The organism is Salmonella sp. 2018103 (assembly GCF_026247685.1).
Lineage (GTDB): Bacteria > Pseudomonadota > Gammaproteobacteria > Enterobacterales > Enterobacteriaceae > Salmonella > Salmonella enterica.
On record NZ_CP111029.1, the window covers coordinates 1 to 230,686 of the forward strand.

A 230,686-nucleotide genomic window follows, 5' to 3' on the forward strand; every position below is an offset into this window, starting at 1 on the left:
GTGTCACTTTCGCTTTGGCAGCAGTGTCTTGCCCGATTGCAGGATGAGTTACCAGCCACAGAATTCAGTATGTGGATACGCCCGTTGCAGGCGGAACTGAGCGATAACACGCTGGCTTTGTATGCGCCAAACCGTTTTGTGCTCGATTGGGTAAGAGATAAGTACCTCAACAATATCAATGGATTACTCAACACATTCTGCGGCGCGGATGCCCCACAACTGCGTTTTGAAGTGGGAACAAAGCCCGTTACGCAAACGCTAAAAACGCCTGTGCATAACGTTGTCGCGCCTGCGCAGACAACGACGGCGCAGCCGCAGCGCGTAGCGCCTGCGGCCCGTTCGGGCTGGGATAACGTACCAGCGCCGGCGGAGCCGACCTACCGCTCCAACGTCAATGTTAAACATACATTTGATAACTTCGTCGAAGGTAAATCCAACCAACTGGCGCGCGCGGCGGCACGTCAGGTGGCGGATAATCCTGGCGGCGCCTATAACCCCTTATTCCTCTATGGCGGCACCGGTCTGGGTAAAACTCACCTGCTGCACGCGGTGGGTAACGGCATTATGGCGCGCAAACCCAACGCGAAAGTCGTGTATATGCACTCCGAGCGCTTTGTGCAGGACATGGTAAAAGCCCTGCAAAATAACGCCATCGAAGAGTTTAAACGCTACTACCGCTCCGTTGACGCATTGCTGATCGACGATATTCAATTCTTCGCCAATAAAGAACGATCCCAGGAAGAGTTTTTCCACACCTTTAACGCTCTGCTGGAAGGCAATCAGCAGATCATTTTGACGTCGGATCGCTATCCGAAAGAGATCAACGGCGTTGAGGATCGTCTCAAGTCCCGCTTTGGTTGGGGGCTAACAGTGGCGATCGAACCGCCAGAACTGGAAACCCGCGTGGCGATCCTGATGAAAAAAGCGGACGAAAATGATATTCGTCTGCCAGGCGAGGTAGCGTTCTTTATCGCCAAGCGTCTACGCTCTAACGTACGTGAACTGGAAGGCGCGCTGAACCGGGTAATCGCCAATGCCAACTTTACCGGCCGGGCGATTACTATCGACTTTGTGCGCGAAGCGCTGCGCGATTTACTGGCGTTGCAGGAAAAACTGGTCACCATCGACAATATTCAGAAGACGGTGGCGGAGTATTACAAAATCAAAATTGCGGATCTGCTTTCTAAGCGTCGATCTCGCTCGGTAGCACGTCCGCGCCAGATGGCTATGGCGCTGGCAAAAGAGCTCACCAACCACAGTCTGCCGGAAATCGGCGATGCGTTTGGCGGGCGCGACCACACTACCGTACTTCATGCCTGTCGTAAAATTGAGCAACTGCGTGAAGAAAGCCACGATATCAAAGAAGATTTTTCGAATTTAATCAGAACATTGTCGTCGTGATCCTATGAAATTTACCGTTGAACGTGAACATTTATTAAAACCGCTTCAGCAGGTCAGCGGCCCGCTGGGCGGTCGTCCTACGCTGCCGATTCTCGGTAACCTGCTCCTCCAGGTAGCGGACGGTACGCTTTCTCTGACCGGCACCGATCTTGAAATGGAGATGGTCGCGCGCGTTACGCTTTCTCAGCCGCATGAGCCGGGCGCCACTACCGTGCCGGCGCGGAAATTCTTTGATATCTGCCGCGGCCTGCCGGAGGGCGCGGAGATTGCCGTTCAGTTGGAAGGCGATCGGATGCTGGTGCGTTCTGGCCGTAGCCGCTTCTCGCTGTCTACACTGCCTGCCGCCGATTTCCCGAATCTTGACGACTGGCAAAGCGAAGTTGAATTTACGCTGCCGCAGGCCACGATGAAGCGCCTGATTGAAGCGACCCAGTTTTCGATGGCTCATCAGGATGTGCGCTACTACTTAAACGGTATGCTGTTTGAAACGGAAGGTAGCGAACTGCGCACTGTCGCGACCGACGGCCACCGTCTGGCGGTGTGTTCAATGCCGCTGGAAGCGTCTTTACCCAGCCACTCGGTGATTGTGCCGCGTAAAGGCGTGATTGAACTGATGCGTATGCTCGACGGCGGCGAAAACCCGCTGCGCGTGCAGATCGGCAGTAATAATATCCGCGCGCACGTCGGCGACTTTATCTTTACCTCGAAGCTGGTGGATGGTCGCTTCCCGGATTACCGTCGCGTTCTGCCGAAGAATCCGGATAAACATCTGGAAGCGGGCTGCGATATCCTCAAGCAGGCGTTTGCCCGCGCGGCAATCCTCTCGAATGAGAAATTCCGCGGCGTGCGTCTGTACGTCAGTGAGAATCAGCTCAAAATCACCGCCAATAACCCGGAGCAGGAAGAAGCGGAAGAGATTCTGGACGTGAGCTACGGCGGGACGGAGATGGAAATCGGCTTTAACGTCAGTTACGTGCTGGACGTGCTCAATGCGCTGAAGTGCGAAACCGTGCGCATTATGCTGACGGATTCCGTATCCAGCGTACAGATTGAGGATGCGGCGTCACAGTCGGCTGCCTATGTTGTTATGCCAATGCGCTTGTAAAGAATATCGGGCTATCTTACTTGTTATTCTGGCTCCGGGCAGTGCTCGCACAAAATACGAAGTATTTTGGACGTCTTATGGACGGCCCGAAGGGCGAGCGCAGCGAGCAATCCTCACGTACTCCAGTACGCTCCGGTTGCTGTGCGCTGGCCGTAACCAGACTAACTGCGCCGATAACGCCCTGGTTATGAGTTGATATGTCGCTATCCAGACTGCTAATCAAAGACTTCCGCAACATAGAAAATGCGGATCTCGCTTTATCCCCCGGCTTTAACTTCCTGGTTGGCGCCAACGGCAGCGGCAAAACCAGCGTGCTGGAAGCTATCTATACGCTTGGCCACGGTCGGGCGTTTCGCAGTTTGCAGCCTGGCCGCGTGATTCGTCATGAGCAGGAAGCGTTTGTTCTCCACGGGCGATTACAGGGCGAAGAGCGTGAGACGTCGATTGGCTTAACTAAAGATAAGCAGGGCGACAGCAAAGTCCGTATCGATGGTACCGACGGTCACAAGATCGCGGAGCTGGCGCATTTAATGCCGATGCAGTTGATTACGCCGGAGGGGTTTACTTTACTCAACGGCGGCCCCAAATACAGAAGAGCGTTCCTTGACTGGGGATGCTTTCACAACGAAGCCGGATTCTTCACCGCCTGGAGCAACCTGAAACGATTGCTGAAACAGCGTAATGCTGCGCTGCGCCAGGTGAGTCGTTATGAGCAATTGCGCCCGTGGGATAAGGAGCTGATTCCGCTGGCGGAACAAATTAGTACCTGGCGGGCGGAGTACAGTAGCGCTATCGCACAGGACATGGCGGATACCTGTCAGCAGTTTTTACCTGAATTTTCCCTGACGTTCTCTTTCCAGCGCGGCTGGGAGAAAGAGACAGACTATGCGGACGTGCTGGAGCGAAGCTTTGAGCGTGACCGTATGTTGACCTACACCGCGCACGGGCCGCATAAAGCGGACTTTCGCATTCGCGCTGACGGCGCGCCGGTGGAAGATACCCTGTCGCGCGGGCAGCTAAAGTTATTGATGTGCGCCTTACGTCTGGCGCAGGGCGAGTTCCTCACCCGCGAAAGCGGGCGGCGCTGCCTGTACCTGATAGATGATTTTGCCTCTGAACTTGACGATGCGCGTCGCGGACTGCTGGCCAGCCGCTTAAAAGCCACGCAATCGCAGGTCTTTGTCAGCGCAATTAGCGCTGAACACGTTATAGACATGTCGGATGAAAATTCGAAGATGTTTACCGTGGAAAAGGGTAAAATAACGGATTAACCCAAGATTAAATGAGCGAGAAACGTTGATGTCGAATTCTTATGACTCCTCCAGTATCAAAGTCCTGAAAGGGCTGGATGCGGTGCGTAAGCGCCCGGGTATGTATATCGGCGACACGGATGACGGCACCGGTCTGCACCACATGGTATTCGAGGTGGTAGATAACGCTATCGACGAAGCGCTCGCGGGTCACTGTAAAGATATCGTCGTGACTATTCACGCCGATAACTCCGTGTCCGTAACGGATGATGGCCGTGGCATTCCGACCGGGATTCACCCGGAAGAAGGCGTCTCGGCGGCGGAAGTGATCATGACCGTTCTGCACGCGGGCGGTAAATTTGACGATAACTCCTATAAAGTCTCCGGTGGTCTGCACGGCGTGGGCGTCTCGGTAGTCAACGCTCTGTCGCAAAAACTGGAACTGGTTATCCAGCGAGATGGCAAAATTCACCGTCAGATCTACGAGCACGGCGTGCCGCAGGCACCCCTGGCCGTCACTGGCGATACCGATAAAACCGGTACGATGGTACGTTTCTGGCCGAGCCACGAAACCTTCACCAACGTCACTGAATTTGAATATGAGATCCTGGCGAAACGCCTGCGTGAACTGTCATTCCTGAACTCAGGCGTCTCCATCCGCCTGCGCGACAAGCGCGATGGCAAAGAAGATCATTTCCACTACGAAGGCGGCATCAAGGCGTTTGTTGAATATCTCAACAAGAATAAAACGCCGATCCACCCGAATATCTTCTACTTCTCCACCGAAAAAGACGGTATCGGCGTCGAAGTAGCGCTGCAGTGGAACGATGGTTTCCAGGAAAACATCTACTGCTTTACCAACAACATTCCGCAGCGCGACGGCGGTACTCACCTGGCAGGCTTCCGTGCGGCGATGACCCGCACGCTGAACGCCTACATGGACAAAGAAGGCTACAGCAAAAAAGCTAAAGTCAGCGCCACCGGCGATGATGCCCGTGAAGGTCTGATTGCGGTGGTTTCCGTGAAGGTGCCGGACCCGAAATTCTCCTCGCAGACCAAAGATAAGCTGGTCTCTTCCGAGGTGAAATCGGCGGTAGAACAGCAGATGAACGAACTGCTGAGCGAATACCTGCTGGAAAACCCATCTGACGCGAAAATTGTCGTCGGCAAAATTATCGACGCCGCGCGTGCGCGTGAAGCGGCGCGTCGCGCCCGTGAAATGACCCGTCGTAAAGGCGCGCTGGACTTAGCGGGCCTGCCGGGCAAACTGGCTGACTGCCAGGAACGCGACCCGGCGCTGTCCGAACTGTACCTGGTGGAAGGGGACTCCGCGGGCGGCTCTGCGAAGCAGGGGCGTAACCGCAAGAACCAGGCGATTCTGCCGCTGAAAGGTAAAATCCTCAACGTCGAGAAAGCGCGCTTCGACAAGATGCTCTCCTCTCAGGAAGTGGCGACGCTAATTACCGCGCTGGGCTGCGGTATCGGTCGCGACGAGTACAACCCGGACAAGTTGCGCTATCACAGCATCATCATCATGACCGATGCGGACGTCGACGGCTCGCACATCCGTACGCTGCTGTTGACCTTCTTCTATCGTCAGATGCCGGAAATCGTTGAACGCGGCCACGTTTACATTGCCCAGCCGCCGCTGTACAAAGTGAAGAAAGGCAAGCAGGAACAGTACATTAAAGACGATGAAGCGATGGATCAGTACCAGATTTCCATCGCGCTTGACGGTGCGACTCTGCACGCGAACGCCCATGCGCCGGCGCTATCCGGCGAAGCGTTAGAAAAACTGGTCTCTGAATATAACGCCACGCAGAAAATGATTGGTCGTATGGAGCGTCGCTTCCCGAAAGCGCTGCTCAAAGAGCTGGTGTATCAGCCAACTCTGACCGAAGCCGATCTTTCTGATGAGCAGACTGTAACGCGCTGGGTGAATGCGCTGATTACCGAGCTGAACGAGAAAGAGCAGCACGGCAGCCAGTGGAAGTTCGATGTTCATACTAATACGGAACAGAATCTGTTCGAGCCGATCGTTCGCGTGCGTACGCATGGCGTGGATACCGACTATCCGTTGGATCACGAGTTTGTGACCGGCGCGGAATATCGTCGTATCTGCACGCTGGGCGAGAAGCTGCGCGGTCTGATTGAAGAGGACGCGTTCATCGAACGCGGCGAGCGTCGCCAGCCGGTAACCAGCTTCGAGCAGGCGCTGGAGTGGCTGGTGAAAGAATCACGTCGCGGTCTGGCTATCCAGCGTTATAAAGGTCTGGGTGAAATGAACCCGGATCAGCTGTGGGAAACCACCATGGACCCGGAAAGCCGCCGTATGCTGCGTGTGACCGTTAAAGATGCGATTGCTGCCGATCAGTTGTTCACCACGCTGATGGGCGACGCCGTTGAGCCGCGTCGTGCCTTTATCGAAGAGAACGCCCTGAAAGCAGCGAATATCGATATTTAACCTGCCTTAATCCCCGGCCTACCGCTGGTTGGCCGGGGCATCATGATGTTCATCGACATAGCTAAATAAAAAATCTCTAAAGCGCTGCGTGGCGGGCGTTTGTGCGCGCCACGCATGGTAATACACGTTCATATTGCGCCGCAGCGGCGGCGTGAGCGAACAGGTCGCTAATTGGTAGCTTTTGGCGTAATGGCGGGAAAAGGTTCCGGCGATCACCACGCCTTCACACTGCGCCGCCAGCGACATGGCGGTCGCCATATGCTCCACCGTCATTTTGGGCTTAATGCGCACGCCAGCGGTCGCGGAGATCATCGGAATGGATTCGTTGCCGACGGCAATCAGCTCTTCGCTTTGAATCTCTTCCCAGCGAACCGTTTTTTTATGCAGCCGATAGTCCGGATGGCAGTACAGGGCGATTTCCGTTGTGAACAGCGTTTGTTTATCGATTTCCGGTTCCAGCGGCCGCTCCGGGCCGATACCAAAATCGGCTTCTCCCAACATAATGCTTTTTTGTAATTGCGACATGGGCTTATCAATAAGCTGTACATGGGTATGCGGGTGCTGCCGCTTAAAGGCATGGATGATTTGCGGCAGAAAAGCACAGGCGATCAGCGGCGCGCCAACAACCCGCACCAGGGATTTTTTGATCTCTTTCAGGTCGCGGGCATAATTTTCGGCCCGTTGAAACTCTTCAACAACCCGCATGGCGGCGGGTAAAAACTTTTCGCCGTCGGGCGATAGCTTCACCACGCGCGAAGTGCGGTCGAAAAGGGAAACCTCCATCTGGCTTTCCATTTCGTTGATTAAACCGCTAACGGCGCCCTGCGTGATGCACAGATATTTGCTGGCGGCGGTAAAACTACGCAAATCCGCGACGGCCAGAAACGCGCGAAATTGCCGGATAGTTAAATTCATTTGCCACCTGTCTTACCCCTTTACAGAGAGGATTTTATCTCAGGCTGGATAAGGTCGTGTTGATACGACTCGCAAATACAGGGTGTCTGCCTGCGGCGCAGGCAGACAGTTGGCTTATTTTACGGTGATGGTTGGTGATTTTTTCATGGTTTCTTCGGTCAGCTCCTGGCCGATACCAGGAAGCTCCGGGACTTCGTACATGCCGTTCTTGGGTAGATAGTTGTATTTACAGGTCTGTGTATTCGGTTCCAGCAGCGCATACCGGTGCAGTTCGTGGATGACGAAGTTGGGGATTGCGATTTCCATATGCAGCGCCACCGCTGTGGAAATCGGCCCGCCGCAAACGTGGATTTGCACCGTTTTGTCGTAAACGTGCGCCATATCGCAGATTTTCTTCACTTCGGTAATGCCGCCGCAGGTGCAGATATCGGGCTGAATAACGCTCAGGCTGCCGTTTTCCAGGAAAGGACGGTATCCCCAGCGCCAGTAAATGCGTTCGCCAGCCGCCAGTGGAATATTAACTTTATCAGCTACTTGTTTCATTTGTCCGGGGTTTAACGGCATGACTGGTTCTTCGTAGTAGAAAATACCCAGTTCTTCTATCATGCGACCAAACTGAATTGCGGATGTAGTATCCGTAAAGGCGTGCATTTCGGCGATGATATCCACGTCCGGGCCGACCGCATCACGAATGGCGGCCATACGGTCGTAGCCCAGACGCAGGATTTTATCGGTGAGAGGCCCGTTGAGGTTTTGCTGGTTCCAGTTGCCGTGGCGATCCATTGCGACGGTATCCACTTTTATTGCGTCATAGCCTTCGCTGACGGCGGTCAGCGCCGCCTGTGCATACTGCTCCGGCTCGGTCAGCATATCTTTATCGCTGCCGTCCCCCCAACCAAACTGTAGCTGACTGGCGTAGGTTCTGATTTTCTCGCGGCTTTTGCCGCCAAGCATTTTATACAGCGGTACGCCCCACGTTTTGCCTTTGATATCCCACAGCGCGATATCGATGCCGCTCATCGCCGCGGAAAAGATGCCGCCGCCGCCCTGCCCCCAGAAGGTTTTTTTGAGCATCTTTTCCCAGATAGCTTCGTTATTCATCGGGTCCATGCCGATGATAATGGCGGCTAAATCTTTTGCCATGCCGATGCCCGCAGAGGCGCCGACGCCGTAAGCCAGCCCGACTTCGCCAAAACCGGAAATGCCTTCGTCGGTATTAATTTTTACCACCACCGGACGCCATTTGCTGGTGGCGGACGCAAAATCGTTCGCCACATCAATAATATCAACGCTGGTAATTTTCATCATTTACTCCTCGTAATTAATATTTTTTAATCGTTAAGATTAATGCCGATACCACGGCGATAGCGCTGATAAAAACCAGGCATAGTAAGCCGCCGGTATAAGTTCCAGTGATAGAAATAAATAAGCCGATAAATACGGGAGATAATGAAGAGAGTCCATTGGCGACGCCGTTCATTACGCCGCTGGCGGCGGAAATAGATTTTCCGGGTATCATTTCCTGTAATAACGTCCAGGCAACGGGCGTACCCATCGTACAGAAAGCAACAGCAAAGGAGAGGAGTACCGCTGACATATATTTATGTTCGGTTATGGTACCTAAATAGATACTGACGCCAGCGAAAAACATTAATACCATTAATATGGGGGCGCTGCGTCCTATTTTATCGACGAAGATCCCCGCAGCGGCTTTAGAAAATATTGACAGGACAAAGGGAAGCGACGCCAGCCAGCCCATTTCCGCCCAGCTAAATCCCCTGGCTGATTTAAGATAGGTCGGCAGCCAGGTAATCATCCCCCAGTACAGGCATTGCAGGCACAGGTACCACAGCACCAGCAACCAGTAGCAATAGTTGGTGATCACCGGTTTGACCCGCAACATAAAACTTTCGCTGTTGCCTGCGCTTTCCGTTTCCTGTCCGGCTTTGATATAAGCCAGTTCCTGTTCGCTGATACTTTTATGTTGTTCTGGTTTATCAGCAACATATCGCCAGAGTAGCCAGAGTGGGATTAACCCGAGAGCGGCGCATAAAAAGAAGTTGGAACGCCAGCCGTGGGTGCCTATCCACCAGGTGAAAAAAGGCATCGCAATGGCGGGTGCCACCGACTGGCCGACGATCCACGCCGCGTTTGCTCTGCCGCGCTCCTGCTTCGGGAACCAGTTTTTAATAAATACGCTTTGCAGTGGATAATAAAATCCCTCTCCGATGCCCAGTAATATACGGCAAATAATAATTAGAGCGAATGATGTTGCTACGCCGCCAACCATTAAAGCGATAGTCCAGATCAGAATACAAAGCATCATTGCTTTTCTGGGGCCGAGATAATCGCCAAGCGGTGATAATACAACGTTAGCGATACCATAAGCGGCCAGAAAGACGGTCATCATCATGCCGATTTGCAATGGCATACCTTCAATACCCATATAGGCTAAGAAGGGTTCATTCGCGGCTAATACCGAAACATTAACGCGATCGAGATAAGCAATAAATATTCCAATAAACAGACAGGCAACGATTAAAAATCTTTTCCTGGTTGGGGGGGCGGTAAGGGCCATCGACATTAGCGATCTCCTTCTCATCGGATAAGGTTATTTTAAAATATAAGTTTTTGTTGATTTTTACTGATTAAGAACCAACCCCATTAGGCTCTAAGTGATGATGTCCAAAGTAGCAATACACATTCTTTTAGAAAAACGGTATTTTCTGTTTGATTAATGAGGTTATCTAATACATCAGGAGGGAGAATACGGCCTGAAAAGGGGAATCCCGTTTGTGAATCTTATCCCCCTTTCTCTCGGATTCTTTACTGTTTTTTGAGCGGAATCGCGTTAGCATGAGTCAGGACTCATTTAATGCGGGGATTTCATGGCTATCAAACTTATTGCTATCGACATGGATGGCACCCTTCTGCTGCCCGATCACACCATTTCTCCGGCGGTTAAAAACGCGATTGCCGCTGCGCGTGAAAAAGGGGTAAATGTGGTGCTGACCACAGGCCGTCCGTATGCGGGTGTGCACAGTTACCTGAAAGAACTTCACATGGAACAGCCCGGTGATTATTGCATCACCTATAACGGGGCGCTGGTGCAGAAAGCAGGGGACGGCAGTACGGTTGCGCAAACGGCGCTCAGCTATGATGACTACCGTTACCTGGAAAAACTGTCCCGTGAGGTGGGTTCTCACTTCCACGCATTAGACCGAAATACGCTTTATACCGCTAACCGCGATATCAGCTACTACACGGTGCATGAGTCGTATGTGGCGACCATTCCGCTGGTATTTTGTGAAGCGGAGAAGATGGACCCGAACACCCAGTTCCTGAAAGTTATGATGATCGATGAGCCTGCCGTTCTCGACCGGGCGATTGCGCGTATACCGGCAGAGGTGAAGGAAAAGTACACCGTGCTGAAAAGTGCGCCGTATTTCCTTGAAATCCTCGATAAACGGGTTAATAAAGGCACTGGCGTAAAATCACTGGCCGAGGCGCTGGGTATTAAGCCAGAGGAGGTGATGGCGATTGGCGATCAGGAAAACGACATTGCGATGATCGAATACGCCGGTATGGGCGTGGCAATGGACAACGCCATTCCGTCGGTCAAAGAGGTGGCTAACTTTGTGACTAAATCGAACCTTGAAGATGGTGTTGCCTGGGCGATTGAAAAATTTGTGCTGAACCCCGATCACTCATCCGGCCATTTTCCCGCCCGATAAGGCATAGTCGCCATCGGGCAAATACGCGCTTAACGACCCGCACTTGCTGCGGGTTTTTTTATGTCTTTCGTTTACGTCTTATAACGTCCCCATAACCAATTGTCGTTTTTGTGATCTAAATTGTAGTACAACATAATTGTGTTGTACTACATTAATGACATGATAACGACGGTTGATATCACGCTAGTACTACAAAATTGCGGCGTAATTCAGCTATCGCGGTAAAGTAAGAGAGTTCACATCGAGCACAAGGACTCTCTATGACTCTCAATAAAACCGATCGCATCGTTATCACGCTGGGCAAACAGATTGTCAGCGGTAAATACGTACCCGGTTCGGCGCTGCCAGCGGAAGCGGATCTGTGCGAGGAGTTTGAAACGTCGCGCAACATCATTCGCGAAGTGTTTCGCTCGCTTATGGCGAAGCGGCTAATTGAAATGAAGCGCTATCGCGGCGCGTTTATCGCACCGCGTAACCAGTGGAATTATCTCGATACCGACGTGCTGCAATGGGTGCTGGAAAACGACTACGACCCGAGGCTTATCAGCGCGATGAGTGAAATACGAAACCTGGTGGAGCCAGCAATAGCACGCTGGGCGGCGGAACGGGCAACATCAAGCGATCTGGCTGAAATTGAGTCGGCGCTAAACGACATGATTGCCAACAACCAGGACCGGGAAGCGTTTAACGAGGCGGATATTCGCTATCACGAGGCAGTGTTGCAGTCGGTGCATAACCCGGTGCTGCAACAGTTAAATGTAGCGATCAGCTCGCTACAGCGAGCGGTATTTGAACGGACCTGGATGGGCGATGCGGCCAACATGCCGAAAACGCTCCAGGAACATAAGGCGCTATTCGATGCGATACGGCATCAGGATGGCGATGCGGCAGAGCAGGCGGCATTAACCATGATCGCCAGCTCGACACGAAGGTTAAAGGAAATCACATGACAGCTCGCTACATCGCAATTGACTGGGGATCGACCAATCTGCGCGCCTGGCTTTACCAGGGCGACAAATGCCTGGAGAGCAGGCAATCAGAAGCAGGCGTTACACGCCTGAACGGTAAATCTCCTGACGCGGTGTTAGCAGAAGTCACAACACACTGGCGCGACAGCACCACCCCCGTGGTAATGGCGGGCATGATCGGCAGTAACGTAGGCTGGCAAAATGCGCCTTATCTGCCGGTTCCCGCCCTGTTCTCCGCTATTGGCGAACAGTTAACCGCCGTTGGCGACAACATCTGGATCATCCCCGGATTGTGTGTCTCACGCGAGGATAACCACAACGTGATGCGCGGCGAAGAGACGCAACTGCTTGGCGCCCGCGAACTTTCTCCTTCTTCTGTCTATGTCATGCCCGGCACGCATTGCAAATGGGTACAGACTGATACGCAACAAATTCATGATTTTCGTACTGTGATGACAGGCGAACTCCATCACTTGTTGCTGCGTCACTCGCTGGTCGGGGCTGGTTTGCCGGAACAGGAAGCTTCTGGCGACGCCTATGCCGCGGGGCTGGAGCGCGGTCTTAATTCTCCTGCCGTCCTGCCTTCTCTTTTTGAGGTTCGCGCCTCGCACGTGTTGGGACATCTTGCGCGTGAGCAGGTCAGCGACTTCCTCTCCGGCCTGTTGATTGGTGCGGAAGTCGCCAGCATGAGCGAATCCTTCGCGGCGCAACAGGCTATCACTCTCGTCGCTGGACCCGCGCTGATCTCACGTTACCAACAGGCGTTTCGTGCTATTGGGCGTGATGTTTCAACCGTGGATGGCGACATGGCATTTCAGGCTGGAATAAGGAGCATCGCTCATGCAGTGGCAAACTAATCTCCCTCTCATCGCTATCTTACGCGGTATTACGCCCGATGATGCCCTGGCGCACGTTGGCGCGGTGGTGGATGCGGGATTTGACGCTATAGAAATTCCGCTTAACTCCCCACAGTGGGAAAAAAGCATTTCTTCCGTGGTGAAGGCGTATGGCGGCAGGGCGCTTATTGGCGCTGGTACCGTACTGAAACCGGAACAGGTAGACCAGCTTGCCGGGATGGGCTGCAAGCTGATCGTCACGCCAAATATCCAACCGGAGGTGATCCGCCGGGCAGTGAGCTATGGCATGACCGTGTGTCCGGGCTGCGCCACGGCAACAGAAGCCTTTGCTGCGCTGGATGCTGGCGCACAGGCGTTAAAAATTTTCCCATCATCGGCGTTTGGTCCGGGCTACATCAGCGCGCTGAAAGCGGTACTTCCGCCGGATGTTCCGCTATTTGCCGTCGGCGGCGTGACGCCGGAAAACCTGGCGCAATGGATTAAAGCCGGCTGTGTGGGCGCGGGATTGGGTAGCGATCTCTATCGCGCCGGGCAATCCGTTGAACGCACCGCGCAGCAGGCTGCGGCATTTGTTAATGCGTATCGAGAGGCAGTGAAATGAAAATAACTCACATCACCACGTACCGTTTACCTCCACGTTGGATGTTCCTGAAAATCGAAACGGATGAAGGCGTGGTTGGCTGGGGAGAGCCGGTCATTGAAGGTCGGGCACGTACTGTAGAGGCGGCAGTACATGAGTTTGCCGATTACCTGATAGGGAAAGATCCGGCGCGTATCAACGACCTGTGGCAGGTAATGTACCGGGCCGGTTTTTATCGCGGCGGCCCGATTATGATGAGCGCCATCGCCGGTATTGACCAGGCATTGTGGGATATCAAAGGCAAGGTGTTGAATGCGCCGGTCTGGCAGCTCATGGGCGGCCTGGTGCGCGACAAAATCAAGGCCTATAGCTGGGTGGGCGGCGATCGTCCGGCAGACGTCATTGACGGTATTGAAAAATTGCGCGGTATTGGTTTTGACACCTTCAAGCTGAACGGCTGTGAAGAGATGGGCGTGATTGATAATTCCCGTGCGGTGGATGCGGCGGTCAATACCGTGGCGCAAATCCGCGAAGCTTTCGGCAGTGAAATTGAGTTTGGGCTCGATTTCCACGGTCGCGTTAGCGCGCCGATGGCTAAGGTGCTGATTAAAGAACTGGAACCCTATCGTCCGCTGTTTATTGAAGAGCCGGTGCTGGCGGAACAGGCGGAATATTATCCGCGCCTGGCAGCGCAAACGCATATTCCGATTGCCGCAGGCGAGCGTATGTTCTCGCGTTTTGAATTTAAACGCGTGCTGGACGCGGGCGGGCTGGCGATTCTACAGCCGGATTTATCCCACGCGGGCGGCATTACCGAATGCTATAAAATCGCCGGAATGGCGGAAGCATATGATGTGGCGCTGGCGCCGCATTGCCCGCTGGGTCCAATCGCCCTGGCTGCCTGCCTGCATATCGATTTTGTTTCGCGCAACGCGGTATTCCAGGAGCAGAGCATGGGCATTCACTATAACAAGGGCGCGGAACTGCTCGACTTTGTGAAAAACAAAGAAGACTTCAGCATGAACGGCGGCTTCTTTAAACCCTTAACCAAACCGGGTCTTGGCGTAGACATTGACGAGGCCAGGGTGATTGAACTTAGCAAAAGCGCGCCGGACTGGCGTAATCCGTTGTGGCGGCACGCTGACGGATCGGTAGCCGAGTGGTGATCGCCACGCTGTAGGCTCAACAAACGTCGCCCTCCGGGCAACCCAATTTAAATATAAAAACACACCCTCTGTAATTTACAGGGCATGGTGAGCGGCCTCGCTATGCCCAGAATCTGGAGACAGATGACGATGGATATTTCAGTTACAGCAGCACAGCCGGGGCGTCGCCGCTATCTGACGCTGGTGATGATCTTTATTACCGTGGTGATTTGCTACGTCGATCGCGCCAACCTTGCCGTGGCTTCCATGCATATTCAAAAAGAATTCGGCATTACCAAAGCGGAAATGGGCTATGTCTTCTCCGCTTTTGCCTGGCTCTATACGTTATGCCAGATCCCTGGCGGCTGGTTTCTCGACCGTATTGGGTCCCGGCTGACCTATTTTATCGCTATCTTCGGCTGGTCAGTCGCGACGCTATTGCAGGGGTTTGCGACGGGACTATTGTCGCTTATCGGCCTGCGCGCTATTACCGGGATTTTCGAGGCACCAGCCTTTCCGGCAAATAACCGGATGGTCACTAGCTGGTTTCCGGAGCATGAGCGCGCATCCGCAGTCGGGTTCTACACCTCCGGACAGTTCGTCGGACTGGCATTCCTTACGCCGCTGCTGATCTGGATTCAGGAAATGCTGAGCTGGCACTGGGTCTTTATCGTCACCGGCGGTATCGGGATTATCTGGTCATTGGTCTGGTTTAAGGTTTATCAACCGCCGCGTTTGACGAAAAGCCTTAGCCAGGCGGAGCTGGAGTATATTCGCGATGGCGGCGGTCTGGTGGATGGCGATGCGCCAGCGAAAAAAGAGGCCCGCCAGCCGTTGACGAAAGCCGACTGGAAACTGGTGTTCCATCGTAAGCTGGTGGGCGTCTACCTCGGTCAGTTCGCCGTAAACTCTACGCTATGGTTCTTTCTGACCTGGTTCCCTAATTATCTGACCCAGGAAAAAGGCATTACCGCGCTAAAAGCGGGCTTTATGACGACCGTACCGTTCCTGGCTGCCTTTTTTGGCGTACTGCTCTCCGGCTGGCTGGCGGATAAACTGGTGAAAAAAGGCTTCTCGCTGGGCGTGGCGCGCAAAACGCCGATTATTTGCGGTTTGCTCATCTCCACGTGCATTATGGGCGCTAACTACACTAACGATCCGTTGTGGATTATGGCATTGATGGCGATAGCTTTCTTCGGCAATGGATTTGCGTCCATTACCTGGTCGTTAATCTCTTCCCTTGCGCCGATGCGGTTGATTGGCCTTACCGGCGGTATGTTTAACTTTATCGGTGGGTTGGGCGGGATTAGCGTACCGTTAGTGATTGGTTATCTGGCGCAAAGCTACGGTTTTGCTCCGGCGCTGGTCTATATCTCCGTTGTGGCTCTGCTGGGTGCGCTGTCTTACATCCTGTTAGTGGGCGATGTGAAACGCGTCGGATAAGTTGGCCGTGGCGAGCCGGAAGCCATCATGGCGAAGGATGACTGGCTATCCATGCGTCGAGCGCCGTCACTCCCTGCGTCACGATAGTTTTAATATCTATATCGCTAAGCGGTTGCAATTCCAGCTCCCGACAGGCTTCGGTTGCCTGCGTCATCCCCAGGCTGGCGCAGCCGCTTTTTAATTTATGCGCCAGCCGCTTAATGTTAACGTCGTCATTCATGGCGCGCGCCGCCTCGATCTCCTCGACTAAAGGCAGCGCGCTGTCTTTGAATAACGCGACCCATTGCCGGAGCTTTTCCGGGCCGACAGACGCCATATCGCCGGCAAGCTGATGTTCATTCAGCATCGCCCGCGCATTGTGAGATTTGCCCTGTAAATAGTGCGCTATCATGCGGTAAAGCTCCTCGCGGGGAACGGGCTTTTGAATAATCCCGCAAAAAAGACCGGCGGTACGCTGACGAAGATTATCGTCTATCACATGCGCGCTAAAACCAATGCGTTTCATGGCGGGATACAGGCTCATCAACTGCTGCGCCAGGGTTAAGCCGTCATAATCCGGTAAATCAAAATCCACCAGCGCCACATCAAAGGACTCGCCTTCAGCTAAACAGCGTAGCGCGTCATTCGCGCTTTCAGCTACTGAGACCTTCACCCCTTTACCCGTGAGCATTTCAGCGGTAATACGCTGCGTCAGCATATTATCTTCAATCAGCAACAGGCGTAGTCCGTTAAGATTTATCGGTTCCCTGAACGCATTTTTGCTTGCGGGTTTGGGGTGGCGAACCGGCAGTTGTAAGCGAAAACAACTGCCAACATGAAGCGTACTGGTGACGGTTAGCGTCCCGCCCATCGCTTCTGCCAGGCTGGCGCTGATAGCCAGCCCCAGGCCCGTCCCGCCCCGGCGTCCTGTCGCCTGCACAAACGGTTTGAAAATAGCCGTCAGCTTCGCTTCAGGGATACCGCACCCGGTATCTTCAACCTCAATAAACCAGCTCTGATCGTCGCAAAACGTGCGCAGCACTATGCTGCCGCGATCGGTAAATTTCGCCGCATTACTTAAAAGATTAATCACAATTTGACGTATCCGGCGCGGATCGCCTTGTAGCGTGGAGGGGAGTTGCTCGCTAAAGTCGGCGATGAGCGCCACCTGCACGCGGCTGTGCATTAAATGCAGCGCGCTATTCAACAATTGTCGCGGTTCAAACGGTTCCTCGCTAATAGAAACGTTGGTACCGCCTACTTCAATCGCCGAGTAATCCAGAATATCGTTAAGAATCGCCAGTAGCGATTCGCCTGAATCATTAATGGCCTGTAAGTCGTCGCGGTAGTTTGCCATGAGCGGTTTATCGGCCAGCAATTGTACCGTACCGAGAATGCCGTAAAGCGGCGTGCGAATTTCATGGCTCATGGCGGCAAGGAACGTCGATTTCGCCTCGTTGGCCTTTTCCGCTTCGGCGCGCGCCTGCCGGTGTTCCAGCACCAGCGCATGAAGCTCCGCCGTTTGCGATCGCACCTGTTCCGCCAAATCCTCACGATGGCGGTTTAATTTGCGCACGTTGGCGCGAAACGCTTCCATCAGACGGCTGATGGTATCCAGTTCGCTGACGCCAGCCGCCTCCGGAAACGGTGAGTCAATATCGCCCTCCAGTAGCCGCTGTAAGGCCTGCGTTTGTTGCGCCAGCGGGCGGGATACGGAACGGTAAACCACTCGCCAAAGAATAAAACTTAATGAGCACAGCGCCAGGATACCTAAGATCACTAACCCTATTTGCCCACGCTGACTGGCGTGTGTAAGACGCGCTAACCCAGCCTCGTTTCGTTTTTCGATGGCATTCACCAACTGCGACACTTCCGTACTGAAGCGGGTAAACTGAAAGAGGTTATTGGCCATGAGCGTTTGAAGCTGGTCGCGGATGGCGTTTTCCTTACGAAACAGGGTAACCAGTGTGGTGTACTGATTTATTTTCTCCAGCGCGTCGGCGATTTGGGCGCGAACGGTAGGATCTTCTATACGCTGCTGGCGGCGGGATAAAATTTTAACCAACTGATTAAGTTTTTCATCGGTGTCCTCGGCATCGCTCAGCCCTTGCGCGTCTTTTAAGGTCACAATGAGCTGCTTAAACCGCAGGGCATTGACCCGCAACTCATTCATCTGATTCACATACTCAAGGTCGATATCAATCAGTCGGTCAAGCGCGCGTTCAGCCTGATCCCCTTTACCGCTTTCGATAAGATCGTAAATACCGGCCTGGGTGGCGCCCGCAGATGTCGCGGCATTATTGGCCTGACCGTGAGCCTGGGCGGCAATGCTTTCCGCCGCCTCCGCAATCTGGTGGCTTAACTGCTGTTGCTGTGCGCGCAGCGTGAGAATTTCACCGACCAGTGTTCCCTGTTGCCCAAGCGTTTGCGCAATCTCTTTTTCTTGCCGGGCGATGGCCGAGGTATTAAATCCCTGCTCGCTTAATGCCTGCAAAAGATGGTTAATTTTAAGGCTTTGCGCTTTCAGCATCTTCCCCTGCGCCAGCCAAACGCCCTCACTGTCGGCATTGGTCAGATTTTGCGCGGAAAAGAGCTCGTAAGCGCTGGCTTCGCTTAACTGCCTGGCCATATTCATCGTGGGGAGCAACGCTTGCGTATTGGTTTGCTCCACCTGACTAATGACGCGCAGGCTTATCCAGCCGATCACGGTGCTGAGCAGGGTGAGTGCCGCCATCAGGGCGAAGGCCAGCCATAATCTGCGGGTCAGTGAAGGCGTTGACATTTATGCGCCGCGGGTGAAATGGGTTGAGTTGCCGCCGGAAAAACCATTAGGATAAAACCTTGTTGCTGGTGGGGCTATCATGCGCGCGCTTATTTCGTTCTTTTTTTTGATAATCATCGTCTCGAATGTAGAAACGGCGTCAGCCGAAACCGGACTGCTACACTGGACGCGCGCCGATCGGGCGATTCCCTGGCGGCAAACGTCAGTCAATGCGAGTAAACCCTGGAAACTGTGCGCATTATACCCCAGCCTGAAAGATTCTTACTGGTTGTCCGTCAACTACGGGATGCAAAAAGCGGCCAAATTGTATGGCGTTGATTTAAAAGTGCTGGAAGCGAATGGCTATCGGCAACTGGCGACGCAACAACAGCAAATGATGCAGTGCCGGGAGTGGGGTGCCGACGCTATTCTGCTTGGCAGCAGTACCGATCGTTTCCCGGAGCTGGAACGGTTTGCCGGTAATGTGCCGGTTATTGAACTGGTGAACATGATTCACGATGCCAGCGTCGCAACCCGCGTTGGTCTGCCGTGGTTTCAGATGGGGTATCTGCCGGGACGTTTCCTAGTGCAGTGGAGCAAAGGAAAAGCGCTTAACGTTTTACTCTTCCCGGGGCCGGAAGAAGCCGGCGGCAGTCAGGATATGGTGGCGGGTTTTCGCCAGGCAATTAAAGGCAGCGCGATCAACATTGTGGATATCGCCTGGGGCGATAACGACATTGAAGTGCAGCGAAACTTACTCCAGGAAATGCTGGAGCGCCATCCGGACGCCAATGTGGTCGCCGGGTCGGCGATAGCGGCGGAGGCGGCGATGGGCGAAGGGCGAAATTTGACGACTCCGCTCACGATCGTCTCATTTTATCTGACGCATCAGGTTTATCGCGGTTTAAAACGCGGCCATATCCTGATGGCGCTCAGCGATCAGATGGCCTGGCAGGGAGAATTAGCGATAACGCAGTCGATTAAGGTCTTACAGGGACAACCGGTGCCTGAAAATATCAGCCCGCCGGTGCTTATTTTGACGCATAACAACGCTGACAGCGCGCGCGTTCGCCGTTCGCTATCGCCTCCGGGATTTCGGCCCGTCTATCTGTATCAATACACCTCCGAGGCTAAAAAGTAGCCTTCGCCATGCTGTGTGACCAGCAGTTCCGGCGTAATTTTATGACGTAAGCGGCGAACCAGGACATCAATCGTGCGGAGATCCGGAGTCTCTACGCGGCGGGCGGAAAGCATTCGCAGCAGGCGTTCACGATGCAGCACTTTGCCTGGGTTGGTCACAAAGGCCAGCAGTAACTCGTACTCCGCGCGCGTAAGCTTAATGGCTTCACCGTTGTGCTCCAGCGTGTGATTCATCACGTTCAGGCAGTAACCGGAAAACATATAGCAGTTTTCACTGGCATTTTGCGGCGAGGGGCGGGCCAGATCGATGCGCCACAAAAGATTTTTCACCCGCACTACCAGCTCGCGCAGTTCCAGCGGCTTGGTGACGTAGTCGTCCGCGCCCATCTCCAGCCCGACGATGCGGTCGATTTGGTCGCAACGCCCCGTCACCAGAATAATGCCCACCGTGGAGCGTTCTCGTAGCGCCCTGGTCAGCATCAACCCGTTTTCATCGGGGAGGTTGATATCCAGCAGGATCAGCGAAACGTGCTCATGCTCCATGATGTCGCGCAGGCCCGCGCCGCTGTCGGTCACCGAAACGCGATACCCCTCCTGCTCAAAATAGGCCTGTAATCTGGCCTGAGTAACAGGTTCATCCTCAACAATAACAATGTGATGTGACATCCTGCGCGCGGTCTCTTTCTGTTCATATCTGTTCATATATTGCCGTATCCCGTTCATCCTGACCAGTGACGCTGTTCATATTTGCGGAATAAGATCTGCGCATTAAACCATATAATTACAGGGGCTATTATGCGAAAACTCTGGAGAGCGCTACTCAGGCCAAGCGCCCGTTGGTCGATACTGGCGCTGGTCATTGTCGGGATTGTGATCGGCGTTGCGCTGATCGTGTTACCTCACGTCGGTATCAAACTGACCAGTACGACAGAGTTTTGCGTCAGCTGCCATAGTATGCAGCCGGTGTATCAGGAATATAAACAGTCCGTACATTTCCAGAACGCTTCCGGCGTACGCGCGGAATGCCACGATTGCCATATCCCCCCTGATATTCCAGGCATGGTGAAACGTAAGCTGGAAGCCAGCAACGATCTTTACCAGACATTTATCGCCCACTCGATTGATACCCCGGAAAAATTTGAAGCCAAACGTGCCGAGCTTGCCGAGCGTGAATGGGCGCGCATGAAAGAGAATAACTCCGCGACCTGTCGTTCCTGCCATAACTACGATGCGATGGATCACGCGAAACAGAACCCGGAAGCGGCGCGGCAAATGGAAATCGCCGCGAAAGAAAATCAATCCTGCATCGACTGCCATAAAGGGATTGCCCACCAGCTACCGGATATGAGCAGCGGTTTCCGCAAACAGTTTGATGAACTGCGCGCCAGCGCCAGTACGCATAATGACGGCGATACGCTCTATTCGCTGGATATCAAGCCGATTTACGCCGCTAAAGGCGATAAAGAACCGGCAGGTTCGCTGTTACCTGCTTCTGAAGTGAAAGTCCTTAAACGGGACGGTGACTGGCTGCAAGTGCAAATCGAAGGCTGGACGGAGACGGACGGTCGTCAGCGCGTACTGACGCAGCTGCCCGGTAAACGTATTTTTGTCGCCTCGATTCGCGGCGATGTGCAACAGCATGTGAAAACGCTGGAAGAGACCACCGTCGCGGCGACCAATACTCAGTGGAGCAAATTACAGGCAACTGCGTGGATGCAAAAAGGCGACATGGTAAATGACATTAAACCGATTTGGGCCTATGCCGATTCCCTCTATAACGGCACCTGTAATCAGTGTCACGGCGCGCCGGACAAAGCGCACTTTGACGCTAACGGCTGGATCGGCACGCTCAACGGCATGATCGGTTTCACCAGTCTGGATAAGCGTGAAGAACGTACCTTGTTGAAATATCTCCAGATGAATGCGTCTGATACCACCAACACGCCGCACAGCGATAAGGGAGAACACAATGAAAAATAAGGACACGCTACACGTCTCTCGTCGACGTTTTCTGGCGCAGCTTGGCGGTTTGACGGTGGCAGGAATGCTGGGGCCGTCACTGCTGACGCCCCGTAGCGCCCGCGCAGCGGATGCCGTTGCGCCAGGCGCCGCGACGAAAGAGGGTATCCTTACCGGTTCTCACTGGGGGGCGATTCGCGCCACGGTGGTTGACGGTCGATTTGTGGCGGCAAAACCGTTTGAACAGGATAAATACCCGTCCAAAATGATCGCCGGTCTGCCCGATCACGTCCACAACGCGGCGCGTATTCGCTATCCGATGGTGCGCGTCGACTGGATGCGCAAAGGTCATCAAAGTGACACCTCGCAGCGCGGCGATAATCGTTTTGTGCGCGTCTCCTGGGATGAAGCGCTGGATCTGTTCTATCAGGAACTGGAGCGGGTGCAAAAAACCTACGGGCCGAGCGCGTTACTGACGGCGAGCGGCTGGCAATCTACCGGCATGTTCCATAACGCCTCCGGGATGCTGGCGCGCGCGATTGCGCTACATGGCAATAGCGTTAGCACGGGAGGGGACTATTCGACCGGCGCGGCGCAGGTGATTCTGCCGCGCGTGGTGGGTTCAATGGAAGTGTACGAGCAGCAAACGTCATGGCCTCTGGTTTTACAGAACAGTAAAACGATTGTGCTATGGGGTTCTGATATGGTGAAAAACCAGCAGGCAAACTGGTGGTGCCCGGATCACGATGTCTATCAGTACTATGAACAATTAAAAGAGAAGGTTGCCAGCGGTGCTATCTCGGTCATCAGCATCGACCCGGTTGTTACCTCCACGCACGATTATCTGGGGCGCGATAAGGTCAAACATATCGCCATTAACCCGCAGACGGATGTCCCGTTACAACTGGCGCTGGCGCATACCCTGTACAGTGAGAAACTGTACGATAAAAATTTCCTCGATAACTACTGCGTCGGTTTTGACCAGTTCCTCCCCTATTTGCTGGGCGAAAAAGATGGACAGCCCAAAGATGCCGCCTGGGCGGAAAAACTGTGCGGTATTGACGCCGACACCATCCGCGCGTTGGCGCGGCAGATGGCGGGCGACAGAACGCAAATCATCGCTGGCTGGTGCGTGCAACGTATGCAGCATGGCGAACAGTGGTCATGGATGGTCGTCGTGCTGGCGGCAATGCTGGGACAGATTGGTTTACCGGGCGGCGGCTTTGGTTTTGGCTGGCACTACAACGGCGCCGGGACGCCTGGTCGTAAAGGGATCATTTTAAGCGGCTTTTCCGGTTCGACGACCGTTCCGCCAGTACACGACAGCACGGATTACAAAGGCTACAGCAGCACCATTCCTATTGCGCGTTTTATGGATGCCATTCTTGAACCGGGCAAGGTCATTAACTGGAACGGCAAATCGGTTAAATTACCGCCGCTGAAGATGTGCGTGTTCGCCGGGACCAACCCGTTCCACCGACACCAACAAATTAACCGCATAATTGAAGGGTGGCGCAAGCTGGAAACGGTCATCGCTATTGATAACCAGTGGACGTCGACCTGCCGCTTTGCGGATATCGTTTTGCCGGCTACCACCCAATTTGAGCGTAACGACCTCGATCAGTTCGGCAACCACTCTAACCGCGGCATTATCGCCATGAAACAGGTGGTGTCGCCGCAGTTTGAAGCGCGTAACGACTTTGATATTTTCCGCGATCTCTGCCGACGCTTTAACCGTGAAGCGGCATTCACGGAAGGTCTTGATGAAATGGGCTGGCTGAAACGCATCTGGCAGGAAGGGAGCCAGCAGGGAAAAGGTCGCGGTATCCACTTACCGACTTTCGAGGTGTTCTGGAATCAACAGGAGTACATCGAGTTTGATCATCCGCAGATGTTTGTGCGCCATCAGGCTTTCCGTGAAGATCCGGACCTGGAGCCGTTGGGCACGCCAAGCGGTTTGATCGAGATTTACTCCAAAACGATCGCCGACATGCAATACGACGATTGTCAGGGCCATCCCATGTGGTTCGAAAAAATCGAACGCTCGCATGGCGGGCCGGGATCGCAGCGCTGGCCGCTGCACTTACAATCCGTCCACCCTGATTTCCGTCTGCATTCCCAACTGTGCGAGTCGGAAACGCTGCGTCAGCAATATGCCGTTGGCGGCAAGGAACCGGTCTTTATTAACCCACAGGATGCCAGCGCGCGCGGGATCCGCAACGGTGACATCGTGCGGGTATTCAATGCACGCGGGCAGGTACTGGCGGGGGCGGTGGTTTCCGATCGCTATGCGCCTGGCGTGGCGCGAATTCATGAAGGCGCCTGGTACGATCCTGATAAAGGCGGCGACATCAATGCGTTGTGTAAGTACGGCAACCCTAACGTATTAACGCTGGATATCGGTACATCACAGCTCGCGCAGGCGACCAGCGCGCATACGACGCTGGTGGAAATTGAAAAATATACCGGCCCTATTGATAACGTCACGGCGTTTAACGGTCCGGTCGAGATGGTCGCGCAGTGTGAATATGTACCCGCATCGCAGGGGAATCCGCATGATTAAGCAGCCAGCGCTTGCTCAGGAACAGTACGCCTGCGTATATGCATGGCTGGCGTTACTCTTTTTCCGGGAAGTGGATGATGAAGGGTTAATACAATTACAGTCCGCGGAGATCGCGGACTGGCTGGCGCTGTTAAAGCGTCAGCCTGCGCTGGCGGCGTCGGTGGCGTTACTCGAACAAAAAATTGCCGCGCTTAGCCTGCGCCAGGATGCGCAGCTGGAGCTGGCCGCAGATTTTTGCGGATTGTTCCTGATGACGGATAAAAAATCGGCCTTGCCCTACGCCTCGCAATACCCGCAGCAGGAACCCGGCATGATTAAACATTTATTGCTTGAAGCCGGGATGGAAGTCAACGACGATTTTAAAGAGCCGACCGACCACCTTGCGATTTATCTGGAGTTACTCAGCCATTTACATTTTTCATTGGGTGAATCGTTCCAACAACGGAGAATGAATAAATTACGCCAGAAAACATTGTCGTCATTACTGGAATGGCTTCCGGAATTTACGAATAATTGCCTTAAGCATGATCCATATGGCTTTTATGCTGCGTTAAGTCAATTATTGTTGGCTATCGTTCGTTTTGATGACGGAAAAGAGGATTTATCCATTGTTGCGGCTGAATAAACCCTGTGACGGGCATCGCAAAATAAATCTTACGATAGTCGGGGGTTATCATATCTATAGGTTTAGCCAATTGTAATTATTGATACCAATCAATATCCATGATGGGTTTGTATTTAGTATTGACGGGCCTCATGAGTAAAAAAATAAAATTTAATTAATCATGCCGCAATACCCCATAAGGATAGTGATATGAAAAAAATTACCCTCTATGCGACAACGGTTATCACCGTTGGGCTGTTATGTTATTTAGGTTTGTCCGGGTATGTATGGTATTACGACAAACAGCGCAGTAAAAAAAGCGATGTACAGGCCTCGGTTGTGGGTGAAAATAATAAAATACTGGGTTATTTCAGGGAGAAAGGATGTGATTATTGTCATACGCCTTCCGCTGAATTACCTTTTTATTCCTCTTTTCCGGTGGCAAAGCAGCTAATGGATTACGATATCCAGCTCGGCTACAAATCGTTTAACCTGGAGGCGGTACGGGCCGCCCTGATTGCGGATACGCCGGTGCCGCAAAACGAACTGAATAAAATTGAATGGGTTATGCAACATCAGACTATGCCGCCAACCCGCTATGTCGCGCTGCACTGGGCGGGGGGCGTCAGCGATAAAGAGCGTACTGACATCCTGAACTGGATAGCCGATCAACGTGAGCGCAACTATGCCAGCGCCGATACCGACGCCGCGCACCGGAATGAACCCGTTCAGCCTATTCCGCGCAATATTCCCGTCGATGCGAAAAAAGTCGACTTAGGTTTCCGCCTTTATCATGATGAACGTTTATCCGGCGACAGCACAATATCCTGTGCGCATTGTCACGCGTTAAATGCGGGCGGTGTCGATGGCAGAAAAACCTCAATTGGCGTTGGCGGTGCGGTAGGACCAATAAATGCGCCGACGGTATTCAACTCCGTATTTAATATCGAACAATTTTGGGATGGTCGTGCTGCAACCCTGCAGGAGCAAGCAGGCGGACCGCCGTTAAATCCTATCGAAATGGCCTCTAAATCCTGGGATGAAATTATTAGCAAGCTTGATAAAGATCCTGTCCTGAAAAAAGATTTCCAGGCGGTTTATCCGCAAGGATTTACCGGGGAAAATATTACTGATGCGATCGCCGAATTCGAAAAAACGTTGATAACGCCGGATTCCGCCTTTGATAAATGGCTACGTGGAGATGAAAATGCGCTGACCGCGCAACAGAAACACGGTTATCAATTATTTAAAGAGAATAAATGTGCAACCTGTCACGGCGGTATCATTTTAGGCGGGCGCTCTTTTGAACCATTGGGATTAAAGCGAGACTTTAATTTTGGCGAAATTACCGCAGCGGATATTGGTCGTATGAACGTCACCAAAGAGGTTCGCGATAAATTACGGCAAAAAGTCCCGGGCTTACGCAACGTCGCGTTAACGGCGCCTTATTTCCATCGGGGCGACGTACCGACGCTGGATGGCGCGGTAAAACTGATGCTGCGTTACCAGGTTGGCACCGATCTGCCGCAAAACGATATTGACGATATCGTCGCCTTCCTGGAAAGCCTGACCGGTGTTTATACGCCATATCAACCTGAATATGCGCAATGACAATGATGCTTGAAGCCAGAGATCTGTACTGCGAGCGGGACGAGAGGACGCTGTTTCGCGGGCTGTCGTTCACCGTGGACGCCGGGGAGTGGGTGCAGGTCACCGGCGGCAACGGCGCGGGAAAAACCACCCTGCTGCGCCTGCTGACCGGGCTGGCGCGCCCGGACGGCGGCGAGGTGTACTGGCAGGGCGAACCCCTGCGCCGCGTGCGCGACAGCTTCCATTCCGGCCTGCTGTGGATAGGGCACCAGCCGGGGATAAAAACCCGCCTGACGGCGCGGGAGAACCTGCACTTCTTCCACCCCGGCGACGGCGCGCGCCTCCCGGAGGCGCTGGCGCAGGCCGGGCTGGCGGGATTTGAGGACGTGCCGGTCGCCCGGCTCTCGGCCGGGCAGCAGCGCCGGGTGGCGCTGGCCCGCCTGTGGCTGACCCGCGCCGCGCTGTGGGTGCTCGACGAGCCGTTCACCGCCATTGACGTTAACGGCGTGGCGCGCCTCACCCGGCGGATGGCGGCGCACACGGCGCAGGGCGGGATGGTCATTCTCACCACCCACCAGCCGCTGCCGGGGGCCGCGGATACCGTCCGCCGCCTGGCGCTGACCGGCGGGGAGGCAGGGCTGTGATGTGGCGTGTCTTCTGTCTCGAGCTGCGCGTGGCGTTCCGCCACGGCGCGGACATCGCCGGCCCGCTGTGGTTCTTCCTGATGGTCATTACCCTGTTTCCGTTAAGCGTCGGGCCGCAGCCGCAGCTGCTGGCGCGTATCGCGCCGGGCATTATCCAGGTGGCGGCGCTGCTGGCCTCGCTGCTGGCGCTGGAGCGGCTGTTTCGCGACGACCTGCAGGACGGCAGCCTGGAGCAGCTGATGCTGCTGCCGGTGCCGCTGCCGGCGGTGGTGCTGGCGAAGGTGCTGGCCCACTGGGCGGTGACCGGCCTGCCGCTGATTATGCTCTCCCCGCTGGTGGCGCTGCTGCTGGGGATGGACGTGTACGGCTGGAAAATCATGGCGCTGACGCTGCTGCTCGGCACGCCGGCGCTGGGGTTTCTCGCCGCGCCGGGCGTCGGGCTGACGGCCGGCCTGCGGCGCGGCGGCGTCCTGCTGGGCATTCTGGTGCTGCCGCTGAGTGTCCCGGTGCTGATTTTCGCCGCTGCGGCGATGGACGCGGCATCGATGCATTTACCCGCTGACGGCTATCTGGCGGTGCTGGGGGCGCTGCTGGCGGGCAGCGCGACGTTAAGCCCGTTCGCCACCGCGGCGGCGCTGCGCCTCAGCGTGCAGTAGCGCCCCGGCGCGACGGACATTTTACTGGTTTCAGGAGGTCAGGTGACGACTATGTGGAAAACCCTTCATCAGCTGGCGGCGCCGCCCCGGCTGTATCAGATTTGCGGCAGGCTCGTGCCGTGGCTGGCGGCGGCCGGCATCATCGCGCTGGCCACCGGCTGGGTCCGGGGCTTTGGTTTCGCCCCGGCGGACTACCAGCAGGGGGAGGGCTACCGCATTATGTACCTGCATGTCCCGGCGGCCATCTGGTCAATGGGTATCTATGCGGCGATGGCGGTGGCGGCGTTTACCGGGCTGGTCTGGCAGATGAAAATGGCCAGCCTTGCCGTCGCGGCGATGGCGCCGGTGGGGGCGGTGTACACCTTCATCGCGCTGGTCACCGGCGCGGCGTGGGGCAAACCGATGTGGGGCACCTGGTGGGTGTGGGACGCGCGCCTGACCTCGGAGCTGGTGCTGCTGTTTCTCTACGCCGGGGTCATCGCCCTGTGGCACGCCTTTGACGACCGTAAAATGGCCGGGCGCGCGGCGGGCATTCTGGTGCTGGTCGGCGTGGTGAACCTGCCGGTTATCCACTATTCCGTCGAGTGGTGGAACACCCTGCACCAGGGCTCGACGCAGATGCAGCAGAGCATCGACCCGGCGATGCGCTCGCCGCTGCGCTGGGCCATCGCCGGCTACCTGCTGCTCTTTATGACGCTGGCGCTGATGCGGATGCGCAACCTGATTTTACTGATGGAAAAACGCCGCCCGTGGGTGAGCGAACTGATACTGAAAAGGGGGCACCGGTGAGTCCGGCATTTTCATCGTGGAGCGATTTTTTCGCCATGGGCGGGTACGCCTTTTTTGTCTGGCTGGCGGTGGCGATGACCGTGGCGCCGCTGGCGCTGCTGGCGCTGCACACGGTGCTGCAGCGCCGGGCCATTCTGCGCGGCGTGGCGCAGCAGCGGGCGCGCGAGGCGCGGATGCGTGCCGCACAGGCGCAACAGGAGGCCGCGTGAACCTGCGACGTAAAAACCGGCTATGGGTGGTCTGCGCGGTGCTGGCGGGCCTGGGGCTGACCACCGCCCTGGTCCTGTACGCGCTGCGCGCGAATATCGACCTGTTCTATACCCCCGGCGAAATTCTCTACGGCAAGCGCGAGACGCAGCAGCTGCCTGCGGCGGGCCAGCGCCTGCGCGTCGGCGGGATGGTGATGCCCGGCAGCGTCAGGCGCGACCCGGACTCGCTGAAGGTGAACTTCAGCCTCTACGACGCCGAAGGGTCGGTGACGGTGAGCTATGAGGGGATACTGCCGGACCTGTTCCGCGAGGGGCAGGGGGTGGTGGTGCAGGGCACCCTGGAGAAGGGCAACCACGTCCTGGCGCAGGAGGTGCTGGCCAAGCATGACGAGAACTACACCCCGCCGGAAGTGGAAAAGGCAATGCAGGAAAACCACCGCCGCCCGCAACGCGCTGATAAGGACACCTCATCATGATGCCTGAATACGGCCACGCGCTGCTGTGCCTGGCGCTCGGCGTGGCGCTGCTGCTGTCCGTTTACCCGCTGTGGGGCGTGGCGCGCGGCGACGCGCGGATGATGGCGTCGGCCGGGGTGTTCGCCTGGCTGCTGTTCATCTGCGTGGCGGGCGCGTTTTTCGTGCTGGTGCACGCCTTTGTGGTTAACGACTTCACCGTGGCCTATGTCGCCGGCAACTCGAACACGCAGCTGCCGGTGTGGTACCGGGTGGCCGCCACCTGGGGAGCGCACGAGGGCTCGCTGCTGCTGTGGGTGCTGCTGATGAGCGGCTGGACCCTGGCGGTGGCGGTGTTCAGCCGGCCGGTGCCGGCGGATATCGTCGCCCGGGTGCTGGCGGTGATGGGGATGGTCTGCGCCGGTTTTCTGGCGTTCATCCTGTTCACCTCCGGCCCGTTCGCCCGCACGCTGCCGGCCTTTCCGGTGGAGGGGCGCGACCTGAATCCGCTGCTGCAGGACCCGGGGCTGATTTTCCACCCGCCGCTGCTGTACATGGGCTATGTCGGCTTCTCGGTGGCCTTCGCCTTCGCCATCGCCGCGCTGCTGAGCGGGCGTCTGGACAGCGCGTTCACCCGTTTTGCCCGCCCGTGGACGCTGGCGGCGTGGGTGTTCCTGACGCTGGGCATCGTGCTCGGCTCGGCGTGGGCCTACTACGAGCTGGGCTGGGGCGGCTGGTGGTTCTGGGACCCGGTGGAGAACGCCTCCTTTATGCCGTGGCTGGCGGGCACCGCCCTGCTGCACTCGCTGGCGGTCACGGAACAGCGCGCCGGCTTCAGGGCGTGGACCCTGCTGCTGTCCATCTGCGCCTTCTCGCTGTGCCTGCTGGGCACCTTCCTGGTGCGCTCCGGGGTGCTGGTGTCGGTGCACGCCTTCGCCTCCGACCCGGCGCGCGGGATGTTTATCCTCGCCTTTATGGTGCTGGTCACCGGCGGCTCGCTGCTGCTGTTCGCCGTGCGCGGGCACAGGGTGCGTTCGCGGGTGAACAACACGCTGTGGTCGCGCGAGTCGCTGCTGCTCGGCAACAACGTCCTGCTGATGGCCGCCATGCTGGTGGTGCTGCTGGGCACCCTGCTGCCGCTGGTGCACAAACAGCTGGGGCTGGGCAGCATTTCGGTGGGGGAGCCGTTCTTTAACACCATGTTCACCTGGCTGATGGTCCCCTTTGCCCTGCTGCTGGGGGTGGGGCCGCTGGTGCGCTGGGGCCGGGACCGGCCGCGTAACATCAGGAAACTGCTGCTCACCGCCCTGGTCTCCACCCTGGCGCTGTCGGTACTGCTGCCGTGGCTGTTGCAGGACCGCATCGCCGCCATGGCGGTGGCCGGGATGGCGATGGCCTGCTGGATTGCGGTGCTGGCGGTGGCCGAAGCCGTACAGCGCGTGTCCCGCGGCGCCAGGATTTCCCTCAGCTACCTGGGAATGGTGGCGGCGCACCTCGGGCTGGCGGTGACGATTACCGGCATCGCCTTCAGCCAGAATTACAGCGTGGAGCGTGACGTGCGGATGCGGGCGGGCGACAGCGTGACCATTCACGACTACCGCTTCACCTTCCGGGAGGTGCGGGACATCACCGGCCCCAACTACCGTGGCGGGGTGGCCCTCATCGGGGTGACGCGCCACGGCGAGCCGGAGGCGGTGCTGCACGCGGAGAAACGGCTCTACAACACCAGCCGGATGGTGATGACCGAGGCGGCGATTGACGGCGGGCTGACCCGCGACCTGTACGCCGCGCTCGGGGAGGAGCTGGACAACGGCGCGTGGGCCGTGCGCCTGTACTACAAACCGTTTGTCCGCTGGATATGGGCCGGGGGGCTGCTGATGGCGCTGGGCGGGCTGCTGTGCCTGGCGGACCCGCGCTACCGCCGCCGTAAACCATTGCCGGAGGCCGGATGAAACGCAACGTACTGTTATTACCGCTGCTGATTTTTCTGCTGATTGCCGCGGCGCTGCTGTGGCAGCTGGCGCGCAACGCGCAGGGGGATGACCCGACGAATCTCGAATCGGCACTGACCGGAAAGCCGGTGCCGGCGTTCCGCCTGGAATCGCTGGAGACGCCGGGTCAGTACTACCAGGCGGAGGTGCTGACGCAGGGGAAACCGGTGCTGCTTAACGTCTGGGCCACCTGGTGCCCGACCTGCCGCGCCGAGCATCAGTACCTGAACCGGCTGGCCGCGCAGGGTATCCGGGTGGTCGGGCTGAACTATAAGGACGACCGGGCGAAGGCGGTGGCCTGGTTAAAGGAACTGGGCAACCCGTATGCGCTGAGTTTATCGGACAGCGACGGGATGCTGGGGCTGGACCTGGGCGTGTACGGCGCGCCGGAAACCTTCCTCATCGACGGCAGGGGAATTATCCGCTACCGCCATGCGGGCGATTTGAATGCCCGGGTATGGGAAAGTGAACTGAAACCGCTGTGGGACAGATACAGCCGGGAGGCGGCGCAATGAGACGACTGTTACCGGGCATGGTGATGCTGATGCTGGCGCTGGTTATCTCCGGGTCAGCGCGGGCGACCACCGACGTGATGCCGTTTAAAGATGAAGCGCAGGAGCAGCAGTTCCGCCAGCTCACGGAGCAGCTGCGCTGCCCGAAATGCCAGAACAACAGCATTGCGGACTCGAACGCGATGATAGCCACCGACATGCGCCGCAGGGTGTATGACCTGATGCAGGAGGGGAGGAGCCGCCAGGAAATCATCGATTACATGGTGGCGCGCTACGGCCACTTTGTCACCTACGACCCGCCGCTGACCCCGCTGACGGTGCTGCTGTGGGTGCTGCCGCTGGCCGCCATCGTGGCGGGCGGGTGGATAATCGTTGCCCGCACGCGCCGGCGGGTGCGCCTGCGCCGGGAGCCGCTGCCGGCGGACACCCCGGTTTGCGGCGCGCGCGCCGGGTGGGGCGTTTACGTGCCAGGGGCCGTCATTGCGCTGGCGGTCGGCGCCGGCAGCTACGCCCTGACCGGCAGCTATCCGGTCAGGGCCTGGCAGCAGGCGACGGCGCAGACGCCCGGGCTGCTGGCGCGGGCGCTGGACCCGCAGGCGCAGCCGCTGAATGAAGAGGAGATGGCGCGGCTGGCGCTGGGGCTGCGCACCCGCCTGCAGAATGATGCCGGCAATGTTGAGGGCTGGCTCATGCTGGGGCGCATCGGTATGGTACTGGGTAATGCCGGTACCGCCACCGGGGCGTATGCGAACGCGTACCGTCTGGACCCGAAAAACAGCGATGCGGCGCTGGGCTACGCGGAGGCGCTGACGCGCTCGTCCGACCCGGAGGATAACCGCCGCGGCGGGGAGCTGCTGCGCCGGCTGGTGAGCCGCGACCACACGGATATCCGGGTGTTAAGCCTGTATGCGTTCAGCGCCTTTGAGCAGCAGCGCTTTGATGAGGCGGTGGCGGCCTGGGAGATGATGCTGAAGCTGCTGCCGGCGGGTGACGCCCGGCGGGCGGTGATAGAGCGCAGTATCCGGCTGGCGCAGGAGAAATAAGACCCTGACGGCCCGGTGGCGTGGCGCCACCGGGCCTGGCTATCTCAACGATACGCTAAAGCCTGAAAGTAAAGCCCGTGTGAAGTATGATGGCGAGCATCGTCTCTTATCAGGACATCCCATGAAACAAATCACCTTTACGCCGCGCCATCACCAGCTTACCAACACCAATACCTGGACACCTGACAGCCAGTGGCTGGTCTTTGATGTGCGGCCTTCAGGCGCGTCATTTACGGGCAAGACTATTGAGCGTGTCAATGTGCATACCGGCGACGTGGAGGTGATTTATCGCGCCGTGCAGGGCGCGCATGTCGGTGTGGTGACGGTGCATCCTGCCGACAATCACTATGTGTTTATTCATGGCCCTGAAAACCCTGATGAGACGTGGCATTACGATTTTCACCACCGTCGGGGCGTTATTGCAACGCCGGGAGGCGTGACTAACCTCGATGCGATGGATATTACTGCGCCGTATACTCCCGGCGCGCTGCGCGGCGGCAGCCACGTCCATGTATTTAGCCCGAACGGCGAGCTGGTGAGTTTTACCTATAATGACCACGTTCTGCATGAGCGAGATCCGGCGCTGGATCTGCGTAATGTCGGCGTGGCCGTGCCGTATGGGCCGGTTACGGTGCCGGTTCAGCATCCGCGCGAATACAGCGGTAGCTACTGGTGCGTACTGGTTAGCCGCACGACGCCTGCGCCGAGACCTGGCAGCGATGACATTAACCGCGCCTATGAAGAGGGCTGGGTGGGCAACCGCCAGATCGCCTTTATTGGCGATACGCTGTCGCTGACGGGCAAAAAAGTCCCGGAGCTGTTTATTGTCGATTTACCGTGTCATGAAAACGGCTGGAAACAGGCAGGCGACACGCCGCTGACGGGAACCGAATCAACGATGCCATCGCCGCCGTTGGGCGTAGTTCAGCGGCGTCTTACCTTTACTCACCAGCGTGTTTACCCTGGGCTCACTAACGAACCACGCCACTGGGTCCGCAGTAATCCGCAGGCGACGGCGATCGCCTTTTTGATGCGGGACGATAACGGCGTAGCGCAACTGTGGCTGATATCGCCGCAGGGAGGCGAGCCCCGGCAGTTAACGCATCATGCGACCGGCGTACAGTCAGCGTTTAACTGGCATCCGTCGGGTAAATGGCTGGGATTGGTGCTGGAAAACCGGATTGCCTGCTGCGACGCACAAAGTGGGAGGATCGACTTCTTAACCGCCAGGCACGACAACCCGCCGTCTGCGGACGCCGTCGTTTTTTCACCGGATGGGCGACACGTCGCATGGATGGAAGAGGTGAAAGGGTTCCGTCAGCTATGGGTGACGGAAACCGGGCGATAAATCAGGGAGGAGGCATCTTCGCCGGGGGGATGACGGCATTGGTCATTTTCGTCTCCTCCTCGCTTTTCTCTACGCGCGATCTTACCGAACTGTCTTTGCGGAAGATGTCCCACGGCAGAAGGATCGTATCCATCACGGCGGTAAACGGCATATCCAGGATGGCCAACGATTTGGTGCCCCAGTTTGTCTCATCGTTACCGATCATCGTAGCGCTGGCGCGCGTGCCAGGATAAGTACCCTCTTTACCGCCGGTGTGCGACATGACGCTTGAACAACCGCCTAATAAAAGCATCCCATTCCATATTATCAGCGTTAACAACACGTTTTTTATCATCACTCATTCATCTGTTGGTTGTCGTTATTTGCATGATGAGTTATAGCGATCCGTTGCTAAAAATAACATCACCAGTACGCGGCACTGTGGCAGTAATCGCACTTTAACAATCAGTGCTGTCCCAACCAGTCTATGCAATAGCCAATAAACTGCAAAAAAAAGTCGGATTAAAATACTTGAAAAGTACGTATTCAGACCCATTTATAAGACGTAGTGAATAGAAGGGCACGCCTGATGGGTGTTCTGGCAATCCTGGCCTGTCCATGATGGAAGGTCTGACATTCTCGCTGATTTCAGGAGTTTATGATTATGCGTAACTTTGATTTATCCCCGCTGTACCGTTCTGCCATTGGTTTTGACCGTCTGTTTAACCTGCTTGAAAATAACCAAAGCCAAAGTAATGGCGGCTACCCTCCGTACAACGTTGAGCTGGTAGACGAAAACCACTACCGCATCGCCATTGCCGTTGCCGGTTTCGCGGAAAGCGAACTGGAGATTACTGCCCAGGATAATTTACTGGTGGTAAAAGGCGCTCATGCGGACGAGCAGAAAGAACGTACTTACCTGTATCAGGGCATTGCCGAGCGTAACTTTGAGCGTAAGTTCCAGTTAGCGGAAAACATTCACGTTCGCGGCGCAAACCTGGTCAACGGGCTGCTGTATATCGAACTGGAGCGCGTGATTCCGGAAGCGAACAAACCGCGCCGTATCGAAATTAACTGATTCCGTCGGGTCGCGTTGCGCGGCCTGTCATCCCATGCTCGCCGTCAGGGAGCATATTCGCACGTAAAGTGTGAAGGTAAAAACTCGCTTCTTAGAAGGAGAAATGATTATGCGTAACTACGATTTATCCCCACTGCTGCGTCAATGGATCGGTTTTGACAAGCTGGCCAATGCGCTGCAAAACAGCGGCGAAAGCCAGAGCTTCCCGCCCTATAACATCGAAAAAAGCGACGATAACCATTATCGCATTACCTTAGCGTTAGCCGGTTTCCGTCAGGAAGATCTGGATATTCAACTGGAAGGCACGCGCCTGACGGTGAAAGGCACGCCGGAACAGCCGGAAAACGAGCCCAAATGGTTACATCAGGGCCTGGTCATGCAGCCTTTTAGCCTGAGCTTTACGCTGGCTGAGAATATGGAAGTTTCCGGCGCGACGTTTACCAACGGCCTGCTGCATATTGATTTAACCCGCAACGAGCCGGAAACCATTGCGCCGCAGCGTATCGCCATTAACGAACGCTCCGCATTAAATAGCTAATGAGCTCCTTGCCTTGCCCCGCCAGAGATGGCGGGGCTTTTTTGTGCCACGAAAAAGGGTAAGACGCTGCCGAAGTCAGGACGTCTGGGCGGTTTTGTAACATGAGAATGTGCGCCATGCTGTATATATGCCTTAACGGTTCAGTCATAATCCCTATAAATTGAAATGTTACTCACAGGGAAGAAAAGATGAGTGATATCGCATTGACGGTCAGCGTTCTGGCGTTGGTGGCGGTTGTCGGTTTATGGATCGGCAACATTAAAGTGCGCGGTGTCGGCTTTGGTATTGGCGGCGTTCTGTTCGGCGGTATTATCGTCGGCCACTTCGTCGATCAGGCTGGGGTGACGCTGAGCGGCGATATGCTGCACTTTATCCAGGAGTTCGGCCTGATCCTTTTTGTTTATACCATCGGCATACAGGTGGGGCCGGGGTTTTTCGCCTCGCTACGCGTTTCCGGGCTGCGTCTCAATCTGTTTGCTGTTCTGATTGTGATTATGGGCGGGTTGGTCACCGCGATTCTGCATAAAATTTTCGCTATTCCGCTGCCGGTGGTGCTGGGGATTTTCTCCGGCGCAGTCACCAATACGCCTGCGTTAGGGGCGGGTCAGCAAATCCTGCGCGATCTGGGAACGCCAGTGGATCTGGTGGATCAGATGGGGATGAGCTATGCGATGGCGTATCCGTTTGGCATCTGCGGTATTTTGCTCACCATGTGGCTGATGCGGCTGATTTTTCGCGTTAACGTCGAGGCGGAAGCGCAGAAGCACGAATCCTCTCTCGCTAACGGTCATTCATTAATTCAAACAATGAATATCCGTGTCGAGAATCCGAACCTCAATAATATGGCTATCCAGGATGTGCCGATCCTGAACAGCGATAAAATCATTTGCTCACGCCTGAAACGCGACGATACGCTGATGGTGCCGTCGCCGGGGACGATTATCCAGGCAGGCGACCTGCTGCACCTCGTCGGCCAATCTACCGACCTGCATAACGCGCAACTGGTGATCGGCAAGGAAGTGGACACCTCGTTGTCGACGCGCGGCACGGATTTACGCGTCGAGCGTGTGGTCGTCACCAACGAAAAAGTGCTCGGCAAACGTATCCGCGATTTGCACTTTAAAGAGCGTTATGACGTGGTTATCTCCCGTCTTAACCGCGCGGGCGTTGAGCTGGTCGCCAGCAGCGACGCCAGCCTGCAGTTTGGCGACATTCTCAATCTGGTGGGGCGTCCTGCCTCGATTGATGCGGTAGCCAATGTGGTCGGCAACGCGCAGCAAAAACTCCAGCAGGTGCAGATGCTGCCGGTGTTTATCGGCATCGGATTAGGGGTTCTGCTTGGGTCAATCCCGTTGTTTGTGCCGGGATTCCCGGTCGCGTTAAAACTGGGGCTGGCCGGCGGGCCGCTGATCATGGCGCTAATTTTGGGGCGTATCGGCAGCATCGGTAAGCTGTACTGGTTTATGCCGCCGAGCGCCAACCTCGCGCTGCGTGAGTTAGGCATCGTTTTGTTTTTGGCGGTCGTTGGGCTGAAATCCGGCGGCGATTTTGTCGATACGCTGACGCAGGGCGAAGGATTAAGCTGGATTGGCTATGGTATTTTCATCACCGCTATTCCGCTGATTACCGTCGGTTTGCTGGCGCGGATTTTTGCCAAAATGAACTATCTGACGCTGTGCGGGATGCTGGCCGGTTCGATGACCGATCCGCCAGCGCTGGCATTTGCCAACAATCTTCATGCCACCAGCGGCGCGGCGGCGCTCTCTTACGCGACCGTCTATCCGTTAGTGATGTTCCTGCGTATTATCACGCCACAACTGCTGGCGGTGATTTTTTGGGGAATGGGTTAGCGCCTGATGGCGCGTTGCTTATCCGGCCTATGCACTGTGTTAAATCCAGGCTGGATAACGCGCGCCGCACCGGTCACACTTCTGCTCTTCTTCTTATCTCTTTCCTCAATGAACGCGCTAATCAGCGTAATGGCAACGAGCATAATTCCAATTTGTTTCAGTTAGTTATCAATCTTCTTCGCCTTTTTTTTCGTCGCGACGGGTGGTTTTTCAGCTTTTAATTCGGCAATAATGCCTTTCCTTGCGGTGGCGTTGAAAAAGGTCGCAACTGAAATGAAAAATAGCGGCAATGAGCGCGGTTGCGCCGAAACACATCACCAGTGAACTACAGTTATTTTGCAATAAGATTCCCTTGCTGCGGGATAATGTGAAGCATATCAGCAACAACGTGAGTGGTATTCTGAAAACGAACGGGAATACATAAGAACGTAAAAGGAGTCGTCATGAAGATTTCCCGCCTCGGAGAAGCGCCGGATTATCGCTTCTCACTGGCAAATGAGCGTACCTTTCTGGCGTGGATTCGCACCTCGCTGGGATTTCTGGCGGCAGGCGTCGGTCTTGATCAGCTCGCCCCGGATTTTGCCACGCCAGTGATCCGTGAACTGCTGGCGTTATTACTCTGTCTGTTTGCGGGCGGCCTGGCGATTTATGGCTATCTACGCTGGTTACGTAATGAAAAAGCGATGCGTCTGAAAGAGGATTTGCCTTATACCCATAGCCTGTTGATCATCAGCGTTATTTTGATGATTGTCGCGGTGATAGTGATGGGGCTGGTACTGTATGCCGGATAGTCGTAAAGCCCGTCGGCAGAACGATCCGGGGCTGCAACCGGAACGTACCTCGCTGGCCTGGTTTCGCACGCTGCTGGGATACGGGGCGTTAATGGCGTTAGCCGTCAGGCACCACTGGCATCAGGCGGGGTTCTTGTTCTGGGTGTCAATCAGCGTTCTGGCGATAGTGGCGGTGATTCTTTGGCGTTATACCCTGAGTCGTAATTTGATGGATGTCGCGCATAGCGATTTTTCCGAAACTCATGTCATGCGTGACAAATTTTTGATCTCCCTCGCGGTGTTGTCGCTCGCAATCCTGTTTGCTGTTACCCATATTCGCCAACTTATTGCATTTATCGGGGATTTTATATGACAGGACGTCAGGACATTGTCGTGAGTAATGACCAGATTCAGGTCGTCGTAAATCGCCAGAATAGCCAGCGCCCTCAGCAACTGTACCGTAACTTACAACGGCTCGGCATTCGCAATGTCCATTTTATCCCATTGTTGGAACATGACCGGAACGGAATGTTGACCGAGGATTCATTGTGTTCAGCAGACTGGGGGCGGTTTTTAAATAGCGTATTTGATATTTGGGTACGTGAAGATATTCAGCGTATCTCGGTCCGCCTTTTTGATGAGACGCTACAGCAGTGGTGCGGCGGCAGGAATGGCGTTGAAGCGCCGGACAAGGCGCCGCTAAGCGCTGAATGTCAGAAGTGCTCTTTATTACGATTTTGCGGCGGCGGATGCCCTGAGCATCGGGATAGCCAGGGGAAAAACCGGCTTTGCGAGGGCTACCAGACCTTTTTTAACTACTCCTCGCCGCATATGCGGGTGATGCGGGATTTACTGAAACAGCATCGCTCGCCGGAGGAGTTGATGGCGATGCTGCGTTAGCGCCATCAGGCGATGGCGTGCCGGATGGCGCAGCCGTCTTTCCGGCACTGAGCGAGTATTAGCGTCCTTTCGCCAGGTATTGTTCCATTTCATCCTCCGGCACCATGCCGCCCCCGGTTGCCCATACCAGATGCGTCGCGTTGCCGAGCTGCGTCTGACTGAATCCATGCCTTTGCTGATACTCGGTGGCGGCGCAAATGCGCTGTGGCCCGGCCATCCCCGCCAGAGCTGATGGCTCCAGTCGAATTCCTTCCTCCTGCGCCAGCCAGCCCAGCATGTCGTACATTGTTTGATCGTCTAAGGTATAGAGGCCGTCAAGCAGGCGCTCCATTGCCCGACCAACAAAGCCCGAAGCGCGACCTACCGCCAGGCCGTCAGCCGCCGTCAGGTTATCAATACCGATATCTTGTACTGAGATGGCATCGTGCAGACCGGTATAAACGCCGAGTAACATGCAGGGTGAATGGGTCGGTTCGGCAAAGAAACAGTGGACGTTGTCGCCAAATGCCAGTTTCAGGCCAAAGGCGACGCCGCCAGGGCCGCCGCCAACGCCGCACGGTAGATAAACAAACAGTGGGTGGCTGGCGTCAACGACGCGTCCCTGCTGCGCGAATTGCGCTTTCAGACGCTGACCCGCTACCGCATAGCCCAGAAATAGCGTGCGAGAGTTTTCATCATCGATAAAGAAACAGTTTGGATCGGATTGCGCTGCTTTACGACCCTGCTCAACCGCCACGCCGTAATCATCTTCGTATTCCACGACCGTCACGCCGTGGCTACGTAGCTTCGCCTTTTTCCAGGCGCGGGCGTCGGCAGACATATGTACCGTCACTTTAAAACCGATGCAGGCGCTCATGATACCGATCGATAGCCCCAGATTGCCGGTTGAACCGACGGCGATACTGTACTGGCTGAAGAATTGTTTAAATTCCGGCGAAAGCAACACGCTATAGTCATCGTCGGTGGTTAACAGACCCGCCTCCAGCGCCAGTTTTTCCGCGTGCGTTAGCACCTCGTAGATGCCGCCGCGCGCTTTAATGGAACCAGAGATTGCCAGGTGACTGTCTTTTTTTAACAGCATTTCACCGTCGATCGTTTGCCCATACTCTTTTTCCAGCCGCTTTTGCATGGCCGGAATAGCGACCACGTCAGATTCGATCATGCCGCCAGCGGCAGCGGTTTGCGGAAACGCTTTCGCCAGATACGACGCAAAGCGCGCCAGACGGTCATGGGCGGCGTTTACGTCCTGCTCCGTCAGGCCGACATACGGTAGACCTTGTGCAAGAGAGGTGGCGCCCGGGTTAAACCAGGTGGTTTCTTTGAGGGCGACCAGATCCTCGACCAAAGGATACCGGGCGATGAGCTTTTGTATGTTTTCCATAGTACGTCTCTTTACGATCAGATGATAAAGGAAAGCAGGAATGTGCCAGCCAGTGCAACGACAGATGCGATAAACGTGGCCGTCGTATAGTATTTAAACGTTTCATTCAGCGTAGCGCCGCAATACTGCTTGACCAGCCAGAACAGGGAATCGGTCACGATCGTGCAGCCAATGGCGCCGGAACCAATGGCAATCGCAATGATCTCCGGGCTGACGTCAGGATAGAGCGGCAGCATGGGCGCAACAATCGCGGTGGCGCCCATCATGGCCACCGTCGCAGAGCCGACCGCCGCGTGCAGAATCAGTGCTACCAGCCATGCCAGCAGAATCGGGTGCATATGCATATTTGAGAGGATCACCGCCAGCGTGTCCGCCAGCCCGCTACTTTTGAGAATGGCGTTGAACGCGCCGCCCGCGCCGATAATCAGCAGGATGTTCGCAATGGCGCCAAAGCCGTTTTCGGTGTGGGTAAGTAGCGCGCTCATCCCCATATGCTGGCGCAGACCGAGTATGTAATACGCCACAAAGACAGCGATAAACATCGCGGTGATCGGATTACCGATAAACTCCAGCAGCGTATACAACGTGCCGTCTTTCGCCATATTCAGTTCAGCGACGGTTTTCACCAGCATCAGGCCAATCGGCAGCAGAACGGTAAACAGCGTTGCGCCCAGCGACGGCAGGGTGTTTTCGGCGCGCACTTCAAGATCCGCAAACTCTGTCGGTACGGGCTTGAACGGCAGACGATTACCCAGAAACTTTAAGAACAGCGGGCCGCCGACCAATGAGGCCATCAGCCCGACCAGTAGACCGTAGACAATCACCGAGCCGATATCCGCCCCCAGTTTATTTGCGACAAACAGCGCAGCCGGATGCGGCGGTACCACGCAATGGACGGCCATCAGCGCGGTACACAGCGGAATGGCCAGCTTCAGCAGCGAAGTATGGGTCTTTTTAGCGATAGAAAACGCCAGTGGGATGAGCAACACGACGCCCACTTCCACGAACAACGTGATACCGCAAATCAGCCCCACCAGTACCATGATCACGTCAGCAGAGAGCCAGCGGCAGCGCTGGAGCGTAAGCCCGATGCGTTCCGCCGCGCCGGAAACCTCCATCATTTTGCCGAGGATGGTGCCAAGACCGATAACGGCGGCCAGAAAACCGAGCGTACCGCCTATTCCGTTTTCTATCGCCGTGACCATCTCCAGCGGCCCCATGCCCATCATCGCGCCGACAAAGAAACTGGCGAGCAGTAACGCCAGGAAGGGGTGGAATTTAAACTTCACGATGGTCAATACGATTAACACGATGCTGATCAGCAGCGTGCTCACTACCCAGATTTGAGCGTGCATATCTCACCTACCCTGTGATTAATCTGTTCTTATTGGACAGAAAAACAGCACCTCCTGACAAACGATATAATTTGCCATTCACATGATGTAAATTGAATCAACTATGTGATTTCCATCTAATATTGCCTTTATTTTGCGATATGGTTCATTTTGCTTCATCTATGTGCGGATTTTTTCAGCGTGTTTTTTTACACTTCGGGAAATTAAAAGATGACTGAGGTTGCCATGGAACCCCTTCGCGATACCCGAAACCGCTTACTCAACGGCTGGCAGTTATCCAAACTCTATACTTTTGAAGTCGCGGCCAGACACCAGTCCTTTGCTCTGGCGGCAGATGAGCTGTCGTTAAGCCCAAGTGCGGTAAGCCATCGTATCAATCAACTGGAAGCCGAGTTGGGAATCCAGCTATTTGTCCGCTCTCACCGTAAAGTGGAGCTTACCCATGAAGGCAAACGGGTATTCTGGGCGCTGAAATCGTCGCTGGATACGTTGAATCAGGAAATCCTCGATATCAAAAATCAGGAACTGTCTGGCACGCTAACCGTGTATTCACGTCCCTCTATCGCCCAGTGCTGGCTGGTGCCCGCGCTGGGGGACTTTACCCGTCGCTATCCGTCAATTTCTCTCACTATGCTGACCGGCAACGATAACGTTAACCTACAGCGTGCCGGCATTGACCTGGCTATCTATTTTGACGATGCGCCGTCGGCGCAGCTCACGCACCATTTTTTAATGGATGAGGCAATTTTGCCCGTTTGCAGCCCGGATTATGCCCGTCGTTTCGCCTTGCAGGACAACCTGAATAACCTGCGGTACTGTACGCTCTTACACGACAGACAGGCGTGGAGTAACGATTCTGGCACCGATGAGTGGCACAGTTGGGCGCAGCATTTTGCAGTAAATTTGCCGGATTCATCCGGCATTGGCTTCGATCGTTCTGATTTAGCGGTGATTGCCGCGATGAACCACATTGGCGTGGCGATGGGGCGTAAACGGCTGGTGCAAAAGCGTCTCGACAGCGGCGAACTGATTGCGCCTTTTGGTGACATGAGGCTGAAATGTCATCAGCATTATTATGTCACCACTCTGCCTGGCAGGCAGTGGCCGAAAATCGAGGCATTTATTCGCTGGTTGCAGGAACAGGTGTGAAGATTTATTACGCTTTGTCGCTACACCTGCCGGGAGTGAATATGCTAAATACCTGCTATCACCGTGGTAAAAATTTTAGGGGGCGTCGTGTTTAAACCGCTTATTGCCTCTCTCATGCTGACCAGCGCGGTCGTCTATGCGAAACCGATGCCTTTGACGGCGGCGCGCTATGCGCAGCAGCTTGGCGTTGGGATGGATGTTGACTGGGCGCGAACGGAACGGGGTATCCGCGAGTTTGATCCGCTGGTCGTGCGGGATTTTAAGGCAAAAGGGTTAACGCATGTCCGTATTCGTGTGGCAGGCGCGCCGACGGAAGCGCGCCTCATCCATTTGCGTAAGCTGGTAGAAGCCTGCGAATACTATGGTGTCATACCCATTATTGCCTATCAGGCGGATGCGTATAAAACCGATCCCAGCGCCAGCCATGAAAAGGAGCTGATCAACTGGTGGAGCGTGGTCGCGCGCTATTTTGGTCAGACATCCCCGCTTTTGGGGTTCGATCTCATTTATGAGCCTGCCGACAAACTCAATCATAATATGGCGTCGCTGAATCGCGTATATGACAAAACCATCCGCCTGATTCACGCCATTGACCCACAGCGGATGATTTTCGTTGCCCCCCGCATGCGCGCCGCGCCGGAGGATTTGTCGGCGCTTAAACTGCCGGCGCAAAGCCAGAACTATGTACTGGCGGAGTGGCACATCTTCCCGTGGGGCCCCCTGAAAAGCGGCGGTAAATATCCGTGGACATCAGGCACGGCGGCGGAAAAAGCGGCGATTCGGGCACGGATCAACGCTGCGGTTCGCTGGCAGCATAAGACCGGCCATGCAAGCTGGGTGGGCGGATGGGCGCCGGGAGAGTCGATAAAAATGACGCCGGTCGCTTCACAGTTCGCGTTTGCCCGTTTTATGGCCTGCGAGCTGAAAAAAGCGCATATTCCGTATGCGATAAACGCAGACACTCAGTTTTATGACGGCGAAGAAGGAGCGTGGCGCCCGGCGCAGGAGCCCCTGCTCAATGCGATGATCGCGCCGGAATGTGAAACGCCCGGCAAAAAGCCGGGCGAGGGGAACGTTAAACCGTCTGTCCCTGATGCGATATCCGTGACGCCAGCGGCAGCCAGCACGCCAGGATCAGTAATCCCATAAGGGTCATCAGCAATCCCAGACTGCCCTGACCGGTTTGCGGCAACATTGCCGAAAGCCACGCCAGTACGCCGGAACCAATATTTTGCAGCCCGCCGACCAGCGCGCCAGCGGTGCCTGCGAGGAACGGAAACGGCTCCATCGCGCCGCTGGTGGCCAGTGGAAATAACATCCCGGCGCCGAAGAAAAACAGTGCAGCGGGGATGAGTAGCGTCCAGACGTTCATCACGCCAAACCAGCCGGGAATCCACATCATAAGGCCTGCCAGCAGACAGCAAATAACTGACTGCCACATCAGGGTTGAGAAGCGTTTATTCGGGCGTCCGGCAAACCAGGCGCCGAAGAACGCCGCCGGAATCGGCAGAATAAACAGAATGCTTACCACCATACTGCTGAGACCTAATACTGCCCCCATCAGCACGCCGGAACAGGCTTCAAAGACCGCAATGCCAGCCAGCCCGCCGATTAGCATCAGCAGATAACAGTTAAATGCGCCGTTGCCAAACAGCGTTTTATAGCTGGCGATCAGCCGTGTACGCGGCGCGCCGGCGGGGCGGGTTTCCGGCATCCAGCGCGCCATGCTGAAGGTGACGCCAGCGCAAAGCACCAGCAGGAAAGCGTAACACGCGCGCCAGTTCCACAGGGTGTCCAGCAGACCGCCAATCAGCGGCGCTAACAGCGGGCTGACCAGAATCCCCATATTTAACAGGCTATTGGCGTGACGAAGTTGCGTTCCTTCATACAGATCGCGCGGGAGCGTTCTCGCCATTACTCCGCCAACGCCGGTTCCCATCCCTTGCATGGCGCTGGCGGCAATCAACACCGTCAAACTATGCGTGGTCATGGCGAACAGAGTCGCTACCATAAAAATAGACATGCCGACGAGGATTACCGGGCGGCGTCCAACCCGGTCGGAAAGCGGGCCGTAAAACAGTTGCGAGACGCCGTAGGTCAGGAGGTAAGCAGCCATTACGCTCTGGACGGCGCCTTCCCGGACGTTTAGCGCTTGTGCCATATCGGCGATGGCGGGAATATAAATGGTTTGCGCCATCTGCCCTACGGCCACCAGTAACACCAACATCAACAACAAATTGACGTTTCTCTGCCTTTTCATTTCGCTGATTACTTTTCAAAAAAAGAAAAAATAAGAATAACTTGCTGCGCATTCCCATAAATGCGAGAGGAATCTATCACACCAGAAAAAGAAGGCCAGACAGCGACCAGCAATGGCAGACGAAGGAACGGCAGGATATGTAAACAAAAGCGGCAACAAATGTTGCCGAGAATGTGTTACGTCTGCGGCTGTTATTGGGCAATTATGACAGACGGAGTAAAATCGCCCCGAGGGCAATCCCGCCAGCCGCCACCAGACGTAGCCCGGCCACTTTCTCTTTAAGCAGCAGCCAGGCTATCAGCGCGCCGAATAAAATCGACGTCTCACGCAGCGCGGCGACCACCGCCAGCGGCGCCTGGGTCATGGCCCATAGCGCCAGCCCATAAGATCCCATAGTGCCAATCCCGCCAAAAATGCCTTTTTTCCACTGTTGCGCCAGATAACGCGACGCTTCCCGCCGCCGCGCAATCATCGCCCAGGTTAACAGGCAGGCGCCGTTGAGAAAAAATGACCATAGCGTATAGCCCAGCGCCGTTTCGGAGAGTCTTACGCCGGTCCCGTCCACCAGCGTATATCCGGCAATAAAACAGGCGTTAGTTAATGCCAGCACGACACCACGTTGAGAGCTGGCGCGGCCATTACAGGCCATCCCAAGTATCGCCATACAGATCACTGCGATGCCGACCCAGGCTAGCGACGACAGGCTGTCGCCAAGAAACAGAACGCTAATGAGCGCCACCAGCAGCGGCGCGGTGCCGCGCATAAGAGGATAGGTCTGGCTCATGTCCGAGACCTGATAGGTTTTCGCCACCAGGACGGTATACACCACCTGGAGCGCGGTAGAGGCCGCTAAAAAAGGGATACTGGCGTGAGCTGGCTGCGGCGAGAAGGGCAAAAGGATCAATGCCATGACCGCCGCGGAACCGCTGACGCCGATCGCGGCGTAGAGCTTATCGTTTCCCGCTTTGACAATGGCGTTCCAGCTGGCATGTAGCAGCGCGGCGAACAGCAAAATGCAGAAAACGGAAAGGGTCATAGCGTCAGGCGTCGTTGAGGATGTCATAAAAACGTAACATACCCGGGAAGCGAAAGACCAGCGGATAAGGTGAAAGGGGAGCGGTTGCCCGCTCCCCTTCGGTGCGGCTTGAATCTGAATTACTTAAGGTATTTCAGAACAGCATCAAGCAGTTGCAGTGCTGCAACAATGAGTTTCAGGATAAGAATGGTGATATCCACTACGCTCATACGCGTCTCCTGTGGTTAAGGAGCACTGCCAGCCGACGTACCTTTCCGCTGCCTGTTGCCAGCTGTTGCGCACGCGATCCCTTTTGCGAGGAATAGTGTGCGTGTTGACATAACACAGTGTGCTCACGAGGGGGTTAAGGCGCTGACGGCACCACCCGTTTCAGCCAGGACTTCGTTGCGCCGGTTTACGATGCGGCCCCCGCATAACACATTGTGTCAAAGACATTATAGTTAAGTACTGTATAAATTAACAGTAATTTATAGACAGAACGGAGCTTCTGATCCATACTCAAATTCATCAAAATTCGCGCCGAAATTGCGCGTTCTGCACAGAACGCGTATACTTTTGCTGTTGACATAACACAGTGTGCTTCGCGGCTACCACCCGCATTACGCTGTAAGAACCTCGCTTCGGCGAGGTTTTTTGTTTTCCGGCATTGTGAAACGCGTGATCATCAATCCCGGCGATTACCGGAAGGCGCTACGCTTATCACGCCTATACTCAAAGCGTGTAAATTCGTAGAAAAATGTGATCGCTGACGCATTTTTGTGCAGATGAAAATTTTTCCGTTGTCATGCTGAAAGCGCTGTGCTTGTATAAAACGTGTTAATAACAAACAGACAAGGCCCCTAATGAACCCTTCCATGCTGAACGCGACCCTACTAACAACTGCGCCATCTCGCGCAGTGGTCGTCGTGCGTGTGGTGGTGGTCGTCGGCAATGCGCCGTAGGGTCCGGAACACACACGATTCCAAAACCCCGCCGGCGCAAACCGGGCGGGGTTTTTTGTTTAAGACACCTTCCCGGAACGTCGGCTCAGAATAAAAGGAATGGAGCATGGCAAGTTCGGGCACAACATCTACACCTCAGCGCTTTACGGGCGCGGAATTTATTGTTCATTTTCTGGAGCGCCAGGGGATTCGTATCGTCACCGGCATTCCCGGCGGTTCGATCCTCCCCGTTTACGACGCGTTAAGCCAAAGCACGCAAATCCGTCATATTCTGGCGCGCCACGAACAAGGCGCGGGGTTTATTGCGCAGGGGATGGCGCGGACGGAGGGTAAACCTGCTGTTTGTATGGCCTGTAGCGGGCCGGGCGCGACCAATCTGGTCACGGCCATTGCCGATGCGCGCCTGGATTCCATTCCGTTAATCTGCATTACCGGGCAGGTTCCGGCGTCCATGATCGGTACTGACGCGTTTCAGGAAGTGGATACCTACGGTATCTCTATCCCCATCACCAAGCACAACTATCTGGTCAGAAATATCAATGAGCTGCCTCAGGTGATGAGCGATGCTTTTCGTCTGGCGCAGTCGGGGCGTCCCGGCCCGGTGTGGATAGACGTTCCTAAAGATGTGCAGACGGCGACAATTGAGCTGGATGCGTTGCCGTCGCCGGCGGAAAAATCACCCCCGCCGGAGTTTAGCGCGGAGAGTATCCGCGAGGCCGCCGCAATGATTAACGCGGCGAAGCGTCCGGTGCTGTATCTGGGCGGCGGCGTGATCAATGCGCCGACACGCGTGCGCGAACTGGCGGAAAAAGCGCAACTGCCGACGACAATGACCTTAATGGCGCTGGGAATGCTGCCTAAGGCGCATCCGCTGTCGTTAGGAATGCTGGGGATGCACGGCGCGCGCAGTACCAATTTTATTCTGCAAGAGGCCGATTTACTGATTGTCCTGGGCGCGCGTTTTGATGACCGGGCGATTGGCAAAACGGAGCAGTTTTGTCCGAACGCCAAAATCATCCATGTGGATATCGATCGCGCCGAGTTAGGCAAAATTAAGCAGCCGCATGTGGCTATTCAGGCGGATGTCGATGATGTACTGGCACAGTTAATTCCCCATATCGAGGCACAGCCGCGGGAAGCATGGCATCAGTTGGTGGCGGACTTGCAGCAAGAATTCCCCTGCAGTATTCCCCAGGAAAATAACCCGCTTAGTCACTATGGGCTGATTAACGCAGTCGCCGCCTGTGTGGACGACAACGCGATTATTACCACTGACGTAGGTCAGCATCAGATGTGGACCGCGCAGGCTTATCCGCTCAACCGTCCGCGTCAGTGGCTGACTTCCGGCGGGCTGGGCACCATGGGGTTTGGTCTGCCCGCGGCGATTGGCGCGGCGCTGGCGAATCCGGGCAACAAGGTGCTGTGTTTTTCCGGTGACGGTAGTTTGATGATGAATATTCAGGAGATGGCTACCGCCAGCGAAAACCAGTTGGATGTGAAAATCATCCTGATGAATAACGACGCGCTGGGACTGGTACATCAGCAACAGAGTCTGTTCTATAAACAGGGCGTTTTTGCGGCAACCTATCCGGGAAGCATCAATTTTATGCAGATTGCCGCCGGGTTTGGTCTGGACACCTGTGATTTGAATAACGAAGCCGATCCGCAGGCGGCGTTGCAGGCTATCATTCGTCGTCCTGGACCGGCGTTGATCCACGTGCGCATTGATGCGGAAGAAAAAGTGTATCCGATGGTGCCGCCGGGCGCGGCAAATACAGAGATGGTGGGGGAATAAGCCATGCAGAAACAATCACATGATAACGTTATTCTGGAGCTGACCGTTCGCAACCATCCTGGCGTGATGACCCACGTCTGCGGGCTGTTCGCCCGACGCGCTTTCAACGTTGAGGGTATTCTCTGTTTACCGATTCAGGGTAGCGATCAGAGCCGCATCTGGCTTCTGGTCAATGACGATCAGCGGCTTGAACAGATGATCAGTCAGATCGATAAACTGGAAGACGTGGCGAAGGTGGTACGAAACCAGTCCGATCCCACCATGTTCAATAAAATTGCCGTCTTTTTTGAGTAAGTTATTCACTTTCCGAATCAGGCGTGATGACTTTGACGGAACCATTCCGACAGTGAACGGCATAATCTGTCGGTAATGGGCGATCGCTAATCAGGACATCAAAGGCAGAAAGCGGACCAATGCTGGCAGGCGCGACCTCATCAAACAGGGCGTGACGCGCCAGCAAAATTTTGCGCAGACCGCGCTCCATCGCTTTACGTTTGGCGGCAAGATCATCCGGGTTAAACCAGCTCACGCCAAAATGTTCATGTACGCCGCTGGCGGAAATAAACACTTTGCGCGGATTGAGCGAATCCAGCGCCGAAGGATTATTGGCATCATAAAAGGCATCGCTCTTGGCCCGATAGGTGCCGCCGCACAGAATCGCCGTGGCATTAGGCTTTTCATTCAGCGCGATAAATACCCGATGCGAGTAGCAAATCCCGGTAAAGGTAATATCATCCGGTATCATGCTGATAACTAATGGCATTTCCGGACCGTTATCAAAAAAAACCAGATCGTTTTCACGCACCAGGCCGGCGGCCAGGATCGCAACGGGAAGGTCGTCCCGATGATGCGTCTTTTTCGCCGGCAGCGGCATATTGGTTGAAGACGCAGGCTTATTTACCATGACGATATAGCCGCCGAGCAGCGTCAGCGGTAAAGGGTCATCATCCTGGCTGAGATCGCGGCGAATGGTCATCACCGAAACTTCCAGCATCCGCGCGGCGTCTTTCAGATGGATTCGATCGGTCTTTTTCAGTAACTCCATCAAGCGTCGGATACGTTCTTTTTGCTTGGTCTCCATTCACCCTCTCCGCAAATCATGTTGTTATGTTCCATCAGTAACATTTATGTGTTTCTGAGAACATTACAGTGTGGCACTACTATACGTCTGGCTGTCAGGAAATAAAAGTGGGTTTATTCGCGTTTTATAACAATAAATAGTTAATTTTCAGTAAATTGTAACCCTAAAAATGATTTGTTCCGCCAGGGATTGTTCACGCAGTAAATGGCAAAATGATCCTCTAATCGCGATCATAGTCACAAATGATACGAAAGTAACATGATAATGTTATTTTAATATCATTGTCGTGTGACGATTTCTGAGAGGGAGTAAAATGGATATCGCGGTTATTGGCTCTAACATGGTGGACCTTATCACCTACACCAACCAGATGCCTAAAGAAGGGGAAACTCTGGAAGCGCCGGCGTTTAAAATCGGCTGCGGCGGAAAAGGGGCGAACCAGGCCGTGGCGGCCGCTAAGCTCAATTCAAAAGTATTGATGTTGACCAAAGTGGGCGACGATATTTTTGCCGACAACACCATTCGTAATCTCGAATCCTGGGGGATCAATACGACGTATGTAGAAAAAGTACCGTGTACCAGCAGCGGCGTAGCGCCGATTTTCGTCAACGCCAACTCCAGCAACAGCATTCTGATCATCAAAGGCGCCAACAAGTTTCTCTCGCCGGAAGATATCGATCGCGCGGCGGAAGATTTAAAAAAATGCCAGCTTATTGTTCTGCAACTGGAAGTTCAGCTTGAAACGGTTTATCACGCAATAGAATTTGGCAAGAAACACGGGATTGAAGTGTTATTAAACCCTGCGCCAGCATTACGGGAATTAGATATGTCTTATGCCTGTAAATGCGATTTCTTTGTACCCAATGAAACCGAGCTGGAAATATTAACCGGTATGCCAGTGGATACCTATGACCATATTCGCGCAGCGGCACGTTCGCTGGTGGATAAAGGGCTGAACAATATTATCGTCACCATGGGTGAGAAAGGCGCGCTGTGGATGACGCGTGACCAGGAAGTCCATGTCCCGGCGTTTAGAGTGAACGCTGTCGATACCAGCGGCGCGGGCGATGCCTTTATCGGCTGTTTCGCGCATTACTACGTCCAGAGCGGGGATGTGGAAGCCGCCATGAAAAAAGCCGTCCTCTTTGCCGCTTTCAGCGTCACCGGGAAAGGCACCCAATCCTCTTATCCAAGCATTGAGCAATTTAATGAGTATCTTTCGTTGAACGAATAACAATCACCCTGCACTGTTAAAGGTAGCACTATGAACGATAAAAACATCGTTCAGATGCCCGACGGGTATCTGAATAAGACACCTCTGTTCCAGTTTATTTTGTTATCCTGTTTATTCCCATTATGGGGATGCGCAGCCGCGTTAAATGATATTCTGATTACGCAATTTAAAAGTGTATTTTCGCTGAGCAACTTTGCTTCGGCATTAGTACAAAGCGCCTTTTATGGCGGTTATTTTTTAATTGCTATTCCGGCCTCGCTGGTCATTAAAAAAACCAGTTATAAAGTGGCAATACTTATCGGCCTGACGCTATACATTGTCGGCTGTACGCTCTTTTTCCCGGCGTCGCACATGGCGACCTACACCATGTTCCTCGCGGCGATTTTCGCCATTGCGATTGGCCTGAGTTTCCTGGAAACGGCGGCGAATACCTACAGTTCGATGATCGGGCCGAAAGCCTACGCCACGCTGCGGCTGAATATCAGCCAGACCTTTTATCCGATCGGCGCGGCGGCAGGCATTTTATTGGGTAAATATCTGGTCTTTTCCGAAGGGGAAAGCCTGGAAAAACAGATGGCGGGCATGAATGCCGAGCAAGTCCACAACTTCAAGGTGCTGATGCTGGAAAACACTCTGGAACCCTATAAGTACATGATTATGGTTCTGGTAGTGGTGATGGTACTGTTCCTGCTGACGCGTTTCCCGACCTGTAAAGTCGCGCAAACCGCGAGTCATAAACGCCCCTCGGCGCTGGATACGTTACGCTATCTCGCCAGCAATGCCCGTTTCCGTCGCGGTATTGTGGCGCAGTTCCTGTATGTGGGAATGCAGGTGGCGGTCTGGTCGTTCACTATCCGTCTGGCGCTGGAATTAGGCGATATCAATGAGCGCGATGCCTCAACCTTTATGGTCTACAGCTTCGCCTGCTTTTTTATCGGCAAGTTTATCGCCAACATTCTGATGACACGCTTTAACCCGGAAAAAGTCCTGATCCTTTACTCTGTGATCGGCGCGCTGTTCCTGGCCTACGTGGCGCTGGCGCCCAGCTTTAGCGCGGTATACGTGGCGGTGCTGGTCAGTGTTCTGTTTGGCCCCTGCTGGGCGACCATTTATGCCGGAACGCTCGATACCGTCGATAACGAGCATACCGAAATGGCGGGGGCGGTGATCGTGATGGCGATTGTCGGCGCGGCGGTGGTTCCTGCGATTCAGGGCTACGTGGCGGACATGTTCCACTCGCTACAGCTCTCATTCCTGGTTTCCATGCTGTGCTTTGTTTACGTTGGCGTTTACTTCTGGCGCGAAAGCAAAGTGCGCGGCAACCTGGCTGAAGTCGCCGCGTCCTGAGGAGATCAACCATGACAACACGTATTACATTATGGCGGGAGCTTTTTAACGAGCAGCCGCGTATCTTGCTGGAAAATGACGATTTTACGGTTACGGCGTTTCGTTACGCCAGCGGCGTGGAAGGATTGAAAATACAAAACAGCCGCGGTCATCTGGTGATTCTGCCCTGGATGGGGCAGATGATTTGGGACGCGCAGTTTGACGGTCATGATCTGACTATGCGCAACATGTTCCGCCAGCCGAAGCCGGCTGCGGAAGTGGTGGCAACGTATGGTTGCTTTGCTTTCCATTCCGGACTATTGGCGAATGGCTGCCCGTCGCCGGAAGATACACATCCGCTGCACGGCGAGATGCCCTGCGCTGCTATGGACGACGCCTGGCTGGAGTTAGAGGGCGACAGTCTGCGCGTGACCGGGCGCTACGAGTATGTGATGGGGTTCGGTCATCATTATCAGGCGCAACCTGCGGTGGTGATGCGTAAATCAAGCGCGCTGTTTGATATTCTGATGACCGTGACTAACCTGGCTTCAGTCGCCATGCCGCTACAGTACATGTGCCACATGAACTATGCCTATGTGCCGAACGCCACGTTCCGCCAGAATATCCCGGATACCGCGCTGACGCTACGCGAGTCGGTGCCGGCGCATGTCAAACCCACGGCGCAGTGGCTGGCGTTTAATCAACGACTTTTGCAGGGTGAAGCCTCGCTGGCAACGCTCAACGAGCCTGGCTTTTACGACCCGGAAATCGTGTTCTTCGCCGATGAACTGGACAGGTACACGGATACCCCGGAATTCAGTATGATCGCCCCGGATGGCACCACGTTCGTGACACGTTTCGCCAGCGCGGAGCTAAATTACGTGACCCGCTGGATTCTTTATAACGGCGATCAGCAGGTAGCCGCCTTTGCCCTGCCCGCGACCTGTCGGCCTGAAGGTTTTCTCGCGGCGCAGCGAAATGGAACCTTGCTTCAACTGGAACCGCAGCAAACCCGGACGTTCACCGTCACGACAGGCATTGTCTGACCGCTCAAGGCTTGAACAGCCGCGCGCTTATCGTTAAGGTAAGTGCTTTTGCCGGATGGCGGCATTAATGCCTTATCCGGCCTACAACGGCACCTGCCCGTAGGCCTGATAAGCGCAGCGCCATCAGGCATGCCTTAGCGCCAGGATGAACCCATGATTACCGTTGCCCTTATCGACGACCACCTTATCGTCCGCTCCGGCTTTGCACAGCTACTGGGGCTGGAACCCGATTTGCAGGTGGTCGCCGAATTTGGTTCCGGGCGCGAAGCGTTGGCAGGCTTACCGGGGCGCGGCGTACAGGTATGTATCTGCGATATCTCAATGCCGGATATTTCCGGACTGGAGCTGCTAAGCCAACTGCCAAAAGGGATGGCGACGATCATGCTCTCGGTTCACGATAGCCCGGCGCTGGTGGAACAGGCGTTGAACGCCGGCGCGCGCGGTTTTCTCTCTAAACGCTGTAGTCCGGATGAACTGATCGCCGCGGTGCATACGGTGGCGACGGGCGGCTGCTATTTGACCCCCGATATTGCCGTGAAACTGGCGGCGGGTCGGCAAGATCCGCTGACCAAACGCGAGCGTCAGGTGGCGGAAAAACTCGCCCAGGGTATGGCGGTAAAAGAGATTGCCGCCGAGCTGGGGCTGTCGCCAAAAACGGTGCATGTCCATCGCGCGAATCTGCTGGAAAAATTAGGCGTCAGCAATGACGTTGAACTGGCGCATCGCATGTTTGATGGTTGGTAATGAACACCTTTTTTTCCCGTTTAATCACCGTTGTTGCCTGCTTTTTTATTTTCTCCGCCGCGTGGTTCTGCCTGTGGAGCATCAGCCTGCATCTGGTAGAGCGCCCGGAGCTGGCGGCGCTACTCTTTCCCTTCGGCCTGCGCCTGGGACTTATGCTGCAATGCCCGCGTGGATACTGGCCAGTATTGCTGGGCGCGGAGTGGCTACTGGTGTACTGGTTAGCGCAGGAAGTTGCGCTGGCCCATCTGCCGCTTTTGATGATCGGTGGTGTGTTGACGCTACTGCCCGTGGCGCTGACTTCGCGTTACCGCCATCAGCGCGACTGGCGCACGTTATTGCTTCAGGGCGCGGCCCTCACCGCCGCGGCGCTACTGCAATCCCTGCCCTGGCTGGGGCAGGGGGAAGCGGCATGGAACGCGCTACTGCTGACTCTCACGGGGGGGCTGACGCTGGCCCCCATCTGCCTGGTTTTCTGGCACTATCTCACCAGCACTACCTGGCTGCCGCTGGGACCATCGCTGGTATCGCAGCCGGTAAACTGGCGCGGGCGGCATCTGATCTGGTATCTGCTGCTGTTTATCGTCAGTCTGTGGCTGCAACTGGGGTTACCTGCTGAACTTTCGCGCTTTACGCCGTTCTGCCTGGCGTTGCCGATTATCGCGCTCGCCTGGCATTATGGCTGGCAGGGCGCGCTCATTGCCACACTGATGAACGCTATCGCGCTGATCGCCAGCCAGACCTGGCACGATCATCCCGTCGATTTATTACTTTCGCTGTTGGCGCAAAGCCTGACCGGGCTACTGCTTGGCGCGGGCATTCAGCGTCTGCGCGAGCTGAACCAGTCGTTGCAAAAGGAGCTGGCGCGCAACCATCGGCTGGCGGAGCGTCTTCTGGAGACCGAAGAGAGCGTGCGGCGCGATGTTGCGCGTGAGCTTCACGATGACATCGGGCAGACCATCACCGCGATTCGAACCCAGGCGGGCATTGTGCAACGACTGGCGGCGGATAACGGCGGCGTGAAGCAGAGCGGGCAACTTATCGAGCAGCTTTCGCTGGGCGTGTATGACGCCGTGCGTCGCCTGCTGGGGCGCTTGCGCCCGCGCCAGCTAGACGACTTAACGCTGGCGCAGGCCATCCGTTCGCTGCTGCGCGAAATGGAGCTGGAAAGCCGCGGTATTGTCAGTCACCTCGACTGGCGAATTGACGAAACGGCGCTGAGTGAAAGTCAGCGCGTGACGCTGTTTCGCGTCTGTCAGGAAGGGCTGAATAACATCGTAAAACATGCCAATGCCAGCGCGGTGACGCTCCAGGGCTGGCAGCAGGATGAGCGGCTGATGTTGGTGATTGAGGATGACGGCAGCGGCCTGCCGCCGGGCTCTCAGCAGCAGGGCTTCGGCCTGACCGGAATGCGCGAACGCGTGTCGGCGCTCGGCGGGACGCTAACCATCTCTTGTACCCACGGTACGCGGGTGAGCGTCTCGTTGCCCCAGCGTTACGTTTAAGGAAGGATAATGCTTTCGTTTTTAAAAGCCCCGGCCAACGCGCCGCTCATCACCGATAAGCACGAGGTTGACGCCCGCTATCGCTACTGGCGGCGGCACATCCTGATCACCATTTGGTTGGGTTATGCGCTGTTCTATTTCACCCGTAAAAGCTTTAACGCCGCCGCGCCGGAAATCCTTGCCAGCGGCATTCTGACCCGCAGCGATATCGGCCTGCTGGCGACGCTGTTTTACATCACCTACGGGGTGTCGAAATTTGTTTCCGGCATCGTTAGCGATCGCTCTAACGCTCGCTATTTTATGGGCATCGGGCTGATTGCGACCGGCGTAGTGAATATTCTGTTCGGCTTCTCGACCTCGCTGTGGGCCTTTGCTCTGCTATGGGCGTTGAATGCCTTTTTCCAGGGGTTTGGATCGCCGGTTTGCGCCCGTTTGCTGACCGCCTGGTACTCGCGTACCGAACGCGGCGGCTGGTGGGCGTTATGGAACACCGCGCACAATGTCGGCGGGGCGCTGATCCCTCTCGTTATGGCCGCTGTCGCCCTGCATTATGGCTGGCGTGTCGGGATGATGGTGGCCGGATTGCTTGCCATCGGGGTGGGCATGGTCCTCTGCTGGCGGCTGCGCGACCGTCCGCAGGCGATTGGTTTACCGCCGGTAGGCGACTGGCGGCACGATGCGCTGGAGGTCGCCCAACAGCAAGAGGGCGCGGGGCTAAGCCGCAAAGAAATCCTCGCTAAATATGTGCTGTTGAATCCCTATATCTGGCTGCTTTCGCTGTGTTACGTCTTAGTGTACGTGGTGCGTGCGGCGATCAATGACTGGGGCAACCTGTATATGTCCGAGACGCTGGGCGTGGATTTGGTCACGGCCAACACGGCAGTATCGATGTTTGAGCTGGGGGGATTTATCGGCGCGCTGGTGGCGGGCTGGGGCTCGGACAAACTCTTCAACGGCAACCGCGGACCGATGAATTTAATCTTCGCCGCCGGGATTCTGCTCTCTGTGGGTTCGCTGTGGCTGATGCCGTTCGCCAGTTACGTGATGCAGGCGGCCTGTTTCTTCACCACCGGTTTCTTTGTTTTCGGCCCGCAGATGCTCATTGGCATGGCGGCGGCGGAGTGCTCGCATAAAGAGGCGGCGGGCGCGGCCACCGGCTTTGTCGGCCTGTTCGCCTATCTCGGCGCGTCGCTTTCCGGCTGGCCGTTAGCGAAAGTGCTGGAGATCTGGCACTGGACCGGTTTTTTTGCGGTCATCGCCATCGCGGCGGGGATCTCCGCGCTATTGCTGCTGCCATTTCTGAACGCCCAGGCCCCACGCGAGACCAGCGAAGCGTGACGCACCTCACCTTTTTGCGCTGAATGGGGCAAAACTAAGAAATTTTCCCGGTTTTGCCTGGACGCTGTCGCAGGCCACTTTTCCTGTGGATTTTTACAATGCCTGCCATTCGCAGGTATAAAAATTAGCTCAGGAGTAATCCATGCTGGCCTTCTTAAACCAGGTGCGCAAGCCGACCCTGGATCTGCCGCTCGATGTGCGGCGTAAAATGTGGTTCAAGCCGTTCATGCAGTCCTATCTGGTGGTTTTTATCGGCTACCTGACCATGTACCTGATCCGCAAAAACTTTAACATCGCGCAGAACGACATGATCTCTACCTACGGGTTGAGCATGACCGAGCTGGGGATGATTGGCCTGGGCTTCTCGATCACCTACGGCGTGGGGAAAACGCTGGTTTCCTACTACGCTGACGGTAAAAATACCAAGCAGTTTCTACCGTTTATGTTGATCCTCTCCGCTATCTGTATGCTCGGCTTCAGCGCCAGTATGGGCGCGGGGTCAACCAGTCTGTTTCTGATGATCGCTTTCTATGCCCTGAGCGGTTTCTTCCAGAGTACCGGCGGATCGTGCAGCTACTCGACCATCACCAAATGGACTCCGCGTCGTAAACGCGGCACCTTTCTCGGCTTCTGGAATATCTCCCACAACCTCGGCGGCGCGGGCGCGGCAGGCGTGGCGCTGTTCGGCGCCAACTACCTGTTCGACGGTCACGTCATCGGCATGTTTATCTTCCCGTCGATTATCGCGCTGATTGTTGGCTTTATCGGTCTGCGTTTTGGCAGCGACTCCCCGGAGTCTTACGGTTTGGGTAAAGCTGAAGAACTGTTCGGCGAAGAGATCAGCGAAGAGGATAAAGAGACTGAAGAAAACGAAATGACCAAGTGGCAGATCTTTGTTGAATATGTGTTGAAAAACAAAGTGATCTGGCTGCTGTGCTTCTCCAATATCTTCCTGTATGTGGTACGTATTGGTATCGACCAGTGGTCAACCGTCTACGCCTTCCAGGAACTGAAGCTCTCCAAAGAAGTGGCGATTCAGGGCTTTACCCTGTTCGAAGTGGGCGCGCTGGTCGGCACGTTGCTGTGGGGCTGGCTCTCTGACCTGGCGAACGGTCGTCGTGCGCTGGTAGCCTGTGTGGCGCTGGCGTTAATCATCGCCACCCTCGGCGTCTACCAGCACGCCAGCAACCAGTATGTCTATCTGGCCTCGCTGTTCGCGCTCGGTTTCCTGGTGTTTGGGCCGCAGCTGTTAATTGGCGTGGCGGCAGTCGGTTTCGTACCGAAAAAAGCCATCGGCGCTGCGGACGGTATCAAGGGAACCTTCGCTTATCTTATCGGCGATAGCTTTGCCAAGCTGGGTCTGGGCATGATTGCCGACGGTACCCCCGTTTTTGGTCTGACCGGCTGGGCGGGCACCTTCGCCGCGCTGGACGCCGCCGCGATCGGCTGTATCTGCCTGATGGCGATGGTCGCCGTGATGGAAGAGCGCAAAATCCGCCGTGAGAAAAAAATTCAGCAAGTCAATATCGCTTAAATGTGTGCATTTGGTAACGTTTTGCCCGGCTTAACGCCGGGCTTTTTTATGCCTTGCGTTCGTCAGACAGGACATCCGGCGTCTGGCGTAAATGAAGACAGGCGTTAATAAATCACATCCTGACAGGCCAGAACGTCGACAGTTATAAATTTACCGTTATGATGGGCATCCTGTTTGGTGACGGATGTGCGCATGATTTGGTTGATTCTGGCCACGTTTGTGGTGGTGTTTATTGTGGGTTTTCGGGTGCTGACATCGGATACCCGCCGGGCGATTCGCCGCCTGAGCGAACGTCTGAATATTGATGTAGTGCCGATAGAATCGATGATTGATCAGATGGGTAAAACGGCGGGCGGTGAGTTTTTACAGTATCTGCATCGCCCTGATGAATCGCATTTGCAAAATGCCGCTCAGGTGTTACTGATCTGGCAAATGGTGATTGTCGATGGCGGCGATCAGAATTTGCAGCGGTGGCATCGGTTGCTGCAAAAAGCGCGTTTAGCTGCGCCGATCACCGATACGCAGGTACGGCTGGCGCTGGGCTTTTTGCGCGAAATGGAACCCGATATGCAGGAGATCAACGCGTTTCAACTGCGCTATAACGCCTTTTTTCAGCCGGAAGAGGGTGTCCACTGGCTGCATTGATACTCTTCACTATCTCGTTAACAAAAGACGAGATGAATGAGGCTGGCAAGGGCGGCGAGCCACGATTAACGGCCGGATGGCGCGATTCATCGTTAGCCAAATAAAGCGTAGCCGCCATCGTATTTGCTAAGGGTGAACCACAGAAGTAACGCACCGAATAACCGCTAACGACTCCAGAACATCAGAGACTTATAGCTCATCATTTCCGTGATATATATCACGGAAATGTGATCTTGTTTTGAACACTAAAACTGTGACTCCTTGCCATACCTCCTGTCTCAAAATTTCTTATCATAAACTCGAAGTTGTACATGATTGTCTATAGACAACTCTAAATGTTTAGGCGCGCCCCATGAAAACATTGAGTAAAAGTTCACACATCCCACTGTATCAACAGGTTGTGGAGTGGATAAGGGAAAGTATTTATAGCGGAGAATTAGTTGAGGATGACCGGATACCTTCAGAGTTTCAAATCATGGATATGCTGGAGGTGAGTCGCGGTACCGTTAAAAAAGCGGTTGACCAACTTGTCCGGGAAGGTGTTCTTGTGCAAGTGCAGGGTAAAGGAACTTTCGTAAAGAAGGAAAATGTTGCTTACCCACTGGGTGAAGGTTTGCTCTCCTTTGCTGAAGCCTTAGCCAGCCAGAAGATAAACTTCACAACCAGTGTTATAACCTCCCGACTGGAGCCCGCTAACCGCTTTGTAGCAGAAAAACTGAGTATCAAACCGGGACAAGATGTTTTATTTCTTAAACGCCTTCGTTGTATTGGCGATGAAAAAGTCATGTTGATTGAAAATCGTATCAACATTGATCTCTGCCCCGGTATTATTGATGTAGATTTTACCAGGGAGAATTTATTTTCAGCAATAGAAAGATTATCCGATAAGAAAATAAGTTTTTCTGAAAGCCGTTACGCAGCCAAATTAATTGGTAATGAGCGAGGCCATTATCTTGATATTGGTGAAGACGCACCTGTTTTGCATTTGGAACAGTTGGTATTTTTCTCTAGAGGATTGGCCATTGATTTTGGTAACGTCTGGTTAAAAGGTAATAAATATTATCTTGGCACTATTTTACAGCGCCTGGATGCCTAACTAGCAAAGAGGAATCTATGCAGGATATTCATTTTCGCCGTCATTATGTTCGCCACCTTCCTAAAGAGGTGAGTCAGAATGACATAATCAAGGCTCTTGCCAGTCCGTTAATTAACGATGGTATGGTTGTATCTGATTTTGCCGATCACGTCATTACGCGAGAACAGAATTTTCCAACGGGTCTACCGGTTGAGCCTGTAGGTGTTGCTATTCCACATACCGATCACAAGTATGTTCGCCAAAACGCCATTAGCGTTGGAATACTGGCAGAACCCGTCAATTTCGAAGATATGGGCGGGGAACCAGATCCCGTACCTGTCAGGGTGGTGTTTATGCTTGCTTTAGGTGAAAGCAATAAGCAGCTCAACGTACTGGGTTGGATTATGGATGTGATCCAGGATGAGGATTTTATGCAGCAGTTACTGGTCATGAATGATGATGAAATTTATCAGTCAATTTACACACGCATATCTGAAAGAGGTGAAGTATGAGTAAAATGATACTATTTGTTTGCGCAACGGGTGTTGCTACTTCCACGGCTGTGGCAGAAAAAGTAATGGAATATTGTAAAGACAATGGACTTGATGTTAATTATTCACAAACTAATGTAGCCTCATTGCCAAACAATACCGATGGTGCAGCTTTGGTTGTATCAACAACGAAAGTTCCTTATGAACTGGATATTCCGGTTGTTAGTGGCCTGCCAATCATTACCGGAGTAGGTGAAGATAAAGTTCTTGAAAAAATAGTTTCAATCCTTAAAGGCCAAGCCTGATTTCATAAATAAAAAAACAGATAAATTATCCAGGCGCTAACGCGAGGTCTGGTCACATCTGAATAAGAGGTCGGATATGAATGATATAGCACATACTCTCTATACCGTTGTGCAATATGTCCTGGGATTTGGCCCAACGGTTTTATTGCCGCTGGTCCTTTTTTTCCTGGCATTGTTCTTCAAAGTAAAACCCGCCAAAGCACTTCGCTCATCATTAATTGTCGGAATAGGGTTTGTCGGAATTTATGCCATCTTTGACATACTTACCAGCAATGTAGGCCCGGCTGCACAGGCAATGGTTGAGCGAACTGGTATTAGTCTGCCTGTGGTCGATTTAGGCTGGCCACCGTTGGCCGCAATTACCTGGGGCTCACCAATCGCACCCTTTGTCATTCCGCTGACGATGCTGATTAATGTCGCCATGCTGGCTCTGAATAAGACACGTACTGTTGATGTCGACATGTGGAACTACTGGCACTTTGCCCTGGCTGGAACGCTGGTTTACTACAGCACAGGGAGTTTTGTTTTGGGTCTGTCCGCAGCCGCTATTGCCGCGATCGTGGTTCTCAAACTGGCGGACTGGTCAGCGCCATTAGTGGCAAAGTACTTCGGTCTGGAAGGTATTTCACTTCCGACCCTGTCATCTGTCGTCTTCTTTCCGATTGGATTGCTGTTCGACAAAATTATCGACAAAATCCCTGGCGTTAACCGTATTCATATTGATCCGGAAAACGTTCAGAAAAAAATGGGAATCTTCGGTGAGCCTATGATGGTGGGTACTATTCTGGGGGTCTTGTTGGGCATCATTGCCGGGTATGACTTTAAACATATCCTATTGCTGGGGATCAGCATTGGCGGTGTCATGTTCATTCTTCCGCGTATGGTACGAATTTTGATGGAAGGTTTATTACCTCTGTCTGAAGCCATTAAGAAATATTTGAATGCCAAATATCCTGGCCGTGATGATCTCTTTATCGGACTGGATATCGCGGTAGCAGTAGGTAACCCAGCCATTATATCTACAGCACTGATTCTGACACCCATCTCTGTCTTTATTGCATTCCTTCTTCCTGGCAATAAAGTCCTGCCACTCGGAGACCTTGCGAACCTGGCAGTCATGGCTTCCATGATTGTACTGGCATGTCGTGGCAATATTTTCCGGGCTGTGATAACCGCAATTCCTGTTATTGTCGCCGACTTGTGGATTGCGACCAAAATTGCGCCATTTATTACCAGTATGGCTAAGGATGTCAATTTCAAAATGGCTGAGGGGTCAAGTGGTCAGGTATCAAGCTTCCTTGATGGCGGTAACCCCTTCCGTTTCTGGCTGCTTGAAATATTCAACGGAAATATTATTGCTATCGGGCTGATTCCTGTGCTTGCGCTGATTATTTATGGTGTTTTTCGCCTGACAAAAGGAACGGTCTATGCCTGATTACCACGCAGCGCTTGTCATTGACATTGGCACAACTAACTGCAAAGTCAGCTGTTATTCCTGTCATGACGTGTCAGTTCTGGAAGTCCGCAAGTTTCCGACGCCAATAATATCGTCGGACAAAGGCGAGGTAGATTTCGATATCGAAGCGCTGTGGCAGGCACTGCGACTGGTAATGGCTGAACTGGTGGCTTCAGTACCGTTTCCGGTAAAAAATATCAGTATTGCGAGTTTCGGTGAGTCTGGTGTCTTTGTGGATAAGGAGGGCGTCATTCTTACCCCGATGCTGGCCTGGTATGATCGACGTGGTGAATCTTATCTCTCGTCATTAAGCAAGGCAGAGGCTGAAGAACTGTATTCTATAACGGGATTGCCACCTCACAGTAATTACTCAGCATTTAAAATGAGATGGTTGCTTGATAACTACTCCTTGCATGAAAGAAAAGATATCTGCTGGTTACATGCACCAGAAGTGTTGTTGTGGCGAATGACAGGTGCGAAAAAGACGGAAATATCCCTGGCCAGTAGAACGTTGTGTCTGGACATTGCTCGCCGTACCTGGTCTCGTAATGCTGCCGGGATTCTCGGCATACCGTTCGGTGTACTGGCTCCGTTGATAAAGCCAGGTGAAGTGGCCGGATGGGTGACGGCAACGCTTAGAGAGGAATTGGGCTTCTCTCATGAGGTAAAAGTTACCCTGGCCGGGCACGATCATATGGTCGGTGCCCGCGCATTACAGCTGCAACCGGGCGATGTGCTGAATTCTACCGGCACGACAGAGGGTATTTTACTGCTGAATACACAACCAACGCTTGATGTGCAGGCTCGCAGGGATAAGCTGGCAAATGGTTGTTACTCCGATGGTGAATTTTTCACGCTTTTCGCTTCTCTGCCTGTCGGCGGTTATGCGCTTGAATGGGTGAAAAAAACCTTTCGTTTAACTGATAAGGAAATAAGCACAGGCCTGGAAAAAGCCATGGAGCAATACCTCAAACCTTCCTGGTCTGTCGAGCATGTGCCGGTATTTATTCCTCATTTGCGGGGCTCGGGTTCGCCAAATAAAAATCGGCACACCCGTGGCCTGCTTTTTGGTCTGACGGATTCACTTCCTCCGGAGTCTCTGCTTGAGAGTGTCTTTATTGGCCTGGCGATGGAGTTTGCACACTGTCACGGGTGCTTTAATATCCCGGCGGGCAGGACAGTAAAAGTCATTGGCCCTGCGGTGAAAAACCCATACTGGCTCCAGTTGAAGGCTGACATCCTCCAGTGTCCAATTGAGGCCATTGCTTTTGATGAAACCGTCTCCCTTGGAGCATTGTTGATAGCCTGTCCGAATGTTGTCCCCCCGACTGTTCCTGTGGCTGAGCGATATTTTCCTGACGCGGTTCGTTCTGCAAAGTTGAAAATATATCAGCAGCAATGGCTGTCATTTTATCAATTTAAACTGCGGCAGGAAGGGGCGCTTATTGGTGAATAACTGTGATAACTCAATAGTTCGATAATTTACTTACACTGCTCACATAAATATCTGGAGTTAATATGCCTTTAGTCAATGGTAGGATCCTGCTCAATTGTATTCAGGAAAAACATGTCCTTGCGGGTGCATTTAATACAACGAACCTGGAGACAACAATTTCCATTCTTAATGCAATAGAACGTTCCGGATTGCCCAATTTTATTCAAATTGCTCCTACTAATGCACAGCTTTCAGGTTACGATTACATTTATGAAATAGTTAAGCGACATGCCGATAAAATGGATATTCCTGTCAGCCTGCATCTGGATCATGGGAAAACTCTGGAAGATGTTAAGCAGGCTGTCCGGGCCGGATTTACCTCAGTAATGATTGATGGCGCGGCGCTACCGTTCGAAGAAAATATTGCATTTACCCGAGAAGCCGTCGATTTCTGTAAATCATTTGGTGTTCCCGTCGAAGCGGAATTAGGCGCTATTCTGGGTAAGGAAGATGATCATGTCAGCGAGGCTGACTGCAAAACTGAACCTGAGAAGGTTCAGCGCTTTGTTGAGGAGACAGGGTGCGACATGCTGGCAGTGTCAATTGGTAATGTACATGGTCTTGAAGATATCCCACGCATTGATATCCCGCTATTACAACGCATCGCGTCTGTCAGTCCGGTCCCTTTGGTTATTCATGGAGGTTCTGGTATTGACGCGGATATTCTTCGCAGCTTTGTTAATTACAAAGTAGCCAAAGTGAATATTGCGAGTGATTTGCGCAAAGCCTTTATCACTACTGTTGGTAAGGCTTGGGTAAATAATAACAACGAGGCTAATCTGGCGCGTGTCATGGCGAACGCAAAACAGGCAGTTGAGGATGATGTTTATTCTAAAATTAAGATGATGAATAAAAATCACTCAGCATTCCGCAAAGTCTCTTAAGGAAAATATATGATTAGACAAAAAGTACGCGTTATGAACAGTACGGGGCTTCATGCGCGGCCAGCCGCTACGCTTGCGAAAATTGTCAAAAAATACCAGTCTTCATTAACGCTAGTTAATAATGACAAAGAAATTCCCATTAAAGGAATGATGAGTATTTTGGGGGCTGGCGTAAAGGGAAACACAATGATTGATTTAATTTGTGATGGACAGGATGAACTGGCTTTTATGGATGAATTAAAATCTGCATTTGCTGATGGCTTTGGTGAGTCAGTATAGTGCAATTCCCGTCAAACAGCGCAGGAAGTTGTAGAGGCTTCCTGCACTCATTATCGTATGAATCGTCTCCACCCGGAAAACAATCCCGTCTGAGACTGTTATTAAATTTGTTTAATTACCCGTTGTTGAAGTGCTCATTTCAACAACGGGACAGGCAAATTATGGACGAAAAGAAACTCAAAGCCCTTGCGGCGGAACTGACTAAAGGGATGACCCCGCGCGAAATTGTTGCTACGTTCGAAAAAATGGAGTATGCCGATCCAAAACTGGCGGTGAGTCGTTTTATTCTCAAGTTAGGTGACCACCTGAGCGATCACCTTTAAAGTTATACAGAATTACTGACAGACTCTTTAGGAATCGAAACCAGGAGAATATCTCACAGGAGACATCGCACCTTTCTTTCTAAGATCCTCTGGAATCTTTTTACCGAGATAAAGCTGTGCTATCGCAGGTGGCGCTACTTTTCCTCGAAATCCAAAGCGGGAATTTTGAGTAGCTTCAAACTCCTCGTCTTCATCCCATGAGGATATCTCTGGGAAATTCTCACGGGTAGATTTGAGCCACTCATCAGCGACATATACACCCCTTACGATTCCCTTCACTGTAGCCAATATAACTTCAGCCTTACGGGCACGCTCAACGCTGACCCGCCAGCTAAAACGTACGGCATCATAAAGGTCCACATCTTTTGAACTTCTGTTAACAGAGATCATCAGGGCTTTATGTTGGAATACAATTGTTTCAGGTTGGTACGTGGCGATTAACTCTTTGATGTGTGCAGCGCCATATTCATTACTGCCAGCACCGTTCATGATATTAGTTAAACCGGGGTAGGCGTCTATAAGGGCGGCTTCAACCTCGTAAGCGGTCTTTTCATCAGCTATACCGTGTCGGTGAATAACATGAATGACCTCAAGACCAGCTAATCTTATCTCTCGAAGTTGCTTGAGCTTGTTACTAAGTAACTCATCATCATCCACTGCTGCAACCTCACCGCGCATATGAGCAAATACACGATTGCCTTTTCCCTTCCCCACGTAGAAGGTACTTCCGTCCCTGGGATCAATTAATCGATACACATACCAGCCAAGGTGTTCCATTACTCCCGGTGGAAACTCATTAATATCCATGTCATAACGCCTATCAATTGATTCATAAAACCATGATACTGTCGATTAACAACTTATAGTACTCATTAATCTTTCCCGATGATTGATAAAGTGAGCAGCGTCTGTTGTTGGCGCTTAGCGGACATTTTAACTTTGCCCAACCCCAGACATCCGACTTAGCCTTAACAGACCATCGGTAAAACCCTCATACCAGCACCTTTAGCCCGTGTTTTTGGACAACATTAAGTAGTTTCAGTGACATCCCGCTGGGACGCTTGGCGCCGCTTTCCCACTTTTGAACCGTTGATACGCTGGTATTCAGGTACCGAGCGAAAACCGGCTGGCTAACGTTGAGTTCTTCTCGTAACGCTTTTATTTCAAGTGGCTGCAGGTCTTTGATGCTGCTTAAGCAGGCCGTGTCAAAACTGCGCATTGTCTCCTGGGGAATGGCATCCACGCTAAATAATCCAGATGCCGCGCTATGAATCGCTTCAAAGGCAGGGCTTTTGAATTTAGTTTTTGCTGACATGGTGCACCTCTACCAGTTCTTTGTTATTAATGAGTGCCGTTATCTGATCTTCGGTCAGGCAAGCATAGTGTTTTGCTAACTCACGGAAACCCGCGAGTTCGCGATAGCTAATGTTGGCCATATCCTGTTTGGCATACAGGAAGGTGTAAAACCAATGCTCGCCTCCCTTTGCCAACACGATTGCGCGATCGCAATTTTGATTGAGACGTTTTTTATAAACTCCGCCGCCAAGATTATCTGCTTTTCCTTGCAGTACGGCGTTGATGGCTTCGCTTAACTCGTCATCTTTTATCGTGTGGGACTTCGCTTCTCTGTTAAACCACCTGGTTTTGAAGATTCGCATCAGGTTGACATCCTGTAATCTAAAGTATAGCACCAGGTGATACACTATGTCTTACCTTTTGGTTTTGCACGCAGCGAGAGAAGATAATTCTCAACGCTCGACCAGCCTCGCAAAATGCAGCGCAACAATGTCAGTTGCTAAAACGTTAATCAGATCACATTTTGTAATGTTACACTGCGTGGATTTTCCGCACTAAAACGACGCAGGTGACCACAATGAATGAAAATATCGCAGAAAAATTCCGCGCTGATGGGGTTGCCAGGCCTAACTGGTCAGCCGTTTTTGCCGTGGCGTTTTGTGTCGCCTGCCTGATTACCGTTGAGTTTTTGCCCGTTAGTCTGTTGACGCCGATGGCGCAGGATCTGGGGATCTCCGAGGGCGTCGCCGGTCAGTCGGTCACCGTTACGGCGTTTGTCGCGATGTTTTCCAGCCTGTTCATTACCCAGATTATTCAGGCGACCGACAGGCGTTATATCGTTATTCTGTTCGCCGTTTTGCTGACGGCTTCTTGTCTGATGGTCTCCTTTGCCAACAGCTTTACGCTGCTGTTGCTGGGCCGCGCCTGTCTTGGGTTGGCGCTGGGCGGATTCTGGGCGATGTCGGCGTCGCTGACCATGCGACTGGTTCCCGCACGTACCGTGCCGAAAGCGCTGTCGGTGATTTTTGGCGCGGTTTCCATCGCGTTAGTGATCGCCGCGCCGCTGGGCAGTTTTTTGGGCGGTATTATTGGCTGGCGTAATGTCTTTAACGCCGCTGCGGTGATGGGCGTACTGTGCGTCATCTGGGTGGTGAAATCACTGCCGTCGCTGCCGGGCGAACCTTCCCACCAGAAACAGAATATGTTTAGCCTGTTGCAACGCCCTGGCGTGATGGCCGGGATGATCGCCATCTTTATGTCTTTTGCCGGGCAGTTCGCTTTCTTTACCTATATTCGCCCGGTCTATATGAATCTGGCGGGCTTTGACGTTGATGGTCTGACGCTGGTGTTGCTAAGTTTTGGTATTGCCAGCTTCGTTGGTACTTCTTTCTCATCTTACGTTCTGAAACGTTCGGTAAAACTGGCGCTGGCCGGTGCGCCGCTGCTACTGGCGCTGAGCGCGCTGACGCTCATTGTGTGGGGAAGCGACAAAACCGTGGCGGCGGTCATAGCGATTATCTGGGGACTGGCGTTTGCGCTGGTGCCGGTGGGATGGTCAACGTGGATCACTCGTTCCCTTGCCGATCAGGCGGAAAAAGCCGGTTCCATCCAGGTCGCGGTGATTCAACTGGCAAATACCTGTGGCGCGGCGGTGGGCGGTTATGCGCTCGACAATTTCGGGCTGCTTTCGCCGCTGGCGCTTTCCGGCGGACTGATGCTGTTGACGATGTTAGTCGTGGCGGCGAAAGTCCGTATTACGCCAATGAGTTGATATTGCTGCCATTTGTAGGCCGGATACGACGTTAGTCGTTATCCGGCAATAATAAACGCTTAATCAAAACCGTTATGCTCTGCGGTGGCGGCAAACCATTCTCCGCTTTTTTTCACCGTGCGCGTTTGGGTGGCTAAATCCAGTTGTACAAAACCATAGCGATTTTTATAGCCGTTCAGCCATGACCAGTTATCGATAAAGGTCCACATGTGGTAGCCAAGACAGTGACAGCCCTCGCTAATGCCTTTATGCAGCCATTTAAGATGCTCAGAGATAAAGTCAATCCGGTAATCATCGTGAATCTGTCCCGCTTGCACAAAACGCTGCTCGTTCTCAACGCCCATCCCGTTTTCGGAGATAAAACAGCGCGGATTGCCGTAATTATCCCGCAGGTTGGTGATGATGTCGTAAATTCCTGGCGCGTAAATTTCCCAGCCGCGGTAAGGGTTCATCTTGCGCCCCGGCATGTCGTAATAGTCAAATAACCACTCCGGCATAAACGGCGCTTGCGGATTCACCGCCGTATCACGGCATTTCACGCGGCGCGGCTGATAATAGTTAATCCCCAGTAAATCGATTTTGCCGTCGGCAATAAGCTGACGGTCACCTGGCTGACAGGCAGGCAACTGGTCATAGGTTTTCAGCAGCGCCACCAGCTCCGCCGGGTATTCTCCCTTTAATACCGGGTCAAGAAAACTGCGGTTGAATAACAGATCCGCATGATGCGCGGCTTGCACATCGGCGGGATGCTGCGAGCGTGGGTAGGACGGCGTCAGATTCAGCACTACGCCGATTTCACCGTCGTAGCGTCCGGCGCGCCAGGCGCGCACGGCGGTCGAGTGCGCCAGCACGGTATGGTACGCCACGGTGGCTGCACGTTTAAAATCCACCACATTGGGATAGTGGAAGTCGTACAAATAGCCGCCTTCCACCGGCACAATCGGCTCGTTAAAGGTAAACCAGTGCTTCACGCGGTCGCCAAACAAGGTAAAACACGTTTGCGCGTACCGACCAAACGCCTCTACGACGTCGCGATTTTCCCAGCCGCCTTTCTCCTGCATGACCATCGGCATATCAAAATGGAACAGCGTAATAAACGGCGTGATGCCCTGCGCCAGTAGCTCGTCGATGACGTGATTGTAGAAGCTCACCGCTTGTGGATTCACCTCGCCTACGCCGTCTGGAATGAGCCGCGCCCAGCTTAGCGAGGTGCGAAAACTGTTGTGTTTTAACTGTTTCAGTAGCGCTATGTCTTGCTTCCAGTGGCGATAGAACGTTGAGGTTTCTGCTGGACCGATGCCCTGATGAAAACGACCCGGCTGGCGCTCGAACCACACATCCCACGTGGTCTGGCTTTTACCGCCATTCAGACTATCCCCTTCGGTTTGCAACGCTGAGCAGGCGCTGCCCCACCAGAAGTTATCGGGAAAACGGTATCGCATTGTCATGCTCCTTGATCGCGTAAATTCGCTCCAGAATACGCGGTTTTGGCGAACAGAAACCGGTTACAGTCCGCATTTTCGCGACCAAAAAACGGAAAAGGTGTGCTACATCTCCGGGCATTCCACCTTGCCGAGAGCCTGCCAGTAGTTATGCTGATTGTTGCGCTCTATCGCGATCATCGCCTCCCGAATATGCTGCTGGTTCCCCTCGCTCGCCATGATTTTTTTCTCCCAGGCTTCATCGGTTAGCGCGCCTTTGGGCGTACACATTTTGCGCAAATCCTTTAAAATCGTGGTTTTTTCATGCGCCGACTGGAGTGAGCTAAACGGAGAGTCGGCATACGTGACGCCCGGTAGCGCGACAAGCGCGGCAATAAGCAGAAGCGTTTTTCGTTTCATAAACGGTATCCTTATCGGTTTGCACTTTTTCAAGAGTAAGTGTAGACCGTGCGACGTTCACTCATCGGGGCGTGCTATCCGTTGGCGTTGAAGTCAGGCAAAAGTGGGAAGGCGGTTTCTCGCTGCGCCTTCACTTTCTTGCGTGGCAGAATAGTGTATGTTCTGACTACTCTTTTATTTTGTAAGCGGTAGTGTAATGAGACGTATTGAGATCGTACTGGGAGAGCTGGAACGGCTGACGCGCGGGCTATGTCTTGCCGATTTGGCGCAGGAGACGGCGTTTACGGCGGAGGCGATAGGTTTCAATCTTGGGCTGGCGCGTAACTCCGTCAGCAAAGATCTCAATCAGTTATGGAATGACGGCCTGGCAATCAAAAGCCGTGGCCGCCCGGTCTATTTTTTGCATCGCCAGGCGCTGGAAACGTTGCTGGGACGTCAGCTGGAAGAGTCTGAACGCGAGGTGCGGTCGGTGGCGGATGTGCTGCCGTATGAAGAGCATTACGCGCCTGACGATCCGTTTACCAGCCTGATTGGTTACGATCGCAGCCTGCGCGATGCGGTAGAAAAAGGCCGTGCGGCGGTGCTCTATCCGCACGGTTTACACGTTCTGCTTACCGGACCGTCCGGCGTCGGTAAAACCTTTTTTGCGGAACTGATGCACCGTTTCGCCTGTGAACAGGCGAGCGGCGCTATCCCGCCGCTGGTCTACTTTAACTGCGCGGAATACGCCCATAACCCGGAACTGCTCTCCTCGCATCTGTTTGGTCATCGGCAGGGGGCGTTTACCGGCGCGAATGAACATAAAACAGGCCTCGTGGAGCAGGCGGACGGTGGTTATCTGTTGCTGGACGAGGTGCACCGTCTGTCTTATGAAGGGCAGGAAAAGCTGTTCTCTATTCTGGATAAAGGCGAGTACCGTCCGCTCGGCGTGAGCAGCCAGCCGCGATCAATTTCGGTACGCCTGATTTGCGCCACTACCGAGCCGGTCGGGTCGGCGCTGTTACGTACTTTCCAGCGGCGTATTCAGGTATGCATTGATTTGCCGGGCATTCGCCAGCGCTCCGTTGAAGAACAGATCGAACTGATCGTGGGGTTCTTACAGCGGGAAAGCCGCAAAATAGAACGCACGGTCAGCATTGATAAACCGTTGTTGCTCTGGTTGCTGAATAAACCCCTGGAAGGCAATATCGGTCAGCTAAAAAGCGATATTCAGTTTCTTTGCGCTCAGGCGTGGGCATCGGGGATGACCGAGCATAACGACACGCTACAGCTGGATAAACGGCTGGCGGAGATGTCGGTTAACCCGACGCCGGAACAGCGTCTATTGGTGGATACTCTGTTTGACGGTAAAGCGCGGCTAAATATAGACGCGCGCACGCTGCCCGCATTGAAGACGTCGCTGGCGACCGGAGCGGAAATTGAAGAGAGCGACCTCTTTTACAGCTTCCTGACGCGCGAATATGTTAATTTGCGCAACAGTAACGTCCCCCCGGCGGAGACGCTGGCGATCCTGAAAAATAAACTCAGCTCGATTTTTGAATACGGTCTCTACAGCCGCGACAGCGTGGCGCATCCGCCGCGCTATGGCGACCAGATTGAAGAGCGCGTGACGCTGCTGATTGGCTGCGTAGAGCAGGTGTTGGGCTTTTCGCTGCCGGAAAATCTGGTTAACCCACTGCGTAAACACTTCCTGGCGCTGATAGGCTACGTGCAGCGTGGTCTGATCCCGCAGCTTTACTCTTCCAGTTTGATCCTGGATCGCTGCAAAGACGAATATGACAACGCCGCGCTGCTATGTCGGAAAATCAACGAACTGCTGCATATTCAGTGTCCGGCGACGGAAGTGGTCTGGCTATGCCTGTTCCTGAAAGAGTGCCGCCATTATCGTCAGCGTATCGATGCCAGCCCCGACTGCGGGGTCATTTTGATCGCCCACGGCGCGACCACCGCCACCAGTCAGGCGCAATATGTCAACCGTGTGCTGGAGCGCGAGCTGTTCAGCGCCATCGACATGCCGTTTGAACAGTCGGTGCATGACACGCTGGAAACGCTGACCCAAATGATTCAAACCCGCCAATATCGGCGGCTTATCCTGTTGGTGGACATCGGTTCATTGATCCATTTTGGCAGTACGATCAGTAAGTTATTCCAGATAGATGTTTTGCTCATGCCGAACATCACGCTGACCAGTCTGCTGGAAGTCGGGCTGGATTTAAGCTATGAAACCAGTGATTTACCACAGCTGACGGCGCTCCTGCAGAGTAAAAATATCCCCTGCCAGCTTTGTACGCCGCAGCAGGAGAACGGCGGCAAAGTGCTGGTCATCTCCTGTATTACCGGCATGGGAACGGCGGAAAAAATCAAAAAGGTGCTGGAGGAGAGCTTTGGCGAACTGATGTCGCAAGATACCAGGATGGTGATCCTTGATTATAACGAGGTACGTAGTCTGGAGCGCGTTCAGCAGGCATTGAATGCCAGCGAGCGGCTGGCGGGGATTGTCGGCACTTTCCAGCCGGGGCTGCCGGATATTCCGTTTATTTCGCTGGAAGAGCTTTTCTCCGAACAAGGGCCGGAACTGGTGTTGAGCCTGTTAACGCCCGATCTGTCCAACGCTGAACGCCGTCTGGAGATGGAGCGCAGCGCGATGCGCTTTATCAGCGCGCTAACGATGGAGAGCATCATCAACCATATTTCCGTGCTTAACCCGCAGCGTATTCTGAAAGAGATGGAGGGCGTTTTTAACCATCTGACGTCTTCGCTTTCCTTGAAACCAAGCCGCCAGGTGACACTACGCTTCCTGATCCACTGCTGCTGTATGGTAGAGCGTATTGTGATTAACCGAAAACCGTTACAGATGGCGCTGGAAAGTCAGCCGAATCTGGACGCGCGCGCGTTTAGTGTCATCAAATCCGCTTTTCTGCCGATCGAAGACGCCTACGCCATCCGTTTATCGGATGCGGAATATTTTTATATCTACGAACTGCTCTATAGCTAATCCTTTTACTGGCGGGGCTTCGCGCCTCGCCAGACCTTTCTTCTTCCTCGCGTGACACAAATTCTGGCACAACCTTTGCTCTTCTGATGATGCGTTATGCCGGATAGCGGCGTAAACGCCTTATTTGGCCTACCGGGAGTGTCCTGTAGGCCCGGTAAGCGCAGTGCCACCGGGCAATATATGCCGGTGTCCTCATGTAATTGCGCCAGGAGGCCATTTTGACTACCACACAACCGTTGCCCCACATCCTGCTGCTGACGCATGGCGGCTGGGGACAACCGCTTTGCAACAGCCTGCGTATGGTCACGGGCGAAATTAAAGGCGTGACGGAAATCGCGCTAATGCCTGTCGATACGCTGGGCGAGTTTTATCAACGCGTCGAGGCCGTGGTGAAAACGCTGCCGGAAGGCTCGCTGATCCTGACGGATTTTGTCGGCGGCACGACGTCCAACGTCGCGGCGCGGCTAAGCGCCGATTATCCGGTGGCGGTGATTGCCGGATTGAATGCGTCGCTACTGCTGGAGGCGCTGGACAGGCGCGAACAAGGGATGCTAACTGCCTGCGTGGACGAGTTAGTTGAGGCCGGGCGCAGTAGCTGCCTGGATGTGGTCGCCCATGTACGTCAGCTACAACAATCACTCTAAGGAAAACATCATGGCCAATATCGTTTTATGCCGCATCGACAGCCGTCTCATTCATGGGCAGGTTGTCACGAAGTGGGTCGGACAATCTCAGGCGAACCGGATAGCCGTTGTGAGTGATGAACTGGATGCCGATCCGTTTATGAAAAATATCTACCTGATGGCCGCGCCGCCAAATATCAAAGTGGATTGCTTCGGCAACCAGAGTTTTGCCGCCGCATGGAAAGAAAATCAGCTTGGCGACGGTAACGTGCTGGTGCTTTTTCCCTCACTGGCGGCGGTGCAGGACGCCATACAACTGGGCTTTGACGTTACCCGCATTCAGGTTGGCGGTCTCGGCGGCGGGCCAAACCGCAAGGCGGTTTTTCAGAATATTACGCTGGATGAAAAAGACGTCGGCATTCTTAACGACCTGAAAAACCGTGGCGTTCAGGTATTTTTCCAGACCATCCCGGAAGATAAGCCGCAGCCGCTCGACGATATCCTGAAAAAATTCTAACCCTTTAATAGACACAAAATCATTCTGGATGCATCGAGGCGGCAACTGAGTGAATCCCCTGGAGCTTACTAAAGTAAGTGACTGGGGTGAGCGAAGGCAGCCAACAAAGAGGCAGCCTGAAGGATGAAGTGTATAGGATAACACTATGGATACCTTACTCTTTGCAAGCCTGATGGGGTTGTATTACTGGTTTGCCCGTTTACGCCTCGGCTACACCTTCTCCGCGATGCTGTTACAACCGGTGGTGATCGCGGTATTTGTCGGGCTTTTGCTTGGCAATATGCAGACTGCGATGATCATCGGCGCAGGGATGCAGCTCGTTTATTTGGGCGTGACCTCAACGCCGGGCGGCAACGTGCCGTCGGACCCGGCGCTGGCGGCCTGTATCTCCATTCCTATCGCGGTGAAGGCCGGTATGGACCCAAACCTGGCGATCGCGCTGGCAATCCCGTTTGGCGTGATTGGCGTGTTTCTCGATCAGCTTAGGCGCACGCTGAATGCTGCCTGGGTGCATATGGCGGATAAACACGCGGAAACGGCAAACATGGCGGGCATCATGCGTTGCGCCTTTCTTTACCCGGCATTGCTGGGGCTGGTGCTGCGCTTCCCGGTGGTCTTTGCCGCTAACTACTTTGGCCAGGATGTGGTGGAAAGTTTCCTTAAACTGATGCCGCACTGGTTAACCCACTCCTTTGAAATCATGGGCGGCATTCTGCCGGCGCTGGGCTTTGCCATCACCATTATGGTGATCGGTAAAAAGAGCCTGTTGCCGTGGTTTATCGGCGGGTTCTTCGCGGTGTTATACCTCAAGGTCGACATCATGGCGATGGCCATCTTCGGCACCTGTGTCGCCTTCCTGATTAAAGGCCTGGCGAAAAATGAAGGAGCAGCATGATGAGCAGTGACGTAATGCAACATGAACTGGTTGAGCGCGCGCGGGAAAGCGGGGCGCTGACCAAAGCAGATATCACCAAAGCCTGGTTTATCTACTGGCTGGGCGCCGAGGTTTCCAGCTCCTATGAGCGCTTACAAAGCCTGATTTTCTGCGCCTCGATGACGCCGATCATCAAAAAACTTTACCCACAAAAAGAGGAGCAGGTAGAAGCGCTAAAACGCCACCTTAACTTCTTTAACTCCGAGCAGACTTTCGGCGCGGTGATTCAGGGCATCTCTATTGCCATGGAAGAACAAAAAACGCGCGGCGAGCCGATTAACGACTCGTCTATCACCGGCATTAAAACTGGCCTGATGGGGCCACTTGCCGGGATGGGCGACTCGATTATCTGGGCGGCGGTGATGCCGCTGTTGATAGCGATCTTTATTCCGTTCGCGGCAAATGGCAGCGCGATGGGCGGTATTATCCCGCTGATTCTCTACCCGGCGATCACCCTGGCGATCAGCTACGGCATGGTCCACAAGGGATATACGCTGGGGCGTGATTCGATTATCGGCCTGCTGCAAGGGGGGCGAATCAAAGAACTGATCTACGGGGCCAACGTGCTGGGTTTGATCATGATGGGCGCGCTTTCCGCCAGCTACGTCAAAATCACCACGCCGTTAAAAATTAGCGCTTTGAAAGGATCTGAAGTGGTGGTTCAGCAGATCCTCGACTCTATCGCGCCGGGCTTACTGCCACTGGCGGCGGTATTCGCCATCTACTTCTATCTGGTAAAAAAAGGGCCGCGCTACACCACCATTTTACTGTCGATTGTCGCACTGAGCATAGTCTGTTCGTTGTTGGGAGTGCTGTAAATCATGACGCCGAATATCTATCAACAACTGGGGTTGAAAAAGGTCATTAACGCCTGCGGCAAAATGACCATTCTGGGCGTCTCAAGCGTCGCGCCGGAGGTCATGCAGGCCACCGCGCGCGCGGCTTCCGCTTTCGTCGAGATTGACGCGCTGGTGGAAAAAACCGGCGAACTGGTATCGAGCTATACGGGTGCTGAAGATAGCTATATCACCTCGTGCGCCTCGGCGGGTATTGCCATTGCCGTCGCTGCCGCTATCACCCACGGCGATCGGGCGCGCGTCGCCCTGATGCCGGACAGTAGCGGTATGGCCAATGAGGTGGTGATGCTGCGCGGGCATAATGTGGACTACGGCGCGCCAGTCACCAGCGCCATTCGTCTTGGCGGCGGGCGCATAGTGGAAGTGGGGTCGAGCAATCTGGCGGCCCGCTGGCAACTGGAAAGCGCCATTAACGAAAAGACCGCCGCGCTACTGTATGTGAAATCACACCATTGCGTACAGAAAGGCATGTTGAGCATTGACGATTTTGTACAGGTGGCGCAGGCCAACCACCTGCCGTTGATTGTCGATGCCGCGGCGGAAGAGGATTTGCGCGGCTGGGTGGCGAGCGGCGCGGATATGGTTATCTATAGCGGCGCGAAAGCCTTTAATGCGCCAACCTCTGGCTTTATCACTGGTAGGAAAACGTGGATTGCCGCCTGCAAAGCGCAGCACCAGGGGATTGCCAGGGCGATGAAAATCGGCAAGGAAAACATGGTTGGGCTGGTGTATGCGCTGGAGAATTACCACCAGGGCCAGACGACCGTGACCGCAGCACAGTTACAGCCGGTCGCGGAAGCGATTTCCGCCATCCATGGTCTTTATGCCGATATCGAACAGGATGAAGCCGGGCGTGCAATCTGGCGTATTCGTGTGCGGGTGAACGCATCTGAATTGGGGCTGAATGCGCAGGACGTCGAAGCGCAGTTGCGCGGCGGTGAGATAGCGATTTACGCCCGCAAATATCAGCTTCATCAGGGGGTTTTTAGCCTCGATCCACGCACGGTAGCCGAAGGGGAAATGGCATTGATTGTGGCGCGACTCAGGGAGATTGCAGAACATGCAGCAGATTAATTTTTATCGTCAGCGGGTAGCGATTAACGTGCTGGCAAAGGATATCGCCAACGCGAAGGCTATCTATGAAGCCGCCGAAGGCCATGCGGTCATTGGCGTACTTTCCGCGCAGTTCGCTACGGTAGAAGAGGGCGTGCCGGAGGTGAAACGCTGGATGGCGGAGGTGCCGTCTATCTCAGTGGGTCTGGGCGCAGGCGACCCGGCGCAGTACTACAAAGCGGCGATGATTGCTGCCCATACTCACCCGGCCCACGTCAACCAGACTTTTACCGGCAGCGGCTTCGCAGCGGGCGCACTGGCGGCGACAGGCGGCGAGCAAACACATATTAACGCCCTGGTCAGCCCGACGGGAACGCCTGGCGAGGTGGTGATTTCTACCGGCGTCAGCAGCAGCCAGGGAACGCCAGCCCGCGTTTCCTGTGAAGCGGCGGTACGCATGATGCAGGATATGGGCGCACATGCGGCGAAGTTTTTCCCGATGGGCGGCGAGAAGTCGTTACCGGAACTCTATGCGCTGGCGACAATCGCCGCCCGCCAAGGCATGACGCTCATCGAGCCGACCGGCGGTATCTCACTGGATAATTTCGGTATTATCCTGCAAACCTGCCTGGAGGCAGGCGTGCCGCGCGTCATGCCGCATGTTTACAGCTCGATTATCGATCCGCAAACCGGCAATACGCGCCCCGAAGACATCATTCGGTTGATGGAGATAGTCAAAGCGCTGGTGTGAGGTTTATCGCCGAAGAGCGCTGCGTTTACCTGGCCTACAGATGACGTGTATTTGTAGGCCCGGTTAGCGTTACGCTACCGGGCGATAATGCGTAGCAGGCCGGGCAAAAATGTACGTATTGCAGCCGTCAGTGATTCCCTTTCGGGCCTCCTCGCAGGGTTAAATTTTCCTGAATGCTGTCTGTATTTTTGGCGAGTACAGTGGCGTCATCTTATTCCTCAGGTGACGGATCGCCATGAAAAAAAGCCCCACGTCCACGCCCCATGATGCGGTATTCAAAACGTTTTTACGCCATCCGGATACCGCGCGGGATTTTCTCAATATTCATCTTCCCCATTCGCTAAGAATACGTTGCGATATGACGACGTTGAAACTGGCGCCGGACAGTTTTATCGAGAAAAATTTACGCGCGTTTTATTCCGATGTCCTTTGGTCGCTAAAAACGTGTGAAGGCGACGGTTATATCTATGTCGTTATAGAGCATCAGAGTACGCCGGACGCGCATATGGCGTTCCGGTTAATGCGTTACGCGACTGCCGCGATGCAGCGCCATCTGGATGCTGGCCATAAAACGTTACCGCTGGTGATTCCCATGCTGTTTTACCATGGCGCGAAAAGCCCGTATCCCTTTTCGCTGTGCTGGCTGGATGAGTTTGACGATCCTGCACTGGCGCGTCAGCTTTATGCGACGGCATTTCCACTGGTAGACATTACGGTGGTGCCGGATAACGAGATCATGCAGCATCGACGTATCGCGATGCTGGAGCTGGTACAAAAGCATATACGTCAGCGCGACCTGATGGGATTGGTCGAGCGCTTAGCGGTACTTCTGATTACGGGAAACGCTAATGACAGTCAGCTAAAAGCGCTGTTTAATTATTTGCTAATACAGCATGGCAGCACGCCTCGTTTTGGCAAGTTTATCCGCGAGGTGGCGCGTCGTGTTCCCCAACACAAGGAGAGATTAATGACGATCGTAGACAGAATACGTGAATCGGGGCGCAGAAAAGGTAAGCGTGAAGGCGTGCAACAAGGCATACAGCAAGGTATACATCAAGGTAAGCAGGAGGAGGCCTTGCGTATTGCGCATACGATGCTGGAACAGGGGATCGAGCGAGAGATGGTGCTGATGATTACCGGGCTTTCTGACGAAGAGATTAAGGCAAAGCGCCATTAAACTTTTCCCTCTTCCGCCCGGTCATCGTGATTATCAACGGCGTTAAGCGGCCCGCGCGCGTCGACGGGAATCGAGGGAGATCAGAATCACTGACGAGAGAATGAGCAGCGTGCCCAGCCAGTCCGGCAAGGTAAAACTAATCCCCAACAGCAGCAGCGACAGCAGGGCGCTGCTTAACGGTTCCGCGCAGCTTAAAATGCTGGCTTTGGGGCCACCAATCAGTTGCGCGCCTTTCAAATACAGGCTGAACGTCAGCGACGTACCGATCACCACAAGGTAAAAAAAGGCCAGAATCAGACTGCCGCTCACCGCAAAGTGCGTTCCTTCTTTAGCGTAGAAGGGCAGCAGAATAAGGCCGCCAAAGGACATACTCCAGCCGACCACTGGCAGCGTGCCGTATTGGGCGATTAGTCTGGAAGGCCAGGTCGTATAAAAGGCGGCGGCAAATGCGGAGGCGATACCCCAGAACAGCGCGCCTGAAGAGATCGACAGCGATGTTGGATTGCCGTGAGTCACCAGTAAAAAGGTGCCGATAAGCGATGTAAGAATGGCGGTTAAGACCAGAATGCCTGGTCGTGTTCTTCGCGCTAATGCAAACCACGCGACAATAATGGTCGGCGATAAAAATTGCAGCACTGTCGCGGTGGCGGCATTGGATTTTTCAATCGTGAGCAGGAAGGTTAGCTGAACGGTGAGCGCGCCCACCACGGAGAAAATCAGCAGACTCAGTGCATCTTTGCGGTTTTTAAGAATCGAAAATATCTTATCGCCGTGCATAAAGGAGAAGGTCACCAGTATCAGCCCGGCGAATAACAAACGTATCATCGTCAGGAACTGTGACGACATACGGCTTTGCTCCATGATGTACTGCGCGCAAACGCCTGAACTCCCCCACAATACGGCGGCAATCAGGACGTTTAGCATCCCTTTTCTGGTGGAACCCATTTTTTCCTCGTCATGTTGTTTTATTTTTTTTACGTGCAGGCATCATAACAGAGCTATCGCCAGCATTAAGCAGGAATTTATTGTTTAATGATTTCAGACGAGCCTGTTATTGACATAATATTGTCATTTTTTGTCATAGGAAAATATCAAACAAACTTAAACAAATCGTCACTATCCCCGCCTTTGCACTTTACAGAACATATTGACTGACTATAATAAGCGCAAATTCATGCAGGAGTAATATGTTGGACAGTCACTTTTACGTAAATCATCTGGCAAGTTAACGCACCCTATTCCTGCGCTGCTTGCCGAACCGGTGGGCAGCAATCTCCCCTTGTGACGATTGTCATCCCAATAATGTTACAACACGCGCATTGTCGCGAGGTAATCGTCATGTTCATGTTTAAACACGCTTTATTTCCTCCGCCGTTAACACGACGCTAATTGCCTCAGGGCAGAGATTTGTCGTGTGCTAAATATAGCACGTACTTATTCTTCCAGAAAAAATGGAGGAACGTATGTTAATGTTTCCTTATATTTTGAATTTACTGGCCGCTATGCTGTTGGGCGCGCTGATTGGCGCGGAAAGACAATGGCGTCAACGTATGGCGGGATTACGCACTAATGCGCTGGTGGCGACAGGCGCCGCCGTTTTTATTCTGAGCTCCATGACGACATCGCCAGACAGCCCCGGGAGAATTGCGGCGCAGATTGTCTCTGGTATTGGCTTTCTGGGGGCGGGCGTCATCATGCGCGAAGGGATGAATGTGCGCGGGCTGAACACTGCGGCAACGCTATGGTGTTCGGCGGGCATCGGCGTGTTATGCGGCTTAGGGCAGTTCAAAAATGCGCTGGCGGCGACGATCATTATTCTTTGTGCCAATATTTTATTGCGTGAAGCGGCGCAGCGTATAAATCAACTCCCGGTATCCGCCGAGGGAGAAAAACGTTATATCCTGAAAGTAACCTGTAATAAAGAAGATGAGAGCGAGGTTCGTCAGTGGTTACTGAATATCGTAAAAGAGGCCGCGATCTGTTTACAAGGGTTAGGTTCGGTCCCCGCTCAGGAACAGGGCTATAAAGAAATCCGTGCCGAGCTCGTGGGTCATGCTGATTATCGTAAAACGCGAGAACTGATTATATCCAGAATAGGTGATAACGATAATATCACCGCAATTCACTGGAGCATTGATAGTCAATAATAGTTTTTATTCAATTGGCAACATTACGCCAGGCGTATAAGGAGGGAATGATGGATATTCCCGAGTCGATAAAATAAAACCCACTCAAAATAGTGAGTAAGCAATAACCTTTTTTATGCATAGATAATTCTCCCGGGGCATTCACCTTCAAATCGTGAGTTTACTATTCCCTGGGCGTGATATGCAGGAAACACTACACCTTAATTTTGGGGATTCATCATGACTGACATGAACATTGAAAACCGGAAACTCAATCGCCCGGCGTCAGAAAATGATAAGCAGCATAAAAAAGTATTTCCGATCGAAGCGGAAGCTTTTCATAGCCCGGAGGAGACACTGGCGCGGCTGAACAGCCATCGTCAGGGCCTCACGATAGAAGAGGCCAGCGAACGGTTGAAAGTGTATGGGCGCAATGAAGTGGCGCATGAGCAAGTTCCTCCGGTGCTGGTTCAGCTTCTGCAGGCATTCAATAACCCGTTTATTTACGTTCTGATCGCACTGGCAGGGGTCAGTTTTATCACGGATTACTGGCTCCCGTTACGCCGTGGCGAAGAGACCGATCTCACCGGCGTGCTGATTATTCTGACGATGGTCAGTTTGAGCGGGTTATTGCGTTTCTGGCAGGAGTTTCGCACTAACAGAGCAGCACAGGCGCTGAAAAAGATGGTTCGCACCACCGCCACGGTGTTGCGTCGTGGGCCGGGCAATATAGGCGCGGTGCAGGAAGAGATTCCCATTGAAGAACTGGTGCCGGGCGATGTGGTTTTTCTGGCCGCAGGCGATCTGGTGCCCGCCGACGTCCGGCTGCTGGCGTCGCGCGATCTCTTTATCAGCCAGTCAATTCTTAGTGGTGAATCATTACCCGTAGAAAAATACGATGTTATGGCTGATGTGGCAGGTAAAGACAGCGAGCAATTGCCTGACAAAGATAAAAGCCTGTTAGATTTGGGCAATATCTGTCTGATGGGAACCAATGTAACCAGCGGCAGAGCGCAAGCGGTCGTGGTTGCGACGGGAAGCCGTACCTGGTTCGGCTCGCTGGCGAAATCCATTGTGGGTACGCGTACCCAGACGGCTTTCGATCGTGGAGTCAACAGCGTGAGCTGGCTGTTGATACGCTTTATGCTGATCATGGTGCCGGTTGTCCTGCTGATCAATGGGTTCAGTAAGGGAGACTGGGTAGAGGCTTCGCTGTTCGCGCTGGCGGTTGCGGTGGGGTTGACGCCGGAAATGTTGCCCATGATTGTCAGTTCCAACCTGGCAAAAGGCGCGATTGCGATGTCGCGGCGCAAAGTGATCGTCAAGCGCCTGAACGCTATTCAAAACTTCGGCGCGATGGATGTGTTGTGTACAGATAAAACCGGCACCTTAACCCAGGACAATATTTTTCTGGAGCATCATCTGGATGTGAGCGGTGTAAAAAGCAGCCGGGTATTGATGCTGGCCTGGCTGAATAGTAGCAGCCAGAGCGGCGCCCGGAATGTGATGGATCGCGCCATACTGCGTTTTGGCGAGGGTCGCATCGCACCATCGACAAAAGCGCGCTTCGTTAAACGCGATGAACTGCCATTCGACTTTGTACGTCGCCGGGTATCGGTCCTGGTGGAGGATACGCAGCATGGAGACAGATGCCTGATCTGCAAAGGCGCTGTTGAAGAGATGATGATGGTAGCCACCCATCTTCGCGAAGGCGATCGTGTGGTGGCGCTGACGGAAACACGTCGCGAGCTGCTGCTGGCGAAAACCGAAGATTACAATGCGCAGGGATTCCGTGTATTGCTGATAGCGACACGTAAGCTGGATGGTTCCGGGAACAATCCGACATTAAGTGTGGAGGATGAGACCGAACTTACCATCGAAGGGATGCTCACTTTTCTCGATCCGCCGAAAGAGAGCGCCGGAAAAGCGATTGCCGCGTTGCGGGATAACGGCGTGGCGGTCAAAGTCCTCACCGGCGATAATCCGGTCGTGACGGCGCGTATCTGTCTGGAAGTGGGTATTGATACGCACGATATCCTGACCGGAACCCAGGTTGAGGCGATGTCAGATGCCGAACTGGCGTCTGAAGTGGAGAAACGCGCAGTATTCGCCCGGCTGACGCCGTTACAAAAAACGCGTATTTTGCAAGCGCTACAGAAAAATGGTCATACCGTTGGTTTTCTTGGGGATGGGATCAACGACGCGCCCGCGCTTCGTGATGCGGATGTGGGGATTTCCGTCGATAGCGCCGCCGATATTGCTAAAGAGTCATCAGATATTATTCTGCTGGAAAAAGATCTCATGGTGCTTGAGGAAGGCGTCATCAAAGGGCGGGAAACCTTTGGCAATATCATTAAATACCTGAATATGACCGCCAGCTCTAATTTCGGCAATGTTTTTTCGGTACTGGTAGCCAGCGCGTTTATTCCGTTTCTGCCGATGCTGGCGATTCATCTGTTGATCCAGAATTTGATGTACGATATTTCGCAGTTGTCGTTGCCGTGGGACAAAATGGATAAAGAGTTCCTGCGTAAGCCGCGGAAATGGGACGCGAAAAATATTGGTCGTTTTATGCTATGGATTGGCCCAACGTCTTCTATTTTCGATATCACAACCTTTGCGTTGATGTGGTACGTCTTTGCGGCTAATAACGTAGAGGCGCAGGCGCTCTTTCAGTCCGGCTGGTTTATTGAGGGTCTGCTCTCGCAGACACTGGTCGTGCATATGCTAAGGACGCAGAAAATACCGTTTATCCAAAGTCGGGCGACGTTGCCGGTATTATTGACGACCGGCTTGATTATGGCGATAGGCATTTATATTCCATTCTCACCTTTGGGTGCGATGGTTGGACTGGAGCCGCTGCCGCTGAGCTACTTCCCGTGGTTGGTGGCGACATTATTGAGCTACTGTCTGGTGGCGCAAGGCATGAAGCGCTTTTATATCAAACGCTTTGGCCAGTGGTTTTAATGATGTTTGAGGATCGCCCAGATGAATCGCTCACCCGATAAAATCATCGCGCTGATATTTTTACTGATTAGCCTGTTGGTGTTGTGTTTAGCCCTCTGGCAAATCGTTTTATAACGAGGTGACGCCATGCAAAAAAGAGGGTTGGACAAAATTTTTTATCAGGTTGTCCTGATAGCAATCATCCTGATTTTACTGACTATCTGGATACGATAAGCTGCTGTTGGCGAGCCCCGCTTAAAATAAGAATCGATGTAGTTGTTCTTTTTATGGCGGGGCGCTATTTTCATGGTATCCCACATCAGAAGGGCAATATCATGAATAATCGTCGTGGTTTAACCGCCGTCCTGGCGACGTTGATTACGTTTTCCCTGAGCGCTACGCCTGTGCTGGCGAATCCGGGAAATGGCAATGGCGGCGGACATGGTAATAACGCGGCTAATCAGGGTAATAACGGTAACGGACATAAAGGAAATGCCGGGCAAAAAACGGAACACCGTAAAAATGGCGGTAAACCGGATCACGTCGAGTCGGACATTAGCTATGCTGTCGCCAGGCAACTGGCAGTGAATTTAGGGCTGACGGGTTATCAGTCTTTACCTCCGGGGATTGCGAAAAATCTGGCGAGAGGAAAACCGCTGCCGCCGGGAATCGCTAAAAAAACGGTGCCGGCGTCTATGCTGGGACAATTACCTTATTATCCGGGCTATGAGTGGAAAATCATTGGGGATAATCTGGTGCTGATCGCGCTCAGTACCGCGGTGGTCACGGCGATTATTAATGGCGTATTTGATTAAGAGCCTATCCCACCAGGCGTTATTGGCGCAGCCAGTTTGGACACGGACAGCGCGCAAAAACCGGAGCGTACACGTAGTACGTGAGGATTTTCTGCCCAGGACCAAAATGGCAAGTAAAATAGCCCCATTAAATGGGGCTATTTAGCCGCTTCATGGCGTTATTTATGCGCGTTGAGAATCCAGCAGTTCATTATTTTTTACTACTTCCTGCGCTTTGCTATAACTTTCAATCAGTAGCTGATAGGCCGGGAATATTTTGGTATATACATCCGCCCATTCTGCGGCATCTTCCCGATTCCAGGTACGTTGCAGCTCAGAGGCTACCGCCGCGGTATCCATTGGTACTACGCCTGCCTGCACCACGCGGGCCATCGTAATTTCCTGCGCCATTTTACTGTACGTACCGGAGGCATCAATTACCGCAAATACCTTGTAACCTTCCGCGACGGCGCTGATGGCTGGAAAAGCCATGCAGACACTGGTAATAGTACCGGCGATGATCAGCGTTTTACGGCCTGTCGCTTTTACCGCTTGTACAAAATCGGCATTATCCCAGGCATTAATTTCCCCTTTACGCGCGACATATTGCGCGTGTGGCGCATTCGCATGGATTTCCGGAATCAGCGGACCATTCGGTCCCTGTGGTACGGATGCGGTAGTAATGACCGGCATATTGCATAAGGTAGCGATCTTAGCCAGCGCCGCGGCGCGCGCGCGTAATTCCGGCATCGGCATGTCGCCGACGGTCTGAAACAGGCCACTTTGGTGGTCAATCAGCAGCATTATTGCGTCGTTAGCATCAATGGCAGGGCGTTGACCGTTAAAATTCGCGGGTGTAGACATAATTCATTCCTTGTTGTTGCCTTTCACTGATAATCACTATCAGTGTTAAAGTCATTAATCGCCGGGGCGATTTCCGTTTTTAAGCTGATGACAGTAATCCGTTGCCGATTTTGGATTACCCTGTTGAGTTCTTTCTGAAGGAATATTCATCGGCATCACCTTCAGTCGATTTACTTTCACGCGAATCTGTTATCACAACAATATTCATATTATGAATAAATGTTTCTATTTTACATGTCAGAGAGGATTATTGATTGAAAAAACAGGCAATATCCCTACAAATTGTTTCTGATAGATAGTTTTAAACTTATTTAGTATAAATTTGAAATAGTTCAATTTAAGGATTAACTTATTTATATTTAAATAATATAAAGCGTAGCTTAAATATTAAGTGGGAAGCGTGCTGACATTAAGTATGGCTACTGTAACTCTTAATAAATTGAAAACTATCCCTACATGACGAGTGCTGCCTTTTTGGATATTACAAGCCATTATAGAGAACACGTTCAATAAAACCCTGTCTTTCATATGATATAGATTGTCAGGATATATTTTTTCATGATTTATATATGAGATATTAAAGCGTAGTGGCACAGTAAATTTGGCCACCTGATTAAAGGTGATATTCTCACCTCAACACAAAACAGGTGACTTAACGAACAAGAAAACCAAACGTACTTTCACCCCTGAGTCTGCTATAATGAGAAAAGCGACGTCTACGCTTACCTGTTAATGTCTTATGCCTCTCGCTCTTCTATATGATCGGTATGTGCAGGGGACAATCCATGTCCTGCTACGCAGTCACAGCATCAGACTATACTCAGTGGTGTCTATTAACCCTCTCCAACTACGTTATGTTTTGGCATGGTAACAATGCGATGTTATGGATAATTAACGATAATATTGAATTTAATCCAGAAATGAATCGCCTGGCGTCATTATCGAGGCCAGATCTCAACATTATTCTGACAACGCCCGCCAGCCGCTGCTTGCGCCTTCTGCTGGAAAACGCCCCCTCCGTCGTCTCACAACAAACATTCTTTCAAAAAGTGTGGGAAGAAGACGGCATGGTGGTGTCGGCAAATACGCTTTATCAGAATATCTCCATTATTCGCCGCGGATTACGTACCGTTGGCGAAAATGAAGATACGCTGATAATCACGGTTCCGCGTAGAGGCTTTCAGATTGAGCCTGGTGTGAGCATCATGACCATCCGCAAAGACTTCGCTCAGACAATAGAAAAAAAGGGTGAGACGCCGCCGCGTATGTCAGAGCGTTGGTTTAAACATTATGTACCTGTACTTTGGATGACCGGGACATTTGCTGTCGGTATTTTGCTTGGCACTATAAGCTGGCAAACCGTTCCTGATAAGGATTTTTATGATCGCTACACGCTGGTTGAAACAACCCAGGGTTGTCATTTTTTCTCGCGGAATGAAGATATCGAAAGCGGTAGCCGCTTTGCAAGCTATAAGTCAATGATTCTAAAAACCGGTATGGATTGTCAGAAATACCCATGGGTCTATTTCCCTTCCAGCAGTCGCACCCCAGCGGTTACGGCATTGATTTGTCAGCAACCTTATAAAACGCGCGGTGATACAGGCTGCGTGACGCTTTTTTTCCGCGGGGTGGCTCATGGGTAAAAAGGCACTGATGTTAGCCTGCCTGACGCTACTGTTTCTGGGAGTAGGGCTTGGGCATCTTTTTCATTTATATACGGAAAAGAACCGGGATCCAGAGAAATGTACGGCGCCTGTGATTGTGTTTTATAACAACACTCAGGCTAACCTGACGCTGGACTTTATGTATTCGCTGAAAAAACGCACTGGGGTGGTTTCCATCAGCGGAACGTATTACGTCGATAATAAAATGAGCGGCGTGATCCGCCGTGATGTTTCCTATGTATGGAGTGAAAATAAAGACAGCACCCATTTTATATCGACGGATATCAACAAAGTCACGCGTGACGAAACACTGTCCGATGCGGTTATCGAGACGGTTTTACCCGATTTTTATGTCTATCCAGGGAAAAGTATCAGTTACACCATCCTGACTCAGGGCCATCGTGGCTTTATGTTCACCATCGGGAAACGCCCGATATTTTTCTGTACACATTAAGCTGTTTTGGGAGCCGTTCATGGAACGTATCAGCCAAATGAAAGCGCTTCCGGGTAAAAGCCGCTGAAGATCAGCGGCTCTGTTGTTACCTGAATCAGAAACTGTATTTAACCCCCAGTAGGCCTTGGGTATTACTATAGCCCTGGTCACCTACCTGTTGCGCCACGTTACCCCATACGTTCAGGCGCGGGGTAATTTGTCCTTCAATACCCACTTTCAGTTCACCAATATTTTTTGTACCACGCATATCGCTGCTGACATCGTCCATTTTCACGCTGGCAGGCTGCGTATTATGGATCCAGTTCGCCTCCACGAACGGCTGGAACTCTCGAGATTTATCGTCATCAATAGCGTTGTGGCCGTTAATATAGGCTTTTACGCCCATGCGGGTTAGCAGATTACCGGCGGTATCATCCTTCACGAGAGTACCGTTGGCTTCGCGATGGTCGTCAGCCTGCACGCCCATCCATACCACCTGCGCTTTGGGCTGCAACCAGTAGCTTTGATGCGCGCTTTCACCTAACCTGAAGCTGTAACCGGCTTCAACCGAGGCGGTAATTCCTTTGGATTTATATTTCTCAGCGGCCTGATCCTGACCCATGACCTTGTTATCAAACCAGTTGTACAGCATCCAGGTATCCACATAAGCCCCAGACCGATCGATATTGTTAGCATACCAGGTGCCGTAAAGGCCGACGCTGTAACCGGTGACTTGACCACGGGAATGATAGTCACTCACGGACGACTGCGTGCGGTTCTGGCTGTTGGCATAACCTGCCATTGCACCAATATGCCAACGGTCAAGACCGTCAGTGCTCCACTGTGCCAGATCGCCTCCCACTTGTAACACATAGCTGTTGATGCGGGTTTTTAGCTGCCCGCTGCCATCGTTGAAGCGAGTATGGGCGCCGACGTTACGCATCCACAGGCTGGTGACCTTCTTCTCACCCGTCAGCATGTCGGTGTACTGGGTTTCACCCAGACGGTCATGGAGACGCGTCATGAACAGCGTATTTGCCGCATAGTTGTTGGCAAGATAGCTGCCCACTTCCGGACGGAACTGATGTTCTGTTATCGGCGGTGTGTCAGATTGCCCTATGTCAGGAATGACCGGATCAGGGATGACCGGGTCTACTGGCTCAGGGTCTACTGGATCAGGGTCCACCGGATCGGGAATAACAGGGTCAGGGATAACCGGGTCTACTGGATCAGGGTCTACCGGATCGGGAATAACAGGGTCTACCGGATCGGGAATAATCGGTTCGTCCGGCTCAATGTAGCTGGTCAGATACCAGTTTTTACCTTTCTGCACCACGTTGTAGTCATAGGCTCCGGCAACAATACGGCTTGCTTTTTCGAAAGTACCGTTAGAATTGCCAGCAACGTTAACAATTTCAATACCTTCAATGGTTTGCGCCCCGGCTCCTCCAATATTATTTACTGCAACAAATGTGTTGCCTGAAGTATTGCCGAGAACCTGCAGCCTGTCCGTTTCGGAATCATCATCGTTGAGCACAGTATTAAAGACCAGCTTACCGCCGTTGCCTACATAATCTTCATTGATGGTGAGCGTTTGCCATGGCTCGCCATCTTCATGGCTGAAGTTAATGATTGCGCCACTATTCAGCGTCAGGTCAGTGAGCGTTGAGCTGCTGGTCATATTCCAGGTCGCATCGCTCATTTGTACAGAGATAACGCCTGTGCCCGCCGTAGCGCTGGTGATGTACGACGCCCCGTCCCATCGCGAGTTGTCCGTCATATTGAGTTTAATCGTACTGTTCTGCTGCGGTAGCGTACCGCTGGCAGCGGTGGCGCCAGCGGCACGAATATCACCGTCGATGACGAAACGTCCTCCTGAAGAACCGTCAACAATACCGCCAGTCTCCGTGCTGATGGCGTAACTTTCGCTACTGTTATCGCCCGCCATAGTAATAGCCGCACCGCCTGCCAGATTAATGGCGCCTCGGGAGAGGGCGTATAAACCGGCAGGGGCTTTACTATAGGATGCAGCCTTACTGGCGCTGTTGACGCTAATAGTGGCATTATCTCCCAAATTAACGGTAGCGTTAGTTGCATATACCGCGTGTGCGCTGGCACCGTTCACCGTAATAGTAGCGTTGTTGCCAAGCTCGGTTCTGGAGGAGGATGCTGCGTAAATCCCCGTAGAGGATGCGCCGGAGGTTTCGATGGTTGCATCGTCACCCAGACGAATCAAAGAACCACTTTGTCCGGTACGCAGCCCCTCTGAACTGTCGCCGGTAGTAACAATATGCGCACGATTGCCGACGACAATCGTATTTTTGGCACGTGACGCATCCCTCATGGCGTTGGCTGTAATTCCACGTCCCTGGCTACCGGTAGTTTTGATATACAGATCGTCGCCGACGTAAATATTGGCCGATCCGGTCCAACCCTGGCCCAGTGAGTTATATCCGGCGTTAATACCGTCACCATCCTGACCATCCACGTAGATGCGGGTGCGGTCACCGGTAATAATAAATACCGGGTTATCCGGAGTATTCGCGCCGTGAGTACGGATGCCATCGACGTCTCTACCATTATTCGCGGCATTCGCCGACTGCGTCCGAATGGTCAGGTCGTTGCCAAAAATCACGCCCGGACTTCCCGTCCCGCTGTTTTGAATAACCGTGACAGTGTGTTCAAACGCCTCCGCGCCCGGCCCATTAAGCGTGAGGCCATTGCCATAAACCGGGATGGTGCCGGTGTTCCACTGATAAACGTAGTTGGGCATGGTACCGACTTTGGTGAAACCGGTACTGGCCTGAGCGGGAATAATAGCCTGTAATTCCGGCGGCAACTGGCTGACTAGCCCACTGGATGGCAGACTATCAACGTCGACCCAGGCCGCCTGGGAGGGAAATACCATAGAGGCTAATGCTGCTGATACCGCTATGGCGATGAATGAGTAATTTTGGGGAGTTGGCATTCTGCCTCCTGCATTATGGCGTAAAGCGTCTTCCACATCGCAATAATATGGAAATAATAAAAATGGAAACGGTTCTATAAAATATTTGATATTATTTTATGAATGCTATGCCCTAGCTTATTTTCAAGCCGCAGCTTATGCACATAAAGTTTCTTAATATCAATATTGTCAATATTTACAATCTGCTGAATACTTATTCCTGATACAAAACGCTTCAGTAATATAAATTCCGTATAGTTAAGCGTTCGTCCACGTTTACTGTTGGCAAGCCGACCGGTAAACAAGCGGTGCATCTTTTGCTGTTGCACAATATCATCGTCATCGGAATAAATAATTCCTTGTATTTTATTGCTTTTCAAAATCCAGTAATTGGCCAGCGGAGTTAAACTTCTGTCAGAAATCAGGACAATATGCATACCACTGTTTGCCAGACTGTCAGCCCATTGTAAATCGGTAAATCGTCGAAGATTCGGGAAAGAAAAATCAACAAAGATAAAACCGCTGGATAAATGGTTGTGTCTATCAAGCAATAACTTTTCAATAAACCCTTTTTTCAGGAAAGCATTACCATCTGGCCAGATGGAAAATGCCGCATTATGACAGTATTGCACCCGTACTGCGCTGTCAGGGAATAATTGACAGGATAAATCGCAACTAATGCAATGGACAATTTGTGAAGGCTTTCTCATCATCCTGAACGACTCCCGTCGATGTTTCTATTAATATTTCATTGGTAAATAAATGTGTCAATCCAGATAATATACAGTGCTACGGCTGTCAAAAGTCGCGAATTATTGTCAGTGTCATAAACTCCTGGAAAGACCTAAAATACAGCTTTAAGGAACCATGACAGATCCGACAGTCGTAATACATCATTTCGGATTTGTATTTCACCCATTGGGATTTTTATACATAATCTCCAATATCATAAAAAATCTTAAAACAGCACTATTTGCTAAATCATGAGAGTGATAAATAACGGTTCTCAATACCATCTATCTGCTGCCTTCGTCACTATCGGAGTGATGTGATGAAATATAAAAGTAATTCCTGTAAACCTGTAATGAATTCTTATTATTAAAACCTAATTTAAGATTTTTTCTTTTATTGCATTGTTATTCAATGACTTAATGGTGAAATTCGTGCTCTCATCAACTTCTTATATACAAATTTAAGACTATTTTATAGAGACGCATGTAAACTTTAAGGAGGTGTAATGCTAATGCCATGAGAAAATCTTGTAACTTAACGCTGGGAGTCATACCTTGCCAATAAGTTGATCTGACTTAATTCTGATCGTGACAGTCTGAGCAACCGACAGACTTATCGGTCGAAGCAACTTCAGCTTCTGGCTTCTCTTTTCAATTGCTCATTTGATGAAAACTCTTTCCCGGAGCACATTAGTGAGAAACAGGATGTGGTCAAACCTAATGTCCATAGATGTCGTCAGTCACTTCACAAATATCCGCCTCCTGGCAGATATCTTTAACCGCTCGTCCAGCTTCGACCAACTTAATTACGGCGATGTTCTGATGCTCAGTGAGACGGGCTTTATGCATAGAGATTCCTTCGTCAGCAGATCGATGACGTGATCTCTAAATGTGAATAGCACGATTATGTGGGATACGTACAAAAAATTAAACTAACTGCCAGTAATATGAGTACCTGGTATAAGAATGTATACGGATATTTTACTACTGAAATATAATAATGGGAGGGCTTACGAATAAACAGGACGTATGGAGAACAAGGGTATAAAGATGAAATGCTTGCAGTATCTAATAGATAACAATGAAAAATCAGGTAACTGAGAAACTATTCAATGTTTAGGATGATGTGACATTAAGTCATTCAGCCGCTACAGCACATTATCAGGATAATTTCGTCTGGATAAAACGGAGGAGTGAATCGCCACAGGTTTAACAGACACCGCAGAGTCATTTAAGATGACTTAAAGAGAGGAGCCCATGAGCGGTAAATGTTATCCCAAAGCGTTTAAAATTAAAGCGGTAAAACAGGTTATTGAGCGCGGCCATTCTGTTTCCAGCGTCGCAACACGTCTTGATATTACTACCCATAGTCTTTACGCCTGGATAAAGCCGCCACATTCACGACGGCATCATGTTGACCTGAATCTGACGGGGCATACAGGCAGTTCTGGCTGGAATCGGGCTGTGTTTATGGCTATCGCAAGATCTGTCTCGATCTGCGGGATATCAGGAACAATGCGGTGTAAGCAAAGTCTGGTGGTTGATGCAACGTGTGGGGATAAAGGCTCGGGTCGGATACCGAAGTCCACGGGCGCGTGGCAATTCATTTTATTTAGTTCAGAAGAGGCTAATTGGCGGAAGATCACAGGAGTCGAACCTGCCCGGGACCGCTGGCGGCCCCAACTGGATTTGAAGTCCAGCCGCCTCACCGGAGACGACGATCTTCCGCGCCTCGATTGCTACATGGAGGCGCGCGCATTATAGCTACTTCCTGGCGTTTCCACATCCCCTCCCGTGCTTTTTTAACTTCCCTTTCCTTCTGCCATGATCGGTTTCATGTAAATCCCCATAAAATCCATTAGTTACATTTCATCACACTTTTTGACGCTACCCTGATCACAGAAAACAAGAATCGTAATTTGATAACTAAATAACGGAATATTCACGCTCGCAGGGAAGGTTTACAAAAACTGTAACCGGTATCAGTGAGCGTTAAGGATGCGTAATGAAAAGTGAGATCCTCTCCGTTAAGGAGAAGATTGGCTATGGTATGGGCGATGCCGCCAGCCACATCATCTTTGATAACGTCATGTTATATATGATGTTCTTCTATACCGATATTTTCGGCATTCCTGCTGGTTTTGTCGGCACCATGTTTTTACTGGCGCGTGCGCTTGATGCCATCTCCGACCCTTGCATGGGCCTGCTGGCCGACCGCACCCGCTCTCGCTGGGGCAAATTCCGACCCTGGGTGCTGTTTGGCGCGTTGCCGTTTGGTATCGTTTGTGTGCTGGCTTATAGCACGCCGGATCTCAGTCTGAACGGCAAAATGATTTATGCCGCCATCACCTACACGTTGCTCACCCTTCTGTACACTGTGGTCAACATCCCTTACTGCGCGTTGGGGGGTGTAATAACCAATGACCCAACGCAGCGTATCTCCCTGCAATCCTGGCGCTTTGTGCTGGCAACGGCGGGCGGAATGCTCTCTACCGTACTGATGATGCCTCTGGTGAAACTGATTGGCGGCGAGAATAAGGCGCTGGGCTTCCAGGGGGGTATCGCGGCGCTCTCGGTGGTGGCGTTCCTGATGCTGGCGTTCTGCTTCTTTACCACCAAAGAGCGCGTTGAAGCGCCTGCCACCCATACCTCCATGCGTGAAGACCTGCGTGATATCTGGCACAACGACCAGTGGCGCATAGTCGGCCTGCTCACCATCCTGAATATTCTGGCGGTATGCGTGCGCGGCGGGGCGATGATGTATTACGTCACCTGGATATTGGGCAAGCCGGGCGTGTTTGTCGCCTTCCTCACCACCTATTGCGTCGGCAACCTGATTGGCTCGGCGCTGGCAAAACCGTTGACCGACTGGAAATGCAAAGTGAGCGTTTTCTGTTGGACCAACGCTTTACTCGCAGTAATCAGCGTGGCGATGTTCTTCGTACCGATGCACGCCACGATCGCTATGTTCGTCTTTATCTTCGTGATTGGCGTGTTGCACCAGTTAGTCACGCCTATCCAGTGGGTGATGATGTCTGACACCGTCGACTATGGCGAATGGTGTAACGGCAAACGCCTGACGGGGATCAGTTTTGCCGGCACGTTGTTCGTGCTGAAACTGGGTCTTGCCCTCGGCGGGGCGCTGATTGGCTGGATGCTGGCAGGCGGCGGTTACGACGCGGCGGCGAAAACGCAAAACAGCGCCACGATCAGCATCATCATCGCTCTGTTCACTATCGTCCCGGCCATCTGTTATCTGCTGAGCGCCGCGATCGCTAAACGCTACTACACCCTGAAAAGCCCGTTCCTGAAAACCATTCTGGAACAACTGGCGCAGGGCGCACACCGCAACGAACAAGAATTTACCCATAAAGAATTGCAAAACTAAAGGAACAGACTATGAAAATTAGCGACGGAAACTGGCTGATCCAGCCTGGCCTTAATTTGATTCACCCGGTTCAGGTGTTCGACGTTGAACAGCAGGGGAATGAGATGGTGATCTATGCCGCGCCGCGCGATGTCCGCGAACGAACCTGGCAACTGGATACCCCGTTGTTTACCTTGCGCTTTTTCTCGCCGCAGGAAGGCGTGATAGGTGTACGGATGGAACACTTCCAGGGCGCTTTGGATAACGGCCCACATTATCCACTCAATGTCTTGCAAGATATCAACGTAGAGATGCAGAACAACGCCGAATTTGCCGAACTCAAGAGCGGTAGCCTGAGCGTGCGCGTCACCAAAGGCGAGCTCTGGTCACTGGATTTTCTGCGCAACGGTGTACGTATCACCGGTAGCCAGTTGAAAAATAACGGCTATGTACAGGACACCAATAGCGGGCGCAACTACATGTTTGAGCGCCTGGATCTCGGCGTGGGCGAAACCGTCTACGGGCTGGGCGAGCGCTTTACCGCGCTGGTGCGTAACGGTCAGACGGTGGAGACCTGGAACCGCGACGGCGGCACCAGCACCGAGCAGTCTTACAAGAACATCCCGTTCTATATCACCAACCGTGGTTACGGTGTCCTGGTGAATCATCCGCAGTGCGTGTCGTTTGAAATTGGCTCCGAGAAAGTCTCCAAAGTCCAGTTCAGCGTTGAGAGCGAGTATCTGGAATACTTCGTCATCGACGGCCCGACCCCGAAAGACGTGCTGAACCGCTATACCCAATTTACGGGTCGTCCGGCGCTGCCGCCCGCCTGGTCGTTTGGCCTGTGGCTGACCACCTCATTTACCACCAACTACGACGAAGCGACCGTTAACAGCTTTATCGACGGTATGGCCGAGCGCAATCTACCGCTGCACGTCTTCCACTTCGACTGTTTCTGGATGAAAGCTTTTCAGTGGTGCGATTTTGAATGGGACCCGGTGACTTTCCCCGATCCGAAAGGGATGATTCGCCGCCTGAAAGCGAAAGGGCTGAAAGTCTGCGTGTGGATTAACCCCTACATCGGCCAGAAATCCCCGGTCTTCCAGGAGCTAAAAGAGAAAGGGTATTTGCTTAAACGCCCGGACGGCTCCCTGTGGCAGTGGGATAAATGGCAGCCGGGACTGGCGATTTACGACTTCACCAACCCGCAAGCCTGCGAATGGTATGCCGACAAGCTGAAGGGCCTGGTGGAGATGGGAGTGGACTGCTTCAAAACTGACTTCGGCGAACGCATTCCAACGGATGTGCAGTGGTTTGATGGTTCAGATCCACAGAAAATGCACAACCATTATGCCTACATCTACAACGAACTGGTGTGGAACGTGCTGAAAGAGACCGTCGGCGTTGAAGAGGCGGTGCTGTTCGCCCGTTCCGCCTCGGTGGGCGCGCAACAGTTCCCGGTGCACTGGGGCGGCGACTGTTACGCCAACTACGAATCGATGGCGGAAAGCCTGCGCGGCGGGCTGTCCATTGGCCTGTCAGGATTTGGCTTCTGGAGCCATGATATTGGCGGATTCGAGAATACCGCGCCGGCGCATGTCTACAAGCGTTGGTGCGCATTCGGCTTGCTCTCCAGCCACAGCCGCCTGCACGGTAGCAAATCCTACCGGGTTCCGTGGGCCTATGACGACGAGTCCTGTGACGTGGTGCGCTTCTTCACCGAACAGAAGTGCCGGATGATGCCGTATCTGTATCGGGAAGCGGCGCGTGCCAACGAAGCCGGTACGCCAATGATGCGGGCAATGATGCTGGAGTTCCCGGACGATCCGGCGTGTGATTATCTTGATCGCCAGTACATGCTGGGAGATGCGGTCATGGTAGCGCCGGTATTTAGTGAAGCGGGCGACGTGGAGTTCTACCTGCCAGAAGGCCGCTGGACGCACCTGTGGCGCAACGATGAAGTGCAGGGCAGCCGCTGGCATAAACAGCAGCATGACTTCCTGAGCCTGCCAGTGTACGTGCGTGACAATACACTACTGGCGCTGGGCAACAATAGCCAGAAGCCCGATTACGCCTGGCATGAGGGTACGGCCTTCCAGTTATTCCATCTGGATGACGGCTGCGAAGCGGTCTGCGAAGTCCCTGCTACGGATGGTTCGACAATCTTTACGCTGCAGGCGAAACGCACAGGCAATACCATTACGGTGAGCGGCGAAGGCGAGGCGCGCAACTGGACGCTGTGTCTGCGTAATATTACGCAGATTAGCGGTACCAAATGCGGCTCATATGCGGGAAGTGAACTGGGCGTAGTGGTTACCCCGCTGGGAAATGAAGTGGTGATTACGCTTTAAATCTGAATCGCCGGATGGTGCTGTGAGCTGCGCTTATCCGGCCTACAAATGAGCAAGAATCGTAAGCCCGGTAAGCGTCAGCGCCACCGGGCAAGCCCTCAATTACAGCGCTGGCTCCGTTGACGTAACTTCCCCGCCGGACACCACGCCCGCTTGCATCGTTTGCGTTATCTGCTGCTTTTGTGCGTTGACCGCGTGTAATTGCCCATTTACCGTCGGTTTCAACGGCGCATCGGCCTGAATATTGCCGCTGGCCGTGAGCTGAATATTGCCATCGCCAGCAATCGGTAATGTCGGCCAGCCCCACTGCTGTAGCACATCCATTGGTACGCCGCGTCCGTTCAGGCTGATTTGCGTCTGACGCTGCGGCAGTTGCGATACGCTGGCAGTGGCTTCCAGTATCCCTTTTCCAGTAAACGCGCTCAGATCGCTGATGTTGACTGTGCTGGCATTAGCCGTCAACGACAGCGACGGGCGGCGCACATCCACACGGTTAAAGGTTGCCGCTGCGGCGTTGAGGGTCGCATTGCCGCTCCAGACGCCCCATTGATGATGTTGTACCAGCTCCAGGTTTGCGCCGTAGCCGTCCAGAGCGGTGATTTGCCACGGGAAGGCTGGGTCGATATCAATCACCAGGTTGCGGCTGGCGCTGAATTTTTTCAGCGTCAGGCTGTTCAACCAGTCGGGCAACGGCTTCATCCATAACTGCTTCCAGTTTTCCGGCAGCGTATACTCCAGCCCGGCGATAGCGGTATCGTCCAGAATAAGCGCTTTGCCTTCGCGTAACCAGGCGCCGGAGGTTCTGACCATACCGCCTTCCCAGCGGGTGGTGAACTGGCGTAGCGCAACGCCCTGTGGTGAAAATTCGGCGTTCAGGATTGGATCGAGCAAGTGCAGCGAGCCGTAAATAAACTCGCTGGCGTTCATCGATAATTTACCTTCCTGACTTTGCCAGTCTTCTTTGCGCAGAGTCAGATTGCGCAAACTCAGGTCAAGATCGGTGACTGCCCAGTCTGGTCCTTGCAGGCTGGAGTCCGTCACTTCAAGACGACCAATCTGCAAAGATGGAACCGTAGTAAGCGGCGCGAAAAACTCGCTCAGGGATTTATCGCTTTGTAACCGAATATCATTCAGCCGCAGATTTTCAACGACCCAACTACCGTCAGCGTTACGCCGGGCGACGCCGGTTAACGCTCCGCGCGCCATATCGGCGCCGACGGTGTTTAACATCACCTGATTATGGTCGATACTGCCTTCAATAAGCACATTCGTGGCGGGAACGTCGTTTAACGTCAGCGAACCAGCGCTCAGTTGGATCTGGGCTTTATTGCCCAATACCCGACCGGCTTCGGGGCGCCAGGGCATAATGCCGCCGTTAACGCGCTGGGCGCTCAACCGCCATTCGCTGCCGGGACTATTGAGCGCCATATTGCGAAGTTGCAGGCGGTCGGCCTCAAACGGGAAAGGGGCGGTTTGCACTGAAATATTCAGCGTGCCGTCCTGTAACAGAATCGTGTCGACATGCAGCGGCGCGGTTAACTGGCGAATGCTCAGACCGATATCTACGGTTTTCGCGACCAGGGTAGCAGGCTGACCATCACGACCAAAGGTCACATTCTCCAGTAAAAGATGGGATGGGGCGGAAAAACGATGATCCATCACGTCGAATGTGAGGTGATAACCGCTGTTCTCTGATACCCAGTTGCTGATGTGATCTGCGCCCCAGCGCGTTTGCAGCAGAAAATAAAAGCCGAAAATCACCACTAAACAGGCGATCAGCACATAGAGAAGCAACCTCCCAATCAATTTCATGGTCTTCCATCCCGTGAAATGCACATAGGGGATTTATGCACGATTTGCGTGCAATCCTCAAGACAGGAATGGTGAAAGAGCGTTACAGCAGCGGCGAATCGCGTCGCCGCCGCAGGGTTTTTACGGTTTTTCCGGCGGGAGAATCAGGTTCAACACGATAGCCGTGATGCCGCCAGCGGCAATTCCGGATGAGAGCAGATTTTTCACCCATTCCGGCGCGAACTGCAGGATCTGCGGCTGTTGCGAGACGCCAAGACCCACGGCCAGCGACAGGGCGATAATCAGAATCGCGCGGCGGTTCAGCGGCTCACGCGAGACAATACGCACCCCGGAGGCGGCAATGGTGCCGAACATCACTAACGTGGCGCCGCCGAGCACCGGTTCCGGGATATGCTGCACAAAACCGCTTACCGCCGGGAACAGGCCGAGCACAATCAGCATCAGCGCGACGACAAATCCCACATAGCGGCTGGCGACGCCGGTCAACTGAATTACGCCGTTGTTCTGACCGAAACAGGAATTCGGGAACGTATTAAATACCGCTGAAACAAATGAGTTCAGGCCGTTAGCCAGTACGCCGCCCTTTAGCCGTTTCATATACAAGGGGCCGGATACCGGCTGCTCGGAGACATCAGAGGTGGCGGTGATGTCGCCGATGGTCTCCAGCGACGTAATCATAAAGACCAGCATCAACGGCAGTAACAGGTTCCAGTCAATGCCCAGACCATAATACAGCGGGGTCGGCACCATCAGGATGTCCTGCGAGACTGGCGCGTTATTCTCAGGCAACATGCCCATAAACCAGGCCAAAAGATAGCCTGCCGCCATGGCAATAACCAAAGAAGCCACGCGTAGGTAGGGATTACGCTGCCGATTCAGCAGGATAATAATGGCCAGGACGACGCCGGCCAGCAGCAGGTTTTTCGGTGCGCCAAAGGTGTTGTCGCTCATGGCGGCATAGCCGCCGCCGATGGAGGTTAGCCCCACCTGAATCAGCGACAGGCCAATAATCATCACCACGACGCCGGAGACTAACGGCGTGATAATCCGGCGCGCCAGATGTAGAATGCGAGAAAGCACCATCTCGGTGCAGCTTGCCAGCATCAGCGTGCCGAACAGCGCCGCCATCATCGTCGGGACATCCGCGCCGCCGGTTTTCAGCGCGGTACCGCCCATAATCAGCGGGGCGACAAAGTTAAAACTGGTTCCCTGGATGGATAACAGCCCCGATCCTACCGGCCCCCACGCTTTGATTTGAATAATAGAGGCTACGCCGGAGGCGAACAGCGACATGCTGATAATGTGCTGCGTATCCTGCGCCGGTAAACCCAACGCCTGGCAGATTAACAGCGCTGGCGTGATTACCGCGACAAACATGGCCAGCAGATGCTGACAAGCGGCAAAAAGTGTTTGAGGGAGCGGCGGGCGATCTTCAAGACGGTAAATTAATTCGCTGTTTTGCGTCTGCGCAACCGGTTGCGCATCTGCCGGCTCGATGGCGTTAACGGACATCAGGGACATTCTCGTGGTGGAAAAGCGGTGATTTTATCTGACCAGGTGGTAAAAGCAAACGATTGCGAGCGAATATTCTTAATATTTAAAAAAGATAAATGCACCTTTTTATATAACTTTTTGCCTTTTTCTGCTTAAAATCCATGCCGAAGACTCGCAAAGAGCTAAAAAACTGACTCAGGAAATGATTTGTGCGCACATGTCACAGCGCACTACAGGAGCTTTAAATGTTTGAACTCGATACCTTATCGACCCTTGTCGCCGCCACGCTGGTGCTGCTACTGGGTCGCAAGCTGGTCCAGTCTGTCTCCTTACTGAAGAAATATACGATTCCGGAGCCGGTGGCGGGGGGGCTACTGGTCGCGGTTGCTCTGCTGGTACTGAAAAAAAGCGTCGGTTGGGAGGTCAACTTTGATATGACCCTGCGCGATCCGTTGATGCTGGCGTTTTTCGCGACGATCGGCCTTAACGCTAACCTTGCCAGCCTGCGCAAGGGGGGACGCGTTGTTGGCGTCTTCCTGGTCGTCGTGGTCGGATTACTGCTGATGCAGAATGCCATCGGTATCGGCATGGCGAGTCTGTTGGGGCTGGACCCGTTAATGGGGCTGATTGCCGGGTCAATTACGCTGTCCGGCGGACACGGTACCGGCGCGGCGTGGAGTAAACTGTTTGTCGAACGTTATGGTTTTGCCAATGCCACCGAAGTTGCGATGGCATGTGCAACCTTTGGCCTGGTGCTGGGCGGGTTGATAGGCGGCCCGGTAGCGCGTTATCTGGTGAAACACTCCACCACGCCGGATGGAATGCCTGACGATCAGGCCGTGCCGACAGCCTTTGAAAAGCCGGATGTGGGCCGTATGATCACTTCTCTGGTGCTAATCGAAACCATCGCCCTGATTGCTATCTGTCTGACCGTGGGCAAAATCGTAGCGCAGCTACTGGCGGGAACGGTGCTTGAACTGCCGGTCTTCGTTTGTGTGCTATTTGTTGGGGTGATCCTCAGCAATGGCCTGGCGCTGGTGGGTTTTTATCGCGTATTTGAGCGTGCTGTTTCGGTGCTGGGGAACGTGAGTCTGTCACTGTTCCTGGCAATGGCGCTGATGAGCCTGAAGCTGTGGGAACTGGCGTCGCTGGCGCTGCCGATGCTGGCGATTCTGGTGGTACAGACCATCTTCATGGCGCTGTACGCGATCTTCGTCACCTGGCGCATGATGGGGAAAAACTACGATGCAGCGGTGTTGGCGGCGGGTCACTGCGGTTTTGGCCTGGGCGCAACGCCGACCGCCATTGCTAATATGCAGGCGATTACCGACCGTTTTGGCCCCTCGCATATGGCGTTCCTGGTGGTGCCGATGGTCGGCGCGTTCTTTATCGATATCGTCAATGCGTTGGTAATCAAGCTGTACCTGCTGTTACCGATTTTCGCGCAATAATAGTTTGTACGGCGGCATTAAAGCCGCCGTGCTCACTAGGCGTTGGAATAACGTTCGGTTTCCGGCATCCAGCGCTCAATCAGCGCTTGTGCCTGCTGCGGATAACGTTCGTGAATATGACGGGCAATACGCTGAACTTCGGGGATCATGGCTTGATCGCGCAGCAAATCAGCTACTTTAAATTCGGCGTTACCTGTCTGGCGCGTGCCCAGTAATTCCCCCGGGCCGCGAATCTCTAAATCTTTTTGTGCAATCACAAAGCCGTCGTTGCTGTCGCGCAATACCTGTAAACGCTTCTGCGCCGTTTTCGACAACGGCGATTTATAGAGCAGCACGCAGTGCGATGCGACCGCGCCACGGCCAACGCGTCCTCTGAGCTGGTGTAATTGCGCCAGGCCCAGTCGCTCCGGGTTTTCAATAATCATCAGGCTGGCGTTAGGAACATCGACCCCCACCTCAATCACCGTAGTGGCGACCAGCAGATGCAGTTCACCCTGCTTAAAGGCCTGCATCACCGCCTGTTTTTCGGCGGGCTTCATGCGGCCGTGTACCAGGCCAATATTCAACTCCGGTAACGCCAGCTTGAGCTCCTCCCAGGTGGCTTCCGCCGCCTGCGCTTCCAGCAGGTCGGACTCTTCAATCAGCGTACAGACCCAGTAGGCCTGACGGCCTTCGGTTGTGCAGGCGTTGCGCACACGATCAATGATTTCATGGCGACGGGTATCCGGAATAGCAACGGTAGTGACAGGGGTACGGCCCGGCGGTAGCTCGTCAATCACCGAGGTATCGAGATCGGCGTAGGCAGTCATCGCCAGGGTTCGAGGAATGGGCGTTGCGGTCATAATCAATTGATGCGGATGAAAGCCCTGCTGCTGGCCTTTTTCCCACAATGCCAGCCGCTGGTGGACGCCAAAGCGGTGCTGCTCATCGATAATGACCAGCGCCAGGCCGTTGAACTGCACCTGTTCCTGAAAGATAGCGTGGGTGCCGACAATCATCTGCACCTGACCGCTGGCAATAGCCTCTTGCTGCGCCTGACGCGCTTTACCTTTTTGCTTACCCGCCAGCCAACCCACTTCAACGCCCAACGGTTCGAACCAGTTGCGGAAATTATTTGCGTGCTGTTCAGCCAGCAATTCGGTCGGCGCCATCAGCGCCACCTGCTTACCGTGGGCAATAGCGCGCAAGGCGGCAAGCGCCGCAACCAGCGTTTTCCCTGAGCCGACGTCGCCCTGAACCAGACGCATCATCGGCACATCGAGCGCCATATCACGTTCGATCTCTGCCACCACCCGCGCCTGCGCGCTGGTGGGTTTAAACGGCAACGACGCCAGCAGATTGTCTTTCAATATGTTGTTGGTACTTAGCGGCTGAGCGTGATAGCGCTGCGCGCCTGCGCGAAGCGCTAGCATACTGAGATTATGCGCCAGTAGCTCTTCAAGAATAAGCCGCCGCTGCGCCGGGTGTTTGCCGGTTTCTAAATCGGCGAGCTGGAGTGTCGGCGGCGGGCGATGCAAGGTACGTAGCGCCTCCGGCAGGCTCATCATACCCTGCGCCAGTTCCGGCGGCAGTAGTTCGGCAATGGCGCAGGTGTCGAGCAACTCCAGCGCCTGATCGGTAAGCTTGCGCAGTGTCGCTTGCTTCACGCCCTCGGTGGTCGGATAGACGGGGGTGAGCGTTTCCTGAAGTTCCGGCGTGCTGAGATCGCCCTGCAGGCGATATTCCGGATGGATCATCTCTGCGCCATACTTGCCGCGCTTCGCTTCCCCGTAGGCCAGCACACGTCGCCCCGTCGCCAGGCTGTTTTTCATCGCCGCGTTAAAATTGAAAAAGCGCATGGTAAGAATGCCGGAACCGTCGCTAATCTGGCAGGTCATCATCCGACGACCGCCGAAAGTGATATTGCAGTTCAGCACTTCACCTTCAACGGTGGCGTAGATGCCAGGCAGCAGTTCGCCAATGGGGTAGAGATGGGTACGGTCTTCGTAACGCAGAGGAAGATGTAATAGCAAATCCTGGACGGTATGCAGGCCAATTTTCGCCAGTTTACTGCTTTGCGCTGCGCCGACACCTGTCAGGGAATTGAGCGGAACAGCGTCTAACAAGCGGCCTGACATGGTGATTACCCTGCCGCCTGCATCGTCGCCCACCAGTCAGCATCGGCGTCTATTTCGCCCTGCTGATTGACGCGAGGATAAGGCAGACCTTTACGTTTAGCGACTTTCGCCAGCACCGGATAACCACCCTCAAACAGCAGGCGCTGCTGTTCATCTTCCGGCAACATGCTATTTTCACGCAGATACATGCCCGCGTTCTGACGCTGGCGCTGGGCTTCATAAAGAATGAGCGCGGAGGCGACGGAAACGTTCAGCGACTGTACCATGCCGATCATCGGAATGATGATGTCCCGATCCGCCAGGGCTAATGCTTCCTGAGTAATACCGGTTTTCTCCTGACCCATCAGAATACAGGTCGGGCGCGTGTAATCAATCTCGCGAAAGTCTACGGCTTTATCAGAAAGATGGGTTGCCAGAATCTGCATTCCCCGTCCTTTCAAATGGGCTACCGCATCGCCAATGGTACGGTGAGTTTTCACCTGTACCCAACTGTTGCTGCCCGCCGCCGCGGAAGCCATGGTGCGCATCCGGCTACCAGGCCAGATGGCATGGACTTCATGGACGCCAACGGCATCTGCGGTACGAATGATTGCAGAAACGTTATGAGGTTTGTGGACTTGCTCCATGCAGACCGTGAGATCAGGCTGACGCCTGGCGAGCATTTCGCATATACGCGCATAACGTTTTGGATTCATAGCGCTAGTTTCGGTTACGGGTGACTTTAATAACGTCTGGCATCACGCGGATTTTGCGCATGATATTCGCCAGATGTACGCGATCGCGTGCGGTAAGGCGAATAAAGGTACTATAGACGCGACCATCTTTCTCTTCAGTATTCAGGCTTTGAATATTGGAGGTGGTGGTATTAATCGCCGCCGTCAGGTTAGCCAGCGCGCCCTGATGGTTAAACATTTCCACCTTGATTTCGGTAATGAATTCCTGCTCCGTCTCTTTGTCCCATTCGACCGCCATAAATTTCTCTGGCTCTTTCTGGTATCCACGGATATTACGGCAGGATTCATGGTGGATCACCAGTCCTTTACCTGGGCTGACGTGAGCGATGATCGGGTCGCCTGGGATCGGACGACAACACTTCGCAAAGGTGATAAGCACGCCATCCGCGCCTTTAATCGGCAGGTGGCCGTGATTCGATTGCGCAACGGTCGGCACCACGGCTTCGCCTTGCTGCAGATTTTTCGCGACCACTACGCTCATCGCGTTGCCGAGACCGATTTCCGCCAGCAGATCGTCAAGCGTTGCCAGCTTCATACGATCCAGTTCGCGCTGAATATTTTCCTGCGGAATTTCCGCCAGCTTACGACTACCGCCTAAAGCATGGTTAAGCAGACGACGGCCCAGGCTTACGGAGTCATCACGTTTGAGGTTTTTCAGCAACTGACGAATTTTAGCGCGCGCTTTAGAGCTGACGACAAAGTTCAGCCAGGCGGCGTTGGGACGCGCGCCCGGCGCGGTAATAATTTCGACGGTCTGACCGCTGCTAAGCGGCTGCGACAGCGGATAAGGCTGCCGGTCGACACGCGCGCCGACGCAGGCGTGGCCGATGTCGGTATGCACTGCATAGGCAAAATCCACCGGCGTAGCGCCAGCGGGCAGTTCGACAATGCGCCCTTCCGGGGTGAAAACGTAAATCTCATCCGGGAAGAGATCGGATTTTACGCTTTCGATAAATTCAAACGAACTACCGGCGCTCTGTTGTAGCTCCAGCAGGCTCTGCATCCAGCGCTGGGCGCGGATCTGCGCCGTGGTGCTGGTCTCACCGTGTTCTTTATACGCCCAGTGCGCCGCGACCCCCATTTCCGCCATCTGATCCATATCTTCGGTACGGATCTGGACTTCAACAGGAACGCCGTGCGGGCCGATCATCGAGGTGTGCAAAGACTGATAGCCGTTCGCTTTGGGAATGGCAATATAGTCTTTCACCCGTCCCGGACGAGGCTTATAGAGACTGTGCATCTGGCCGAGTACGCGATAGCAGGTATCGGAGTCATGAACGATGACGCGGAAAGCGTAAATGTCCATGATCGAGTGAAAACGCTGCTCTTTGAGCACCATTTTGCAGTAGATCGAGTAAAGATGTTTTTCGCGACCGCTAACGCGACACGGAATGCCCGCCTCTTGCAAACGTCCTTCGATTTCAGAGAGGATTTTTTGGATCATCTCTTTACGGTTGCCGCGCGCCGCTTTTACCACTTCTTTGATGACGCGGTAGCGGTTAGGATACAGCGCTTCAAAACCCAGCTCTTCAAGCTCGGTCTTGATGTGATGGATACCTAAACGGTGTGCCAGCGGGCTGTAAATTTCGAGGGTTTCACGGGCGATGCGGCGACGTTTGTCCGGGCGTAACGAGCCCAGCGTGCGCATGTTATGGGTACGGTCAGCAAGCTTAATGAGGATGACGCGGATATCCTGCACCATCGCCATAATCATTTTGCGGAAGTTTTCGGCCTGCGCCTCTTTCTTATCGCGGAACTTGAGCTTATCAAGTTTCGACACCCCCTCTACCAGCTCGGCAACGCTTTTACCGAAAAGCTGTTCCATGTCCTGATAGGTGGCGGGGGTATCTTCAATCACGTCATGCAGCAGAGCGGCCATCAGCGTTTCGTAGTCGAGTTTCATCTCGGCCAGAATACAGGCCACCGCTACCGGGTGCGTGATATAGGGTTCACCGCTTGAACGTGTCTGGCCCTCGTGAGCGTCACGTGCAACGAGATACGCCTGCCGAAGACGCTTAATCTGGTCTTCCGGCAGGTAGGTTTGAATCAGTTGATTCAGGCTTTCAAACAGATACAAGGGCGACCCGCTTTGTGATTAACGACGACCTTCAGCAATAGCGGTAACGGCTTGTAATTCAGCGGCTTCCTGCTCTTGCTGTTCCTGGCGCTCGCGGACGTCAAGGATCTGGTTGTTAATCAGACCTTCTTCGATTTCGCGCAGCGCGATAACGGTAGTTTTATCGTTTTCTTCCGGTACCAGCGGATCCTTTCCGCCTACCTGCATCTGACGAGCGCGACGCGCGGCGACCAGTACCAGGTCAAAACGGTTACCAATTTTCTCTACAGCGTCCTGAACAGTTACGCGTGCCATACTTAAAATGCTCCACAGGTGAAGAAATGACTGGGCATGATACTGAAAGTGGGTTCAGTCTGCCAACAATTTGCTGATTAAAGCGTCATGACGCTGCTTTTGGCGGCTCATACGCAGACGTTCAGCGCGAATGATGGTTTTCAAGTCGCTTAACGCGGTATCAAAGTCGTCATTCACAATAAGATAATCATATTCGGCGTAATGGCTCATTTCTGCAACCGCTTGCGCCATTCGTTTGGCAATGACTTCTTCGCTATCTTGCCCGCGGCCGCGTAAACGGCGATCCAATTCGATCTTTGATGGCGGCAAAATAAAAATGCTGCGTGCTTGCGGCATCTTTTCGCGAATTTGCTGGGCGCCCTGCCAGTCGATATCCAGAAAAACATCAACGCCGGTTGCCAGCACTTGCTCAATGGTTTCGCGCGAAGTGCCGTAGTAATTGCCAAACACTTCCGCGTGCTCCAGAAACGCCTCCCTGCCAATCATGGTTTTAAACTCATCATGATTTACAAAGAAATAGTGCTCACCGTGCACTTCACCCGGACGCGGCGCGCGCGTGGTATGTGAAACGGAAACCTGAGTGTCATACAACGGTTGGGTTTTTAATAAAGCCTGAATCAGGCTGGATTTACCCGCGCCACTGGGGGCAGAAACAATATAAAGCGTACCTTGAGCCATGAGTATCTTACGTCTGTGATTATCGAAATAGAGCCTTGATACGGGCTTATTATACACATCGCCGTTATGCGACGTAGTCTTTGTCACACTTTTTGCGCCAGATTATTGCATTTTGCGTCCCTTTTTCCGCTTTTATCGCGTCGTTGCAGCAACCCACCAAAAAATCTGGAAAGCGGCTCGGATGATGCATTTTTACCTGTCGGTTTTTATTCACTAAAGCGCTATACCTGCCGGGCAATGTGCGCAGGAGGTCGTGATGAGATTATGGAAAAGTATGGCGTGGGGAATTTTATTGTGGCATTCGCAGAGTGGGGCGCTTTGCCCGGCCTGGCCGCCAGCAAGGGCCGCTGAAGAAATCGCCCGTTTACAGCAACAGCTCGCTGACTGGAATGACATCTACTGGAAACAAGGCGTTAGCGCGGTTGACGATAGTGTGTACGACCAACTCAGCGCAAGGCTGGTTCAGTGGCAACGCTGTGTTGGTCAGGATGTTTCATCTACTCCGGTTTCACCGCCGTTAAACGGTACAACAAGGCATCCTGTTGCGCATACGGGCGTACGTAAACTCGCGGACCGGCAGGCGGTAGAACAGTGGATGCGCGGGCGCAGCGAGCTTTGGGTACAGCCAAAAGTGGATGGCGTAGCGGTAACGCTGGTTTATCAAAACGGTAAACTGACCAGGGCTATCAGCCGGGGTAACGGACTACAAGGCGAGGACTGGACGCCAAAAATTCGCCTGATCCCCTCTATACCGCAGTCAACACAAGGCGCGCTTGCTAACGCGGTGTTGCAGGGCGAAATCTTTCTACAGCGCGAGGGACATATCCAGCAACGGATGGGCGGGATGAATGCGCGCTCGAAAGTCGCAGGAATGTTAATGCGCCAGGATAACGCCTCCGCGCTAAATTCGTTGGGTATTTTTATTTGGGCGTGGCCGGACGGTCCGGCAAATATGCCCGAAAGATTAAGCCAACTTGCTAAGGCTGGATTCAGTCTGACGAAGAAATATTCCCTGGTGGTAAAAGATGCCAGCGAGGTCGAGCGGGCGCGCCAGTCATGGCTGACGTCAGCGTTGCCCTTTGTGACGGATGGCGTAGTGATACGCATGGCTAAAGAACCCGCGGCACAATACTGGCGACCCGGGCAGGGCGACTGGCTGGCAGCATGGAAATATCCGCCAGTAGCGCAGGTCGCGCAAGTGAGCGCTATTCAGTTCTCGGTGGGGAAAAGCGGCAAAATTACCGTAGTAGCGTCGCTTGTCCCCGTTATATTGGATGATAAGCGGGTTCAGCGGGTCAATATCGGTTCTGTGAAGCGTTGGGAAGCGTGGGATATCGCGCCGGGCGATCAGATCCTGGTGAGTTTGGCCGGGCAAGGCATTCCCCGGCTTGATGAGGTCGTCTGGCGGAGTCGTGAGCGGAGTAAGCCTGTACCGCCTGATAGCCATTTCAACTCGCTGACCTGCTTTTACGCGTCGGCAACGTGTCAGGAACAGTTTATCTCCAGACTGGTATGGTTGGGGTCACGGTCGGCGTTGGGTCTGGACGGAATGGGCGAAGCCAGCTGGCGGGCCTTGCATCAGACGCATCGCTTTGAGCATATCTTCTCCTGGCTTGCCCTGACGTCAGCGCAAATAGCCAACACGCCAGGCTTTGCTAAAGGAAAAAGCGAGCAGATATGGCGGCAATTTAACCTGGCGCGCCGGCAGTCGTTTACCCGCTGGATTATGGCGATGGATATCCCCTTAACGCAGGCCGCATTACAGGCCAGCGGCGATCGCTCATGGGAGCAGTTATTAATGCGAACAGAGCAACACTGGCGGCAGTTGCCAGCGACGGGCGAGCGTCGTGCCGGGAGAGTTATCGGCTGGCGGGATAATCCGCAGATCAAAACGCTGAGCAGATGGCTGGCTGCTCAGCATATTCCCGGATTTGGGTCTTAGTGCCCTTCATGGCGGTAATAAAATACCGGCAGGCCAAGTTTAAGACGTAGCGCTAATAACCTTGCTGTAAAGCCAAACAGTAACGTAGAGATAACGACGACATCCGGATTCATGACGTAATGTTGTAGCGCAATATAGAGCACCGCCGAGGCGAACGAAATGCCGGCATATAGCTCTTTTTGAAACACCAGTGGAATGCGTTTGCAGAACATATCGCGGAGCACGCCGCCAAAGACGCCGGTAGTGACGGCGGCCACCACGGCGATAATTGGCCCTTCGCCCATATCAAGGGCTATCTGCGCGCCAATAATAGAGAAAACCACCAACCCCAGCGCGTCAAGTACCAGGAAAAGCTTGCGTAAATAGGGCATGACGGGAGCAACAATAGTGGTCAATACAGCGGCAGTCGCCACAATAATGACATATTCGGGATGCTTCACCCAACCCAGCGGATAGTGACCGAGCAGAATGTCGCGAACCGAGCCTCCACCAATGGCGGTGGCGGTAGCAATAATAATTACGCCGAATGTATCCATGCGACGACGACCCGCAGCGAGTGCGCCCGTCATGGCCTCGGCAGTGATGCCAATTAAATAAAGAACGTGCAACAGCATGATTTCCCCCTAATTTACTGGGGGCGAAGATTAACGATTTGTGCGCTGTATCACGATTGAGATTTTCTAAGGCATTACACGATTAATAAATTTTAGTAATGATTTTAAATTTATGGTTAATAATTATTTATTATATATATCAATAAATTGTACATCATTTTTGTGGTTTATTGTATGCAAGGTTTTTCTGTTTTGACTTAGATAAATTACCTGAACGGCGCCCTGGACGCGCCGCCGGTGAGTCATTTCATTATGGCTGCTGTGCGGTAAGTTGTGTGATGAAGCGCTGACGTGAGCGTTCCACATACTGTTGCAAGCCATTGGAATCAAAGAATGCCTGTGTATCGCCGTTGCGAAGTTGCTGTCGTTTCTCCAGTAGCCCGAAGCGGTCACCTTTGTTGGCAATAAAGATATCAACATGCTGGGCGGCCAGTGTTTTAAAGCTGCTCTGAATATCAGTAACCAGGTCAGGGTAATTTTTGTTGTTAATCAGCAGATAGTCAGGTGTGGCGAGACTATCTGCGTAAATTAACGTCTTGCCGTTGCGGAGCGTTACGCGCCAGGAAGTTGAGCCGGGCAGATGTCCAGGCGTGAATAGTGCTGTCACGGTTATCCCTCCGAGGCTGATGCTTTCCTGGTTGTGGATAATTTTATCAGTGGTGACGGGCGGGAAGGGGAGCGCATCGCCAAGCGCAAAATCCTGTCGTCCACCCCTCGCCATCTGATCGGCGTTGGGTTGGCTAGCGACCAATTGTGCGCCGCTCCACGCTTTCAAACGTGCCATGCCCCCCGCTTGATCCAGCCGCGCATGGCTGTTCAACAGATAGCGCACGTCTGTGAGGCGGAATCCTGCCGCTTCAATATTCGCTTTAATTTGCGGTGCGCTTTCATCCAATCCCGCATCAATAAGAATATGCCCTGCCGGGGTGGTCAGCAGAATAGAAGAGAGATTTTCCGTGCCGACATACCACACGCCTTCTGTGATTTGAAACGGCTTCATAGGCTTAGCCCACGCTTTAAACAGTGATAACGGAGGCGCGGGTGATAACGGTTGTGAAGGATCTAATGCCGCCATGGCAGGAAGTGCTGATGTTGAAAATATACATACAAAGAATAATGCATAGCGATTCATAATGTTCTCCTGATTGAAGCGCCCGCAGTATACCTGGCAGTAATTTAGCCAGGTTCAATAAGAGAGACGTTTAATGAACTTGCTGCAAATGGATATGAATCTGTTAAAAGTACTGTATGTGCTGCTGGAGACGAGCTCTACGGGGAAAACGGCGCAAAAGCTGGCTTTGTCGCCTTCTGCGGTAAGTCATGCGTTAATGAGATTGCGCGATGTGCTAAACGACCCGTTGTTTCGACGGGAAGGGAACCGCCAGATTCCTACGCCTTATGCGCAGGCGCTGCGTGACAAATTGGCGCCTGTGTTTGTTTCGCTTAATGAGGAGCTGTTTGGCGATAAAGAGAACGGTTCCCGTTGTTTCCGGGTGGTACTTCCTCCCGCATTGAACGCGCTGCTTACGCCTGTTCTCGCAGAGAAAGGTCATCTTCATCAGGCGGTGATCGAGTGCCTTCCTTTTGCTCGCCGACCCTGGCGTGATGAACTGTTGGATAGCTCGGTTGATTTGGTGCTGGCAATTGGCGACCATCAAAAGCAGGTCAGCGCTCTGCATTACGAGCGGGTGGGGACTACGCGTTTGATCGCGGTTTATGGCGCGCCATTGCGTTCACGTCTGGAGAATGCCGCAGAGTTGAATTTTGCTGATCTACAGCATTATCAGCACATTTACTGTTTGCCGTGGACAAAAGAGAACAATGAACTGGACAGGCAGCAGGCTCGTGCCGGGTTTGAACGTCCGCTGGCGTTTGTTTGTCATGATTACAGTCAACTTGCGCCTGCTGTCCAGTCGGCGCCGCTAATGGCGATTGTACCGCGCCCCTGGTATGAAAATTTATCCGATAAGCGCGGTCTTTTTGTCTTGCCGCTTGCCGGGGAGCAGGCGGAAGGCGCTATTTTTATGCAGTATCGGGCTTCGACGGTAGAGTGGAAGCGGCGCCTTATCGACGCTATTCGCCGGAAATTAAAAACGTACTACCGATAAACGAGAGCCCGCATAAGGCGGGCTCTGTGACATATTGAGCGCCAGAATTATTCAATATTCTGGATTTGCTCGCGCATTTGCTCGATCAACACTTTTAATTCAATAGCGGAGTTAGTTACATCAGCGTTGATGGATTTGGAGGCCAGGGTGTTCGACTCACGGTTAAATTCTTGCATCATGAAGTCCAGACGGCGGCCTACCGCCTCTTTTTTCTTCAGAATGTTGTAAGTCTCTTTGACGTGCGCTTCCAGACGATCCAGCTCTTCCGCCACATCAATGCGTTGCGCCATCATCACCAGCTCTTGCTCCAGACGGTTGTTTTCCAACTGAACCTGAGCATCTTCCAGCTTCGCGACCAGGCGTTCACGCTGCCATTGCAGGATTTCCGGCATATGCGCGCGGACTTTCGCTACTTCGGCGCTGACGCCTTCCAGCCGTTGTTCAATCAGCGCTTTCAGCGCCTGGCCTTCCGTTTCGCGCGCGACGATAAAGTCATCCAGCGTACCGTCCAGCGCGGCTAAAATTTCTGCGGCAATCGCGTCCAGATCCTGCTCTTGCGCCGCCATGACACCTGGCCAGCGCAAAATATCAACCGGATTGATTTCCCCTTCGTCGCTCTGCATTTTGACCCAGTTTGCGGCGCTAACTAATTGTTTCGCGAGCTTTTCATTCAGAATAAGCTCGCCTTGCGCGCTGGCATCGGGTTCAAAACGCAGCATACATTCGACTTTGCCGCGCGTCAGGCGTGTACGAATGCGTTCGCGCACGACGGGTTCAAGACTACGGAACTGTTCCGGCAGACGAAAGTAAGTTTCCAGATAACGCTGGTTTACCGAGCGCATTTCCCAGGTCGCGCTACCCCATTCACCCTTGATTTCACGCCGGGCGTAGGCGGTCATACTGCGGATCATAGATGTTCCCGTTTTTAAAGGAGAGATGAGGGGATTATAGCTATCCAGGCCTTGTCAGGATAGGAATAACCATCGGAAGTCCGTATAATGCGCAGCCACATTCGTTTTAAGCCGGAGATCTCAATATGCGTCCAGCAGGCCGTAGCGCTAATCAGGTGCGTCCCGTAACCCTGACCCGTAACTATACAAAACACGCTGAAGGCTCGGTACTGGTCGAATTTGGAGATACCAAAGTGTTGTGCACCGCCTCCATTGAAGAAGGCGTCCCACGTTTTCTGAAAGGACAAGGCCAGGGGTGGATCACCGCAGAGTATGGCATGTTGCCTCGCGCTACCCATACCCGTAATGCGCGTGAAGCAGCAAAGGGTAAGCAGGGCGGTCGTACTATGGAAATTCAGCGTTTGATCGCGCGTGCGCTGCGTGCGGCGGTCGATCTGAAAACGCTCGGCGAATTTACCATTACGCTGGACTGCGATGTAATCCAGGCCGATGGCGGTACGCGTACAGCGTCTATTACCGGTGCCTGCGTGGCGTTGGCGGATGCGCTGAATAAATTGGTTGCCAACGGTAAGCTGAAAACCAACCCGATGAAAGGCATGGTGGCGGCGGTTTCCGTAGGCATCGTTAACGGCGAAGCGATCTGCGATCTGGAATATGTTGAAGATTCCGCCGCAGAAACCGACATGAACGTCGTGATGACTGAAGACGGCCGCATTATTGAAGTACAGGGCACCGCGGAAGGCGAGCCGTTCAGCCATGAAGAACTTCTCACTTTGTTGGCGCTGGCCCGAGGGGGAATTGAATCCATTGTGGCGACGCAGAAGGCGGCGTTAGAAAATTGATTTTAAGGCGACTGAAAAGTCGCCTTTTTTTTTGTCCGTAAATTTCGTAAATGATGAAAGTAAGAAAAGGAGCGAATCCATGAAACCGTATCAGCGCCAGTTTATTGAGTTTGCGCTTAACAAGCAGGTACTAAAGTTTGGCGAGTTTACGCTGAAATCCGGGCGCAAAAGCCCCTATTTCTTCAACGCCGGGCTGTTTAATACCGGGCGCGACCTGGCGTTGTTAGGCCGTTTTTATGCCGAAGCGCTGGTGGATTCCGGTATTGAATTTGATCTGCTGTTTGGCCCCGCATACAAAGGTATTCCGATCGCGACGACGACGGCGGTTGCGCTGGCGGAACATCACGATAAAGACCTGCCGTACTGCTTTAACCGCAAAGAGGCAAAAGATCATGGCGAAGGCGGGAGTCTGGTGGGCAGCGCGCTACAGGGCCGCGTGATGCTGGTGGATGACGTGATTACCGCAGGTACGGCGATTCGCGAGTCGATGGAGATTATTCAGGCGCACGGGGCTACACTGGCTGGCGTACTGATTTCGCTGGATCGTCAGGAACGTGGCCGCGGCGAGATTTCCGCGATTCAGGAAGTGGAGCGCGACTATGGTTGTAAGGTTATCTCCATCATTACGCTGAAAGACCTGATTGCCTATCTGGAAGAAAAACCTGATATGGCTGAGCATCTGGCGGCTGTGCGAGCATACCGGGAAGAATTTGGCGTGTAAGCGAATTGCCCGGTGGCGCTTTACCGGGCCTATGTTTCTGTCGCCTGGATAAGGCGTGAGCCACTATCCAGTCAGCGTTACTGTAGCTGAGCGGCAATGAGCGGCCAGCGGGCGTCGAAATCGTCCGTTGGGCGGTATTTAAATTCGCTACGCACGAACCGTGAAAGCATACCTTCACAGAAGGCTAACAGTTGGCTTGCCAGCAGATTTTCATCCGTCGTGTAGCCTTCGCCTTCACGCATTCTTTTTTCTCGTAGCACCTGGCGGAGCTGCGCTTCGATGCGTTCAAAAAGCTGATTAATGCGCCCCTGCAGGCGATCCTGTTCAAACATCAGCGCGTGCCCGGTAAGAATGCGCGTCAGGCCAGGGTTGCGTTCGCCAAAACCCAGAATCAGCAACACAATCAGGCGCAAACGCGTGCTGGTGTTTTTTTCATCTTTTAAAATCAGATTGATACGGGTAATCAGACTATCTTCGATAAACTCAATCAGGCTATCGAACATGCGGGTCTTGCTGGGAAAATGGCGGTATAGCGCCGCTTCGGAAACGCCGACCGAGGCCGCCAGTTTTGCCGTCGTGATGCGTTGGCTTCCATCGCTGGATTCAAGCATCAGCGCCAGTGACTGAAGTATTTCTTCGCGACGATTCCTTTTCGCAGTTTGTTTTTCTGCCATGTTACAAAATACCCCTGAAAATAAGCACTTGCCAGGCGAGCACCCACGCTATAACCGCAAACTCAGCGCTTGCGGCAGTATTATGACGTTATGGGGATGCGTAAAATTTACTTACGGCCAGAATGACCGAAGCCGCCCTCGCCACGTTCGGTGGCGTCAAATGCTTCCACCAGATTAAATTCGGCCTGAACGACCGGAACAAACACCATTTGCGCGATACGTTCGCCCGGTTCAATGGTAAAACTGTCCTGACCACGGTTCCAGATCGAAACCATCAGCTGCCCCTGATAATCGGAATCAATCAGCCCGACCAGGTTACCCAGCACGATACCATGTTTATGGCCCAGGCCCGAACGCGGCAACATGACTGCCGCCAGTGATGGATCGGCGATATGAATGGCCAGTCCGGTAGGCACCAACGTTGTTGCGCCAGGCGCCAGTTCTACGGCGTCGTCGAGACAGGCGCGCAGGTCAAGCCCGGCAGAACCAGAAGTAGCATAAGTCGGCAGCGGAAACTGCTGACCAACACGCGGGTCCAGAATCTTAACGTCGATTTTTTTCATCATAACGGGTCACGATCTCGTCGAGTAATAATTGGCCCAGGAGTTCTTTTCGCTCAAGCGGTAAGACTTTATCTCCATCCTGCCAGAAAAGGTGTAAAGCGTTTTTATCGCTATTAAATCCCTGATTTGAAAGTGAAACATCATTTGCACAAATCAGGTCAAGGTTTTTACGGATACGTTTTTGCCGGGCGTATTCTTCCACATTATTCGTTTCCGCGGCAAACCCAACAACATAGGGTCGATTGTCACTGAGCGCGGCCACCCCGGCGACAATGTCCGGGTTTTTGACCATTTTTATTAGTAATTCATCACCTTGCGCCGCCTGTTTTTTGATTTTTTCACTGGCGATAGTCTCTGCGCGATAGTCAGCCACGGCGGCGCAGCTAATGAAAATATGCTGCTGTTGAACGGCGGCCTGAACAGCGGCTTCCATGTCCAGCGCGGTTATGACATCAACCCGTTTTACAAAAGGCGGCGTTGGTAACGAAACGGGACCGGAGACCAGCGTGACATTTGCGCCGCGACGCGCGGCGGCCGCCGCAATAGCGAAGCCCATTTTACCTGAGCTGTGGTTGGAAATATAACGCACCGGGTCGAGCGGTTCGCGCGTCGGGCCTGCCGTAATCATGATATTAAGATGTCGCAGATCGTTGACGGCAGCGAAATGCGCGGCGGCCTTATCAACGATAACTAATGGGTCCAGCATTCGGCCTGGTCCTACATCGCCGCACGCCTGACTGCCGCTATCCGGCCCCCAAATGAACAGGCCGCGAGAGGCGAGCACCTCCAGATTATGTTGCGTGGCGGCAGCGCGGTACATCTGTTGGTTCATGGCCGGAAGAACGGCCACCGGGGCTGGCGTCGCCAGACAGATGGTGGAGACTAAATCATTAGCCATACCCGATGCTACACGGGCGATCAGATCGGCGGTCGCGGGGGCAAGAATCACCAGGTCGGCCCATTTCCCCAACTCGATATGCCCCATCGCGGCTTCGGCGGCAGGGTCAAGCAGACTGTCGGATACGGGATAGCCCGACACTGCCTGTAAGCTCAGGGGGGTAATAAAGGCTTTTGCCGCCTCGGTCATTGCCACGCGCACGTCAGCGCCGCGCTCACGTAAACGGCGCACCAGCTCCGGCGTTTTATACGCAGCGATACCGCCGCTAATGCCGAGAACAATTTTTTTACCGGCCAGGCTCATCATGTCTTTCCTGTTGGGTGACTTTGAAAGGCGGCTATTTTATCACAATCTCTACGGCGTCGTGTCTTTGCCTGCGCTCCACTTTGCGAGGCGCTACGCAAGAACAAAATCGGGGCGTCGATCTCTCCCAAAGGCTGTGCCACTATGCCGCTTCCTTAAAAAAGGAGGTGCGCGTATGGATACGTTGGACGAATTATTACCGCGTGAAAAAATGCTCAGATCCGGCATTGCTTCCCTCAGCGACGTGGAACTGCTGGCGCTTTTTTTACGTACCGGCACGCCGGGAAAAGATGTTATGACGTTGGCAAAAGAGATATTGCAGCACTTTGGGTCACTGTATGGCCTGCTGTCGGCGGACTTTGCGCAGTTTCGCGGCGTAAACGGCATCGGCCTGGCGAAATTCGCGCAGTTGAAAGGCATTGCTGAGCTGGCAAGGCGCTATTACAGCGTGCGCATGAATGAGGAAAGTGCGTTGCTGAGTCCGGAAATGACGCGGGAATTTCTGCAAAGCCAACTGACGGGTGAAGAGCGTGAGATCTTTCTGGTGATCTTCCTCGATGCCCAGCACCGGGTGCTTCAGCACAGCCGCCTGTTTTCCGGCACGCTTAACCACGTAGAGGTGCATCCGCGTGAGATTGTTCGGGAAGCGATTAAACTCAATGCTTCAGCGGTCATTCTGGCGCATAACCACCCTTCAGGCTGCGCAGAGCCAAGTAAAGCAGATAAACTTATCACTGAGCGCGTGATAAAGTGTTGCCAGTTTATGGATATCCGGGTGCTCGATCACCTGATAATTGGGCGCGGAGAGTACGTTTCTTTTGCCGAACGCGGCTGGATTTAAGATTCTTTGCGCGATCCATCGGGATCTTTGTCTGTTCGGGACTTGAGCATATCGCCGGGTCAGCGTATACTACGCCACCTTTGAGAATCTCGGGTTTGGCATTTGGGCCTGGCAATCGAGAGTTCAATAGAACTGCGCGATGACCAGGCTGTAAAGCCTGACGAGGCGCCGATACCCCATACGAAGCTCGAGCTAATTTGATTTTTGGAGAATAGACATGTCCCGAGTCTGCCAAGTTACTGGCAAGCGTCCGGTGACCGGTAACAACCGTTCCCACGCACTGAACGCGACTAAACGCCGTTTCCTGCCTAACCTGCACTCTCACCGTTTCTGGGTTGAGAGCGAGAAGCGTTTTGTCACCCTGCGTGTATCTGCTAAAGGTATGCGTATCATCGATAAAAAAGGCATCGAAACAGTTCTGTCTGAACTGCGTGCCCGTGGCGAAAAGTACTAAGTACTAAGAGGAAATAAGTCATGGCTAAAGGTATTCGTGAGAAAATCAAGCTGGTTTCTTCTGCTGGTACTGGTCACTTCTATACCACTACGAAGAACAAACGTACTAAACCGGAAAAACTGGAACTGAAAAAATTCGATCCAGTTGTCCGTCAGCACGTGATCTACAAAGAAGCGAAAATCAAATAATTCTCGCTTTGATGTAACAAAAACCTCGCTTCGGCGGGGTTTTTTGTTTTCTGGCCGTCCCCATATTAATGAGACCTGCCACACAGCCGGAGACGTTATGCCTGAATTACCCGAAGTTGAAACCAGCCGCCGGGGTATTGAACCCCATTTAGTTGGCGCTACTATCCTGCACGCCCATATCCGTAACGGCCGTCTGCGCTGGCCGGTTTCAGACGAAATTTATCGTCTGAGCGATACACCTGTCCTTAGCGTTCAGCGTCGTGCTAAATATTTACTGCTGGAGCTGCCTGACGGCTGGATAATTATTCACCTGGGGATGTCGGGAAGCTTGCGGATACTGTCGGAAGCGCTGCCGGCGGAAAAGCACGACCATGTCGATTTGGTGATGAGCAATGGCAAAATTCTACGTTATACCGATCCTCGCCGCTTTGGCGCCTGGTTATGGACCAAAGAGCTGGAAGGGCATAACGTACTGGCGCATCTGGGACCGGAGCCGCTAAGCGATGAGTTTAATGGCGAATATTTGCAGCAGAAATGCGCGAAGAAGAAGACGGCGATTAAACCCTGGCTGATGGATAACAAGCTGGTGGTCGGCGTGGGGAATATCTACGCCAGCGAGTCGCTGTTTGCCGCTGGTATTCACCCTGACCGCCTGGCGTCGTCACTCTCGACAGAGGAGTGCGATCTGCTGGCACGGGTGATTAAAGCCGTTTTGCTGCGCTCTATTGAACAAGGCGGGACAACGCTGAAGGATTTTCTGCAAAGCGATGGGAAACCGGGCTATTTTGCGCAGGAGTTGCAGGTGTACGGGCGCAAAGGCGAGCCGTGTCGGGTATGCGGTACGCCGATAGTCGCAACGAAACACGCACAGCGTGCGACGTTCTATTGCCGTCACTGTCAGAAGTAAAATGCCAGGCCCGGCAAGGAAGGAAATTTATTTCAACTTATCCATTAGCGCCTGATGCACATTGTCCGGCAGAAAGTGGGTCACATCGCCCTGATGGCGCGCCACTTCTTTGACCAGCGACGATGAAATAAACGACCACTCTTTGGACGGCATCAGGAAAACGCTTTCCAGTTGCGGCATCAGATGGCGATTCATATGCGCCAACTGCATTTCATATTCAAAATCCGCCACCGCGCGCAGACCACGAATCAGGATATTCGCCTGTCTGTCGCGGGCGAAATTGGCCATCAGGTCGCTAAAGCCCACCACCTCTACGTTACCCAGGTGTGCGGTCGCTTTTTGCGCCAGCGCCACACGTTCGTCCAGGGTGAACATGGGTTTCTTACCGGGGCTGGCGGCGATGGCCAGAATGACATGGTCGAACATCTGCGTTGCGCGCGTCACAATATCGAGATGACCGTTAGTAATCGGATCAAACGTGCCTGGATAAATCGCCCGTTTTTGCATGACAGTCCTCAATGCGTTTTCGGTGGCAGATAAGGTTCCAGCAGTTGCAGCAGACGCTGGAGCGCGCCCTGATTTTGATACAGCACTTCAACTGCGTGACGTCCGTAGAAATTACGATAATCAGCGTCGGTCAGTAAAGAGGAAACTTCTTTTGCCAGCGTAGCCGCATCGGTAATCGTGATAAGTCCGCTCGCCTGATCCAGACGGGCGCAAATATCTTTAAAGTTAAAGGTATGCGGACCCATCAGTACCGGAATCGCATGAGCGGCGGCCTCCAGCGGGTTATGACCGCCGCGTTCAACCAGCGAACCACCAACAAAGGCGAGATCGGCAATGCCATAGAGCAACATTAATTCGCCCATAGTATCGCCTACCACGACCTGGGTGCTGGCGGACGGCACTTCGCCCGAAGAGCGAGTGATGTAGCTTAACCCTGCCTGACGCACAAGATTGATAGCATCCGGGAAACGCTCCGGATGGCGGGGCACCAGAATCAGTAATAAATTCGGGAATTGATGTAATAACGCCTGGTGAGCGGCGATAACGATACTCTCTTCGCCATCGTGGGTGCTGGTGGCAATCCAGACCGGACGGTGCGGCGCCCACTGGCGGCGTAGCGTAACGGCTTTAGCCGCCAGCTGCGGCGTAACTGAAATATCAAATTTCAGACTGCCGGTGACCGTGACCTGATTGTTCTTCGCGCCCAATGCCACAAAGCGTTCGCCATCTTCTTCGTTTTGCGCGGCAATCAGGGTGATACGGCGCAGGAGCGTACGGACAAACTTGCCAAGCTTCGCATAACCCGCGGCGGAGCGGGCGGAAAGCCGCGCATTAGCGATAACCAGCGGAATATGACGTTTGTGTAGCGCAGCAATCAGATTTGGCCAGAGCTCAGTCTCCATGATCAATACCAGCTTAGGATCAATCTTATTGAGGAAACGATTGAGTGCATCGGGCAAATCATAAGGCAAGTAAACGTGCTGAACATCGTTGCCAAAGGCGGACTGGACGCGCTCCGAGCCGGTCGGCGTCATGGTCGTTACGGTAATAGGCAGATCGGGATAGCGATGACGTAGAGCGCGGACCAATGGGATGGCCGCCAGAGTTTCGCCCACCGAGACGGAATGCAGCATGATTCCGCCCGGTTTCAACGGACGGCGGTAGAATCCGTAGCGTTCACCCCAACGTTTACGATAGGCCGGCGCTTTACGTCCACGCACCCAAAGCCGTATCCAGATCAGAGGCTGAATAAGGTAGAGAAGAGCGGTGTAAAGCAATTCGAGCATAGTAAATAGCTGACTTATGGATGTGCTGGGGATTCTATGTATTTAGCCTGGGCTTTACCATTACTTTTCCCATTTTTGCGCCAAATTGGCTCAGAAGCGAGGATTCCAGGCGCTGAACCCCATTATTTTTGCATTTTTACGCAATCCATTGAAATTTGCCGCCCTTGTCGCCCCAGACAATGGGAATGACCATTCACAAGAGAGGGATAAATTATTATCTCTTTGAATTTATAATTAAAAAAATGATTGTGTATAAAAATTATTCGTATCGGATTGCTGCGAAAGAAGTGTTACACTAGCGCATCTAAAATGAGTGCGGTATTAGCCATCGGGTTGCTGTGAAGCCTGGGGCGGTAGCGTGCTTTTTTCTGCTTATTTATCCGGACAATTTCAACCAAAGAGTCGCTTGTGGAAAAGCCATTTCGAAGAATTCTGATTATAAAAATGCGTTTTCATGGAGACATGTTACTTACCACCCCTGTCATCAGTACGCTGAAGCAGAATTATCCCGATGCAAAAATCGATGTGCTTCTTTACCAGAACACCATACCGATATTGTCGGAAAATCCGGAGATTAATGCACTCTACGGCATCAGTAACAAAGGCGCAGGAACAAAAGAGAAGATTAAAAACGCGCTATCGCTAATCAAAAAATTGCGTGCTAACTCGTATGATCTGGTCGTCAATCTCACCGACCAGTGGAGCGTGGCGCTCATTGTGCGTTTTTTAAACGCAAAAACAAAAATCTCGCAGGATTTCGGTAATCGTCAGTCTGCTTTATGGAAAAAGAGCTTTACGCATTTAGTACCTTATGCGGGAGAACATGCTGTTGAGCGCACATTATCCGCGCTAAAGCCGTTAGCGTTAAAACAGTATGTCACGGAAACCACCATGAGCTATCGCCCGGAACATTGGGAAAACATGCGACAACAGCTCAAACAACTTGGTGTGACCCGACAATATGTTGTTATTCAGCCTACGGCACGGCAGCTATTTAAGTGCTGGGATAATGATAAATTCTCGCAGGTTATTGATGCCGTGCAGCGCCGCGGTTATCAGGTTGTACTGACGTCAGGCCCGGCCGCAGACGAGATGGCCTGCGTGGATGCTATTGCACGCGGCTGTGAGACAAAACCGGTTACTGGTCTGGCGGGTAAAACTCGCTTTCCTGAATTGGGCGCGTTGATTGACCATGCGGATCTCTTTATCGGCGTTGATTCGGCCCCTGGCCATATTGCCGCAGCAGTCAAAACGCCGGTTATTTGCCTTTTCGGCGCGACGGATCATGTGTTCTGGCGTCCCTGGACCGACGACATCATTCAGTTTTGGGCAGGAAATTATCAGCCGATGCCTGAACGGCATGAGCTTGATCGTAATAAAAAATACCTTTCCGTGATTCCGGCTGAAGATGTTATCGCCGCGACGGAAAAAATGCTGCCGCATGAGGCACGCACCATAGATTTGGACAGCCTGCTATGAGAGTTGCCTTTTGCTTATATAAATATTTTCCTTTTGGCGGTCTGCAGCGTGATTTTATGCGCATTGCCCAAACCGTGGCGGCGCGAGGGCATCAGGTTCGTGTTTATACTCAGTCATGGGAAGGGGAATGCCCGGATAACTTTGAATTAATCCGCGTGCCGGTTAAATCCCGGACGAACCACGGTCGTAACGCAGAATATTATGCCTGGGTGCAACACCATTTGCGCGACCACCCTGTCGATCGGGTGGTTGGATTCAATAAGATGCCGGGCCTTGATGTGTATTACGCCGCAGACGTGTGTTACGCCGAAAAAGTCGCACAGGAAAAAGGATTTTTCTATCGCCTGACATCACGCTATCGGCATTATGCTGCTTTTGAACGCGCCACGTTTGAACACGGCAAGCCGACGCAACTATTAATGCTGACGAATAAGCAGATTGCTGACTTCCAAAAACATTATCAGACTGAAGCGGAGCGTTTCCATATTCTTCCACCGGGGATTTACCCGGACAGAAAATATAGCCAACAGATCCCAAACAGTCGTCAAATTTATCGTCAGAAAAATGGTATCTCAGAACAGCAAAAATTACTGTTGCAAGTAGGGTCTGACTTTACCCGTAAAGGTGTGGATCGCTCTATTGAAGCGCTGGCATCGCTACCCGAATCTTTACGGCAAAATACGGTGCTCTATGTTGTCGGGCAGGATAAGCCGAAGAAGTTTGCAGCGCTGGCTGAAAGAAGCGGCGTTGGCACGAATGTGCATTTTTTCTCCGGACGTAATGATATCGCGGAGTTAATGGCGGCAGCCGACCTTTTACTGCATCCAGCCTATCAGGAAGCTGCTGGTATTGTTTTGCTGGAAGCCATTACTGCTGGTTTGCCGGTGCTGACAACCGCGGTGTGCGGTTATGCACATTATATTGTGGATGCAAACTGTGGCGAAGCGATGACTGAACCATTCCGCCAGGATGCGCTAAATGAGGTTTTACTCAAAGCGCTGACACAGCCTTCCTTACGCAGCGCCTGGGCTGAAAATGCGCGGTATTATGCTGATACCCAGGATTTATACAGCTTACCGGAGAAGGCCGCAGATATTATTACAGGTGATTTAGATGGTTGAGCTGAAAGCGCCGTTAACCACACTATGGCGCGGTAAAGATGCTTTTGAGGAAGTGAAAACGTTACAGGGCGAAGTGTTCAGAGAGCTGGAGACGCGTCGAACATTGCGGTTTGAGCTGGACGGCAAAAGCTACTTCCTGAAGTGGCATAAAGGCACTTCGCTGAAAGAAATTGTGAAGAACCTGATTTCGTTACGTATGCCTGTTCTGGGCGCTGACAGAGAATGGCACGCCATTCATCGTCTACATGAGCTGGGCGTTGATACGATGCACGGCGTTGGTTTTGGTGAAAAAGGCGTAAACCCGCTAACCAGAACATCATTTATTATCACCGAAGATTTAACGCCTACCATTAGCCTTGAAGACTACTGTGCTGACTGGGCTGTTAATCCACCGGACGCGCAGGTGAAGTGGATGATTATTAAGCGTGTTGCGACTATGGTACGTAAAATGCACGCCGGGGGAATTAACCATCGTGACTGTTATATTTGCCACTTTCTTCTGCATTTACCTTTCACAGGTCGTGAAGAGGATTTAAAAATCTCCGTAATCGACCTGCATCGCGCGCAGATACGTCAGCACGTTCCCCTTCGCTGGCGTGACAAGGATTTAATTGGGCTTTATTTTTCTTCAATGAATATTGGCCTGACTCAGCGAGATATATTCCGGTTTATGCGTGAGTATTTCTCTCTCCCCCTGCGAGAGATTTTGCACAAAGAATCGGGGTTGATTCATCAGGCGGATGTTAAAGCCGCTCGAATTAAAGAAAGAACAATAAGAAAAAATCTTTAATATAAAATTTATATATTTAAATAGCTTAGAGGCTATATGTTTCTATTCATATGCATGACTAATTTGCAATTATTGATTGCACGGTCAATTATAGAAAAAGAGCAGTTGAAAAAAGTTGATGTTTTATTTATTGGCGATGTAGATAACGTAAAAAATCAGTACTATTTAAAAAAAATTCAGCCGTTATGTCGGCACTCAGACATCGTCCCGCAGGTAGCAAAATTTTCGACATTTAAAACGATTCAAAGAACACGGTATGCTAAAAAAATCATGGAAAAGTATGCCAGAGAATATCATACTGTTTTCTTCGCGAATTTTCATGTCCCGCTTATACACCATATTTTATCCTGTATCACTTTTTCTGAAATAAAAACCTTTGATGATGGTACAAATAATATCAATCAGAAAAGTATAATGTATGAAAATAATAATATAAGCGCCACATCGAAGTTAATACGAAAGCTGATGGGGCGTAAATATCATAAAGATGAAATATTAAAGTTAGACGCAAAACATTATACTCTATTTCCTAATAGAACCAACATAATTGAAAAGACCGAAGGAATTATATTGGTACACCATAACGGTCTTCCTGATACGAATAATGGCTTTAAAAAAGTATTATTGGGAACTGTATATACTGATGCGTTAAAAAATAAAGAAGATGAGTGTGTTTTTCTTCAGCATCTTCAGCGGTTTATTAAAAAAGAAGCGGTTGATATATATATTCCTCACCCTCGATATGACTCTCATCAGTTTAATGGTGTATTGAATGTTAGCTCTGAAATGATAGCCGAGGACATTATTTTAGAATATCTGGAGCAAGGGATATCATTAGAGATATATGGATTTAATAGCACAGTTCAGTATAACCTAAATAATATCTCAACTATCAAAAACTATAAAATAACCAGCCCTTTTCTAAAAGATAGCTTTAATCATGGACTGGGGTTCGATTTTAATCAGGTCTCAGTATAAATATAGTGTTGATTGGGTTTGTTCTTACATAATTTTAAAAGTGAAGGAAGCCGAATAACATGAGTGTCAGCAAATGGTGACTTCATTGAAAATAGCATTTATAGGCGAAGCGGTATCTGGTTTTGGAGGGATGGAAACCGTTATTAGCAACGTTATCCATACGTTTGAAAATAGCTCTCCGAAAATCAACTGTGAAATGTTTTTCTTTTGTCGTAATGACAAAATGGATAAAGCATGGCTAAAAGAGATTAAATATGCGCAATCATTCTCAAATATAAAATTAAGTTTTCTTCGTCGAGCTAAGCATGTTTATAATTTTAGTCAGTGGCTGAAAGAAACGTCACCGGATATTGTGATATGTATTGATGTCATCTCATGTCTTTATGCCAATAAAGCACGAAAGAAAAGTGGTAAACAGTTTACTATTTTCTCGTGGCCGCATTTTTCGCTCGACCATAAAAAACATGCAGAATGTATAACGTACGCAGATTATCATCTGGCCATCAGTAGTGGTATTAAAGAACAGATGATGGCACGGGGTATCTCAGCGCAAAATATTAGCGTCGTTTATAATCCTGTCTCTATTAAAACAATCATTGTGCCGTCGCCTGAGCGCGATAAACCCGCTGTATTTCTCTATGTAGGGCGTCTTAAATTTGAAGGACAGAAAAGAGTTAAAGATTTATTTGATGGCTTAGCTCGTACGACAGGGGAATGGCAGCTACATATTATTGGTGATGGCTCAGATTTTGAAAAGTGCCAGGCCTATAGTCGGGAGCTTGGTATTGAGCAGCGTGTGATCTGGTATGGTTGGCAAAGCGAGCCGTGGCAAGTCGTACAGCAAAAAATAAAAAATGTCACCGCGTTACTACTTACCTCTGCATTTGAGGGATTTCCTATGACCCTGCTGGAAGCAATGTCATATGGAATTCCGTGTATTAGTTCTGATTGTATGTCTGGTCCGCGCGATATGATTAAACCCGGCTTGAATGGTGAGCTTTACACCCCGGGGGCTATAGATGATTTTGTAGGACACCTTAATCGCGTTATTTCTGGTGAAGTAAAATATCAGCATGATATTATTCCCGGCACGATTGAGAGATTTTACGATGTGCTATATTTTAAAAATTTTAATAATGCAATATTCTCGAAATTACAAAAGTGATCACTATGAGCAGAAAATATTTTGAAGAAGAAGTCATTCAACAGACTTTAGATTATAACTATGCACAACATAGTGATGCTGATAAATTTAATATAGCTTATGGAATTGATAAAAACTTTCTTTTTGGCTGTGGTGTCTCTATTGCATCGGTTCTCCTCGCTAACCCAGAGAAGGCGTTAGCTTTCCATGTTTTTACCGATTTCTTTGACTCTGAAGACCAGCAGCGATTTGAGGCATTAGCAAAACAGTACGCTACGCAGATTGTTGTTTACCTAATCGACTGTGAGCGCTTAAAATCGCTACCCAGTACCAAAAACTGGACCTATGCAACATACTTTAGATTCATTATCGCCGATTATTTTTCAGATAAAACAGATAGAGTACTTTATCTGGATGCAGATATTGCATGTAAGGGGAGTATTCAGGAACTTATTGATCTTAATTTCGCTGAAAATGAGATTGCGGCTGTCGTTGCTGAAGGCGAGTTGGAATGGTGGACTAAGCGCTCGGTTAGCCTGGCAACACCTGGGCTGGTTTCTGGCTATTTTAATGCCGGTTTTATTTTAATTAACATACCTCTTTGGACCGCAGAAAATATCTCTAAGAAAGCGATTGAAATGCTAAAAGATCCGGAGGTAGTACAGCGCATAACGCACCTTGATCAGGATGTATTAAATATATTGTTAGTGAATAAAGCACGTTTTGTTGATAAAAAATTTAATACACAATTTAGTCTTAACTATGAATTAAAAGATTCAGTTATTAATCCAGTTGATGCTGAGACTGTATTTGTTCATTATATCGGACCAACGAAGCCCTGGCATAGTTGGGGGGCTTATCCTGTGTCACAATATTTTTTACAGGCTAAGAGCAACTCACCATGGTCTCATTGTGCACTTTTAAATCCAGTCACTAGCCATCAGTTACGTTATGCGGCAAAGCATATGTTTAATCAGAAGCATTATACTTCGGGTATAAATTATTATATAGCCTACTTTAAACGTAAACTTCTTGAATAAAACCCATAGGTGATGTAATGGATTCATTTCCTGAGATAGAAATAGCTGAATATAAAGTTTTTGATGAAAGTAATAATAATAATGATGATAACGTATTAAACATTTCTTATGGCGTTGATGAAAACTATCTTGATGGTGTGGGGGTATCAATTGCTTCAGTTGTACTAAACAATAATATCCCGCTCGCTTTTCACATTATTTGTGATTCATACTCTCCGTGTTTTGTAAAATATATAGAGCGTTTAGCCGTACAGCATCACATAAAAATTTCTCTTTATCTTATTAAAGTAGAAAGCCTTGAGGTATTGCCTCAAACTAAAGTATGGTCGAGAGCAATGTATTTTCGTTTATTTGCTTTCGATTATCTCAGCAAGAAGGTAAATACACTACTTTATTTGGATGCCGATGTTGTATGCAAAGGATCTTTGCAAGATCTTCTACAGCTTGATTTGACAGAGAAGATTGCTGCGGTCGTAAAAGATGTTGATTCCATCCAGAATAAGGTAAATGAGAGATTAAGAGCATTTAATTTACAAGGTGGTTATTTTAACTCCGGCGTGGTTTTTGTTAACCTGAAATTATGGAAAGAGAATGCCTTAACCGAAAAGGCATTTTTACTTTTGGCAGGTAAAGAAGCTGACTCTTTTAAATATCCCGATCAGGATGTTTTGAATATTCTCCTACAGGATAAAGTCATTTTTCTCCCACGACCGTATAATACCATTTATACTATCAAAAGTGAGTTGAAAGATAAGTCACATAAAAAGTATAGCAATATAATTAATGATAATACTATTTTAATTCATTATACGGGCGCTACAAAACCATGGCATGCCTGGGCAAATTATCCGTCAGTTATCTATTATAAAAATGCACGGTTGAATTCGCCCTGGAAAGATTCTCCTGCAAAAGATGCGCGTACCATAGTTGAATTTAAGAAGCGATATAAACATCTTCTCGTGCAGGGGCATTATTTTAAAGGCCTTCTGGCTGGAAGCGCATATCTTTATCGTAAACTTTTCCACAAATAATTCCCCTGCCTAAATCTCCATTATGATTATTGAAAAAAAGATTAAAAACTATACTGTCTTTGTCAAAAAAGACGGTGAAAAATACATTGAGATATTTAAAGATTTTCTATCTTATAATCATCAGGTTATTAAAGTCTTCCGTAATATAGAAGATACAAAAGTTGTATTGATTAATACAGACTACGGAAAATATATTCTCAAAGTATTTAGTCCAAAAGTAAAAAATACTGAACGCTTTTTCAAATCGTTAGTAAAAGGGGATTACTACGAAAAGCTTTTTCATCAGACAGATCGTGTGCGGCGTGAAGGGTTTGCGGCGCTTAATGATTTTTACCTGCTGGCGGAAATTAAAACATTACGCTATGTAAAAACATACGTGATGATAATTGAGTATATTGAAGGTATTGAACTTGTTGATATGCCAGAAATTTCTGACGAGGTGAGAGGGAAAATCAAACAGTCGATATATTCTCTGCATCAGCATGGTATGGTTTCGGGCGATCCCCATAAAGGTAACTTTATCCTGCAAGGCAATGAGATCAGAATTATCGATTTGTCCGGAAAAAGACCTTCAAGGCAACGGAAAGCAAAGGATCGTATTGATTTAGAAAGACATTATGGTATCAAAAATAATGTGAGAGATATCGGATTTTACTTATTGATTTATAAGAAAAAACTTCGAAATTTCCTTCGTCGTATTAAGGGTAAGGAAAAGCGCTGATCAATGTAGCACGTTTGGTTTAATTTAAGGGGCTGACTGACTTTTATTTGCTGCAGCGTTATGACATACTTGAGAGAATTTGAGATGTAATATTAGTTATTGAATATAACATTTATTTATAGGTTGCATGATAAACATACGAGTTTTTTATGGGTAGCGTTAATTTCATAACTCACGCCGATGTTCTGCAACTTATTGCGAAAAGAACGGCTGAAGATTGTATTATTTTTCTTTCTGGTCCTACGTCCAGAAAGACGCCGCTGTCCTTGTTACGAATGAAAGATGTCATTGCAGTCAATGGTTCTGTTCAATATTTGCTAAACAATAACGTCAAGCCATTTTTGTACCTTCTGACGGATGTTCGCTTCCTTCATCGCCGGCGCGAAGATTTTTATAACTTTAGCCGTAACAGTCAGTTTACTATCGTCAATCTTGATGTGTACGAACAGGCTTCAGTAGATGATCAAAAATATATTGAAGAAAACTGTTTAATTATTCGCTCCTTTTATCGCCGAGAAAAAGGGGGCTTTTTAAAGAAAATTAAATTTAATATCCTCAAGCGGGTTCATAAAGCATTACTTATTTCAGTTCCTCTTTCGAAAAGAGGACGACTGGCTGGATTTTGCAAGGATATCAGCATCGGCTATTGCTCTTGCCATACTATTGCTTATACCGCTATTCAGGTTGCCTATTCCCTCAAGTATGGCCGTATTATATGTTCTGGGCTTGACTTAACAGGGAGTTGCCCACGTTTCTATGACGAATCTACCAGCCCTATGCCATCTGAGCTTAGTAAAGACCTGTTTAAAATACTGCCATTTTTTACTTTTATGAGAAAAAATGTGAGTGATTTAAATATCTTTAATTTATCAGATGATACTGCAATTCATTACGATATTATTCCATATATTACAGCCTCGGAACTTGAGGATGAAATATATTACGATAAAATTGTCTAGACACTAGATAAATCATTATTTTGCGTTGCTTTGGCACGAATTTCTTTTTCTATAACATTTCTTTTTCTATAAAGTTAACTATTCTGGATTATAGCTATTATGATTAAAAAAATCATATTTACTGTTACTCCTATATTTTCAATTCCTCCTCGTGGTGCGGCTGCGGTAGAAACCTGGATTTACCAGGTTGCAAAACGACTATCAATACCGAGTGCTATTACTTGTATAAAGAATGCTGGCTATCCTGAATATAATAAAATAAACGATAACTGTGATATTCATTACATTGGGTTTAGTAAAGTTTATAAGCGTCTTTTTCAGAAATGGACTCGTCTCGACCCACTACCCTATTCCCAGCGCGTCCTTAATATTAGAGATAAAGTGACTACCCAGGAAGATAGCGTCATTGTTATTCATAATAGTATGAAACTGTATCGGCAGATCAGAGAGCGCAATCCGAATGCAAAACTGGTTATGCACATGCATAACGCATTTGAACCAGAACTTCCTGATAACGATGCAAAAATTATCGTGCCCAGTCAGTTTCTTAAAGCGTTTTATGAAGAAAGATTGCCTGCCGCTGCTGTTAGTATTGTTCCTAATGGTTTTTGTGCTGAGACTTATAAAAGAAACCCACAAGATAATCTTCGTCAGCAATTAAATATTGCGGAAGATGCCACCGTTCTCTTATATGCCGGGAGAATTTCGCCTGATAAAGGCATCCTGTTGCTTTTGCAGGCGTTCAAAAAATTACGTACCTTAAGAAGTAATATTAAACTTGTCGTTGTTGGCGACCCTTATGCAAGCCGCAAGGGTGAAAAAGCAGAGTATCAAAAGAAAGTACTGGACGCCGCAAAAGAGATTGGAACGGATTGTATTATGGCTGGGGGGCAATCTCCCGACCAGATGCATAACTTCTATCATATAGCCGATTTGGTTATTGTGCCGTCTCAGGTTGAAGAGGCATTTTGCATGGTGGCTGTAGAAGCGATGGCAGCAGGAAAAGCGGTTCTTGCCAGCAAAAAAGGGGGGATTAGCGAATTTGTGTTAGATGGCATAACGGGCTATCACCTCGCAGAACCTATGTCGAGCGACAGTATAATTAATGATATTAACCGTGCGCTTGCTGATAAGGAACGCCACCAGATTGCCGAAAAAGCAAAATCCCTGGTGTTTTCAAAATACAGTTGGGAAAATGTAGCGCAGCGTTTCGAGGAACAAATGAAAAGCTGGTTTGATAAGTGATTGAGTCCTGATGATGGAAAACGCGCTGATACCGTAATAAGTATCAGCGCGTTTTTTTATCTATTTCTTAGCGCCAGCAGAAAACCAGTAATGATACCAATTTGAGCAATATCGACCTGTTCAAAATTACCACGAACGATATAAAAACCAATGAAAGATAAAAATAGCAAAAGATGAGCATTGTAGGGGCTTATCTCTACTTTCCTGAAGGTAGAGCTGGCTGTTTCCCTGATGATAGCGCCGTATAAATAGACCAGGCTCGCCAGACCCAATATGCCAGCACTAAACCAGATGTACAGGATGGTATTATGCGGACCGATGGATTCTTTAAAGGTCCACGTTGGATAATCGACAACGCGTTTATTATAAACACTATCATACACATCATTACCATAGCCGTAGCCCTTGATCGGGTTTTCCTGAATCAGTATCCACGCGGTGCCCTGGGTTCCGTTAGTATAACGATATGAGCTATCTGTCTGCTGTAATTTATACAGTAGTCGCTCCTGATCCGGTTTATGGCTTTGCTGAGTGATAACTAAAACGCCAGCAATAACCAGGATAGCAGCGCCAATTCCCATTAGTTTCCACTGGCGGTTCAAAATCGCCCATAAAACGCCCACCACTAAAACTGCCAGCCATGCTCCCCGCGACAAGGTGCCTAACATTAAGAATAAGTAGACGGCGCTCAGCGCAAAGAAAGCGAGTTTGAGCGATGTTTTTCTGAATAGCCAGATATTCAACAATGCCGGGAACAGAAATACCATTGAATCAGATATATGTCGATGGTCATAGTTTGTAAATGGCATCACCCCTCTGGAATAGTCCTGAATATAAAAGACAATTTCTACCAGCGAACGTAATCCTAAACTTGTTAAAAAGGAGAAAAGTACTATTTTCGCAACCGTTTCTTTTGTTTCATCTTTTAATAGTACGGGGATTAATAAAGTATATAATAAGAAACCCTCCAGTACCGTATTTTCAAATTCCTTGAAACTTTCTCTCATATCTGGCGATATGAGTATGGAATAAACAAGGATTAATGATAATACTGCTACGCTATAAAATACGCTATTTTTGAAAAGAGGAGAAAAACTTTTCGGTGAGCGTGAGACCTGATAAATCGCGGTGATAACCATAAGTATGATTATCAAATGTTTATAACGCGTAATACCATCCAGAAAATACGTAGCAACAAAAAGAAAAACCAGCGCTTTATTCCAGATCGGCTTCCATTTCTCTTTATTTAACGTTAATGATGTGGTTAGCATCTTTTCTCCACAATAGGTTTGGGATGAGACAGAGTCTCTTTAATGAATCTTTCCAAATACGCTTGTGGCATCTAAATTCGCCAGGTTCTGTTCTGGTGAGCAGCATGCCATTTGGTTCTTCCCATAACCTCCAATTAACCCAGGGTCCGTTGGGCCATATAGCGTAATATTCGGTCTGTCGAGCGCGGCGGTGAGATGGCTCAGGCCGGTATCAACCGATACGACAAATTTTGCGCCAGCCAGCACTCTGGCGACCTCCTCCAGGCTCATACGCGGTAACACATCCACATAGTCAAAGCCTTCGGCCAGTCGTTTAGCCCGGGCCTCCTCATGAGGCGCGCCCCAGGGAAGTTTTATCCGTAATCCGGTGTTGCCCACCAGGCCGATAAGCTCGCGCCAGTTTGCTTCCGGCCAGTGTTTATCATCGCGGGTCGTGGCATGTAAAAACACCGCATACGGATCGCTAACCGCCTGCTGGCAATGCAGAAAATGTTTTGCGATGGCATAATCGCCCTGCGACTGCGGTTTATCGTATCCCAGACTTTTGGCGAACAGTTCGCGCGTCCGTTCAACCGCATGTTGTTGCTTTGCGATATGGTGTTTACGGTTATAAAACAGGCTGGCCAGCGGTTCGCGGGCGGTACTCCAGTCCATACCGTGCTTTATCCCATGCGCCAGACGCGTCACCAGCGCCGCGCTTTTCACCAGCCCCTGCGCATCAATCACAGCGTCGTATTGGTATGCGCATACCGCCCGATGAAAGGCTGTGCGTTCCGCTTTGATGGGCGCGGAAAACCAGGCCTTGCGCCAACGGCGAATAGCGACGGGAATCACGCGATCGACAGCACTGTGCCAGGACGGAATTTGCGCAAACCCTTCTTCGACAACCCAATCAAATTGAATCCCCGGAATCGCCTGTTGCGCGTCGGTAAGCGCAGGCAGGGTATGTAATACGTCGCCCATCGATGATGTTTTAACGATCAAAACCCGCATTAAACGCCCTCTTCCGACAACAGCGAATGAAGCTCTTCCTGAACCCGCTGCGGCGTGATATCGATCAGGCTCTGGTGATAGCCTTGCGCCGTATCGCCTTTACGCACTTTGTGATAACCCGTAATAAGACGAATCACCCGGGCCTTATGAGACAGCGGCGGCGTGAAATCCGGGCTACTTGGGCCATACAAGGCGACCAGCGGGCGGTCGAGCGCCGCCGCGACGTGCATTAGCCCGGAATCGTTGGTGACGATGGCTTTACAGGCGGCTATCAGAATGACGGCCTGTTCCAGCTGGGTTTCCCCCGCCAGGTTGCGACACCATGCCTGCTGCTCGCTATTCAGCGCCGCCAGGATCTCATTTCCGGCTTCATGGTCTTTTGCCGAGCCAAACAGTACGACCTGATACCCTTCGTTAATGAGCTGTTTTGCCAGTTCGGCGTAGTGATAGTGCGGCCAACGTTTTGCCGGGCCAAATTCCGCGCCGGGGCAAAAGCCAATCAGAGGACGTTCAGAAGATAGCGAAAAATCGCTGCACATCAGCGACTTTTCACCCTCGCTAACCTGGAGCTGTGGCCAGAGTAGCGGCTGCGGCAGATCTTTCGCCGTGCGCATCACGCCCTTGTCATAGGCCAGCGCCACGTAGCGCTCCACCATCAGCGGCCAGGCGTCTTTATCAAGGACGCGCGCATCGTTCAGCAGGCCATAGCGCATTTCGCCGCGCCAGCCGGTACGGTGCGGGATATTGGCAAAGAAAGGAATCAGCGCCGATTTAAACGAATTTGGCAGCACCCAGGCGCGATCGTAGCGCTTCTCACGCAGGCTATGGCCCAATCTACGGCGCTCGCCGATTTCCAGCGCGCCGTGGCCCAGCGGCATGGGTATCGCCTCGTTAACTTCCGGCATACGCGATAACAACGGACGGCACCAGGCTGGCGCCATCACGTCGATTATCGCCTGGGGATAGCGCGCTTTAAGCGTGCGATAGAGACTTTGCGACATCATCATGTCGCCCACCCAGGACGGGCCAATGACCAAAATTTTCATACTTACGCGTCGCGGTTCAGCCAGGCCATATACTCCGTGACGCCTTCGGCGACGGTCTTAAAGGGTTTGTCGTAGCCCGCGTTGCGCAGATTGGTTAAATCCGCCTGCGTAAACGCCTGATAGCGACCTTTCAGCTTATCCGGGAACGGAATGTATTCAATGCTACCTTTTTTATGGTATGCCAGCGTCGCGTCGGCGACGGCCTGGAAAGATTCCGCACGGCCTGTGCCCAGGTTAAAGATGCCGGACTTGCCGCTTTCCAGGAACCACAGGTTAACGGCGGCCACATCGCCCACGTAAACGAAGTCGCGCTTGAAGTTTTCGCTGCCTTCAAACAGTTTCGGGCTTTCGCCGTTGTTTAACTGTGTATTCAGATGAAATGCCACGCTTGCCATGCTGCCTTTATGGCCTTCACGTGGTCCATAGACGTTGAAATAGCGGAAACCGACAATCTGCGAGTTCGCTTCTGGCAGGATCTGGCGCACATATTCATCAAACAGAAATTTAGAATAGCCGTAAACGTTAAGCGGTTTTTCGTATTCGCGCGATTCGATAAAGTCAGACGTGCGACCGCCATAGGTGGCGGCAGAAGAGGCGTAGAGGAACGGAATTTCGCGCTCAAGACAATAGTGCAGCAGCTCTTTGGAGTATTGATAGTTGTTATCCATCATATACTTGCCGTCCCACTCGGTGGTGGAAGAGCAGGCGCCTTCATGGAAAATAGCTTCGATATCGCCGAGCTCTTCTCCGGACATAATCTGGATCAGGAAATCTTCCTTATCCATATAGTCAGCAATGTTCAGATCCACCAGGTTTACAAACTTGGTGCCGTCTTTCAGGTTATCCACCACCAGAATATCGGTGATACCTTTATCATTCAGGGCCTTAACGATATTGCTGCCGATAAAGCCCGCGCCGCCGGTAACGATAATCATAACTGTAACCTTTGAATTATGGTGTCAGAGACTGTCTCAGACATGAATGCTCTTATCATAACACTATTCATCCATTCACTGATAACCCGTGAGGATACGCGTGATTTATGCTGCATTTTAAAGAAGTGATGACGCGTCATCTCGTATCAACGTATCGCTTTGGGTAATATGTGCTGAAATTTGCCCAGTCTGGAGAATCGCAATGCGTGGGGATTTTTACAAACAGTTAACCAACGATCTGGAAACCGCCCGGGCGGAAGGATTGTTTAAAGAAGAGCGCATTATTACGTCTGCGCAGCAGGCGGATATCACCGTGGCGGATGGAAGCCACGTTATTAACTTTTGCGCCAATAACTATCTCGGGCTGGCGAATCACCCTGAGCTGATTAATGCCGCAAAAGCGGGCATGGACAGCCACGGTTTCGGTATGGCGTCCGTGCGTTTTATCTGCGGCACCCAGGACAGCCACAAAGCGCTGGAGCAAAAGCTGGCAAGCTTCCTCGGCATGGAAGATGCGATTCTGTATTCCTCCTGTTTCGACGCTAACGGCGGCTTGTTTGAGACGTTGCTGGGCGCGGAAGACGCCATTATCTCCGACGCGCTGAATCACGCGTCTATCATTGACGGCGTGCGTTTGTGTAAAGCGAAGCGCTATCGCTATGCCAACAACGATATGGTAGAGCTGGAAGCGCGGCTGAAAGAGGCGCGTGAGGCCGGCGCGCGTCATGTCCTGATCGCCACCGACGGGGTGTTCTCAATGGATGGCGTCATCGCCAATCTGAAAGGCGTCTGTGATCTGGCCGATAAATACGATGCGCTGGTGATGGTTGATGATTCTCACGCGGTAGGCTTTGTCGGCGAAAACGGTCGCGGTTCCCATGAATACTGCGACGTAATGGGCCGCGTAGATATTATTACCGGTACGCTGGGTAAAGCGTTAGGCGGCGCATCCGGCGGCTATACCGCGGCGCGTAAAGAGGTCGTTGAGTGGTTGCGTCAGCGTTCCCGCCCATATCTGTTCTCCAATTCACTGGCGCCGGCGATCGTGGCGGCTTCTATTAAAGTGTTAGAGATGGTGGAAGCGGGCGCAGAACTGCGCGATCGCTTGTGGGCGAACGCCCGGCAGTTCCGTGAGCAGATGTCTGCCGCGGGATTTACGCTGGCAGGCGCGGATCACGCCATCATCCCGGTAATGCTGGGAGATGCGGTTGTCGCGCAGAAATTTGCCCGCGAACTGCAAAAAGAGGGCATTTACGTTACCGGTTTCTTCTATCCGGTCGTACCAAAAGGTCAGGCGCGTATTCGTACCCAGATGTCTGCGGCGCATACGCCTGAGCAAATTACGCGTGCGGTAGACGCGTTCACGCGTATTGGTAAACAACTGGGCGTGATTGCCTGAGGATGTAAGATGAAAGCGTTATCCAAACTGAAAGCGGAAGAGGGCATCTGGATGACCGACGTTCCGGAACCGGAAGTCGGCCATAACGATTTGCTGATTAAAATCCGTAAAACAGCCATCTGCGGCACTGACGTTCACATCTATAACTGGGATGACTGGTCGCAAAAAACCATCCCGGTTCCGATGGTCGTGGGGCATGAATATGTCGGCGAAGTGGTCGGCATCGGTCAGGAAGTGAAAGGCTTTAAAATCGGCGATCGCGTCTCCGGCGAAGGTCATATCACCTGCGGTCATTGCCGCAACTGCCGTGGCGGTCGTACTCACCTGTGTCGCAACACCACTGGCGTGGGCGTCAACCGTCCCGGCTGCTTCGCGGAATACCTGGTCATCCCGGCGTTCAATGCGTTTAAAATCCCGGATAACATTTCTGATGATTTAGCCTCTATTTTCGACCCGTTTGGTAATGCGGTGCATACGGCGCTGTCTTTCGATCTGGTCGGCGAAGATGTACTGGTATCGGGGGCGGGGCCAATCGGCGTAATGGCCGCCGCGGTGGCGAAACATGTCGGCGCGCGTCATGTGGTGATTACTGACGTCAATGAATACCGTCTGGAGCTGGCGCGTAAAATGGGCGTCACCCGCGCGGTCAACGTCGCGAAAGAGAGCCTGAACGACGTCATGGCGGAGCTGGGAATGACCGAAGGGTTTGATGTGGGGCTGGAGATGTCCGGCGCGCCGCCGGCGTTTCGTACCATGCTGGACACCATGAATCACGGCGGTCGTATTGCGATGCTGGGGATTCCGCCATCAGATATGTCTATCGACTGGACTAAAGTTATCTTTAAGGGCTTGTTCATTAAAGGTATTTATGGTCGTGAGATGTTCGAAACGTGGTACAAAATGGCGGCGCTGATCCAGTCCGGTCTGGATCTGTCACCGATTATCACCCATCGTTTCTCTATTGATGATTTCCAGAAAGGTTTTGACGCCATGCGTTCAGGCCAGTCAGGAAAAGTTATTCTGAGCTGGGATTAATATGTATAGAGACCCGATAATTTTATCGGGTCTGATATACGTTTCATCGTAAAAGGTTGGTGTCATTCGCCAACCTTTTTTGTTAGGGAAAATCTGGAAAGCCGTAAAGAATTGTCATAGACATCAAGCATTCGTAATTGCGCTTTACTCTTATTTTACTCGCTAACGTCACGCTCTACTCTGAGTTTTGTGCTTGCTTTTTACTGTAAAAATTAATTATGGCGACTTAATAGTTTCTTAATAGAGCCACAGTATAAAGGCAGGGTAAATTAAGGTTTTTCTGGTAATCGTTATGAAAAATAGTAAAGCCAAAGTGAGTATCATTGTCCCGTTATATAATGCGGGAGCGGATTTTAATGCTTGCATGGCGTCATTAATCGCGCAAACATGGTCGGCGCTGGAAATTATTATTGTGAATGATGGATCGACTGATCATTCCGTTGAGATAGCAAAACATTACGCGGAACATTACCCGCATGTTCGACTGCTTCATCAGGCCAATGCTGGCGCATCTGTCGCCCGTAATCTTGGCCTGCAAGCGGCGACCGGCGATTATGTCGCCTTTGTCGATGCGGATGACCTGGTCTACCCGAAGATGTATGAAACGCTGATGACCATGGCGCTTAACGATGATCTGGACGTTGCGCAGTGTAATGCGGACTGGTGCGTCCGAAAAACCGGGCACGCCTGGCAATCTATTCCGACCGATCGTCTGCGTTCCACCGGGGTATTAAGCGGACCGGATTGGTTGCGTATGGCGCTGGCCTCGCGGCGCTGGACGCATGTTGTCTGGATGGGCGTGTATCGACGTGCGTTAATTACCGATAACAATATTACTTTCGTTCCCGGACTACATCATCAGGACATATTATGGTCGACGGAAGTTATGTTTAATGCCACGCGCGTACGTTATACCGAACAATCATTATATAAATATTTCCTGCATGATAATTCGGTAAGCCGTTTGCAAAGACAAGGCAATAAAAATCTTAATTATCAGCGGCATTATATTAAAATTACGCGATTATTAGAAAAGCTCAATCGTGATTATGCCCATCGTATTCCGATTTACCCGGAATTTCGCCAGCAAATTACCTGGGAAGCGTTACGCGTTTGTCATGCGGTGCGTAAAGAACCTGATATTTTGACCCGCCAGCGTATGATTGCCGAAATTTTTACTTCTGGCATGTATAGACGGATGATGGCTAACGTCCGCAGCGCGAAAGCGGCTTATCAGACGCTACTCTGGTCTTTCCGGCTGTGGCAATGGCGCGACAAAACTTTGTCGCACCGTCGTATGGCCCGTAAGGCGCTCAATCTGTCTTAGCGCTCACGTTTTTAGGCGCGGCGATTTTCCCCCAGCCTTGCCACTGGTGCTGAAACCAGACAACCACGGAACTTTGCGTAATGCTCTCGCCGATGACGCTGAAAAAGCGCGTAGCGTAGACCGGTTGCAGCGGTTTTTTCGGCTTGCACATCTTCACGCCGCGAAAGGGATTGCGCGGCGCGTCAATTTTCTGCGGCGTCAAACCAGGTCGGGACGTATCTACCTGCGGTTCGTTGAGCAGGCTGCCTGGACGTACCAGGGTGATATCCGCCGGCAGGCGATAAACCATCTGTTGCAGCACGCGAACCGTTGCGGGATGCGGATGACCAATCGCGATAGCGGAACCGTTGCGACGGGCCAGTTCGATAGCGCGATTAAACTGACGGCGGATATCCGCCTCGTTTTGCGTATCGTCGAGGAACACTTTGCGCTTGATCACTTTCACACCCGTACCGGATGCCGCGCGCATCGCCTGGCTATTGCCAATCGTCATGCTGTCGAGAAAATAGAGATTGTAATGTTCCAGCGCCTGCATCACTTTTTGCATACCGAACAGGCTGGAAGTCATTGCGCTGCCCATGTGGTTATTAAGCCCGACGGCATACGGCACGTTGTTTACCGCCTCGCGGATAATGCGCTCGATCTCATCGCTGCTCATATCTGGTCGCAGCGTATCCTTCTCCAGCGGCTGTTTGCTTAGCGGCGCCATCGGCAGATGGATTAACACCTCATGCCCGCTATTGTGCGCTTTAGTTGCCATTTCGCGCGCGTGCGGCGCGTTGGGCAGCACGGCGACGGAGATGTTTGGCGGCAGCGCCAGAACCTGGTTTTCCGTATGCGGGCGATAGCCAAAATCATCAATCACGATGGCGAGCTTGCCAGCGAAAACGGGATGTGCAAACGCCAGCAAAGTGGCCAGCGTGAGAATGGAGCGACGAAACTGAGGCAAAACTTATCTTCCCAACCACGGCTGTGGATTGACGGCCTGACCCTGGCGACGAATTTCGAAATAAAGCGAGGGTCTGCCCTGACCGCCGCTACTGCCCACAAGGGCGATAGGTTGTCCGGCGCGCACCTGCGCGCCTACGCTGACCAGCGCGCTCTGGTTATAGCCGTAAAGGCTCATATCGCCTTTACCATGCTCCACGACCACCACCAGGCCATAGCCTTGCAGCCAGTCCGCCAGAATCACCCTGCCGTCGGCGATGGCTTTGACCTCGGTGCCTTCTGACGCGCCGATCACCATCCCCTTCCAACGTAGCTCACCTTGCAGCCGTTCGCCATAGCGATGCAATATCGGGCCGCGTACCGGCCAGTATGCCTGACCGCGAGGCGCGCCCAGACCGCCGGTGCGGGACATTAGCGAACGCTCGCTTTCCGTCGGCTTATAGGTGCTGCCTTTACGCGAGGCTTCCTGCTGCTTATCGCGTACCGCCTGCGCTTCGCGGGCTTCACGCTCCGCTCGCGCTTTGGCCGCCGCTTCTGCCCGCGCGATACTGTTGCGTAGGCGTGATTCGTTGGCGCGTAGTTCGCTTAACTGTTGCTGGCCTTGCTGAATAGACGACTCCAGTCCGGCAAGCGTTTTCTTACGTTCATTACGCGCCTGCTCCAGCTTCGCCTGCTGGGCGCGTTGTTCATACAGCAACGTTTGTTGTTGGCTTTGCTTCTCTTCCAGCTCGGCTTTTTGCGTGGCGACCTGTTCGCGAGTCTGTTTCAGTTCGGCGATAGTCTCCTGGCGCGCCTGGTTCAGATAGCCGAAGTAGGCCTGCAGGCGTTGCCCACGCTGGCTTTCTTCTCCGCTAAGAATAAGCTGAATGCCGGTGTGTTCGCCCTGGCGGAAAGCGGCGTCCAACTGCGCGGCGAGATTACGCTCCTGGCTGGCTTTTTGCTGCTCCAGTTTGGCAATTGAGGCGTTCATCTCATCAATTTGCGCGTTTAACTGATCCAGAGTGCTTTGCGTTTCGCGCAGCTTACGCGCTGCGGCCGAGATGGCCTCTTCCTGGGCTTTCAGTTGTGCCAGGAGGCTGGCGCGCTGTTGCTGCTGCTGGCGTACGTCGCGTTCTTTCGCGGCGATATCGGCCTGAATAGATTTGAGTTGATCACGGTCATCCGCGTGGGCGGAAAAGGCGCACAACAATACGCCAGCGCTAAGTACGCTGGCGTAGAACAAAGGCCTGACTGAAAACGTTCTTGGTTTCACGGCCTGTTGAATGGTGTTAATCGCCTTTCCCCTCATGGGGAGGGATTATTCCACGATGAACAGCGGCTTACCAGTCATCTCTTGCGGGATTTCCATCCCCATCAGCGACAGCATGGTAGGCGCAATGTCTGAAAGTTTGCCGCCTTCAACCGCCTTCACGTTTTTCTCGCCGACATAAATCAGCGGCACCGGCAGGTTGGTGTGGGCGGTATGCGCCTGACCGGTCGCCGGATCGCGCATCTGCTCCGCGTTGCCGTGGTCCGCGGTAATCAACAGTTGTCCACCAACGGACTCAACCGCTTTTGTTACCTGGTCAATGCAGTTATCCAACGCTTCCACCGCTTTGATGGCGGCTTCCATCACGCCGGTATGACCGACCATATCGCCGTTTGGATAGTTACAAATGATGGTGTCGTACTTACCGCTTTCGATCGCCGCGACCAATTTTTCAGTCAATTCTGCAGAGCTCATTTCCGGTTGCAGGTCATAAGTGGCCACTTTCGGGGAGTTGATCAGAATGCGCTCTTCGCCAGCAAACGGTTCTTCTACGCCGCCGTTAAAGAAAAAGGTTACGTGCGCATATTTTTCCGTTTCGGAAATACGCAGCTGAGTTTTGTCGTTTTTCGCCATCCATTCGCCAAAGGTATTCGCCAGCGACGCTGGTGGGTAGGCAACGGCAGTTTTGATGTCGGCGGCGTATTCGGTCAGCATTACGAAGTTCAGATTAACCACTTTCTTACGCGCAAAGCCGTCGAAATCAGCGTTAACGAAAGCGCGGGTAATTTCGCGCGCGCGGTCAGCGCGGAAGTTCATGAAAATCAGCGTATCGCCGTCTTCCATCGCCGCATCAGCCTGGCCCTCGGCGTGGATAACGGTCGCTTTGACAAACTCATCGTTTTCATCACGAGCGTAAGCGGCCTGCAGGCCAGCCACAGCGGTATCCGCCTGGAATTCGCCCTGGGCCAGGGTCATCAGATCATACGCTTTTTCCACGCGATCCCAACGGTTGTCGCGGTCCATAGCGTAGTAACGACCGACGATAGACGCCACGCGGCCTTTGCCCAGCGCGGCGAATTTGTCTTCGAATTTTTTCAGCGAGGCTTCAGCGCTGCGCGGCGGCGTGTCGCGACCGTCGAGGAAGGCGTGCAGATAGATTTTTTCTGCGCCGCGCTCTGCGGCCAGTTCCACCATCGCCATAATGTGATCTTCGTGGCTGTGGACGCCGCCCGCGGACAGCAGACCCATAATATGAACCGCTTTACCGGCGTTTTTCGCCTGGTCTACCGCATTGGTCAGGACTGAGTTAGCAAAGAAAGTACGTTCTTTAATTTCAACGTCCAGACGCGTCAGATCCTGATAAACGATGCGGCCTGCGCCCAGGTTAACGTGGCCCACTTCGGAGTTGCCCATCTGGCGGTCAGGCAGACCCACTTCCAGACCGGATGCGTCGATCAGGGTATGCGGACGTTTTGCCCACAGAGCATCCATCACTGGGGTTTTGGCGTTTAAGATAGCGTTATCCTGCTGTTCTTCACGGTAGCCGTAGCCATCCAGAATCACCAGTACCATAGGTTTTTTAGAAACCGACATTGCGACAACCTCATACTCAATAGACAAAATAATTGCGTAATTTTACTACAGCTGAATCGATAAAATAGCCTCAGAAGATCAAAGAAAGGGATCGCGCTGGCGTGAGAAGGCAAGTAATAGCGTGATTTTTTTTCGTAGCGCCCCGCAAAAATGCATTCCAGTGCACGCTCTGGCTGTATTTGCGCCACTGCGCAGGTATACTCCTTTCCTGGTTTTTTAATCACTACGTCGGGAGTTGTTACCCCCCATGCAAGAAATTATGCAATTTGTTGGCCGTCATCCCATACTGAGTATCGCCTGGATTGCGTTACTGGTGGCGGTTTTATTTACCACGTTCAAAGGTCTGACTTCAAAAGTTAAGGTGATTACACGCGGCGAAGCCACGCGCCTTATCAACAAAGAGGACGCCGTTGTTGTGGATTTACGTCAACGTGATGATTTCCGTAAAGGCCATATCGCTGGCGCGACCAATTTGCTGCCGAGCGAAATCAAAGCCAACAATGTTGGCGAACTGGAAAAGCACAAAGACAAGCCGATTATCGTGGTCGACGGTTCTGGTATGCAGTGCCAGGAATCCGCTAACGCGCTGACAAAAGCCGGCTTTGAAAAGGTCTTTGTGTTGAAAGAAGGCGTAGCAGGCTGGAGCGGCGAGAATCTGCCTCTGGTGCGCGGTAAGTGATTACCCGTCGTTTTCATGACGTAAGGGGAATGACTTGCCCTTGCGTCGACATGAAATCCATCGGGTAAAAAACAGGAGCGAAGTCATGGCCAATATTGAAATCTACACCAAAGCAACCTGTCCGTTTTGCCATCGTGCAAAGGCGCTGTTAAACAGCAAGGGCGTGAGTTTCCAGGAAATTGCGATTGACGGCGACGCCGTGAAGCGTGAAGAGATGATCAAACGTAGTGGCCGAACGACGGTTCCGCAAATTTTTATTGATGCACAGCACATTGGCGGTTGTGACGACTTGTATGCGCTGGATGCGCGTGGTGGACTGGATCCGCTGTTGCGTTAAGGCGTACTCAAGTATTTAAGGACAACACTAAAGGGTTTTACACATGTCAGAACAAAATAACACTGAAATGGCTTTCCAGATCCAACGTATCTATACCAAGGATGTTTCTTTCGAAGCGCCAAACGCACCGCATGTTTTCCAGAAAGATTGGCAGCCAGAGGTTAAACTGGATCTTGATACGGCATCTTCCCAACTGGCGGATGACGTTTATGAAGTTGTGCTGCGTGTTACCGTAACGGCTTCCCTGGGGGAAGAAACCGCGTTCCTGTGCGAAGTTCAGCAGGCCGGTATTTTCTCTATCAGCGGTATTGAAGGTACTCAGATGGCGCATTGCCTGGGCGCATACTGCCCGAACATTCTGTTCCCGTATGCTCGCGAGTGCATCACCAGCCTGGTTTCACGCGGTACGTTCCCGCAACTGAACCTTGCGCCGGTCAATTTTGATGCGCTGTTCATGAACTATTTGCAGCAGCAGGCTGGCGAAGGTACTGAAGAACATCAGGATGCCTGATGAACCAAAGTAATGCGTCAATGACAGTCATCGGTGCCGGCTCGTACGGCACCGCTCTTGCCATCACTCTGGCGAGAAACGGCCACCAGGTTGTCCTGTGGGGCCACGACCCAAAACATATCGCGACCCTGGAGCACGATCGCTGCAACGTCGCGTTCCTTCCCGATGTGCCTTTTCCCGATACGTTACACCTGGAAAGCGACTTAGCAACCGCGCTGGCGGCCAGTCGTAACATTCTGGTGGTGGTGCCAAGCCATGTTTTCAGCGACGTGCTGCGGCAGATTAAACCGCTGATGCGTCCGGATGCGCGTCTGGTATGGGCGACCAAAGGCCTGGAAGCGGAAACGGGGCGCCTGTTGCAGGATGTCGCTCGCGAGGCGTTAGGCGATCAAATCCCGCTGGCGGTGATTTCCGGTCCGACGTTCGCTAAAGAGCTGGCGGCGGGTTTGCCGACGGCAATCTCGCTGGCCTCAACCGATGAGACCTTTGCCGACGATCTCCAGCAACTGTTGCACTGCGGAAAAAGTTTTCGCGTCTATATCAATGCGGATTTTATCGGCGTGCAGCTTGGCGGCGCGGTGAAAAACGTGATTGCGATTGGCGCGGGGATGTCTGACGGCATCGGCTTCGGCGCGAACGCCCGCACGGCGCTAATCACACGTGGGCTGACCGAAATGTCGCGGCTTGGCGCAGCGCTTGGTGCCGATCCCGCCACCTTTATGGGGATGGCGGGTTTAGGCGATCTGGTGCTGACCTGTACCGACAACCAGTCGCGCAACCGTCGTTTTGGCATGATGCTTGGCCAGGGCATGGACGTTAAAGGCGCGCAGGATAAGATTGGCCAGGTGGTCGAAGGCTATCGCAATACGAAAGAAGTTCGTGAATTGGCGCACCGTTTTGGTGTTGAAATGCCAATAACCGAGGAAATTTATCAAGTATTGTATTGCGGAAAAAACGCGCGCGAGGCAGCATTAACGTTATTAGGTCGCGCCCGCAAGGAAGAGCTGAGTCGCCACTAGCCGTAAGGAACTGTTTGCATAAACGACCCAACCCGCACAGAACGGGTTGGTCGTTTTCTGCCCGTCTGGAGTAAGCCATGCCGTGTGAAGAACTGGAAATCGTCTGGAAGAATATTAAAGCTGAAGCCCGCGCTTTAGCTGACTGTGAGCCTATGTTGGCCAGTTTTTATCACGCCACGCTACTCAAGCATGAAAATCTGGGCAGTGCGCTGAGCTATATGCTGGCAAATAAACTGGCTTCGCCCATCATGCCCGCTATCGCTATCCGTGAAGTAGTTGAAGAAGCCTATGCCGCCGACCCGGAAATGATCGCGTCGGCAGCCTGCGATATTCAGGCCGTGCGCACTCGCGATCCGGCGGTGGATAAATACTCCACGCCGTTGTTATATCTGAAAGGCTTTCATGCGCTACAGGCCTACCGCATTGGTCACTGGTTGTGGAATAAAGGTCGCCGCGCGCTGGCTATCTTCCTGCAAAATCAGGTTTCGGTCTCGTTTCAGGTGGATATTCACCCGGCAGCGAAAATTGGCCGCGGGATTATGCTCGACCATGCCACCGGTATTGTGGTGGGGGAGACGGCGGTTATTGAAGATGATGTGTCGATTCTGCAATCCGTCACCCTGGGCGGTACCGGGAAAACGAGCGGCGATCGCCATCCTAAAATCCGCGAAGGCGTGATGATTGGCGCGGGCGCGAAAATTCTCGGCAATATCGAGGTGGGGCGCGGCGCGAAAATTGGCGCAGGTTCCGTTGTTTTACAGCCTGTCCCGCCGCACACTACCGCCGCAGGCGTTCCGGCGCGTATTGTCGGCAAGCCGGGCAGCGATAAGCCGTCGATGGATATGGACCAGCATTTCAACGGGCTACACCATACGTTTGAGTATGGCGACGGCATCTGATTTCGAGCTATCTTACTTGCCATATTGAACCTGGGCTATGCTCGTCATCCTCTCGTATTGCGTGTACGCTCAGGTAGACAAGCGCAGTCCGTGTCCAATCTGGCTGCGCCGATAACGCTCGAAACGAATATTATCAATATTAATGTAGGCCGGATAAGGCGTCAGCCGCCATCCGGCACAAATCAACTGCGCAATACCGCGCCGGGGTATCCTAACTGGCGCCACGCTTCATACACCACCACCGACACCGCATTCGACAGGTTCATGCTACGGCTATCCGGCATCATCGGAATGCGAATCTTCTGCTCTTTAGGCAACGCATCGAGAATGCTGGCGGGCAGGCCGCGCGTTTCCGGGCCAAACATCAAATAATCGCCATCCTGATAGCTTACGGCGCTATGGGCGGGCGTCCCCTTTGTCGTCAACGCAAACAGGCGCTGCGGATTTTCAGCGGCGACAAAGGCGGCATAATCGTGATGGCGCTGAACCGCGGCGAATTCGTGATAGTCCAGCCCTGCGCGGCGTAAGCGCTTATCATCCCAGGTAAACCCCATCGGTTCGATGATGTGCAGACGAAAGCCGGTATTGGCGCAAAGACGAATGATGTTGCCGGTATTCGGCGGGATTTCTGGTTCGAAGAGTACGATGTTAAGCATGATGCCCCCTTAAATGCGGGGGGCAGAATAGCAGAAATTTACCGGGCTCTCACGCGCCAGGCGTTCAGGCGGCATCGCCTTTGCTCATTGGCGCCAGCGCGGCGGGCAAACTTCTCCCCAGTTCCTGCACCAGTGAATCGCCACTGATTTCGCTAATGGATTTCGCGCCGGTCAGGGTCATGGCGACTTTCATCTCTTTCTCGAGCAGGTCCAGCAGGTTGGCGACACCCGCTTTTCCTGCCGTCGCCAGCGCGTAGAGATAGGCCCGACCCAGCAGTACGGTATCGGCCCCCAACGCAATCATACGCACGACATCCAGCCCGTTACGAATCCCGCTATCCGCCAGAATGGCGATATCACCTTTCACCGCATCGGCAATGGCGGGCAGGGCGCGGGCGGAAGAGAGCACGCCATCGAGCTGGCGGCCGCCGTGATTCGACACCACAATACCGTCAGCGCCGAAACGTACCGCATCGCGGGCATCTTCTGGATCGAGGATCCCTTTGATCACCATTGGGCCGTCCCAGAATTCGCGTATCCACTCCAGATCTTTCCAGGAGATGGACGGATCGAAGTTATTTGCCAGCCAGCCGATATAGTCCTCAAGGCCGGTCGGTTTACCCAGATAGGCGGAAATATTGCCTAAATCATGCGGGCGACCGTTCAGGCCGACATCCCACGCCCATTTAGGGTGCATCACCGCCTGCCAGTAACGGCGCATGGCCGCGTTTGGGCCGCTCATCCCGGAGTGGGCGTCACGGTAGCGCGCGCCCGGCGTCGGCATATCCACGGTAAAGACCAGCGTGGAGCAGCCCGCCGCTTTTGCTCGTTCAAGCGCGTTGCGCATAAAACCACGATCGCGTAATACGTAGAGCTGAAACCACATGGGGCGTTTAAGCGTGGGGGCGACTTCTTCAATCGGACAGACGGAGACGGTGGAAAGGGTGAACGGAATGCCCTTTGCGTCTGCGGCGGCGGCGGCCTGTACTTCGCCGCGACGGGCGTACATGCCGCACAGGCCTACCGGCGCTAATGCCACCGGCATCGACAACGTTTCGTTAAACAGGGTCGTTTCCAGGCTTAAATCGGACATATTTTTCAGCACGCGCTGGCGCAGAGCGACTTGCGACAGGTCTTCCACATTTCGGCGCAGGGTATATTCCGCATACGCGCCGCCGTCGATGTAGTGGAAGAGGAAAGGAGGCAACGTGCGCTGAGCTGCGGCGCGATAATCGCTGGCTGCTGAAATAATCATGATTTATTCTCCCTGGTCATCTCATTATGGTCGCCGGGCAGGCGGGTAATACGCGCCTGGCGGGCCTGGTCTTCATCAAATCGTTTAATCGTGGTGTGGACAAAACTGAGGTGCGCCATCATCGCTTTACGCGCGCCGTCGGCGTTACCATCCAGAATGGCGTCCATCACCGCCTGGTGTTGTTCCGTCAGCTTTGAGAATACGGGCGGAACGAGATACATACGCTGGCGACTCTGTTTGACGGAGGATTGCAGGACATCGAAGAAACCGCGCATGGTTTGCAACAGCACCACATTGTGCGAGGCTTCCGCGATCGCCAGATGAAAGCGCACGTCGGCTTGGGAGGCGAGATCCGGGTCTTCGCTGAGCGTCGCATCAAAGCAGAGTCTGATCTTCTCTTTGTCGGCGCTGGTGGCCCGCATGGCGGCGTGCCAGGCCGTACTGGCTTCAATGGCGTGGCGGGCTTCCAGAATGTCGAAGCTGTAATCAGGATCGTCCGCCAGCAGGGTTTTCAGCGGCTGAACGATATTCTGTTCAGACCAGGTTTCGTGTTGCCAGCGGACAAATGTCCCGCCGCCGCGACGACTCACCAGCACGCCTTCACTGACCAGCTTCGCCAGCGCTTCGCGTAAAGAGTTGCGTGATACGCCAAGCTGTAGAGCCAACTGGCGCTCGGCGGGCAATTTCATGCCCGCTTCCAGGTTTTGTTCTTCAATCAGCGCCTGCACGCGAGAGGCAATCTCGTCTGACAGGCGTTTTGGCATCACAATCACGGAATCATCCAGGTTAAAACATAGGCCTGAAGCGTAGTGATCACGCCCACCATACAGGTGAAGATCAGGCTGTGTTTGACGGTAAAACGGAACAGATCGGACTCTTTCCCTACCAGCCCCACCGCCGCGCAGGCGATGGCGATAGATTGCGGCGAGATCATCTTGCCGGTCACGCCGCCGGTGGTATTTGCCGCCACCATCAGCACATCCGAAACGCCGATTTGCTGCGCCGCGGTAGCCTGTAGAGAGGCAAACAGCGCGTTAGATGAGGTATCCGAGCCGGTCAGGAATACCCCCAGCCAGCCGAGGAACGGCGAGAAGAACGTGAAGGCGCTGCCGGTGTGCGCCAGCGCTAACGCCAGCGTGGAGGAAAGCCCGGAATAGTTCGAGATAAACGCGAACGCCAGCACCATGCCGATGGAGTAAATCGGCAACGCCAGCTCTTTCAGCGTGCTGCCGAAGGTCTGGATTGCGGCTGAGGGTTTCATTTTCAGCCAGACGATAGACAACAGCGCGGCAAACAGGATCGCTGTGCCGGTGGCGGAGAACCAGTCAAATTTATACACCGCCGCGTAAGCGGTCGCTTCGTGTACGACCGGCGGCATACGGGCGACCAGTTTATCGAGATACGGTACCGGAACGTTAATTACCCAGTCATACAGCGCGCCGCCGGGGGCAAACAGCGCTTTGAACGGCGGTATGCTCCAGAGAGTGACCGTGGCGGTCAGGAACAGGAACGGCGACCAGGCGCGAACAATTTGTCCTGTCGTATAACGGGTACGGGCCAGCGTCTGGTCGACCTGCGACGCGCCCATATCGCCGAAGCGGAAGATGCGTACCGGCTGCCAACGTTTGAGGAACAGCGTCAGACACACCAGAGACACCAGAGAAGAGATAATGTCCGGCAGTTCCGGCCCGATAAAGTTGGAGCTGAGATACTGGGCGATAGCAAATGAACCGCCAGAGACCATTACCGCAGGCCAGGTTTCTTTCACGCCGCGCCAGCCGTCCATAATCGCCATAATCCAGAACAGCACGATAATGGTCAGGAATGGCAACTGGCGGCCTACCATCTGACCGATTTCAAAGCTGTCCAGGCCCGTGACCTGTCCGGCAACCAGAATCGGAATACCCATCGCGCCAAAGGCGACCGGCGCGGTATTTACAATCAGACACAGCCCTGCCGCATACAGCGGATTAAAGCCCAGACCCACCAGCAGCGCGGCGGTTATCGCCACCGGCGCGCCGAAACCCGCCGCGCCTTCAAGAAACGCGCCGAAGCAGAAGCCGACAATCAGCATTTGCAGACGTTGATCGGGGGTAATCGACAGAATTGACGAGCGGATAATGTCAAACTGCCCGGTCTTTACCGAAATTTTATAGACGAAGACCGCGGCGATGATTATCCAGGCAATCGGCCATAGCCCATAGAAGAAGCCATACACGACTGATGCCAGCGCGTGATCGACCGGCATTTTATAGAACAGCAGCGCGACGGCGAGCGCGATAACCACCGTCCACGAAGCGGCAACGTAGCCTTTCAGCTTGAGTTTAATCAGGGCGAAAAAGAAGAACAGGATTGGGAGCGATGCGATCAGGCTGGAAAGCCAGATATTACCCGCCGGGTCATAGTTTTGTTGCCAGAGGTTCATTGCAGGTCTCCTGAGAACCACACGCATAATGGGATGAATCTTTGCTCATCTCGTTGGGGTCACATTATGTGTAAAAGTGGTCCTGCCAATATTGTTGTGTATGGATAATGACAATGAATAGTTAAACAGATGTTATTTATTGGCAACGATATTGTAGGGGTAATTTAATGAAATGTGAACATGTGGTCGCATTCAGCGGGAATTGGTAGGGCCAATTAAGGGGTGAGGACAGCAAAGGGAAGTGAAAAGGCAATGGCATAATGCCATTGCCTTTGATGTCGGGAGTATGGTTACTCCATTACCACTGGAAGCCAGCGCCAATAGCTGCAGAGTAATCGCCCTGGCTGTTACTGGTTCCTTGCAATTTATACACCCAGCCCCCGCTTTCACTTACCATGGAGATACCAATGGCGACGGCACTTTCACCATTAAATGTACCGCCAGCAATCGAGGTCATGTTGGCACCTGGGGCGTAGGCTTGTGGCAGACCGGCCATGGCCATCGCTGAGGCGATACCGCCGCTCATCTTGTTTTCTACCCCTTTGATTTTGCTGTTCATTTCACCCATTTTCTGGTCGGTATAGGTGTTTGCTTCTTCGACGCTGCGTTTCAATTGCGCATAGTTAACCGCATCCGTATCGTTCACCGCCGCTGAAACATTGCCGATCCGAGTGGTACCGCCACTCCCGTCTCCCAGGTTGAGCACGCTATAGTTAACCGAACCATCTGCATTGGTTTCATAACGCACGGAGCCTGCTTCTGAAGCTTTCAGTTGCGCCACATTAACCGCGTCAGTGTTGTTCACCCCTGCGGCAACGTTGGTAATACGGCGTTGTTGGGTAGAAGAGCCGACAGACACAGTATTAGCTTCATCTGCGACTGAATTTGTGCCTAACGCTACGCTGTTTTCAGCGGCAGCAATAGAGCCAGATCCAATCGCGACGCTGTCCGCACCCTGGGCATTTGCATCTACGCCATCAGTGTTGGTCTTGAAGTACTTGGTGCTACCGGTAGTGACGATATCGCCAATGCCGTTTTCAATATTGGTGACGCGAGTATCAAGACTACTCACCTGCGTGTTCAGGTTATTAATGCTTTCGGTATTTGCGGCAACACGGCTGTCGGTGACTTTCAATTGACTAACGTTTACGGCATCGGTGTCTGCCGAACCCGCCGCGACGTTAGTGATCTGACGTTGACCGTCTTCACTGCCGACAGAGAACTCACCGACAGAGTTCTGCGGTGTGTCCATGTTGTAGGCGGTGTAGTCAGTCTGTGCGCCGCGAGTGGTCTGAGAACCATTACCCATTGCAATACTATTTGCATGGTTGGCGCGTGCGTTAGAACCGATAGCAATACCGTTGATGGCATCAGCCATCACCAGTGTATTCAGACCAATACCAATACCTGCATCAGCATTGACGATGGTTTTCGCACCCATTGCCAGTGAGTCAGTCCCGACAGCCAGTGAATCTTCTTCCGTTGAGTTTGCGTGGTAGTACTTGGTCGGTGTAGTGGCGACCGCACCAATGGCATTTTGTAACTGACGAACTGTTACCGCATCTTGCGCTTCAGAGCCGTCCGCAACGTTGGTAATTTGACGATAGCTTACTCCATCCGTCCCCAATGACAACGCGCCCAGCAACTCTCTGTCTGTTGTATTGTAGCCAATGACGACGCCATCGCTTGTTACGCTCGTTGCTCGTATACCTGATGAAATCGCGCGGTTAGAGGTGGAGCCACTGCCCAAAGCGATACTGCCCTCAATGCTGCTGCTGCTGTTCTCTCCAAGCGCCAGACTCGAAGCACCGGATGCGACGGCGTTGTAACCCACTGCCGTTGCGCCGTTACCCGTTGCGTATGCATCCTGGCCTTCAAGCCCGTTATCATTCGTACGGATGTATTTCACGCCGGTACCATTTTCCGTGATATAGGTTTCGCTGGTATCGCCGGCTAGTTGGCTAATAGATTCATTATACTGAGAAATCAGCATGTTAGTTTCATAAAGCTGAGAGCCATTAACAGCGTCAGTACTGTCACTGGCGATTTCACCTGCTGCCACATTGGTTATCTTATTGGTACCGCTGGTACCGTGGCTGGCGCTGAACGCACCCTCTTCGTCATCCCAGCTCAGTGCATCGGTACCAAGATTGGTGATGGACGTATTGATATCCGCGATAGCAGAGGTGTTTTGATCTACCTTCTGGTTGGTTTCATACAACTGTGAGCCGTTTACCGCGTCTGTACTGTCCTCAGAAAGCGCCCCGGCGGCGACATTGGTTATTTTACTGATGCTTCCACCGTGGTTTGCGCTGAAAGCGCCGATGTCTTCGTCCCATAACAGAGCGTTATCAGTGAGGCCGGTAATGGACGTATTAATGTCGGAGACAGAAGTATTCAGGTTCTCAATCGCGGTGCTGTTCTGAGTGATGTTGGTGGTATTGGCAGCGATATCGGTCGTGTTCTGATCCACTTTTTCATTGGTTTCGAACAGCTGCGATCCGTTAACCGCGTCGGTACTTTCTTCAGACAGCTCTCCGGCAGCAACGTTGGTGATTTTGTTTGTTGTACTACTTCCGTGGCTGGCAGAGAACGAACTCGTTGTCTCATTCCAGCTCAGGTTGTCAGAGCTAAGGTTAGTGATGGACGTATTAATATCTGCGATAGCAGAGGTGTTTTGATCCACCTTCTGGTTGGTTTCATACAACTGGGAGCCGTTCACCGCGTCTGTACTGTCTTCAGAAAGGTCCCCGGCGGCGACATTAATGATTTTGCTGGCGTTTCCGTTGCGGTTAGCGTTGAATGCGCCAGAGGCTGCATCCCACAACAGGGCATCGTCAGTGAGCGTGGTAACTGAGTTGCTCAGGTTGTTGATACTGGTGGTGTTGGTGGCGATATCAGTGGTGTTCTGGTTAATGCTGTCGGTATTGGCAGTGATATCCGTGGTGTTCTGAGACACATTTTCGTTGGTGGCAAACAGCTGGGAGCCGTTAACGGCGTCGGTGCTGTCTGCGGCCAGGGTGCCTGCCGCCAGATTGGTGATTTTGCTGTCGCTTCCGCTGTGGTTAGCGTTGAATGCGCCAGAGGCTGCATCCCACAACAGGGCATCGTCGGTGAGCGTGGTGACGGAGTTGCTCAGACTGTTGATATTGGTGGTGTTGGTGGCAATATCAGTGGTGTTCTGGTTAATGCTGTCAGTATTGGCAGCGATATCCGTGGTGTTCTGAGACACATTTTCATTGGTGGCAAACAGCTGGGAGCCGTTAACGGCGTCGGTGCTGTCCGCGGCCAGGGTACCTGCCGCCAGATTGGTGATTTTGCTGTCGCTTCCGCTGTGGTTGGCGCTGAATGCGCTTGCGCTGCCATCCCACAACAGGGCATCGTCGGTGAGCGTGGTAACGGAGTTGCTCAGGCTGTTGATATTGGTGGTGTTGGTGGCGATATCAGTGGTGTTCTGATTGATGCTGGCCGTATTGGCGGCGATATCGGTTGTGTTCTGGTTAATGCTGTCGGTATTGGTAGTGATGTCAGCGGTGTTCTGATCCACTTTTGCATTCGTATCAAACAACTGTGAGCCGTTAACGGCGTCGGTGCTGTCTGCGGCCAGGGTGCCTGCCGCCAGATTGGTAATCTTGCTGTCGCTTCCGCTGTGGTTAGCGCTGAATGCGCTTGTGTTGCCATCCCACAACAGCGCGTCTTCGGCTAATCCTGCGACAGAGGCCTCTGTATTCGTGATAGAAGTGTTAAGTGCGCTTAACGCACTGCCTACGTTATTGTAGATGCCTGTGCCCACCTTGTAGAGGGGCGCATTCACTGTACCATCAGAATTAACGGAAGCCCCTCCGCCGAGTCGATCGGCGACGGATTGACTTAAAGAATAAATTTGCGCACCTGTAACGGCATCGGTACTGTTGGCATTGATGTCGCCTTTAGCAACGTAGGTGATCTGTCGCTGAGTGGTGCTGTTACCCACGGCGACCGAATTGTCTTCCAGAGCGGTAGAGCCCGCGCCAAGGGCAACTGAGTTGGTGCCTATCGCTTGTGCGCCATTACCAAATGCAGCGCTGTCGTCGCCGCTCGCAGTGGCTTGATAACCTAATGCAGAGGAAGTTGCTCCGCTCGCGACAGATTTATAACCTAATGCAACCGATTTTGCGCCGCTCGAATCAGCATAAACACCCATTGCCATTGAATAACTTCCACTGGCTGAGGATGAGGCTCCCATCGCAATAGCCCGGTCACCGGCTGAAGTCGATTTTACGCCAAGCGCTAGCGAAGAGTCGCCGGTGGACTGGCTGTATGAACCAATGGCGGTACTCCATTTCCCCATCGCGGAGGCTTTATAACCCATTGCGGCGCTTGCGCCATCAACGTTGGTGTAAGTATTGGCTGTGGCATCGGTACCAATTGCAATCCACCCTGTTCCCCCAGTCTGGGTACCCGTTGGAGTAACGCCGGCGCCAGTATCGTTCCCTGCTTTGGCCAGAGCATCCGCTGAGATCATAATACTGCTAAGACTGATGAGTGCGGAAACCGCCAGCTTTCTGCGGCCGCTTTTTTTGCCGCGGCTTTTTGCGGTTTCGCTGGTGACAACAAATGTTCCCGTAGCGGCATTCCAGAGGACTTTAAATATTCTGTTCATGGATAAGTGCTTTCCTTTTCTAAAATAGTTGTATCAATGGCTATTATTTTTTTGGCTTCTTTTTCGTATCATTAATAGGTTGTATGCTGTCGAATATGACATTCTCCATGTTAATACCTATTTTTAGATACTTAAGATTATTGGGCGATACGCCTTTTAATGTTAGCGTGACGTTTGTCCATGTTCCCGGTAAAAGTTCGATTGTCGAATCCATTTTCGTGTTAAGCAGGAGTTGTTTCCAGCGAGGCAGATCTTTTGCCTCGGAAGGTTTTTTCGTACCCCATGTCATATTAAACGCAAGGTTTGATACGGGAATGCTGAGTAAGTTAACTAAATCAAGATGAATAACACTTCCATCATCTATTGGCTCAATAGATAGAATACGCCCGGCTAATCCGATATTGCCGTTGTTAATAATAAAATAGCGCGTTTGTGATGGATCCAGTTCTGTGTAGTCGAATAGCCGTTGTTTGCGTTCAACGCGGCCAACGACTTCGGCGACCTTTTGGGTCGTGTTGATAATCGTAGTTTGTTGTTTTTCTAACAGATTTATCTTTGCTTCTTGTTCTTTTTGTTGTTTTTTCAGTTCTTCAACAAGGTGTTTATCTGCAAAGTAATCACAACCAGATAAAAAGAATGTGAATCCCAACGCAAGCAAGGGGATAAATTTTCCATTTTTGTGCATATAAAATATCCTTGTTAATAATTTATATAATATAAATAGTTAACCTGTTATTTATACAGCTAACTCATCATTTTGCGAGCATTGCCAATAGCCATTAATATATGGTTATAATTAAAACATTCATTGTTTCTATAGGAATGTGCAAATACCCGACGTTGTTTATCAATTATTCATAGCAATACTTTATAAAAATATAATTATAATATTTATGTATGAGCATTTTTTTTCATGGATGATAATGTTATTTAATTTTGCGGGTCAATCATATTCTGCGGGATATGAGAAAAGGGGATGAAAAAATTCATTGCATAAATACAAATAGGCATGATAGTGGAATTTTTCATCCCGAAAAAGCGGGGATTACCGTTAAAAATGAACTTGTATATAAGCGGTGTAAATACGTCTGGATAAAAATTCGGAATATAGCCCGATGCTCTCAAGACATCCTCCGTACACGGGTGTCCTGAGAGCCTGGGATGCGGAAGGTTTAGAACTCGCTCTTCGCGAACCCTGTCATCTCTTTGAGCCCCATTTCCCGGCCCAGCGCCGTCATCGGGTGCACCACGATCAGGCCGCGTACGCTTTTTTTGAGTTTGCCCATATCGGCCTGCTCTTTTTTAGTGATCGCGCGGCGAAACGGCAGGTTCATCAGCTTCTGCGCTTCTTTACTCAGTTTCTGGTTGTGTACTTCGCGCAGACGGATAATTTCTGCTTCCAGCGTCTCTTTTTCTTTTTCCAGCTCCGCGTATTTATCGGCGGATTCAACCAGAGAGAGACCTGCCTGCTGGTGGCGAATAGCGTCAAGACGATCGCTCAGGCGTTTAATTTCGTTTTTTTCAACTTCTTTCATGGGATTGCTTCTGATAGAAATGGGATAGATACCCTATAGTATGCGCGCAGTGAGTGATTCTTCACAACTCATGACGTAAAGATAATCAATTATGGCAAGTATTACACCGCTAATTATTTAGTTATCTCTTTGAGAATAAAATCTTTTTTTCGAAAGAAAAGATGAAGCGCCTTTTTTGCCGGCAAGAAAAGCGATTAAGCACATTTTCCTCAATGACAACGCTAAATTGATCCTAAACTCAAATAAGCGACCGCGGGAGTCAGACGCGGGTCACACATGGAGGATCTATCATGGCAAAAATAGGTGAGAACGTACCACTTCTTATTGATAAAGCCGTCGATTTTATGGCGTCCAGCCAGGCGTTCCGTGAATACCTGAATAAAACGCCGCCGCGTGATTATGTTCCTTCCGAGGTGCCGTCGGAGAGCGCGCCCATTTATTTGCAGCGTCTGGAATATTACCGGCGGCTGTACCGACCAAAAGAAGAAGAAAGAGGTTAACGGCGGGATTTACTTTTGAAAGGCCTTTTTTAAGCTGATTTTAGAAATCAGCTCGGTCAGGGAGAGAACCATCGTCGAACGCACCGCCTGCTGGTAGCGCTGAATTTGCATGGCGTAGAGCGCCGCGTCGGACGTATCAAAATGCGGCGGCGGCGGCAGCGCCATGACGCAGTGTAGTTCGCCAAACGGCCCGAGGATTTCATCGTCGGTAAAGGCGTACTCATTGCCGTCGTGATTCAGCTCTTCGCGCAGCGCCATTAACAGCTCCGCATCTTCATATTCGGTGCGGCTGAGTACGCCCAGACCATAGATAAGTTTCAGACGTACCGAAAGATCGCCCAGCGGCCCGTCGCCGTCCAGCAACGGTTCCACAGCGTATTTCACCGCATAGTCGTCTTTGCGAAACACCTGGAGCACCAGAATATTCACCGCCTCGGTCAATAACTCGACGGCAGTAATCAGGAAGCTCCGTACGGTTTTGCCAGCATTCAGACGCTCAAGCACACGATTTTCAAAGGCCTGGGTTTGTTCCATTATTGCCTGCATATCTGACAATCTGTTATTTGGGCGCAGGCTAACCTGCGCCGGGTTCTGCGTCATTTGGTCGCGTTATAAGCGTTAACCGCCTCCGCCACCACATCGCTATTGGCATCCAGCCCGGAAATTTGCGCCAGAGCGGCCTGTGGACCTTTTTCGTCAATCAGCGCGGCCAGTTCCTGTGCCTGCGGATCTTCTTCACTACGGAAATGCATCGCCGCCGCGATCCCTTTGACCAGATTCACATGCGGCAGACCATATTCCAGGGTGCCAAGCAGCGGTTTGATCAGACGGTCGCCCGCGCTGAGTTTGCGTAGCGGCTGACGTCCAACGCGCTCAACATCATCTTTCAGATACGGGTTTTCAAAACGACCGAGGATTTTCTGAATGTATGCCGCATGTTTGTCGGCGTCAAAACCGTAGCGTTTGATCAGCACCGCGCCGCTTTCTTCCATCGCGCCTTTAACCACCGCGCGAATACTCTCATCGAGAATGGCGTCGCGAATGGTTTGATGACCGGCTAATTTGCCGAGGTACGCGGTTATAGCATGACCTGTGTTCAGCGTGAAGAGTTTACGTTCGACAAATGCCATCAGGTTATCCGTTAACTCCATCCCCGGAATGGTCGGCAACGCGCCTTTAAACTGGGTTTTATCGACGATCCACTCGCTGAAGGTTTCTACCGTCACTTCCAGCGGGTCATGGGTGGCGGAAGCAGATGGCGGCACAATACGGTCAACGGCGGAATCGACAAAACCGACGTGCTGTTCAACCCAGGCTTTATCGCCATCCGCCAGCGCGTTCATCACATGACCTTTGAGCTGTGTGGTGCCGCGCACCATATTTTCACAGGCGATGATATTCAGCGGGGCATCCACGCCCTGCGCCTTACGTTTTACCAGCCCTTTAGCGATGGCCGGAGCGATACGCTCAAGCACAACCGGACCCACGGCAGTAGTGATTAAATCAACGTGGGCAATCAGGTCGACAACATCATCGCCGATGCTGCTGACAGCGTTGACGCCGGAAACGGTATCCACCTGCTCATTTTCACCCACAACATGAACCTGATAGCTATGACGGGCATTCAGGGCATCGAGTACGACCTGGTTTACATCCGCAAACGTCAGTTGTATCCCCGCGTCAGCCAGCAATTTGCCGATAAAGCCACGACCGATATTACCTGCGCCAAAATGTAATGCTTTCATAGTATTAACCTTCATTAATGTTTTTACCCGAGAGGGCTGGGGTGAGGCTTTTCCCTCAACCTAACCCTCTCCACAAGGGAGAGGATATCGCCTTCATATTTCGAACTGCAGATGCGTTGGCTCTCCTCGCTCACCCCAGTCACGTACTTATGTACGCTCCTGGGGATTCACTGCGTTGCCGCCTTCCTGCAGCTCGAACTATTTTGGGGATACTTAACTGTTAAGCTTTTTTACCTGCCAGCAGTTCCAGCACTTCATCCACGCTGGTGGTGTGCGCCAGACGTTCGATCACGGATTCATCATCCAACGCGTTGGTCAGACTAGTGATGACCTGGATGTGCTCATTGTTACGTGCGGCGATACCAATGACCAGACGGGCAATATCGTCTTCTTCTTCACCGAAGCGTACGCCTTCCGGATACTGGCAGAACACCACGCCGGTTTTCAGCACGCGATCTTTCGCTTCCACCGTGCCGTGCGGAACTGCGATGGATTCACCGAGGTAAGTCGGCGTCAGCTTTTCGCGGTCCAGCATCGCTTCGACGTATTCCGGCTCAACATAGCCGCCTTTCACCAGTTGTTCACCGGCAAAGCGAATCGCCTCTTCTTTGTTAGCGGCTTTACGGCCCAGGAAGATATTCTCCGCGCCCAGCTTGAACAGGTTGTTATCACCCTCCTCAAAGCTGTCTTTCAGATGGTCGCGTACTTTCTCTTCATTAGTATTGTGGCGCTGTGCGGCAACCAGACGTTCGGTCAGGCTGGTGTACAGGCCGCTATCCAGGAAGTTGGTCAGCGAAATATGCTGCGCCTGCGGTACCTGACGCATCGCGCGCTCGGTAAGGTCACGGTGAGTAATGACCAGATCCACATCCGGCGGCAGATTGTTAATGGCGCTGTTGGTGACGGAGATCTGGCTCAGGCCCGCATCCTGTACTTTCTTACGCAGTACCCCTGCGCCCATCGCGCTGGAACCCATACCGGCATCGCAAGCCACGATGATTTTACGCACATGGCTCAGGTCGTTGGTCACGTCGCCAGCCGCCAGCGGAGAGGCGCCTTTAGATTCCGCTTTCATGTCCTGCATACGACGGGTGGCCGCTTCAATGTCATCTTCTTCTTTCACTTTGCTGGTTTTCAGCAGAATTGCAGACACCACGAAGGAAACCGCCATTGCCGCCACGATGGCAGCGATGTTAGCGAAGTAAGCGCCTTTTGGCGTCATCGCCAGTACCGCCAGAATGGAACCCGGAGATGCCGGAGAGACCAGACCGCCGTTCAGGATGGTCAGGGTGAATACGCCGGTCATACCGCCGAGAATCACCGCCAGAATCAGGCGTGGGTTCATCAGCACGTACGGGAAGTAGATCTCATGGATACCGCCCAGGAAGTGGATAATTGCCGCGCCGCCCGCAGACTGTTTAGCGCTGCCACGACCGAAGAACATGTACGCCAGCAGGACGCCCATCCCCGGACCCGGGTTAGCTTCAATCAGGAAGAAGATGGATTTACCCATCTCATGGGACTGCTGGATACCCAGCGGTGAGAAGATGCCGTGGTTAATCGCGTTATTGAGGAACAGGATTTTCGCCGGTTCAACAAAAATGGACGCCAGCGGCAGCATATCGTGCGCCACCATGAAGTTAACGCCCGCCGCCAGAATTTTGGACAGGACTTCAACCGCCGGACCAATACCGAGGAACGCCAGGATGGCGAGGATCATACCGATGATGCCAGCGGAGAAGTTGTTCACCAACATCTCAAAACCGGATTTGATCTTACCGTCTACCCAACTGTCGAATTTCTTAATGCAGTAGCCGCCTAATGGACCGGCGATCATCGAGCCGAGGAACATCGGCATATCCGCGCCGACAATAACGCCCATGGTAGTGATAGCGCCCACTACGCCGCCGCGTTCGCCGCCAACCAGACGACCGCCGGTATAACCGATGAGCAGCGGCAGCAGGTAGGTGATCATCGGACCAACCAGTTTCGCCAGCGTTTCGTTAGGCAACCACCCTGTTGGAATAAATAATGCGGTGATAATACCCCACGCGATAAACGCGCCGATATTAGGCATCACCATATTGCTGAGGAATCGACCAAAGCTTTGCACTTTGATCTTAATATCGGATGACATAAAAACACCCCTTCTTATGTTGCTGTCGCGCAGGCTGAAAGCCCGAGGTTTGTTAATGTAGCGGCAGAGGTAGCCGGACCCTGTAGTGTAGATACTGCGCAATCTGGCACTGAATCGTTCAACTGTCCAGACAGGGACAATTTATGTGATTTGTGTCACATTAATATAGGGGGTAGAGAGGTAATTGATGTGATATTGATCACAAAGTGGCTGTGTAAAAAAACAACGAATCTAATTTTTAGCTCTTAAAATGCAATTTTATGTGAGATGTTTCACATTTTTATTTTGGTGCTTTGTTGAATTTTTGTGATCTTCTTCACAAGAAATTTTAAGCCCGGGTAACGTCAATACGATCCGGCAAACATTTTGTCGCGAGCCTTCTCACGTTATGTCATTCAGCAACCTCCTTTTGTGTCTCTTTTCGTCTTATTTGAGCCATACTATGATTTTTACTGGTTGGCAAAAAGGACACGGCATGAAACTCATCGGTAGCTACACCAGCCCTTTTGTGCGCAAAATCTCTGTTCTGCTGCTCGAAAAGGGCATTACCTTCGAATTTATTAATGAATTACCCTACGAGGCGGATAACGGCGTGGCGCAATACAACCCTTTGGGTAAGGTGCCAGCGCTGGTGACGGAGAAAGGGGAGTACTGGTTCGATTCGCCGATCATCGCGGAATATATTGAGCTGCTGGATATCGCGCCAGCGATGCTCCCGCGTGACCCGATGGCAGCGCTTAAAGTTCGCCAGCTCGAAGCGTTGGCTGACGGCATTATGGATGCAGCGTTGGTTTCTGTACGCGAACAGGCGCGCCCGGCGGCGCAACAATCGGAAACGGAACTGCTGCGCCAGCGGGAAAAAATCAACCGCAGCCTGGATATGCTCGAAAGTTATCTGAGCGACGGGACGCTAAAAACGGATACGGTCAATCTGGCGACTATCGCGATTGCCTGTGCGGTAGGCTATCTCAACTTCCGCCGGGTCGCGCCTGGCTGGTGCGTTAGCCGCCCCCACCTGGTCAAACTGGTCGAAACGCTTTTTCAACGCGAAAGCTTTGCCCGCACCGAAGCGCCAAAGGCTTGACGCGCATTATGTCCGCCTGAGCAAACTCACGTTACAATCCCCCTTATGTCGATATCCCTCTCCCGCCAGGAGAGGGCCACCAACAGCCAGGCATTTTCATGACAAGCGAAACGCGTACACTCTACAGCCAGCTTCCTGCTATCGATCGCTTATTGCACGATAGCGCTTTTCTTTCTCTGCGCGATCGGTATGGCCATACCCAGGTGGTTGATCTGCTTAGGCGGATGCTTGACGACGCGCGCGACGTCATACGGAATACGCAAACGCTTCCCGACTGGTACGCAGACTGGGCGCAAGAGGCGAAACTCCGGCTGGAAAATGCGGCGCAAAGCGCGCTGCGCCCGGTGATTAATCTGACGGGGACGGTGCTGCACACCAATCTTGGCCGCGCCTTGCAGGCGCAAGAAGCGATTGAGGCGGTAACGCAGGCGATGCGCGCGCCGGTGACGCTGGAATACGATTTGGATGGCGCCGGGCGGGGGCATCGCGACCGGGCGCTGGCGACGCTATTATGCCGTATCACCGGGGCGGAGGACGCCTGTATCGTCAATAACAATGCGGCGGCGGTATTGCTGATGCTGGCGGCGACCGCCAGCGGCAAAGAGGTGGTGGTTTCGCGTGGCGAGCTGGTCGAAATCGGCGGCGCGTTTCGTATTCCGGATGTTATGCGCCAGGCGGGCTGTACGCTGCATGAAGTAGGCACCACCAACCGGACGCACGCGAAAGATTACCGTCAGGCGGTAAATGAAAATACCGGGCTGTTGATGAAGGTGCATACCAGTAATTACAGCATTGAGGGCTTTACCAAAACGGTAGAGGAAGCGGAACTGGCGGAAATCGGGCGAGAGCTGGATATTCCGGTGGTGGCGGATCTGGGCAGCGGTTCACTGGTGGATTTAAGTCAATATGGCTTACCCAAAGAGCCGATGCCGCAGCAGCTCATTGCCGCAGGCGTCAGCCTGGTAAGCTTCTCCGGCGATAAGTTGCTGGGCGGGCCGCAGGCCGGGATCATCGTCGGCAAAAAAGCGATGATTGCCCAACTGCAAAGCCATCCGCTGAAACGCGCTCTGCGCGCGGATAAAATGACGCTGGCGGCGCTGGAGGCAACGTTACGTCTGTATCTGCACCCGGAAGCGTTGGCGGAGAAATTACCCACCCTGCGTCTGTTAACCCGCAGTGAAGCGTCGATTCGCGAACAAGCGCAGCGGTTACAGGCGCGGCTGGTGGCACGTTACGGCGATGAATTTGCGCTGGAGGTTAAACCCTGCCTGTCGCAAATCGGCAGCGGTTCATTACCGGTAGACCGCCTCCCCAGCGCCGCCATGACATTTACCCCGCACGACGGGCGCGGTAGTCGGCTGGAGGCGCTGGCGGCTCGCTGGCGCACGCTGCCTGTACCGGTCATTGGCCGAATTTATGATGGCCGTTTATGGCTGGATATGCGCTGTCTTGAAGACGAAAGCCGGTTTATGGAGATGATGCTGAAATGATTATTGCAACTGCCGGACACGTAGACCACGGTAAAACGACGTTGCTCCAGGCGATTACCGGGGTCAATGCCGACCGTCTGCCGGAAGAGAAAAAACGCGGGATGACTATCGATCTGGGTTACGCCTATTGGCCGCAGCCGGATGGCCGTGTGCTGGGCTTTATCGATGTGCCTGGGCATGAAAAATTCCTCTCTAACATGCTGGCGGGCGTAGGCGGTATCGATCACGCTTTGCTGGTGGTCGCCTGTGATGACGGCGTCATGGCGCAAACGCGCGAGCATTTACAGATCCTGCAACTGACGGGCAATCTCCAGCTCACCGTCGCGCTGACCAAAGCCGATCGCGTGGACGAGGCGCGTATCGGTGAAGTACGTGAAGAGGTACTGGCGGCGCTCGACAACTATGGCTTCGCCGATACCGTTTTATTTGTCACCGCCGCCAATGAAGGACGCGGTATTGCAGAACTTCGCGCTCATTTACAGCAGCTTCCTGCACGTTTGCACGCCGCGCAGCATCGTTTCCGTCTGGCTATCGACCGTGCGTTTACGGTGAAAGGGGCGGGACTGGTGGTGACCGGAACGGCGTTGAGCGGAGAGGTGAAGGTAGGTGATACGCTGTGGTTAACCGGAGTAAATAAACCGATGCGGGTGCGTAGCCTGCACGCACAAAATCAGCCTACCGACCATGCGCACGCCGGGCAACGTATTGCGCTCAATATTGCGGGCGATGCGGAGAAGGAACAGCTTAACCGCGGCGACTGGCTGCTTTCCGATGCGCCGGTGGGGGAAGCTTTTTCCCGGGTGATCGTTTCTCTGGCACTTCATGCGCCGCTTTCCCAATGGCAGCCGCTACATATTCACCATGCCGCCAGCCATGTGACCGGTCGCGTCTCTTTGCTGGAAGGCGGGCTGGCCGAGCTGATCTTCGATACGCCGTTGTGGCTGGCCGATAATGACAGACTGGTGCTGCGTGATATTTCCGCACGCGCCACCCTTGCCGGCGCACGCGTGGTGACGCTTAAGGCGCCGCGTCGCGGTAAACGTAAGCCAGATTATTTGCACTGGCTTTCAACGCTTGCCGCCGCGCAGGACGATAGCGCGGCGTTGGCCATTCATCTGGAACGCGGCGCCGTCAACCTGCCGGATTTCGGTTGGGCGCGTCAGCTTAATCCTCTCGGTATGCGTCAGCTTATTGAGCAACATGGTTTTATCCAGGCCGGAGACAATCTGTTAAGTGCGCCCGTCGCCGCCCGCTGGCAGCGTAAGATTCTTGATACTCTGGCGACCTACCACGAACAGCACCGCGATGAACCGGGGCCGGGACGCGAGCGTTTACGCCGCATGGCCCTGCCAATGGAAGATGAAGCGCTGGTCCTGATGCTGATCGAGCGGATGCGCGACGACGGCCTGATTCATAGCCATCACGGTTGGTTGCATCTGCCGGATCATAAAGCGGGATTTAGCGATGAGCAGCAGGCCGTCTGGCAAAAAGTTGAACCGCTATTTGGCGATGAGCCTTGGTGGGTACGCGATCTGGCGAAAGAGACCGGAACGGAAGAACAATTGATGCGGCTCGTGCTGCGGCAGGCGGCACAGCAAGGCATCATTACCGCGATCGTAAAAGATCGGTACTATCGTAACGATCGGATTGTCGCTTTCGCCAATATGATCCGCGAGCTGGATCAAGAGAGAGGATCAACGTGTGCGGCGGATTTTCGCGACAGGCTGAATGTAGGGCGGAAACTGGCCATTCAGATCCTTGAATATTTTGACCGGATTGGATTTACACGGCGTCGTGGGAATGATCATTTATTACGTGATGCGTTATTATTTCCGCAAAAAGAATGAAATGGTTAAATTAAATCAGAAATGAATCAATACAATTATTGAGTTGATTTATAAAAGCACATCAGGAAATTAACCTAATGTGCTTTTTATTTTTCTGACTTCTTAAAATAGTCATCGTGATCATATTATTAGGATAATTTCACCCGTATTCTTCGCACCTTATTCTGGTAATTAAGGACAGTATAATGGCAGCTTCAACGTTTTTTATTCCTTCCGTGAATGTAATTGGTGCCGATTCATTAAAGAACGCAATGAATACGATGGCGGAATATGGTTTTCGCCGTACATTAATTGTTACGGATGCTATGCTGACAAAATTAGGGATGGCGGGTGATATTCAAAAAGCGCTACAGGAACGTGATATTTTTAGCGTGATTTATGATGGTACGCAGCCTAACCCTACCACCAGCAATGTGGCAGCTGGGTTGAAGCTTCTGAAAGAAAATGGCTGCGACAGCGTTATCTCGCTGGGCGGCGGTTCCCCGCACGACTGTGCGAAAGGTATCGCTCTGGTGGCGGCGAATGGCGGCGATATTCGTGACTATGAAGGCGTTGACCGCTCCGCGAAACCGCAGTTGCCGATGATTGCGATTAATACGACCGCCGGCACCGCGTCTGAAATGACCCGTTTTTGTATCATCACCGACGAAGAACGTCATATTAAAATGGCTATCGTCGATAAACACGTTACGCCGCTGCTCTCTGTCAACGACTCCTCTTTAATGGTTGGTATGCCGAAATCCCTGACGGCGGCAACTGGTATGGATGCGTTAACCCACGCGATTGAAGCTTATGTTTCCGTTGCGGCAACGCCTATTACCGATGCCTGCGCGCTGAAAGCGGTAACGATGATTGCGGAAAATCTGGTTGTTGCGGTTGAAGAGGGGAGCAATGTCCAGGCGCGTGAAGCGATGGCTTATGCTCAGTTCCTGGCGGGAATGGCGTTTAACAATGCGTCGCTGGGCTACGTTCATGCTATGGCGCATCAACTTGGCGGTTTCTACAACCTACCGCACGGCGTATGTAACGCGGTTCTGCTGCCGCATGTGCAGGTATTCAACAGCCAGGTAGCGGCGGCTCGCCTGCGTGATTGCGCTGCGGCGATGGGCGTCGATGTATCAGGTATGAGCGAGGCGGAAGGCGCGCAGGCGTGTGTGGCGGCCATTCGCCAACTGTCGCAGAAAGTCAACATTCCGGCGGGACTGCGCGAGCTAAACGTGAAGGAAGAAGATATCCCGGTTCTGGCGACTAATGCTCTTAAAGATGCCTGTGGTCTGACGAACCCGATTCAGGCGACTCACGACGAGATTGTGGAAATTTATCGCGCGGCGATGTAACGCCTTTGCCCGGTGGCGCGGACGCTTACCGGGCCTGCGTAGACGATGCAGGCCGGATAAGGCGTAATACGTTAGCTTCGGTCGAGCTTTTGCTGCGCCAGCCAGACGGCGCCCAGCCTGCCCGCCTGATTTCCCAGTTGGCAGGGCTGAATCGGCACCTGGAGCGCCTCCCACATTTCAAACGTTTCAAGATGCCGCGTCAGGAGCGGGTAGAGTTTTTCCTGTTCGCTTATTCCTCCGCCGATCAGCACCACGCCCGGATCAAACATAGAGATCACGCTGTAAACGCCGCGTGACAGATAACGCGCCCAGTCATTGACCGCCTCACGCAGATGAACATCGGTCGCCATTCGTTCGAAGATCACATCCGCAGGCGGCATCTCTTCGGCAGGCTGCGCCAGCGCCTGGCGGCACGACGCCATTAATCCGCTGGTTGACGCGATTTTATGCATACTTTCGCCATTGTTCCCGACCGGCATGACGCCGAATTCACCGGCATGGAAATGTGCGCCGCGATACAGTTCTCGTCCGACGATAATACCGCCGCCAATGCCGGTTCCAATGGTGATACAGACCAGATTGTCATAATGCTGCCCGGCGCCTCGCCACATTTCGCCCAGCGCCGCGCAGTTCGCGTCGTTCTCCACGACCAGCGGCAGATCGGTCAGCCCGCTGAACAACTCCATCAGGTTGACGTCATCCAGATAAGCCAGCGCGCCCGCTTTTGCCGCATGACCGTTATGGGGATTAATATGGCCGGGGAAACTGACCCCGATTGCCGCAATGTCATAGTCCTGTTGGCAACGCGCCACCACATCCTGCCATTTGCGGGTAAACGTGGAGGCGTCCTCTGGCGTATCGAATTGATGATGGGTTAATTCTTCGCCGTCACTGTTAATCACGCCATATTTGACGTGAGTTCCTCCCACATCAATACCGATATATTGCTGCATAGTGTTCTCCGTACGTTAAACAGGCACCTGTTTAGTATGGCTAAAACCAGACGGAGAAACGTAAAGGAAAGTAATTCGTGATTGCTGTCGTAAAGCGGAAAACCATTGGCGAAAAATTCACCAGTACCGTCTACCCTTGTGGAGTACCTTTACAATAAGGAGTTGGTCATGACGAACAATCCCCCTTCAACACGTATTCAGCCAGGTGAATACGGGTACCCACTGAAATTAAAAGCCCGCTATGACAATTTTATTGGCGGTGACTGGGTTGCGCCCGCCGACGGCGAATATTATCAAAACCTGACGCCAGTGACCGGCCAGCCGCTATGTGAAGTCGCTTCCTCCGGTAAAAAAGATATCGATTTAGCGCTCGACGCCGCGCATAAGGCGAAAGATAAGTGGGCGCATACGTCAGTACAAGACCGTGCCGCTATCTTGTTTAAGATCGCCGATCGGATGGAACAAAACCTCGAACTGTTGGCGACAGCGGAAACCTGGGATAACGGTAAACCGATTCGTGAAACCAGCGCCGCCGACGTACCGCTGGCGATCGATCATTTCCGCTATTTCGCCTCCTGTATACGTGCGCAGGAGGGTGGGATCAGCGAAGTTGATAGCGAAACCGTGGCCTACCATTTTCACGAACCGCTTGGCGTCGTGGGGCAGATAATCCCGTGGAACTTTCCGTTGTTGATGGCAAGCTGGAAAATGGCGCCAGCGCTGGCGGCGGGTAACTGCGTAGTGCTTAAACCGGCACGCCTGACGCCGCTTTCCGTTCTGCTGTTGATGGAAGTCATTGGCGATCTGTTACCGCCGGGCGTCGTCAACGTCGTGAACGGCGCGGGCGGCGAGATCGGTGAATATCTGGCGACCTCGAAACGTATCGCGAAGGTGGCGTTTACCGGTTCGACGGAAGTGGGTCAACAGATCATGCAGTACGCCACGCAGAATATTATTCCGGTGACGCTGGAGTTAGGCGGTAAATCGCCAAATATCTTCTTTGCTGACGTGATGGATGAAGAAGATGCGTTCTTTGATAAAGCGCTGGAGGGTTTTGCCCTGTTTGCCTTTAACCAGGGCGAGGTGTGTACCTGTCCAAGCCGTGCGCTGGTCCAGGAGTCCATCTATGAGCGCTTTATGGAGCGCGCTATTCGCCGGGTAGAGAGCATTCGCAGCGGGAACCCGCTAGATAGCGGTACGCAAATGGGGGCGCAGGTCTCCCACGGCCAGCTTGAGACTATCCTCAATTATATCGATATCGGTAAAAAAGAGGGGGCCGATATTCTGACCGGTGGGCGACGCAAGGAGCTGGATGGCGAACTTAAAGAGGGCTATTACCTTGAGCCCACTATCCTGTTTGGTAAGAATAATATGCGCGTCTTTCAGGAGGAGATCTTTGGCCCGGTGCTGGCGGTAACCACCTTTAAAACCATGGAGGAGGCGCTGGAAATCGCTAACGATACGCAGTATGGCCTCGGCGCCGGCGTCTGGAGCCGTAATGGATCGCTGGCGTATAAGATGGGGCGCGGCATTCAGGCCGGGCGCGTATGGACCAACTGCTATCACGCCTATCCGGCACATGCGGCGTTCGGCGGCTATAAGCAGTCGGGCATCGGGCGCGAAACGCATAAGATGATGCTGGAACACTACCAGCAAACCAAGTGCCTGCTGGTGAGCTATTCCGATAAGCCTCTGGGGCTGTTCTGACGCAAGAGGTAATGCCCGATGGCGCTGCGCTTATCGGGCCTACCGCATTGTTATCAGCCTGGTGGTAATGCCCGATGGCGCTGCGCTTATCGGGCCTACCGCATTGATATCAGCCTGGTGGTAATGCCCGATGGCGCTGCGCTTATCGGGCCTACCGCATTGATATCAGCCTGGTGGTAATGTCTGATGGCGCTTCGCTTATCGGGCCTACCGCATTGATATCAGCCTGGTGGTAATGTCTGATGGCGCTTCGCTTATCGGGCCTACCGCGTTGATATTAGCCTGGTGGTAATGCCCGATGGCGCTGCGCTTATCGGGCCTACCGCGTTGATATTAGCCTGGTGGTAATGTCTGATGGCGCTTCGCTTATCGGGCCTACAAAAATTCATCGCAATATACTGATATTGCAAATCTTGTAGGCCGGATAAGGCGCAGCCGCCATCCGGCACAGTATTACCGCTCGTTGACCCAAATCCGCATTTCGCCCTCGCCGCGGTTGGCCCAGCTAAACCACGGAATGAACGTTAGCGTCTGCGGCTGGCGCGATGACGGCGCGTTATCGTAGTGCCACAACGCCTGATGCTGCGCATCTGGGGCGCTTTGCTTCTCGCCTTCAGCCTGAATCAGCATCTTATGCGCAAAAAGCCCTTTGCCCTCAAAGACCCGGAACTCACTCTCTTTCGGTAACCACAGATTATGCAGTTCTTCGCCGTTATCGGCCTGCTCAAGGCAATAGACCAGCGGCCCGCGCTGAATGGCGACCTTACCGGCGACGTGACGCGCCAGCGGATTGCCATACACGCGGCGAACCGGCATCGGCAGCGTCAGGGTTATCGTATCGCCCTCCTGCCAGGTTCGACGGATATGCAGATAACCTTTGCGAATATCCTGCTCCACTTCCAGCCCGTTGAGCGTCACTTTTGCCTCAGGGCACCAGTCCGGCAGACGTAGCGCCAGCGTGTGACGTACCGGCTGCACAGAGTCGATGGCGATCTTCACCTGCTCATGCCACGGGTAGTTCCCGCCAATCCGCAGTTTGAGCGCGCCATTTTCAACCGGTATTTCCACGCTGTTACCCACGTACATATTGATGTACAGCGCATCCGCACGCGGCGTGTAGATGTAGTGACCAAGGGAGGTGAGCACGCGGGCGATGTTCGGCGGGCAGCAGGCGCAGCCAAACCAGCGCTGGCGAATGGGCTTAACGTGATCGTAAATATGGTTGAATTTTAACGATTTTGGATGCACTTCCAGCGGGTTGACGTAGAAGAAATGCTTTCCATCCAGCGCCATACCGCCGAGGACGGTGTTGTACAGCGCGCGCTCCATCACGTCGGCGTACTGGCTATCGGCTTCCATTTCCAGCATCCGGCGGGCGAACATCATCAGGCCGATTGAAGCGCAGCTTTCCGCATAGACCGAATCATTCGGTAAATCGTAATCGCAGCTAAAGGCTTCGCCACTGCTCTGTGAACCGATGCCTCCGGTGATATACAGCTGACGTTGCGCCATATTTTTCCACAGGCGCAGGCAGTCCTGGCGTTTGCCTTCATCGTTGCTCAGGCGAGCGAGATGCGCCACGCCAGTCATCAGATAGACAAAACGTACCGCGTGGCCAATGGCCGTCTGCTGCTGCGAAATTGGCAGATGCGCCTGGCTGTAGGCTTTGTCTTTGACCATCCACGCCGGGCCGTAGGTGTGCCAGTAAGAGGTTTGGCCGCGTTTTTCGTACTCTTCGTCGTAGAAGTGCGGTTGGGCACCGCGCTGCCCGATAAAGTAGCTTGCCAGCGCCATATAGCGCGGCTGCTCTGTTACCTCATACAGACGCATCAGCGCCAGCTCAATTTCCGGGTGGCCCGGATAGCCGTGCAGCTGATTTTCGCCAGGGCCGAAAGTGCTGTCGATATGATCGGCCAGTCGACAAACGACGTCTAGCAGCCGACGCTTGCCGGTAGCCTGAAAGAAGGCGACGCCCGCTTCAATCAGGTGCCCGGCGCAATAAAGCTCGTGGCACTCCGCCAGGTTGCTCCAGCGTTCTTGCGGGGCTTTTGCCGTAAAGTACGTATTGAGATAGCCATCGTCACACTGTGCGGCGGCCACCAGTTCAATCACCTCATCGGCGGTTTTCTCAAGCGCGGGATCGGGCTTCTGGCACAGTGACCAGGCAACCGCTTCCAGCCATTTCGCCACGTCGCTGTCCTGAAAGACCATGCCGTAAAAGTCGCCCGTCTGCTGTCCTGCGGCAATGCGGAAATTTTCAATGGCATGGCTGGGTTCAGCCTCTGGAATACGATCGTTTAACGCATCCCACTGGTAAGGAATAACCACATCGCGAACCAGTTGTTGATACTGTCCGAGGAACGGATCGCTGACCGTCAGTTTATGCAGATCGACTTCCAGTACGTTCATTTCGTGCTCCTTAAGGCTATAGAGGTCATAGATATTCCTCGCTGACGGGGTATTTTATGGCAGTAATTTTTATTTTCGCGTTATGACCTGATTCATTTTGCCCAGATAGCGGTGAGCGACAAGGCGATAAAAGAGTAAAAAAAGATGACGATTCCGACCCGTATTTAAAAATGTGAGATGGATCGAGTGAAATGACTATTTTTAGTTAATAATCAAAGGCTAATATGAAATACGGTGCTGAATGAGCGGGAAATGACATATTAATGCTCGAATTATCCATAACATTACCGATTAAAGTCCAAAACGGCGGATTATTTATTTCTCGCGGCATTGGGCGTCATCCTGCCAGGCGTCTGCAATCGTGGGAAATTATATTTGTGGAAAAAGGCCGCCTGAAAATTCAGGAAGAAGAATGTGTTTTCTGTGTTGAAGCCGGGGAAAGCCTGTTGCTTTGGCCGCATCGCCGCCATATTGGCGTTGAGGAGTTTCCCGCCGATCTTAAATTTTACTGGCTCCATTTTGAGGTCAAAGCGCCGGACAGCGACCCGCGCTGGCTGACGCATCTTTCCGTGCCGCAGCATACCCAGGTTGCCGATCCGCAGGCGCTGATTGCGCTTTTTCGCCAGTTTATGAACGAGCAGGAAAAGCACCAGCGCAGCCCGGCGCTGGAGTTCATCGTGCTGCTGATTTTGCAGCAGCTTACCGTTGACGCCCGGCAGAATGAAAACGCCGAGGCCGCTGGCGTGTCGCTGGCCTGGAAAGTACAGCAGCTGATTCGAACGCACTATCACCTGCCGCTTTCCAGCTCGGTTCTGGCGAAAGAACTGCATTGCAATGTGGATTATCTGGGACGCGTTTATCGGCGGGTATTTCACCTTACGCTAACGGAAGCCATCCACCGCCAGCGGGTGCGCGAGGCGGAAAAGTTGCTGATTAGCGACGCGCGTTCGTTAAAAGAGGTGGCGGAGCGGTGCGGTTTTAATGACGTTGGTTACTTTCGCCAGATCTTCCGCAAGCACACCGGCCTGACGCCTACCGCCTGGAAGCGGCGCTACAGTAAGGAACACGTTAATTCTTGAGTATAATCTTTGGCCCTCTGACAACGCGGTTGCAAACTGAATGCCCGATGGCGCTTTGCTTATCGGGCCTACAAGAGTTCATCGCAACGTATTGATATTGCAAGTTTTGTAGGTCGGATAAGGCGCAGCCGCCATCCGACATAGGCTGTTACTGCCCGTAATAGGCATTCGCGCCATGTTTACGCAGATAGTGTTTATCGAGCAGTTCAGATTGCATATCCGGTAGCTGCGGGGCCAGCTGGCGCGAGAACAGCCCCATATAGGCGCACTCCTCAAGCACCACGGCGTTGTGGACGGCATCGGCGGCATTTTTACCCCAGGCAAACGGGCCGTGTGAATGAACCAATACCGCCGGGATTTGCGCCGGATCCAGACCGCGCTCTTCAAAGGTTTTAATAATCACCTCGCCGGTCTGATACTCGTACTCGCCGTTAATTTCCTCAACGGTCATCAGTCGGGTACAGGGGATCGCGCCATAGAAATAGTCGGCGTGGGTGGTGCCCCAGGCGGGCAGATCGAGCCCGGCCTGCGACCAGATCGTCGCATGGCGGGAATGGGTATGCACGATCCCGCCGATCTGCGGATAGCGGCGATAGAGCGCCAGATGGGTCGCGGTATCGGACGACGGTTTTTTGTTGCCTTCAACGACCTTGCCGTTGGCGATCTCTACCACCACCATATCGTCGGCGGTCATTACCTCATATTCAACGCCGGAAGGCTTAATGACCATCAGTTTGCGCGTCTCATCGACCGCGCTGACGTTGCCCCAGGTAAAGGTGACCAGCCCGTGCGCCGGGAGGGCCAGGTTGGCCGCCAGCACCTCGGCTTTCAGTTGCTCTAACATGTGAAACCTCCTTCCTGCATCCGTGATTCAATCCAGCGGCGGGCCTGGATAATTTCCAGCACCGGCTCGCTGGCTTTCTCTGTCCACATCTCAATCAGAAATGAACCGCGATAATTCAGCTCATGCAGCGTTTTGAAGATGCCAACAAAATCAACGCATCCTTCGCCAAACGGCACGTCGCGGAACTGGCCGGGGCTGTCACCGGTCACCGGCAGCGTGTCTTTCAGGTGGATAGCGGCGATACGGTCAATCCCCAGCTTCAGTTCGGCGGTCACGTCGTTCCCCCAGGCGCTGAGGTTGCCGACGTCTGGATAAACGGTGAACCACGGTGACGAAAGCATCTCGTCCCACTTTTTCCACTTGCTGATGGAGTTCATAAACGCGGTATCCATGATCTCCACCGCCAGCATCACCTGCGCCGCTGCGGCCTGTTCCACCGCCCACGCCAGCCCTTCGGCGAAACGTTGCCGGGTGCCTTCGTCGTGTTCTTCGTAATAGACGTCGTAACCTGCCAACTGGATGGTGCGGATCCCCAGGTCGCGCGCCAGGCGAATGGCTTTGGTCATGATTTCACGCGCCCGCTGGCGTACCGCTTCGTCGCGGCTGCCAAAAGGGAAACGGCGATGGGCGGAGAGACACATCGACGGGATGGCGACGCCGCTTTCCAGCATCGCGTTCACCAGCGAAGCGCGTTGGGCCGAGGTCCACTCCAGGCGTGAGAGACGTTCGTCGGTTTCATCCACCGACATCTCAACAAAATCAAAACCGCAGCTTTTTGCCAGCACCAGCCGCTCCGGCCAACTGAGGTCTTTCGCCAGCGCTTTCTCGTAAATACCTAATGGATGATTACGCATGCTTTTCTCCCCAAATGGCGTCAATTTGGGCGTGGAATTCGGCGGCGACCTGCGCCGGATGGGCGGCACCTGCCAGCGCGCGCCCGGCGATAAATGCCTTAACGTTAATGTCGCGGAACAGCGGTAGATCGGCCGGGGTAATACCACCGGTAATTGACAGCTCAAGGCCGATGTCGGACAACGCTTTCATACGCGTCAGGTCCGCCTCTCCCCACTGCTGCCCGCTGGCCTGCGCATCGCGTCCGCGGTGATAAATCGCCTGGCGAACCCCGACGCGATACCAGTCTCGGGCGTCGTCCAGCGTCCAGTTGCCGAACAGTTCCATTTGAATTTCACCGTCGCAGGACTGGGCAACGGCATGGCCTTTCTCGACGGTTGCGAGCGGCGCAGCGCAGATGATAGTCATCCAGTTAGCGCCAGCGCTAAAAGCCTGCTGCGCCAGGGTTTCACCGGCATCGGCCACTTTCCAGTCGGCGACGATGATTTTTTCCGGGCACTGCGCTCGCAGGGCTTTCACCGCGCTAAGGCCTTCGGTTAAACAGAGGATGGTGCCAGCCTCAACGATATCGACATGATCCTGTAGCAGGGCGACATCGCGCTGGGCTGCTTCCAGATTGGTGTGGTCGAGCGCTAGTTGCAGTAGTGGTCGGCTCATAATGCGTGCTCCTTAATACGGGCGTGATAGCCCTGTAGTGCTTCAATCAAATGCTGGTATTGGCGGTATTTACGCTGATAGAGGGCGTGCGCGGCCATGTCCGGCAGCAGCGTGCGCACCGGGTGCCGGAGGTCGCGTTGGGCCTCGCGGAAATTGCGATATACGCCGGTTCCGACGCGGGCAGCCAGCGCCGCGCCGAAGCAGCCGGTCTCCTCCACCTGCGGCAGCTCAATGCGCAGGCCGCTGACGTCCGCCAGCATCTGCATCCAGACGTCGGAGTGGGCCGGTCCGCCGGTAACGCGCAGGGCGCAAACGTCGGTAAAACGTTCACGCATGCGGTTGAGGTGGGTCATATGGCTGAAGACCACGCCTTCATAAATCGCCTGCAGCAGGTGCGCGCGGGTGTGCAGCGCCTGCATCCCGTAAAAACCGCAGGTCATCTCCAGTCCGGCATTGCTGCCGTAGAGAAACGGCAGAAAAAAGAGGTCGCTACCGGCTTTCGGCAGGCTGGCAACCGCCTGGTTGATCTCATCAAAAGAGAGGTCGCCCCACTGGGCGGTGAACCATTCAAGGTTGCCGGAAGAGGTCGGGCTGGCTTCGTGAACGATATACTGCCCGTCATTGACGTAGCGGCCATAGACGTAAGGATGGGCCTCATGGTCGCGCAGACCGTGAGCGATGCCGCTGGTGACGGCCCAGGTCCCCATCACCGCATTGAGCGTTGATTCATCCTCAATACCGGCGCAAAGGGCGGTGGAAACCACGTCAAACAGGCCGCCGACGACGGGAGTGCCCACCGTCAGACCGGTGATGGCGGCCGCCTGAGCGGTGATCTCCCCGCATATTTCGGCTGAACCCACCACGGGGGGCAGCGCGCTGTCGATTTCACTGATGCCCAGCCACTCGGTCAGGCGCGGGTCGTACTGGCCCGTCGCCATGTTGTAGAGGTTGGACTCGGAGATGTTGCTCTCCTCACAGCCTTTCACGCCGGTTAAGCACCAGCGCAGATAGTCATGCGTCATCATGACGCTGCCTATCTGCGCGTAGCGCTGCGGCTCATTCTCTTTTACCCAGCGTAAAAGGGAGACCGGATGCCCGGTCCACAGGGTTTGTCGGGTCAGCGGGTAGAGTTTTTGCGGAACCGCTTCTTTTTGCCAGCGCTGGACAATTTCCATGGCGCGACGGTCGGAAGAGAGTATCGCTTTACCTAATGGCCGATCGCTTTTATCTAACAGGAACAGGCCCTTACCCTGAGCTGAAATACCCAGACCACGGATTTGTGAACCGTTCACCCCCGTGTGCGCCAGCAGTTTGTTGATGACCGAGGCGCACTGTTGCCACAGTTCGGTCATATCGCGTTCAACCCAGCCTGGCTGCGGGCTTAAAGCGTGCAGCGGCAGGCGTTGCACCGCTACTTCCCGGCCTGCGCCATCGTACAATCCGGCTTTTAGCCAACTCCCACCACAATCTAACCCCAGCCAGTAGTTACTCATGACTTATTGCACCTCGTCCACGGCTTTCAGGAGGTCGGCGCCCTGCGGGTTGTCTTTCAGGAACATATCGCGCACCTGGCTGCCCAGCGCATCGCTGAAGGCTTTACGGTCGATGTCGGTCAGGACTTCAACTCCGGCTTCTTTCATGCCATCGATAATTTTTTGCTGATCTTCGGCGACCAGTTTGCGCTGATAGTCACCCGCTTCTTTGGCGGAACTCAGCAGTGCCTCCTGGAACTGCGGGCTTAAAGCGTCGAATTTGGCTTTATTGATCACCAGCAGCAGAGGCGAATAGGCGTGATGAGTGAGGGAGAGGTATTTCTGTACCTCATAGAATTTCGCTGACCACACGACGTTGATAGGGTGTTCCTGGGCATCAATCGTACGGGTTTCGAGGCCGGTATAGACTTCGGAGAACGGCATCGGAATAGGGTTCGCGCCGAAGATTTTAAAGGCCGCGATATTCATTGGGCTGTTGTTAGTGCGGATTTTTAAGCCTTTCAAATCGCCCGGCGTTTTTACCGGCGCGCGGGAGTTGGTGACGTCGCGCCAGCCGTTTTCCCAGTAGGCGAGGACTTTTAACCCTTTTGAATCGAGTGATTTTTTCAGTTCATCGCCGACTTTACCGTCGAGCGTTTTATGCGCATGCGCGGTATCGCGAAACAGGAAGGGGACATCAAGTAAGTTGAATACAGGGGCCAGGCCGGTGAAATTGTTCGAACCGGACATTTCCATATCAATGGTTCCGCCGCGCACCCCGCTGATCATTGCCTGGGCGTTACCTAATGTGCTGTCAGGAAAGAGTTTTAGCGTTAATTCGCCGTTGGTTTTTTCTTTTAATAATTCGTTAAATTTTTTCGCGGCAATATGTTGGGAGTCAGTTTGCGGTGTTTCATAACCAAAACGTAAAGATTGCGCCGCCAGAGACGACACGCTGAAAACCGTCAGACCAGCTATCAATAATGAACGAGCAATAACGTGTAATTTCATAATATTATCCTTTAATTAATCCATTTAAGCGGTGTGATAATTAGCTCGGGAATAAAAATAAATAAAACCAGCAACGACATCAGTACGACAACGTAAGGGAATACGCCTCTTACCGCGTCATCAAATTTCAATTTTGCCACCCCGGAAATAACGTTGAGGACGTTGCCAACGGGCGGTGTGATTAATCCAATAGAGCAGTTAATAATGAACATGACGCCGAAATAAATCGGGTCAATATTGGCTTCTTTAACTAATGGCAATAATACAGGGGTAAGAATTAACACCGTTGGCGTTAAGTCCATCACCATACCGACGACCATAATTGAGATCATAATGACGATAAATAAGAGTCGCGGAGAGTCGACCAGCGGCTGCAGCAAATCTGACACCATCATGGGTAATTCCGCGATCGTAATCAGCCAGGCGGATACCTGAGCTGCGGCCACCAGAAACATGACGACTGACGTCGTTTTGGCGGCATTGACCAGCACGTGGTAGAGACTGGAAAACGTTAATTCCCGATAGATAACCACGGCGACAAAGAGGGCGTAAAACGCGGCAACCGCTCCTGCTTCCGTTGGCGTGAAAAGTCCGGAACGGAAGCCGCCGATAATAATCACCGGTAAAAACAGCGCCCAGATACCTGAAACCAATGATTGCCAGATTTCACGCGGTGTTGCTTTAGGCTGAGAAGGGAGATTTAATCGCCCGGCCTGCCACCACCAGGTGAGCATAAGCGCCGCGCCCATCATGATGCCCGGTGCGATCCCGGCCATAAACAGCTTGCTGATCGACAAGCCGCTGGAAACGCCGAAGATAATAAAAGGAATCGAGGGCGGAATAATTGGCGCAATGATCCCGCCGGAAGCGATTAACCCAACGGAGCGGTTGATCGGATAGTTTGCGGAGCGCATCATCGGCACCAGCAGCGCGGCGACCGCAGCGGTATCTGCTACCGCAGAGCCGGAAAGGCTGGCCATAATCATTGCCGCAATAACGCCCACGTAGCCCAGGCCGCCGGGCTTATGGCCGACCAGCTTCATCGGCAGGTCGACGATTCGCTTTGACAGGCCGCCCGCGTTCATGATTTCACCGGCCAAAACAAAAAAGGGAATGGCCAGCAGGGAGAAGCTGTCCGCGCCGTTAACCAAAGTTTGCGCCATAATCTGCACGTCAAACATATCCAGGTATGCCATCAGAGCAGCGCCGCAAAGCAGCAGCGACCAGGCGATGGGTAAACCTATCGCGATCCCGCCGAGCAGGCAGCAGAGAAATATCACCACGGCCATGATTAGGCTCCTTGCTGTGGTTGTTGAAAGGAATCGTTACGCGTTATTAAGTGATAAAGCCGACGCAGCTCGATTAACGCGATGGCAACGCTTGTGGGCAGACAGGCGATATACATCAGGCCGATCGGTAAACCGAGGATTGGCGAGTGATCGCTCCAGTCCTGCAGTGCTTTTTGTAGGCTGCCCCAGCCTAATGCGATGCATAACAATAAAATCAGTGAATGCGTCAGCAGCGAGAGACGACGCTGATTCGCTGGCGAAAGTTTTTCCACCACAAAAGTGACCTGAACGTGGGCGTTATCCATAAATGCAACGATGGCGCCAATAAACGTCAGCCATACAAATAGATAACGTGATAGTTCATCTACCGACAAAATACTGCTTTCAAAACCGTAACGTAAAATAACGTTAATAAATACAATGCAGGAAAGTACGGCAATTAATACCGCAAGTATGCCCTCAAGTACCCGCTTCATAACGACTCCATCAGGTTATAGAAACTTATTTCTTTCGATGCTGAATAGTGGAACTTAATTTCTTATGTTTGGTTTATATTAGGTCGGCGCAACGTTGAGTTGCAGGCCGAGGATTAAGGTGATGATGTTTAATTCAGGTTAGCTGCGTGTGGCCTTTTTCATCATATTAATACCATCACGTAATATATTTATGCGGTGATTAATATCGGCGCTGGCATTGATTTCCAACAATTTAATGCCGGTAAACTGCAACAGTTCGGGAGCTGCGGCGGTAATGAGTTCTTGAACGTGTTTCTCCGTCATCAGGCTTTGTGGACAGAAAGGTGCAAACGGAGCATGGAGGTCCTGCCATTCGCCGTATTCTCCATCCAGCGTTGTACCGGAGAACATCAGCGCCCCGAGTTTTCCAGCCTGTTTGGCCTGCTGCGTGTGGATCAGCGGTAGAGAGGTATCCCGCCCTTCAATAGCGGAGCGCGCCCAGTTAATGCAGACGCTTATGTCATAGTCGGCAATAGTTTCCAGTACGTTTACTAACGGTAAGAATCCTTTGCGCGGTGCGGGGCCGGTCATCGCGTCGCAGTGTTCAAGCACCAGGTCGCAGGACCAGTCCCAGTTGGCAATCTCTTTTAATGAGCGCGCAAAGGCGTCGGTTGCCTGCGCCACGTTCGGATTGCCCGCCAGTGGGGCGGCATGAAGCTCAAGGGCTATGACTTTGCCGGGGGTTTTCGCATTGAGTTTATTTATCTTCTGATAAAGATGACGGTAGTATTCCACGCAGGCTTTACGCTGTTCCTCGTCACTGGACGCTAATCCAAAACCGCCGTTTTCGCTACGGCGGCGCATGGTTTCCATTATCGCGGTGACCACGATTTGCCAGTTTCCCGGTGTATGGCGCAATAACCACTCGTCGCCGAGCGGGTGAAGATGTTCAAGACAAGGCTGCTCCAGCCCCCGGATATCCGGAGTACCAGAGAGTTGCCGCCAGAATTCCGTCTCTTCCTCTTCACTCTTCTGGTGAAATGAGGGTGCACAAGGGTACGCACCGATAATATAACCGGTATTATTTTTCATTTTGTGCTCCAGTAAACTCTATTTTATAAAACGTCTATGGCGACTTTTACGACTATTTTCCGTATCGGCGTAGCAATGTTTTTATTACAACCTGGACGATGAACATCCTGCGGGAAAAACAGGGCATAACTTCCCGGTATCATTTCAATGAATGATTCATGTTCACTGTCGTGATAAAAAATAATATCGCGCTGTTCTAATAATGACTCGCTGATTTGATTATTACCGGTATCAATGGCAACCCCAATTTTCTCTTCACCCCATGCCAGAAACTGAATATCCAGATAGCGGCGATGAACCTCCGGACGATTTTCAGCAGCATCGCGGGTGGTCATATCGATTATCTGCGCGAAGATATTTTGGCCGTCGATTTCCACTACGCCGGGTTCCAGCGTGCGAAAGTCGGTGGTACGTAAAAAGTGAAGCGCTTTCTCGATCGCGGCTGGCAAATGACATGGATTTGGCTGCGCGATATGTCCAAAAATCATGATGTGGCTCCTTACAGCGCCTGAATTTTGGCCCAGACGCTGTCGTCAATGGTGATACCGTGACGGCGGTTGTCATCCAGCAATTTGGTAAATTCGTGGCCGGGCAGCCGAATCGCGACGTTGTCGTCAGCACGTTCAGCGGTGGTGATGAAATCCATAATCCGCTGCAGTTTGGCATCGCGGGTTGCGCCATCGATCAGCTTATCCACTTCTATGGCGATGAAGATCTGCGAAACGCCATATTCATCGCTGTTTTCCTGGGTCACTTCGGCAACGGAAGAGCCGTTGGAAAGCAGGGTGGCAATCATGTCCAGCACAATCGACAGACCAGAGCCTTTCCAGTAACCCATTGGTAAAATGCGGCGATTTTTCTCGATAACGCCCGGTTCTTTGGTCAACTGACCGTTATCGTCGAAACCGCCGTCCACCGGCAGTTCGCGGCCGGCCAGGCGGTTAACCTCCAGCATGCCGTAAGAGAACATCGACATCGACATATCTACCATAGTGATCGGCGTAGACGGGATGGCGACGATCAACGGATTGGTACCGATACGGCACTCTTTCGCGCCCCACGGCGGCATGACGGCGATGGAGTTGGTCCAGCAAATGCCGATATAGCCTTTTTCCGCCGCCTGCCAGCCGTAGCTGCCGCCGCGCATCCAGTGGTTAGCATTACGTAACGCCACCAGGCCAATACCATGATCGGAAGCCAGCTCGATGGCCCGGTCCATCATCTTTTTCGCCGTCAGGTTGCCGATAGCGCGCTGAGCATCCCACTGTTCGATGGCGCCGAGGCTGGTAACCCGCTGCGGTTTAGCATCAGGAATAATGTCGCCGTTATCTAGTTGCTGAATGAAGCGGGGAAAGCGGTTCACGCCGTGGGAATAGACACCGGACTCGGTGGTGCGAGCGAACATTTCCGCGCAGGCGTCGGCGGTATCTTCCGCAATATTCCGCGACCGCAAGACGCGGTAGAAGGCCCCTTTTAACTCTTCGAAAGTTACTTTCATCCCTGTTCTCCTGGTCGATTGTTAGAAATTTTAGTATGTTTTTTTGTCGATAAATTTCATAATACGAAATGTAGTTCCAAATATATAGATCAAAAATTGACATGGCAACGCCAGAGAAGGTTTTTAAAAACGATTAAAATCATCGGGTTATGTTTTTTATGCTGATATCGTGAACTGCAACACACTTTGAGCTACCATCTGATCGCCCAAGAAAGGAGAGAGTTTTCTGATGAGCCAGAACAACGATAAAGAGAAGCCTGCGGGGAGTCAGAGCCTGTTTCGTGGCCTGATGTTGATAGAAATTTTGAGTAACTACCCGAACGGTTGCCCACTGGCGCACCTGTCGGAGCTGGCGGGGTTGAACAAGAGCACCGTCCATCGTTTGTTGCAGGGGCTTCAATCCTGCGGATACGTGACGCCAGCGCCGGCGGCCGGGAGCTACCGTCTGACGACAAAGTTTATTGCCGTCGGCCAAAAAGCCCTGTCATCGCTGAATATCATCCACGTTGCGGCACCGCACCTTGAGGCGCTCAACCTGACCACCGGCGAGACGGTGAATTTTTCCAGCCGTGAAGATGATCACGCTATCCTGATTTATAAGCTGGAACCGACCACCGGTATGCTGCGCACGCGTGCCTACATTGGCCAGCATATGCCGCTGTACTGCTCGGCGATGGGGAAAATTTATATGGCGTTTGGTCAGCCGGATTATGTGGCGTCTTACTGGGAAAGCCATAAAGATCAGATCCAGCCGCTGACTCGCAACACCATTACCGATTTACCAGCAATGTACGATGAGCTGGCGCAAATTCGTGAAACCAGCATGGCGATGGACCGCGAAGAAAATGAACTGGGCGTTTCCTGTATTGCTGTGCCTGTGTTTGATATTCACCATCGAGTGCCTTACGCCATTTCTATTTCACTGTCGACGTCACGGCTAAAACAGATCGGCGAGAAAAATCTGCTCAAACCGTTGCGTGAAACCGCACAGGCTATCTCTAATGAGCTGGGATTTACCGTTCGCGAATAAGACAGCTCGCCAGGTTTTATCAGGCATCTGACAAAATTTGTCCGTTTGCGTAGTGGGATCAAAGCGGCGGGGAATGGCTCTCTGGCATTCTGGCGTTTTAACGCAGGGGGAGAACAATGAACCGGTTTATTATGGCGGATGCGTCGGCGTGTATCGGGTGTCGTACCTGCGAGGTCGCCTGCGTGGTGTCGCACCAGGAACAGCAGAATAGCGCGGCGGTGACGACGGCGGACTTTGTGCCGCGTATCCGGGTGATAAAAGAGGATAGCTTCACCACGGCCACGGTCTGCCATCAGTGTGAGGACGCGCCGTGCGCGAATGTCTGCCCGGTACAGGCGATTCGACGTGATCGGGGGCATATCTTCGTGACGCCATCGCGCTGCATTGGTTGTAAAAGCTGTATGCTGGCTTGCCCGTTTGGCGCGATGACCGTGGTGGCGTCCACGTCAGGCGCGCAGGCGATTAAATGCGATCTTTGCTGGCATCGGGAAGCGGGGCCGGCGTGCGTGGAAGCCTGCCCGACCAGTGCGTTACAGTGCGTTGACGCAGCACACGTGCAGCGCCAGCGCCTCTATTCTCAACCTTTCTGAACGTCGTTCCGGCCTGCATGATGGCCGGAATAACCGTCAGCCTTCACGCCAGGCGCGTTCAATCTCTTCTGCCAGAATTTTTACGCCCGCCTCGATTTTATCCGGTTCAGGCACGTAGTTCATCCGCATACATTGGTGTGTGTGCGGCCAGGGTTTATCCAGTCCGGGAAAGAAATAGTGGCCCGGCACCATCAGCACGCCGCGCGCTTTCAAGCGTTGATAGAGTAGCTCGGTGGTAATCGGCAGATCTTTAAACCACAGCCACAAAAATATTGCGCCCTCCGGTTTATGAATCAGGCAGCGTTCTTCGGATAAATAGCGACGAATGATCGCGATCGTCTGTTGAACGCGCTGATAGTAGAAAGGTTTTATAACCGTTTCCGACAGCCGCAGCAGATCGTTACGCTTAATCATTTCGCACATCATCGCCGGGCCCATGCCGCCGGGCGCAAGGCTGATGATGCCGTTCATGTTGGCAATGGCGGTAATCGTCTTATCATTGGCGATGATAATCCCGCAGCGGGAACCGGGCAGACCCAGCTTCGAGAGGCTCATGCATAGGATAATATTAGGGTTCCACAGCGGGCGCGCCTCGCTAAAGATAATGCCCGGAAACGGTACGCCATAAGCGTTATCAATCACCAGTGGGATGTTGTGCTGATTCGCCAGTCTGTCCAGCTTCATCAGCTCTTCGTCGGTGATAACGTTACCGGTTGGGTTGGTCGGGCGCGAGACGCAAATCATCCCCGTTTCTTCGCCGATGTGCAGATGCTCAAAATCGACGTGATACTTAAACTGGCCTTCCGGCAGCAGTTCAATATTCGGGCGCGCCGAAACGAAGAGGTCGTCTTCCAGACCGGAATCCGCATAGCCGATATATTCCGGCGCAAGCGGGAATAGTACCTTTTTCGTACTGCCGTCGGCGCGACGTCCGGCGAAGAGATTAAATAAGTAGAAAAACGCGCTCTGACTGCCATTTGTCAGCGCAATATTCTGTGGTTCGATATCCCATCCCAGCGTTTCACGTAGCAGTACGGCCAGTGCATTCAGTAGCGCCGTTTTTCCCTGGGGACCGTCATAATTACAAAGCGCATCAGCGGCTTTGCCGCTTTCTACCATCTCTGTCAGTAGCGTCTGGAAATAATCCTGCATTGCAGGGATGTGTGCCGGGTTACCGCCGCCAAGCATGATGGCGCCTGGCGTGCGTAAGCCGTCGTTGAGATCCTCCATCAGGCGGGTAATGCCTGAATGGCGGGTAAATTTATCGCCGAAAAGTGAAAATGTCATAACGGGTGATCTATCGAACTGTCTGTCAAAGTGGATAACCATAACGCTACAAATGGCGGGGCGCAAATGGGGGTCAGGCGGTGGTATTGATGTTTTATGCTACAAATTTTTATCAGGTTAGTTTTTTATTTTGAAGGGGCTACCGGTACGCGAGGGGACCGGTAGCGCCATGATTAGCGGCGGCCTGCCCAGACGACCATCACCGTATCGTCGCCGTACTGGCGTACAAAACCGTACCCGTGTTTTAGCGTCAGCGTGGTTTGTTGGCCTGCGCCGATGGCGGGATGTCTGGCGCGGAACTGGCTAATACGCTGCCAGTGCGCGACGGCTGCGGCTGACTTTCCGCTCACGTACTGCCAGTTCATATCTGAACGGGTGCCTTGCAGGGGGTCGGAGCCGGTGGGGCCGAAGGGACGAGCGGATTCATCGCCGTAAAAGATCTGCACCGCGCCCGGCGAAAGCAGCAGCAGTTCCGCCGCCTTATCACCGCCCTCACGGAAAAGGCGCGTATCATGCGAGGAGAGGTAACTTAATACGTTGAAATCCTGCATTTTATCCGCCATCTGCTGCCAGACTGGCCCCATTTCCGCCAGGCAATCGACCGCTTTCGCGGCCTGCTCCTGATAATCAAAATTGATCATCGCGTCGAAACCATAGCGATAATAATCACTTTTCATGACGCCGTGGCCCCACGCTTCGCCAGTCATCCAGAACGGGCTATCATCCAGCGCTTTGTCCGGATTGGCCTGCTTCCATTCACGTAACGCCGCGCTGGCCTGGGTTTTTAGCTGTTGCCAGGCAGGAAGCTCAACGTTTTTGGCAGTATCGACCCGGAACCCGTCAATGCCGTAATCATGCACCCACTGGCTTAACCAGTGAGTCAGATAATCCCGTGGCGTATAGCCTTCAATGAACTTTGCTTTAGTATCGAGTTTGTTGGCATAGAACGCGGGTAGGCCGGAAGGCGTGGTAGATTCCGTTTTTATATCCGGCAGAAAGGCCAGCGACAGGGTTAAATCGTCAAATCCCGGACTGTCGTAGTCGCCAATATCGGTACGAATCCACTTTTTCCCCCACCATTTTTCCCAGGCGGCGCTGTCGCTGAAGTTGATGTAGTCGTTAAAGCTGTGCCAGCTTTGTCCGGCGGCGGGTCGCCAGTTTGTCCAGCGATCGCCGAGAATTTTTTGCCGTTCCGCGCCGGATAAATAGAGCGCGCCGAACTGATACTCCTGCATATCCGCCAGCGTGGCGTAACCGGCATGATTCATTACTACGTCAAATAAAATACGGATGCCGCGCTGGTGCGCGCCGTCGACCAGCGCGCGGAGATCGGCTTCGCTGCCCATATTGGCATCCAGCGTCGTCCAGTCCTGAGTGTAATAGCCGTGATAGGCGTAATGAGGAAAATCGCCTTTTGTTCCGCCGCCGACCCAGCCGTGGATCTGTTCAAACGGCGAGCTTATCCACAAGGCGTTCACGCCTAATTGCTGTAGATAGTCCAGTTTACTCGTCAACCCGCGTAAATCGCCGCCGTGGAAAGTGCCAATCTCTTGCATACCATCCTTATGGCGACCATAGCTGTGGTCGTTGGTTGGATCGCCATTGCGAAAACGATCCGTAAGCACAAAATAAACGGTGGCGTTGCGCCAGTTAAAAGGCGCTGATGCATGGGTTTCCGCGCGTTCCAGCAATAAAAGCCCGTGGCTGTCGGCAGGTCGCAGCGTGATTTGCCCGTTTTGGACGGTATCGGTTTGACCACTGTAATAATCGCGCACTACTGTCCCTTCCGGAAAGGTTTGGCGAACATCCAGCGTGAGCGGCGAACCATCCCAGACGGGACACTGGTAGGTGAGCTGTGTGGTGCGTTCAGGTTCAGTTTTTATCGATAACAACAGGGTCGGCGTACCGGAGCGGGTATCTACCGTTATTGTATAGTCGCCATCTTTAAACAAACGCCATTGCGGCGGCGCGCCTTCGCAGGGTTTTAACGACAACATCTGGTTGAGTTTTATGGCGCCGGAGGGCTGCCAACACTGCTGGTCAATATGGAGCGTTAACGCGCGTGTACCTTTTGTTAATGCAGCATGGCTGGTAAAGCGTCCGGTTTCCTGCGTCGAGAACGTCGGAAAACCGGGCGAGGTCCATGATGAGGCGATCGCGATACCGGGTATCAGCGTCAGAGCGAAGGCGGCAAGTTTCATCACGCTATCCTTTGTGGGCAATATTCATCAGCTTGCCTGGTTTTTAGGCGAATGAACTCCTCCCCCGCAGAGAGTCGCGCAGGAGGAGGCGCGAGGGTGAGCGACGAGGCGCAAAAAAACGCCTCTATTTGCGATAAGCGCCACATTTTATTGGCATTATTGCTGTCTGTTATCGTTAATAGTTGACATAGTTTCGGATTAAGACTATTCCCTGAGGTGCTTTTTAAGCCTATTTTTGCTAGAATTTGGGGTTCAAACCTCAACTTCGTGAAAAATAAAAGGTGTTGGAATGTATCAATCCGACCAGGAGACCTAATGATATTGACTCCCATGCGACGATATGGGGCAATGATTCTTATGTTACTCACCATCGCATTTTCGGGTGAGGTGCTGGCAAAGACGCACGCAACGCAAACGAGTCAAAAGTCCCACATAACCGAGAAAAGTTATAAACAGGTTAGCAGTAAACAAGAGTATTCTCGCAATAGTGCAAAGAGCAGTTCACTTCCTGATTTGCGAAAATACCCTTCCGGAACCCCCAGAAAAAAAGCGTTTCTCCGGACCGTTATGCCTTACATCACCAGCCAAAATGCCGCGATTACCGCGGACCGTAATTGGCTGATCTCAAAACAGTACCAGAACCGCTGGTCGCCGTCTGAGCGCGCGCGTATGAAAGATATCGCGAAGCGCTATAAAGTGAGCTGGTCCGGCAACACGCGTCGTATTCCGTGGAATACGTTGCTGGAGCGCGTCGACATTATTCCCACCAGCATGGTGGCGACGATGGCGGCGGCGGAAAGCGGCTGGGGAACCTCTAAACTGGCGCGTAGCAACAACAACCTGTTCGGCATGAAGTGTACGAAAGGGCGTTGTACCAATACGCCGGGTAAGGTGAAAGGTTACTCGCAATTCGCGTCGGTTGAGGAGTCGGTGAGCGCGTATGTCGCCAACCTGAACACGCATCCGGCTTATTCCTCTTTCCGCAAGTCGCGCGCCCAACTGCGTAAGGCGGATCAGGAAGTCACCGCCACGGCGATGATTCATAAGCTGAAGGGTTACTCTACCCAGGGGTCGCGCTATAACAACTACTTGTTCGCGATGTACCAGGACAACCAGCGTCTGATCGCCGCGCATATGTAATTCTGTGTGCCGGATGGCGCTACGCTATCCGGCTTACAAGGCATCTGTAGGCTGGATAAACTACAACAACGCTTCACTATGCTGGTCGCGATACTCCTTAGGCGTAGTGACGTACTCCTTTTTAAACACCGAATAGAAATATTGCAGTGACGGGTAGCCGCACATTTGCGAAATTTCGTTTATCGCCAACGTGGTAGAAATCAACAAACTACGCGCTTTTTCCAGCTTTTCGGCGTGGATCAGCGCATGTATCGTCTCGCCAACTTCTTCCTTAAAACGTTTTTCCAGGTTTGAACGTGAAATCCCAACCGCATCCAGCACCTGCTCGACTTTAATGCCCTTACAGGCATGGTTACGAATAAAGTGCATCGCCTGGATAACCGCCGGATCGGTCAGGGAGCGATAGTCTGTCGAGCGGCGCGCAATGACGCGCACCGGCGGCACCAGAATGCGCTGTAACGGCATCTCTTCGCGCGCCAGCAAACGGTGCAGCAGCTTCGCCGCCTGATAGCCCATTTGCCGCGCCCCCTGCGCGACGGAGGAAAGCGCGACGCGCGACAGATAACGGGTTAACTCTTCGTTATCAATACCGATAACGCAAAGTTTTTCCGGCACCGGAATATGCAGGTGTTCGCAGGCCTGCAATACGTGACGGGCGCGGGCATCCGTTACGGCAATGATGCCGGTTTGCGGCGGCAGCGTCTGAAGCCAGTCGGCGAGGCGATTTTGCGCGTGCTGCCAGTTTTCCGGTGCGGTTTCCAGTCCCTGATAGACTACGCCGCGGTATTTTTCCTCGGCGACCAGCTGGCGAAAGGCGTATTCCCGTTCCGCTGCCCAATGTTTACGGCTGGAGTCGGGCAAACCGTAAAACGCGAAGCGGTTAACGCCTTTTTCTTTTAAATGCAGGAAGGCGCTTTCAACGAGCGCATGATTATCGGTGGCGATGTAATGAACGGCGGGATAATTTTCAGCAAGATGGTAAGAACCGCCGACCCCGACAATGGGTACGTCGACATCGGCCAATAATTGCGCGATATCGTCATCATCGTAATCGGCAATAACGCCGTCGCCTAACCACTCTTTAATGTTATCGATACGGGCACGGAAATCTTCCTCAATAAATATATCCCATTCGGATTGCGAGGCTTGTAAATATTCACCCACCCCCTCCACTACCTGACGGTCATAGGCTTTATTCGCGTTAAATAACAGAGTGATACGGTGACGTTTATCAAACATGAGGATATATCCTGCAAAAGTGAACCTGGACTCATGGATACTATCAAAACGGCTGACATAACGGTCTGGCGAATGATGACAAATTATTTTGCGCCTGAAACGTTATGCGAAATTCATCACAGCAAACGGCGGATGACAATTGTCATTTCTTATCTATATATTACGGTTTTTTGTTTATTTGCCAGGATTCGATCGCGATCGCTTTTTTCTTCTGTGGTTTTCAGCGTTTTTTTGAGAGCCAGAGCACATTTGGGGATTCTCTTAATAGCGGTGTGAAATAACGTAATTGAGCAATAAATCAGGAAATTCCAGTATGACGTTATGTCGTTTACTTGCCGTCTTATCTGATTATGGAGCTCACTATGCAGGCTTATTTTGACCAACTCGATCGTGTTCGCTATGAAGGCCCTCAATCGACTAACCCGCTGGCATTTCGTCATTACAATCCCGACGAGCTGGTTTTAGGTAAACGTATGGAAGATCACCTGCGTTTCGCGGCCTGTTACTGGCATACCTTCTGCTGGAACGGCGCGGATATGTTTGGCGTAGGCGCGTTTAATCGTCCGTGGCAGCAACCGGGCGAAGCGCTGGAGCTGGCGAAACGCAAAGCGGACGTGGCGTTTGAATTTTTCCACAAACTGAATGTGCCTTTTTATTGCTTCCATGACGTGGATGTGTCGCCGGAAGGCGCGTCGTTGAAAGAATATAAAAACAACTTCGCGCAGATGGTGGATGTGCTGGCGGCGAAACAGGAGCAGAGCGGCGTAAAACTGCTGTGGGGAACGGCGAACTGCTTTACCAACCCGCGCTATGGCGCAGGCGCCGCCACTAACCCGGACCCGGAAGTCTTTAGCTGGGCGGCGACGCAAGTGGTTACGGCAATGAACGCCACGCATAAACTGGGCGGCGAAAATTACGTCCTGTGGGGCGGGCGCGAAGGTTATGAAACGTTGCTGAATACCGATCTGCGCCAGGAACGCGAACAGATTGGCCGCTTTATGCAAATGGTGGTCGAGCACAAACATAAAATGGGTTTCCAGGGCACGCTGCTGATTGAACCGAAACCGCAGGAACCGACAAAACATCAGTATGATTATGACGTTGCAACGGTCTATGGTTTCCTCAAACAGTTCGGCCTGGAAAAAGAGATCAAAGTGAATATTGAGGCGAACCACGCGACGCTGGCGGGCCATTCGTTCCACCATGAAATCGCGACCGCTATCGCGCTGGGTATTTTTGGCTCCGTTGACGCCAACCGCGGCGATGCGCAACTGGGCTGGGATACCGATCAGTTCCCGATTAGCGTTGAAGAGAACGCGCTGGTGATGTACGAAATCCTGAAAGCGGGCGGATTCACGACGGGCGGTCTCAACTTCGACGCCAAAGTTCGTCGCCAGAGCACCGATAAATACGATCTGTTCTACGGTCATATCGGCGCAATGGATACGATGGCGTTGTCGCTGAAAATCGCCGCGCGTATGGTTGAAGACGGCGAGCTGGATAAACGCGTGGCGAAGCGCTATGCCGGCTGGAATGGCGAGCTGGGGCAGCAGATTCTGAAAGGACAACTCTCCTTAGGCGAACTGGCGCAGTATGCGGAGCAGCACAATCTGGCGCCAGTACATCAAAGCGGTCATCAGGAGCTGTTAGAAAATCTGGTTAACCGTTATCTGTTTGATAAATAACCCTATCTACCGGGCGACTCCGCGTTAGCCCGGCCTGTAGTCGTGATTAGCCCGGTAAGCGTAGCGCTGCCGGGCGCTTTCAGTAAAGGAACCCACAATATGTATATCGGGATCGATCTTGGTACATCGGGTGTAAAGGCTATCCTGTTGAATGAGCAGGGCGATGTGCTGGCTACGCATACTGAAAAACTGACCGTATCGCGTCCGCATCCCTTATGGTCGGAACAGGAACCAGAGCAGTGGTGGCAGGCGACGGATCGTGCGGTTAAAGGTTTAGGTCGGCAACAGTCGTTAAGTGGCGTTCGGGCGTTGGGCATCGCCGGACAAATGCATGGCGCGACATTGCTTGATAGCCGTCAGCAGGTTCTGCGACCAGCGATTTTATGGAATGACGGACGCTGTAGCGAAGAGTGCGCCTGGCTGGAAAAACAGGTGCCGCAGTCGCGTGCGATAACCGGTAATCTGATGATGCCCGGTTTTACCGCGCCCAAATTAGTCTGGGTGCAGCGCCACGAACCGGATATTTTCCGCCAGATAGACAAAGTTCTGCTGCCGAAAGATTTTCTGCGGCTGCGAATGACGGGCGTCTTTGCCAGCGATATGTCGGATGCGGCAGGAACGATGTGGCTGGACGTGAAAAAGCGCGACTGGAGCGAAGTTATGCTCAACGCCTGTCATTTAACCCGACAGCAGATGCCAGCGTTATTTGAAGGTAGTGACATTACCGGAACGTTGCTGCCAGAGGTAGCCAGCGCATGGGGAATGCCAGCAGTACCTGTGGTGGCGGGCGGCGGCGACAATGCGGCTGGCGCGGTCGGCGTAGGAATGATCGATGCCGGACAGGCGATGCTCTCACTTGGAACATCGGGCGTCTATTTTGCCGTCAGCGACGGCTTTCTGAGTAAACCGGAGAGCGCAGTACACAGTTTTTGCCATGCGCTGCCGGAACGCTGGCATTTAATGTCTGTGATGTTGAGCGCCGCCTCTTGTCTGGACTGGGCGGCTAAACTCACCGGGCAGGAGAACGTCCCGGCGCTGATTGCCGCCGCACAGCAGGCGGATGAGCATACCGATCCGATCTGGTTTTTGCCGTACCTGTCCGGCGAGCGCACGCCGCACAATAATCCGCAGGCAAAAGGCGTTTTCTTTGGTTTAACCCATCAGCATGGCCCGGCGGAACTGGCGCGGGCGGTACTGGAAGGCGTGGGATATGCTCTGGCGGATGGCATGGATGTGGTTCACGCCTGCGGCGTCAAGCCCGCCAGCGTGACGCTTATCGGCGGCGGGGCGCGCAGCGAATACTGGCGTCAGATGCTATCTGATATTAGCGGGCTACAGCTTGATTATCGTACTGGCGGCGATGTGGGACCAGCGCTGGGCGCGGCGCGTCTGGCGCAAATTGCGGTGAATAAACAGACTCCGCTCGCCGATGTATTGCCGCAGTTGCCGCTGGAGCAGGCGCATTATCCTGATGCGCAGCGTCATGCGGTTTATCAACAACGTCGTGAAACCTTCCGTCGACTCTATCAGCAGCTGTTGCCGTTGATGTCATAAATCAGAATGCCTTTCGGTTTTGGCTGAAAGGCATTTCCCGTAAATATTAATTCTATTGAATTATATCGAAGTAAGTATGTGTGTTTTCTGATTTTTATATTATTGCTAAGCAGGCGCCTTTTTCATCGCTATTTCTTCGCTTAATGTGTCTCACTCAACCACAAGGAGAGTGAGATGGACGATCACGTTGCGCGCAGGAAACGGATATTCGGCCTGGGAATGTTAGTCGTCGGTGCAGTGGTATACCTGGTGGGACTGTGGCCAGGCTGTCATACATTAAGCGAAAAGGGATATTTTTTTGCGGCAATCGTCATGTGCGGTTTTCCTGTCTTAATTCGCCAGGAACACACGGGGAATGACCGCTTGCTTTCTCGTTGTAAATCTTTGCTGTTGCTTGGCATCGGCATGGTCGCGGTCGGCGTATTTAACCTGGCGCTGGCGGGCGCGCTGAAAATACTGTGTCTGGTGGCGCTGGGGGTCAGTATATATGGAACCGATCTTTACGCTTCCTACAGTGATGATGAATGATGGCCGGAGCCATCATTGTCGTTTAGCTAACCCATTTCCGTTTATCAATACGCTGTAACAGCATGGAAAGTAGCAGGCTTCCTGTCACCGTCGCGGCAAAAACCCACACGATGTCTAACGGCGGCCAACGTTTTAACTCCAGACCATTAGTACGTAGCGCATGGATAATCAGCGCGTGGAAACCATAAATACCCAGCGAGTGGCGGGAGATAAGCCCCAGTCCAGGTAACGTCCGCGCATTCAGCTTATTTTTAACTACCGTGAACAGTGAGACGGCGCAAATAAACACCATGGGACCGCAATACAGATACCAGGTATCGGCAAAATTTCCGCGCCAGCGTAATTCATGCAATGTGCCGCGAGAAATAACAAATACCGCGATGATGAACAGGGCAGTGCAGATAAGCGTCAGCGATGACTTTTGCGTCTCCATCATTCCAATGGCGCGGCCCAGGATACCGTAGAGAATGTAGTAGAACGTGTCGCCGCTGATATACAGATTGATGGGCAACCATTCAACGCCGCCGATTTTTTGCGGCACAGTATTTGGGTTGGCAATAATACCAATGACCACCATCAGCGTCAGGAGCATTTTGCCGCTCACGTTTTTTACCTGGATTAATGGCGATACCAGGTAGATCACCGCAATCGCAAAGAAAAACCACAGGTGGTAAAACACGGGTTTTTGCAGCGCATTTTTTAGCGAAAGCTCGACGTTGATCGAAGTAAAAAGTGAAATGTAAGCCAGGGCGACAACGCTGTAAAAGATAAGGCACAGGGCGATACGTAAAAAATGCCGCGGTTGCGCGCAGCGCTCGCCAAAAAAAAGATAGCCTGAAATCATAAAAAACAGGGGAACGCTAACGCGCGAAGCCGAATTCAGGACATTCGCAATATCCCAGTTTAGCGGGCTGACGCTGTGGGCGTTGGTGATGTACCACGTTGTAGTATGGATCATCACTACCATTAAACAGGCGATCCCTCGCAGGTTATCAATCCAGTTAATTTTAGGCTGCATCAGTTCCTCAGCTTCCGTTTCAATAGAGTTCCAGCGCGGTGGCTCACTGGAAAAATCTGACTTTCTACGCTACATCTTGTGATGGCGTAAGGAGATTCGCACAATGTGTCTGCTACCCACAAACCTTAATAATAAGACTGACCAGCAAACCAGACGGTAATAAAAATGATAATGAAGTATTTCTGTACTGTGATGATAGCCATCGCTCTGGTGGGATGCACAGCGACACCGCCACCGACGCAAAAAGCCCAGCAGAGTAAAGTGAGCCCAACACGCACGCTGGATATGGAAGCATTGTGTAAAGCCCAGGCGGCGCAGCGTTACAACACTGGCGCACAGAAAATTGCTGTTACCGGCTTCGAGCAGTTTCAGGGGAGCTATGAGATGCGTGGTAATACCTTCCGTAAAGAGAGTTTTGTCTGCTCTTTTGATGCAGATGGGCAGTTTTTACATCTTTCTATGCGGTAAAAGCCGCGCCTGGTGAGGTGTGATGCCGCGAAATCCGGCAATTTTCGCTAAACAAACCGGTTTCATACTGTATATCTCGCATCCAGCGGGTATACTGGCTCCTTCCTTTAAATCCACACGTATCCAGCACGAAATAATATGCAAAAGTTTGATACCAGGACCTTCCAGGGCTTGATCCTGACCTTACAGGATTACTGGGCTCGCCAGGGCTGCACCATTGTTCAACCATTGGACATGGAAGTCGGCGCGGGAACTTCTCATCCAATGACCTGCCTGCGCGCGCTGGGGCCAGAGCCGATGGCGACTGCCTATGTGCAGCCTTCTCGTCGTCCGACCGATGGCCGCTACGGCGAAAACCCGAACCGCTTACAGCACTACTACCAGTTCCAGGTAGTGATTAAGCCGTCTCCGGAGAATATTCAGGAGCTGTATCTCGGTTCTCTGAAAGAGCTGGGTATGGACCCGACCATTCACGATATCCGTTTCGTGGAAGATAACTGGGAGAACCCGACGCTGGGCGCCTGGGGACTCGGCTGGGAAGTGTGGCTGAATGGCATGGAAGTGACGCAGTTCACCTACTTCCAGCAGGTCGGCGGCCTGGAGTGCAAGCCGGTGACCGGTGAAATCACCTACGGTCTGGAACGTCTGGCGATGTATATCCAGGGCGTGGACAGCGTTTACGACCTGGTCTGGAGCGATGGCCCGCTGGGTAAAACCACCTACGGCGACGTGTTCCATCAGAACGAAGTGGAGCAATCCACCTATAACTTTGAATACGCCGATGTGGATTTCTTATTCACCTGCTTCGAGCAGTATGAGAAAGAAGCCCAGCAGCTGCTGGCACTGGAAAACCCGCTGCCGCTGCCGGCCTACGAGCGTATTCTGAAAGCCGCCCATAGCTTCAACCTGCTGGATGCGCGTAAAGCTATCTCCGTCACCGAACGTCAGCGCTACATTTTGCGTATTCGCACCCTGACCAAAGCAGTGGCAGAGGCTTATTATGCTTCCCGTGAAGCCCTCGGCTTCCCGATGTGCAACAAAGACAAGTAAGAGGCGGCCATGTCTGAGAAAACTTTTCTGGTGGAAATCGGCACTGAAGAGCTGCCACCAAAAGCACTGCGCAGTTTGGCTGAGTCCTTTGCTGCGAACTTCACTGCGGAGCTGGATAACGCCGGCCTCGCGCACGGTAACGTTGAATGGTTTGCCGCCCCGCGCCGTCTGGCGCTGAAAGTGGCGAATCTTGCTGAATCTCAGCCCGATCGCGAAGTCGAAAAACGTGGTCCGGCGATTGCCCAGGCGTTCGACGCCGAAGGCAAACCGAGCAAAGCGGCAGAAGGCTGGGCGCGCGGCTGCGGGATCACCGTTGATCAGGCCGAGCGTCTGAAGACCGACAAAGGCGAATGGCTGCTGTATCGCGCCCACGTGAAGGGCGAAAGTACCGAAGCGCTGGTGCCGAACATGGTAGCCACCTCGCTGGCGAAACTACCGATCCCGAAACTGATGCGCTGGGGCGCGTCTGACGTCCACTTCGTGCGTCCGGTACACACTGTGACTCTGCTGCTGGGCGATAAAGTGATTCCGGCGACTATTCTGGGTATTCAGTCTGACCGCGTCATTCGCGGCCATCGCTTTATGGGTCAGCCTGAGTTCACTATCGACAATGCTGACCAGTACCCGCAAATTCTGCTGGAGCGCGGTAAAGTCATTGCGGACTACGAAGCGCGTAAAGCCAAAATCAAAGCGGACGCTGAAGAAGCAGCACGCAAGATTGGCGGTAATGCCGACCTGAGCGAAAGCCTGCTGGAAGAAGTCGCCTCGCTGGTGGAATGGCCGGTGGTATTGACGGCGAAATTCGAAGAGAAATTCCTCGCCGTGCCTGCCGAAGCGCTGGTGTACACCATGAAGGGCGACCAGAAGTATTTCCCGGTTTATGACAACGCGGGCAAGCTGCTGCCGAACTTTATCTTCGTCGCGAATATCGAATCGAAAGATCCGACCCAGATTATCTCCGGTAACGAGAAAGTGGTGCGTCCGCGTCTGGCGGATGCTGAATTCTTCTTCAATACCGACCGTAAAAAACGTCTGGAAGATCATCTGCCGCGTCTGCAAACCGTGCTGTTCCAGCAACAGCTGGGCACGCTGCGCGACAAGACCGACCGTATTCAGGCGCTGGCGGGCTGGATTGCCGGTCAGATTGGCGCTGACGTCAACCACGCCACTCGTGCGGGCCTGCTCTCCAAGTGCGACCTGATGACCAACATGGTCTTCGAGTTCACCGACACCCAGGGTGTGATGGGGATGCACTACGCGCGTCACGATGGTGAAGCGGAAGATGTGGCTGTGGCGCTGAACGAACAGTATCAGCCACGCTTTGCCGGTGATGACCTGCCGTCTAACCCGGTGGCCTGCGCGCTGGCGATCGCCGATAAGATGGACACTCTGGCGGGTATCTTCGGTATTGGTCAGCATCCGAAAGGCGACAAAGACCCGTTTGCGCTGCGTCGTGCCGCGCTGGGCGTGCTGCGCATCATTGTTGAGAAGAACCTCAACCTTGATCTGCAAACGCTGACCGAAGAAGCGGCGCGTCTGTATGGCGACAAGCTGACCAACGCCAACGTAGTCGATGATGTGATCGACTTTATGCTGGGTCGCTTCCGCGCCTGGTATCAGGATGAAGGTTACACCGTCGACACTATCCAGGCGGTACTGGCGCGTCGTCCGACCCGTCCGGCAGATTTCGATGCTCGTATGAAAGCGGTATCGCACTTCCGTACCCTGGAAGAAGCCTCTGCGCTGGCGGCGGCGAACAAGCGCGTCTCCAACATCCTGGCGAAAGCCACTGAGCCGCTGAACGATATCGTCCACGCCTCCGTACTGAAAGAAGCGGCGGAAATTGAATTGGCCAGACATCTGGTTGTGCTGCGTGATAAGCTTCAGCCGTACTTTGCCGATGGTCGTTATCAGGAAGCGTTGATTGAGCTGGCTGCTCTGCGCGCGCCGGTGGATGAATTCTTCGAAAATGTTATGGTTAACGCGGAAGAGAAAGATATCCGTATCAACCGCCTGACGCTGTTGTCGAAACTACGCGAACTGTTCCTGCAGGTTGCGGATATTTCGTTACTGCAATAAGCGTTCAGTTAAATAAATAAAAACCTGCTCTCGGGCAGGTTTTTTTATAATATAAATAGTATCAGTCGATTCGCTAATAATTCTGTAACTCATAGACGCGGTTATTTCTATTGATTGGCAAAAAATATTTCAGGAATACATTAACGCTGGCGGTACGGATATTGGCGTTAGAATAGCTGCGGGTGCTTGAGACTGTTTGTCTCAGGTATTCACCAAAAGGCAGAGAGAGAAAAGCCCCACCTGACTATACCCAAAATAATTCGAGTTGCTTAAAGGCGGCAAGGGAGTGAGTCCCCAGGAGCATAGATAACTATGTGACTGGGGTGAGCGAGCGTAGCCAACACATAAGCAACTTGAAGTATGAAGGGTATATAAATCAAAAGTGCACTGCGCCCATATTGATCTCTTCAATAACGAAGTGATCTCCTGCAGTATTTCAGAATGTCCAACCATGCCGATGATCGATGACATACTCATGAAGGCATTTGCCAGACCTGATGCGGGTACCAATCCGGTTCTTCATTCAGATCAGGGCTGGCAATACCGTCATTGATGGTACCAGTATCAGTTACGAGAGTTTGGCATCATCCAAAGTATGTCCCGCAAAGGCAACTGCCTTGATAATGCCTGTGCAGAATGTTTTTTCGGGACTTTAAAATCAGAAAGTTTTTACACCAGTAAATTTAAGGATATTGATGAACTTAAGATAGCTATTGAGGATTACATACGATACTACAATACCCGACGAATTAGCCTTAGATTTAACGGACTCAGCCCGGTTGAATACCACCTAACGAGCTATCCAGGCAAGAAATTAACAAGTTCTGTACAGGGATGCTATCAGGAAACCTGAACGTCGGTGGATACGCTCACGCAAATGTCTGCTATGAGCGAATAGCGGAAGTTCACAGTTGATCTCGCAGCCAAATAGTCGCATTGCTAACAATGCTGTATGTTAATCAACGGCGAGCAGGTCCGGTGGCTTAAATAGATATTTGCCGACCTAGGTCTGGAAAGTTACGAGTTAAAAGATTTCGTAGAAAAAAACTTTAAAATCATTGATAAAATTCTAGAGCGTCAACTATCTGACAGTGCAATTTGCCATGTACTTACGCCAAGCATGGAGGTCATTATCGCTGAGCAGGACGGTATATTTTCTCCAAGCCGAAATACGCCGAGATGAACTGGTGATCTGAGCGTTGACCGAAATAATAGAATACTATCCGCCATACAGTTTTAAGAAGCTATTTCAGGAACTCCGAAGATAGGGCTGCTGCTTGAATCTTAAGCGTGTACACCGGATTTATTGCCTGCTGAAGCCAAATTTTCATCGTAAAGGAAAGCGAGGTCTGCCGGTGCGTAATCCGACTCTGTTGATAAAACCGGAATTGCTGAATCAGTTCTGAAATAACGACTTTATGCAGGATGCGTTTGTCTACGACAGACGCTTCCGGATCTTCAATTTGGTAGATGGTTTTCATCATGGGATGCAGGTGATAGGAATCGATCTGTATATCCCGGCTCAATGTATCATCCGGGTACTGTATCGGATAGACATCCTGGTTTTTTATCTGTTCAAAACACTGAACGAGGTACGGGACGTCACAGAGCATCAGCTGACAGATACAACAGCGAGCTACCTCAATAATCCCTTAAGAATCTGATATCGGAGGAATACGGTCTGATGGTTGAAAAAACGGAAGTCGAAAAAGTGTGTAGGGAAAAAGAGGTGAGCTTTCACCTAATGTGGTTTGCATTGGCTTAGTTAGGAAGTTAATATCTTATAAATCAGTCCGTTTAATATGAGGTGTGAATATTTCACATGAATTACTTCTGGATTACGCAAAGCCCATGGTCACAAAAAAAAGAACTTGAGAATGGTTGGATCAGCGCAAGGCCCGCAAAAAAATACAACCATTATAGAGAAATGGTTAAAACCATTAAGAAAGGCGACCTCATTTTTTTCTGTAGCCGTGGGGTAATAAATCATGTAGGATTTGCGCTCGCTTCGTCTATGTCAGAAACTGACAAAACAGGTGAGATCTGGAAGGTGAAGATTAAATCTTATTAGTTGGAAATGCCAATAGAGATTAGTAATCACAGTGAATATCTATTAGAAAAAAGAGCAGAGAAGTATTCGCCAATCACTTATTTAGGCACCGTACATCAAGGCTATTGCTCAGTAATTAGCAAGGTAATTGCATGGTATTTACTTTCAAGGGCAGGAGTATATTATAAAAATAACAGTATAGTTGAATTAGAAAAATCTATAGGATACAGAGATACGAAATCGGTAAGCCATAGAGTTTCAAACTTAAATGCTTTGATGTCTTCTCTCTCTAGAGAGAACATTTTAGACACACTAGATAAGTTTGGTGAGTTGATATATTCTGATTATAAATACCAAAACTCTACAACCTATGACCTGGAATATGATGGAGTTAGATATCCACCTAAAGTCATTTTTGGTATTTCAGCTATTGCATTGATTAATAGACCTTTGTTTGCTGATGAGTTTAGCGGAGGAGTCAATTCACCTTGTTTTCATATATTAGAAGCACTTGGTTTTAACATCGTTAAAAAGAATAAATCTAGTGATGGCAATGAATTTGAAGATATTGATTTTCTAATCAATGATATTGAAATGATTGGAAATGACGATTCACTCTCGGTAACAGAACGCGAACAGCTTATAGCGCACGTAAAGGTCAAGGAAAGTACAGAAAAGAATTAATTAAACTATATGGGAAATGCATCGTTACTGGTATTCCGTATGAATTTATGCTTAGAGCAAGCCACATCAAGCCCTGGAGAGTATCAAATAATAAAGAACGTCTTGACCCTTTTAATGGTTTTTTACTTTCTTCAAATGTGGATATTTTATTTGATAAAGGTTTCTTGAGCTTTGAAAATAGTGGTGAGTTAATTTTATGCGATGAGTTAAAAAATGAATTCACGCTTCGTCTTTTGGGAATCGACTTACGCAAAAAAGTGATGATACCCCTAGGCACTTTCCAATATCTAGATTGGCATCGTAAAAATGTTTTTGGACGATGCAAAGGAAAATAAACCCCAATGCCTTTGAGTCAGTATATATTTAAAATATACTGACTTGATTGTGTTAGAACCAAATCCCACATTAGAATTTTGGCTGTTTTGATTTGTCATAACAGCTTTTGGAAAATGAGGCCTCGTTATCCATATAGGCAATACTTGTTAAAACCACTTTACATGTTAAATTGCCAACACTAAAATCTTTGGATTTTCCCAGTTCGAGAGTGTAAGGTTCATTATCGAATTGCCCCTCTACGGTAGTGCTATAAACATTTTGCGCGGATATATATAAATTATTTTCTGTTAATGCATAAGATTTGCCTCTTTTTAATATAAAATCATCATGTTTTGATACAACCGTTTGTAAGTATTCATTGGCAGAGTTTAAAGCGGCTTCTGTTTTCATCATCTTGGATCTGATATCTTTGTTTTCGAGTTTTAACTTATCATTTTCTAACTCTAAATAATTCAACCTGTTTCTTTCGTCTATTCTTAAATTAAGAGATTCAACTGATTTATTTATTTTTAATAAAGTCTCAGGTAGCTTCCATTCATTTGATTTTTCATATGCTGAAATTTGATTATTTAAATCATTTATAGTTTCGGAATAGGTATAGTCAAAAAAAGTCCAAAGACCACCTATGGTAGTTAAAAAAAGACCAGTAACGTATTTGGGGTTCCACCCGCTACTATTTTTATCAGTAGGTTCCATGTCAACAATTCTCAAATGTTAAATTAAATAGAATATATCATTTGAACTCTAAGACAATCAATAACATATACTTAAAGTGTTGCATCCCGTGGGCTTCTGCGGCAACCAGGAGAATGCCTTTGACTAATTCGTCTCTCCGGCTCCGCCAGATTAGTAACGCGCTGGCAAAACCTCAGAAAATCGAGCCCATGTAAATTTGACGTTATGTCCTGCTGTGACTTAGTAGCTACCTTATGCTTGTTGGGCTTTGTTAATTTATCTGACTAAATTTTAAATATTCTGATCAATCTAGGGGAGCTTAAACTACCCGATACTAGGATCGGCATGAGGTTTTCAAGAGATCCTCCATCAACCCAACCCGATTCTGATCCGGATATGCAATCATCGCTTCATAATACCCATCCCCGGTCATGCGTGGTGGGCTTAGTAGTACTCCGTTCAGACACGCCAACTCCACCATCTGTTGTGGTAGACTGAATTTGGCCTAACCAGCTCCCCGTTGATTAACATAGACTGCTCATTCAGCGTCCGCTGCTGGCACAAAGCGGACATCAGTATTCAAAAAATGAAAAACGACGACTTGATGTATATCGTTTGCTATACATGGTGGTTGTGCTATCATTGTAAAGCAAATGCTATACAAGGGGTGTCTCATGAAATCAGATGTTCAACTTAACCTTAGAGCTAAGGAATCGCAGCGGGCGCTCATTGATGCAGCTGCGGAAATCCTTCACAAGTCACGTACAGATTTCATTCTGGAAACGGCCTGCCAGGCTGCCGAGAAAGTGATCCTTGACCGCCGTGTATTTAACTTTAACGATGAGCAATATGAGGAGTTCATCAATCTGCTTGATGCACCGGTCGCAGATGATCCCGTTATCGAAAAACTGCTGGCAAGGAAACCTCAGTGGGACGTGTAACAGCACCAGAACCTTTGTCCGCTTTTCATCAGGTAGCTGAGTTCGTCAGCGGTGAAGCTGTGCTCGATGACTGGTTGAAGCAAAAGGGCCTCAAAAACCAGGCTCTCGGAGCGGCCAGAACATTTGTGGTGTGCAAGAAAGACACGAAGCAAGTAGCCGGTTTTTACTCTCTGGCCACCGGTAGCGTCAACCATACAGAAGCGACAGGCAACCTTCGGCGTAACATGCCAGATCCCATCCCTGTCATTATACTTGCCCGTCTTGCTGTCGATCTCTCATTCCATGGAAAAGGGCTTGGTGCTGATTTACTTCATGATGCAGTGCTTCGTTGCTATCGGGTTGCCGAGAATATTGGTGTACGTGCAATCATGGTTCATGCACTTACCGAAGAAGCCAAAAATTTCTACATTCACCATGGTTTCAAATCATCACAAACTCAGCAGCGAACTTTGTTCCTTAGGCTCCCTCAATAGAATGCAAAGACTGTTACGTTCAAATCGCTATAAGCGATAATTTGATAGAACGTCTAAGGTTAAATTCAGGAAGAATACGACGAACAAAATATTGATGAGACAGGAATCCGCGTGATGCAAGAAAGCAACGGAATGGATATTCCGATTGCGGACAATGTTATTTAGTTATAGCCAGAAACAAAAAAGAGCCCATGTATTAAATGGACTCTTTCTCTGATGCCTCGGTTAATCTGTCCAGGTTTTTGGGGTCAGTACAAAGTGAGCCCACCTCTGCCATTCTTGTGGCGTTATGCATTCTCAAGGCACCCTGTTAATTTTATCTTGTTGGCGCTTTGTAGGCCCGATAACCCATTATGTTATCGGGCATTTTTTTAACGTAATGGTAATTCCGTCAGACAGGTCTGGCTGTCATCTCTGGTGGCAATGGCATGTGACGCCGTTTTACCGTTGTAGCTTACTTCCAGCGTCCCTTCCATATTGCGCGGTAGCCAAACACCGATAAATCCGTTTCGATAGCTTTGCATCTCTTTTTGTACGATGACAGCGCCTTTACTGTCTGTCACTTTTACAGTGAACGGTTTATTCGGCATTTCTCCCTGACAGCCGGAAAGGCTGTGGTTAAAACAGGGGTGTGTCCGCCATTCATAGGGCGCAAAAGAGAGATAGAATTTGTCGCCTAACGGTAGCGTATAAATCTGCTCTCCGTCAGATAATTTGAGCTCGGTACTGGTAATCGACGCGGAGTAAGGCAAAGGACGGCTCTGCGGCGTCTGATCAATCGTATCCACGATCTGCTCAACCGTTTTTCCCGCCAGCCCATGTTGCGCCAGAAAAGCGGATTCTGCGGATGCCGCAAGCGCGGAGCCGCTGGCGCATAAACCCAAAAGTAATAACCATGATGATTTCGACATAACTTCAATTCCTTGTGAACAATCTCCCTGCCTACTATAGGGGTTCCCCTAAGGGAAAGGTCAAAGGAACGCAGGGTAAAGTAATGCAAAGTTATGCTGGGGGAGAGGGGGAATTGGAATAAAAAAAATCCCCGCCATCAGGCAGGGATTCAAAATTCTGAGCTTTTTAAGCTTACAGGCTGGTTACGTTACCAGCTGCCGGGCCTTTAGCGCCGCTTTCGATGGTGAAGGAAACTTTCTGACCTTCGTCCAGAGATTTGTAACCATCGTTCTGAATAGCGGAGAAGTGTACAAACACGTCTTTAGAACCGTCATCAGGAGTAATAAAGCCGAAGCCTTTATCAGCGTTGAACCATTTTACGATACCAGTCATTTTACCGGACATAGTGTATTACCTTTTAAAAAATAAGTGTGCCTTTCGGCGTTATGGCGTGCTTTACAGATTTTTTAAGCGTTAAGGAAATGCGCACTACGAGGGGTATCTAATGGATAACTCTTGAAGGGACTTGCCTTACTAAACTGCTTTAATGGTCTGTACGTCAAACCGTTGAGCACATTAACTCATGTAATGCCGGGCGATGCAACTTTTATTTTACTTTATTTCTCCAGGTCAGGAATCGGGCGGGGAAAACGGTCCTTACGCAGGACCGTTAAAACAGAGAGGGGTAAAAATTACTCCATCAATTGCTTACTTAAGCGTGGGTTCGCCTGTATCAGGCGCATCAATTTGAGCTCTGCTGGCGTGGGTTTTTCGCGTTTCGATTCCCATTCCTGAACCATGGCAACCGTTACGCCCAGCGCTCTGGCGAATTCATCTGTTTTTAGTCCCGTCCCTCTCCGTAACTGTTCAAATTCGGTAAAAGGATTGGGTTTTTGCGTCAGGGTGATCTTTCGCGTTTCATCTTTAAAAACAATTTGTTCCAGGCTGCTCAGCAGCTCAAACATCGGATCTTTATATTCCATTGAGAACTCCTGTAAATCACACAGCGGGATCGTGAAGTGCATCGAAGCCTCTTAAGAATAGTCGGGAAACTTGCGGGTGGGGGGCGACGCGCCGCCAGGAAGCGCTATTGATTCGTTTCGATGCCTTACGCTACGCGACTTTTAGGACGCTAACAATTTGATCCAGGAAGGTATATCCGTCTTTCAGAAAATAATTGTAAAGATTAAAAAAATATTACATTCCCCGCTGGAAAGCTCTCTTGCCGCGTTTTTTATCGCAGTGTCAGGTCAAAAATTAACAATAAAATAACAAATTAAGCATTGATGCAGATAAACATAATTTTCCGCTACAAGATCGCGTGGAAAGGGTATCCTGCAAGCCTGACCTGGACTATCCTTGTAAGCCGTCAGGCACGCAGGTGTCGTTGTGCGCATTTTTGGGTGAAAGGAGTATTAACAATGGCGACAGGTAAGTCCTGCTCTCGCTGGTTTGCGCCTGTTGTGGCGTTATTAATGGTGTTTAGCCTGAGCGGGTGTTTTGATAAAGAAGGCGATCAGCGCAAAGCGTTTGTCGATTTCCTGCAGAATACAGCAATGCGTAGCGGAGAGCGTTTACCAACGCTGACGGCCGATCAGAAAAAACAGTTTGGTCCGTTCGTGTCTGATTACGCGATACTGTATGGCTACTCGCAGCAGGTAAACCAGGCGATGGATTCCGGTCTGCGCCCGGTGGTCGATAGCGTTAACGCCATCCGCGTTCCGCAGGATTATATGACGCAACGTGAGCCGCTGCGGCAGGCAAATGGTTCGTTAGGCGTGCTGGCGCAACAGTTGCAGAATGCAAAACTGCAGGCTGATGCCGCGCATGGCGCGTTAAAGCAGGCCGATGACCTGAAGCCTGTGTTTGATCAGGTCTACAAAAAAGTGGTCACCGTGCCGGCAGATGCTTTGCAGCCGCTGATCCCGGCGGCGCAGATCTTTACGCAGCAGTTGGTACAAGTGGGCGATTATATTGCGCAACAGGGCGAGCAGGTGAGCTTTGTCGCGAACGGCATTCAGTTCCCGACCTCACAGCAGGCCAGCCAATATAATGCGCTGATTGGGCCGTTGGCCTCGCAGCATCAGGCGTTTAATCAGGCCTGGACGGCGGCGGTAAACGCGACTCAGTAATGACAGTCTGCCCGATAAGCGCAAGCCAGCGCTTATCGGGCCTGTAGCGTTATCCCGCCGCCTGCGGATTGACGCAGTTCTTCTCTATTTTTCCCTGCAGCGCATCAATCAAATTATCCACCGCACAGGCCATCATGTTATAGCGCGTCTCATGCGTTGCCGAGCCAATATGCGGTACCGCGACGACATTAGACATGTTCAGCAAGGGCGAATCCACGGATAGCGGTTCCTGTTCAAAAACATCCAGACCTGCCGCATATATTTCACCGTTTTGCAGCGCGGCAATCAGCGCGTTTTCATCGACCACCGGGCCGCGTCCGGCATTAATAAAAATGGCGGACGATTTCATTCTGGCAAACTGTGTTGCGCCAAACAGATGTCGCGTTTCTGCCGTTAGCGGCAGGATCACGCAGACAAAATCAGCCTCCTGCAACAGCGTATCCAGATCGCAGTAGCGGGCGTTAAAACGGTCTTCCGCCTCCTGATGCCGCCGACGGGCGTGATAGAGAACCGGCATGGTAAACCCAAAGTGCGCTCGCTGCGCCAGCGCCATCCCGATACGCCCCATCCCAACGATACCGAGTGTTTTGTGATGCACATCGACGCCAAACCACGCCGGGCCAATGCTTTCTGTCCATTCACCCGCTTTAACCCGTTCTGCGACGTCCACCACGCGGCGGGCAGTGGCCAGCATCAACGCCATCACCGTATCGGCAACGGTTTCCGTCAAAACGGCAGGCGTGTGCATCAGGACTATTTTGCGGGCAGTAAGGGCGTCCACCTCGACATTATCGTATCCCACCGAGATGGTCGACGCCGCGCGTAGCGCCGGCATTTTTTCCAGCAGCGCGCGGTTAACGGTTTCGCTGGCGCCCAGAAGGCCTTGCGCGCTGGCAAATGCCTGCGCGTGTCGCGCGACCGTTTCCGGATGCAGGTTCGGTACCTGGGTGACGGTAAAATGCGCCTCCAGGCGATGCAGCAAATCATCAGGCAGGGTTTTGTAGAGAATGATGGACGGCTTCATGCGACTCTCCGTAAATCAAAAGGTAAGCGCGGCATGCGCCAACCGGAACAGGCTTATTATTAACCCGTTTAGCCATCATCGACCAGCCAATTTCCCCGCTGTCGGCAGCCGTGTCGTGGTAAATAATGAATGAATACCGAGTAATGCGCGATGTATCCGGTCTGGAGAGGGAATAATGCAGGCCGGGTAAAGCATACCGCTTTACCCGGTACGGTAGTTTACTGCAATGGACTCAAGGTAATTTCGACGCGGCGGTTTTGCGCCTTACCTTCTGCCGTACTGTTGCTGGCGATCGGGTTCGCCGGCCCCATTCCGCTGGTACGGATACGGCTGGCGTCGACGCCCTGGGTGATCAGCGAGCTGGCGACGGAGTCAGCACGCTGCTGCGACAGACGCATATTCAGATCGTGGCTACCGGTACTGTCGGTGTAGCCCACCACATTGACGGCGGTCTTGGGATACTCTTTCAGCACCATCGCCACGCCGGTCAGCGTGTTAGCGCCTGCCGGTTTCAGCGTCGCGCTGCTGCTGTCGAAGGTGACATTATTCGGCATATTCAGAATGATATTATCGCCGCTTCGCGTCACGCTAACGCCTGTGCCCCGCATTTTGTCACGCAGTTTCGCTTCTTGTACGTCCATGTAGTAACCCACGCCGCCGCCCAGCGCCGCGCCAGCCGCCGCGCCAATCAGCGCGCCTTTACCGCGATCTTTTTTGGAGGAGGAGAGCGCGCCGATGCCTGCGCCGACCAGCGATCCAATACCCGCGCCAATGCCGGATTTACCTGCTTCGCGTTCGCCGGTGTAAGGGTTTGTTGTGCAGCCAGATACTGCCAGGGCGCCGCTCACGATGGCAGCAATCACAAATACACGTTTTTTCATCTTAAATCCTTATCACTTTTTTATTTTTACCACAGCGACCGTGGCGGTTGATTATGACGTCTGCACATGAAGAAAATTCCAGGGAAAACTCTGAAATTTGTAAGTAACATTGATCGGCAAAATAAATAATCCCAATAATTCAGGAGCGAACCTTGACCCACGCACCATCGCGTCATTCGGTATTGACCGCCGCACACTGGGGGCCAGTCCGCGTTGAAACCGACGGAGAACGCATTTTTGCCTCGTATGGCGAACTCCCGACGGCACACCAAAACTCCCTGCAAACCGTTGTGCATGACCAGGTGCACAGTAAAACGCGGGTTCGCTTCCCGATGGTGCGTAAAGGGTTCCTGGCTTCTCCCGATAAGCCGCAAGGCATACGCGGGCAGGATGAGTTTGTTCGCGTAAGTTGGGATGACGCGCTGGATCTGATCCACGCTCAGCACAAACGTATTCGCGAAAGTTATGGGCCATCGTCCATCTTCGCCGGCTCCTACGGTTGGCGTTCGAACGGCGTATTGCATAAAGCGGCTACGCTATTGCAGCGTTACATGGCGCTGGCGGGAGGGTATACCGGCCATCTTGGCGATTATTCCACCGGCGCGGCGCAGGCTATCATGCCTTATGTAGTGGGTGGCAACGAGGTTTACCAGCAGCAGACTAGCTGGCCGGTGGTGCTGGAACACAGCGAGGTGGTGGTGCTCTGGAGCGCGAACCCGCTGAATACTCTGAAAATTGCCTGGAACGCCTCGGATGAACAGGGGCTCGACTATTTTGCGGCGTTGCGACAAAGCGGCAAACGCCTGATCTGCATCGATCCAATGCGATCGGAAAGCGTCGACTTTTTTGGCGATAAGATGGAGTGGATCGCCCCGCATATGGGCACCGATGTGGCGTTAATGTTGGGGATCGCCCATACGCTGGTGGAAAACGATTGGCAGGATGAAGCGTTCCTTGCCCGCTGCACGACGGGTTATGACCGTTTCGCCGACTATCTTTTGGGCAAGACCGACGGTACGGCCAAAACAGCGGAATGGGCGGCGGAAATTTGCGGCGTTTCTGCGGTGAAAATTCGTGAACTGGCGGAAATATTTCATCATAACACCACCATGTTGATGGCCGGTTGGGGAATGCAGCGTCAGCAGTTCGGCGAGCAAAAGCACTGGATGATCGTCACGCTGGCCGCAATGCTGGGGCAAATTGGTACGCCTGGCGGCGGGTTTGGTTTTTCTTATCATTTTGCTAACGGCGGAAACCCGACGCGCCGCGCCGCCGTGTTAGCCTCGATGCAGGGAAGCATCCCTGGCGGGGTCGATGCGGTAGATAAAATACCGGTGGCGCGTATTGTCGAGGCGCTGGAAAACCCCGGTGGGTTTTACCAACACAATGGGATGGATCGCCGCTTCCCGGATATTCGTTTTATCTGGTGGGCGGGCGGCGCGAACTTTACCCATCATCAGGATACCAACCGTCTGATTCGCGCGTGGCAAAAACCGGAACTGGTCGTTATCTCAGAATGTTTCTGGACGGCCGCCGCGAAACACGCGGATATTGTTCTGCCTGCGACCACCAGCTATGAGCGTAACGATTTAACCATGACCGGCGACTATAGCAATCAGCATTTGGCGCCGATGAAGCAGGTCGTGTCGCCCCGGTGGGAGGCGCGGAATGATTTTGACGTTTTTGCTGAACTGAGCGAACGGTGGGAAGCCGGCGGTTACGCTCGGTTCACCGAAGGAAAAAGTGAGCTGGCGTGGCTGGAGACTTTCTACAATATTGCCGCCCAGCGTGGCGCCAGCCAGGGGGTGACGCTGCCGCCGTTTACCGCATTCTGGCAGGCTAACCGTTTACTGGAGATGCCGGAAAATCCTGCCAACGCGCAGTTTGTGCGCTTCGCGGATTTTCGCCGCGATCCTGATAACCATCCGCTAAAAACGGCCAGCGGCAAAATCGAAATCTATTCTGCGCGCATTGCCAGCTATGGTTACGCGGATTGTCCCGGCCATCCGATGTGGCTGGTGCCGGATGAGTGGCACGGGAACGCTGATGCGGGGCAGGTTCAGCTACTTTCCGCGCATCCGGCGCACCGTCTGCATAGCCAGCTTAACTACAGTTCGTTACGGGAGCGGTATGCGGTAGCCGGACGCGAACCGGTGACGATTCATCCGCAGGATGCGACAACGCGCGGAATCGTCGATGGCGATACGGTACGCGTCTGGAATCATCGCGGGCAGGTTCTGGCGGGCGCGGTCGTTACCGACGGAATTCGGCCTGGCGTGATCTGTATTCACGAAGGCGCATGGCCGGACCCTGAACCTACCGCAGGCGGCATATGCAAAAACGGCGCGGTAAACGTCCTGACAAAAGATCTTCCCAGTTCCCGGCTGGGGAACGGTTGTGCGGGCAACACCGCGCTGGTCTGGTTTGAGAAATATACCGGCCCGGCGCTACCGCTTACGGCGTTTGATCCGCCTGCCAACTCATAATCCAGGTGGGGTGGGCGGTATCCTCCTGCCAGGCGCTATCTTCAATACGAAAACCAAGCGCATGGTAGAAGTTTACGGCGGATTGATTTTTCTGGTAAACCTCAAGGCTCAGCAGAGGAAAACGTTGCTGGACATATTCCAGAAGCGCTTTGCCAATGCCGTGTCTTAACGCGTCGGGGGCGACAAACAGCGCCCCGACAAAACGGGCTTCCAGTACGCTGACGAAGCCTTTCAGTTGTCCATTTTCCTCCCATACCCAGGTTTGCGCGGCGGGTAAATAGACGTCGCGTACAATTGCTTCGCTCTCGTGCCAGTAACGTTCTTCGATAAAGGGATGGGCATAAATGGTACTTTTCATCCACAGCGCCAGAATAGACGCCATGTCTTCACTCTGGGATTTGCGAATCATGTTTTTCTCCCGGATGGCAAAAACAGCCGGTAATATGGTCGTTGACCAGTCCGCACGCCTGCATAAAGGAGTAACAGATAGTCGTACCGACAAACTTGAAACCGCGTTTTTTTAATGCCTTAGCAAGCGCATCGGACGCAGGTGTTGAGGTAGGGATCTCATCCAGGCTGGCCGCCTGGGTGATCTGCGGCTGGCCATCAACGAATGACCAGACAAAATCGGCGAAAGACTCGCCGTTTTGCTCCATCGCAAGCCAGGCGCGGGCGTTACTGATAATGGCCTGAATTTTACCGCGATGTCGTATGATGCCCGTGTTCTGCAGCAGGCGTTCAACATCCTCCTCCTGCATAGCTGCGATGCGTACCGGGTCAAACTGATGAAAACAGGCGCGGTAGTTCTCCCTCTTTTTAAGCACGGTGATCCAGGATAAACCGGCCTGTTGACCTTCAAGACAGATCATTTCAAACAGCTTTCTGCTATCGGTTTCCGGCACGCCCCACTCGTTATCATGATAGGCAATATAAAGGGGGTCCTGGCTGACCCAGTCGCAACGCTGCATAGACTTCCTCGTTATTGTGGTTACCGCGAAAATTTCCTTCAACCCGCCTTGACGGGCCCGCTAAAAGGACAATAGTTAATACAGGGCTGATGCCCGACATCCTTCATTCAATGACAATAATATCGCCGAATTCGGCTCTACTCTGGAGTCGCGTTGATGATTGTAAGAAAACGCCGTGGTCGCCGGACATTGCGTTGTCTGGCGGGCCTTATGGCCTGCTCGTTTTTTATCAATACCACGTATGCCTGGCAACAAGAATATATCGCTGAAGCGGCTCCGGGGCATACGACGGAACGCTATACCTGGGACAGCGATCACCAACCGAATTACAACGACATACTGGCCGAACGTATTCAGTCTACGCAAAATACGGTGGGTCCGGTGCTTAGCCTGGCGGATGAAACCCCGCTTGATGCGACCAGCGGTATCAGTATGGGCTGGAATTTTCCGCTTTCCCGACGCGTGACCACTGGGCCGGTCGCGGCGTTGCATTACGACGGTTCGACGTCATCAATGTATAACGAATATGGCGATAGCGCGACGACATTAGCGCTTACCGATCCGTTATGGCACGCCAGCGTCAGTACGTTAGGCTGGCGGGTAAACTCGCAGTTCGGCGATGTCCGTCCCTGGGCGCAAATTAGCTATAACCAACAGTTTGGGGAAAATATCTGGAAAGCGCAGTCCGGGTTGAGTCGTATGACCGCAGGAAATCAGGCGGGAAACTGGCTGGATGTCACCGTAGGCGCGGACGTGTTACTTAACCCGCACATGGCGGCGTATGCGGCATTTTCCCAGGCGGAAAATAGCGCTACGGATAGCGATTATTTGTATACCCTGGGGGTGAGCGCTCGCTTTTAACGAGATAAACCGCCGCCTGGACTTATTAGAAGTTCATCTAATACCCTGTCTATATATTTACAAAAATATATAGGTCAATCACATTCTCTATAGACACTTTTTGCGCTTCCTGTGGTCTACTTAGCCGCGCTTGTAGACTTTCTCACATCTGCGTTAGCCGCATATTTACCTGTTTGATTAAAGAATCGTTGTACAGGTCGTTTTTATCCCGATTCCCAGGGTTTGTTTGCATGAGATACATTAAATCGATGACGCAACAGAAACTTAGTTTCTTGCTTGCGCTCTATATCGGTCTGTTTATGAATTGCGCCGTGTTTTACCGCCGTTTCGGCAGTTATGCGCAAGAATTTACCATTTGGAAAGGCCTCTCCGCAGTTGTCGAACTTGGCGCCACGGTGCTGGTCACTTTCTTCTTACTTCGTCTTCTTTCACTGTTTGGCCGACGCGTCTGGCGCGTGCTGGCCACGCTGGTGGTGCTGTTTTCCGCTGGCGCCAGTTATTACATGACCTTCCTGAACGTGGTGATTGGCTACGGCATTATTGCGTCTGTTATGACCACCGATATCGATCTCTCGAAAGAGGTGGTGGGGCTGCACTTCGTATTGTGGCTGATTGCCGTGAGCGTGCTTCCGCTCATCTTTATCTGGAGTAACCACTGTCGCTACACGTTGTTGCGCCAGCTACGTACGCCGGGGCAGCGTTTTCGCAGCGCCGCTGTAGTGGTACTCGCAGGCGTAATGGTGTGGGCGCCTATCCGCCTGCTGGATATACAGCAAAAAAAGGTTGAACGGGCGACAGGTATCGACTTACCCAGCTATGGCGGCGTGGTGGCGAACTCCTATCTGCCTTCAAACTGGTTATCTGCGTTAGGGCTGTATGCCTGGGCGCAAGTAGATGAGTCGTCGGACAATAATTCGTTAATAAACCCGGCCAGGAAATTTACCTATGTTGCGCCGAAGGATGGCGATGACACCTACGTCGTTTTCATTATCGGTGAGACGACCCGTTGGGATCACATGGGGATTTTCGGCTACGAGCGTAATACCACGCCGAAGCTGGCGCAGGAAAAAAATCTGGCGGCGTTCCGCGGCTATTCTTGCGATACCGCGACGAAGCTTTCTTTACGCTGTATGTTTGTACGGGAAGGCGGGGCGGATAATAACCCGCAGCGTACGTTAAAAGAGCAGAATGTTTTTGCCGTACTCAAACAGCTCGGATTCAGTTCCGATCTGTATGCCATGCAGAGCGAGATGTGGTTCTATAGCAATACCATGGCGGATAATATCTCCTACCGCGAGCAGATCGGCGCCGAGCCGCGTAACCGTGGTAAAACGGTTGATGACATGCTGTTGATTGATGAGATGCAGAACTCGCTTGCCCAGAACCCGGAGGGTAAGCATCTGATTATCCTGCATACTAAGGGGTCGCATTTTAACTATACGCAACGTTATCCGCGCAGCTACGCTCAGTGGAAGCCCGAATGTATTGGGGTCGATAGCGGCTGCACGAAAGCGCAGATGATCAACTCTTACGATAACTCCGTGACCTATGTGGATCACTTTATTACCAGTGTGTTCGATCAGCTACGTGATAAAAAAGCGATTGTGTTCTACGCGGCTGACCACGGCGAGTCGATTAACGAACGTGAACATTTGCACGGTACGCCGCGCAATATGGCGCCGCCGGAGCAATTCCGTGTTCCGATGCTGGTATGGATGTCGGATAAATATCTTGCCAGTCCGCAACATGCGCAGATGTTCGCTCACCTGAAACAGCAGGCGGAGATCAAAGTGCCGCGTCGTCATGTGGAGCTGTACGATACGATAATGGGCTGCCTGGGGTATACATCGCCGGATGGCGGCATTAACCAGAACAACAACTGGTGCCATATTCCCGATGCGCAGAAAGTCGCCGCGAAGTAGGTTGTCTGCCGACTTTCTCGCCGATTGAATTGTATTTTGCGACTAAGGGATTGACGGGCGTGCGCCTGAGCAGTAAGATGCGCCCGCATTCGGTGATTGGCGCAGCCTGGTAGCGCACTTCGTTCGGGACGAAGGGGTCGGAGGTTCGAATCCTCTATCACCGACCAAATTCAGAAACCCTGCTCAACGAGCAGGGTTTTTTGTATCTGAAGCCTGACGAGGATGAGAACCTCCGGGGGCAAGAGGTTCGACTCGAGCGCAGCGAGAGAACGTTGCGTCAGCAACGGCCCGCAGGGCGAGCCACGCAGTGGCGAGTCATCCTCTATCACCGACCAAATTCAGAAACCCTGCTCAGCGAGCAGGGTTTTTTTGTATCTGAAGCCTGACGAGGATGAGAACCTCCGGGGGCAAGAGGTTCGACCCGAGCGCAGCGAGAGAACGTTGCGTCAGCAACGGCCCGCAGGGCGAGCCACGCAGTGGCGAGTCATCCTCTATCACCGACCAAATTCAGAAACCCTGCTCAACGAGCAGGGTTTTTTGCATCTGAAGCCTGACGAGGATGAGAACCTCCGGGGGCAAGAGGTTCGACTCGAGCGCAGCGAGAGAACGTTGCGTCAGCAACGGCCCGCAGGGCGAGCCACGCAGTGGCGAGTCATCCTCTATCACCAGCAGGTTGACGCTCGCACCACCAGTTCAGGCATGATCCCGTCGCTGTGACTGACCTTCTTGCCCGCCAGCAAATCAAATAATAGCGTGATTGCCTGTCGCGCCACCTCATCAAGATGCATATTCACTGCCGTCAGCGGCGGCAGCGATTCGCGCGCGCGGATACCGTCATAGCGGGTAACCACTCGCATTTGTTCAGGTATGGCGATGTCTTGTTCCTGAAAAGCGCGTATCGCGCCGCTGGCAAAGGTATCGATCAGCACCAGCACGCCGTCAACGTCGGGATGCGCCTGTAATAGCTGCTGCGCGGCCTGGTAGCCGGCATTTTCACCCTCGCTTTCATTGAGAGAGTAGACGACGGGGTCCTGGCGCCCCGCGCACCAGCGCTGGTAAGCCGCTTCGCTCTCCTGAACTGATGTTCGCCGAGTGTTACCGACAAATAACGCACATTTGCTGGCGCCGGAGGCCTCCAGATGCGTTAGCAGAAGCTGTGCTGTTGCCGCCGAGTGCAGCTCAACCCACGGCACAGGCGTGTCGGTGCCCGGCGTGCGGCCAATGGTGACGCAGGGAATGCCCGCTTGCGCCAGCGCCTGGAGCTGCGGGTCGTTCTCCGCCGGCTCAATCAGGATCGCCGCGTCAAAGCTGACGGCATCCAGTGGATTTGCCCCCGGCGGCACCAGAATCAGCGCATGCTGTTTTTCCAGCGCCATCATCGCGGACGTTAACGCCACCTCCATCATAAATCCCAGTCGTGACGCACCGGAGGCAATCGCCAGCGGCACCGAAGAGAGCAAGGCAATGGTATTGGTTTTGCCGGTTCGCAACTGGCGGGCGCGAATATTCGGCGTGTAGTTGAGCGCAACAATGGCCTCTTCAATACGCCGTCGCGTCTGCGGCTCGACAAAGCGGGTGTTGTGCAAGGCATTGGATACCGTCCCTGGCGACACGCCTGCATGGCGGGCAACATCAATCAACTTTGCGCGTTTTTTATTTTGAACAGCCATCTGCTTCCTGACCTTCGAAAGTTTGCGCACAGGGTAGCATATTTACCAGACGGTAACGTTTGCTTTTTTTCGGTGAGGATCGTAAAAAACTCTTCATTAAAACGTTTTAATGGGGTATTTTGGCGCAAATTTATTCCTCAGGAGGCGATGTGGCACACTTAACTCAGGATTCGACTTTCACCCTTGGACGCCGTCCGGCGGGCCTTATCTACGCTGATAAAGCGAAGAGCTTTGGCGGCTATACGCTTTTTGCGCCGCAAACCGCCGAAGGGCGGGTTTACCTGGTGGACGAGCAGGGCGAAGTCGCGCATCAGTGGCAGCTTCCGGTTCGCGCCGGGCGTGATGCAGTGCTGCTGCCGAACGGTAATCTGGGTTATAACGGCAGCCACCGCACTTCAGCGAACCTCTATCCGGCGTGGGATCTCTGGCACGGCGGCGACTTCTACGAAGTGACGCCGGATAACGAAATCGTCTGGCATTACGAAGATATTTACCATCACCATGATGCGCAATGGTTGGCGAACGGTAATCTGCTGTATACCGCCGCGTCGCCGTTGCCTGCCGATATCGCCGCCCGTGTTACCGGCGGCGACCCGCGCCGCGATGCGCCGGACGGCGTGATTCAGAGCGACGTCGTCAAAGAGGTCAATCGCGACGGTGAAGTGGTCTGGGAATGGCGTGCCTGGGAGCATTTGAATCCGGAAGATTTCCCGATTCATGATATTTTCGACCGCCGCCACTGGCCGATGATTAACGGCCTGTCCGTCACCCGTGATGGCCTGGTGCTGATGAGCCTGCGCACTACGTCTGGCGTCATTGCCGTGGATAAAGAGAGCGGGAAGGTTATCTGGCATGCAGGGCCGGAAGTGGTAGCGCAGCAGCACACGCCGGTTGAGATGGAGAACGGGTCGATTCTGGTTTTCGATAACGGCAACCTGCGTCCCGGCGTCACCTCGCCGCATTCCACGGTGCTGGAGTTCGATCCGCAGACCAAAGCGATTACCTGGCAGTATCGCGATATCTTCCCGCCGGCGTTTTTCTCGCCGTATATGGGGAGCGCGCAGCGGCTGGCGAACGGCAACACCTTTATCTGTGAATCGGCGTTTGGCCGCCTGTTTGAAGTCACCCCGGAAGGCGAAACGGTATGGGAATATATCATTCCGTTCTTTAATGAATATCCGGAGCACCTCAGTAAAGGCATTATTCCTGGAAAACAGAACAGCGCCTTCCGTGCGCATCGCTATGCCGCTGATGCCATTAGTTGGTTGAAATAATACAGACCGCCAGCCAGCGCTGGCGGTTATTTTTTTGATGTTTTATGGGAGTTAATCATGCCGCAACCTGGCCTTACTACGCCGGATAACGATGCATTACCCTGGCAAACCACCTTACTTTTGGCGCTTCAGCATGTGCTGGTCGTTGCCGCCACCCCCATTACCTCCGTCTTCCTGATCGCCAAAGCGCTGCACTTTACCGATACGGTGACCGCCTCGGTACTTAGCGCGACCTTTCTGATGTGCGGTCTGGGCGCTATTTTGCAAAGCCTGGGTGTGAAAGGGGTGGGCGCGCGTTTGCCGTTTATTATGGTACCGGGGGGCGCGCCGATTGCGATTTTCGTTGCGATCGCTTTACAGACCAATATCCAGACCGCGATTGGCGCCGTAATTCTGACCTCGCTGTTCTACTTTATCGCGTTGCCGATTTTCCGCCGCTGCCTGCACCATTTTCCCCCCTTTATCATTGGCATCATGCTGCTAATGGTGTCGATTAACCTTATTCGCCTGTACGGCGGGTTGATCATTGGCCAGCCAGGGAGCGCCGACTTCGCTCATCCAACCAGTATCATTTTATCGCTGGGGACTATCCTGATAACGCTGATTTTCGCGCTGGCGTTTAGCGGTATTTTGCGCCAGTTGGCGGTGATGTTCGGCCTTTTAGCGGGAACGCTGCTGGGAATGGCGCTGGGTAGCACCGATTTTAGCGGTGTTGGTCACGGGCCGCTGTTTAGTTTCCCACAGCTTTTGCCGTTCGGCTGGCCGATTTTTGATCTCTCCGCCTCGCTGCCGTTACTGATTTACGCGGTCATCTCTATGGCTGAAGCAACCGGGCAAACGATTGCTACCGCGGAAATAGTCAATTCCACGCAAAATGTGCAGCAGGCGATTCCACGTACCATTCGTGGTGATGCGGTAATGTCGCTGCTGGGGGGGATTTTTGGCACCTCCTTAATTATCACTTCCGGCGAAAATATTGGGGTGGTACGCACCACTAATGTGAAATCGCGTTTCGTGACTGCGGCTGCCGGAGGGTTGTTAATCCTGATTGCCATATTCGCGCCGCTGGTACGTCTGGCGACCTGTCTGCCAGGTTCGGTGGTGTGCGGTACGGCGGTGATTGTCTTCAGCATTATCGGGGTCATCGGCATTGATATGATTGCGCGTGAGCCACTGCATACGCCGGGTAAAACCTACGCGCTGGCGATGGGGCTGGCCATGGGAATGCTACCTATACTGGTACCCGGCCTGTATCAGAATTTCCCGGCGGGCGTACAGATGGTCTTTGGCAACGGCATGGCAGCGGGGACGTTGACGGCGATTCTGGTGAACTCGTTGTTTAACTGGAGCGAAAAGCGCACGCAGGCCAGGGTCAAAAGTTAGTTTTTGTGATCGCGGTAGGCCGCACGACGGCCTACTTATTTACAATTTTGTGACATATTCGATGGTGTTTTTCAATGTCCGGATAACTCTTTTTTGCACACGGCTTATGGATAACCTCAGCATTTTCGCCTGTGCGTTTTAGCGTTAGTGGTATTAATCGCTCAGATAATCAACATATCGAAAGAAATTTTTCAATTAATGGCTAATTGTTAATCACTAACTGTTGCAAAATATTAAGTGAATAACTCTGCCTTTCTGCCCATAGCACAAATTTCCCTGCTGAAAATACCCTTCTGAACTTTTTTTAATCTTTGTTTGTTAATTCTCACCGTTGTTGTAAAAGCTGGTTACCTGTATTGACGTTTTGACATTCTATTGACAGATTGTAGGGAATGAGGGGCATTTTATGGAGAATCCGCACTGCAACTCAGTCGATTATGCGAACGGAATCCCCACCTCTCACTACTGACCTGACCAGGTAAAAAACAAAAAAGGCCGGGCGGTAAAAGCCTTTGCAAAGGGCAAAACAACATACATCACAATTATTGGAGCAGAAGAATGAGTATTTCCTTGAAGAAGTCAGGGATGCTGAAGCTTGGTTTGAGCCTGGTGGCCATGACCGTTGCAGCCAGCGTGCAGGCCAAAACCCTGGTTTATTGTTCAGAAGGCTCGCCGGAAGGCTTTAACCCACAGCTCTTTACGTCTGGCACCACCTATGATGCCAGTTCCGTACCTATCTATAACCGTCTGGTTGAATTCAAAACCGGCACCACGGAAGTGATCCCGGGTCTTGCTGAGAAGTGGGATATCAGCGAAGACGGTAAAACCTATACGTTCCACCTACGTAAAGGGGTGAAATGGCAATCCAGCAAGGATTTCAAACCCACGCGCGAGCTGAACGCCGATGATGTCGTGTTCTCTTTTGACCGGCAGAAAAACGAGCAGAACCCGTACCATAAAGTGTCTGGCGGCAGCTATGAATACTTTGAAGGCATGGGGCTGCCGGATCTGATTAGCGAAGTGAAGAAGGTAGACGATCACACGGTGCAGTTTGTGCTGACGCGTCCGGAAGCGCCGTTCCTTGCCGATTTAGCCATGGACTTCGCCTCTATTCTTTCCAAAGAATATGCTGACAACATGCTGAAAGCCGGTACGCCGGAAAAAGTGGATCTGAACCCGGTCGGCACTGGCCCGTTCCAACTGGTGCAATATCAGAAAGATTCCCGCATTCTCTACAAAGCCTTTGACGGCTACTGGGGCACGAAGCCGCAGATCGACCGTCTGGTCTTCTCCATCACGCCTGACGCCTCTGTGCGTTACGCCAAACTGCAGAAGAACGAATGTCAGGTGATGCCGTATCCGAACCCGGCGGATATTGCGCGCATGAAAGAAGATAAAAACATCAACCTGATGGAGCAGGCCGGTCTGAACGTGGGTTATCTCTCCTATAACGTACAGAAAAAACCGCTGGATAACGTCAAAGTTCGCCAGGCGTTGACCTATGCCGTGAATAAAGAGGCCATCATCAAAGCCGTTTATCAGGGCGCGGGCGTTGCGGCGAAAAACCTGATCCCGCCGACAATGTGGGGCTACAACGACGATATTAAAGACTACGGCTACGATCCGGAAAAAGCGAAGGCGCTGCTGAAAGAAGCCGGTCTGGAAAAAGGCTTCACCATCGATCTGTGGGCGATGCCGGTACAGCGTCCCTATAACCCGAATGCGCGTCGTATGGCGGAAATGATCCAGGCGGACTGGGCGAAGATTGGCGTTCAGGCCAAAATTGTCACCTATGAATGGGGCGAATACCTCAAGCGCGCTAAAGATGGCGAGCACCAGACGGTGATGATGGGCTGGACCGGCGATAATGGCGATCCGGATAACTTCTTCGCCACGCTGTTCAGCTGCGATGCCGCCCAGCAAGGCTCCAACTATTCAAAATGGTGTTATAAGCCGTTTGAAGACCTGATTCAGCCTGCGCGTGCGACCGATGACCACAACAAGCGTATTGAACTCTATAAACAGGCCCAGGTTGTGATGCATGACCAGGCGCCAGCGCTGATCATCGCTCACTCCACGGTTTATGAGCCAGTGCGTAAAGAAGTTAAAGGCTATGTGGTTGATCCATTAGGCAAACATCACTTCGAAAACGTCTCTGTCGAATAATTAAAAGAGCGCTGCGCCCCGGTGTTGTGTAGGCCGGATAAGCGCAGCGCCATCCGGCGTAATGCTTTATCCGCGATGCAGTTTGCGTGGGATAAGATTTGTGAGCAATACAGACTCACGGTTCCAGGCCGTGGGTCATGAGAGAGAATTCGGGTTATGTTGCAGTTCATTCTCCGACGTTTGGGACTCGTTATCCCGACGTTTATCGGTATTACCCTTCTCACCTTTGCCTTTGTCCACATGATCCCCGGCGATCCGGTGATGATCATGGCGGGTGAGCGAGGTATTTCCCCTGAGCGCCATGCTCAACTGCTGGCTGAACTCGGTCTTGATAAACCGATGTGGCAGCAGTACCTCCATTATATCTGGGGGGTGATGCATGGCGATTTAGGCATCTCGCTGAAAAGCCGAATCCCTGTGTGGGACGAGTTCGTACCTCGCTTTAAAGCGACGCTGGAACTTGGCGTCTGCGCCATGATTTTTGCCGTCGCCGTGGGAATTCCGGTGGGCGTGCTGGCCGCAGTGAAGCGCGGTTCTATCTTCGATCACACTGCCGTTGGCCTGGCGCTGACCGGTTACTCTATGCCTATCTTCTGGTGGGGCATGATGCTGATCATGCTGGTCTCCGTCCACTGGAACCTGACGCCGGTTTCCGGGCGCGTGAGCGATATGGTGTTCCTTGATGATACCAATCCGTTGACGGGCTTTATGCTGATCGACACCGCTATCTGGGGCGAAGAGGGTAACTTTATTGATGCGCTGGCGCATATGATCCTGCCTGCGATGGTGCTCGGCACAATCCCGCTGGCCGTCATTGTGCGTATGACCCGTTCGTCGATGCTGGAAGTGCTGGGGGAGGATTACATCCGTACCGCACGCGCCAAAGGGTTGACCAGGATGCGCGTCATTATCGTCCATGCTCTGCGTAACGCCATGCTGCCAGTCGTTACCGTGATCGGCCTGCAGGTCGGGACGCTGCTGGCGGGCGCGATTCTGACAGAAACTATCTTCTCGTGGCCCGGTCTGGGGCGCTGGCTGATCGATGCGCTGCAACGCCGCGATTATCCGGTAGTGCAGGGCGGCGTGTTACTGGTAGCGACGATGATTATTCTCGTCAACCTGCTGGTAGACCTGCTGTACGGCGTGGTGAACCCGCGTATTCGGCATAAGAAGTAAGGGGCCATCATGTCACAGGTTACTGAAAATAATGTTAATGCCGCACCGGCGCCCATGACGCCATTGCGGGAGTTCTGGCACTATTTCAAACGCAATAAAGGCGCGGTCGTCGGGCTGGCGTATGTTCTCATCGTGATCCTGATTGCGGTGTTTGCCAACTTTATTGCGCCGTACAACCCGGCAGAGCAGTTCCGCGATGCGCTGCTGGCGCCGCCGGTCTGGCAGGAAGGCGGCAGTTGGGCGCATATTCTGGGAACGGATGATGTTGGTCGCGATGTCCTCTCGCGCCTGATGTATGGCGCGCGTTTGTCACTGCTGGTCGGCTGTCTGGTGGTCGTCCTGTCGCTGGTAATGGGGATTATTCTCGGCCTGGTCGCGGGCTACTTCGGCGGTCTGGTCGATAACATCATCATGCGCGTGGTCGATATTATGCTGGCCCTGCCGAGCCTGCTGCTGGCGCTGGTGCTGGTGGCGATCTTCGGCCCCTCCATCGGCAACGCTGCGCTGGCGTTGACGTTTGTGGCGCTGCCGCACTATGTCCGCTTAACCCGCGCGGCGGTTCTGGTAGAGGTGAACCGCGATTATGTGACTGCCTCCCGCGTGGCGGGCGCAGGCGCAATGCGTCAGATGTTCGTCAATATTTTCCCGAACTGCCTTGCGCCGCTGATTGTTCAGGCATCGCTCGGTTTCTCTAACGCCATTCTCGATATGGCCGCCCTCGGCTTTCTTGGCATGGGCGCGCAGCCGCCAACGCCGGAGTGGGGCACCATGCTCTCTGACGTATTGCAGTTCGCGCAAAGCGCCTGGTGGGTGGTGACCTTCCCGGGGCTGGCGATTCTGCTGACGGTGCTGGCATTTAACCTGATGGGTGACGGTCTGCGTGACGCGCTCGATCCCAAACTGAAGCAGTAAGAGGTTCGAGATGGCGTTATTAAATGTAGATCAATTATCGGTGCACTTCGGCGACGAAGGGACACCGTTCAAAGCCGTCGACCGCATTAGCTACAGCGTGAAGCAGGGTGAGGTGGTCGGTATTGTCGGCGAGTCTGGTTCCGGCAAATCCGTCAGCTCGCTGGCGATTATGGGGCTTATCGATTACCCAGGCCGCGTGATGGCGGAAAACCTGCTCTTTAACGGACAGGATCTGAAGCGCATTTCCGAGAAGGAACGTCGCAACCTGGTGGGCGCTGAAGTGGCGATGATTTTCCAGGACCCGATGACCAGCCTCAATCCTTGCTATACCGTTGGCTTTCAGATTATGGAAGCCATCAAGGTACATCAGGGCGGGAACAAGAAAACCCGTCGTCAGCGAGCGATTGACCTGTTGAACCAGGTGGGTATTCCCGATCCGGCTTCTCGTCTGGATGTCTATCCGCACCAGCTTTCTGGCGGCATGAGTCAGCGCGTGATGATTGCGATGGCAATAGCCTGTCGACCAAAGCTGTTAATTGCCGATGAACCGACCACGGCGCTGGATGTGACCATTCAGGCGCAAATCATTGAACTGCTGCTGGAGTTGCAGCAAAAAGAGAACATGGCGCTGGTGCTGATTACCCATGACCTGGCGCTGGTGGCGGAAGCGGCGCACAAAATTATCGTCATGTACGCCGGGCAGGTCGTCGAAACTGGCGCTGCGCAGGATATTTTCCGCGCGCCGCGTCATCCCTACACCCAGGCACTGCTACGCGCGTTGCCGGAGTTTGCGCAAGATAAAGCGCGTCTGGCGTCGCTGCCGGGCGTGGTGCCGGGGAAATATGACCGACCGACGGGCTGTCTGCTTAACCCGCGCTGCCCCTACGCCACGGACAGATGCCGTGCGGAAGAACCTGCTCTCAACCAACTGGACGATGGACGTCAGTCAAAATGTCATTACCCACTTGATGATGCCGGGAGGCCCACACTATGAGCACGCATGAGGCCACCTTGCAACAGCCGCTGTTGCGGGCTATCGACCTGAAAAAACACTATCCGGTGAAGAAGGGGATCTTTTCTCCGGAACGGCTGGTAAAAGCGCTGGACGGCGTGTCGTTTAATCTCGAACGCGGTAAAACGCTGGCCGTAGTGGGGGAGTCCGGTTGTGGAAAATCCACACTGGGCCGCCTGCTGACGATGATTGAAACGCCAACCGGCGGCGAGCTTTATTACCAGGGGCAGGATCTGCTCAAACACGATCCGCACGCGCAGAAACTGCGGCGGCAGAAAATTCAGATTGTGTTTCAGAACCCCTACGGTTCCCTGAACCCACGCAAGAAAGTGGGGCAAATTCTGGAAGAGCCGTTGTTGATCAATACCAGCCTGAGTAAAGCGCAGCGTCGTGAAAAAGCGCTGGCGATGATGGCGAAGGTGGGGCTGAAAACCGAGCACTACGACCGCTATCCGCATATGTTCTCCGGCGGCCAGCGTCAGCGTATCGCTATCGCCCGCGGTCTGATGCTTGATCCGGACGTAGTGATTGCCGACGAACCGGTCTCCGCGCTCGACGTGTCGGTGCGCGCCCAGGTGCTGAACCTGATGATGGATTTGCAACAGGATATGGGGCTGTCTTATGTCTTTATCTCGCACGACCTGTCGGTGGTGGAACACATCGCCGATGAAGTGATGGTCATGTACTTAGGCCGCTGCGTGGAGAAAGGGACCAAAGAGCAGATTTTTAACAATCCACGTCATCCCTATACCCAGGCGTTACTCTCCGCCACGCCGCGGCTGAATCCGGACGATCGCCGTGAGCGGATTAAGCTGACCGGCGAGTTGCCGAGTCCGCTGAACCCGCCGCCGGGCTGCGCCTTCAACGCTCGCTGCAGCCGTCGCTTCGGACCCTGTACGCAGTTACAGCCGCAGCTTAAAGAGTACGACGGCCAGTTGGTGGCCTGCTTTGCCGTCGATCAGGATGAAAATCCGCAGAAACCGCTGAGTTAATTGCGTTTTATGCCGGATGGCGGCTGCGCCTTATCAAGCCTACACCGTACCTGTAGGCCTGGTAAGCGTAGCGCCACCGGGCATGGCTCTCCGGTACGACTTATTCAATCAATTTTAATAACGGCGACAGGCACAACAATATTCCATATAACAGAATAAGCCAGGTTTTCAGGCCGCGTAATTTTTCCAGTTGCGCTACTTTATAAATCAGGAAAAAGGGAATAATACACGCGACAATGCCATAAAGCGGACTGCCTAACTGGAAAAAGACCAATACTGAGACGCGAAACGAAACCCAAATAACCAGAGTCACCACGATAAAGACACAGATTCCAGATGTCAGTAACAGTGGGTTGACGTTTTTGACATCCATAATACGACTCAATACATTCAGCACAATACCTTTAAGCGCTTCGTGAAAACCTAAATAAATACCAAAGAACGCGGTAAGTACGGCAAAAATATTGAGGATGGTAGAGGTAATGTGGATGATATGGCCAGGGATTACCTGAGCTGCCAGTGCAAGGGCGGAAATATTCTGCTCGAACGCTGATACCGCCTCTTCATGGCTAATCGAAAAGGTAAACGAGAACGAGAAAAAGAGAATAATGGCAATCAGCGTAATATAGCTAATGCGATGCGTGCGAATCGCCATCCGGGTGGCCAGCACACGGTCAGGCTCGCGCTTACGATAGGCGATGTTCATTGGGTTTAGCACCTGAATGAAGACCGCAGAAAAGAAGCAAAATGGGATAGTGAGCAGTACGTCGCGAAAGAAAACCGATGCGGCGGGAAAGGCGGAAATATTATCAAGATTCCAGTGTGGGATCATAGCGAAACCGAATATCAGAATGATCCCGACTTTTACCACCACCATCGGGCCGGAAATTTTAAATAATAACTTTTCCCCGCCGGAGGCAATCGCCACCAGTACGGCGAAAATCGCGACTTTATAGATAATAGACTGCGAAAGATCGGCCTCAGTAAGGCCGAAGGTTTTGATATAGGAGGCGCTATCAAACACCACCGACAGGGAGTAAATAAACACCCCGTGGATAATCATAAGAAAATAGATTACACCGAGGAAAACGCCCCAGTTTTTGCCAAGATAGTGACTGATAATATCCGTATAATCGTCACAGGTTTCGCTTTCAGATAACGTTTTTAGATAAATATCCTGCACAATATAGGTAGCAGGATAGGCGATGATAAAAGCGGTAATAAATACCCAGATCCCCTTGAGACCGATTTGCACTGGCATTAAGACGGTACCGGCGCCGATCGCCATACCGATACACAAGAGCACCCAGCCAAAATCATATTTTGTAAACGGTAATCTCGTTGAAAGCGGTGTGGTCGTAGCGTTACTGTTATTTAATGGTAATGTGTCGTCCTGCATAGAGCCCCCTGCCCAAAATATAGGCAGCTCTCTCATAAAGAATGCTGCCTATAACCAGGCTATAGTGCCTTGATACCCGATGCGGCAAACCGGTGACAGCGGTTCGCCGAGCAATCGTCAGAATGCTGCTTTTCTGCTGGCGCGTTCAAGGTCATGAATAATATCGTCGGGATCTTCAGGTCCCGCTGAAAGACGGATAAGTTCGTCGGTAATACCTGCTTTTAGCCATTCCTCTGGCGCAACAGGCGAATATGTCATAGACGCAGGATGCTGAACGAGGGTTTCGGTATCACCGGGACTGGCCGCGAGGAGGCATAATTTACAGAATTGAGCGGCTGACTGCCAGCCTCAGAAATGCTGAATGTATTCTGGCAAATAAAAGTAATCGTCTGCGAAGCGTCACGCAGATTGTACGTTAGCGCCGTGCCGGGACGGGGATTTTGCCGTAATATCAGCAGCAAGCCGGGTTTACCCGGTGAGGCGCAATGTTGCGGGGGCTTGATCCCCGGCGGCATAGGTTGCTGGATAGAGAAAACCCCCGCACGTTGACTGGTATAAACCTGGCAACCTGACGGGGGCTAACTTGAACCTCAACACATCAAGGATAGCCGCGAACGGTTGCCATTGCAACAAGGCGGCTATATGACGCTTACGCAGTTGGGCGTGGCCTTCTGGCACGATCTGGCAGCGCCGATCATTGCTGGCATTATCGCCAGTGTGATCGTCAACTGGCTACGTGACAGGAAGTAACGCGTTTTGAGCGTCTGTCCGCCGTAATGGCAACATGCGCCCGAACCAGGCCGCAGGGGAAACCTTGCGGCCTTTTTCGGTTTACTGCGGGTAAGGCACCCAGTCGCCGCCATTCAGACGAACGTAGGGCTTACCCTGGTACTGAATCACCACCGCATTAGCGTTTTCTGAAACCGGCGCGGTTTGCGGCAGATTGCTGGTCAGCTTGTTCCAGTTCACACTGTCTTCGGTAAAGAGCTTACCGTCCACGGCGCGTACGACCAGTTCGGAAATCGCCAGGTAGCTGCTCGGCTGGTTAATATCAATCGGCGCGCCCTCATGCGGGGCTTTCATGCCAAAAAATTTCACGCCCGCCGGGACGTTGGTGATGGAGGGGCTGGGAATATCGCGCAGGCCTGAGATCTGCATTCTGTCGCCCTTCAGCGCGCCGCCGTGCTCCGGTACGACGACTACCATCACCTTACGCCCGGATTTCTCCAGTTCGGTAAAGAAGGCGTCCAGTTCATCGAACAGTTTCTGCGCGCGGATTTTATAATCCGCCGTTTTGCTGACGCCGGGAAAGTGGTTGCCATCGTGCAGCGGCAGCAGGTTAAAGAAAGTCGCGGAGCGGGAATTGGCTTCACGTTCTTCCCCTGTCAACCAGCGGTTCAGGACCGCCAGATCGTCATATACCGGCGAGCCGTCGAATGACAGCAGGGCGGTTGGCAGGCCGGACTGGTTCATCAGTTCGCTCTGCATACCGCCGTTTTCGCGAACTTCTTTCAGGAAGCCGCCAAATTCTCCGTTATGATCCATCATCAGATGCTGAGTAAAACCCAGCTTCGCCAGGTTATCAAACAGATAACATTCGTTATCGGCTGGTTGATAAAGTCGGGTATGCGATGGTTGACCACAGCTGGCGCGCAGCAGACGAATGGCCGCCGGGCCGCTGTAAGACGTACCGGAATTAAAGTGTTTAAACAAAATGTCAAAGTGCAACCATAGCGGATGTGACATCAAGCCTGCCGCTTCGACATCCGACCAGGAGAGCGAACAAATATTGATGACCAATAGGTCGAACGGCTGCGCATCAGGCGGAAGCTGCGCCGGGAACGTCGTTTTCCGCTTTTCTTCCGCGGCATAGAAGGTGTTCAACCAGGCGTTCAGATTCGCGGTCGTCGGCGGCGCGGTTTGCGCAGGCATATCGCCGATGACCGGCTTATCGCCCGCTGTCGCGACGGTAGCGGCTGCATTACCGCCAGTCGTCGTCACCGTATCGGTTGGCTGGCCTGCCGGCCACAGCGTAAAAACCGGGCCGGTTAATGTCAGGACATTCAGCCATACCATGATGGCGACCACAAACACCGTGACCCGAATCCACTGTGATAAAAATAGCCAGGCAACCAGCAGTACGAAGATGGCGCCGATCATTTGCCAGTTAATAAAACGGGCGATCAGATCGAGCAGATAACCGGAGCTGAATTCCGCCACCTGCGTCCCCTGGCTCATAATGCTTTGCGGGCCGGGCAGCCAGGTATCATGCCAGAACAGCGCGAAGCCGACGGGAATGGCAATCCAGTGGCGCAACCGGTGAAGGCGATATTTTGGTATTGGCATTAACAGAAACGCCATGAATACCAGATTCAGTAAAGGATGAAAATTCAGATAGCCTGCCCACAGCAGGCCAAACTTGACCAGAAAATAGAAGTTCCAG

At 52.5% G+C, this 230,686-nt stretch carries 208 protein-coding genes, 2 tRNA genes, 3 other RNA genes, 7 pseudogenes and 1 other annotated feature (1 of these 221 cut by a window edge); of the genes and pseudogenes, 135 read left to right on the forward strand and 85 right to left on the reverse strand.

All coding sequences use genetic code 11. The annotated features are described in order from the left end of the window. From dnaA to gyrB, 4 genes are all read left to right on the forward strand, one after another. Positions 1-1,401 carry a chromosomal replication initiator protein DnaA gene (dnaA, locus tag OLG56_RS00005; RefSeq protein WP_000059093.1) on the forward strand — a complete coding sequence of 467 codons (1,401 nt, stop codon included), beginning with the start codon at positions 1-3 and terminating at the stop codon, positions 1,399-1,401. Positions 1,402-1,405: 4 nt separating this feature from the next. After that, complete coding sequence (gene dnaN / locus OLG56_RS00010; protein WP_000673474.1) at positions 1,406-2,506, forward strand: DNA polymerase III subunit beta; 1,101 nt, start codon at positions 1,406-1,408, stop codon at positions 2,504-2,506. Between the two features lie 197 nt (positions 2,507-2,703). After that, positions 2,704-3,777 (forward strand): DNA replication/repair protein RecF, encoded by a 1,074-nt coding sequence (recF, locus tag OLG56_RS00015; RefSeq protein WP_000059373.1) that lies wholly within the window; start codon positions 2,704-2,706, stop codon positions 3,775-3,777. 28 nt (positions 3,778-3,805) lie between these two features. Continuing rightward, positions 3,806-6,220, forward strand: coding sequence for a DNA topoisomerase (ATP-hydrolyzing) subunit B (gyrB, locus tag OLG56_RS00020; protein WP_000072047.1), 2,415 nt, complete (start codon positions 3,806-3,808; stop codon positions 6,218-6,220). An 18-nt stretch (positions 6,221-6,238) separates the two neighbouring features. Here the strand turns inward: gyrB and OLG56_RS00025 are convergent, their stop codons facing one another. The 3 genes from OLG56_RS00025 to OLG56_RS00035 all read right to left on the reverse strand — a co-directional run bounded on the left by OLG56_RS00025 (position 6,239) and on the right by OLG56_RS00035 (position 9,719). Then, positions 6,239-7,135, reverse strand: coding sequence for a LysR family transcriptional regulator (locus tag OLG56_RS00025; protein WP_001054595.1), 897 nt, complete (start codon positions 7,133-7,135; stop codon positions 6,239-6,241). 114 nt (positions 7,136-7,249) lie between these two features. Continuing rightward, positions 7,250-8,440: a mandelate racemase/muconate lactonizing enzyme family protein gene (locus tag OLG56_RS00030; protein ID WP_023208232.1), complete on the reverse strand. Its 1,191-nt coding sequence runs from the start codon at positions 8,438-8,440 to the stop codon at positions 7,250-7,252. Positions 8,441-8,456: 16 nt separating this feature from the next. Further along, a complete protein-coding gene (locus OLG56_RS00035) occupies positions 8,457-9,719 on the reverse strand; it encodes an MFS transporter (protein ID WP_061377471.1) in 1,263 nt (420 codons plus the stop codon). A 304-nt stretch (positions 9,720-10,023) separates the two neighbouring features. Between OLG56_RS00035 and yidA the strand changes: the two genes are divergently transcribed. The 6 genes from yidA to OLG56_RS00065 all read left to right on the forward strand — a co-directional run bounded on the left by yidA (position 10,024) and on the right by OLG56_RS00065 (position 15,862). Next, positions 10,024-10,869: a sugar-phosphatase gene (gene yidA, locus OLG56_RS00040; protein WP_000985570.1), complete on the forward strand. Its 846-nt coding sequence runs from the start codon at positions 10,024-10,026 to the stop codon at positions 10,867-10,869. A gap of 260 nt (positions 10,870-11,129) precedes the next feature. Beyond that, positions 11,130-11,819 carry a D-galactonate utilization transcriptional regulator DgoR gene (gene dgoR, locus OLG56_RS00045; protein ID WP_000174317.1) on the forward strand — a complete coding sequence of 230 codons (690 nt, stop codon included), beginning with the start codon at positions 11,130-11,132 and terminating at the stop codon, positions 11,817-11,819. Then, complete coding sequence (locus tag OLG56_RS00050) at positions 11,816-12,694, forward strand: 2-dehydro-3-deoxygalactonokinase (protein WP_001646837.1); 879 nt, start codon at positions 11,816-11,818, stop codon at positions 12,692-12,694. The genes dgoR and OLG56_RS00050 overlap by 4 nt, the downstream gene beginning before the upstream one ends. Beyond that, positions 12,678-13,295 carry a 2-dehydro-3-deoxy-6-phosphogalactonate aldolase gene (locus OLG56_RS00055; protein ID WP_001198741.1) on the forward strand — a complete coding sequence of 206 codons (618 nt, stop codon included), beginning with the start codon at positions 12,678-12,680 and terminating at the stop codon, positions 13,293-13,295. The genes OLG56_RS00050 and OLG56_RS00055 overlap by 17 nt, the downstream gene beginning before the upstream one ends. Then, positions 13,292-14,440, forward strand: a complete 1,149-nt coding sequence (dgoD, locus tag OLG56_RS00060; RefSeq protein WP_061377470.1) for a galactonate dehydratase — start codon at positions 13,292-13,294, stop codon at positions 14,438-14,440. Before OLG56_RS00055 ends, dgoD begins: the two co-directional genes overlap by 4 nt. Before the next feature lie 84 nt (positions 14,441-14,524). Further along, positions 14,525-15,862, forward strand: a complete 1,338-nt coding sequence (locus OLG56_RS00065) for an MFS transporter (protein WP_000253524.1) — start codon at positions 14,525-14,527, stop codon at positions 15,860-15,862. Positions 15,863-15,887: 25 nt separating this feature from the next. On the opposite strand, the gene torS is transcribed toward OLG56_RS00065, so the two are convergent. Beyond that, positions 15,888-18,623: a TMAO reductase system sensor histidine kinase/response regulator TorS gene (gene torS / locus OLG56_RS00070; protein WP_061377469.1), complete on the reverse strand. Its 2,736-nt coding sequence runs from the start codon at positions 18,621-18,623 to the stop codon at positions 15,888-15,890. Positions 18,624-18,702: 79 nt separating this feature from the next. On the opposite strand from torS, the gene torT reads away from it, so the two are divergent. Further along, positions 18,703-19,743, forward strand: coding sequence for a TMAO reductase system periplasmic protein TorT (gene torT, locus OLG56_RS00075; protein WP_061377468.1), 1,041 nt, complete (start codon positions 18,703-18,705; stop codon positions 19,741-19,743). Here torT and torR read toward each other — a convergent pair. After that, positions 19,716-20,408: a two-component system response regulator TorR gene (gene torR / locus OLG56_RS00080; protein WP_023136815.1), complete on the reverse strand. Its 693-nt coding sequence runs from the start codon at positions 20,406-20,408 to the stop codon at positions 19,716-19,718. The genes torT and torR overlap by 28 nt on opposite strands. Before the next feature lie 129 nt (positions 20,409-20,537). Here torR and torC point away from each other — a divergent pair, with 129 nt between their 5' ends. From torC to OLG56_RS00145, 13 genes are all read left to right on the forward strand, one after another. Next, positions 20,538-21,722, forward strand: coding sequence for a pentaheme c-type cytochrome TorC (gene torC / locus OLG56_RS00085; RefSeq protein ID WP_061377467.1), 1,185 nt, complete (start codon positions 20,538-20,540; stop codon positions 21,720-21,722). Next, positions 21,712-24,264, forward strand: coding sequence for a trimethylamine-N-oxide reductase TorA (gene torA / locus OLG56_RS00090; RefSeq protein ID WP_001621068.1), 2,553 nt, complete (start codon positions 21,712-21,714; stop codon positions 24,262-24,264). The genes torC and torA overlap by 11 nt, the downstream gene beginning before the upstream one ends. Beyond that, a complete protein-coding gene (gene torD, locus OLG56_RS00095) occupies positions 24,257-24,889 on the forward strand; it encodes a molecular chaperone TorD (RefSeq protein ID WP_000595421.1) in 633 nt (210 codons plus the stop codon). The genes torA and torD overlap by 8 nt, the downstream gene beginning before the upstream one ends. Positions 24,890-25,078: 189 nt before the next feature. After that, on the forward strand, positions 25,079-26,479 hold the full coding sequence (locus tag OLG56_RS00100; RefSeq protein ID WP_000724461.1) for a cytochrome-c peroxidase: 1,401 nt from the start codon (positions 25,079-25,081) through the stop codon (positions 26,477-26,479). A gap of 5 nt (positions 26,480-26,484) precedes the next feature. Then, the gene (gene ccmA / locus OLG56_RS00105) at positions 26,485-27,102 is read left to right on the forward strand and encodes a cytochrome c biogenesis heme-transporting ATPase CcmA (RefSeq protein WP_000888532.1); all 618 of its coding nucleotides are present in this window, start codon (positions 26,485-26,487) and stop codon (positions 27,100-27,102) included. Next, positions 27,099-27,758: a heme exporter protein CcmB gene (gene ccmB / locus OLG56_RS00110; RefSeq protein ID WP_000990033.1), complete on the forward strand. Its 660-nt coding sequence runs from the start codon at positions 27,099-27,101 to the stop codon at positions 27,756-27,758. The genes ccmA and ccmB overlap by 4 nt, the downstream gene beginning before the upstream one ends. A gap of 51 nt (positions 27,759-27,809) precedes the next feature. Beyond that, the gene (locus OLG56_RS00115) at positions 27,810-28,547 is read left to right on the forward strand and encodes a heme ABC transporter permease (RefSeq protein ID WP_000265994.1); all 738 of its coding nucleotides are present in this window, start codon (positions 27,810-27,812) and stop codon (positions 28,545-28,547) included. After that, positions 28,544-28,756: a heme exporter protein CcmD gene (ccmD, locus tag OLG56_RS00120; protein ID WP_000074110.1), complete on the forward strand. Its 213-nt coding sequence runs from the start codon at positions 28,544-28,546 to the stop codon at positions 28,754-28,756. Before OLG56_RS00115 ends, ccmD begins: the two co-directional genes overlap by 4 nt. Further along, positions 28,753-29,232, forward strand: coding sequence for a cytochrome c maturation protein CcmE (gene ccmE / locus OLG56_RS00125; RefSeq protein ID WP_001053619.1), 480 nt, complete (start codon positions 28,753-28,755; stop codon positions 29,230-29,232). The genes ccmD and ccmE overlap by 4 nt, the downstream gene beginning before the upstream one ends. Beyond that, positions 29,229-31,160, forward strand: a complete 1,932-nt coding sequence (locus OLG56_RS00130) for a heme lyase CcmF/NrfE family subunit (RefSeq protein WP_061377491.1) — start codon at positions 29,229-29,231, stop codon at positions 31,158-31,160. The genes ccmE and OLG56_RS00130 overlap by 4 nt, the downstream gene beginning before the upstream one ends. Beyond that, entirely contained in the window at positions 31,157-31,714 is a 558-nt protein-coding gene (gene dsbE / locus OLG56_RS00135) for a thiol:disulfide interchange protein DsbE (RefSeq protein ID WP_000828299.1), read from the forward strand. The genes OLG56_RS00130 and dsbE overlap by 4 nt, the downstream gene beginning before the upstream one ends. Beyond that, complete coding sequence (locus tag OLG56_RS00140; RefSeq protein ID WP_266027416.1) at positions 31,711-32,754, forward strand: cytochrome c-type biogenesis protein CcmH; 1,044 nt, start codon at positions 31,711-31,713, stop codon at positions 32,752-32,754. Before dsbE ends, OLG56_RS00140 begins: the two co-directional genes overlap by 4 nt. 121 nt (positions 32,755-32,875) lie before the next feature. Then, entirely contained in the window at positions 32,876-34,102 is a 1,227-nt protein-coding gene (locus OLG56_RS00145) for a YidR family protein (protein WP_000809945.1), read from the forward strand. A 1-nt stretch (position 34,103) separates the two neighbouring features. Here OLG56_RS00145 and OLG56_RS00150 read toward each other — a convergent pair whose 3' ends face one another. Continuing rightward, positions 34,104-34,436 carry a YceK/YidQ family lipoprotein gene (locus tag OLG56_RS00150; RefSeq protein WP_001543704.1) on the reverse strand — a complete coding sequence of 111 codons (333 nt, stop codon included), beginning with the start codon at positions 34,434-34,436 and terminating at the stop codon, positions 34,104-34,106. 242 nt (positions 34,437-34,678) lie between these two features. Continuing rightward, positions 34,679-34,752, forward strand: a sequence feature (ROSE (Repression Of Heat Shock gene Expression) occurs in the 5'-region of heat shock genes and acts as an RNA thermometer to modulate expression.). Between OLG56_RS00150 and ibpA the strand changes: the two genes are divergently transcribed. From ibpA to OLG56_RS00180, 6 genes are all read left to right on the forward strand, one after another. Then, a complete protein-coding gene (gene ibpA, locus OLG56_RS00155; protein ID WP_001532742.1) occupies positions 34,746-35,159 on the forward strand; it encodes a small heat shock chaperone IbpA in 414 nt (137 codons plus the stop codon). Its footprint overlaps the feature before it by 7 nt. Before the next feature lie 109 nt (positions 35,160-35,268). Next, positions 35,269-35,697, forward strand: a complete 429-nt coding sequence (gene ibpB, locus OLG56_RS00160) for a small heat shock chaperone IbpB (RefSeq protein ID WP_001246919.1) — start codon at positions 35,269-35,271, stop codon at positions 35,695-35,697. Positions 35,698-35,885: 188 nt separating this feature from the next. Continuing rightward, positions 35,886-37,547: a putative transporter gene (locus OLG56_RS00165; protein WP_001279793.1), complete on the forward strand. Its 1,662-nt coding sequence runs from the start codon at positions 35,886-35,888 to the stop codon at positions 37,545-37,547. A gap of 443 nt (positions 37,548-37,990) precedes the next feature. Then, complete coding sequence (locus OLG56_RS00170; RefSeq protein ID WP_000703964.1) at positions 37,991-38,338, forward strand: YidH family protein; 348 nt, start codon at positions 37,991-37,993, stop codon at positions 38,336-38,338. Continuing rightward, positions 38,328-38,690 (forward strand): DUF202 domain-containing protein, encoded by a 363-nt coding sequence (locus OLG56_RS00175; protein ID WP_061377034.1) that lies wholly within the window; start codon positions 38,328-38,330, stop codon positions 38,688-38,690. The genes OLG56_RS00170 and OLG56_RS00175 overlap by 11 nt, the downstream gene beginning before the upstream one ends. Next, positions 38,687-39,217, forward strand: a complete 531-nt coding sequence (locus OLG56_RS00180; protein ID WP_061377035.1) for a radical SAM protein — start codon at positions 38,687-38,689, stop codon at positions 39,215-39,217. The genes OLG56_RS00175 and OLG56_RS00180 overlap by 4 nt, the downstream gene beginning before the upstream one ends. A 58-nt stretch (positions 39,218-39,275) precedes the next feature. Here the strand turns inward: OLG56_RS00180 and dsdA are convergent, their stop codons facing one another. Next, positions 39,276-40,598: a D-serine ammonia-lyase gene (gene dsdA / locus OLG56_RS00185; RefSeq protein ID WP_061377036.1), complete on the reverse strand. Its 1,323-nt coding sequence runs from the start codon at positions 40,596-40,598 to the stop codon at positions 39,276-39,278. A gap of 17 nt (positions 40,599-40,615) precedes the next feature. Further along, a complete protein-coding gene (gene dsdX, locus OLG56_RS00190) occupies positions 40,616-41,953 on the reverse strand; it encodes a D-serine transporter DsdX (RefSeq protein ID WP_000543317.1) in 1,338 nt (445 codons plus the stop codon). Positions 41,954-42,178: 225 nt separating this feature from the next. Between dsdX and dsdC the strand changes: the two genes are divergently transcribed. Further along, positions 42,179-43,102 (forward strand): DNA-binding transcriptional regulator DsdC, encoded by a 924-nt coding sequence (gene dsdC / locus OLG56_RS00195; protein ID WP_001651066.1) that lies wholly within the window; start codon positions 42,179-42,181, stop codon positions 43,100-43,102. Positions 43,103-43,165: 63 nt separating this feature from the next. After that, positions 43,166-44,251, forward strand: a complete 1,086-nt coding sequence (locus OLG56_RS00200) for a cellulase family glycosylhydrolase (RefSeq protein ID WP_000238926.1) — start codon at positions 43,166-43,168, stop codon at positions 44,249-44,251. Here OLG56_RS00200 and emrD read toward each other — a convergent pair. The 4 genes and pseudogenes from emrD to OLG56_RS00220 all read right to left on the reverse strand — a co-directional run bounded on the left by emrD (position 44,178) and on the right by OLG56_RS00220 (position 46,718). Beyond that, positions 44,178-45,362, reverse strand: coding sequence for a multidrug efflux MFS transporter EmrD (gene emrD, locus OLG56_RS00205; protein ID WP_000828737.1), 1,185 nt, complete (start codon positions 45,360-45,362; stop codon positions 44,178-44,180). The two genes, OLG56_RS00200 and emrD, sit on opposite strands and share 74 nt — an antisense overlap. Before the next feature lie 202 nt (positions 45,363-45,564). Next, positions 45,565-46,425 (reverse strand): EamA family transporter, encoded by an 861-nt coding sequence (locus OLG56_RS00210; RefSeq protein ID WP_001636137.1) that lies wholly within the window; start codon positions 46,423-46,425, stop codon positions 45,565-45,567. Between the two features lie 92 nt (positions 46,426-46,517). Next, entirely contained in the window at positions 46,518-46,607 is a 90-nt protein-coding gene (gene tisB, locus OLG56_RS00215; protein ID WP_000117642.1) for a type I toxin-antitoxin system toxin TisB, read from the reverse strand. Continuing rightward, positions 46,604-46,718 (reverse strand): annotated as a pseudogene (locus OLG56_RS00220) (hypothetical protein). The gene tisB and the pseudogene OLG56_RS00220 overlap by 4 nt, the downstream one beginning before the upstream one ends. 522 nt (positions 46,719-47,240) lie before the next feature. On the opposite strand from OLG56_RS00220, the gene ivbL reads away from it, so the two are divergent. The 3 genes from ivbL to ilvN all read left to right on the forward strand — a co-directional run bounded on the left by ivbL (position 47,241) and on the right by ilvN (position 49,428). Beyond that, on the forward strand, positions 47,241-47,339 hold the full coding sequence (ivbL, locus tag OLG56_RS00225) for an ilvB operon leader peptide IvbL (protein WP_001541152.1): 99 nt from the start codon (positions 47,241-47,243) through the stop codon (positions 47,337-47,339). A 106-nt stretch (positions 47,340-47,445) separates the two neighbouring features. Beyond that, on the forward strand, positions 47,446-49,134 hold the full coding sequence (gene ilvB, locus OLG56_RS00230; protein WP_000168439.1) for an acetolactate synthase large subunit: 1,689 nt from the start codon (positions 47,446-47,448) through the stop codon (positions 49,132-49,134). A gap of 3 nt (positions 49,135-49,137) precedes the next feature. Next, complete coding sequence (ilvN, locus tag OLG56_RS00235) at positions 49,138-49,428, forward strand: acetolactate synthase small subunit (RefSeq protein ID WP_001171826.1); 291 nt, start codon at positions 49,138-49,140, stop codon at positions 49,426-49,428. A gap of 1 nt (position 49,429) precedes the next feature. Here ilvN and OLG56_RS00240 read toward each other — a convergent pair whose 3' ends face one another. Beyond that, positions 49,430-50,215, reverse strand: a complete 786-nt coding sequence (locus OLG56_RS00240) for a DeoR family transcriptional regulator (protein WP_000448638.1) — start codon at positions 50,213-50,215, stop codon at positions 49,430-49,432. A gap of 313 nt (positions 50,216-50,528) precedes the next feature. On the opposite strand from OLG56_RS00240, the gene rbsK reads away from it, so the two are divergent. The 3 genes from rbsK to OLG56_RS00255 are packed head-to-tail and all read left to right on the forward strand — an operon-like array spanning position 50,529 to position 53,821. Then, on the forward strand, positions 50,529-51,449 hold the full coding sequence (rbsK, locus tag OLG56_RS00245) for a ribokinase (RefSeq protein WP_000350272.1): 921 nt from the start codon (positions 50,529-50,531) through the stop codon (positions 51,447-51,449). Positions 51,450-51,479: 30 nt separating this feature from the next. Then, entirely contained in the window at positions 51,480-52,796 is a 1,317-nt protein-coding gene (fucP, locus tag OLG56_RS00250; protein WP_000998359.1) for an L-fucose:H+ symporter permease, read from the forward strand. A gap of 11 nt (positions 52,797-52,807) precedes the next feature. Next, complete coding sequence (locus OLG56_RS00255; RefSeq protein ID WP_023214550.1) at positions 52,808-53,821, forward strand: aldose 1-epimerase family protein; 1,014 nt, start codon at positions 52,808-52,810, stop codon at positions 53,819-53,821. On the opposite strand, the pseudogene OLG56_RS22255 reads toward OLG56_RS00255, so the two are convergent. After that, positions 53,767-53,952 (reverse strand): annotated as a pseudogene (locus OLG56_RS22255) (hypothetical protein); the annotation flags it as partial. The gene OLG56_RS00255 and the pseudogene OLG56_RS22255 overlap by 55 nt on opposite strands. A 22-nt stretch (positions 53,953-53,974) precedes the next feature. On the opposite strand from OLG56_RS22255, the gene uhpA reads away from it, so the two are divergent. The 13 genes from uhpA to OLG56_RS00320 all read left to right on the forward strand — a co-directional run bounded on the left by uhpA (position 53,975) and on the right by OLG56_RS00320 (position 65,892). Further along, positions 53,975-54,565, forward strand: coding sequence for a response regulator transcription factor UhpA (gene uhpA, locus OLG56_RS00260; RefSeq protein WP_000633672.1), 591 nt, complete (start codon positions 53,975-53,977; stop codon positions 54,563-54,565). Then, positions 54,565-56,067 (forward strand): signal transduction histidine-protein kinase/phosphatase UhpB, encoded by a 1,503-nt coding sequence (gene uhpB / locus OLG56_RS00265; RefSeq protein ID WP_001091258.1) that lies wholly within the window; start codon positions 54,565-54,567, stop codon positions 56,065-56,067. The genes uhpA and uhpB overlap by 1 nt, the downstream gene beginning before the upstream one ends. A gap of 9 nt (positions 56,068-56,076) precedes the next feature. Continuing rightward, complete coding sequence (locus tag OLG56_RS00270; protein WP_000948174.1) at positions 56,077-57,405, forward strand: MFS transporter; 1,329 nt, start codon at positions 56,077-56,079, stop codon at positions 57,403-57,405. A gap of 142 nt (positions 57,406-57,547) precedes the next feature. Continuing rightward, on the forward strand, positions 57,548-58,939 hold the full coding sequence (gene uhpT, locus OLG56_RS00275; protein ID WP_000879181.1) for a hexose-6-phosphate:phosphate antiporter UhpT: 1,392 nt from the start codon (positions 57,548-57,550) through the stop codon (positions 58,937-58,939). A gap of 192 nt (positions 58,940-59,131) precedes the next feature. Beyond that, complete coding sequence (locus OLG56_RS00280) at positions 59,132-59,584, forward strand: DUF1198 domain-containing protein (RefSeq protein WP_001519640.1); 453 nt, start codon at positions 59,132-59,134, stop codon at positions 59,582-59,584. A 352-nt stretch (positions 59,585-59,936) separates the two neighbouring features. Beyond that, complete coding sequence (locus tag OLG56_RS00285; RefSeq protein WP_000854956.1) at positions 59,937-60,680, forward strand: GntR family transcriptional regulator; 744 nt, start codon at positions 59,937-59,939, stop codon at positions 60,678-60,680. Positions 60,681-60,697: 17 nt separating this feature from the next. Then, positions 60,698-61,171 carry a PTS sugar transporter subunit IIA gene (locus OLG56_RS00290; RefSeq protein WP_001152234.1) on the forward strand — a complete coding sequence of 158 codons (474 nt, stop codon included), beginning with the start codon at positions 60,698-60,700 and terminating at the stop codon, positions 61,169-61,171. Then, a complete protein-coding gene (locus tag OLG56_RS00295) occupies positions 61,168-61,455 on the forward strand; it encodes a PTS sugar transporter subunit IIB (protein ID WP_000041396.1) in 288 nt (95 codons plus the stop codon). Before OLG56_RS00290 ends, OLG56_RS00295 begins: the two co-directional genes overlap by 4 nt. Positions 61,456-61,531: 76 nt before the next feature. Further along, positions 61,532-62,890, forward strand: coding sequence for a PTS galactitol transporter subunit IIC (locus OLG56_RS00300; protein WP_000997827.1), 1,359 nt, complete (start codon positions 61,532-61,534; stop codon positions 62,888-62,890). Beyond that, on the forward strand, positions 62,883-64,367 hold the full coding sequence (locus OLG56_RS00305; protein ID WP_001113551.1) for an FGGY-family carbohydrate kinase: 1,485 nt from the start codon (positions 62,883-62,885) through the stop codon (positions 64,365-64,367). The genes OLG56_RS00300 and OLG56_RS00305 overlap by 8 nt, the downstream gene beginning before the upstream one ends. A 62-nt stretch (positions 64,368-64,429) precedes the next feature. After that, positions 64,430-65,290, forward strand: coding sequence for a class II aldolase (locus OLG56_RS00310; protein ID WP_001131798.1), 861 nt, complete (start codon positions 64,430-64,432; stop codon positions 65,288-65,290). A gap of 9 nt (positions 65,291-65,299) precedes the next feature. After that, positions 65,300-65,569 carry an HPr family phosphocarrier protein gene (locus OLG56_RS00315; RefSeq protein WP_000621026.1) on the forward strand — a complete coding sequence of 90 codons (270 nt, stop codon included), beginning with the start codon at positions 65,300-65,302 and terminating at the stop codon, positions 65,567-65,569. 161 nt (positions 65,570-65,730) lie between these two features. After that, positions 65,731-65,892 (forward strand): hypothetical protein, encoded by a 162-nt coding sequence (locus OLG56_RS00320; protein ID WP_000343619.1) that lies wholly within the window; start codon positions 65,731-65,733, stop codon positions 65,890-65,892. Positions 65,893-65,919: 27 nt separating this feature from the next. On the opposite strand, the gene OLG56_RS00325 is transcribed toward OLG56_RS00320, so the two are convergent. The 3 genes from OLG56_RS00325 to OLG56_RS00335 form a co-directional block, all read right to left on the reverse strand. Continuing rightward, on the reverse strand, positions 65,920-66,699 hold the full coding sequence (locus OLG56_RS00325) for an LEM-3-like GIY-YIG domain-containing protein (protein WP_000353909.1): 780 nt from the start codon (positions 66,697-66,699) through the stop codon (positions 65,920-65,922). A 184-nt stretch (positions 66,700-66,883) separates the two neighbouring features. After that, positions 66,884-67,207, reverse strand: coding sequence for a helix-turn-helix domain-containing protein (locus OLG56_RS00330; protein WP_001274841.1), 324 nt, complete (start codon positions 67,205-67,207; stop codon positions 66,884-66,886). Continuing rightward, positions 67,191-67,550: a type II toxin-antitoxin system RelE/ParE family toxin gene (locus OLG56_RS00335; protein ID WP_023214552.1), complete on the reverse strand. Its 360-nt coding sequence runs from the start codon at positions 67,548-67,550 to the stop codon at positions 67,191-67,193. The genes OLG56_RS00330 and OLG56_RS00335 overlap by 17 nt, the downstream gene beginning before the upstream one ends. Before the next feature lie 215 nt (positions 67,551-67,765). Between OLG56_RS00335 and nepI the strand changes: the two genes are divergently transcribed. Beyond that, the gene (gene nepI, locus OLG56_RS00340; RefSeq protein WP_061377038.1) at positions 67,766-68,959 is read left to right on the forward strand and encodes a purine ribonucleoside efflux pump NepI; all 1,194 of its coding nucleotides are present in this window, start codon (positions 67,766-67,768) and stop codon (positions 68,957-68,959) included. A gap of 59 nt (positions 68,960-69,018) precedes the next feature. On the opposite strand, the gene gmuD is transcribed toward nepI, so the two are convergent. Together gmuD and OLG56_RS00350 are read right to left on the reverse strand one after the other, a co-directional pair. Then, positions 69,019-70,401: a 6-phospho-beta-glucosidase GmuD gene (gene gmuD / locus OLG56_RS00345; protein ID WP_001270483.1), complete on the reverse strand. Its 1,383-nt coding sequence runs from the start codon at positions 70,399-70,401 to the stop codon at positions 69,019-69,021. A gap of 105 nt (positions 70,402-70,506) precedes the next feature. Continuing rightward, positions 70,507-70,800, reverse strand: a complete 294-nt coding sequence (locus OLG56_RS00350) for a YicS family protein (RefSeq protein ID WP_000824213.1) — start codon at positions 70,798-70,800, stop codon at positions 70,507-70,509. Positions 70,801-70,996: 196 nt separating this feature from the next. Here OLG56_RS00350 and dagR point away from each other — a divergent pair, with 196 nt between their 5' ends. The 8 genes from dagR to OLG56_RS00390 all read left to right on the forward strand — a co-directional run bounded on the left by dagR (position 70,997) and on the right by OLG56_RS00390 (position 79,707). Further along, entirely contained in the window at positions 70,997-73,795 is a 2,799-nt protein-coding gene (gene dagR, locus OLG56_RS00355) for a transcriptional regulator DagR (protein ID WP_061377039.1), read from the forward strand. Positions 73,796-74,013: 218 nt separating this feature from the next. Continuing rightward, the gene (locus OLG56_RS00360) at positions 74,014-74,439 is read left to right on the forward strand and encodes a PTS sugar transporter subunit IIA (protein ID WP_000214106.1); all 426 of its coding nucleotides are present in this window, start codon (positions 74,014-74,016) and stop codon (positions 74,437-74,439) included. 10 nt (positions 74,440-74,449) lie between these two features. After that, on the forward strand, positions 74,450-74,935 hold the full coding sequence (locus tag OLG56_RS00365) for a PTS sugar transporter subunit IIB (RefSeq protein ID WP_001284295.1): 486 nt from the start codon (positions 74,450-74,452) through the stop codon (positions 74,933-74,935). Positions 74,936-75,080: 145 nt separating this feature from the next. Continuing rightward, positions 75,081-75,830 carry a PTS mannose/fructose/sorbose/N-acetylgalactosamine transporter subunit IIC gene (locus OLG56_RS00370; RefSeq protein WP_000380259.1) on the forward strand — a complete coding sequence of 250 codons (750 nt, stop codon included), beginning with the start codon at positions 75,081-75,083 and terminating at the stop codon, positions 75,828-75,830. Beyond that, positions 75,827-76,687, forward strand: a complete 861-nt coding sequence (locus OLG56_RS00375) for a PTS system mannose/fructose/sorbose family transporter subunit IID (RefSeq protein ID WP_001526325.1) — start codon at positions 75,827-75,829, stop codon at positions 76,685-76,687. Before OLG56_RS00370 ends, OLG56_RS00375 begins: the two co-directional genes overlap by 4 nt. A gap of 3 nt (positions 76,688-76,690) precedes the next feature. Further along, positions 76,691-77,800 (forward strand): D-glucosaminate-6-phosphate ammonia lyase, encoded by a 1,110-nt coding sequence (dgaE, locus tag OLG56_RS00380; RefSeq protein WP_061377040.1) that lies wholly within the window; start codon positions 76,691-76,693, stop codon positions 77,798-77,800. After that, positions 77,787-78,530, forward strand: coding sequence for a 2-dehydro-3-deoxy-phosphogluconate aldolase (dagF, locus tag OLG56_RS00385; RefSeq protein WP_001186144.1), 744 nt, complete (start codon positions 77,787-77,789; stop codon positions 78,528-78,530). The genes dgaE and dagF overlap by 14 nt, the downstream gene beginning before the upstream one ends. Before the next feature lie 235 nt (positions 78,531-78,765). Then, positions 78,766-79,707 carry an Rpn family recombination-promoting nuclease/putative transposase gene (locus OLG56_RS00390; protein WP_061377041.1) on the forward strand — a complete coding sequence of 314 codons (942 nt, stop codon included), beginning with the start codon at positions 78,766-78,768 and terminating at the stop codon, positions 79,705-79,707. Between the two features lie 42 nt (positions 79,708-79,749). Here the strand turns inward: OLG56_RS00390 and OLG56_RS00395 are convergent, their stop codons facing one another. Then, a complete protein-coding gene (locus OLG56_RS00395; RefSeq protein ID WP_000535970.1) occupies positions 79,750-80,652 on the reverse strand; it encodes an EamA family transporter in 903 nt (300 codons plus the stop codon). Between the two features lie 506 nt (positions 80,653-81,158). On the opposite strand from OLG56_RS00395, the gene OLG56_RS00400 reads away from it, so the two are divergent. The 5 genes from OLG56_RS00400 to cigR all read left to right on the forward strand — a co-directional run bounded on the left by OLG56_RS00400 (position 81,159) and on the right by cigR (position 85,594). Then, positions 81,159-81,854, forward strand: a complete 696-nt coding sequence (locus OLG56_RS00400; protein ID WP_000392700.1) for an MgtC family protein — start codon at positions 81,159-81,161, stop codon at positions 81,852-81,854. 219 nt (positions 81,855-82,073) lie between these two features. Beyond that, a complete protein-coding gene (gene mgtA, locus OLG56_RS00405) occupies positions 82,074-84,800 on the forward strand; it encodes a magnesium-translocating P-type ATPase (RefSeq protein WP_000131296.1) in 2,727 nt (908 codons plus the stop codon). Between the two features lie 21 nt (positions 84,801-84,821). Then, a complete protein-coding gene (mgtR, locus tag OLG56_RS00410) occupies positions 84,822-84,914 on the forward strand; it encodes a protein MgtR (protein WP_001082118.1) in 93 nt (30 codons plus the stop codon). A 12-nt stretch (positions 84,915-84,926) separates the two neighbouring features. Continuing rightward, the gene (gene mgtU, locus OLG56_RS00415; protein ID WP_252515021.1) at positions 84,927-85,013 is read left to right on the forward strand and encodes a magnesium transporter protection protein MgtU; all 87 of its coding nucleotides are present in this window, start codon (positions 84,927-84,929) and stop codon (positions 85,011-85,013) included. Between the two features lie 101 nt (positions 85,014-85,114). After that, positions 85,115-85,594 (forward strand): anti-virulence regulatory inner membrane protein CigR, encoded by a 480-nt coding sequence (gene cigR / locus OLG56_RS00420; protein ID WP_001065322.1) that lies wholly within the window; start codon positions 85,115-85,117, stop codon positions 85,592-85,594. 162 nt (positions 85,595-85,756) lie between these two features. Here the strand turns inward: cigR and OLG56_RS00425 are convergent, their stop codons facing one another. Beyond that, complete coding sequence (locus tag OLG56_RS00425; protein WP_061377042.1) at positions 85,757-86,437, reverse strand: isochorismatase family protein; 681 nt, start codon at positions 86,435-86,437, stop codon at positions 85,757-85,759. 785 nt (positions 86,438-87,222) lie between these two features. Between OLG56_RS00425 and OLG56_RS00430 the strand changes: the two genes are divergently transcribed. Both OLG56_RS00430 and OLG56_RS00435 read left to right on the forward strand, forming a co-directional pair. Then, on the forward strand, positions 87,223-88,080 hold the full coding sequence (locus OLG56_RS00430; protein WP_077910028.1) for a winged helix-turn-helix domain-containing protein: 858 nt from the start codon (positions 87,223-87,225) through the stop codon (positions 88,078-88,080). Beyond that, on the forward strand, positions 88,073-88,555 hold the full coding sequence (locus OLG56_RS00435; protein WP_000516576.1) for a YqeJ family protein: 483 nt from the start codon (positions 88,073-88,075) through the stop codon (positions 88,553-88,555). The genes OLG56_RS00430 and OLG56_RS00435 overlap by 8 nt, the downstream gene beginning before the upstream one ends. 94 nt (positions 88,556-88,649) lie before the next feature. On the opposite strand, the gene misL is transcribed toward OLG56_RS00435, so the two are convergent. The 3 genes and pseudogenes from misL to OLG56_RS00450 form a co-directional block, all read right to left on the reverse strand. Further along, a complete protein-coding gene (misL, locus tag OLG56_RS00440) occupies positions 88,650-91,502 on the reverse strand; it encodes an intestinal colonization autotransporter adhesin MisL (protein ID WP_079900386.1) in 2,853 nt (950 codons plus the stop codon). Positions 91,503-91,576: 74 nt separating this feature from the next. Continuing rightward, positions 91,577-92,194, reverse strand: coding sequence for a helix-turn-helix transcriptional regulator (locus tag OLG56_RS00445; protein ID WP_000984812.1), 618 nt, complete (start codon positions 92,192-92,194; stop codon positions 91,577-91,579). A gap of 756 nt (positions 92,195-92,950) precedes the next feature. Then, positions 92,951-93,061: pseudogene (locus OLG56_RS00450) on the reverse strand (transposase); the annotation flags it as partial. A 408-nt stretch (positions 93,062-93,469) separates the two neighbouring features. Between OLG56_RS00450 and OLG56_RS00455 the strand changes: the two are divergent. After that, positions 93,470-93,830 (forward strand): annotated as a pseudogene (locus tag OLG56_RS00455) (transposase); the annotation flags it as partial. Positions 93,831-93,844: 14 nt separating this feature from the next. Here OLG56_RS00455 and OLG56_RS00460 read toward each other — a convergent pair. Next, positions 93,845-93,939 (reverse strand) — tRNA-Sec (locus tag OLG56_RS00460). A gap of 278 nt (positions 93,940-94,217) precedes the next feature. Between OLG56_RS00460 and OLG56_RS00465 the strand changes: the two genes are divergently transcribed. Further along, on the forward strand, positions 94,218-95,600 hold the full coding sequence (locus OLG56_RS00465; protein WP_000834256.1) for a glycoside-pentoside-hexuronide family transporter: 1,383 nt from the start codon (positions 94,218-94,220) through the stop codon (positions 95,598-95,600). Between the two features lie 11 nt (positions 95,601-95,611). Beyond that, positions 95,612-97,930, forward strand: coding sequence for an alpha-xylosidase (gene yicI / locus OLG56_RS00470; RefSeq protein ID WP_061377044.1), 2,319 nt, complete (start codon positions 95,612-95,614; stop codon positions 97,928-97,930). A gap of 102 nt (positions 97,931-98,032) precedes the next feature. Here the strand turns inward: yicI and OLG56_RS00475 are convergent, their stop codons facing one another. Further along, positions 98,033-99,742, reverse strand: a complete 1,710-nt coding sequence (locus OLG56_RS00475) for an AsmA family protein (RefSeq protein ID WP_061377045.1) — start codon at positions 99,740-99,742, stop codon at positions 98,033-98,035. Positions 99,743-99,862: 120 nt separating this feature from the next. Then, positions 99,863-101,254: a xanthine/proton symporter XanP gene (gene xanP, locus OLG56_RS00480; protein WP_000115428.1), complete on the reverse strand. Its 1,392-nt coding sequence runs from the start codon at positions 101,252-101,254 to the stop codon at positions 99,863-99,865. A 227-nt stretch (positions 101,255-101,481) separates the two neighbouring features. On the opposite strand from xanP, the gene gltS reads away from it, so the two are divergent. Continuing rightward, entirely contained in the window at positions 101,482-102,687 is a 1,206-nt protein-coding gene (gltS, locus tag OLG56_RS00485; protein ID WP_000462249.1) for a sodium/glutamate symporter, read from the forward strand. A 35-nt stretch (positions 102,688-102,722) separates the two neighbouring features. On the opposite strand, the gene recG is transcribed toward gltS, so the two are convergent. From recG to gmk, 5 genes are read right to left on the reverse strand one after another with little or no spacing between them, the layout of a single operon-like run. Further along, positions 102,723-104,804 (reverse strand): ATP-dependent DNA helicase RecG, encoded by a 2,082-nt coding sequence (gene recG, locus OLG56_RS00490; protein WP_000016757.1) that lies wholly within the window; start codon positions 104,802-104,804, stop codon positions 102,723-102,725. A 5-nt stretch (positions 104,805-104,809) separates the two neighbouring features. Next, on the reverse strand, positions 104,810-105,499 hold the full coding sequence (gene trmH / locus OLG56_RS00495; RefSeq protein WP_001068433.1) for a tRNA (guanosine(18)-2'-O)-methyltransferase TrmH: 690 nt from the start codon (positions 105,497-105,499) through the stop codon (positions 104,810-104,812). Positions 105,500-105,503: 4 nt separating this feature from the next. Next, the gene (gene spoT / locus OLG56_RS00500) at positions 105,504-107,615 is read right to left on the reverse strand and encodes a bifunctional GTP diphosphokinase/guanosine-3',5'-bis pyrophosphate 3'-pyrophosphohydrolase (protein ID WP_000280481.1); all 2,112 of its coding nucleotides are present in this window, start codon (positions 107,613-107,615) and stop codon (positions 105,504-105,506) included. A gap of 18 nt (positions 107,616-107,633) precedes the next feature. Beyond that, positions 107,634-107,909, reverse strand: coding sequence for a DNA-directed RNA polymerase subunit omega (gene rpoZ / locus OLG56_RS00505; protein WP_000135058.1), 276 nt, complete (start codon positions 107,907-107,909; stop codon positions 107,634-107,636). A gap of 54 nt (positions 107,910-107,963) precedes the next feature. Further along, entirely contained in the window at positions 107,964-108,587 is a 624-nt protein-coding gene (gene gmk / locus OLG56_RS00510; RefSeq protein ID WP_000046966.1) for a guanylate kinase, read from the reverse strand. 256 nt (positions 108,588-108,843) lie between these two features. On the opposite strand from gmk, the gene ligB reads away from it, so the two are divergent. Then, on the forward strand, positions 108,844-110,529 hold the full coding sequence (gene ligB / locus OLG56_RS00515) for an NAD-dependent DNA ligase LigB (RefSeq protein ID WP_061377046.1): 1,686 nt from the start codon (positions 108,844-108,846) through the stop codon (positions 110,527-110,529). Here the strand turns inward: ligB and OLG56_RS00520 are convergent. Both OLG56_RS00520 and OLG56_RS00525 read right to left on the reverse strand, forming a co-directional pair. Further along, positions 110,526-111,143, reverse strand: a complete 618-nt coding sequence (locus tag OLG56_RS00520; RefSeq protein WP_000924334.1) for a trimeric intracellular cation channel family protein — start codon at positions 111,141-111,143, stop codon at positions 110,526-110,528. The genes ligB and OLG56_RS00520 overlap by 4 nt on opposite strands. A 250-nt stretch (positions 111,144-111,393) precedes the next feature. Further along, positions 111,394-112,275, reverse strand: coding sequence for an HARLDQ motif MBL-fold protein (locus OLG56_RS00525; RefSeq protein ID WP_001728225.1), 882 nt, complete (start codon positions 112,273-112,275; stop codon positions 111,394-111,396). Between the two features lie 73 nt (positions 112,276-112,348). Here OLG56_RS00525 and OLG56_RS00530 point away from each other — a divergent pair, with 73 nt between their 5' ends. Beyond that, the gene (locus tag OLG56_RS00530; protein ID WP_023213958.1) at positions 112,349-113,251 is read left to right on the forward strand and encodes a LysR family transcriptional regulator; all 903 of its coding nucleotides are present in this window, start codon (positions 112,349-112,351) and stop codon (positions 113,249-113,251) included. Between the two features lie 47 nt (positions 113,252-113,298). Here the strand turns inward: OLG56_RS00530 and OLG56_RS00535 are convergent, their stop codons facing one another. Beyond that, on the reverse strand, positions 113,299-114,162 hold the full coding sequence (locus tag OLG56_RS00535) for a YicC/YloC family endoribonuclease (protein WP_000621352.1): 864 nt from the start codon (positions 114,160-114,162) through the stop codon (positions 113,299-113,301). Between the two features lie 125 nt (positions 114,163-114,287). Between OLG56_RS00535 and rph the strand changes: the two genes are divergently transcribed. Both rph and pyrE read left to right on the forward strand, forming a co-directional pair. Then, the gene (rph, locus tag OLG56_RS00540) at positions 114,288-115,004 is read left to right on the forward strand and encodes a ribonuclease PH (protein WP_001247078.1); all 717 of its coding nucleotides are present in this window, start codon (positions 114,288-114,290) and stop codon (positions 115,002-115,004) included. A gap of 79 nt (positions 115,005-115,083) precedes the next feature. Then, positions 115,084-115,725 (forward strand): orotate phosphoribosyltransferase, encoded by a 642-nt coding sequence (pyrE, locus tag OLG56_RS00545; RefSeq protein WP_000806167.1) that lies wholly within the window; start codon positions 115,084-115,086, stop codon positions 115,723-115,725. Positions 115,726-115,802: 77 nt separating this feature from the next. On the opposite strand, the gene slmA is transcribed toward pyrE, so the two are convergent. The 3 genes from slmA to coaBC all read right to left on the reverse strand — a co-directional run bounded on the left by slmA (position 115,803) and on the right by coaBC (position 118,163). After that, positions 115,803-116,399: a nucleoid occlusion factor SlmA gene (gene slmA / locus OLG56_RS00550; RefSeq protein ID WP_000818607.1), complete on the reverse strand. Its 597-nt coding sequence runs from the start codon at positions 116,397-116,399 to the stop codon at positions 115,803-115,805. Between the two features lie 107 nt (positions 116,400-116,506). Continuing rightward, positions 116,507-116,965 carry a dUTP diphosphatase gene (dut, locus tag OLG56_RS00555; protein WP_000976078.1) on the reverse strand — a complete coding sequence of 153 codons (459 nt, stop codon included), beginning with the start codon at positions 116,963-116,965 and terminating at the stop codon, positions 116,507-116,509. Beyond that, positions 116,943-118,163: a bifunctional phosphopantothenoylcysteine decarboxylase/phosphopantothenate--cysteine ligase CoaBC gene (gene coaBC / locus OLG56_RS00560; protein WP_000050107.1), complete on the reverse strand. Its 1,221-nt coding sequence runs from the start codon at positions 118,161-118,163 to the stop codon at positions 116,943-116,945. Before coaBC ends, dut begins: the two co-directional genes overlap by 23 nt. Positions 118,164-118,338: 175 nt before the next feature. On the opposite strand from coaBC, the gene radC reads away from it, so the two are divergent. From radC to mutM, 4 genes are all read left to right on the forward strand, one after another. Beyond that, positions 118,339-119,004 (forward strand): RadC family protein, encoded by a 666-nt coding sequence (gene radC, locus OLG56_RS00565; protein WP_000380129.1) that lies wholly within the window; start codon positions 118,339-118,341, stop codon positions 119,002-119,004. 217 nt (positions 119,005-119,221) lie between these two features. Continuing rightward, on the forward strand, positions 119,222-119,458 hold the full coding sequence (gene rpmB, locus OLG56_RS00570; RefSeq protein WP_001519051.1) for a 50S ribosomal protein L28: 237 nt from the start codon (positions 119,222-119,224) through the stop codon (positions 119,456-119,458). Positions 119,459-119,478: 20 nt separating this feature from the next. Further along, the gene (rpmG, locus tag OLG56_RS00575; protein ID WP_001051798.1) at positions 119,479-119,646 is read left to right on the forward strand and encodes a 50S ribosomal protein L33; all 168 of its coding nucleotides are present in this window, start codon (positions 119,479-119,481) and stop codon (positions 119,644-119,646) included. A 97-nt stretch (positions 119,647-119,743) separates the two neighbouring features. Next, positions 119,744-120,553 carry a bifunctional DNA-formamidopyrimidine glycosylase/DNA-(apurinic or apyrimidinic site) lyase gene (mutM, locus tag OLG56_RS00580; protein ID WP_001114515.1) on the forward strand — a complete coding sequence of 270 codons (810 nt, stop codon included), beginning with the start codon at positions 119,744-119,746 and terminating at the stop codon, positions 120,551-120,553. Positions 120,554-120,580: 27 nt separating this feature from the next. Here the strand turns inward: mutM and coaD are convergent, their stop codons facing one another. After that, on the reverse strand, positions 120,581-121,060 hold the full coding sequence (coaD, locus tag OLG56_RS00585) for a pantetheine-phosphate adenylyltransferase (protein ID WP_001171884.1): 480 nt from the start codon (positions 121,058-121,060) through the stop codon (positions 120,581-120,583). 8 nt (positions 121,061-121,068) lie between these two features. Continuing rightward, positions 121,069-122,346 (reverse strand): lipid IV(A) 3-deoxy-D-manno-octulosonic acid transferase, encoded by a 1,278-nt coding sequence (waaA, locus tag OLG56_RS00590; RefSeq protein WP_000891582.1) that lies wholly within the window; start codon positions 122,344-122,346, stop codon positions 121,069-121,071. 408 nt (positions 122,347-122,754) lie between these two features. Between waaA and rfaQ the strand changes: the two genes are divergently transcribed. The 10 genes from rfaQ (at position 122,755) to OLG56_RS00640 (ending at position 132,854) form a co-directional block, all read left to right on the forward strand. Next, complete coding sequence (rfaQ, locus tag OLG56_RS00595; protein ID WP_071787086.1) at positions 122,755-123,825, forward strand: lipopolysaccharide core heptosyltransferase RfaQ; 1,071 nt, start codon at positions 122,755-122,757, stop codon at positions 123,823-123,825. Further along, the gene (locus OLG56_RS00600) at positions 123,822-124,946 is read left to right on the forward strand and encodes a glycosyltransferase family 4 protein (protein WP_001261579.1); all 1,125 of its coding nucleotides are present in this window, start codon (positions 123,822-123,824) and stop codon (positions 124,944-124,946) included. Before rfaQ ends, OLG56_RS00600 begins: the two co-directional genes overlap by 4 nt. Further along, complete coding sequence (rfaP, locus tag OLG56_RS00605; RefSeq protein WP_000229823.1) at positions 124,939-125,736, forward strand: lipopolysaccharide core heptose(I) kinase RfaP; 798 nt, start codon at positions 124,939-124,941, stop codon at positions 125,734-125,736. Before OLG56_RS00600 ends, rfaP begins: the two co-directional genes overlap by 8 nt. Before the next feature lie 54 nt (positions 125,737-125,790). Next, positions 125,791-126,714, forward strand: coding sequence for a glycosyltransferase family 52 (locus OLG56_RS00610; RefSeq protein WP_242548770.1), 924 nt, complete (start codon positions 125,791-125,793; stop codon positions 126,712-126,714). Between the two features lie 85 nt (positions 126,715-126,799). Further along, positions 126,800-127,879 carry a lipopolysaccharide 1,6-galactosyltransferase gene (gene waaB, locus OLG56_RS00615; RefSeq protein WP_000683988.1) on the forward strand — a complete coding sequence of 360 codons (1,080 nt, stop codon included), beginning with the start codon at positions 126,800-126,802 and terminating at the stop codon, positions 127,877-127,879. Between the two features lie 5 nt (positions 127,880-127,884). Then, positions 127,885-128,898 carry a lipopolysaccharide 3-alpha-galactosyltransferase gene (gene waaO, locus OLG56_RS00620; RefSeq protein ID WP_000088482.1) on the forward strand — a complete coding sequence of 338 codons (1,014 nt, stop codon included), beginning with the start codon at positions 127,885-127,887 and terminating at the stop codon, positions 128,896-128,898. A gap of 17 nt (positions 128,899-128,915) precedes the next feature. Next, positions 128,916-129,929, forward strand: coding sequence for a lipopolysaccharide 1,2-glucosyltransferase RfaJ (rfaJ, locus tag OLG56_RS00625; protein ID WP_061377048.1), 1,014 nt, complete (start codon positions 128,916-128,918; stop codon positions 129,927-129,929). Between the two features lie 22 nt (positions 129,930-129,951). Then, positions 129,952-130,650: a lipopolysaccharide core heptose(II) kinase RfaY gene (rfaY, locus tag OLG56_RS00630; protein ID WP_000582809.1), complete on the forward strand. Its 699-nt coding sequence runs from the start codon at positions 129,952-129,954 to the stop codon at positions 130,648-130,650. Between the two features lie 149 nt (positions 130,651-130,799). Continuing rightward, positions 130,800-131,609: a 3-deoxy-D-manno-oct-2-ulosonate III transferase WaaZ gene (gene waaZ / locus OLG56_RS00635; protein WP_000536017.1), complete on the forward strand. Its 810-nt coding sequence runs from the start codon at positions 130,800-130,802 to the stop codon at positions 131,607-131,609. 99 nt (positions 131,610-131,708) lie between these two features. After that, positions 131,709-132,854, forward strand: a complete 1,146-nt coding sequence (locus OLG56_RS00640) for a lipopolysaccharide N-acetylglucosaminyltransferase (RefSeq protein ID WP_039513499.1) — start codon at positions 131,709-131,711, stop codon at positions 132,852-132,854. Positions 132,855-132,910: 56 nt separating this feature from the next. Here OLG56_RS00640 and rfaL read toward each other — a convergent pair whose 3' ends face one another. The 4 genes from rfaL to rfaD are packed head-to-tail and all read right to left on the reverse strand — an operon-like array spanning position 132,911 to position 137,099. Next, entirely contained in the window at positions 132,911-134,125 is a 1,215-nt protein-coding gene (rfaL, locus tag OLG56_RS00645; protein WP_207011579.1) for an O-antigen ligase RfaL, read from the reverse strand. Between the two features lie 39 nt (positions 134,126-134,164). Beyond that, positions 134,165-135,118: a lipopolysaccharide heptosyltransferase RfaC gene (gene rfaC / locus OLG56_RS00650; RefSeq protein WP_001264614.1), complete on the reverse strand. Its 954-nt coding sequence runs from the start codon at positions 135,116-135,118 to the stop codon at positions 134,165-134,167. Beyond that, positions 135,118-136,164, reverse strand: a complete 1,047-nt coding sequence (gene rfaF, locus OLG56_RS00655; RefSeq protein WP_000699198.1) for an ADP-heptose--LPS heptosyltransferase RfaF — start codon at positions 136,162-136,164, stop codon at positions 135,118-135,120. Before rfaF ends, rfaC begins: the two co-directional genes overlap by 1 nt. A 2-nt stretch (positions 136,165-136,166) precedes the next feature. Next, positions 136,167-137,099, reverse strand: coding sequence for an ADP-glyceromanno-heptose 6-epimerase (rfaD, locus tag OLG56_RS00660; protein ID WP_000587771.1), 933 nt, complete (start codon positions 137,097-137,099; stop codon positions 136,167-136,169). Between the two features lie 202 nt (positions 137,100-137,301). Here rfaD and kbl point away from each other — a divergent pair, with 202 nt between their 5' ends. The 3 genes from kbl (at position 137,302) to OLG56_RS00675 (ending at position 140,860) form a co-directional block, all read left to right on the forward strand. Then, positions 137,302-138,498, forward strand: a complete 1,197-nt coding sequence (kbl, locus tag OLG56_RS00665; RefSeq protein WP_001213794.1) for a glycine C-acetyltransferase — start codon at positions 137,302-137,304, stop codon at positions 138,496-138,498. A 9-nt stretch (positions 138,499-138,507) separates the two neighbouring features. Further along, the gene (gene tdh, locus OLG56_RS00670; protein ID WP_000645990.1) at positions 138,508-139,533 is read left to right on the forward strand and encodes an L-threonine 3-dehydrogenase; all 1,026 of its coding nucleotides are present in this window, start codon (positions 138,508-138,510) and stop codon (positions 139,531-139,533) included. A gap of 292 nt (positions 139,534-139,825) precedes the next feature. Next, entirely contained in the window at positions 139,826-140,860 is a 1,035-nt protein-coding gene (locus OLG56_RS00675; RefSeq protein ID WP_000798133.1) for a glycosyltransferase, read from the forward strand. On the opposite strand, the gene OLG56_RS00680 is transcribed toward OLG56_RS00675, so the two are convergent. The 3 genes from OLG56_RS00680 to gpmM are packed head-to-tail and all read right to left on the reverse strand — an operon-like array spanning position 140,847 to position 144,650. Then, positions 140,847-141,809 carry a divergent polysaccharide deacetylase family protein gene (locus tag OLG56_RS00680; RefSeq protein ID WP_001135514.1) on the reverse strand — a complete coding sequence of 321 codons (963 nt, stop codon included), beginning with the start codon at positions 141,807-141,809 and terminating at the stop codon, positions 140,847-140,849. The two genes, OLG56_RS00675 and OLG56_RS00680, sit on opposite strands and share 14 nt — an antisense overlap. 3 nt (positions 141,810-141,812) lie before the next feature. Further along, a complete protein-coding gene (envC, locus tag OLG56_RS00685; protein WP_058814511.1) occupies positions 141,813-143,072 on the reverse strand; it encodes a murein hydrolase activator EnvC in 1,260 nt (419 codons plus the stop codon). Positions 143,073-143,105: 33 nt separating this feature from the next. Then, on the reverse strand, positions 143,106-144,650 hold the full coding sequence (gpmM, locus tag OLG56_RS00690) for a 2,3-bisphosphoglycerate-independent phosphoglycerate mutase (protein WP_000116587.1): 1,545 nt from the start codon (positions 144,648-144,650) through the stop codon (positions 143,106-143,108). 247 nt (positions 144,651-144,897) lie between these two features. Between gpmM and OLG56_RS00695 the strand changes: the two genes are divergently transcribed. The 5 genes from OLG56_RS00695 to cysE all read left to right on the forward strand — a co-directional run bounded on the left by OLG56_RS00695 (position 144,898) and on the right by cysE (position 148,095). Continuing rightward, positions 144,898-145,329, forward strand: coding sequence for a rhodanese-like domain-containing protein (locus tag OLG56_RS00695; RefSeq protein WP_001156179.1), 432 nt, complete (start codon positions 144,898-144,900; stop codon positions 145,327-145,329). 85 nt (positions 145,330-145,414) lie between these two features. Beyond that, on the forward strand, positions 145,415-145,666 hold the full coding sequence (gene grxC, locus OLG56_RS00700; RefSeq protein WP_001273795.1) for a glutaredoxin 3: 252 nt from the start codon (positions 145,415-145,417) through the stop codon (positions 145,664-145,666). Between the two features lie 43 nt (positions 145,667-145,709). Next, positions 145,710-146,177 carry a protein-export chaperone SecB gene (gene secB / locus OLG56_RS00705; RefSeq protein WP_000003370.1) on the forward strand — a complete coding sequence of 156 codons (468 nt, stop codon included), beginning with the start codon at positions 145,710-145,712 and terminating at the stop codon, positions 146,175-146,177. Beyond that, positions 146,177-147,196, forward strand: coding sequence for an NAD(P)H-dependent glycerol-3-phosphate dehydrogenase (gene gpsA / locus OLG56_RS00710; protein WP_001076596.1), 1,020 nt, complete (start codon positions 146,177-146,179; stop codon positions 147,194-147,196). Before secB ends, gpsA begins: the two co-directional genes overlap by 1 nt. A gap of 77 nt (positions 147,197-147,273) precedes the next feature. After that, positions 147,274-148,095 carry a serine O-acetyltransferase gene (gene cysE, locus OLG56_RS00715; RefSeq protein ID WP_001112114.1) on the forward strand — a complete coding sequence of 274 codons (822 nt, stop codon included), beginning with the start codon at positions 147,274-147,276 and terminating at the stop codon, positions 148,093-148,095. Positions 148,096-148,277: 182 nt separating this feature from the next. Here cysE and trmL read toward each other — a convergent pair whose 3' ends face one another. From trmL to OLG56_RS00750, 7 genes are all read right to left on the reverse strand, one after another. Further along, positions 148,278-148,751 carry a tRNA (uridine(34)/cytosine(34)/5-carboxymethylaminomethyluridine(34)-2'-O)-methyltransferase TrmL gene (trmL, locus tag OLG56_RS00720; RefSeq protein ID WP_000932335.1) on the reverse strand — a complete coding sequence of 158 codons (474 nt, stop codon included), beginning with the start codon at positions 148,749-148,751 and terminating at the stop codon, positions 148,278-148,280. Between the two features lie 64 nt (positions 148,752-148,815). Continuing rightward, the gene (gene lldD, locus OLG56_RS00725) at positions 148,816-150,006 is read right to left on the reverse strand and encodes an FMN-dependent L-lactate dehydrogenase LldD (RefSeq protein ID WP_000587003.1); all 1,191 of its coding nucleotides are present in this window, start codon (positions 150,004-150,006) and stop codon (positions 148,816-148,818) included. After that, a complete protein-coding gene (lldR, locus tag OLG56_RS00730; RefSeq protein WP_207011580.1) occupies positions 150,003-150,779 on the reverse strand; it encodes a transcriptional regulator LldR in 777 nt (258 codons plus the stop codon). The genes lldD and lldR overlap by 4 nt, the downstream gene beginning before the upstream one ends. After that, positions 150,776-152,431: an L-lactate permease gene (gene lldP, locus OLG56_RS00735; protein WP_001055308.1), complete on the reverse strand. Its 1,656-nt coding sequence runs from the start codon at positions 152,429-152,431 to the stop codon at positions 150,776-150,778. Before lldP ends, lldR begins: the two co-directional genes overlap by 4 nt. Before the next feature lie 298 nt (positions 152,432-152,729). Then, entirely contained in the window at positions 152,730-157,073 is a 4,344-nt protein-coding gene (sadA, locus tag OLG56_RS00740; RefSeq protein ID WP_061377052.1) for a trimeric autotransporter adhesin SadA, read from the reverse strand. Positions 157,074-157,116: 43 nt separating this feature from the next. Continuing rightward, entirely contained in the window at positions 157,117-157,758 is a 642-nt protein-coding gene (locus OLG56_RS00745) for a SadB/YajI family lipoprotein (RefSeq protein WP_061377053.1), read from the reverse strand. A gap of 487 nt (positions 157,759-158,245) precedes the next feature. Further along, entirely contained in the window at positions 158,246-158,608 is a 363-nt protein-coding gene (locus OLG56_RS00750; RefSeq protein ID WP_061377054.1) for a YibL family ribosome-associated protein, read from the reverse strand. 290 nt (positions 158,609-158,898) lie between these two features. Here OLG56_RS00750 and OLG56_RS00755 point away from each other — a divergent pair, with 290 nt between their 5' ends. Then, positions 158,899-159,108 carry a hypothetical protein gene (locus tag OLG56_RS00755; RefSeq protein ID WP_001062558.1) on the forward strand — a complete coding sequence of 70 codons (210 nt, stop codon included), beginning with the start codon at positions 158,899-158,901 and terminating at the stop codon, positions 159,106-159,108. A 9-nt stretch (positions 159,109-159,117) separates the two neighbouring features. Here the strand turns inward: OLG56_RS00755 and mtlR are convergent, their stop codons facing one another. The 3 genes from mtlR to mtlA form a co-directional block, all read right to left on the reverse strand. Further along, positions 159,118-159,708 (reverse strand): mannitol operon repressor MtlR, encoded by a 591-nt coding sequence (mtlR, locus tag OLG56_RS00760; protein ID WP_000193201.1) that lies wholly within the window; start codon positions 159,706-159,708, stop codon positions 159,118-159,120. Beyond that, positions 159,705-160,853 carry a mannitol-1-phosphate 5-dehydrogenase gene (gene mtlD / locus OLG56_RS00765; RefSeq protein ID WP_000645385.1) on the reverse strand — a complete coding sequence of 383 codons (1,149 nt, stop codon included), beginning with the start codon at positions 160,851-160,853 and terminating at the stop codon, positions 159,705-159,707. The genes mtlR and mtlD overlap by 4 nt, the downstream gene beginning before the upstream one ends. Before the next feature lie 220 nt (positions 160,854-161,073). Next, positions 161,074-162,990 carry a PTS mannitol transporter subunit IICBA gene (mtlA, locus tag OLG56_RS00770; protein WP_000093290.1) on the reverse strand — a complete coding sequence of 639 codons (1,917 nt, stop codon included), beginning with the start codon at positions 162,988-162,990 and terminating at the stop codon, positions 161,074-161,076. Positions 162,991-163,465: 475 nt separating this feature from the next. Here mtlA and OLG56_RS00775 point away from each other — a divergent pair, with 475 nt between their 5' ends. From OLG56_RS00775 to yiaY, 4 genes are all read left to right on the forward strand, one after another. Continuing rightward, a complete protein-coding gene (locus OLG56_RS00775) occupies positions 163,466-164,074 on the forward strand; it encodes a glutathione S-transferase (RefSeq protein ID WP_000766681.1) in 609 nt (202 codons plus the stop codon). Between the two features lie 98 nt (positions 164,075-164,172). Further along, positions 164,173-165,564: an L-seryl-tRNA(Sec) selenium transferase gene (selA, locus tag OLG56_RS00780; protein WP_023229751.1), complete on the forward strand. Its 1,392-nt coding sequence runs from the start codon at positions 164,173-164,175 to the stop codon at positions 165,562-165,564. After that, positions 165,561-167,411, forward strand: coding sequence for a selenocysteine-specific translation elongation factor (selB, locus tag OLG56_RS00785; RefSeq protein ID WP_000582383.1), 1,851 nt, complete (start codon positions 165,561-165,563; stop codon positions 167,409-167,411). Before selA ends, selB begins: the two co-directional genes overlap by 4 nt. A 185-nt stretch (positions 167,412-167,596) precedes the next feature. Continuing rightward, a complete protein-coding gene (yiaY, locus tag OLG56_RS00790) occupies positions 167,597-168,748 on the forward strand; it encodes an L-threonine dehydrogenase (protein WP_061377055.1) in 1,152 nt (383 codons plus the stop codon). Positions 168,749-168,819: 71 nt separating this feature from the next. On the opposite strand, the gene OLG56_RS00795 is transcribed toward yiaY, so the two are convergent. Next, positions 168,820-169,701, reverse strand: a complete 882-nt coding sequence (locus OLG56_RS00795) for an ROK family protein (protein WP_001188272.1) — start codon at positions 169,699-169,701, stop codon at positions 168,820-168,822. A gap of 168 nt (positions 169,702-169,869) precedes the next feature. Between OLG56_RS00795 and aldB the strand changes: the two genes are divergently transcribed. Next, the gene (aldB, locus tag OLG56_RS00800; protein ID WP_000183989.1) at positions 169,870-171,408 is read left to right on the forward strand and encodes an aldehyde dehydrogenase AldB; all 1,539 of its coding nucleotides are present in this window, start codon (positions 169,870-169,872) and stop codon (positions 171,406-171,408) included. A gap of 453 nt (positions 171,409-171,861) precedes the next feature. Here the strand turns inward: aldB and OLG56_RS00805 are convergent, their stop codons facing one another. After that, complete coding sequence (locus OLG56_RS00805; RefSeq protein ID WP_001101498.1) at positions 171,862-173,817, reverse strand: glycoside hydrolase family 127 protein; 1,956 nt, start codon at positions 173,815-173,817, stop codon at positions 171,862-171,864. Positions 173,818-174,080: 263 nt separating this feature from the next. Here OLG56_RS00805 and OLG56_RS00810 point away from each other — a divergent pair, with 263 nt between their 5' ends. Then, positions 174,081-174,896: an AraC family transcriptional regulator gene (locus tag OLG56_RS00810; protein WP_023225554.1), complete on the forward strand. Its 816-nt coding sequence runs from the start codon at positions 174,081-174,083 to the stop codon at positions 174,894-174,896. Between the two features lie 148 nt (positions 174,897-175,044). Here OLG56_RS00810 and araD read toward each other — a convergent pair whose 3' ends face one another. The 10 genes from araD to yiaK form a co-directional block, all read right to left on the reverse strand. Continuing rightward, complete coding sequence (gene araD, locus OLG56_RS00815; protein WP_058214780.1) at positions 175,045-175,740, reverse strand: L-ribulose-5-phosphate 4-epimerase; 696 nt, start codon at positions 175,738-175,740, stop codon at positions 175,045-175,047. Beyond that, entirely contained in the window at positions 175,734-176,594 is an 861-nt protein-coding gene (locus OLG56_RS00820) for an L-ribulose-5-phosphate 3-epimerase (protein WP_001244038.1), read from the reverse strand. Before OLG56_RS00820 ends, araD begins: the two co-directional genes overlap by 7 nt. Then, positions 176,587-177,249: a 3-keto-L-gulonate-6-phosphate decarboxylase UlaD gene (ulaD, locus tag OLG56_RS00825; RefSeq protein WP_061377056.1), complete on the reverse strand. Its 663-nt coding sequence runs from the start codon at positions 177,247-177,249 to the stop codon at positions 176,587-176,589. Before ulaD ends, OLG56_RS00820 begins: the two co-directional genes overlap by 8 nt. Beyond that, positions 177,246-178,742 carry an FGGY-family carbohydrate kinase gene (locus OLG56_RS00830; RefSeq protein WP_000074063.1) on the reverse strand — a complete coding sequence of 499 codons (1,497 nt, stop codon included), beginning with the start codon at positions 178,740-178,742 and terminating at the stop codon, positions 177,246-177,248. Before OLG56_RS00830 ends, ulaD begins: the two co-directional genes overlap by 4 nt. Positions 178,743-178,745: 3 nt before the next feature. Then, on the reverse strand, positions 178,746-179,732 hold the full coding sequence (gene yiaO / locus OLG56_RS00835) for a 2,3-diketo-L-gulonate TRAP transporter substrate-binding protein YiaO (RefSeq protein ID WP_000766337.1): 987 nt from the start codon (positions 179,730-179,732) through the stop codon (positions 178,746-178,748). Between the two features lie 11 nt (positions 179,733-179,743). Beyond that, a complete protein-coding gene (yiaN, locus tag OLG56_RS00840; RefSeq protein WP_000301822.1) occupies positions 179,744-181,021 on the reverse strand; it encodes a 2,3-diketo-L-gulonate TRAP transporter large permease YiaN in 1,278 nt (425 codons plus the stop codon). A gap of 2 nt (positions 181,022-181,023) precedes the next feature. Then, complete coding sequence (yiaM, locus tag OLG56_RS00845) at positions 181,024-181,497, reverse strand: 2,3-diketo-L-gulonate TRAP transporter small permease YiaM (RefSeq protein ID WP_000832313.1); 474 nt, start codon at positions 181,495-181,497, stop codon at positions 181,024-181,026. A gap of 138 nt (positions 181,498-181,635) precedes the next feature. Next, a complete protein-coding gene (locus OLG56_RS00850; protein WP_061377057.1) occupies positions 181,636-182,568 on the reverse strand; it encodes a DUF4862 family protein in 933 nt (310 codons plus the stop codon). Between the two features lie 23 nt (positions 182,569-182,591). Next, positions 182,592-183,056, reverse strand: coding sequence for a YhcH/YjgK/YiaL family protein (locus OLG56_RS00855; RefSeq protein WP_000576063.1), 465 nt, complete (start codon positions 183,054-183,056; stop codon positions 182,592-182,594). A gap of 11 nt (positions 183,057-183,067) precedes the next feature. Continuing rightward, positions 183,068-184,066: a 3-dehydro-L-gulonate 2-dehydrogenase gene (gene yiaK, locus OLG56_RS00860; protein WP_000869008.1), complete on the reverse strand. Its 999-nt coding sequence runs from the start codon at positions 184,064-184,066 to the stop codon at positions 183,068-183,070. Positions 184,067-184,295: 229 nt separating this feature from the next. Here yiaK and yiaJ point away from each other — a divergent pair, with 229 nt between their 5' ends. Both yiaJ and OLG56_RS00870 read left to right on the forward strand, forming a co-directional pair. Continuing rightward, the gene (gene yiaJ, locus OLG56_RS00865) at positions 184,296-185,096 is read left to right on the forward strand and encodes an IclR family transcriptional regulator YiaJ (protein WP_000081340.1); all 801 of its coding nucleotides are present in this window, start codon (positions 184,296-184,298) and stop codon (positions 185,094-185,096) included. 116 nt (positions 185,097-185,212) lie between these two features. Then, positions 185,213-185,686: a 4Fe-4S dicluster domain-containing protein gene (locus OLG56_RS00870; RefSeq protein ID WP_001078819.1), complete on the forward strand. Its 474-nt coding sequence runs from the start codon at positions 185,213-185,215 to the stop codon at positions 185,684-185,686. Positions 185,687-185,722: 36 nt separating this feature from the next. Here the strand turns inward: OLG56_RS00870 and avtA are convergent, their stop codons facing one another. Both avtA and OLG56_RS00880 read right to left on the reverse strand, forming a co-directional pair. Beyond that, the gene (gene avtA, locus OLG56_RS00875) at positions 185,723-186,973 is read right to left on the reverse strand and encodes a valine--pyruvate transaminase (RefSeq protein WP_000144384.1); all 1,251 of its coding nucleotides are present in this window, start codon (positions 186,971-186,973) and stop codon (positions 185,723-185,725) included. A 173-nt stretch (positions 186,974-187,146) separates the two neighbouring features. Next, the gene (locus OLG56_RS00880) at positions 187,147-189,174 is read right to left on the reverse strand and encodes an alpha-amylase (RefSeq protein WP_079980934.1); all 2,028 of its coding nucleotides are present in this window, start codon (positions 189,172-189,174) and stop codon (positions 187,147-187,149) included. 315 nt (positions 189,175-189,489) lie between these two features. On the opposite strand from OLG56_RS00880, the gene OLG56_RS00885 reads away from it, so the two are divergent. After that, entirely contained in the window at positions 189,490-190,314 is an 825-nt protein-coding gene (locus OLG56_RS00885; RefSeq protein WP_001562170.1) for a protein bax, read from the forward strand. 60 nt (positions 190,315-190,374) lie between these two features. Here OLG56_RS00885 and xylR read toward each other — a convergent pair whose 3' ends face one another. Beyond that, complete coding sequence (gene xylR, locus OLG56_RS00890) at positions 190,375-191,553, reverse strand: D-xylose utilization transcriptional activator XylR (RefSeq protein ID WP_000459824.1); 1,179 nt, start codon at positions 191,551-191,553, stop codon at positions 190,375-190,377. Positions 191,554-191,915: 362 nt separating this feature from the next. On the opposite strand from xylR, the gene xylA reads away from it, so the two are divergent. The 3 genes from xylA to OLG56_RS00905 all read left to right on the forward strand — a co-directional run bounded on the left by xylA (position 191,916) and on the right by OLG56_RS00905 (position 195,320). Further along, positions 191,916-193,238 (forward strand): xylose isomerase, encoded by a 1,323-nt coding sequence (gene xylA, locus OLG56_RS00895; RefSeq protein ID WP_001149561.1) that lies wholly within the window; start codon positions 191,916-191,918, stop codon positions 193,236-193,238. 99 nt (positions 193,239-193,337) lie between these two features. Continuing rightward, positions 193,338-194,792, forward strand: coding sequence for a xylulokinase (gene xylB, locus OLG56_RS00900; protein WP_079980935.1), 1,455 nt, complete (start codon positions 193,338-193,340; stop codon positions 194,790-194,792). A gap of 174 nt (positions 194,793-194,966) precedes the next feature. Next, the gene (locus OLG56_RS00905; protein WP_000340932.1) at positions 194,967-195,320 is read left to right on the forward strand and encodes a YiaA/YiaB family protein; all 354 of its coding nucleotides are present in this window, start codon (positions 194,967-194,969) and stop codon (positions 195,318-195,320) included. Positions 195,321-195,342: 22 nt separating this feature from the next. Here the strand turns inward: OLG56_RS00905 and OLG56_RS00910 are convergent, their stop codons facing one another. Further along, complete coding sequence (locus tag OLG56_RS00910) at positions 195,343-196,338, reverse strand: acyltransferase (protein WP_001182575.1); 996 nt, start codon at positions 196,336-196,338, stop codon at positions 195,343-195,345. Between the two features lie 165 nt (positions 196,339-196,503). Here OLG56_RS00910 and OLG56_RS00915 point away from each other — a divergent pair, with 165 nt between their 5' ends. The 7 genes and pseudogenes from OLG56_RS00915 to OLG56_RS00945 all read left to right on the forward strand — a co-directional run bounded on the left by OLG56_RS00915 (position 196,504) and on the right by OLG56_RS00945 (position 203,004). After that, positions 196,504-196,806 (forward strand): YsaB family lipoprotein, encoded by a 303-nt coding sequence (locus OLG56_RS00915; protein WP_000605592.1) that lies wholly within the window; start codon positions 196,504-196,506, stop codon positions 196,804-196,806. A gap of 138 nt (positions 196,807-196,944) precedes the next feature. Further along, positions 196,945-197,856 carry a glycine--tRNA ligase subunit alpha gene (glyQ, locus tag OLG56_RS00920; protein WP_001168556.1) on the forward strand — a complete coding sequence of 304 codons (912 nt, stop codon included), beginning with the start codon at positions 196,945-196,947 and terminating at the stop codon, positions 197,854-197,856. 9 nt (positions 197,857-197,865) lie between these two features. Beyond that, complete coding sequence (gene glyS, locus OLG56_RS00925; protein ID WP_001291745.1) at positions 197,866-199,935, forward strand: glycine--tRNA ligase subunit beta; 2,070 nt, start codon at positions 197,866-197,868, stop codon at positions 199,933-199,935. Positions 199,936-200,332: 397 nt separating this feature from the next. After that, positions 200,333-200,788, forward strand: a pseudogene (locus tag OLG56_RS00930) (transposase); the annotation flags it as partial. Positions 200,789-200,926: 138 nt separating this feature from the next. Beyond that, positions 200,927-201,700 (forward strand): annotated as a pseudogene (locus OLG56_RS00935) (transposase family protein); the annotation flags it as partial. Between the two features lie 312 nt (positions 201,701-202,012). Continuing rightward, on the forward strand, positions 202,013-202,669 hold the full coding sequence (locus OLG56_RS00940; protein ID WP_235596638.1) for a ScoMcrA-related endonuclease: 657 nt from the start codon (positions 202,013-202,015) through the stop codon (positions 202,667-202,669). A 47-nt stretch (positions 202,670-202,716) separates the two neighbouring features. Continuing rightward, the gene (locus OLG56_RS00945) at positions 202,717-203,004 is read left to right on the forward strand and encodes an HNH endonuclease (RefSeq protein ID WP_235596639.1); all 288 of its coding nucleotides are present in this window, start codon (positions 202,717-202,719) and stop codon (positions 203,002-203,004) included. Between the two features lie 70 nt (positions 203,005-203,074). Here OLG56_RS00945 and OLG56_RS00950 read toward each other — a convergent pair whose 3' ends face one another. After that, positions 203,075-203,701 (reverse strand): hypothetical protein, encoded by a 627-nt coding sequence (locus OLG56_RS00950; protein ID WP_130559547.1) that lies wholly within the window; start codon positions 203,699-203,701, stop codon positions 203,075-203,077. 632 nt (positions 203,702-204,333) lie between these two features. Between OLG56_RS00950 and OLG56_RS00955 the strand changes: the two genes are divergently transcribed. Further along, complete coding sequence (locus OLG56_RS00955) at positions 204,334-204,621, forward strand: type II toxin-antitoxin system TacA family antitoxin (RefSeq protein WP_000965886.1); 288 nt, start codon at positions 204,334-204,336, stop codon at positions 204,619-204,621. Then, positions 204,609-205,094 (forward strand): GNAT family N-acetyltransferase, encoded by a 486-nt coding sequence (locus OLG56_RS00960; RefSeq protein ID WP_000533909.1) that lies wholly within the window; start codon positions 204,609-204,611, stop codon positions 205,092-205,094. The genes OLG56_RS00955 and OLG56_RS00960 overlap by 13 nt, the downstream gene beginning before the upstream one ends. A 371-nt stretch (positions 205,095-205,465) precedes the next feature. Here OLG56_RS00960 and cueP read toward each other — a convergent pair whose 3' ends face one another. From cueP to OLG56_RS00975, 3 genes are all read right to left on the reverse strand, one after another. Beyond that, positions 205,466-206,005, reverse strand: coding sequence for a copper-binding periplasmic metallochaperone CueP (gene cueP / locus OLG56_RS00965; RefSeq protein ID WP_000047140.1), 540 nt, complete (start codon positions 206,003-206,005; stop codon positions 205,466-205,468). Between the two features lie 172 nt (positions 206,006-206,177). Then, the gene (gene cspE, locus OLG56_RS00970) at positions 206,178-206,390 is read right to left on the reverse strand and encodes a transcription antiterminator/RNA stability regulator CspE (RefSeq protein ID WP_000014594.1); all 213 of its coding nucleotides are present in this window, start codon (positions 206,388-206,390) and stop codon (positions 206,178-206,180) included. A gap of 287 nt (positions 206,391-206,677) precedes the next feature. After that, positions 206,678-206,968 carry an HTH-type transcriptional regulator gene (locus OLG56_RS00975; protein WP_000455790.1) on the reverse strand — a complete coding sequence of 97 codons (291 nt, stop codon included), beginning with the start codon at positions 206,966-206,968 and terminating at the stop codon, positions 206,678-206,680. Positions 206,969-207,406: 438 nt separating this feature from the next. Here OLG56_RS00975 and OLG56_RS00980 point away from each other — a divergent pair, with 438 nt between their 5' ends. Beyond that, entirely contained in the window at positions 207,407-208,117 is a 711-nt protein-coding gene (locus OLG56_RS00980; protein ID WP_000190524.1) for a DUF3053 domain-containing protein, read from the forward strand. Between the two features lie 49 nt (positions 208,118-208,166). Here the strand turns inward: OLG56_RS00980 and ghrB are convergent, their stop codons facing one another. Then, on the reverse strand, positions 208,167-209,141 hold the full coding sequence (gene ghrB / locus OLG56_RS00985) for a glyoxylate/hydroxypyruvate reductase GhrB (protein WP_000804678.1): 975 nt from the start codon (positions 209,139-209,141) through the stop codon (positions 208,167-208,169). Positions 209,142-209,359: 218 nt separating this feature from the next. After that, positions 209,360-210,022, reverse strand: a complete 663-nt coding sequence (locus OLG56_RS00990; protein ID WP_000747548.1) for an OmpA family lipoprotein — start codon at positions 210,020-210,022, stop codon at positions 209,360-209,362. Positions 210,023-210,174: 152 nt separating this feature from the next. Here OLG56_RS00990 and OLG56_RS00995 point away from each other — a divergent pair, with 152 nt between their 5' ends. Further along, on the forward strand, positions 210,175-212,508 hold the full coding sequence (locus OLG56_RS00995; RefSeq protein WP_061377060.1) for a molybdopterin guanine dinucleotide-containing S/N-oxide reductase: 2,334 nt from the start codon (positions 210,175-210,177) through the stop codon (positions 212,506-212,508). Here OLG56_RS00995 and OLG56_RS01000 read toward each other — a convergent pair. Both OLG56_RS01000 and tag read right to left on the reverse strand, forming a co-directional pair. After that, the gene (locus OLG56_RS01000; protein WP_000619902.1) at positions 212,477-212,917 is read right to left on the reverse strand and encodes an N-acetyltransferase; all 441 of its coding nucleotides are present in this window, start codon (positions 212,915-212,917) and stop codon (positions 212,477-212,479) included. The two genes, OLG56_RS00995 and OLG56_RS01000, sit on opposite strands and share 32 nt — an antisense overlap. Continuing rightward, entirely contained in the window at positions 212,895-213,476 is a 582-nt protein-coding gene (gene tag, locus OLG56_RS01005; protein WP_001188416.1) for a DNA-3-methyladenine glycosylase I, read from the reverse strand. The genes OLG56_RS01000 and tag overlap by 23 nt, the downstream gene beginning before the upstream one ends. Positions 213,477-213,632: 156 nt before the next feature. On the opposite strand from tag, the gene OLG56_RS01010 reads away from it, so the two are divergent. The 6 genes from OLG56_RS01010 to OLG56_RS01035 all read left to right on the forward strand — a co-directional run bounded on the left by OLG56_RS01010 (position 213,633) and on the right by OLG56_RS01035 (position 216,930). Beyond that, positions 213,633-214,337 (forward strand): autotransporter outer membrane beta-barrel domain-containing protein, encoded by a 705-nt coding sequence (locus tag OLG56_RS01010; protein WP_000637073.1) that lies wholly within the window; start codon positions 213,633-213,635, stop codon positions 214,335-214,337. Positions 214,338-214,567: 230 nt separating this feature from the next. Next, a complete protein-coding gene (gene eptB / locus OLG56_RS01015; protein WP_001269257.1) occupies positions 214,568-216,259 on the forward strand; it encodes a kdo(2)-lipid A phosphoethanolamine 7''-transferase in 1,692 nt (563 codons plus the stop codon). Between the two features lie 90 nt (positions 216,260-216,349). Next, a tRNA-Pro gene (locus tag OLG56_RS01020) sits at positions 216,350-216,426 on the forward strand. Between the two features lie 34 nt (positions 216,427-216,460). Beyond that, a non-coding RNA gene (locus OLG56_RS01025) (RtT sRNA) lies at positions 216,461-216,594 on the forward strand. A 35-nt stretch (positions 216,595-216,629) separates the two neighbouring features. Then, positions 216,630-216,763, forward strand: a non-coding RNA gene (locus OLG56_RS01030) — RtT sRNA. Between the two features lie 37 nt (positions 216,764-216,800). Continuing rightward, a non-coding RNA gene (locus OLG56_RS01035) (RtT sRNA) lies at positions 216,801-216,930 on the forward strand. Here the strand turns inward: OLG56_RS01035 and OLG56_RS01040 are convergent. After that, positions 216,922-217,929, reverse strand: coding sequence for a LacI family DNA-binding transcriptional regulator (locus tag OLG56_RS01040; protein WP_061377061.1), 1,008 nt, complete (start codon positions 217,927-217,929; stop codon positions 216,922-216,924). The two genes, OLG56_RS01035 and OLG56_RS01040, sit on opposite strands and share 9 nt — an antisense overlap. Positions 217,930-218,078: 149 nt before the next feature. On the opposite strand from OLG56_RS01040, the gene OLG56_RS01045 reads away from it, so the two are divergent. The 7 genes from OLG56_RS01045 (at position 218,079) to dppF (ending at position 226,844) form a co-directional block, all read left to right on the forward strand. Beyond that, positions 218,079-219,203 carry an aryl-sulfate sulfotransferase gene (locus OLG56_RS01045; RefSeq protein WP_000940825.1) on the forward strand — a complete coding sequence of 375 codons (1,125 nt, stop codon included), beginning with the start codon at positions 218,079-218,081 and terminating at the stop codon, positions 219,201-219,203. Between the two features lie 57 nt (positions 219,204-219,260). Beyond that, on the forward strand, positions 219,261-220,586 hold the full coding sequence (locus tag OLG56_RS01050) for a uracil-xanthine permease family protein (RefSeq protein WP_001136076.1): 1,326 nt from the start codon (positions 219,261-219,263) through the stop codon (positions 220,584-220,586). A gap of 558 nt (positions 220,587-221,144) precedes the next feature. Next, on the forward strand, positions 221,145-222,752 hold the full coding sequence (dppA, locus tag OLG56_RS01055) for a dipeptide ABC transporter periplasmic-binding protein DppA (protein ID WP_000028049.1): 1,608 nt from the start codon (positions 221,145-221,147) through the stop codon (positions 222,750-222,752). A gap of 156 nt (positions 222,753-222,908) precedes the next feature. Continuing rightward, on the forward strand, positions 222,909-223,928 hold the full coding sequence (gene dppB / locus OLG56_RS01060) for a dipeptide ABC transporter permease DppB (RefSeq protein WP_000938843.1): 1,020 nt from the start codon (positions 222,909-222,911) through the stop codon (positions 223,926-223,928). 9 nt (positions 223,929-223,937) lie between these two features. Further along, positions 223,938-224,840, forward strand: coding sequence for a dipeptide ABC transporter permease DppC (gene dppC / locus OLG56_RS01065; RefSeq protein WP_000084690.1), 903 nt, complete (start codon positions 223,938-223,940; stop codon positions 224,838-224,840). A 10-nt stretch (positions 224,841-224,850) separates the two neighbouring features. Then, positions 224,851-225,834, forward strand: coding sequence for a dipeptide ABC transporter ATP-binding protein (gene dppD, locus OLG56_RS01070; RefSeq protein WP_001196509.1), 984 nt, complete (start codon positions 224,851-224,853; stop codon positions 225,832-225,834). After that, entirely contained in the window at positions 225,831-226,844 is a 1,014-nt protein-coding gene (gene dppF / locus OLG56_RS01075) for a dipeptide ABC transporter ATP-binding subunit DppF (RefSeq protein ID WP_000103563.1), read from the forward strand. The genes dppD and dppF overlap by 4 nt, the downstream gene beginning before the upstream one ends. Positions 226,845-226,944: 100 nt before the next feature. On the opposite strand, the gene OLG56_RS01080 is transcribed toward dppF, so the two are convergent. Then, positions 226,945-228,243, reverse strand: a complete 1,299-nt coding sequence (locus OLG56_RS01080; protein WP_001150175.1) for an aromatic amino acid transport family protein — start codon at positions 228,241-228,243, stop codon at positions 226,945-226,947. A 117-nt stretch (positions 228,244-228,360) separates the two neighbouring features. Further along, positions 228,361-228,513: pseudogene (locus OLG56_RS01085) on the reverse strand (PLP-dependent transferase); the annotation flags it as partial. A gap of 372 nt (positions 228,514-228,885) precedes the next feature. Here OLG56_RS01085 and OLG56_RS01090 point away from each other — a divergent pair. Further along, on the forward strand, positions 228,886-228,993 hold the full coding sequence (locus tag OLG56_RS01090) for a type I toxin-antitoxin system toxin Ldr family protein (RefSeq protein ID WP_001537650.1): 108 nt from the start codon (positions 228,886-228,888) through the stop codon (positions 228,991-228,993). Positions 228,994-229,074: 81 nt separating this feature from the next. On the opposite strand, the gene bcsG is transcribed toward OLG56_RS01090, so the two are convergent. Beyond that, positions 229,075-230,686 carry the 3' portion of a cellulose biosynthesis protein BcsG gene (gene bcsG / locus OLG56_RS01095; protein WP_061377063.1) on the reverse strand. It continues 68 nt past the right edge of the window, so the window shows 1,612 of its 1,680 coding nt (coding positions 69-1,680); its start codon lies beyond the right edge, outside the window; its stop codon occupies positions 229,075-229,077.

What these genes read in the sequence shown, in the direction of transcription:
- dnaN (WP_000673474.1), top strand. Translation starts at nt 1,406, where the DNA reads ATGAAATTTACCGTTGAACGTGAACATTTATTAAAACCGCTTCAGCAG.
- recF (WP_000059373.1), top strand. Translation starts at nt 2,704, where the DNA reads ATGTCGCTATCCAGACTGCTAATCAAAGACTTCCGCAACATAGAAAAT.
- gyrB (WP_000072047.1), top strand. Translation starts at nt 3,806, where the DNA reads ATGTCGAATTCTTATGACTCCTCCAGTATCAAAGTCCTGAAAGGGCTG.
- OLG56_RS00025 (WP_001054595.1), bottom strand. Translation starts at nt 7,135, where the DNA reads ATGAATTTAACTATCCGGCAATTTCGCGCGTTTCTGGCCGTCGCGGAT.
- OLG56_RS00030 (WP_023208232.1), bottom strand. Translation starts at nt 8,440, where the DNA reads ATGAAAATTACCAGCGTTGATATTATTGATGTGGCGAACGATTTTGCG.
- OLG56_RS00035 (WP_061377471.1), bottom strand. Translation starts at nt 9,719, where the DNA reads ATGTCGATGGCCCTTACCGCCCCCCCAACCAGGAAAAGATTTTTAATC.
- yidA (WP_000985570.1), top strand. Translation starts at nt 10,024, where the DNA reads ATGGCTATCAAACTTATTGCTATCGACATGGATGGCACCCTTCTGCTG.
- dgoR (WP_000174317.1), top strand. Translation starts at nt 11,130, where the DNA reads ATGACTCTCAATAAAACCGATCGCATCGTTATCACGCTGGGCAAACAG.
- OLG56_RS00050 (WP_001646837.1), top strand. Translation starts at nt 11,816, where the DNA reads ATGACAGCTCGCTACATCGCAATTGACTGGGGATCGACCAATCTGCGC.
- OLG56_RS00055 (WP_001198741.1), top strand. Translation starts at nt 12,678, where the DNA reads ATGCAGTGGCAAACTAATCTCCCTCTCATCGCTATCTTACGCGGTATT.
- dgoD (WP_061377470.1), top strand. Translation starts at nt 13,292, where the DNA reads ATGAAAATAACTCACATCACCACGTACCGTTTACCTCCACGTTGGATG.
- OLG56_RS00065 (WP_000253524.1), top strand. Translation starts at nt 14,525, where the DNA reads ATGGTGAGCGGCCTCGCTATGCCCAGAATCTGGAGACAGATGACGATG.
- torS (WP_061377469.1), bottom strand. Translation starts at nt 18,623, where the DNA reads ATGTCAACGCCTTCACTGACCCGCAGATTATGGCTGGCCTTCGCCCTG.
- torT (WP_061377468.1), top strand. Translation starts at nt 18,703, where the DNA reads ATGCGCGCGCTTATTTCGTTCTTTTTTTTGATAATCATCGTCTCGAAT.
- torR (WP_023136815.1), bottom strand. Translation starts at nt 20,408, where the DNA reads ATGTCACATCACATTGTTATTGTTGAGGATGAACCTGTTACTCAGGCC.
- torC (WP_061377467.1), top strand. Translation starts at nt 20,538, where the DNA reads ATGCGAAAACTCTGGAGAGCGCTACTCAGGCCAAGCGCCCGTTGGTCG.
- torA (WP_001621068.1), top strand. Translation starts at nt 21,712, where the DNA reads ATGAAAAATAAGGACACGCTACACGTCTCTCGTCGACGTTTTCTGGCG.
- torD (WP_000595421.1), top strand. Translation starts at nt 24,257, where the DNA reads ATGATTAAGCAGCCAGCGCTTGCTCAGGAACAGTACGCCTGCGTATAT.
- OLG56_RS00100 (WP_000724461.1), top strand. Translation starts at nt 25,079, where the DNA reads ATGAAAAAAATTACCCTCTATGCGACAACGGTTATCACCGTTGGGCTG.
- ccmA (WP_000888532.1), top strand. Translation starts at nt 26,485, where the DNA reads ATGCTTGAAGCCAGAGATCTGTACTGCGAGCGGGACGAGAGGACGCTG.
- OLG56_RS00115 (WP_000265994.1), top strand. Translation starts at nt 27,810, where the DNA reads ATGTGGAAAACCCTTCATCAGCTGGCGGCGCCGCCCCGGCTGTATCAG.
- OLG56_RS00130 (WP_061377491.1), top strand. Translation starts at nt 29,229, where the DNA reads ATGATGCCTGAATACGGCCACGCGCTGCTGTGCCTGGCGCTCGGCGTG.
- dsbE (WP_000828299.1), top strand. Translation starts at nt 31,157, where the DNA reads ATGAAACGCAACGTACTGTTATTACCGCTGCTGATTTTTCTGCTGATT.
- OLG56_RS00140 (WP_266027416.1), top strand. Translation starts at nt 31,711, where the DNA reads ATGAGACGACTGTTACCGGGCATGGTGATGCTGATGCTGGCGCTGGTT.
- OLG56_RS00145 (WP_000809945.1), top strand. Translation starts at nt 32,876, where the DNA reads ATGAAACAAATCACCTTTACGCCGCGCCATCACCAGCTTACCAACACC.
- OLG56_RS00150 (WP_001543704.1), bottom strand. Translation starts at nt 34,436, where the DNA reads ATGATAAAAAACGTGTTGTTAACGCTGATAATATGGAATGGGATGCTT.
- ibpA (WP_001532742.1), top strand. Translation starts at nt 34,746, where the DNA reads ATGCGTAACTTTGATTTATCCCCGCTGTACCGTTCTGCCATTGGTTTT.
- ibpB (WP_001246919.1), top strand. Translation starts at nt 35,269, where the DNA reads ATGCGTAACTACGATTTATCCCCACTGCTGCGTCAATGGATCGGTTTT.
- OLG56_RS00165 (WP_001279793.1), top strand. Translation starts at nt 35,886, where the DNA reads ATGAGTGATATCGCATTGACGGTCAGCGTTCTGGCGTTGGTGGCGGTT.
- OLG56_RS00170 (WP_000703964.1), top strand. Translation starts at nt 37,991, where the DNA reads ATGAAGATTTCCCGCCTCGGAGAAGCGCCGGATTATCGCTTCTCACTG.
- OLG56_RS00175 (WP_061377034.1), top strand. Translation starts at nt 38,328, where the DNA reads ATGCCGGATAGTCGTAAAGCCCGTCGGCAGAACGATCCGGGGCTGCAA.
- OLG56_RS00180 (WP_061377035.1), top strand. Translation starts at nt 38,687, where the DNA reads ATGACAGGACGTCAGGACATTGTCGTGAGTAATGACCAGATTCAGGTC.
- dsdA (WP_061377036.1), bottom strand. Translation starts at nt 40,598, where the DNA reads ATGGAAAACATACAAAAGCTCATCGCCCGGTATCCTTTGGTCGAGGAT.
- dsdX (WP_000543317.1), bottom strand. Translation starts at nt 41,953, where the DNA reads ATGCACGCTCAAATCTGGGTAGTGAGCACGCTGCTGATCAGCATCGTG.
- dsdC (WP_001651066.1), top strand. Translation starts at nt 42,179, where the DNA reads ATGGAACCCCTTCGCGATACCCGAAACCGCTTACTCAACGGCTGGCAG.
- emrD (WP_000828737.1), bottom strand. Translation starts at nt 45,362, where the DNA reads ATGAAAAGGCAGAGAAACGTCAATTTGTTGTTGATGTTGGTGTTACTG.
- OLG56_RS00210 (WP_001636137.1), bottom strand. Translation starts at nt 46,425, where the DNA reads ATGACATCCTCAACGACGCCTGACGCTATGACCCTTTCCGTTTTCTGC.
- tisB (WP_000117642.1), bottom strand. Translation starts at nt 46,607, where the DNA reads ATGAGCGTAGTGGATATCACCATTCTTATCCTGAAACTCATTGTTGCA.
- ivbL (WP_001541152.1), top strand. Translation starts at nt 47,241, where the DNA reads ATGAACCCTTCCATGCTGAACGCGACCCTACTAACAACTGCGCCATCT.
- ilvB (WP_000168439.1), top strand. Translation starts at nt 47,446, where the DNA reads ATGGCAAGTTCGGGCACAACATCTACACCTCAGCGCTTTACGGGCGCG.
- ilvN (WP_001171826.1), top strand. Translation starts at nt 49,138, where the DNA reads ATGCAGAAACAATCACATGATAACGTTATTCTGGAGCTGACCGTTCGC.
- OLG56_RS00240 (WP_000448638.1), bottom strand. Translation starts at nt 50,215, where the DNA reads ATGGAGACCAAGCAAAAAGAACGTATCCGACGCTTGATGGAGTTACTG.
- rbsK (WP_000350272.1), top strand. Translation starts at nt 50,529, where the DNA reads ATGGATATCGCGGTTATTGGCTCTAACATGGTGGACCTTATCACCTAC.
- fucP (WP_000998359.1), top strand. Translation starts at nt 51,480, where the DNA reads ATGAACGATAAAAACATCGTTCAGATGCCCGACGGGTATCTGAATAAG.
- OLG56_RS00255 (WP_023214550.1), top strand. Translation starts at nt 52,808, where the DNA reads ATGACAACACGTATTACATTATGGCGGGAGCTTTTTAACGAGCAGCCG.
- uhpA (WP_000633672.1), top strand. Translation starts at nt 53,975, where the DNA reads ATGATTACCGTTGCCCTTATCGACGACCACCTTATCGTCCGCTCCGGC.
- uhpB (WP_001091258.1), top strand. Translation starts at nt 54,565, where the DNA reads ATGAACACCTTTTTTTCCCGTTTAATCACCGTTGTTGCCTGCTTTTTT.
- OLG56_RS00270 (WP_000948174.1), top strand. Translation starts at nt 56,077, where the DNA reads ATGCTTTCGTTTTTAAAAGCCCCGGCCAACGCGCCGCTCATCACCGAT.
- uhpT (WP_000879181.1), top strand. Translation starts at nt 57,548, where the DNA reads ATGCTGGCCTTCTTAAACCAGGTGCGCAAGCCGACCCTGGATCTGCCG.
- OLG56_RS00280 (WP_001519640.1), top strand. Translation starts at nt 59,132, where the DNA reads ATGATTTGGTTGATTCTGGCCACGTTTGTGGTGGTGTTTATTGTGGGT.
- OLG56_RS00285 (WP_000854956.1), top strand. Translation starts at nt 59,937, where the DNA reads ATGAAAACATTGAGTAAAAGTTCACACATCCCACTGTATCAACAGGTT.
- OLG56_RS00290 (WP_001152234.1), top strand. Translation starts at nt 60,698, where the DNA reads ATGCAGGATATTCATTTTCGCCGTCATTATGTTCGCCACCTTCCTAAA.
- OLG56_RS00295 (WP_000041396.1), top strand. Translation starts at nt 61,168, where the DNA reads ATGAGTAAAATGATACTATTTGTTTGCGCAACGGGTGTTGCTACTTCC.
- OLG56_RS00300 (WP_000997827.1), top strand. Translation starts at nt 61,532, where the DNA reads ATGAATGATATAGCACATACTCTCTATACCGTTGTGCAATATGTCCTG.
- OLG56_RS00305 (WP_001113551.1), top strand. Translation starts at nt 62,883, where the DNA reads ATGCCTGATTACCACGCAGCGCTTGTCATTGACATTGGCACAACTAAC.
- OLG56_RS00310 (WP_001131798.1), top strand. Translation starts at nt 64,430, where the DNA reads ATGCCTTTAGTCAATGGTAGGATCCTGCTCAATTGTATTCAGGAAAAA.
- OLG56_RS00315 (WP_000621026.1), top strand. Translation starts at nt 65,300, where the DNA reads ATGATTAGACAAAAAGTACGCGTTATGAACAGTACGGGGCTTCATGCG.
- OLG56_RS00320 (WP_000343619.1), top strand. Translation starts at nt 65,731, where the DNA reads ATGGACGAAAAGAAACTCAAAGCCCTTGCGGCGGAACTGACTAAAGGG.
- OLG56_RS00325 (WP_000353909.1), bottom strand. Translation starts at nt 66,699, where the DNA reads ATGGATATTAATGAGTTTCCACCGGGAGTAATGGAACACCTTGGCTGG.
- OLG56_RS00330 (WP_001274841.1), bottom strand. Translation starts at nt 67,207, where the DNA reads ATGTCAGCAAAAACTAAATTCAAAAGCCCTGCCTTTGAAGCGATTCAT.
- OLG56_RS00335 (WP_023214552.1), bottom strand. Translation starts at nt 67,550, where the DNA reads ATGCGAATCTTCAAAACCAGGTGGTTTAACAGAGAAGCGAAGTCCCAC.
- nepI (WP_061377038.1), top strand. Translation starts at nt 67,766, where the DNA reads ATGAATGAAAATATCGCAGAAAAATTCCGCGCTGATGGGGTTGCCAGG.
- gmuD (WP_001270483.1), bottom strand. Translation starts at nt 70,401, where the DNA reads ATGCGATACCGTTTTCCCGATAACTTCTGGTGGGGCAGCGCCTGCTCA.
- OLG56_RS00350 (WP_000824213.1), bottom strand. Translation starts at nt 70,800, where the DNA reads ATGAAACGAAAAACGCTTCTGCTTATTGCCGCGCTTGTCGCGCTACCG.
- dagR (WP_061377039.1), top strand. Translation starts at nt 70,997, where the DNA reads ATGAGACGTATTGAGATCGTACTGGGAGAGCTGGAACGGCTGACGCGC.
- OLG56_RS00365 (WP_001284295.1), top strand. Translation starts at nt 74,450, where the DNA reads ATGGCCAATATCGTTTTATGCCGCATCGACAGCCGTCTCATTCATGGG.
- OLG56_RS00370 (WP_000380259.1), top strand. Translation starts at nt 75,081, where the DNA reads ATGGATACCTTACTCTTTGCAAGCCTGATGGGGTTGTATTACTGGTTT.
- OLG56_RS00375 (WP_001526325.1), top strand. Translation starts at nt 75,827, where the DNA reads ATGATGAGCAGTGACGTAATGCAACATGAACTGGTTGAGCGCGCGCGG.
- dgaE (WP_061377040.1), top strand. Translation starts at nt 76,691, where the DNA reads ATGACGCCGAATATCTATCAACAACTGGGGTTGAAAAAGGTCATTAAC.
- dagF (WP_001186144.1), top strand. Translation starts at nt 77,787, where the DNA reads ATGCAGCAGATTAATTTTTATCGTCAGCGGGTAGCGATTAACGTGCTG.
- OLG56_RS00390 (WP_061377041.1), top strand. Translation starts at nt 78,766, where the DNA reads ATGAAAAAAAGCCCCACGTCCACGCCCCATGATGCGGTATTCAAAACG.
- OLG56_RS00395 (WP_000535970.1), bottom strand. Translation starts at nt 80,652, where the DNA reads ATGGGTTCCACCAGAAAAGGGATGCTAAACGTCCTGATTGCCGCCGTA.
- OLG56_RS00400 (WP_000392700.1), top strand. Translation starts at nt 81,159, where the DNA reads ATGGAGGAACGTATGTTAATGTTTCCTTATATTTTGAATTTACTGGCC.
- mgtA (WP_000131296.1), top strand. Translation starts at nt 82,074, where the DNA reads ATGACTGACATGAACATTGAAAACCGGAAACTCAATCGCCCGGCGTCA.
- mgtR (WP_001082118.1), top strand. Translation starts at nt 84,822, where the DNA reads ATGAATCGCTCACCCGATAAAATCATCGCGCTGATATTTTTACTGATT.
- mgtU (WP_252515021.1), top strand. Translation starts at nt 84,927, where the DNA reads ATGCAAAAAAGAGGGTTGGACAAAATTTTTTATCAGGTTGTCCTGATA.
- cigR (WP_001065322.1), top strand. Translation starts at nt 85,115, where the DNA reads ATGAATAATCGTCGTGGTTTAACCGCCGTCCTGGCGACGTTGATTACG.
- OLG56_RS00425 (WP_061377042.1), bottom strand. Translation starts at nt 86,437, where the DNA reads ATGTCTACACCCGCGAATTTTAACGGTCAACGCCCTGCCATTGATGCT.
- OLG56_RS00430 (WP_077910028.1), top strand. Translation starts at nt 87,223, where the DNA reads ATGTCCTGCTACGCAGTCACAGCATCAGACTATACTCAGTGGTGTCTA.
- OLG56_RS00435 (WP_000516576.1), top strand. Translation starts at nt 88,073, where the DNA reads ATGGGTAAAAAGGCACTGATGTTAGCCTGCCTGACGCTACTGTTTCTG.
- misL (WP_079900386.1), bottom strand. Translation starts at nt 91,502, where the DNA reads ATGCCAACTCCCCAAAATTACTCATTCATCGCCATAGCGGTATCAGCA.
- OLG56_RS00445 (WP_000984812.1), bottom strand. Translation starts at nt 92,194, where the DNA reads ATGATGAGAAAGCCTTCACAAATTGTCCATTGCATTAGTTGCGATTTA.
- OLG56_RS00465 (WP_000834256.1), top strand. Translation starts at nt 94,218, where the DNA reads ATGAAAAGTGAGATCCTCTCCGTTAAGGAGAAGATTGGCTATGGTATG.
- yicI (WP_061377044.1), top strand. Translation starts at nt 95,612, where the DNA reads ATGAAAATTAGCGACGGAAACTGGCTGATCCAGCCTGGCCTTAATTTG.
- OLG56_RS00475 (WP_061377045.1), bottom strand. Translation starts at nt 99,742, where the DNA reads ATGAAATTGATTGGGAGGTTGCTTCTCTATGTGCTGATCGCCTGTTTA.
- xanP (WP_000115428.1), bottom strand. Translation starts at nt 101,254, where the DNA reads ATGTCCGTTAACGCCATCGAGCCGGCAGATGCGCAACCGGTTGCGCAG.
- gltS (WP_000462249.1), top strand. Translation starts at nt 101,482, where the DNA reads ATGTTTGAACTCGATACCTTATCGACCCTTGTCGCCGCCACGCTGGTG.
- recG (WP_000016757.1), bottom strand. Translation starts at nt 104,804, where the DNA reads ATGTCAGGCCGCTTGTTAGACGCTGTTCCGCTCAATTCCCTGACAGGT.
- trmH (WP_001068433.1), bottom strand. Translation starts at nt 105,499, where the DNA reads ATGAATCCAAAACGTTATGCGCGTATATGCGAAATGCTCGCCAGGCGT.
- rpoZ (WP_000135058.1), bottom strand. Translation starts at nt 107,909, where the DNA reads ATGGCACGCGTAACTGTTCAGGACGCTGTAGAGAAAATTGGTAACCGT.
- gmk (WP_000046966.1), bottom strand. Translation starts at nt 108,587, where the DNA reads ATGGCTCAAGGTACGCTTTATATTGTTTCTGCCCCCAGTGGCGCGGGT.
- ligB (WP_061377046.1), top strand. Translation starts at nt 108,844, where the DNA reads ATGAGATTATGGAAAAGTATGGCGTGGGGAATTTTATTGTGGCATTCG.
- OLG56_RS00520 (WP_000924334.1), bottom strand. Translation starts at nt 111,143, where the DNA reads ATGCTGTTGCACGTTCTTTATTTAATTGGCATCACTGCCGAGGCCATG.
- OLG56_RS00525 (WP_001728225.1), bottom strand. Translation starts at nt 112,275, where the DNA reads ATGAATCGCTATGCATTATTCTTTGTATGTATATTTTCAACATCAGCA.
- OLG56_RS00530 (WP_023213958.1), top strand. Translation starts at nt 112,349, where the DNA reads ATGAACTTGCTGCAAATGGATATGAATCTGTTAAAAGTACTGTATGTG.
- OLG56_RS00535 (WP_000621352.1), bottom strand. Translation starts at nt 114,162, where the DNA reads ATGATCCGCAGTATGACCGCCTACGCCCGGCGTGAAATCAAGGGTGAA.
- rph (WP_001247078.1), top strand. Translation starts at nt 114,288, where the DNA reads ATGCGTCCAGCAGGCCGTAGCGCTAATCAGGTGCGTCCCGTAACCCTG.
- pyrE (WP_000806167.1), top strand. Translation starts at nt 115,084, where the DNA reads ATGAAACCGTATCAGCGCCAGTTTATTGAGTTTGCGCTTAACAAGCAG.
- slmA (WP_000818607.1), bottom strand. Translation starts at nt 116,399, where the DNA reads ATGGCAGAAAAACAAACTGCGAAAAGGAATCGTCGCGAAGAAATACTT.
- dut (WP_000976078.1), bottom strand. Translation starts at nt 116,965, where the DNA reads ATGATGAAAAAAATCGACGTTAAGATTCTGGACCCGCGTGTTGGTCAG.
- coaBC (WP_000050107.1), bottom strand. Translation starts at nt 118,163, where the DNA reads ATGAGCCTGGCCGGTAAAAAAATTGTTCTCGGCATTAGCGGCGGTATC.
- radC (WP_000380129.1), top strand. Translation starts at nt 118,339, where the DNA reads ATGGATACGTTGGACGAATTATTACCGCGTGAAAAAATGCTCAGATCC.
- rpmB (WP_001519051.1), top strand. Translation starts at nt 119,222, where the DNA reads ATGTCCCGAGTCTGCCAAGTTACTGGCAAGCGTCCGGTGACCGGTAAC.
- rpmG (WP_001051798.1), top strand. Translation starts at nt 119,479, where the DNA reads ATGGCTAAAGGTATTCGTGAGAAAATCAAGCTGGTTTCTTCTGCTGGT.
- mutM (WP_001114515.1), top strand. Translation starts at nt 119,744, where the DNA reads ATGCCTGAATTACCCGAAGTTGAAACCAGCCGCCGGGGTATTGAACCC.
- coaD (WP_001171884.1), bottom strand. Translation starts at nt 121,060, where the DNA reads ATGCAAAAACGGGCGATTTATCCAGGCACGTTTGATCCGATTACTAAC.
- waaA (WP_000891582.1), bottom strand. Translation starts at nt 122,346, where the DNA reads ATGCTCGAATTGCTTTACACCGCTCTTCTCTACCTTATTCAGCCTCTG.
- OLG56_RS00600 (WP_001261579.1), top strand. Translation starts at nt 123,822, where the DNA reads ATGAGAGTTGCCTTTTGCTTATATAAATATTTTCCTTTTGGCGGTCTG.
- rfaP (WP_000229823.1), top strand. Translation starts at nt 124,939, where the DNA reads ATGGTTGAGCTGAAAGCGCCGTTAACCACACTATGGCGCGGTAAAGAT.
- OLG56_RS00610 (WP_242548770.1), top strand. Translation starts at nt 125,791, where the DNA reads ATGACTAATTTGCAATTATTGATTGCACGGTCAATTATAGAAAAAGAG.
- waaO (WP_000088482.1), top strand. Translation starts at nt 127,885, where the DNA reads ATGAGCAGAAAATATTTTGAAGAAGAAGTCATTCAACAGACTTTAGAT.
- rfaJ (WP_061377048.1), top strand. Translation starts at nt 128,916, where the DNA reads ATGGATTCATTTCCTGAGATAGAAATAGCTGAATATAAAGTTTTTGAT.
- rfaY (WP_000582809.1), top strand. Translation starts at nt 129,952, where the DNA reads ATGATTATTGAAAAAAAGATTAAAAACTATACTGTCTTTGTCAAAAAA.
- waaZ (WP_000536017.1), top strand. Translation starts at nt 130,800, where the DNA reads ATGGGTAGCGTTAATTTCATAACTCACGCCGATGTTCTGCAACTTATT.
- OLG56_RS00640 (WP_039513499.1), top strand. Translation starts at nt 131,709, where the DNA reads ATGATTAAAAAAATCATATTTACTGTTACTCCTATATTTTCAATTCCT.
- rfaL (WP_207011579.1), bottom strand. Translation starts at nt 134,125, where the DNA reads ATGCTAACCACATCATTAACGTTAAATAAAGAGAAATGGAAGCCGATC.
- rfaC (WP_001264614.1), bottom strand. Translation starts at nt 135,118, where the DNA reads ATGCGGGTTTTGATCGTTAAAACATCATCGATGGGCGACGTATTACAT.
- rfaF (WP_000699198.1), bottom strand. Translation starts at nt 136,164, where the DNA reads ATGAAAATTTTGGTCATTGGCCCGTCCTGGGTGGGCGACATGATGATG.
- rfaD (WP_000587771.1), bottom strand. Translation starts at nt 137,099, where the DNA reads ATGATTATCGTTACCGGCGGCGCGGGCTTTATCGGCAGCAATATCGTT.
- kbl (WP_001213794.1), top strand. Translation starts at nt 137,302, where the DNA reads ATGCGTGGGGATTTTTACAAACAGTTAACCAACGATCTGGAAACCGCC.
- tdh (WP_000645990.1), top strand. Translation starts at nt 138,508, where the DNA reads ATGAAAGCGTTATCCAAACTGAAAGCGGAAGAGGGCATCTGGATGACC.
- OLG56_RS00675 (WP_000798133.1), top strand. Translation starts at nt 139,826, where the DNA reads ATGAAAAATAGTAAAGCCAAAGTGAGTATCATTGTCCCGTTATATAAT.
- gpmM (WP_000116587.1), bottom strand. Translation starts at nt 144,650, where the DNA reads ATGTCGGTTTCTAAAAAACCTATGGTACTGGTGATTCTGGATGGCTAC.
- OLG56_RS00695 (WP_001156179.1), top strand. Translation starts at nt 144,898, where the DNA reads ATGCAAGAAATTATGCAATTTGTTGGCCGTCATCCCATACTGAGTATC.
- grxC (WP_001273795.1), top strand. Translation starts at nt 145,415, where the DNA reads ATGGCCAATATTGAAATCTACACCAAAGCAACCTGTCCGTTTTGCCAT.
- secB (WP_000003370.1), top strand. Translation starts at nt 145,710, where the DNA reads ATGTCAGAACAAAATAACACTGAAATGGCTTTCCAGATCCAACGTATC.
- gpsA (WP_001076596.1), top strand. Translation starts at nt 146,177, where the DNA reads ATGAACCAAAGTAATGCGTCAATGACAGTCATCGGTGCCGGCTCGTAC.
- cysE (WP_001112114.1), top strand. Translation starts at nt 147,274, where the DNA reads ATGCCGTGTGAAGAACTGGAAATCGTCTGGAAGAATATTAAAGCTGAA.
- trmL (WP_000932335.1), bottom strand. Translation starts at nt 148,751, where the DNA reads ATGCTTAACATCGTACTCTTCGAACCAGAAATCCCGCCGAATACCGGC.
- lldD (WP_000587003.1), bottom strand. Translation starts at nt 150,006, where the DNA reads ATGATTATTTCAGCAGCCAGCGATTATCGCGCCGCAGCTCAGCGCACG.
- lldP (WP_001055308.1), bottom strand. Translation starts at nt 152,431, where the DNA reads ATGAACCTCTGGCAACAAAACTATGACCCGGCGGGTAATATCTGGCTT.
- sadA (WP_061377052.1), bottom strand. Translation starts at nt 157,073, where the DNA reads ATGAACAGAATATTTAAAGTCCTCTGGAATGCCGCTACGGGAACATTT.
- OLG56_RS00745 (WP_061377053.1), bottom strand. Translation starts at nt 157,758, where the DNA reads ATGCACAAAAATGGAAAATTTATCCCCTTGCTTGCGTTGGGATTCACA.
- OLG56_RS00750 (WP_061377054.1), bottom strand. Translation starts at nt 158,608, where the DNA reads ATGAAAGAAGTTGAAAAAAACGAAATTAAACGCCTGAGCGATCGTCTT.
- OLG56_RS00755 (WP_001062558.1), top strand. Translation starts at nt 158,899, where the DNA reads ATGGCAAAAATAGGTGAGAACGTACCACTTCTTATTGATAAAGCCGTC.
- mtlR (WP_000193201.1), bottom strand. Translation starts at nt 159,708, where the DNA reads ATGACGCAGAACCCGGCGCAGGTTAGCCTGCGCCCAAATAACAGATTG.
- mtlD (WP_000645385.1), bottom strand. Translation starts at nt 160,853, where the DNA reads ATGAAAGCATTACATTTTGGCGCAGGTAATATCGGTCGTGGCTTTATC.
- mtlA (WP_000093290.1), bottom strand. Translation starts at nt 162,990, where the DNA reads ATGTCATCCGATATTAAGATCAAAGTGCAAAGCTTTGGTCGATTCCTC.
- OLG56_RS00775 (WP_000766681.1), top strand. Translation starts at nt 163,466, where the DNA reads ATGAAACTCATCGGTAGCTACACCAGCCCTTTTGTGCGCAAAATCTCT.
- selA (WP_023229751.1), top strand. Translation starts at nt 164,173, where the DNA reads ATGACAAGCGAAACGCGTACACTCTACAGCCAGCTTCCTGCTATCGAT.
- selB (WP_000582383.1), top strand. Translation starts at nt 165,561, where the DNA reads ATGATTATTGCAACTGCCGGACACGTAGACCACGGTAAAACGACGTTG.
- yiaY (WP_061377055.1), top strand. Translation starts at nt 167,597, where the DNA reads ATGGCAGCTTCAACGTTTTTTATTCCTTCCGTGAATGTAATTGGTGCC.
- OLG56_RS00795 (WP_001188272.1), bottom strand. Translation starts at nt 169,701, where the DNA reads ATGCAGCAATATATCGGTATTGATGTGGGAGGAACTCACGTCAAATAT.
- aldB (WP_000183989.1), top strand. Translation starts at nt 169,870, where the DNA reads ATGACGAACAATCCCCCTTCAACACGTATTCAGCCAGGTGAATACGGG.
- OLG56_RS00805 (WP_001101498.1), bottom strand. Translation starts at nt 173,817, where the DNA reads ATGAACGTACTGGAAGTCGATCTGCATAAACTGACGGTCAGCGATCCG.
- OLG56_RS00810 (WP_023225554.1), top strand. Translation starts at nt 174,081, where the DNA reads ATGCTCGAATTATCCATAACATTACCGATTAAAGTCCAAAACGGCGGA.
- araD (WP_058214780.1), bottom strand. Translation starts at nt 175,740, where the DNA reads ATGTTAGAGCAACTGAAAGCCGAGGTGCTGGCGGCCAACCTGGCCCTC.
- OLG56_RS00820 (WP_001244038.1), bottom strand. Translation starts at nt 176,594, where the DNA reads ATGCGTAATCATCCATTAGGTATTTACGAGAAAGCGCTGGCGAAAGAC.
- ulaD (WP_061377056.1), bottom strand. Translation starts at nt 177,249, where the DNA reads ATGAGCCGACCACTACTGCAACTAGCGCTCGACCACACCAATCTGGAA.
- OLG56_RS00830 (WP_000074063.1), bottom strand. Translation starts at nt 178,742, where the DNA reads ATGAGTAACTACTGGCTGGGGTTAGATTGTGGTGGGAGTTGGCTAAAA.
- yiaO (WP_000766337.1), bottom strand. Translation starts at nt 179,732, where the DNA reads ATGAAATTACACGTTATTGCTCGTTCATTATTGATAGCTGGTCTGACG.
- yiaN (WP_000301822.1), bottom strand. Translation starts at nt 181,021, where the DNA reads ATGGCCGTGGTGATATTTCTCTGCTGCCTGCTCGGCGGGATCGCGATA.
- yiaM (WP_000832313.1), bottom strand. Translation starts at nt 181,497, where the DNA reads ATGAAGCGGGTACTTGAGGGCATACTTGCGGTATTAATTGCCGTACTT.
- OLG56_RS00850 (WP_061377057.1), bottom strand. Translation starts at nt 182,568, where the DNA reads ATGAAAAATAATACCGGTTATATTATCGGTGCGTACCCTTGTGCACCC.
- OLG56_RS00855 (WP_000576063.1), bottom strand. Translation starts at nt 183,056, where the DNA reads ATGATTTTTGGACATATCGCGCAGCCAAATCCATGTCATTTGCCAGCC.
- yiaK (WP_000869008.1), bottom strand. Translation starts at nt 184,066, where the DNA reads ATGAAAGTAACTTTCGAAGAGTTAAAAGGGGCCTTCTACCGCGTCTTG.
- yiaJ (WP_000081340.1), top strand. Translation starts at nt 184,296, where the DNA reads ATGAGCCAGAACAACGATAAAGAGAAGCCTGCGGGGAGTCAGAGCCTG.
- OLG56_RS00870 (WP_001078819.1), top strand. Translation starts at nt 185,213, where the DNA reads ATGAACCGGTTTATTATGGCGGATGCGTCGGCGTGTATCGGGTGTCGT.
- avtA (WP_000144384.1), bottom strand. Translation starts at nt 186,973, where the DNA reads ATGACATTTTCACTTTTCGGCGATAAATTTACCCGCCATTCAGGCATT.
- OLG56_RS00880 (WP_079980934.1), bottom strand. Translation starts at nt 189,174, where the DNA reads ATGAAACTTGCCGCCTTCGCTCTGACGCTGATACCCGGTATCGCGATC.
- OLG56_RS00885 (WP_001562170.1), top strand. Translation starts at nt 189,490, where the DNA reads ATGATATTGACTCCCATGCGACGATATGGGGCAATGATTCTTATGTTA.
- xylR (WP_000459824.1), bottom strand. Translation starts at nt 191,553, where the DNA reads ATGTTTGATAAACGTCACCGTATCACTCTGTTATTTAACGCGAATAAA.
- xylA (WP_001149561.1), top strand. Translation starts at nt 191,916, where the DNA reads ATGCAGGCTTATTTTGACCAACTCGATCGTGTTCGCTATGAAGGCCCT.
- xylB (WP_079980935.1), top strand. Translation starts at nt 193,338, where the DNA reads ATGTATATCGGGATCGATCTTGGTACATCGGGTGTAAAGGCTATCCTG.
- OLG56_RS00905 (WP_000340932.1), top strand. Translation starts at nt 194,967, where the DNA reads ATGGACGATCACGTTGCGCGCAGGAAACGGATATTCGGCCTGGGAATG.
- OLG56_RS00910 (WP_001182575.1), bottom strand. Translation starts at nt 196,338, where the DNA reads ATGCAGCCTAAAATTAACTGGATTGATAACCTGCGAGGGATCGCCTGT.
- OLG56_RS00915 (WP_000605592.1), top strand. Translation starts at nt 196,504, where the DNA reads ATGATAATGAAGTATTTCTGTACTGTGATGATAGCCATCGCTCTGGTG.
- glyQ (WP_001168556.1), top strand. Translation starts at nt 196,945, where the DNA reads ATGCAAAAGTTTGATACCAGGACCTTCCAGGGCTTGATCCTGACCTTA.
- glyS (WP_001291745.1), top strand. Translation starts at nt 197,866, where the DNA reads ATGTCTGAGAAAACTTTTCTGGTGGAAATCGGCACTGAAGAGCTGCCA.
- OLG56_RS00940 (WP_235596638.1), top strand. Translation starts at nt 202,013, where the DNA reads ATGCCAATAGAGATTAGTAATCACAGTGAATATCTATTAGAAAAAAGA.
- OLG56_RS00945 (WP_235596639.1), top strand. Translation starts at nt 202,717, where the DNA reads ATGCTTAGAGCAAGCCACATCAAGCCCTGGAGAGTATCAAATAATAAA.
- OLG56_RS00950 (WP_130559547.1), bottom strand. Translation starts at nt 203,701, where the DNA reads ATGGAACCTACTGATAAAAATAGTAGCGGGTGGAACCCCAAATACGTT.
- OLG56_RS00955 (WP_000965886.1), top strand. Translation starts at nt 204,334, where the DNA reads ATGCTATACAAGGGGTGTCTCATGAAATCAGATGTTCAACTTAACCTT.
- cueP (WP_000047140.1), bottom strand. Translation starts at nt 206,005, where the DNA reads ATGTCGAAATCATCATGGTTATTACTTTTGGGTTTATGCGCCAGCGGC.
- cspE (WP_000014594.1), bottom strand. Translation starts at nt 206,390, where the DNA reads ATGTCCGGTAAAATGACTGGTATCGTAAAATGGTTCAACGCTGATAAA.
- OLG56_RS00975 (WP_000455790.1), bottom strand. Translation starts at nt 206,968, where the DNA reads ATGGAATATAAAGATCCGATGTTTGAGCTGCTGAGCAGCCTGGAACAA.
- OLG56_RS00980 (WP_000190524.1), top strand. Translation starts at nt 207,407, where the DNA reads ATGGCGACAGGTAAGTCCTGCTCTCGCTGGTTTGCGCCTGTTGTGGCG.
- ghrB (WP_000804678.1), bottom strand. Translation starts at nt 209,141, where the DNA reads ATGAAGCCGTCCATCATTCTCTACAAAACCCTGCCTGATGATTTGCTG.
- OLG56_RS00990 (WP_000747548.1), bottom strand. Translation starts at nt 210,022, where the DNA reads ATGAAAAAACGTGTATTTGTGATTGCTGCCATCGTGAGCGGCGCCCTG.
- OLG56_RS01000 (WP_000619902.1), bottom strand. Translation starts at nt 212,917, where the DNA reads ATGATTCGCAAATCCCAGAGTGAAGACATGGCGTCTATTCTGGCGCTG.
- tag (WP_001188416.1), bottom strand. Translation starts at nt 213,476, where the DNA reads ATGCAGCGTTGCGACTGGGTCAGCCAGGACCCCCTTTATATTGCCTAT.
- OLG56_RS01010 (WP_000637073.1), top strand. Translation starts at nt 213,633, where the DNA reads ATGATTGTAAGAAAACGCCGTGGTCGCCGGACATTGCGTTGTCTGGCG.
- eptB (WP_001269257.1), top strand. Translation starts at nt 214,568, where the DNA reads ATGAGATACATTAAATCGATGACGCAACAGAAACTTAGTTTCTTGCTT.
- OLG56_RS01040 (WP_061377061.1), bottom strand. Translation starts at nt 217,929, where the DNA reads ATGGCTGTTCAAAATAAAAAACGCGCAAAGTTGATTGATGTTGCCCGC.
- OLG56_RS01050 (WP_001136076.1), top strand. Translation starts at nt 219,261, where the DNA reads ATGCCGCAACCTGGCCTTACTACGCCGGATAACGATGCATTACCCTGG.
- dppA (WP_000028049.1), top strand. Translation starts at nt 221,145, where the DNA reads ATGAGTATTTCCTTGAAGAAGTCAGGGATGCTGAAGCTTGGTTTGAGC.
- dppB (WP_000938843.1), top strand. Translation starts at nt 222,909, where the DNA reads ATGTTGCAGTTCATTCTCCGACGTTTGGGACTCGTTATCCCGACGTTT.
- dppC (WP_000084690.1), top strand. Translation starts at nt 223,938, where the DNA reads ATGTCACAGGTTACTGAAAATAATGTTAATGCCGCACCGGCGCCCATG.
- dppD (WP_001196509.1), top strand. Translation starts at nt 224,851, where the DNA reads ATGGCGTTATTAAATGTAGATCAATTATCGGTGCACTTCGGCGACGAA.
- dppF (WP_000103563.1), top strand. Translation starts at nt 225,831, where the DNA reads ATGAGCACGCATGAGGCCACCTTGCAACAGCCGCTGTTGCGGGCTATC.
- OLG56_RS01080 (WP_001150175.1), bottom strand. Translation starts at nt 228,243, where the DNA reads ATGCAGGACGACACATTACCATTAAATAACAGTAACGCTACGACCACA.
- OLG56_RS01090 (WP_001537650.1), top strand. Translation starts at nt 228,886, where the DNA reads ATGACGCTTACGCAGTTGGGCGTGGCCTTCTGGCACGATCTGGCAGCG.